We start from the raw sequence: 226275 nt of genomic DNA on the forward strand, positions 1-226275 counted from the left end.
CCCACTCGTAGTGCGCCAGCTCGGTGGCCCAGGCCGGCGCGTCTATCCCGTCCTGTTCGAGGAAGGCGACGAACTCGCCGGCCAGCTCGGTGAACAGCGGCGTCTGGCAGCGGTAATCGGCATAGAAGGCTTCCGTCAGCGCCTGCCAGTGGGCCTCGGCCAGGCTGGCGCGCAGCACCGGGAAGCTGCCGGCCAGCAGCGCCTGCACGTTGCCCAGGAACAGCTGGCGGTACACCGCCAGGCGCCGCGCCTCGATGCCCGGCGGCGGCGCGTTGCGCTGCGGGTCGCGGATGTGCCGGGCCAGTTGCAGCTGCTGCTCGCGCAGGGTGTCAGCCATGGCGCACCTCCCGCGGGGCGGCGGCCTGCTGCAGGGAGCGGATGCAGTCCACCTCCGCCAGCAGCTCGGCCAGCGGCGGGAAGTTGAAGTCACGCTCCAGCAGCGTCGGCACCAGGCCGCAGTGGGCATAGGCCTGCGCCAGCAGGCTCCACACCGGCTGTTGCACGCTGGCGCCGTGGGTGTCGACCTTCAGATCCGGCGCCTCGTCGTAGTGCCCCGCCACGTGGATGCAGGCCACCCGCTCGGCGGGTACCCGGGCGAGGAAAGCAGCGGCGTCGTAGCCGTGGTTGCAGGCGTTGACCACCAGGTTGTTGACGTCCAGCAGCAGGTCGCAGTCGGCTTCCGCCAGCACGGCCCGCAGGAAATCGATCTCGCTCAACGCCTGGTAGGGCGCGGCGTAGTAGGAAATGTTCTCCACCGCGATACGCCGCCCCAGCACGTCCTGGGCCTGGCGGATGCGCGCGGCGACGTGGCGCACCGCCTCGTCGGTGAAGGGCAGCGGCAGCAGGTCGTAGAGCTGGCCGTCGTCGGAGCAGTAGCTCAGGTGTTCGCTGAACAGGCCGACGCGGTGGCGGTCGAGAAACTGCCGGGTGCGCCGCAGCAACTCCAGGTCCAGCGGCCCGGGGCCGCCGAGGGACAGCGACAGGCCGTGGCAGGCCAACGGGAAGCGTTCGGCCAATTGCGCCAGGCCGTCGCCGTAAACACCGCCGACGCCGATCCAGTTGTCCGGCGCGCATTCGAGGAAGTCCACGGCTGCGTCGGGCATCGCCAGCAGCTCGGGCAGCAGCGCGCGACGCAGACCGAGGCCGGCCCCGCGCGGTAGGGAATGGGCATTCATGGCAAGGCTCCGCGGGGGAGAAATGCCCTCCCGGCAGAGAGGGCTGGGTGGCGCGTCCGGCTTAGTGGCGGTCGCCCTGGAACCTGGCGAACAGCCCGGCCGGCATCGGCTTGCCGTTGGCCTCGAAGACGCTCTTCAGGTGCTGGTAGGCCTCGGCCTCGGAGATGACGCCGTCGTGGTCGGCGTCGATCCTGTCGAAGTCGCCGGCGCGGTCCCTGGCCACGGCCAGGAACTCGTCGCGCGAGACCTTGCCGTCGTGGTCGCTGTCGGTGCGAGTGAAGGAGGCGTCGCCGCACTTGCCCTCCCCGCACTTGCCTTCGGCCTGGGTCGCCTTGGCCTTGCTGGCGCCGCACTTGCCTTCGCCACACTTGCCCTCCCCGGCCTTGTCGGCGGCGGCGAGCTGGTAGCCCTGGGGCAGCGCCTCGACGGCGAAGGCCGAGGTGGCCAGGTTGGCGCCGCCCACCAGGGCGATGGCGAGCAGGCCGATGCGGGTCTTGGTCTGGATCGGGTTACGGGACATGGGTGGTTCTCCGATGCTGGGCGCTTGGTGCGCGGCTCAAGGGGCTTGGTCGGACCGGGATGAGCGAGGGGCTGGCTTTCGAAGCCCGCCGGGTGTCGCGTCCGGGTGTGGCCATTTGGCCCGCGCCATGTATCGGTGGCGTATCGGAGGGGGGTTGGGTTTGTATGCATGCCTTGTGGAGGGGCGGGTTGGATACATTGGGATACAGCAGAGAAGTGTGGAGTTTGCTGGTGACGTAGGGGCTGGGTTCAAGAGCCCCTCACCCCAGCCCTCTCCCGGAGGGAGAGGTGGCCGTTCGGCGTGGGTGGATAACACGGCGTCAGCCGGGAGGTTCGTAGGGCGAATAACCGCTCGCGGTTATCCGCCGAATCGCGGACAGAGTCCGCTCCTACATCACCGGCAAATATGACACCCATCGCCTGGCCGCATGGGTTTCGCCAAGGCTCAACCCATCCTACGAAAAGCGCCTCGGTGCAGTCGGCAAGACAGTTGCTCCCACGGTTCCAGGGAAACACGGGCGTAGGAGCGGACTTTGTCCGCGATTGGATTCACCGGCCACGCCGGACATCCCGGTGGCACGGGCAGCCCCTCCCCCACAAAACCCCAACCTCAGAAGTTGTAACTCACCGAAGCCGTCACATTGCGCGACGGCCCATAGAAACCAGACCCACCGCTATACAAACTCATCAGATACTTGCGATTGGTCAGGTTGTTCAGGTTCAACGACGCACTCCAGTGCTTGTCGATGTCATAGCTCCCCATCAAATCCACCAGCGCATAAGCGTTCTGCCGCACACGGCTGTCATCATCGAGCTGAATCGCACTCTGCCAGCTCACCCGGGTGCCGACCTTGGCCTGGGGCAGGCCAGGCAACTGGTAGGTCAGGCTGCTGCGCAGGCTGTGGGTGGGCACGTACTGGCGCGCCTTGTGGCCGTCCGGGTCCTCGATATGCACGTAGGTGTAGCCGCCCTGCAGTTGCAGCCCGGGAGCCAGTTGGCCGCTGGCCTCCAGCTCCGCGCCGCGGCTCTTGAAGTCCTCGCCGTTGTAGATGGTCTCGCCGCCGGGCAGGCTCTGGTCGGTGGCTTCGGCGACGTTGCGCTGGTCGGTCTTGAACAGCGCGGCCGACACGCTCAACTGATCGTCGAGCAGGCTGCCCTTGATGCCGGCCTCGTAGCTCTTGCCCTCCAGCGGGTCGAGCACCTTGCCCTGGGCGTCCATCACGTACTGCGGGTTGAAGATCTTGGTGTAGCTGGCGTACAGCGAATACTGCTCGTCGAGGTCGTAGACCACGCCGGTGTAGGGCGTCACCTCGCCGTGGATGCGCACGTCGCGGGCGCTGCCGTAGTCGGTGCCGTCGCTGTCGACGCTGAGCATGCGCGCGCCGAGGATCCAGTGCAGCTGGTCGGTGAGGTTCAGGCGCGTGCCGGCGTAGACGCTCTTCTGCCGGTCGGTGAAGCGCGCCATCTCGATGGTGTCGTTGGTGTAGGTCAGGCTCGGCCTGGGCACCGCGCCGCTGAGGGTCTGGCCCAGGTCGGCGTCCATGAACTCGTCTTCGTTGTTGTAGTAGCCGCGGTCGCTGTGCTGCGAGCGGCCGTAGTCCACGCCCAGGGTCAGGTCGTGCTGGCGCCCGCCGAGGCTGAACGGGCCGCTCAGCTGGGCCTCGCCCAGCAGCTGCTTCTCGCCGGAATGGCTGTGGCTGGGGTCGGCCAGCCAGGGCGTGTCGGCGTCGTTGGCCATCAGGTAGTACATGTCGGCCTGCTGGCTCTGGTCCACGCCGGTGACGTTGAGCTTGCCCTTCCAGCCGCCGCCGAAGTCGTGGGCCAGCTCGACGAAGGCGCGCTGGGTGTGCACGTCCCAGTAGGTCCAGTCCTGGCCGATGTTGGCGCCGCGGCGGCTGTAGTGGATCAGGTTGCCGGCCTGGTCGGTCAGCGGCAGCGCGCCCCAGCTGCTGCCGTTGGAGTTGCTCTTGTTGTCGGAGAAGCCGACCGTCAGGGTGTCTGCCTCGGTGAGGTCGAAGGCCAGCATGCCGCTGAGCACGTTCTTCTCGTGAGAGTAGCGGTCCAGGTAGGAATTGCCGGTCTCGTTGGCGTAGATGAAGCGGCCGCGCACGTTGCCCGAGTCGGTCAGCGGGCCGGAGGCGTCGAGGTCGATGCGGCGGGTGCCCCAGGAGCCCACCGACAGCTTCACCTGCGCCTGCGGCGTGTAGGTCGGGCGCTTGCGGATGAAGTTGACGGTGGCCGAGGGGTTGCCGGTGCCGCTCATCAGGCCATTGGCGCCGTGCAGGATGTCCACCTGCTCGTACTCGGCCAGGTCCAGGTCGCCGCTGAGCAGGCCGGCGCTGAACGGCGAGCCGATGCCGTCGTACTCGAAGTTGTTGATGTCGAAGCCGCGCGAGGTGAAGTTGGTGCGGTCGGTCTCGTACTGCTCCACCGTCACCGAGGGCGCGCTGCGCAGCGCGTCCTTCACGCTGTTCATGTTGAAGTCGTCCAGCTGCTGGCGCGACAGCGTGGTGACGCCCTGGGGCGTTTCCCGCGGCGTCAGGCCCAGGCGCGTGGTACTGCTGTCGCTCAGTTGCTGGTAGCCGGTCGGGGTACCGGCGGCGCCAGCGTTCGCCTGGATCACGGTCGCGGACATGGCCAGGGTATCGCCGCCTTTGCCGACCACGGTTTCGGCCGGCATCTGCAGCGCGGCGCCGGCGTCCTGCAGGGCGTAGATGCCCGCGCCGCGCTGCATCAGTTGCAGGCCGCTGCCGCGCAGCAGTTGCTGGAAGCCCTGCTCGACCGTGTAGCGGCCCTTCAGGCCCGGGCTGTTGCGCCCGGCGAGCCTGGCCGGGTCGAACACCAGCTGCACGCCGGCACTGGCGGCGAAGCGGGCCAGCACGTCGCTCAGGGCGCCGGCGCCGATGGCGTAGTCGCGCGCGGCCTCGGCGGCCATGGTCACGGACGGGGCCAGGGCCAGCCCGGCGCAGCCCAGGGTCACGCCATGGATCGCCGCCGCCAGGGCCAGGTGGGTGAATCGACGAGTGTCGGAATGCCGTCGGTGCTTCGAAGCCATGCGCTTTGCCATCCTTCAAGCCGCGCCTCGCGCGGGCTGCCCACCCCTCCCCATGAGGCGTGTTCACCCTCTATCCCGGACGAGATGGAAAAAGTGCTCAGGGGGCGCGAAATTTTTTTCGCTAGCGGGCCGAAACCGTCACCCAGTAGCGGCTCAGGCGCGACACCCGCACCGGCAGCGTCAGTTCCAGGGCGTTCAGCGCCTGGTCCGTGTCCGCCACCGACAGCGCGCCGGAAACGCGCAGCCCGGCCACCTCGGGGTCGCAGCGCAGCAGGCCGTGGCGATAGCGCGCCAGCTCCGCCAGCACCTCCGCCAGCGGCTGGTCGCGGGCCACCAGCATGCCCTGCTCCCAGAGCGCGGCGCTGTCGTCCACCGGCGCGCTGCGCAGCACGCCGCGGGCATCGAACCAGGCCTGCTGGCCGGCGGAAAGGCGCATTGCCGCACCAGCGTGCGGGCGGATCTCCACCTGGTGCTCGAACACCGCCACCTGGCACTGCTCGCCCAGCTGGCGCACGCTGAAGCGCGTGCCCAGCGCCTCGACCACGCCCTGCTGCGCAGCGACCAGGAACGGCCGCCGCGGCGCCAGCGGGTCGGCATGGGTGGTCACCAGCACCTCGCCGGTGCGCAGGCGCAGGCGGCGCGCCGTAGAGTCGAAGTGGACATCCAGCGCCGACACGGTGTTGAGCACCACCCGGCTGCCATCGGCCAGCGTCAGCGCCTTGCGCTCTCCGGTGGCGGTGCTGGCATCGGCCATCCAGCTGTCCCAGGGGGCGCTGCGCGCCACCAGCCAGCCCGCCGACGCGGCCATCAGCAGCGCGCTCAGCAGGCGCAGCGCGCGGCGGCGGCTCAGGCCCTTGAGCCCTTCCAGGCCATGCAGCGCCTGGCGGCCCAGCTCCGTGGGCACCGCATCGAAGGTGCCGAATACCCGCTCGGCGCGCGCCCAGGCCTCGCGGTGCGCATCGCTCTGCCCGCGCCAGCGCTCGAAGGCCTGCCACTGCGCCTCGCCGGGGGCGTCGAAGCGCAGCGTCATGACCCACTCGGCGGCCTCCTCCAGCAGCCTGGCCGCCGGCGCGGCGCGGGCCTCCCCGCGGCTCATGGCTCGCAGGCCGTCATGCAGGCCACCAGCGCCTTGTGGATGTGCCGGCGCACGGTGATCATCGCCATGCCGGTGCGCTCGGCGATCTGCTGCAGGGTGAGTTCGTGGAACTGCGCCAGCAGGAACACCTCGCGCGTCTGGCGCGGCAGGCCGTCGAGCATCGCGTCGATGCGCAGCAGCGACTCGACGATCAGCCAGTGGGTTTCCGGCGCCGGCACCTGCGCCTCGGGCAGGTGCGCGATGGCCTCGCGGTAGGCCCGTTCCACGTCCTGGCGGCGCCACAGGTCGATGACCAGGCCCTTGGCCACCTGCACCAGGTAGCGCCGCGAATCGGCCAGCGGCGGCGTGCGCCCGGAGCTGAGGATGCGCAGGTAGGTGTCATGGGCGATGTCCGCCGCGTCCGGGGCATTGCCCAGGCGCTGGCGCAGCCAGCCGAACAGCCAGCCGTGGTGGTCGCCATACAGGCGCTCCAGCGCGACGGCCGGCGAAGCGTGGGACGAAGCGGAAAACATGCGCGGGCATCCTTGGCGGGAACGCCAAAAGAGTGAAAATGAGAAAGCGTCTCATTTTATTTCAATGCCGTGCATTTCCACAATGCGGACCTCGCCGGCCCCGCGCCCCGGCGAGCAGGGCTCAGCCCGGGCTGGCGATGGCCAGGGCCAGCTGCATGTCGCTCAGGCCGGAGCGCGGATGCGCCTCCCGGTAGAAGCGCAGCGCCTGTTCCAGCTGCGCGCCATGGATGCGCCCATCGGAGGCGATGTACGCCAGGGCATCGTCGCGAGCAGCCTGGTAGGTCCGCAGCGGCTGGCTGGTGGACTCGCTGAGCGCCGCGCTGCCCAGGCTGGTGGCGACGGTGAAGTGATCGGACGAGTTGCCTTTTCCGTCCATGGCCCCCGCCTGGCCGGCGGCGGCCAGTAGCGTGGCGATCAGCAATGGGCTTGCGCGTTTCAAGGCATGGCATCCTGCGGCAATGAACCCGCTCTTTTACCCTGCCCTGGCGCTGGTGGCCAGATCAGCCCCTTCATCTCCCATCCCCAGGCCCCTTGACCTTAAAGTTATATTCAAGCTTAGAGTTCCCCCACGCCGCTGATGCAGGCCGGCAAGGTCAACCACCGGGAAGGAAGGGCAAATGAGCAAGCGCATTCTCCACGTCGTCAGCAACGTCGCGCACTATGCCGACCCAGCCGACCCCACCGGCCTGTGGCTGTCGGAGCTAACCCACGCCTACGACCTGTTCGCCGCCAAGGGCTACGTGCAGCGGATCGTCAGCCCCAAGGGCGGCGTCACGCCGCTGGAGCCGCGCTCGCTCAAATGGCCGAACCGGGATGCCTCGGCCAAGGCCTGGCTGGCCGACGACGCCCACCGGGCGCTGCTCGCCAACACCGCCAAGCCCGAGGACATCGACCCGGCGGACTTCGATGCCATCTACTTCACCGGCGGGCACGCGGTGATGTGGGACTTCCCGGACGACGCCGGCCTGCAGCGCCTCACCCGCGACATCTACGAACGCGGGGGCATAGTCGCGTCGGTCTGCCACGGCTACTGCGGCCTGCTGAACACAACGCTGTCGGACGGCAGCCTGCTGGTGGCGGGGCGCAGGCTCACCGGCTTCTCCTGGCGCGAGGAAATCCTCGCCGGCGTGGCGAAGAAGATGCCCTACAACGCCGAAGAGCAAATGAAGCGGCGCGGCGCGCGCTACGAAAAGGCCCTGCTGCCGTTCGTGCCCAAGGTGGTGGTGGATGGCCGCCTGGTGACCGGCCAGAACCCGCAATCGGCGAAAGCCACGGCGCTGCGGGTGGCCGAGCTGCTGCGCTAGGCGCCCTGCTCGCCCGGCTGCAGCGCCAGCACGCTGCCCTGCACATGCTCGATCAGGTGCTCGGTGGTGCTGCCGATCAGCCTGTCCACGGCCCTGCGGTGGATGCGGCCCATCACGGTCACGTCGATGGCGTTCTGCTGGACGAAGTTCGCGATGCCGCGCACCGCCGTGCCCATCAGGAAGTGGCGGCGCTCTTCGGGCACGCCGTACTTGTCCGCCAGGGCGACGAAGGGCTTGTGCAGCGCGCCGCGCATCTCCTCGACCAGGTCGACCCAGGCCACGCCGCCCTCGCCGCCATTGGCCATGTAGGCCGGCATGCAGTCGTAGACGAACAGCAGGTGCAGCTCCGCGTCGCATTGCAGGGCCAGGCCGTTGGCGGCCGCGATGATCCTGTCGTTGATGCCGCTGAGCTGGGTCTGCGGGTCGGACGGGTCCACCGCCGCGACTATCTTGCGCGGCATCGGCTGGCGGATGTCGTTGACCAGCAGCAGGGGCGCCGGGCACTCCCGCAGCAGGTGCCAGTCCAGCGGGGTGACGAAGGAACGCTTGAGCGCCGGTTCGTGCCGCACGTCCTTGATCACCATGTCCGGCTGCAGTTCGCGGATGTCCTGGAGCATCTCCTCGCGCAGGTTGTCCGCCGCCACTACCGAGGCCGTGACCTCCAGCCCCCGCCCGCGCAGGGCCGCGCATTCGCCTTCCCAGGCCTTGCGCTGCGCCTGCACCAGGCTTTCGCGCGCCTGTTCCATGACCTTGCGGTCCAGCAGGAAGGTCGCGAAGGGCCCCACGTAGACGAGCACGTGCAAGGCCGCATTGCAGGCCGATGCCAGGGCGAGCGCGCGCTGCAGGCCGGGGGAATCGTGCTGCTCGGGGTGGGTCAGGAACAGGAGCTTGCGTGGCTGGCTCATAGCGCACCTCGTGGGTATCCGGCCACGCCGCCAGCGCGCCGGAAGGCAGGGGCCCGCATCGGGCTCGATGGGGTAACTACGGACGAGTTTCAGCCCCCTGGCCTGCGCCGGATTTGCGTTGGATCAAATTCGCCCCTCGCCCGACGCGCGATGGTGAAAGCCATGCCCGGCAACGGCCTGGAGGCCCACCATGGCGACCCCGAACGCTCCGCAACGCCTGACCCTGTACGACGCCCGGGAGTTGGATGCCGTGCTCCAGGCCATGGCGCAAAAGGCCGCCCCGCTGCTGCCCCCGGGCGAAAGCGCGCTGGTCGGCATAGTCCGGCGTGGCGAACCCCTGGCGCACCGGCTGCAGGAACACCTGGTGCAATGCGGCCACCCGCCCCTGCCCGTCCACGCCCTGAAGGTGAAGCGCTACGCCGACGACCTGAGCCTGCTGCACCCCGAGACGGAACTGACGGAGAACCCGCAACTGGCCGGCATGGACCTCAGCCGCACCACGCTGCTGGTGGTGGACGACGTGCTCTACGAAGGCCATTCGCTGCTGCGCGCCTGCGCCTACCTGGCCCAGCTCGGGGCGCGGCACGTGCTGGCCGGCGTGCTGGTGGACCGCTGCGTGAGCCGCCAACCGGTGCACGCCGACGTGGTGGGGTTGCGCCTGCAGGTGGCGCCGGACGACATCGTCGAATGCAACGTGCCGCCCTACGAGCCGGAGCTGCGCATCGACGTGCTGCGCCACGGCCGGCGCTGCACCTGAGGCTAGGCTTCGCCCGCCTCCCGCCGCCAGGCCCGTTGCAGCAGTTCCACCACCTCGGCGTCGGAAGTCTGGGAGAAGTCCAGGTACCAGCGGCCGATGGCGCTGAACGGCTCCGGGGTGAACGGGCAGACCACCTCGTCGACCTCGTTACGCAGCTCTTCCAGCACCTCCGCCGGCGCCACCGGCACGGCGACGACGATGGCCGCCGGCGCCTGCTGGCGTACCGCGCGCACGGCGGCCAGCATGGTGGCGCCGGTGGCCAGGCCGTCGTCGACCAGTAGCACCTGGCGGCCAGCCAGCGTCGGCACGGGCCGCTCCCCACGGTAGGCGCGCTCGCGCCGGTGCAGCTCGGCGCTTTCCCTGCGCTCCACCGTCTCCAGGGCGTGCGCGTCGACGCCATGCATCCGCAGCACGTCGTCATTCAGCACCCGCACGCCGCCGCTGGCGATGGCGCCCATGGCCAGCTCCGGGTACCAGGGCACGCCGAGCTTGCGCACGATCATCAGGTCCAGCTCCACGCCCAGTTCGCTGGCCACCTCATAGCCGACCGGCACGCCGCCGCGCGGCAGGGCCAGCACGATCGCCCCGGGGCGGCCCCGGTAGGCCGGCAGCAACCGCGCCAGGGCCTTGCCGGCAGCGGCGCGGTCGACGAAGGGAAGCGTCACGTCATGCATGGCAGCCACCTCGCCTAGTAGTCGGCTTCACGCTCGCCCTCTTCGCGCAGGTTCTGGAAGCCCACCAGCCGCGAGAGGTCGCGCAGGTTGTCGGCCAGCACGCCGAGCAGGTCGTCCGCCGAGACGATGCCCACCAGCAGCCCCTGCTCGTCGACCACCGGCATCCGCCGGATGCCGGCCTGGCGCATGCGGGTGATGACGTCGAACACATCGTCGCTTTCCTGGGCGGTGACCAGGTTGCGCAGCTGGATGTCGCCGGCCTGGATGCTGCCCGGCTCCGGCTCGTTGTTGGCGACCACCTCCAGCACGATGTCGCGGTCGGTGATGATGCCCACGGGCCGGTAGCGCTCGCGCTCCACCTGCTCGGCGAGCACCAGGTCGCCGACGTGGTATTCGCTCATCAACCGGGCGGCGGTCAGGATGGATACGGTAGGCGCCGCGATGACGACGTCGCGGTTGCAGTATTCGCCGATGGCCATGGCTCGTCTCCTGTGCGGGCAAGCGGACATTCGCTCGCCTTGCACGATGGGCGCGACGCCACGGCCCGACTTTGATCTCGATCAGATTGGCGCCGCGCCCGGCGCCCGCGCCGCGGCCAGCGGATGAACGGCCCGGGCCGCCGGCTACGGGCGGCCCGCCGCGCGCTCCGGCTGCGCTTCCAGGCCGCTCATCCGGCACAGGCCCTGGCGGTCGAGCAGGCGCACCTCGCGCCCGTGGCAGTCGATCAGGCCGGTCTGCACGAAACGGGTGAACAGCCGGCTGACCGTCTCCATGGTGAGGTCCAGGTAGTTGCCGATGTCGCCGCGACTCATCGGCAGGGTGAAGCGGTCCTGCGACAGGCCGCGCTGCTGGTAGCGGGCCGACAGGCCGAGGAGGAAGCCGGCCAGGCGCTGTTCGGCGCGCTCGCGGCTGCAACGGATGTGCGCGTACTCGCCCTGGATGCCCTGGCTGAGGATGTGCAGCAGTTGGTGGCGCAGGCCGGGGATGCGCCCGGACAGGTCCTCCAGCTGTTCCAGGCCGATGCTGCACACCATGGAAACCTCCAGCGCCACCGCATAGCCCGGGAAGCGCGGCGAGCCGATGGCGTCCAGCCCCAGCATCTCGCCCGGCAGCACGAAGCCGGTCACCTGTTCGCCGCCGTTGGCGTCGAGCAGGTAGCTCTTCAGCGCCCCGGAGCGCACGGCGAACACGTGCTGCATCGGCTCGTCGGCGCGGAACAGGTACTCACCCTTCTGCAGGGGGCGGCTGCGCCGGACGATGCGGTCCAGCTCTTCGACCTCGCCGTCGCTGAGGCTCGCCGGCAGGCACAGGCGGCTCAACGAACACGCCTGGCAGTTGACCTGCGGGCGCGGCGGGGAGCGGTAAGCGTCGGACATGGCGGCGCCTCCGGCAATAAGGGGATTTTCCCACTATAGCCGCTGCGCTTGGCCGCGCCGCCCCATTCGACGAAGGGGCACGCCTGCCGCCAGGCGCGCCCCCCGCATCAATCGCCGTTCTTCACCGGGATGACCTTCTCCGGGTGCACCGCCTCGGCGCGCTTGGGCAAATGCACCTGCAGCACGCCCTTGGAGAACTGCGCGTGGACCTTCTCCGCGTCCACTTCCTTGGGCAGCCGGAACACCCGCTCGAAGCTGCCGTAGTGGCGTTCCGACAGGTGGTACTCCTTGCGCTTCTCGTCCTTCTCTTCCTTCTTCTCGCCCTTGATGACCAGGTTGCCGTTGGCCAGCTTCACTTCGATGTCCTTCTCATCCATGCCGGGCAGCTCGGCGCTGATGCGGTACTCCTCGGCCTGCTCGCTGACGTCCACCGCGGGCAGGCCGCGGCTGAACGGCTCGCGCCGCCAGAACGGCTCCACGTCGAAGGCGCTGTGGCCGAAGGGCAGGCGCAGCGGCGTGCGGCCGAAGTCGTCGAACAGGCTGTCGATCTGCCGTCGCAGCGTATCGAAGGGGCTGGCGCCGGGGGTTGGCGCCTTGGCCGGTTGGCTGGGGGACGGCGTGACGGGGACTTGCTTCGCGGGGTCGGACATGGGGAATTCCTCCGCTGGATGAACCGCCTCGGAAATGGGGCGAATCGATTCTGCGACGGCCATGGCGGCTGTCCTTGATCCCGGTCAAAACGCCGGCTTCGGCCCCCGCGGCGCAGAACTTGATGGCGGTCAAGGCGGCCCGGCCCGCGGCGCCTAGCCTGACCCGAAACGACGCGTCTGGTCGACCTCGCCAAGGGGGCGCGCAATGGAACGGGTACGGCTACTGGAAGTGCTTTGCCTGCCGGGCACCGGGCAATGCCTGCGCCTGCTGCTGGAGGACGACGCGGGCAGCGCCGTCATACCCGGCCAGTATTGCCTGCTGGGCGTGCATGGCGGGGCCCTGCAGCCGTGCAGCTACATCAGCCTGCCGGAGCACCACGGGCCGTTCATCGTCAGCGCCAGCCACCCCGGCCGGTTCGCGGCCACGGACGGCTGGCTGGACTACCGCGGCCCCTTGGGCGTCGGCTGGCCCCTGCCGCTGCGCGCCGGCCGGCTGCTGGTGGTGGCCAGCGGCAACGGCCTGCTGTCGGTGGCGGCGGCGATCGACGAACTGGCCTGCTGGATGCCCACGCTGCGCCTGGACCTGATCGCCGATGCCGCCAGCCTGGCGGGCCTGCCCGAGGAATGCCGGCGCTGGCTGCACTCGCTGGGCCTGCTCGACGAAAGGGTCCACGGCGCCTGCCTGCTGGAACGCCTGCACCGGCAGCTGCTGGAGCGGTTGCCCGACGTGGTGTTCTGCGCCACCCCGGATTTTCTCGGCCGCAGCGCGGCCCAGGCGTGCCTGCGCAGCGGGGTGCCGGCGGCGAGCATCTGGCTGCGCAACGAGCGCCTGCAGTCGCCGCCCCCGGCCGAAGGACCGGTGGTCCGCTTCGACCGCCTGCCGCCCCCTCTCCACCAGCGTTCTTGATGCGCATCAAAGTGCCCGCACGCGCCCCGGCCCAGGCTCACAGCCACCCAGCCCGCGCCGCCCGTGGCGCGGGCGCCGCTGCGGAGACCGCCATGAACGCCTACTCGCGCCTGCTCCTGATCTGCGACACCCACCAGCACTATTCCGCCGCCATGGCCCGCGCCCAGGCCCTGGCCGGCTCCGCCGGCGCCAGCCTGCACATGCTGATGATCGACAGCCTGGCGCCAGCCCTGAACACCCTCGACTACGACCTGCAGCAACGCGCCCGCAACACCATCCAGGAGCGGCACCAGGCCTGGCTCGACGACCAGGTGGAGCTGCTGCGCGGGCGCGGCATCGAGGCCAGCGCCGAGGCGGTGTGGAGCGACGACCCGCTGCAGGAAGTCCTGCGCCGGGTGCGCGAACGCGGCTTCGACCTGCTGATCAAGGACGTCCACTACGAAACGGCCGTGAGCCGGGCGCTGATGACGCCGCTGGACTGGCAACTGCTGCGCCAGTGCGCGGTGCCGCTGCACCTGGTGAGCCACGCGGAGCATCCCCTGCCGCGCAAGGTGGTGGCGGCGCTGGACCTGTCCCAGGACGACACCCGCGTCGACGAACTGAACGAACGCATCGTCGAATCGGCCCAGCAGCTCGCGCTGCAATGCGACGCCGAGCTACACCTGCTGCAGGCCTACGACCTGAGCAGCAGCTTCCTCGCCTATGCCGTGGGGCCGGTGGCCTGGACCAGCGAAATCCAGGAGCAGATGAGCGGCCGCGCCACCGAGCGCATGCAGCGCCTGGGCGAGCGCTTCGGCATCGAGCAGAAGTGCCTGCACCTTATCAAGGGCGCGGCCAACCGCGTCATCGCCGAATTCGTCGACGACTACCGGATGGATGTGGTGGTCATGGGCACCCTCTACCACGCCGGGCTGGCGAAGATCGTCGGCAGCACCACCGAGCAGGCGCTGTACCGGGTGCACTCCAGCATCCTGGCGATACGCCCCTGAACGGCCGGTGAGCGGCCGCCCCTTGTGGGCGGCCAGGAGGGCCCACGGCGCGCCGGCCGTGACCGCGGCCCGTGGAAGGCTCAGCCCGCGCGGCGCTGGGCCTGGCGCTTCTCGGCGTCGCGGCGCTGCGCCTCGGCCAGCACGTGGGGCGCGGCGATGCGCTGCTGCAGGCGCTCAAGGTAGGCGTTGGCCTGCTCCGCGTTGCGGAAAGGCACGCGGAACTGGTCGAGCTGGACGTAGCAGCGCCCGTCGCCGGTGCACAGCAGTTGGATGTGCATGGCTGCCTCCCCCGCTTCAGGTCGCCGGTTGCAGCTGCAGGGTATGGATGGTCTGCGTGGGGTCTTCGGGGTCCTGGTGGCTGCTGAAGCCGAGGAAGCGCACCAGCTCGTGCATCGGCGCGTTGGCCGCCGAATCGATCGAATACATCTGCGTCATGCCGTTGCGCCGGGCGGTTTCGATCAGGTGGCGCATGAGGGCCACCCCCAGGCCGCGGTGCCGCCAGTCATCGGCCACCGTCACCGCGCACTCGCAATGGCCGGCGTCGGCGCCGCGGGCGTAGCGGCTGACGCCCACTTCCACCAGCTCGCCGTCCTGGTGCACCAGGGCGATGTAGGCGGCGCTGTCGTGGAAGTCCACCGTCATCAACTGGTCGAGCAGCGCCGGGCTGACCTCGCGCATGCTGCACAGGAAGCGGAAATGCCGCGCCTCCGGCGACAGCCGGGCGATGAAGTCCGCCTCGCGCTGGCGGTCTTCCGCGCGCAACGGCCGGATCAGAACATGGCTGCCGTCGGGCAGGGCCTCGACCCAATGCTCGTCGGGGGCTTCGGTGGTGGGCTGTGAAGGCTGGGTGGTGGGCATGGAAACCTCCTGGCGTGGCGCCGGCGTGGGAAGGAACCGCCGGGTCACTTGTACGCCGCGGGGCGAACGGAAGTTTGACCACGATCAAATCACGGGGAGGACGACGCTGCCGGCGGTCGAACGGTACGCCGCCAGCGCCGCCCCGTCATGGCCCCGGCGCGCCCGGGGCCGGGGCATTACCCTCGCTTGACCTGCGCCAGCTCGTACAGCTGCCGCGCTTCCGCCGCCAGCGGCGCAAGCGCGGCAGCCATGCGGGCCTGGAGGTGGGTCAGGGGCATTTCGTCGGCGCTGTCCTCCAGCATGTGCAGCAGGTCTTCCAGCGCGCTCAGGCGGCGGACGGCGGCTTCGTGGAGGTGGTCGGCGGGGGCGTTGGGGTTGACGTACAGCACGTCGTCGTGGGGCTCGGTGGCCGGGCTTAGGGGGATAAGGGGAACGAGGTCAGCCATGACGGACCTCCTGGAGGGTGCTGCGGGGGTGTTGCTTGGACTGAACGACAAGGCAGTGCATGTTCCATCTTGCTCCTCTATGGGATAAGGGAGCCGCCTCCTGGAAGGGAGAGGCGGACCGTGCCAGGGTAGGAATACCGTCACAAGACAACCGGCAGGCCGAAGCCTCCTCGCACGGTCCGCCATGGAACCGCAGGGCCTTGGATACACGTCTGCCCTGCGGCAATGGCGCTACCGCACGTCTTGCGATATTCCGGGGTTCCTACGCCCCACCACGGGCGAACCGTGGCAGACGGAATCTACGGATGCGCCTTGTAAGGGCTCAAGGCAGTTGCCGCGACGGAAACTTCCCCTGATTCCGCCCGAAGAATCGCCACAAGTCCCCGCCCTGCGCCCCCCGCGGCCTCAAGCGTGCGGAAAGTGGATAGAACGCCCCCGCCCGGCGGACGAAACTAGCCCCGCGGCCAGGCAGCGCCACGCTGCCGGCGCCCCCACCCAGAACCCATGAACCATCCGAGGCTTGTATGAGCACCCCCGCCGAGCAACTGGAGCAACGGCTGAAGCAACAGAAAATCACCGAAGTCGAATGCGTGGTCAGCGACCTGACCGGCATCGCCCGCGGCAAGATTTCCCCCACCAACAAGTTCCTCGGCGAAGGGGGCATGCGGCTCCCGGAAAGTGTGCTGCTGCAGACCGTCACCGGCGATTTCGTCGATGACGACGTCTATTACGAGCTGCTGGACGAAGCCGACATCGACATGGTCTGCAAGCCCGACCCGGACGCCATCTTCCTGGTGCCCTGGGCGCTGGAGCCGACCGCGATGGTCATCCACGACACCTTCGACAAGTACGGCAACCCCATCGAGCTGTCGCCGCGCAACGTGCTCAAGCGCGTGCTCAAGCTGTACGCCGACAAGGGCTGGAGCCCGGTGGTGGCGCCGGAGATGGAGTTCTACCTGACCAAGCGCAGCAGCGACCCGGACTTTCCCCTGGAAGCCCCGGTGGGCCGCTCGGGCCGCGCCGAGAGCGGCCGGCAGAGCTTCTCCATCGACGCCGCCAACGAGTTCGACCCGCTGTTCGAGGACGTCTACGACTGGTGCGAACTGCAGGGCCTGGACCTGGACACGCTGATCCACGAGGACGGCCCGGCGCAGATGGAGATCAACTTCCGCCACGGCGACGCGCTGAGCCTGGCCGACCAGATCACCGTGTTCAAGCGCACCATGCGCGAGGCCGCGCTCAAGCACGACGTGAGCGCCACCTTCATGGCCAAGCCGATCACCGACGAGCCCGGCAGCGCCATGCACATCCACCAGAGCGTGCTGGACATCGCCACCGGCAAAAACGTCTTCGCCAACGAGGACGGCTCCATGAGCGAGCTGTTCCTGCACTTCATCGGCGGCCTGCAGAAGTACATCCCCAAGGTGCTGCCGATGTTCGCGCCGAACGTGAACTCCTTCCGCCGCTTCCTGCCGGACACTTCCGCGCCGGTGAACGTCGAGTGGGGCGAAGAGAACCGCACCGTGGGCCTGCGCGTGCCGGCCGCCCCGCCCGCGGCCATGCGCGTGGAGAACCGCCTGCCCGGCGCCGACGCCAACCCCTACCTGGCGCTGGCCGCCAGCCTGCTGTGCGGCTACCTGGGCATGATCGAGCGGCTGAACCCCAGCGCGCCGGTGCAGGGCCGCGCCTACGAGCGCCGCAACCTGCGCCTGCCGATCACCATCGAGGACGCCCTGGCGCAGATGGAAGACTGCGAGGTGCTCGGCGAATACCTGGGCCGCAAGTTCGTGCAGGGCTACGTCGCGGTGAAGCGCACCGAGCACGAGAACTACAAGCGGGTGATCAGTTCCTGGGAGCGCGAGTTCCTGCTGCTGAGCGTCTGATCCGCCCTTTTTGCCTCAACCACAACAACAATTCAGGAGTCGTCATGAGACTGCTGCGCTACCTTGCGCCCTTCGCCCTGGCCACGCTGGCCGCGGGCGCCCACGCCGAACCGACCGTCAGCGTGTACAACTGGACCGACTACATCGCCCCGGACACCCTCGGCGGCTTCCAGAAGGCCACCGGCATCAAGCCGGTCTACGACGTCTTCGATTCCAACGAAACCCTGGAAGGCAAGCTGCTGGCCGGCCGCTCCGGCTACGACGTGGTGGTGCCCTCCAACCACTTCCTCACCCGCCAGGTGCAGGCCGGGGTGTTCCTGGAGCTGGACCGCAGCAAGCTGCCGAACTGGAAGCACCTGGACCCGCGGCTGCTCAAGCTGCTGGAGCAGAACGACCCGGGCAACAAGCACTCGGTGCCCTACCTGTGGGGCACCAACGGCATCGGCTACAACGTGGCGAAGGTCAAGCAGGTGCTGGGCGTCGACCGCATCGATTCCTGGGCGGTGCTGTTCGAGCCGGAGAACATCAAGAAGCTCAGCGCCTGCGGGGTGGCCTTCATGGACTCGCCCGACGAGATGATCCCCTCGGTGCTCAACTACCTGGGCCTGGACCCCAACAGCACCAACCCGGCGGACTACCCGAAGGCCGAGGCCAAGCTGGCGGCGGTGCGCCCCTACGTCACCTACTTCCATTCCTCGAAGTACATCTCGGACCTGGCCAACGGCAACATCTGCGTGGCCTTCGGCTACTCCGGCGATGTGTTCCAGGCCGCCGCGCGGGCCCGGGAGGCGAAGAACGGCATCGAGATCGCCTACGCCATTCCCAAGGAAGGCGCGAACCTGTGGTTCGACCTGATGGCCATTCCCTCGGACGCGACGCACCCCGAGCAGGCCCTGGCCTTCATCAACTACGTTCTCGATCCGCAGGTGATCGCCGGCATCAGCGAGTACGTCGGCTACCCCAGCGCCAACGCCGACGCCAAGGCGCTGCTGCCCGCCCAGATGCAGAACGACCCCGAGGTCTACCCGAGCCAGCAGGTACTGGACAAGCTGTACATCGCCAAGGCGCCGCCGCCCAAGATCATGCGCCTGATGACCCGCAGCTGGAGCAAGATCAAGTTCAACCAATGAAGCGAGAGCGAGCCATGAGCCACACCGACGAGCAGGTCGCGTCCTACTACGCCGCCAGCGCCCGGGACAAACAGCCCTACCCTGCGCTGGAGGGCGAGGTTCGCGCGGACGTCTGCGTCGTCGGCGGCGGGCTCACCGGCGTCAACACCGCGCTGGAGCTGGCCCAGCGCGGCCTCGGCGTGGTGCTGCTGGAGGCCCGCTGCATCGGCTGGGGCGCCAGCGGGCGCAACGGCGGCCAGCTGATCCGCGGCATCGGCCACGACGTCAGCGGCTTCGCCAAGTACGTCGGCGAGGAAGGCGTGCGCTACCTGGAGCGGGCCGGCAGCGAGTCGGTGGAGCTGGTGGCGCAGCGCATCCGCGACCTGGCCATCGAATGCGACCTGCGCTGGGGCTTCTGCGAGCTGGCCAACACCCCGGCGCAGTATGCCGGCCTGGTGGAGGAGCACGCCCAGCTGAGCACCCAGGGCTACCCGCACGAAACGCGTCTGGTGGCGCCGGAGCGCATCCGCGAGGTGGTGGCCAGCGACCAGTACGCCGGCGGCCTGGTGGACATGGGCTCCGGGCACCTGCACCCGCTCGACCTGGTGCGCGCCGAGGCCCGCGCGGCGGCCGCCCTGGGCGCCAGGGTGTTCGAGCGCAGCCCCGCCCTGCGCATCGAGCACGGCCGCCAGGTGGTGGTGCACTGCGCGCGGGGCCGGGTGCTGGCCGCCAACCTGGTGCTCGGCTGCAACGCGCACCTGGAAGAACTGGAACCGCGCCTGACCGGCAAGGTGCTGCCCGCCGGCAGCTACGTGGTGGCCAGCGAGCCGCTGCCCGAGGCGCTGGCGGCGCAGCTGATCCCGCAGAACATGGCGCTGTGCGACCAGAAGGTGGGGCTGGACTACTACCGCCTGACGGCCGACCGACGCCTGCTGTTCGGCGGCGCCTGCCACTATTCCGGGCGCGACCCGAAGGACATCGGCGCCTACATGCGGCCGAAGGTGCTCAAGGTGTTCCCGCAACTGGCGGACGTAAGGCTGGACTACCAGTGGGGCGGCATGATCGGCATCACCGCCAACCGCTTCCCCCAGGTGGGGCGGCTCAAGGCGTACCCGAACGTGTTCTTCGCCCAGGGCTACTCCGGCCACGGGCTGAACGTCACGCACTGGTCGGCGAAGCTGCTGGCGGAGGCCATCCACAGCGGCCACAGCCAGGGCCTGGACCTGTTCAGCGCGGTGCCGCACCTGACCTTCCCCGGCGGCAAGCTGCTGCGCTCGCCGCTGCTGGCGCTGGGCATGGCCTGGTACCGGATACGCGAGAAGCTGGGCTGAGGCCGCGCCGAAATGCTCTTCGTAGGAGCGAGCTTGCTCGCGAACAGACTCCGCTGCGGGGCTCATTCGCGAGCAAGCTCGCTCCTACGAGAAGCCGTACACCCTCCGGCAAACACAACACCCGTAGGATGGGTTGAGCGAAGCGATACCCATCATTTCTTTGCGTGGCGCGAAGAGCTTTTCGTAGGAGCGAGCTTGCTCGCGAACGGTGTTTCCCGGTGGCGTAGGTGCTGGGCACAAGAGCCCCTCTCCCCAACCCTCTCCCTGAAGGGAGAGGGGGCTGTCCTGAGTGCGCTGGTAGTCCGACGCCATCCTCGCACCCCGCCTTTCCCACACCGTAGGGCGCATAACCGTTCGCGGTTATCCGCCGCTGGCCGAAACGCCGATGCCCGGGGTGAACGGCACTAAGGCCGAGCACCCTGCCTGACAGTAGCCTTGGGATACTCACCAAACAGCGCGTGGTAAGACTGGGAGAAGCGTCCCAGGTGCCAGAACGACCACTTCATCGCCACCTCGGCGACGGTCATGCCCGACTCGGCGGCGCCCAGCAGGTCGCGGCGGGCGGCGTTCAGGCGGCGGTTGCGCAGCCAGGCGATGGGCGGCATGCCGGCGTAACGCAGGAAGGATTGCTGCAGGGTGCGCGGCGAGACGCCCGCCTTCGCGGCCAGCTCGGCCATGGCGAAGTTTTCCTCGGGGCAATCGTTCACCACGTCCTTGACCCGCTGCACCACGCGCTTGGCCTGGACGATGGAGCGCGAACGCTGCTCGTCGCCGGCCGGCGCCTCGCAGAGCAGGGAGAAGCAATTGGCGACGATGGCCTGCGCCACGCCGGGGGCCTCCACCGGGTACCGCCCGGCGCCTGCGCCGACGAGCAGGTCGCTCAGCGAAGCCGCCAGCGAGCGGCAGCCGTCGGAGCGCAGGGGCGTCAGCACCAGGTCGGTGAAGTCGTCCAGCGCCTGGCCCCACTGCCCCGCCTGCTTGATCACCACCGCCACCTCGCGGTAGTTCTCCGGCGTGACCCAGGCGTTGCGCGTCTCGCCATCGAGCAGATAGAGGGTGTTCTCCGACATGTCGAAGCTGAACACCAGCGCGCCGGGCGGCGCGTGGAACTCCTGCTCCACGCGCAGGTTCATCTGCTCCTCGTAGAGCTCGATGCCCTCGACCTCGGCATGCAGGATGCGCCCGGCGAAACGCCCGGCGGACATCTGCGTGTACTGCTGCTCCCAACCCGGAATGGCTATCCGCTGCTGATCGACTTCCTGCGCTTCGACAACCCTGATCACCATACCCGGGGCCTGTGTTCTTCTTAGGCCGCGAAGGCTATCAATGGCGGCGAAGGTGGTGCAAGCGGCAACCCGTGCCGGCGGGCCCGGAAGGCGGCGGTTCCGGCATTCAGGCCTGCCGGGCGGCCGGCAGCGCCGCGCCCAGGCGGTAGAACACCCCGCCGGCGACGACGAAGGCGCCCAGCATCACGAACATCCAGTGCGCCGGCAGGCTCGCCAGCACCCAGCCGCAGAGCACCGGCCCCAGGGCGCCGCCGAGGTTGGAGAGGTTCTGCGCGCCGTAGTACATGCCGCGCAGCTGCGGCGGGGCGATGCGGTCGATGAACATGTATTCGGCGGGGAACACGATGATCTCGCCCAGGGTGAACACCGCCATCGCCAACACCCAGTGCAGCACGCTGGTGGACAGCGCGAAGCCGACCACCCCGGCCAGGAACAGCGCCAGCCCGGCCAGCAGCCAGGTTTCCAGGCGGTTTTCGTCGATGCGCCGGCCCAGCGGGTACTGCAGGGCGATCACCACCAAGGCGTTGACCGCCACCACGGTGCTGATGACCTGGTAGGCCACCTCGGCGCTGCGGGTGGTGACCAGGTACTGCGAGAGGTAGGCGGTGAACTGGCCGAACACCACCGCGCTGAGCACCCCACCGAGGGTGAAGCAGACCAGGCGCCGGTCATCCAGCAGCACGCGGCCCAGGGCCAGGAAGGACACCGGCGCCTGCCCCGCTGGGGCCGGGCGCTGGCTGCGCTCGCCGTAGCCCAGGTACAGCAGCAGGAAGCCGGCGCCGAGCAGTGCGGAGACCACGAACGGCAGCTTCGGCGCCCAGTGGGCCAGCCCGGCGCCGAGGAAGGGGCCGACGGCATAGCCGATGTTGATGAAGGTGTAGCGGATGGAGAAGGCGCGGCCCTGCTCCTGCGCCGGCAGCAGGCGGCCGAAGCTCGCCTTCACCACCACGTCCACCGCCGAATAGGCGAAGTTGAAGGCCACCAGGAAGCCGAAGAACAGCCAGAGGTTGGCGGTGAGGCACATGCCGACGAAGCCGGCGATGAAGCACGCCGTGTATCCCAGGATCAGTCCGCGGCTGGACAGGCGGTCGGTCAGGTAGCCGCCGTATAGGCTCAGCACGGAGCCGGCGATCAGCGCGCCGCCGACGATGGCGCCGATGCGGGCGATCGGCAGGGCGAAGGCCGAGGACAGGTAGACGACCAGGAACGGCAGGCTGATGGCTCGCCCCAGGGTCAGGACGAAGGTGGCGCAGAACAGCAGGTTCACCGACCGCGGGTAACGCTTGAGTGCAGCGAGCATCCTTGTTCACTCGGCTGGAAGGACAACCGCCTCAGCCTAGCACAGGGCGCCGCCGCACCCGGGGTTCGGCCCGGCGCGTATGCCGGGCCGATGGGGTTTCCGGTCAGGCCTTGGCCGTCGCCAGGTAGGCGCCCACGCGCCGGCCCATTTCCTCGCCCAGGGCCTGCAGGCCGCTCATGGGGCGCACCATGACTTCGAACTCGACGATGCGGCCCTGCTCGTCGAAGCGGATCATGTCGATGCCCTTGAGGTCGCGGCCGTTGACCTTGGCGCTGAACTCCAGCACCACGCTCAGGCCGTCGGCGCTGGCCAGCTCGCGGTGGTAGGTGAAGTCGGCAAAGACCTGCAGCACGGTGTTGAGGATGGTCGCCGCCACCTTCGCGCCCGGGTAGGGCGTGTGCGCCATGGGCGAGCGGAACACCACGTCCTCGGCCAGCAGTTCGGGCAGGGCGCCGAAGTCGCGCTGCGCGATCATGCGGTGCCAGTGCTGGAGGGAGGCGGCAGCCCGGGGTTGCAGTTGCAATTCGCTCATCATCGGTTCCTCTGTCTCGTCGTTCTTGTAATGCAGGGCCATCCGGCAGCGCCGGACGCTGTGGTCAGAGGAACCATAAGACCGGCCCCGGCGCGGCTCAATGATCGCAAATGACAGACCTATGACCCGCGCGCACAGCGGCTCAGTGGATGGCCGGCGTCACCAGGTAGCTCAGCAGTTGCTCGTCGTCGCCCGGCTCGATGGCCCGCGCCGGCCGCGGCAGTTCGGCCAGCACCGCCTGCCAGAAGGCCCGGGCCGTTTCGTCCTGGCGGTAGAAGTGCACCAGCCAGGCGCCCTCCCCGCGCGTCAGCACCTGGGTCGCCACAGCGCGGCCGATGCCCTGGCGGCGGTACTTCTTCAGGATGAACAGGTCGGCCAGCTCCAGGGCATCGATGCCCGGCAGCTCGCTGCGTTCGATGAGCACGAAGCCGGCGATGAAGCCGTCGACCAGCACCAGCTCGGCGCTCCACTGCGGCGCCTGCCAGTAGCGCGCCAGGTGTTCCTCGTGGATGTAGAAGCGGCCGTCGGCCTCGACGTCTTCCTGCTCCCAGTCCGAGGACTCGTAGGCATAGAACTGGTAGAGGTTGCGGATCAGCTCGCTGTGCTCGGGGCCGGTCCGCAGCAGCTCGACGGTGGTGGTGCTCATGGGCGGTGCTCGCGGGTGGCGGTCATGGGGTGCTCGGTGTCTGGCGCGGGCGCGCATTCTTCACCAAAGCGCGCGCCGGTGCCAGCGCGGGGCACCGGACACAGGCCCCGCTTACCCTCTAGACTAGGCGCTTTCCCACGCCCAGGAGGCGCCATGTCGCAAGCCCGCTACCAGTTCACCCCCGGCGCCGATCCCCAGGCCCGGGCCGTCGTGGAGGAAGGCCTGCGCGCCTATAACATCGAGCGGATGGGCACGACCTATGGCTATGAGGACTTCGAGTTGTATGCCCGTGACGCCGAGGGGCAGGTGGTGGGCGGGCTGTTCGGACATTCGGGGATGGGCTGGTTGTACGTGGACTATCTGTGGCTGGACGCACGGCAACGCGGTGCCGGGCTGGGTGCGCAGTTGCTGGTGCTGGTTGAGGAGGAAGCGCGGCGTCGTGGGTGTGTGGGGGTGTTTCTTTATACCTACAGCTTCCAGGCGCCGGGGTTCTATCGGAAGCAGGGGTTCGAGCTGATGGGTGTGCTGGAGGATTGCCCGCCGGGGCATCAGCGGTTTTATCTGAAGAAGCGGTTGGTGGGGTAAGCGGAGCCAGACTACTCCAGGGAGGAAACGAGGCATGGAAGAGCTTTTCAACATGCTGTCTGAGGTCGTCTGTTACAAGGTCGGCTTCTTCGTCCTCAAGGGCCTCACCTTCGGTCGCTTCCAGGGCAAGAGCAGCTACTGGGACGGCCTGGTGGCGCTGGTCGGAGCATTGGTGCTGCTGTCGCCCTTAATCGCCTGGATCACTTGGCTGATCTGGTCGGATGCATAGGGTACGGAGGGGGCTTACCGGAGGTTCTGGTGCGGGGGTCGAGGCCGCTCCCTCTCCCTAACCCTCTCCCTGAAGGGAGAGGGGACCGTTGGGCAGATGCGGGCGTTTTGGAGTTAGCCGGCACCACCCGGCGGGTACCGGCTGAAACCAGGCCTTCTCTCGGCACGGACTGGCCCCCTCTCCCTTCAGGGCGGGGCGCGCAGCCGAGGGCTGGGGAGAGGGAACGGCATCAACCCCAAACACCTCACCCACCAGCAAACACCCTCCCCTCCACCCCCTCAAACACCGCCACCAGATCGAGCACCGTACTCTCCAGATAATCCCCCGCCCGATACGCCGGCTTCACCCCGTCCCACCCCGCCACCACCACCTGCGGCCGTTCGATGAAGCGCCCGACCACCTCGAACCCGGCATCCAGCACTACCACCAGCGGAATGGCCACGCGCTCCAACCCCAGGCGCTCCTGCAGTTCATCCTCGGCACGCCCCTTGGAGATCACCGCCAGGCCGATGCGCGGCTGCTGGCGGCACAGCCAGTCCAGGGCGGTGATGTTGAGCTGGCAGTCCGGGCACCACATCTCGCCGGCCACCAGCAGGTGGTAGCGGCCTTGCACCGCGGCCAGGCGTTCGCGGGTGGCGGCGCTGATCAGGCCCGGCTCTTCGAGCCTTTGCTGCACCGCGCGCACCGCGGCGATTTCCGCCGGCAGGCCGCGGGCGACGAAGGCGTCGAAGCCTTCGCCGATGGCGAAGAGTTCCTGGTAGCTGGCCATTGCGGGCTCCCTCGTTGTCGGTCGATCGGGGCATCCCAGCAGAAATGGCCGGCGGCGGCAATCTCACTGCTTCAGCGGCGTCAGCACCGGGGCCTTTTCGTCCAGCAGCATCCACACCAGCAGCTTGGCCGGCTGCGTCGCGCTGGCGTTGCGCGAGACCAGGTGCGGCGTGTTGGCCGCCTCGTACCAGGACTGGCCGGCCTTGTAGGTCACCGGCGCCTGGCCCTGCAACTGCGACACCACCGCGCCTTCCAGCACGTAGGCGAACACCGCACCGGCATGAACGTGGGGCGCCGACGCCTCGCCGGGCTTGTAGCTGACCTCGATCAGCAGGCCCTTCTTGCCGGGGGCGTCGGGCAGCGCGTGTTCCTGCAGGGTGGCGATCTTCTCGTGCTCGGCCCCGTGGGCCAGTGCGGGCAGCGCCAGCACCAGGCCGGCGAACAGCAGATTGCGAAGGGACATCGGACGGCTCCTCGGGCCAGGGGCCCAGCGGGTTGAAGGGCTGTTGCCCCAAGCTACGCCGGCCCCGGGGCGGGCCCAATAGCCAATCGCGGCGAAGTTCGCCAGTCCACTGCCCTGCCCTAGCCGATGAACAGCCGGTACGCCGGGTTCTCGCTCTCGTCCCAGTAGCGGTAGCCGATGGCGTCGAGCACCGCGCCCAGTTCGCCGCGCTCGTGCTCGGGCACCTGCAGGCCGGCCAGCACACGGCCGTCGGCGGCGCCGTGGTTGCGGTAGTGGAACAGGCTGATGTTCCAGCGCCCGCCGAGACGTTCGAGGAAGTTGAACAGCGCCCCCGGCCGCTCGGGGAATTCGAAGCGGAACAGCCGCTCCTGCTCCACCTGCGGCGCGCGGCCGCCGACCATGTGGCGGATGTGCAGCTTGGCGGCCTCGTTGTCGGTCAGGTCCAGCACCGGGAAGCCCCGCTCGCGCAGTTGCTCCACCAGCGCCGGGCGCGGGTCGTTCTGCGGGTGGGTCTGGATGCCGACGAAGATCTGCGCTTCCTCGCTGCGGTCGTAGCGGTAGTTGAACTCGGTGATCTGGCGCTTGCCTACTGCCTCGCAGAAGGCCTTGAAGCTGCCCGGGCGCTCGGGGATGGTCACCGCCAGGATGGCCTCGCGCTTCTCGCCCAGTTCGGCGCGCTCGGCGACGTGGCGCAGGCGGTCGAAGTTGATGTTGGCGCCCGAATCGATGGCCACCAGGGTCTGCCCCGCCGCGTCGTCGCGCTCGACGTACTTCTTGATCCCGGCCACGGCCAGGGCCCCGGCGGGCTCGGTGATGGAGCGGGTGTCGTCGTAGATGTCCTTGATCGCCGCGCAGATTTCGTCGCTGCTGACGGTGATCACCTCGTCCACGTAATGGCGGCACACCTCGAAATTGTGCGCGCCTATCTGCGCCACCGCCACGCCGTCGGCGAACAGGCCCACCTGTGGCAGCACCACGCGCTCGCCGGCGGCCAGGGCGGCCTGCAGGCAGTTGGAATCGTCCGGCTCGACGCCGATGACCTTCACTTCCGGGCGCAGGTATTTCACGTAGGCGGCGATGCCGGCGACCAGGCTGCCGCCGCCCACCGGCACGAAGATGGCGTCCAGGCGCCCGGGGTGCTGGCGGAGGATTTCCATGGCCACGGTGCCTTGCCCTGCGATCACGTCCGGGTCGTCGTAGGGCGGCACGAAGGTGTAGCCGTGGGCCTCGGCCAGTTGCAGGGCGTGGGCCAGGGCCTCGGGGAAGGCGTCGCCGTGCAGCAGCACCTTGCCGCCGCGGGAGAGCACGCCCTGCACCTTCAGCTCCGGCGTGGTGCGCGGCATGACGATGGTCGCGCTCACGCCCAGTTCCTTCGCCGCCAGCGCCAGGCCCTGGGCGTGGTTGCCGGCGGAGGCAGCGATCACCCCGCGCGAGCGCTCTGCCGTGCTCAACTGCGCCAGCTTGTTGTAGGCGCCGCGCAGCTTGAAGGAGAACACCGGCTGCAGGTCCTCGCGCTTGAGCAGCACCTGGCAGCCCAGGCGCTCGGAGAGCTGGCGGGCCGGTTGCAGCGGGGTTTCGATGGCCACGTCGTAGACCGGCGCGGCGAGGATCTTGCGCACGTATTCCTTGAGCAGAGCGTCCTGGCTCATACGCGCGCCTCCCGGGTTCGGCCGCCGGCCGGCAGCTTGTCGAGCAGGTCGGCGCCGCAGGCGTCGTCGGTGTGGAAATCCATGAGGGGCTCGAACTGCCGGGCGTTGATCAGCCGATCCGCCTGTTCGATGGCCTGGGTGACGCGGTGGGGGCTCATTGGGCCTGTCTCCTGCTGGGCTTTTTCACGGGGCCCGGGAGACAGTCAGAAAAAACCCGCCTCCAGGGCGGGTTCGGTGGACGTCGGCTAACCCGCCAATTGCGTAATGGCGGTAATAATGATTCGGCCGAAGTTCAGGGTTGTGCGGGTCATGCCGGCCAACTTAGGCGAAGCCGGGGGCGGCCGTCAAGCGTGGGCATTGCCTGACAGACATGGACCATTTCATTTCGGCCCGCTCGGGAACGGTGGCGATCTTCAGCGGTCTGTCAGCGACAGGCCAGGAAAGCGGCAGATTTCCCAGGCCCAACCATACTGTCGATACCGCTCGATGCAGGGATCGCCCAACCGCGAACAGGGAGACGTCCTTCGTGCAGAACTTCCTTCACCACTACCAGACCGCCTACCGCAAGCTGCGCAACCTGCATTGCAGCGGCCTCACCGCCATGCACCGGGCCTTCCGCTATGCGGCCTTCGGCAGCACCGGGCGCTTCGTCAACGGCTATACGCAGATGCGCATCCACCTCAGCCGCTGAGAGCGCCCGCCCCGCGTCAGCCGAGCAGCGCGCCCAGGTCGAGCAGGCCGTCGCGGCGCGGCGGGCACCAGTAGTAGCCGCCGGTCAGCGGGCGGCTGAAACGGTACAGGGCGTCGACGATGCCGTCGTCCAGGCCGCTCATGCGCCGCAGCTGCGCCTCGAAGGCGTCCAGGCTGCAGCCGAAGGCCAGGAACATCAGGCCGGCCTCGGCGCCCGCGGTCCAGGGCATCGAGCGGCGCACCACGAAGGCCTCGGGCTCGAAGCTCTCCTGGGCGGTGCGCTTGACGTGGGCGGACTCGGGCGCCTCGTCCAGTTCCTCGTTGTCGCGCTTGCGCCGGCCGATGATGTCGTCCTGCTCGGCCTGGGGCAGCGCGGCGAAGGCCCGCAGCTGGTGGCGCCACTGCTGGATGGCGGCGAAGCTGCCGCCGTCCAGGCCGGCGCCGACGCCGGCGACGACCGCCGCATCCACGGCGTCTTCATCCTGCGGGTTCTCGGTGCCGTCCTCGTAGCCGGTCAGGTCCAGGCCGGCGCCGTGGCGGAAGGCCTCGACCTGCTCCACCAGCATCAACGCCGGCGCCAGCTCGCGCTCCAGCGCATGGGTGCGCAGCAGCAGGTCGCCACGGTCCTCGCCGCGCAGCCACACCCACAGGGCGTGCTGGGTGGACGGGTTGTCGACGCCGGCGCCGGACAGCGCCGGGAACTCGCGCAGCCCCTCGACCTGGCGGCCCAGCACGCGCACCAGCGATTCGCCGAAGCCGACCACCGCGCTCTCGCCGTCGGCCAGCTGCAGCAGGCGGTCGAGGGCGGCCGGCAGGTGTTCCGCGGCCTGCAGGTCGAAGAACAGGTGGCGGGCCTGGGCGGGAACCGGGGTGGCGAGAATGCCGGGCTGGTAGAGGCTCATGGGGCGTCCTTGGGCGAAAAGGCGCGATTCTACTGGCTGGCGGCGGCTCCGCGTCAATGCGCGGCGCCCGTTCCAGCCCCCTGCCCTTGCCCGGCCGGCGCGGACGCAGCGGTCACGAAACGCCTTGCAGGTCATCCCGGAGCGGCACATGCGTTGTTCTTATCGAACACCTACTGTCAAATATTTCTGACTACTGGCGCAGTTCAACCGCACTAAATCAAACAGTTGGACGAATCAAGCCTGCTCGCCTGTCATTTTTTTCATTCAATCGCTCTGTAATTGTTTGACATATTTTACGTCTTTGGCAGACTGCTCGCCCGTTGCGTTCCGGCCGGTAGTCCCTCCTGCCGACCGGGCCCGGCATTCGCCGGGGCCGCCAAGTCCAAAAACAAAAACCGCCAGTCTGCGCCTCCCCTACCCGCCAAGCGCACCTGGCCAGCCAATGGAAAGAACGAACAAATGCTGATCTGGTTTGTCGGGATCTACCTGCTGATTACGGTCATCGTCGGCTTCTACGCCGCGACCCGCGTGCACAACTCCTCGGACTACGCAGCGGCCGGCCGCAGCATGTCCTTCCCCCTGGTCGTGACCATGGTGTTCGCCACCTGGTTCGGCTCCGAGGCCGTTCTGGGCATTCCCGCCACCTTCCTCCAGGAAGGCTTCGCCGGGATCATCGAAGACCCCTTCGGCTCCTTCGGCTGCCTGATGCTGGTGGGCCTGGTCTTCGCCCGCCCGCTGTACCGCCTGAACCTGATGACCATCGGTGACTTCTTCCGCAAGCGCTTCGGCCAGCACGTGGAAATCTTCACCAGCCTGGTGATCATCATCTCCTACATGGGCTGGGTAGCCGCCCAGCTGACCGCGCTCGGCGTGTGCTTCAGCGTGCTTTCCGACGGCGCCATCACCACCACCCAGGGCATGCTCATCGGCACCGTGATCGTGCTGCTGCACACCCTGTTCGGCGGCATGTGGTCCGTGGCCCTGACCGACTTCCTGCAGATGATCATCATCGTCTGCGGCCTGTGCTACCTGGTCTGGCTGATCGGCGACATGGCCGGCGGCCCGCAGGTGGTGATAAGCCACGCCGCGGCCGAAGGCAAGTTCCACTTCCTGCAGGGCACCTCGGCCAAGGACATAGTCGCCTTCCTCGGCGCGGCGGTGACCATGATGTTCGGCTCCATCCCGCAGCAGGACGTGTACGCCCGGGTGATGTCGGCCAAGACCGAGAAGATCGCCTCGCGCGCCACCATGACCGGCGCCGCCTGCTACCTGGTGTTCTGCATGCTGCCGATCTTCCTGACCTACGCCGCGTCGATGATCGACCCGCAGATGGTCAAGCACTGGCTGAACGAGGACGCCCAGCAGATCCTGCCGCACCTGATCATGGAGCGCACCCCGATGTTCGCCCAGATCATGTTCTTCGGCGCCCTGCTCTCGGCGATCATGTCCTCGGCCTCCGGCGCCCTGCTGGCCCCGTCGGTGACCCTCACCGAGAACATCCTCAAGCCCATGCTGCCGCACCTGAACGACCACCAGGCGCTGAAGCTGATGCGCGCCAGCGTGCTGGCCATGACCATCGCCACCTGCCTGTTCGCCTTCTACTCCAACGCCAGCATCTACGAGATGGTCGGCAACGCGTACAAGGTGACCCTGGTCGCCGCCGTGGTGCCGCTGTTCTTCGGCCTGTTCTGGAAGCGCGCTACCACCCAGGGCGCCCTGACCGCCATCGCCTGCGGGCTGATCGGCTGGATCTCGCTGGAGATGGGCCACCAGGAAGGCGACTTCTGGCCGCCGCAACTGGTGGGCCTGATCTGCAGCGCCTTCGGCATGATCATCGGCTCCCTGGCCCCGCAGTTCAGCAAGAACCACGGCGACCACACCGAGACGCTGACCGAGCAGGCCACCGCTGCCGCCGCCGGCAACTGAGCCTCGCGCTGCATGAAAAGCCCCGCCTTGGCGGGGCTTTTCTTTTGCGCGCTCTTCGTAGGAGCGAGCTTGCTCGCGAACAAACGCGGTGCCATGCGGTTCGCGAGCAAGCTCGCTCCTACGAAAAACCGTGCGATAGCCGCAATCACCGGCGCGATTCCCCTGTAGGAGCGCGCCCTGCGCGCGAAATCGCGGGCAGGGCCCGCTCCTGCAATTCGTGACTTCACGGCAAATATCCTTTGCCGCTACCTGCGTTTTTCTCAGCAGTGCATCCCCGGATACTAAGCTCCAGTGCAACCCATCCCCCACAGGAGATTCCCATGAGCATTCCCGCCCTCGGCCTCGGCACCTTCCGCCTCAAGGACCAGGTGGTCATCGACTCGGTATCCACCGCCCTGGAGCTGGGCTACCGCGCCATCGACACCGCGCAGATCTACGGCAACGAGGCCGAGGTCGGCCAGGCCGTGGCGGCCAGCGGCGTGCCGCGCGGCGAGCTGTACCTGACCACCAAGGTGTGGACCGAGAACCTCTCCCGCGACCGGCTGATCCCCAGCCTGGAAGAGAGCCTGGACAAGCTGAAGACCGACTACGTCGACCTCTGCCTGATCCACTGGCCCTCGCCGGGCGGCGCGGTGCCGGTCGCCGAATACATGGCGGCCCTGGCCGAGGCCAAGGCGCGTGGCCTGGCCCGCGAGATCGGCGTGTCCAACTTCACCCTGGCGCTGATGCAGCAGGCCATCGACGTGGTCGGCGCCGGCGAGATCGCCACCAACCAGGTGGAGCTGCACCCCTACCTGCAGAACCGCAAGGTCGCCGGGTTCGCCGAGCGCCACGGCATCCGCATCACCTCCTACATGACGCTGGGCTACGGCAAGGTGCTGGGCGACGCGGTGATCGGCGGGATCGCCCAGCGCCACGGTACAACCCCGGCGCAGGTGGTGCTGGCCTGGGCCATGCAGCTGGGCTACGCGGTGATCCCCTCCTCCACCAAGCGCGCCAACCTGGCGAGCAACCTCGCCGCCCGCGAGCTGCGCCTGAGCGAGGCGGACATGGCCGCCATCGCCGCCCTGGAGCGCAACGAGCGCATCACCAGCCCGGCCAGCCTGGCCCCGGCCTGGGACTGAAGCCGGCTTGCGCTGCGGCCACGGCATGGGTAAATGTCGTGGCCGCCACTTTCGCCATGAACAGGAGAACGCCATGGATCTTGGAATAGCCGGACGCTGGGCGCTGGTCTGCGCCGCCAGCAAGGGCCTGGGCAAGGGCTGCGCCAAGGCGCTGGCCGGCGAAGGCGTGAACCTGGTGATCAACGCCCGCGGCGCCGAGGCGCTGGAAGCCACCGCCGCGGAACTGCGCCAGCATGCGCCGGGCATCGAGGTGCGCTGCGTGCCCGGCGACGTGGGCCAGGCGGAGGTCCGCGCGGCCCTGCTGGCGGCCTGCCCGCAGGTGGACATCCTGATCAACAACGCCGGCGGCCCGCCACCCGGCGACTTCCGCAACTGGGGCCGCGAGCAATGGCTGAGCGCCCTGGAGCTGAACATGCTCACCCCCATCGAGCTGATCAAGGCCACGGTGGACGGCATGGCCGAGCGCGGCTTCGGCCGGGTGGTGAACATCACCTCCTCGGCGGTGAAGGCGCCGATCGACATCCTCGGCCTGTCCAACGGCGCGCGCAGCGGCCTCACCGGTTTCGTCGCCGGCCTGGCCCGCCAGAGCCGCCTGGCCTCGCGCAACGTCACGCTCAACGCGCTGCTGCCCGGCTCCTTCGACACCGACCGCCTGCGCAAGGGCCTGGGCGACGACCAGGGCAAGGTCGAGCAGTGGCTGCAGGCGATTCCTGCCGGGCGCTTCGGTACGCCGGAGGAGTTCGGGGCGTTCTGTGCCTTTGTTTGCAGTGCCCATGCGGGGTATCTCACCGGGCAGAATCTGTTGCTGGATGGTGGGGCTTATCCGGGGACGTTTTGAGTGGCGGCTTTACTTGTAGGAGCGAGCTTGCTCGCGAACAGAGTTCACCGGGAATGCAGGTGCTGGATTTGAGAGCGCCCTCTCCCTAACCCTCTCCCTGAAGGGAGAGGGGACCGTTGGGCAGAGCTGGATGTTCTGGCGTTAGCCGGCAACACCGAAGGTTCCCAACTGAAACCATCACTTCTCTCGGCACGGACAAGCCCCCTCTCCCTTCAGGGAGAGGGCTGGGGAGAGGGAGCGGAGTCAACCCAATGCACCACGCCCACCGGGAAGTACCATTCGCGAGCAAGCTCGCTCCTACGAAAAGCTGCCTCCAGGGCCCCCAATGAAAGTCCAATCCGACGAACTCCGCACCTTCACCACCGTCATCGACAGCGGCTCCATCACCGCCGCCGCCGAGCAGCTGGGCCTCACCGCCTCGGCCGTCAGCCGCACCCTGGCGCGCCTGGAGGACAAGCTCGGCACCACCCTGCTCAACCGCACCACGCGGCGCATGAAGCTCACCGAGGAAGGCCAGTTCTTCCTCGATAGCGCGCGACACATCCTGGCGCAGATGGACGAGCTGGAAGAACGCCTGGCGCTGCGCCAACAACGGCCGGCCGGGCGCCTGCGGATCAATGCCGCCTCGCCCTTCATGCTGCATGCCGTGGTGCCGCACATCGACGCCTTCCGCGCGCAGTACCCGGACATCGAGCTGCAACTGAACACCAACGACCTGAACATCGACCTGCTGGAACAGAGCACCGACGTCGCCATCCGCATCGGCACCCTCAGCGATTCGACGCTGCACGCCCGGCCCCTGGGCAGCAGCCGGCTGAACCTGCTGGCCAGCCCGGCCTACCTGGAAAAGCACGGCGCGCCGCAGAGCGTGGAAGACCTGGCCCGGCACAGCCTGCTCGGCTTCACCCAGCCGGAAAGCCTGAACGTCTGGCCACTGCCCCATGCCGGCGGGGAAAGCCTGGCGATCACCCCCGACCTTTCCGCCTCCAGCGGCGAGACGCTGCGCCAGCTGGCCCTGGCCGGCCAGGGCATCGTCTGCCTGGCGGGTTTCATGACCTGCCACGACATCGCCGCCGGGCGCCTGGTCAAGGTGCTGCCGGAACTGGTGCGCGAGACACGCCAGCCGATCAACGCGGTGTACTACCGCAACTCGCAGCTGGCCCTGCGCATCCAGTGCTTCCTGGACTTCATCCAGGAACGGCTGGCGACCACCCTCGGCGGCTGATCAGTCCGCCGCCACCACGCTCGCGGCGGGCTGCTTCGGCTGGCTGGTCAGGGTGGTGCCCACCGAGGCGAGCATGATCGCGGCGATGGCCAGCCACTGCAGCACGGTCAGCTGCTCGCCGAGGAACACCAGGCCGGACAGCGCGGCGAAAGCCGGCTCGATGCTCATCAGGGTGCCGAAGGTGCGCGCCGGCAGGCGTGTCAGGGCGATCATCTCCAGGGTGTAGGGCAAGGCGCTGGAGAGCACCGCCACGCCCAGCAGCGCCGGGATCAGCTGCAGGTCGAACAGCGCGGCGCCGGAATGCACCAGGCCCACGGGGAAGATGCATATCGCCGCGATGGTCACGCCCATGGCCGCCGTCTGGGTGCCGTGGTCGTTGCCGGCGCGCTGGCCGAACAGGATGTACATCGCCCAGCAGGCGCCCGCGCCCAGGGCCAGCGCGGCGCCCAGCAGGTCGACGCCATGGCCCAGCTCGCCGATGGGCAGCAGCAGCCAGAGGCCGCACACGGCGATGGCGATCCACAGGAAGTCGATGGGCTTGCGCGAGAAATACAGCGCCACCGCCAGCGGCCCGGTGAACTCCAGGGCCACGCCGACGCCCAGCGGAATCGTGCGCAGGGCCATGTAGAACATCAGGTTCATGCCGCCCAGGGTGATGCCGTAGGCCAGCAGCGGCCCCCAGGAACTGCGCGCGATGGGCTTGCGCCAGGGGCGCAGCACGGCGAGCAGGATGATCGCCGCGAACAGCAGGCGCATGGCCGTCACGCCCTGGGCGCCGAGCACCGGGAACAGGCTCTTGGCCAGGGCCGCCCCGCCCTGGATCGAGGCCATGGAGACGAGCAGCACGGCGACCGGGAAGAACAGCGTGGCGAAACGGGAACGCGGCATGGAGGCAGACCGAAAAGGTTGAAATGCAGCCAGGGACCTGGCGTATGCTTATGCGCAACATAATGCGCAAAATCGGTCGAATGAGCAATATATTGCCCACCCCCAACGAACGCCCCAGCGTGCTCGTCCACGTCGCCGACAACGTCAAGACCTTGCGCCGCGCCGCGGGCCTGAGCCAGGACGCCCTGGCCAAGGCCAGCGGCGTCAGCCGGCGCATGCTGGTCGGCATCGAAGGCGGCGACACCAACGTCAGCCTGGCTACCCTCGACCGCATCGCCGCGGCCCTCTCGGTGACCTTCGCCGACCTGGTGCGCGCCCCGCAGGCCGGCGACCTCTCGCGCGTCGACGTGGTGGCCTGGGCCGGCCGCCAGGCGGAAAGCCGCGGCACCCTGCTGGCCAGCACCCCGGCCCGGGGCCAGGCCGAGCTGTGGCACTGGGCCCTGGCGCCGGGGGACAGCTATGACGCAGAGCCCGATGCCGAGGGGTGGTATGACATGGTTTACGTCATCGAGGGTCAGCTGACGCTGGAGATCGGCGACCAGCGTTGGGAGGTGGCTTGCGGGGGGTTCCATGTGTTCAAGAGCAACCAGCGGTTTTCCTATCGGAACCTGGGGGATGGGTTGCTGCGTTTTGTGCGGAATGTGGTGAATTGAGGGGGCTTTTCGTAGGAGCGAGCTTGCTCGCGAACGGCGCTCACTGGCGGCTATGGCGTATTGGGTTGGCTCCGCAACCCTCTCCCCAACCCTCTCCCTGAAGGGAGAGGGGGCTAGTCCGTGCCGAGAGAGGATTTGATGTCAGCCGGCAACTCTGGAGTTGCCGGCTGACTCTGGAAAACCCAACCGCTCCGAACGGTCCCCTCTCCCTTCAGGGAGAGGGTTAGGGAGAGGGCGCTCTCAAACCCAGCACCTGCAATCCCCAGCAAGCTCTGTTCGCGAGCAAGCTCGCTCCTACGAAAAGCCCCCACCCAGCAACGAAAAAGACCCGCCGAAGCGGGCCTTTCTCTCGTACCGGAAAACCTCAGTAGCTCTGCGGCATCTCCCCCCGCGCCAGGCGGGCATTGATATCAGCCACCACCGCCGGCAGCTCCGCAATGGTGTCGATCAGGTAATGCGGGCGCGAACCTTCGAACATCTGCCCGATCCGCCGGCGCTCCTGTTCCAGCTTGTCCTGCGGCAGCGCCTTGTACTGCTCGTAGGTCAGACCCAGGGCGTTGCCCGAGCAGGTCAGCGCCACGGTCCACATGCCGGCGCGGCGGCCTTCGAGGATGCCCGGCCAGGTGTCGTCGACCTTCACGCAGGCGGCCACGTCGTCGATGCCCAGGGCGATCACGTTGGCCAGGGCCTGGGCCGGGTGCGGGCGGCCGTTGGGCACTTCGTCGGTGGCCACCACGTGGTCGGCGACGTAGCCGTTGCTGGCGGCCAGCTTGACCACTTTCTCCATCACCACCGCCGGGTAACCGGAGCAGGAGCCGATCTTCAGGCCGCCCTTGCGCAGCTCGGCGATGGCGTCGAGGGCGCCGGGGATCAGCGCCGAGTGCTCGGCGATCTTCTCGATCTGCAACGGCATGAAGCGCTCGTAGATGGCGGTGACGTCATCATCCGTCGGCGTGCGGCCGAACTTGGCCTTGTAGCGCTCGGCGATGGCCGGGATGTCGCAGAGGGTTCGGATGTGGTCCCACTTGCCCATGCCCATGGGGCCGCGGGCTTCTGCCAGGCTGACCTGCACGCCGAACTCGGCGAAGGCCTCGACGAAGATCTGCGTCGGCGCGAAGGAGCCGAAGTCGACCACGGTGCCGGCCCAGTCCAGTACCACGGCTTGCAGTTGCTTGGGTTGTTCGTAGTTCATCGCTTCCATCCTGTTGTCGGGCGCAGGCCGGGCCTGCGCCGGGAAAGGGGTTCAGATCTCGAAGACTTCCATCTCGCGCAGCGTCTGGGCGATGGCCGCCACCGCTTCGCGCATGCCCTGGGCATCGACCTGGCCGATGCAGCCGACGCGGAAGGTTTCCACCTGGGTCAGCTTGCCCGGGTAGAGGATGTAGCCCTTCTCGCGCACCCGGTTGTAGAACTCGGTGAAGCTGTAGCGGGCATCGCGCGGGGCGTGGAAAGTGACGATGATCGGCGCCTGGATCGCGGCTGGGAGGAAGCTGCGGAATCCGAGTTTGGCCATCTCGCCCAGCAGAGTCTGGCAGTTGTCTGCGTAACGATTGTGACGGGCCGCCAGGCCGCCCTCCTCCTCGTACTGGCTCAGCGCCTCGTGCAGTGCGGCGACCACGTGGGTGGGCGGGGTGAAGCGCCACTGGCCGGTCTTGGCCATGTAGGCCTGCTGGTCCTGCAGGTCCATGGCCAGGGAGTGGCAGTTGCCGGCGCTGGCCGCCAGCGACTCGTTGCGGGCGAAGACGAAGCCCATGCCGGGCACGCCTTCCAGGCACTTGCCGGAAGCGGCGATCAGCGCGTCGAAGGGCACCTTGCGGGCGTCGATGTCGAGGGCGCCAAAGGAGCTCATGGCGTCGATGATCAGGCGCTTGCCGTGGGCCTCGACGACCTTGGCGATGGCTTCCAGCGGGTTGAGGATGCCGGTGCTGGTCTCGCAGTGGATCAGCGCCACGTGGGTCACGGCCGGGTCGGCGGCGAGCAGGCGGTCGACGTCCTCGGCGGTGGTGGGCACGTCCTCTTCGGTCTCGAAGGTGCTGAACTGCCGGCCGATCACCTGGCAGATCTTCGCCAGGCGCTTGCCGTAGGCGCCGTTGATCAGCACCAGCACCTTGCCGTCGCGCGGCACCAGGGTGCCCACCGCGGCCTCGACGGAGAAGGTGCCGCTGCCCTGCAGCGGCACGCAGGTGTGGCTGCCTTCGCCATGGATGATGGCCAGCAGGCGGGAACAGACATCGGCGGTCAGGGCGTTGAAATCGTTGTCCCAGGAGCCCCAGTCGACCAGCATGGCGCGGCGGGTCCGCGGGGAGGTGGTCAGGGGGCCGGGGGTCAACAGGATGGGCGCGCGCTCGGCAGTGCTCATGCTCGGTTCCTCTATCAGGGGAAAACCTGTGCGGGGTGAGGTTCTTGTCGCGGCCCGTCGAGCGGGCCTGGACATACGTTGCCAAGCGACGAGTTATCGCTCAAATTGTTTGTCATGATCCCAGGCATAAGTCGGACCTATACCCCATGAACCTGTTCCAGCTCCGCGCCTTCGACGCCGTGGCCCGCGAAGGCAGCTTCACCCGCGCCGCCGAGCGCCTGTTCATCAGCCAGCCGGCGGTGACCGGGCACGTCAAGGCGCTGGAAGAGCACTACCAGGTCAACCTGTTCCGGCGCACCGCCCGCGCCGTGGAGCTGACCGAGGAAGGCCGCCGCCTGGCGGCCATCAGCCGCACGCTGTTCGCCCTGGAGGAAGAGGCCGAGACGCTGCTGGACGCCAACCGCAAGCTGCTCAGCGGGCGCATCGAGGTGGCGGCCGACGGCCCGCACCTGGTCATGCCCCTGCTCGCCCGCCTGCGCGCGCGCTACCCGGGCATCACCGTCAACCTGCGCCTGGGCAACGCCCAGGAGACGCTGAACGCGCTGCTCAGCGAGCACGTGGACGTGGCCGTGGTGACCGAGGTGGACGAGCGGCCGGGGCTGTACCTGCGCGATTTGGTGGAATCTCACCTGTGCGCGCTGCTGCCGGCGGAACACGCCTGGTGCGGGCGCAGCGAGGGCATCCCGTTGGCAGAGCTGGACCAGCAGATCATGGTGCTGCGCGAGCCGGACTCCATCACCCGCCGCACCTTCGACCGCGCCTGCGGCGCCCTGCCGATACAGCCACGGGTGCTGATGGAGCTGAGCAGCCGCGAGGCGGTCACGGAGGCGGTGGCGGCGGAACTGGGCATCGGCATCGTCTCCTCGCTGGAGGTCAGCCGCGACCCGCGGGTGCGCGCCGTGCCGCTGGTCGGCGAGGCGTTGGTGAACCGGCATTCCCTCGGCTGCCTGGAGCGGCGCCGCGGGTTGCGGGTGGTGAGTGCGTTCCTGGAGCTGGCGGAGGATGGCGGGGCCTGACCTGCCGTTGCCTACGACGGACAATCGCGGACGGAGTCCGCTCCTACACATCCCGCATAGGCACGGCACCGTAGGATGGGTTGAGCTTGCGAAACCCATGCGGTTGCGGTGATGGGTATCGCTCCGCTCAACCCATCCTACGGGGTGTTGCCGGAAGGTGTAGGAGCGGACTCCGTCCGCGATTGCCCCCAGGCGACGCCGGACTAGCCAGCCCCCTCCCCCAAATCCTCGCGCACCACATCGAGAAAGGTCGACACTATCCGCCGCGAACTCTGCTCGCGCAGGCACACCAACGTCTCGCTCATCCGCCTTTCACAATCGACTATCGGCAAAGCATGCACCCGGCTGTCGGCGCCGAACTCGGCAGCCGACACCACGCCCAGGCCGATGCCCGCCACCACCGCCTCGCGCGCGGCCTCGCGGCCTTCCACCTCGATGGCCGGGCGGATGCGCAGGCCGGCGCGGTGCATTTCCTCTTCCAGCGTCTGGCGCGTCACCGAGCCCTGCTCGCGCAACACCAGCGGCGCGTCGTCCAGGTCCGCCAGGCGGATCGATTCGCGCCCGGCCCAGGGGTGGCCGCTGGCGACGAAGGCGACTATGGGGTCGCTGCGCAGGGTCACCGACAGCAACCGCTCGTCCTCCACCGTGCGGCCCAGCAGCGCCAGGTCGGCCCGGTAGTTGAACAGCGACTGCAGCGATTCGTCGGTGTTGCCGCTCTCGATGCGCACGTGGATGCCCGGGTAGCGCTGGCAGAAGCGCGCCACCTGCGGCAGCAGGTGCACCGCGGCGTCCACCGCCAGGGTCAGGTTGCCGGTCTGCAGCGCGCTGGAGGCCGCCAGCAGCTCGTGGGCCTCGGCCTCGATGACGAACAGCCGCTGGGTCACCGCCAGCAGGCGCTCGCCCAGGTCGGTCAGGCGCACCGAGCGCTTGTTACGGTGGAACAGCAGCACGCCGTAGCGCTCCTCCAGCTTGCGCACTTGGTCGGAAACCGCCGGCTGGGTGAGGAACAGGCGCTCGGCGGCGCGGGTGAAGCTGCCGGTCAGCGCCACGGCGTGGAAGGCCTTCAGTTGCGCGTGGGAAACCTGCATGGGCCTGGCTCCGTAGGGATCGGGAAGGTCGCCACTGTAGTCACCCGGCGCCGTGACTTACAAGTCAGACTTATTTTTAAAATTTGATAAATCGATTTTATTTATTTATCCGAACTTGTTTCCATGCGTTTCACCAAGGGCCCCGGCCCACGGCAACCTCACCCGCATCCGCCCTGACCCGTCACCTCCGGAAAGGTACGGCCCGCTCATATAACAACAACAAGTTTTTCCCTGACTGCCGGCACTCCAACAACAACGAGGTCAGATCAGATGAGCAACCCCACCGGCACCGCAGCCCACGCGGGCAAAGGTTCCATGCAGCGCTGGCGCGTGCAGATCTTCGCGATCACCTGGCTCGCGTACGCCGCCTTCTACTTCACCCGCAAGGCCTTCTCCGTGGCCAAGCTCGGCATCGCCGAGGACACGAGTTTCGAACTGGACAAGGCCATGATGGCCGACATGGACGCCATCTACCTGGCCGCCTACGCCGTGGGCCAGTTCACCTGGGGTGTCTTCGCCGACCGCTTCGGCCCGCGCATCGTGGTGTTCGGCGGCCTGCTGATCTCCACCCTCGCCGCCCTGGTCATGGGTACCTTCGCCACCGTGCCGATCTTCGCCAGTTGCATGGTCATCCAGGGCCTGGCGCAGTCCACCGGCTGGTCCGGGCTGTGCAAGAACATGGGCAGCTTCTTCGCCGCCCACGAGCGCGGCCGCATCCTCGGCCTGTGGAGCACCTGCTACGCCTTCGGCGGCCTGGTCGCCTCGCCCTTCGCCGGCTGGTGGGCCTACAGCGTGTTCGGCACCTGGCACGCGGCCTTCTATTCCTGCGCCGCGGTGGTCGGCGGCGTCGCCCTGCTGTTCCTGCTGCTGCAGCGCAACCGCCCGCAGGACGTCGGCCTGCCGCCGATCGAGGCGGACGAGCCGCAGGCCGTGCACTACGCCGGCTTCCATGAGCGGGGCAAGAACCCCGGCTTCTGGGAAACCCTCGGCGCCGTGCTGCGCAACCGCACCGTGATGACCCTCGGCCTGGCCTACTTCCTGCTCAAGCCGGCGCGCTACGCCATCCTGCTGTGGGGCCCGGTGATCGTCTACGAACGCATGCCGGCCCTGGGCAAGGTGGGCGCCGCGGTGCTGCCGACCTCCTTCGAGATCGCCGGGCTGCTCGGCCCCATCCTCATCGGCCTGGCCTCGGACAAGCTGTTCGGCGCCCGGCGCATGCCCGCCTGCGTCATCAGCCTGATCGGCCTGACCGCGTGCCTGGCGCTGTTCGTCCCGGCCATGCAGACCGGCAGCGCGATGCTGGTGTTCGCCCTGCTGTTCATGATGGGCCTGACCCTCTACGGCCCGGACTCGATGATCAGTGGCGCCGCCGCCATCGACTTCGGCACCGGCAAGGCCGCGGGCACCGCCGCCGGCTTCGTCAACGGCTGCGGCTCGGTGGGCGCCATCCTTGGCGGCCTGCTGCCCGGCTACTTCGACACCTACAGCGTGTTCATCGGCTTCACCGTCACCGCGTTGATCGCCGCCGCCATCCTGGTGCCGCACTGGAACAGCCTGCCCGAAGGCGCGCGCAAGCGCGCACCGGCCACGCCGAACCGCCCCCTGAAGGTGCGCCCGGCGCGCTCCTGATTCCCGGGGCACAGGGACGTGCCCATCCCGCCCGATAAACCGCATACCGAACGCCCCTACCCCGCGCCCCGATCACGGAGAACCCCCATGCGCCCCTTCTGGCTCGCCCAGGCCCTGCAGCACGACAGCGACAGGGCCGCCCCGCTGCAACAGGACACCCGCGCCGACGTGTGCATCGTCGGCGGCGGCTACACCGGCCTGTGGACCGCCATCCAGCTCAAGGAACAGAAGCCCGGGCTGGACGTGGTGATAGTCGAAGCCGACATCTGCGGCGCCGGCGCCAGCGGGCGCAACGGCGGCTGCGCGCTGTCCTGGTCGGCGAAGTTCTTCACCCTGGAGCGGCTGTTCGGCCTGGCCGAGGCGATCCGCCTGGTGAAGGCCTCCGAGCGCAGCATCCACGCCATCGGCGAGTTCTGCGAGAAGTACGGGATGGATGCCGACTACCGCCTGGACGGCACCCTGTACACCGCGACCAATGCCGCCCAGGTCGGCGCCACCGACGGGGTGATCGCCGCACTGGAGAAGCACGGCATCAACTCCTTCGCCAAGCGCCCGCTGGAGGACGTGCGGCGCATGGCCGGCTCGGACAAGCACCTGGAAGGCTGGTTCTCCCCCGCCGCCGCCAGCGTGCAGCCGGGCAAGCTGGTGCGCGGCCTGCGCCGGGTGGCGCTGCAGCTGGGCGTGCGGCTGTACGAGGGCACGCCGATGACCGGCCTGGAGAAAGGCCACCCGGCCCGCGTGCACACGCCCAATGGCCAGGTGGCGGCGGACCGCGTGGTGCTGGCGATCAACGCCTGGATGGCGCGGGCCTTCCCGCAGTTCGAGCGCACGGTGGCGATCGTCTCTAGCGACATGATCATCACCGAGCCGCGCCCGGACCTGCTGCGGCAGATCGGCCTGACCTCGGGGGTGACCGTGCTCGACTCGCGCATCTTCGTGCACTACTACCACAACACCCCGGACGGCCGGCTCATGCTCGGCAAGGGCGGCAACACCTTCGCCTACGGCGGGCGCATGCTGCCGGTGTTCGACCAGCCCTCGCCCTACCTCGACCTGCTGCGGCGCAGCCTCGGCGAGTTCTTCCCGACCTTCGCCGAGGTGCCCATCGCCGCGAGCTGGAACGGCCCCTCCGACCGCTCGGTGACCGGCCTGCCGTTCTTCGGCCGGCTCGGCGCCGGCGGCAACATCTTCTACGGCTTCGGCTACTCCGGCAGCGGCGTCGGCCCCTGCCACATGGGCGGGCAGCTCCTCGCCTCGCTGGTGCAGGGCCTGGACGACGAGTGGACGCGCTCGCCGCTGGCCCAGGGGCCGCTCGGCCACTTCCCGCCGGAGCCGGTGCGCTACCTGGGCTCGCTGATGGTGCGCAACGCCATCCGCCGCAAGGAGCAGGCCGAGGACCACGGCCGCCGCCCGCGGCGCCTGGACGTGCGCCTGGCGAAGTTCGCCGCGGCCGCCGGCAAGGCCGACAAGGCCTGAGCCCCTCCCCCTTTTCCCTCACAAGCCGGCTGAGGGACGAGCGAGGCGCGCTTGCGGGCCTCGCTTTTTTTTCTCGGCGCCCCGGCTTGTGCCGACCACGCCCGACGAACGATAATGATTCTCATCAGAAAATGACTTGCATGGACGTCGCGTGAGCCTTTCCCACCTCGACACCGTGTTCCTCGCCCAACGCACCCCGCTGCTGCGCACCCTGGCGAGAATGGTGAAGAACCCCAGCATCGCCGAAGAACTGGTCCAGGAAACCTACCTGCGCGTGGCCCGCACCCTGCGCGAGCGCCCGGTGGAGCACCTGGAGCCGTTCCTCTTCCAGACCGGCCGCAACCTCGCCCTGGACCACCTGCGCCACCTGCGCATGCAATCGCGCACCCTGCTCGACGACGTGCCCCAGGAGGTGCTCCAGGCGGTGCCCTCCAGCCAGAGCTCGGCCGAGGACGGCCTGCACGCCGAGCAGTTGCTGGAGCGCCTGGGCTCGGCCCTGGAACGCCTCACCCCGCGCCAGCAGCGCATCTTCATCCTCAGCCGGCTGCACGGCTGCGGCTACGCGGAAATCGCCGAGCAGCTGGGGGTATCGCCCAGCACGGTGCAGAAGGAGCTGAAGCTCATCATGGCCATCTGCATCGGCGTGCTCGGGCGCCTGGAACCGCCGGCATGACGGGCTACCCATCGGCCCGCGGCTGGCCCACAATGTGCGCCCCCGATTCGAGGAACGCCGCGTGACCGCCCCGGACCCGCACCTGGCCCAAGCGCTGGACTGGCTGATCCAGCTGGAAGACGCCGACGCCGCCACCCGCGCGCGCTTCGACGCCTGGCTGGCCGCGCACCCGGCCAACGCCAGCGCCTTCCGGCACGCCAGCAGCCTGTGGGACTCGCCGCTGCTCGGCCTGGCCGCCACCGGCCTGGAGGCCCAGGCGCAGCACCGCGCCAGCCAGGGCAAGCGCCGGCGCTGGCGTTCCTTCGCCGCCGCCGCGGGGCTGCTGCTGGCCCTCGGCGTGGCGCTGCAGGGCGACCTGCTGACGCACATCCGCGCCGACCACTACACCGCCGTGGGTCAGCGCCAGAGCCTGCAGCTGGCCGACGGCTCGCGCATCCTGCTGAACACCGACACCGCCCTGTCCAGCCACCTCGACGAGCAGCGCCGCAGCGCCCGGCTGTTCCGCGGCGAAGCCTACTTCGACGTGGCCCACGACCGCAGCCGCCCCTTCGAGGTGGAGGCCGGCCCGGTGCAGGTGAGCGTGCGCGGCACCGCCTTCGCCGTGCGCTACCTGGGCAACGAGGCGGAAGTCAGCGTGCAGCACGGCGAGGTGGACCTGCGCAGCGCCGGCGACGACACCCGCGTCAGCCTCGGCGCCGGCGACAGCATCCGCGTCGGCCCCGGCGGCTTCGGCGAGCGCCGCCACAACGGCGAGAGCCAGCGCCTGCTGGCCTGGGTGCAAGGCCGCCTGGTGTTCGAGAACTGCCCGCTGAGCCAGGTGCTGGCCGAACTGCGGCGCTACTACCCGGGCTGGATCGTCAACGCCGACGAGCGCCTGGAAGACGTCAGCATCACCGCCAACTACCGCCTGGACGACCCGCTGGGCGCCATGCGCTCCCTCGCCCAGATCACCTCCTCGCACCTGCGCGAATACCCGCGCCTGCTGATCCTCAACTAAGGCGCGCCCGCCATCGCGGGCGGCGTGTGGCAGCCCTTGCAGGAACGCACCGGGCCGGCCTGCTGGAAGGATTGCAGGCGCTTGAGGTGGCAGCTTTCGCAGAACTGGTGGAAGTCGTGCTCGATGGTCACCGCCAGCTGCGGCGACTCCTTGTGGCAGAGCACGCAGGTGCGGCTGCCGCTGGGCGAGGCCGAGGTGGAGCGGTCGACGAAGTCGTGGTGGCAGGTGACACAGTTGATGCTGCCGTGGTTGGTGTGGTCGAAGTTCATCGGCAGCAGCGGGTGCTGGCGCACCAGCTGGTCGTGGCCGTGCCGCGCGCCGAGGACGAAGGCCGCCAGCAGCGGGATGGCCAACAGCAGGTACCAGCGCTTCATAGCAGCGGCAGGTCGACGCTGCCGAGCAGCGCATAGAGCCCGGCCAGGGCCAGGCCGGCGCAGAGCACGCCCAGGCTCAGGCGGCTGGCCAGGTAGGCGCTATGCCGCCGGCGCCCGCCCTCGGCATAGTGCGGCGTGGGCCGCGGCAGCCGCGGCCAGGCCAGCGCGGCGACGCTGAGCGCGCCCCAGAGCACGGCCTTCCAGGTGGCGCCGCTGTAGTAGCCGGCGCCGATCATGTGTACGGCGGCCAGGGCGACGATGGCGGCGCTCCAGCCATAATGCCAGCGGCGGAAGTCTGCATGTCTGGGCCAGATGCGCCGGCGCACGGCGGTCAGGCTCAGCGGCAGGATCAGCAGCAGGAGCAGCGTCGCGCCATCGGCGGCGAGCATGTGCCAGGGCGCGCCGGGCAGCAGTTCGTCGAGCACCAGCGGCTCATCCACCAGCAGCACCGCCACGTGGACGACCAGCAGCACGGCGGCGACGAACGACAGGTCGCGGTGCAGCACCATGAAGAACTTGCCGTCGTGCCGCGGCCGGGCCATGGGCTTGCCGGTGTAGGCGAACAGCAGCAGGAACAGCGCCCCGGCGACGAAGCCGGCGACGTTGGCGAAGTCCCAGGCCGGGTGCACGCCGGGCATGGCGTCGAGCAGGAAGATGGCGGCGAACGGCAGCAGGCAGGCCAGCGCCACGCGCAGGGTCAGGGCGAACATGCGATCAGCCTCCTCTGCCGCCATCCGGGAAAGCGGCGTAGCGTGCCGCCGCGCGGCACGCTACGCAAGGCGCCCTCAGTGGGCGATGCACACCGACTTGATCTCGGTGTAGGCCTCGACCACCGCGCGGCCGAACTCGCGGCCCATGCCGGACTGCTTGACGCCGCCGAAGGGCATGCTCGGGTCCAGCAGCACGTGGGCGTTGACCCATACGGTGCCGGATTCGATGCGCGGCACCAGGTTCATGGCGCGGGTCAGGTCGTTGGTCCACAGGCTGGCGCCCAGGCCGTACTCGCTGTCGTTGGCCATCTCGATGGCCTGGTCCTCTTCCTTGAAGGAAAGCACCGCCAGCACCGGGCCGAAGACTTCATTGTGGGCCACGGCCATGTCCTGGGTGACGTCGGCCAGCACGGTCGGGCGCACGAAGAAGCCGTCGCAGTCCATCGGCTCACCGCCGCAGACCACCCGGGCGCCTTCGCGGCGGGCGGTCTCGATGTGCTTGAGCACCGAGGCCTGCTGCTTGCGCGACACCAGCGGGGTGATCTGCGCAGTATCGTCCATGCCCTGGCCGATGCTCATGCCGGCGACCACCGCGCCGAGCTTGTCGACGAACTCAGCATAGCGCGACTCGTGCACGTAGAAGCGCGAGGCCGCGGCGCAGACCTGGCCGCTGTTGAGCAGGCCACCCAGCAGCGCGCCCTGCACGGCCTTGTCGATATCGGCGTCGGCCAGGATGATCATCGGGTTCTTGCCGCCCAGTTCCAGGGCGAAGCGCGTCATGTTCTGCATGGCGGCGATGCCGACGCTGCGGCCCACCGCGGTGGAGCCAGTGAAGGAGACCTTGCTGATCAGCTTGTGCGAAGCCAGGCCGCCGCCGATGCGCGCGCCGTCGCCGGTAACCAGGTTGAACACCCCGGCCGGCACGCCCGCCTCGAAGGCCAGCTCGGCCAGGCGCAGGGCGGTCAGCGGGGTTTCCGAGGCGGGCTTGATGACCACGGTGTTGCCGGTGGCCAGGGCCGGCATCAGCTTCCACACGGCGATCATCAGCGGGAAGTTCCAGGGCACGATGCCGGCGACCACGCCCACCGGCTCGCGGCGAGTGAAGGCGGTGAACTTGGTGCCCGGCGGCAGCGGGATGGACACGTCCAGGGACTGGCCCTCGATCTTGGTCGCCCAGCCGGCCATGTAGCGCATGAACTCGACGGTGGCGCCGACGTCGAGCATGCGCGTCAGGTTGATCGACTTGCCCTGGCTGAGGGTTTCCAACTGGGCCAGTTCCTCGGCGTGCTGCTCCACCAGGTCGGCGAAGCGCAGCAGGATGCGCTCGCGGTCGGCCGGGCGCAGGTCGGACCAGACGCGCGACTTGAAGGCGGCGTGGGCGGATTTCACGGCGCGGTCGAGCATCTCGGTATCGATGTCGGCGATCTGCGCGATGGTTTCTCCGCTGGCCGGGTTGAGCACGTCGCTGGTGGGGCCGTCGTAGGCCACCCAGGCGCCGTCGATGAAGCAGCCGTGGCGGCGCTGGAGGAACTCGGCGACCTGCGGCAGGGTTGCGGTGATGCTCATGGTGACTCCTGTTCTTGCGGCCCGCGGGCCAGGCAGGGAACCGCTCGCCGGGAGCGGCCGGGAAAGGTCAGTGCTGCTGGCTGAGCCACAGGCTCAGGGCCTTGCGCTCGTCGGCGTCGGCCAGGCCCTGGTAGGGCATGTAGGTGCCCGGCACGGCGGCCTGGGGCTGGGTAACGAAGGCTTCGAGGCTCTCGCGGCTCCAGGCCGCGCCCTTGTCCTTCATCGCCTGGGAATAGCTGAAACCGGCCAGGGAGCCGGCGTTGCGGCCGATCACCCCATGCAGGTTCGGCCCCATGATGTTGGCGCCGCCGGCATTGGCGGTGTGGCAAACGGAGCAGTCGCGCTCGAAAACGGCCTGGCCCTTGGCGGCCAGGTCATCGGCCAGGGCCAGCCCGGACTGGACAGCGGCCACGGCCAGCAGCAGGCCGCAGAGGCCGGTCTTGATTCGGGATTTCACGGTGAAAAGCATGCAGGGGGCACTCTCGATCGATTCTTGTCGGCCGGGCACAAGGCAGGTGCCGGTCGAGGACGATTGTCGCCAGGGACGCGAGGGTGGGTGTTTTTCTGTGTGCCAGTCGTGTTGGTGGGGGTGCCAGAAGAGCCGCTGGAGGCTGGAAGCTGGAAGCTGCAAGCAAGAGCGGTGGGGTCAACCCTCTCGCCGGCTGCGCCGAGGGGCTTTCGTGGCTTTTCGTTTGCGAAACCCATGCGGTGGGGGCGATGGGTATCGCTTCGCTCAACCCATCCTACGGGGCTGGGAGGCTATGGTGCCGGCCCCAAGAGCACCCTCTCCCTGAAGGGAGAGGGGACCGTTGGGCAGGGTTGGATGTTCTGGAGTTAGCCGGTTAGCACAGGGATTGCCGTCTGGAACCAGGCCCCCTCTCGGCACGAACAGCCCCCTCTCCCGCTTGCGGGAGAGGGCTGGGGAGAGGGGCTCTTCACGCTCTTACCTGCAGCCTACAGCCTGCAGCCGCTCTCAATGCACATACCGCTTCCGATACTCCCCCGGCGAAACCCCGAAGCGCGACTTGAACGCCGTGGAGAAGTAGCTGGAATCCGAGAACCCCCAGGCATACCCCAGCGCCGACAGTTTCTGCTCGCCCGCCGCGTTGCGCAGGGATTCGGCGCAGAAGTCCAGGCGGCGGTTCTTGATGTACTGCGCCACCACCAGGCCCTTCTTGGCGAACATGCGGTACAGGCCGCGCACCGATACCCCCACTTCGCGGGCGATCAGTTCCGGGCAGAGTTCCTCCGCGCCGATGTGCTCGTCGATGAAGGCCACCGCCTTGCGGAACAGCCTTTCATGGCTGTCGCCCTCGGCTTCCGCGCCGGCCAGCGCCGGGCGCAGCAGGCTGACCAGGGCGTCGAGGGTGGCCTCGCTTTCCTGCATGCCCAGGCCGTTCTGGCGGGTGGTTTCGAGGATCAGGGTGTTGGCCAGCACCGCCACCGGCGAGCTGGCCGGGATGCGCCGCGCGCAGTCGATGCCGGAAAAGCGCAGGCCGCGCTCCAGCACCTGGCGCGGGAGGATCAGCGACAGCTGCCGCGAGTCTTCCTCATAGGTCATGTCGCAGGGGCGGTTGGCGTCCACCAGGGTGATGTCGCCGCGCGCCAGTTGCACGCGGCTGCCGTCCTGCTCCAGGCGCGAGCGCCCGTCGAGCTGGAACACCGCGTAGAAGTGGCCGTTGCCGCTGGCGCTGACCTCCTTGCTGGTGCGGTACAGGTGCACCTGGGACATGTCGACCACGCTGAGCTTGATGGCACCGCCCTGGTACTCCCGCAGCTTCCCGTGGAAGGACGGCCCCAGGGTGCGCGCGTCGAAACGCCCGCACGCCTGGTTGACCTGGCCCAACCACGCTTCGAAAGCCTCATCCCTGGAAATCGATGAAGGGTTCATGACCTAAAGCCTCATGCACGCATTGTTTTTATCAGCGGACGCTCAGGCAGGCGCCCGTCATGGTCCGGCCGTCCGGCCGGTGGTCCCGCAGCGCCGCCTCGGTCCGGCGCTTGTGAAGCATGTTTCGAGCCAACCGGCTCAGTTCAGCCCCCCGAACCGCCGGAAGAAGCTCTCGCCGGCATCCGGCAAGGGGCCGTCGGCGGTCTCCAGGGCGCTGTTCAGCCACACCTCGGCCCTGGCGTACACCAGGCGGTAGAGGTTGCGGCACAGCTGCCGCGCCGCGCGCCCTTCCCAGTCGCCGGGGAGCAGTTCGTCCGGCAGTTGCGGGTCGCGCAGTAGCAATTTGCGATATTCGTGGATCAACAGGGTGCGCGCCAGGAAACAGTCCTGGGCATCCGGCTCGCCCTGCTCGCGCAGCGCCTGCCACAACGGGCGGAACAGGCGGATGAACTCGCTGTAGTGCTGGCCCAGTTCGTCGATCTTCCAGCTCTCGCGCACCTGCAGGCGCATGGCCTTGGAGGCGAGCACCTCCTGGGCGTGGGTCTCGAAGACGATGCTGTCGTCCAGCGCGTCCAGGTCCAGCAGGGTCGCGGTGAGGTCGGCGCGGTCGCAGCGCGGGCAGGCCAGCACGCTCGGGGCGATGGCGCCGAAGCCCTGCCACTCCAACTCCTCGCGCACCTGCTTGCGCTTGTCCGCCGCCAGTTGCGACAGCAGCACCAGCGTCCAGGCGCCGTCCCAGGCCGGCAGGCCGGGGCTGTACACGCGCTTGAAGGCCTTCTCGAAACGCCGCCGGCCGGTGCCGGTGAGGCTGTAGTAGCTGCGCCGGCCGACCTTCTCGGCGGTCAGCCAGCCTTCCTTGGTCAGACGGAAGATCGAAGTGCGGATCAGCCGCTCGTTGATCCCCATGGGCTCCAGCAGGCCGATCAGGCTGCCCAGCCAGACGGTGCCGCCATGGGGTTCGATGGCGTCGCCATAGAGGGTGATGATCAGCGAACTGGCGCGGATCGGCGTCTGTTCCTGGAAGCGGGCGATCAGTTGGTTCAGCGGGGCGAGACTGCTCATGGCTCGGTCGGGCGCGGATAAAGCGCCGACTATACCTGCCCGCCGGGCCGCCTGGCCATTGGAGCGAACCCCAATGAGGCTCATGCGCCCTGCCCCTTCGGGCGGAACCCGGAATCGCCCAGGCGCGGGCGGTCGGCCTCCACCGCGGCCAGCGGCCGGCATTCCACCAGGCTGGCCAGGCAACGCTTGCTCAATTGCTGGTATTCGGCGGTGCCGCGCTGCTTCCAGGCGATTTCCTGCTCGCTCAGCTCGCGCTTGACCGTGGCCGGCGAGCCCATTACCAGGCTCTGCGGCGGGCATTCGAAGCCGGCCTTGACGAAGGCGGTGGCGGCGACGATGCAGCGCTCGCCGATGTGCGCCTTGTCCATCACCACCGCGTTCATCCCCACCAGGGCGTCGGCGCCGATGCGGCAGCCGTGCAGCACCGCGCCATGGCCAATGTGGCCGTTGCGCTCGACCACCGTGTCGCTGTCCGGGAAGCCGTGCATGACGCAGGTGTCCTGCAGGTTGGCGCCCTCCTCCAGGATGATCCGCCCGAAGTCGCCGCGCAGCGCCGCCAGCGGCCCCACGTAGCAACCGGGGCCGACGATGACGTCGCCGATCAGCACCGCCGTGGGGTGCACGTAGGCGGTCGAATCGACCACCGGGGTCAGACCTTCGAGGCTGTAGCAGGGCATCTCAGGCCTCCTCTTCGGGCAGATCGAGGTGGCGCTGCACCCTGAACGGGCATCCAGCTTCGGCGAAGGGTTCCAGCGCGCAGGCGACGGACGGCATCAGGGTGGCTCCTTGTGCACGGCGGCGCCAGGGGCGCCGGCAAGGCGGGACGGGACGGGAAAGCGACCCGTCGCGATTCGTTGTTTGGAAAATCTTGTATCACAACAAATCCGATCGTCAATGCACCCGATGCTGTATCGCTTTCCCGAGCGACCACCGGCACGTCTGCCAAGCCGCAAGTCCCATAGCTATCAGCCCTTGTCCAACGGGCTTCGCAGCCCCTTGCGGAAGCCCGAACCTGGCAATCCTCTCGACATACGAGACACATAAATCAATTTTGTTATTGTTGTTTTGTATCACTTAAGGCATATACTGGATGCCAGCCAGGGACCGTCCGCACCCACAGAGGCGCGACGGGCCCGCATAACAATTCCAATGAGCCGGCCTCAAGCCGTGCGTGCAGCCTGAGGAGCTTTACATGCCTCGTACCCTCGCCGTGCAGGCGCCCGAGGACGGCGTCCGCCTGATCACCCTGCAGCGCCCCGAGGCGCTCAACGCCCTGAACACCGAACTGCTGGGCGAACTGGCCGCGGAACTGGACGCCGCCGAGCGCGACGCCGAGACCCGCGTGGTGGTCATCACCGGCAGCCGCAAGGCCTTCGCCGCCGGCGCCGACATCAAGGAGATGGCCGAGCGCGACCTGGTCGGCATCCTCAACGACCCGCGCGTGGCCCACTGGCAGCGCATCACCGCCTTCGCCAAGCCGCTGATCGCCGCGGTCAACGGCTTCGCCCTGGGCGGCGGCTGCGAACTGGCGATGCACGCCGACATCCTCATCGCCGGCGAGGACGCCCGCTTCGGCCAGCCGGAAATCAACCTCGGCATCATCCCCGGCGCCGGCGGCACCCAGCGCCTGCTGCGCGCGGTGGGCAAGTCCCTGGCCATGCAGATGGTCCTCACCGGCGAAGCCATAGACGCCCGCCACGCCCTGCGCGCCGGCCTGGTCAGCGAAGTCACCCAACCCGAGTTCACCGTCGAGCGCGCCCTGCAGGTCGCCCGCGTCATCGCGCGCAAGGCGCCGCTGGCCGTGCGCATGGCCAAGGAAGCGCTGCTCAAGGCCCAGGACACCGACCTGGCCAGTGGCCTGCGCTTCGAGCGCCACGCCTTCACCCTGCTGGCCGGCACCGCCGACCGCGAGGAAGGCATCCGCGCCTTCCAGGAAAAGCGCCCGGCGCGCTTCCTCGGCCGCTGAAGCCCCTTTCTTCCTTCTATACCGATTGATGGAGCGAGCCCGCCCATGACCTTCGAGCACATCCTGTTTTCCATCGAGGACGGCGTCGCCCTCCTCAGCCTGAACCGCCCGGAGCAGCTGAACAGCTTCAACGCCAGGATGCACGGCGAGGTGCGCGAAGCGCTCAAGCAGGTGCGCCAGAGCGAAGAGGCCCGCGTGCTGCTGCTGACCGGCGAAGGCCGCGGCTTCTGCGCAGGCCAGGACCTGTCCGACCGCAACGTCGCCCCGGGCGCCGAGATGCCCGATCTGGGCGAGTCCATCGAGAAGTTCTACAACCCGCTGATCCGCGCCCTGCGCGACCTGCCGCTGCCGGTCATCTGCGCGGTCAACGGCGTGGCCGCCGGCGCCGGGGCGAACATCCCGCTGGCCTGCGACCTGGTCCTGGCAGCGCGCTCGGCCAGCTTCATCCAGGCCTTCTGCAAGATCGGCCTGATCCCCGATTCCGGCGGCACCTGGACGCTGCCGCGGCTGGTCGGCCTGGCCCGCGCCAAGGCCCTGGCCCTGCTGGGCAACCGCCTGTCCGCCGAACAGGCCGAGCAATGGGGCCTGATCTACCAGGTGGTGGACGACGCCAACCTGCGCGAGGAAGCCCTGAAACTGGCCCGCCACCTGGCCACCCAGCCGACCTACGGCCTGGCGCTGATCAAGCGCAGCCTCAACGCCAGCCTGAACAACAGTTTCGACGAGCAGCTGGAGCTGGAGCGCGACCTGCAGCGCCTGGCCGGGCGCAGCGAGGACTACCGCGAAGGCGTCGGCGCCTTCATGGAAAAACGCACCCCCAGCTTCAAGGGCCGCTGACATGCACGCACTGGATATCAATGCCCAGGTCGCGGTGATCGGCGCCGGCGCCATGGGCGCCGGCATCGCCCAGGTGGCGGCCCAGGCCGGCCACCCGGTGAAGCTCTACGACAACCACCCCGGCGCCGCCGCCCAGGCCATCGACGGCATCGACCGCCAGCTCGGCCGCCTGGTCGAGAAAGGCAAGCTCGACGCCGAGCAGCGCAGCGCCATAGTCGCGCGCCTGCAACCGGTGGAAGCCATCGAGGCCCTGGCCGATGCGCGCCTGGTGATCGAGGCCATCGTCGAGAACCTGGAGGTCAAGCGTGGCCTGCTGAACCAGCTGGAAGCGCTGTGCGCGGCCGACTGCATCCTCGCCAGCAACACCTCCTCGCTGTCCATCACCAGCCTCGCCGCCGGCCTGCAGCACCCCGAGCGGGTGATCGGCATGCACTTCTTCAACCCGGCGCCGCTGATGGCCCTGGTGGAGATCGTCTCGGGCCTTGCGACCTGCCCGGAACTGGCCAAGGCCCTGCACGCCACCGCGAAGAACTGGGGCAAGCAGCCGGTGTACACCCGCTCTACCCCCGGCTTCATCGTCAACCGCGTGGCCCGCCCGTTCTACGCCGAAAGCCTGCGCCTGCTGCAGGAAGGCGCCGCCGACTGCGCCAGCCTCGACGCCCTGCTGCGCGACGCCGGCGGCTTCCGCATGGGCGCCTTCGAGCTGACCGACCTGATCGGCCACGACGTCAACTACGCGGTGACCTGCTCGGTGTTCGACGCCAACTACGGCGACTTCCGCTTCCAGCCCTCGCTGATCCAGAAGGAGCTGGTGGACGCCGGCCGCCTGGGCCGCAAGAGCGGCCGCGGCTTCTATGACTACGCCGAAGGCGCCGAGCGCCCGCAGGCCGCCGAGCTGAGCAGCGCCGCCGAAGTCGACACCTGCGTGGTCGAAGGCGACCTGGGCGTCGCCCAGCCGCTGGTGCAACGCCTGAAGGACGCCGGCGTGCAGGTGGTCGAACGCGCCGGCGGCGGCCTGCTGCGCGTCGGCGACGCGGTGCTGGCGCTGTCCGACGGCCGCCTGGCCAGCCAGCGCGGCAAGGACGACGGCCTGCGCAACCTGGTGCTGTTCGACCTGGCGCTGGACTACGCCAAGGCCTCGCGCATCGCCATCAGCTGGTCCGCCGACACCAGCGCCGAAGCCCGCGACCAGGCCGTGGCCCTGCTGCGCCGCGCCGGCCTGAAGGTCACCGCCCTGGCCGACCTGCCCGGCCTGGCCGTGCTGCGCACCGTGGCGATGCTCGCCAACGAAGCGGCAGACGCCGTGCTGCAAGGCGTAGGCTCGGCCGCCGACATCGACCTGGCCATGCGCGCCGGGGTGAACTACCCGCGCGGCCCGCTGGCCTGGGCCGAGGCCATCGGCGTCGGCTACGTGCTGAACACCCTAGACAACCTGCAACGCAGCTACGGCGAGGAGCGCTACCGCCCGTCCCTGCTGCTGCGCCGCAAGCACGCCGAAGGGAGCCGCCTGCATGACTGAGCGCACCCCCGAACAACTGGCCCGCGCCTGCGCCGACGCCATGTTCAGCCGCGACCTGGCCACCCAGCGCCTGGGCATCGCCCTGCTCGACGCCGGCCCCGGCAGCGCGCAGGTGAGCATGCCGGTGCGCGAGGACATGATCCAGGGCCACGGCACCTGCCACGGCGGCTTCCTCTTCGCCCTGGCCGACTCGGCCTTCGCCTTCGCCTGCAACAGCTATGACGAGGCCACCGTGGCCATCGGCTGCAGCATCGACTACGTGGCCCCGGCGCGTCTGGGCGACGAACTGACCGCCACGGCCAGCGAGCAGAGCCGCAGCGGCCGCACCGGCAACTACGACGTACGCATCGAAAACCAGCACGGACAGCTGATCGCCCTGTTCCACGGCAAATCCTACAAAGTGCGCGGCACCGTGCTGACGCAGGAGACCCCCGAATGACCAACGCCACCCTCAGCGACGCCCTGATCATCGACGCCGTGCGCACGCCGATCGGCCGCTACGCCGGCGCCCTCAGCGGCGTGCGCGCCGACGACCTCGCCGCCATCCCGCTCAAGGCCCTGGTGCAGCGCCACCCGCAGCTGGACTGGAACGCCATCGACGACGTCATCCTCGGCTGCGCCAACCAGGCCGGCGAGGACAACCGCAACGTCGCGCACATGGCCTCGCTGCTGGCCGGCCTGCCCCAGGAAGTGCCGGGCACCACCATCAACCGCCTGTGCGGCTCGGGCCTGGACGCCATCGGCAACGCCGCCCGCGCCCTGCGCTGCGGCGAGGCCGGGCTGATGCTCGCCGGCGGCGTCGAATCCATGTCCCGCGCGCCCTTCGTGATGGGCAAGTCCGAGCAGGCCTTCGGCCGCAGCGCGGAAATCTTCGACACCACCATCGGCTGGCGCTTCGTGAACAAGCTGATGAAGGCGCAGTTCGGCATCGACTCCATGCCGGAAACCGCGGAGAACGTCGCCGAACAGTTCGACATCTCCCGGGCCGACCAGGACGCCTTCGCCCTGCGCAGCCAGCACAAGGCCGCCGCCGCCCAGGCCCGCGGCCGTCTGGCGAAGGAAATCGTCCCGGTGGAAATTCCCCAGCGCAAAGGCCCGGCCAAGGTCGTCGAGCATGACGAGCACCCGCGCGGCGACACCACCCTGGAACAGCTGGCCAGGCTCGGCACGCCGTTCCGCGAGGGCGGCAGCGTCACCGCCGGCAACGCCTCGGGGGTCAACGACGGCGCCTGCGCGCTGCTGCTGGCCAGCCCGCAAGCGGCCCAGCGCCACGGCCTGAAGGCCCGCGGCCGGGTGGTCGGCATGGCGGTGGCCGGCGTCGAGCCGCGGATCATGGGCATCGGCCCGGTGCCGGCGACGCGCAAGGTGCTGGAGCTGACCGGCCTGAGCCTCAACGACATGGACGTGATCGAACTCAACGAAGCCTTCGCCGCCCAGGGCCTGGCCGTGCTGCGCGAGCTGGGCCTGGCCGACGACGACGAACGGGTCAACCCCAACGGCGGCGCCATCGCCCTGGGCCATCCGCTGGGCATGAGCGGCGCGCGCCTGGTCACCACCGCGCTGCACGAGCTGGAAGAGCGCGGCGGCCGCTACGCCCTGTGCACCATGTGCATCGGCGTCGGCCAGGGCATCGCCATGGTCATCGAGCGCCTGCCGCAGTAACTCTGGCAGGGACGCCAAAGACCCTGGCCAGAAGCGCAAAGACCGGATTCCGCGGAGGGCGTATCCTCCCCCCATGACACTCGCAGCCCGCACGCGGGCTGGCGTACAAGAACAAATCGAGTGAACCCATGAATATGTACCATGATGCCGAACGTGCCCTGCTCGACCCGCTGGAGACCGCCAGCCTCGATGAACTGCGCCAGCACCAGCTGGACCGTCTGCGCTGGAGCCTCAAGCACGCCTACGACAACGTCCCGCTGTACCGCCAGCGCTTCGCCGAAGCCGGCGTGCACCCGGACGACCTGAAATCCCTCGACGACCTGGCGAAGTTCCCCTTCACCGGCAAGAACGACCTGCGCGACAACTACCCCTACGGCATGTTCGCCGTGCCGCAGAGCGAGATCGTGCGCCTGCACGCCTCCAGCGGCACCACCGGCAAGCCCACGGTGGTCGGCTACACGCAGAACGACATCGACACCTGGGCCAACGTGGTGGCGCGCTCGATCCGCGCCGCCGGCGGGCGCAAGGGCGACAAGGTCCACGTGTCCTACGGCTACGGCCTGTTCACCGGCGGCCTGGGCGCCCACTACGGCGCCGAGCGCCTGGGCTGCACGGTGATCCCGATGTCCGGCGGCCAGACCGAGAAGCAGGTCCAGCTGATTCGCGACTTCCAGCCGGACATCATCATGGTCACCCCGTCCTACATGCTCAACCTGGCCGACGAGATCGAGCGCCAGGGCATCGACCCGCACAGCCTCAAGCTGCGCCTGGGCATCTTCGGCGCCGAGCCGTGGACCGCCGAACTGCGCCGCGCCGTGGAAGAGCGCCTGGGCATCACCGCCCTGGACATCTACGGGCTGTCCGAGATCATGGGCCCGGGCGTGGCCATGGAGTGCGCCGAGACCAAGGACGGCCCGACCGTCTGGGAAGACCACTTCTACCCGGAGATCATCGACCCGGCCACCGGCGCGGTGCTGCCCGACGGCGAATACGGCGAGCTGGTGTTCACCTCGCTGTCCAAGGAAGCGCTGCCGATGATCCGCTACCGCACCCGTGACCTGACCCGCCTGCTGCCGGGCACCGCGCGGCCGATGCGGCGCATCGACAAGATCACCGGGCGCAGCGACGACATGCTGATCATCCGCGGGGTGAACGTGTTCCCCACGCAGATCGAGGAGCAGGTGCTGAAAGTGAAACAGCTGGCCGAAGTCTACGAAATCCACCTGTATCGCAACGGCAACATGGACAGCATGGACGTGCACGTCGAACTCAAGCACGAACTGCAGCACCTGGATGCCGAGCAGCAGAAGCAGGTGGCCAACGAGCTGAGCAAGCAGGTCAAGACGCACATCGGCATCAGCGCGCGCATCCTGATCCAGCCGTTCCACAGCCTCAAGCGCTCCGAAGGCAAGGCCTGCCACGTGTTCGACAAGCGCAACCAGGGCTGATCGCCCCGCGCCACGAAAACCCCGCCAAAGCGGGGTTTTTCATTTCCCCCGCAGGCGATTGCGCCGAGTTGCTTTTCGTAGGATGGGTTGCGACGGGGAGTTTCTCGTTGGCACGCGACCCCACACCCTGTAGGAGCGAGCTTGCTCGCGAACGCTCTTGCGCTGGGCGGTTCGCGAGCAAGCTCGCTCCTACGAAAAGCCCTCTCCCGGCAACATCCCGACACGACTTTCGCCTGCATCCCCCTCCCCGGCCTGTGCCTCCTGGGTGACAATCAATTCCGATACTCAATTACAAACTAAAAATACATTTACGTATCAAACAAACCGCCTCGACAACCTCACAACAACAGAGAGCGCGCCATGACCCTGCCCCTGGAACGCCTCCGGGAACACCCGGACTTCCTCCTTCTCGTCCGCCGCAAGCAACGCCTCACCTGGTCCCTCACCGCCACCCTGCTGCTGGCCTACTACGGCTTCGTGCTGCTGGTGGCCTTCGCCCCCGGCCTGCTGGGCCGCCCGCTCGCCGGCGGGGTGACCAGCGTCGGCATGCTCGCCGGCGTCGGCCTGATCCTGCTCTCGGTGCTGCTCACCGGCCTCTACGTGCACCAGACCAACAAGGTGCTGGACCCGCTGAACGACCGGCTCAAGCAGGAGGCCCAGGCATGAAGGCCCTGTTCCTGCTCGCCGGCCTGGCGCTGTCCGAGCCGGCCCTGGCCGCCGGCGCCGAACGCCCGCTGAACTGGCACGCCATCGGCCTGTTCCTGGCCTTCGTCCTCTCCACCCTGGCCATCACCCGCTGGGCCGCGCTGCGCACCCGCTCGGCGGCGGACTTCTACACCGCCGGCGGCGGCCTCACCGGCATGCAGAACGGCCTGGCGATCGCCGGCGACATGATCTCCGCGGCGTCCTTCCTGGGCATCTCGGCGATGATGTTCGCCAGCGGCTACGACGGCCTGCTCTACGCCCTGGGCGTGCTCGCCGGCTGGCCGATCATCCTGTTCCTGATCGCCGAGCGTCTGCGCAACCTGGGCAAGTACACCTTCGCCGACGTGGTCTCCTACCGCCTGGAGCAGGCGCCGATCCGCATCACCGCGGCCCTCGGCACGCTGATCGTGGCGCTGCTGTACCTGGTGGCGCAGATGGTCGGCGCCGGCAAGCTGATCGAACTGCTGTTCGGCCTGAGCTACCTGCAGGCGGTGCTGGTGGTGGGCGCGCTGATGGTCTGCTACGTGACCTTCGGCGGCATGCTGGCCACCACCTGGGTGCAGATCATCAAGGCCGTGCTGCTGCTCTCGGGCACCAGCTTCATGGCCTTCATGGTGCTGCGCCACTTCGGCTTCAGCAGCGAGGCGATGTTCGCCGCGGCCACCAAAGTACACGCCAAGGGCGTGGCGATCATGGCGCCGGGCGGCCTGCTGGCGAACCCGGTGGACGCCATCTCCCTGGCCCTGGGCATGATGTTCGGCACCGCCGGCCTGCCGCACATCCTGATGCGCTTCTTCACCGTCAGCGACGCCCGCGAGGCGCGCAAGAGCGTGTTCTACGCCACCGGCTTCATCGGCTACTTCTACCTGCTGCTGATCGCCGTGGGCTTCGGCGCCATCGTCATGGTCGGCAACGACCCGGCCTTCCGCACCGCCGAAGGCGCGCTGATTGGCGGCGGCAACATGGTCGCCGTGCACCTGGCCCAGGCGGTGGGCGGCAACCTGTTCCTCGGCTTCATCTGCGCGGTGACCTTCGCCACCATCCTCGCGGTGGTGGCGGGCCTGGCGCTGTCGGCGGCCTCGGCGGTATCCCACGACCTCTACGCCTGCGTGCTGCGCAAGGGCCAGGCCAGCGAGGCCGAGGAAATGCGCGTGTCGCGCCTGGCCACCCTGGGCATCGGCGTACTGGCGGTGATCCTCGGCGTGCTCTTCGAGTCGCAGAACATCGCCTTCCTCTCCGGCCTGGTGCTGGCCATCGCCGCCTCGGTGAACTTCCCGGTGCTGTTCCTCTCGATGTTCTGGCGCGGCCTGACCACCCGCGGCGCGGTGGCCGGCAGCCTGGCCGGGCTGCTCACGGCCATCGCCCTGCTGGTGCTCGGCCCGCCGGTGTGGGTGGCGGTGCTGGGCAACGCCGAAGCGGTGTTCCCCTACAGCAACCCGGCGCTGTTCTCCATGAGCGCGGCCTTCCTGGCGGCCTGGGGGTTCTCGGTGAGCGACCGCTCGGCGCGGGCGGAGGCGGAGCGTGGGCGGTACCTGGGGCAGTTCATCCGGTCGATGACGGGGATTGGGGCGGCTGTGGCTAGTCGGCATTGAAAGGTAAGGCTTGGCTTCATCGTCAAGCGGACCTCCGCTCCCTCTCCCTAACCCTCTCCCTGAAGGGAGAGGGGACCGTTGGGCAGGGTTTGGTGTTATGGCGTTAGCCGGCTAGCGCAGTGGCTGCCGGCGGAAACCATCACCTTTCTCGGCACGGACAAGCCCCCTCTCCCTTCAGGGAGAGGGCTGGGGGAACCCAACTCACCCCCACACCAAAAACATCCAGCCCATTCCCCGACCGCCCATCACCTTCCGCCTCACCCCTGTCGATCCTCCCCCACCCTGAACGACTAGCAATCGACCCCACGGGAGACCCACTCCCCCCCCCAAAACAGCAAAGGGAGCCCCACCATGAACTACATCGACGGCTTCATCGTCCCCGTCCCCACCGCCAACCGCGAGGCCTACACCGAGCTGGCCCGCAAGGCGGCGGTAGTCTTCAAGGAGTACGGCGCGCTCAGCGTGGTCGAGTGCTGGGGCGACGACGTCCCCGAAGGCAAGGTGACCTCCTTCCCCATGGCCGTGAAACGCAAGGAGGACGAGACCGTGGTGTTCTCCTGGATCACCTGGCCGTCCCGCGAGGTACGCGACGCCGGGATGAAAAAGGTCATGGAGGACCCACGCCTGAAGGACAACTTCCAGTCCATGCCCTTCGACGGCCAGCGCATGATCTTCGGCGGCTTCCAGGTGATCGTCGACGCCTGAACCGATACCGGCGCCCGCCCCGGCGGGCGCCATCGGAGACACACCTTCCAACCTGAATTGAATTTTACGTATCGCTTTAACCCCTCCATTCGTCACTCCGGTATCGCGCCGGAGCCGCGATCATCCGCCCTGGTCCACACCCTCCTTTACATCACGTTCACCGCCAGATAGCCGCAAACTCCCGCAACCAGACGCCACAAGCCTTCCACTGGCGCCCAACGCCCCACCCGCGCCTACCCCCAAAGCGATACAAAAAATATATACGACACACTATTTAGTGTTAGACATTGCTTTCTGTATCATTTAAAAATAGCGCCATGGCCAAGGCCTCCCCACAACAGAACAAAGGCTGGAGACACAGCATGTATGCACAACTGGTCGAGACTGGCGTCAAGCGCGTCAAGTCGCTCGAGGACATGTCCCCCGAGGAGCGTGCCTTCCAGGAGAAGATCGACGCCGAGATCAAGATCGAGGCGAAGAACTGGATGCCCGACGCCTACCGCCAGACCCTGATCCGGCAGATTTCCCAGCATGCCCACTCGGAAATCGTCGGCATGCTGCCGGAGGGCAACTGGGTGACCCGCGCGCCGACGCTCAAGCGCAAGCTGCAGCTGATGGCGAAGATCCAGGACGAAGCCGGCCACGGCCTGTACCTGTACAGCGCCATGGAAACCCTCGGCGCCGACCGCGACGAGGAAGTCGCCAAGCTGCATTCCGGCCGCGCCAAGTACTCCAGCATCTTCAACTACCCGACGCTGAACTGGGCCGACATGGGCGCGGTGGGCTGGCTGGTGGACGGCGCCGCCATCGTCAACCAGGTGGTGCTGCAGCGCACCTCCTACGGCCCCTATTCGCGCGCGATGATCCGCATCTGCAAGGAAGAGAGCTTCCACCAGCGCCAGGGCTACGAAATCCTCCTGACCATGATGCGCCACGGCACCCAGGCGCAGAAGGACATGGTCCAGGACGCCATCAACCGCCTCTGGTGGCCGGCGCTGATGATGTTCGGCCCCAGCGACGAGCACTCGCCCAACAGCGCCCAGTCCATGGCCTGGAAGATCAAGCGGCAGAGCAACGACGAGCTGCGCCAGCGCTTCGTCGACCAGACCGTGCCGCAACTGGAACTGCTCGGCTGCACCGCCCCCGACCCGCACCTGAAGTGGAACGAGGAACGCGGCCACTACGACTTCGGCGACATCCAGTGGGAAGAATTCTACGAAGTGCTCAAGGGCAACGGCCCGTGCAACGCCGAGCGCGTCGCCACCCGCCGCAACGCCATCGAGAGCGGCGCCTGGGTCCGCGAAGCCGCGGTCGCCCATGCCCGTAAAAAACAACAACGCAAACGCGACGCCGCCTGAGCCGCGAGGAGATAACCGCCATGGCTGAATGGACCCTTTTCGAAGTCTTCGTGCGCAGCAAGCACGGCCTGAACCACAAGCATGTCGGCAGCGTGCATGCCGCCGATGCCGCGATGGCCATCGAGAACGCCCGCGAGCTCTACACCCGCCGCAACGAAGGAGTGAGCCTGTGGGTGGTGCCCTCGGCGCTGATCACCGCCTCCTCGCCCGACGAGAAGGACCCGCTGTTCGACCCGGCGCAGGACAAGGTCTACCGCCACGCCAGCTTCTACGAGCTGCCGCCCGAAGTCGGCCACATGTGAGATCGCGTGCATGAACCCGCATAACGACAAGATCGAATACCTGCTGCGCCTCGCCGACAGCGCCCTGATCCAGGGCCAGCGCCTGTGCGAATGGTGCGGCCGCGCCCCGGCCCTGGAAGAAGAGCTGGCGCTGATGAACGTCGGCCTCGACCTGGTCGGCCAGGCGCGCAACTGGTACGAGTACGCAGCGGAGCTGCTGGACGACGGCCGCGACGCCGACCACCTGGCGTTCCGCCGCGACGAGCGCGCCTTCCGCAACCTGCTGCTGGTCGAGCAGCCCAACGGCGACTTCGCCGTGACCATGGCCAAGCAGTTCCTCTACGACGCCTGGCACTTCCACGTGCTGCGCGCCCTCAGCGATTCCAGCGACGCGCGCATCGCCGCCATCGCCGCCAAGGGCCTGAAGGAAGTCACCTACCATCTGCGCCGCTCCGGCGAGTGGATCGAGCGCCTGGGCGACGGCACCGAGGAAAGCCACGCGCGCATGATGGCGGCCATCCCGCAGGTGTGGCGCTTCACCGTCGAACTGTGCAACGCCGATGACATCGAGCAGCGTCTGTTCGCCGAAGGCGTGGCGCCCAACCCGGAAGAGCTGGCCGCCGCCTGGCGCGCCAAGGTCGCCGACATCTTCGCCAGCGCCACCCTGCCGCTGCCCGAGCCCGCGGTGAACTTCTACCTCAGCGGCCGCCGCGGCCTGCACACCGAACACCTGGGCATCCTCCTGGCCGAGATGCAGTTCCTCCAGCGGGCCTACCCCGATGCGACCTGGTGAACTGATCGCCAGCGACCGCGGCGCGCGCGCAGGCTCCGCCGACGATCTCAGCCGCGCCTGGAACGTGCTGGGCCAGGTGATGGACCCGGAGGTGCCGGTGGTCAGCGTGGTCGACCTGGGCATCGTCCGCGGCCTGGACTGGCACGGCGGGCACCTGCATGTGGTGGTCACCCCCACCTACTCCGGCTGCCCGGCCACCGAGGTCATCGAGCAGGACATCCAGCACGCCCTGGAACACGCCGGCTTCGCCGCGCCGCAACTGGAACGCCGCCTAGACCCGGCCTGGACCACCGACTGGATCAGCGACGCCGGCCGCCAGGCGCTGCGCGAATACGGCATCGCCCCGCCGGCCGGCAGCACCAGCAAGCGCAGCCTGCTCGGCGAGACGCCGGAAGTGCGCTGCCCGCAGTGCGGCAGCCTGCACACCGAGCAGCTCAGCCAGTTCGGCTCCACGGCCTGCAAGGCGCTGTACCGCTGCGTCGATTGCCGCGAACCCTTCGACTATTTCAAGTGCATCTGAGCGGCGCCGCCGCCGGAGAAGAACAATGAGCAAATTCCACAGCCTGAAGATCCGCGAAGTGCGCCCGGAGACCCGCGACGCCGTGTCCATCGCCTTCGACGTCCCCCAGGACCTGCAGGACAGCTTCCGCTTCGAGCAGGGCCAGCACCTGGTGGTGCGCGCCCAGCTGGACGGCGAGGAAGTGCGCCGCTCCTACTCCATCTGCAGCGGCGTCAACGACGGCGAGCTGCGCGTGGCCATCAAGCGCGTGCCCGGCGGGCGCTTCTCGGCCTACGCCAACGAGGCGCTGAAGGCCGGCGCCAGCCTGGAAGTGATGCCGCCGGCCGGCCACTTCAACGTGCAGCTGGATGCCGCGCGCCACGGCAACTACCTGGCGGTGGCCGCCGGCAGCGGCATCACGCCTATCCTGTCGATCGTCAAGACCACCCTGGAAAGCGAGCCGCACAGCCGCGTCACCGTGCTCTACGGCAACCGCTCCAGCAACGCCGCGATGTTCCGCGAGCAGCTGGAAGACCTGAAGAACCGCTACCTGCAGCGCCTCAACCTGATCTTCGTGTTCAGCCGCGAACAGCAGGACGTGGACCTCTACAACGGCCGCATCGACGCCGACAAGTGCGGCCAGCTGTTCAGCCGCTGGCTGGACGTGAAGAACCTCGACGCCGCCTTCATCTGCGGCCCGCAGGCGATGACCGAGACCGTGCGCGACCAGCTCAAGGCCAACGGCATGCCGGCCGAGCGCATCCACTTCGAACTGTTCGCCGCCGCCGGCAGCGAGAGCAAGCGCGAAGCCCGACAGGCCGCCGCCGCGACCGACAGCGGCAAGAGCCAGGTCACGGTGATCAGCGACGGCCGCGAACTCTCCTTCGAGCTGGCGCGCAACAGCGTCAGCGTGCTCGACGCCGGCAACGCCCAGGGCGCCGAGCTGCCCTACTCCTGCAAGGCCGGCGTGTGCTCGACCTGCAAGTGCAAGGTGATCGAAGGCGAAGTGGAGATGGACAGCAACTTCGCCCTGGAAGACTACGAAGTGGCGGCCGGCTACGTGCTCAGCTGCCAGGCCTTCCCGCTGAGCGACAAGGTGGTCCTCGACTTCGACCAGCTCTGACCCGCTCTTCGTAGGATGGGTTGAGCTTGCGAAACCCATGCGGCCACGGTGATGGGTATCGCGTCGCTCCACCCATCCTACGCGGTCTCCATGTAGGAGCGCGCCCTGCGCGCGAATCGCGGGCAGGGCCCGCTCCTACAAAGAGCCAGGTTTCACCGCCCCGGGCCCAAAAGGCCCCTGGCGTCCCTGACCCGGCGGCCTTTCCCCGCCACCGTTCCAACGCGCCGCCGCAGCCCACCCGGCTACGGCGGTCACCGGCCGCGGCCGGAACCCTTGCGTACCTTTTGGAGGATAGAGTGATGGCCCAAGAGCCCACCCTGCAGAGTTTCATCGGCGGCCGCTGGATCGGCCAGCATGGCGCCCAGGCGCTGCGTAGCGCCCTCAACGGCCAACTCGTGGCGCGCACCCACGAAGAGGCCCCGGACTTCGCCGAAGCCGTGGCCCACGCCCGCCAGAGCGGCCTGGCCGAACTCATGGCCATGGACTTCCAGCAGCGCGCCCAGCGCCTCAAGGCCCTGGCCCTGTACCTGACCGAGCGCAAGGAACAGCTCTACGAGATTTCCCGCCACACCGGCGCCACCCGCGCCGACAGCTGGATCGACATCGAGGGTGGCGCCGGCACCCTGTTCGCCTACGCCGGCGTCGGCGGCCGCGAGCTGCCCTCGGGCAACGTGGTCCACGAAGGCCCGGCCATGCCCCTGGGCAAGACCGGCAAGTTCGCCGGCAGCCACATCCTGGTGCCGCGCGGCGGCATCGCCGTGCACATCAACGCCTTCAACTTCCCGATCTGGGGCATGCTGGAAAAGTTCGCGCCCAGCTTCCTGGCGGGCATGCCCTGCATCGTCAAGCCGGCCACCGCCACCAGCTACGTGACCGAAGCGGCCGTGCGCCTGATGCACGAATCCGGCCTGCTGCCGGCCGGCAGCCTGCAGCTGATCATCGGCGGCACCGGCGACCTGCTCGACCGCCTGCAGGGCCAGGACATCGTCACCTTCACCGGCTCCGCCGACACCGCGGCCAAGCTGCGGGTGAACCCCAACCTGATCCGCAACTCGGTGCCCTTCAACGCCGAGGCCGACTCGCTGAACTGCGCCATCCTGGCCCCGGACGTCACCCCGGACGACGAGGAATTCGACCTCTTCGTCAAGGAAGTGGCCCGCGAGATGACCGCCAAGGCCGGACAGAAATGCACCGCCATCCGCCGCGCCATCGTTCCCGCCAAACACATCGACGCCGTGGCCGAACGCCTGCGCGAGCGCCTGGCCAAAGTCGTGGTCGGCGACCCGTCGGTGGAAGGCGTGAAGATGGGCGCCCTCGCCTCCCACGCCCAGCAGGCCGACGTGGCCGAGCGCGTGGAAGCGCTGCTGAAATCCAGCGACCTGCTCTTCGGCGCGAAGGATGGCTTCGCCCCGCGCGGCGAAGGCGTGAGCGAAGGCGCCTTCTTCGCCCCGACTCTGCTGCGCAGCCGCGACCCGCACGCCGAAGGCGGCGCCCACGACATCGAGGCCTTCGGCCCGGTCAGCACCCTGATGGGCTACGACGACCTCGACGAAGCCATCGCCTTGGCTGCGCGCGGCAAGGGCAGCCTGGTGGCCAGCCTGATTACCCGTGATCCGCAGGTCGCGGCCAAGGTGGTCCCGGTGATGGGCGCGCTGCACGGCCGCCTGCACATCCTCGACCGCGAATCGGCGGCCGAATCCACCGGCCACGGCTCGCCGCTGCCGGTGCTCAAGCACGGCGGCCCGGGCCGCGCCGGCGGCGGCGAGGAGCTGGGCGGCGTGCGCGCGGTGAAGCACTACCTGCAGCGCACCGCGGTACAGGGCTCGCCGACCATGCTGATGGCGGTCACCGGCGAATACGTGCGCGGCGCCCAGGTCTACGAGACCGACGTGCACCCGTTCCGCCGCTACTTCGACGAGCTGAAGATCGGCGAATCCCTGCTGACCCACCGGCGCACCGTCACCGAGGCCGACCTGGTCAACTTCGGCTGCCTGTCGGGCGACCACTTCTACATGCACTTCGACGAGCTGGCGGCGAAGGATTCGCAGTTCGGCAAGCGCATCGCCCACGGCTACTTCGTGCTCTCGGCGGCCGCCGGCCTGTTCGTCTCCCCCGGCGTCGGCCCGGTGCTGGCCAACTACGGCCTGGACACCCTGCGTTTCATCAACCCGGTGGGCATCGGCGACACCATCCAGGCCCGCCTGACCTGCAAGCGCAAGATCGACCAAGGCAAGAAGAGCCCCAAGGGCGAGCCGCAAGGCGTGGTGGCCTGGGACGTGGAAGTCACCAACCAGAATGGCGAGCTGGTGGCCAGCTACGACATCCTGACGTTGGTGCTCAAGCGCGGTTGATCTCTCCTACTCCGGTGTCACCCTCGACCGGCCCTAGGGCCGGTCTTTTTTTGCGTTCGTGCAGAGCCCCCTCACCCCAGCCCTCTCCCGGAGGGAGAGGGAGCCGTTCGGAGTGAATGGGGAGTTCGGGGTCATCCTGATCGGATGTTTCATCGTAGGGCGGATAGAGTCCGCTCCTACGGTTCCAGGAAGCACGGCTTTTCGTAGGATGGCGTTGAGCGGAGCGATACCCATCACCCCGGCAGCATGGGTATCGCAAGCTCAACCCATCCTACGAAAAGCACCTCGGCGCAGCCGGTAGACAGTTGCGGGAAGCACGGGCGTAGGAGCGGACTCCGTCCGCGATTGGACTCACTGGCCACGCCGGATGCTCCGGTGGCACGAACAGCTCCCCATTCGCGAGCAAGCTCGCTCCTACGAAAAGCCAAAGCTAAAAACTACGGCCGCCGCGGCGCCTGCCGTTCCGCCACCGCCCGGAGGGTCCTCAGGGTATCCAACGGCGCATCGACAACAAAGCTATCCGCCAACCAGGACGGCACACTCCCGCCAGGCTCCGCACGCATCTGGTAAGTCACCCTTGTACGCCCATCCCCCAACGGCGCCAGACTCCAGATACCGCTCAACTCACGCACGCGAATCTGCCCCGGCACCACCGGCAGGTAGTCCGGCAACGCGCGGATATCCCGCAGCAGGCCACCATCGGCAGTGCGCCGGGTGGTCACCAGCAGCACCATGTCGCGCGGCTGCACCGGCCAGGGCAGTTGGGTGCTCATGTACAGCCACACGTCGTCGCCGCTGGCCTTCAGCAGGCGCAGTTCGGCGCAGGCGTACAGCCACTTGCAGGCCACCCGCAGGTTCTCCTGCAGGTCGGCCAGGGTGGCCACGTCGGCGCGCATGTCGGCCACGCCGCGGTAGCTCTGGTAGCGCGAGCCGGGCACCGCGGTCAGGTAGACGCGGATGCCATCCTCGTCACGGGCCAGGCGCCAGTGTTCCTGGGGCGCCGCCTGCAACGACGCGGCGGTGGCCAGCAGCAACCCCGCCAGCCAGGCCTTCACACCCCACCCCCGCCTCCCAGGCGCTGGCGCAGGCCGGCGGCCATGGACTGCAGGTCCTGCGGCGGGTTGTGGCCGATCAGCAGGTAGGCGTGGCCGGCGTCCTGCCAGTACACCAGGTTCATGCCCTCGCGGCGCTCCTGCTGCGGCGCGGCGGCGCGGCCGTCGCTGCGGGTGATGCACAGCGCCATGGGGCCGTAGCGCTCGTCCAGGTAGGTGAGCTGGGCGATGGGGATGCCGTCGTATTCGAGGATCTGCGCGCGGCGCAGCTGGGCGCCTTCCAGGGCCAGGTCCGGTGCCGGCAGGGCCAAGCCCAGGCGCTCGCCCACCGTGGCCAGCTGGGCCTGGTGGATGGCCACATCGCCCGGCAGGTGGTCGAGGGTCTGCACGGTGTACAGCGACATGTAGTCGGCCACCCGCTGGCGCCAGTTGAAGTCCTCTTCGTGGTGCAGCGGCAGGCCGCCAAGCAGCAGGCGGTCCAGGGCCATGCCCAGCACCAGGCAGGCCGCCGCGGCCAGCGCCAGGGCACGCCGGCGCGGGGCCCGCGGTTGCGCCAGGGGCAGGCTGGCCAGGCCGGCGCCCAGGCGCTGCAGCGGGGCTTGGTCGAGCAGCGCGTCGAAGGCCTCGCCCAGGCCCTGGCCGCCGCAGCAGAGGGTGTCGAAACGCTGGGCCAACTCGGCGTCGGCGGCGATCCGCGCCTCCACTTCGCGGGCCTGCGCGGCGTCCAGTTCGCCGTCGATGAAGGCGACCAGGGTCTCGTCGGAAACCCGCGGGCCTGTGCCATGTTCGTTCATCGCCGTCCTCCCCTGGCCGCTTCCGCGTCGTCCGGCGCCGCGGCTTCGGCCAGTTTCAAGCGGGCCGCCGCCAGGCGGCTCATCACCGTGCCCACCGGCACCCCGAGGATGTCCGCCACCTCGCGGTAGCTGAGGCCCTCGACATAGGCCAGGAACAGCGTCTCGCGCTGTGCCTCCGGCAGCGCCGCCACGCGCCGCAGCACCTGACTGGCGAGCACCTCGGCCTGGGCCTGGCGCTCGCCGTCGAACACCAGTTCGCTTTCCGCGTCCACCACCCCGTGGCCGCTGCGCACCCGCCGCGCGCGCACTTCGTTGAGCCAGATGGAGCGCAAAATGGCGAACAGCCAGCGGTCCAGGCGGCTGCCGGCGCTGAACTGGGCGGCGCGTTCCAGCGCCCTCACGCAGGTGGCCTGCACCAGGTCGTCGGCGACGTGGGGCTGGTGCGCCAGGACCATGGCATAGCGCCACAGGCGCGCCAGGTACTGGCCGATCTCGGCGCGAATATCCGCAGGTTGTGCGATGGTCGCCTCCGCTGGGCTGCGCGGCCGCCGCGACGGCGGGCCGGGTGGATGACGCTCGGGCACCACGGCCGGGGTCCGCGGGTGCTCCCATGCCGGCGGCCACAGCGTCTGGCTGCGCTCGTTCATAGGGTCGCGGACGCGGCTATCGCCTGCGCCAGGTCACGGTATTCCTCGCAGCCCGTGCCGCAGAGCCCCTGGATGCTGCGCAACTGCTCGCGGGCCAGGTCCAGGCGCCCCTGGGTCACGTAGGCTTCGCCCAGGTACTCGCGCACCTTGGCGTACTTCGGATCGAGGCGTACTGATTGCAGATAGTAGCCGATGCCTTCATCCACGCGACCCAGCTTGCGCGTGGCGTAGCCGCGGTAGTTGAGGGCCTCGGCGGTGTGCGGCTGGCGCAGGCTGTCCAGCAGCGCCAGGGCCTCCTGGTAGCGCCCGGCCTTGGCCAGGCGGTAGGCGTAGGCGGTGCGGTCGGCGTCGCCCAGGCTGGCGCTGCTCTGCTCGACGCAGCGCTGCTCGGCGCGCTCGCGAACCTGCCCGGCCGGGCAGTCGGGCGCGGCCTTGGAGCGCTCGTCATCGTCGCCACCACCGTCGGCCCGCAGCGGGCCGCCGGAAAGCACGGCGCCCAGGCAGGCCAGCAACAGCAGCGACGGGAGGTGGACGGCGGGGCGCGGGGTCATGGCGGAATCTCCTGGCGACGGCGGGGGTGGCCAGGAGTGAACACCCCAGGGTGGGGCGTTATTCGGTGCGCATGGTGGTTTTTCGGCCGTTCGTCGGGGGTGGCCGTGGTGTGGGTCGGCGTCGGGGAAGAGCGTTTGCGGTTATCTGTCGTTGGCGGGGGCACCGGGGCTCTACGTACCTGGGGTTAAGAGCACCCTCTCCCCAGCCCTCTCCCTGAAGGGAGAGGGGGCCGTTCGGAGTGGATGGGGAGTTTGGAGTCATCCTGAAATGCCTAATCCCACCCCCGTCATTCCCGCGAACGCGGGAACCCAGTGGCTGCGGGGTTCGCGAGCAAGCTCGCTCCTACGAAGAGCACGTCTGCCCTTGCTCTGGCTTTTGGACTTCCAGAGGAATATCCGAGCGCACCGAAACGCCCCTTCAGAAGGCCGAGCGAAACCCGCGCTCAGGAGGTCATGCGACATGGATGTCGCGAGAGCCCCGCGGGCTACAGGGACGTACCCTCGGGGCGGGCCTCCGTGGCGGGGGAATTCGCGAGGGTAGCCCGACTCTGTCGGGCCCGTATGCGGGGCAAGCCTTTTTGGTTCCTTTTGTGGCGTTTGACAAAAGGGACTCGCCCGAGGGGGCGAAACAAGAGACATCCGAGCACGCCGAAGCGGCGCAAACACACCCAAACAAGAAGTCACTGGGTTCCCGCGTTCGCGGGAATGACGGGGTTGGGAGGATGGCGCCTGACCGACAAGCCGCTCAGGACAGCCCCCTCTCCCTTCAGGGAGAGGGTTCTCTTAAGCCCAACACCACAGCCCCCGGCACACTCCATTCGCGAGCAAGCTCGCTCCTACAGGGGCCGGGCGATCAGACCAGCAGTTCGGGCTCGACCATGTCGCATTCGAAGCTGATCCGCCCACCTTTCTCATCCGCACTGCCGCCAGTAATCGGCCCGTAGTAGTTGAGGCCATTGTCCAGACTCACGCAAACGTGGGTCGGCTCCTCCGGCGCATCCAGCTGACCCTGGAACAGCAGCTCCATCACCCCCGGCTCCAGGGTACGCAGCTCGACGGCGATGGCCGGGTTGTCCACGGCCTCGGTTTCGCGCCCCCGGTACTCGGCGCTGACGGTGACGGTGGCAGTGAAATGCGGCATGAAGGACTCCAGGGCTCGGGGAATGAATGCGGGCGCCAATCTGCCCGGCGCGGCGGCGCCTGGCAAGGGTCAGCCGACGTGAAAGCGAAAGCGCAGGTGCGGCCAGGCCTCGGGATCGTCCACCGGCAGCGGCACGGTGCCGCGCGGCACCACCCGCAGCCAGAACGCCAGGGCGTCGCAGTTGCCGGTCAGCACGTTGAGCTGCCAGTCGCCGGGCTGCCCTTCGAACAACGCCCAGGCCGCGGCGCGACCCACGCCCTGGCGGCGGAACGCCTGGCCGACGTAGAACTCGGCCAGTTCGTGCAGCCCCGGCCGCTCCAGGGCGCGCACCAGGGCGAAGCCGGCCACCTGGCCGCCGACGCGGATCAGGTAGGGCCGGCGCCCGGGCTCCAGCCAGTACAGCGCCAGGTACGGGTACAGGTCCGACTCGACGCCGAGCTCGCGCAGGTAGCCCGGCAGCATGGCCGCCAGCAGCGGCTCCTCGTCCGGGCCGGCGACCTGCACTTCGACTTGCGGGTTCACGGTGGCCTCCCTTGGGCGGTGCTCCCTGCACCATAGCCCAAGGCAGGCCATCCGGCCCGTTCAGAGGTACTCGATGCGGTTGCGCCCGGCCTGCTTGGCGCGGTACAGCGCCAGGTCGCTGCGCGACAGCACCGCCTCGGCCGTGGCGTCGCCGGCGAGCATGTCGGCGACGCCGATGCTCAGCGTCAGCGGGATGCGCTCGCCGGCGTGCACCAGCGGGGTCTGCGCCAGGTGCTCCTGCAGGCGCTGGGCGAAGGCCACGGCGTTGTCGCGGCTGGCGTCGCTGAGCAGCACGGCGAACTCCTCGCCGCCCATGCGCCCGACGCAGTCGCTGCGCCGCACCAGGCCGGCGAGGACGTCGGCGAAGTGGCGCAGGGCCAGGTCGCCCACCGCGTGGCCCCAGCGGTCGTTGATCGCCTTGAAGTGGTCCAGGTCGCACATCAGTACCGCGGCGCTGCGCTCGCCGCCGCGCTGCACGCGGCCCAGTTCGGCCTGCAGCTGGTGCATGAAGCAGCGCCGGTTGGGCAACTGGGTGAGGAAGTCGGTGGTGGCCAGCACCTGCAGCTCGGCCTCGATGCGCTTGCGCTCGGTGATGTCGGTGATGAAGCCGTGCCAGAGCACGCTGCCGTCGGCCTGGCGGCGCGGGTGGGCGTGGCCCTGGCGCCAGCGCACGCCCTGCTCCGGCAGTTGCACGCGGTACTCCAGCTCCCAGGGCACCAGGGTCCGCGCCGAGGCCTCCAGCGCAGCCAGGTAACGCGGCATGTCCTCGTCGTGGATGACCGCGCGGATGCGTTCGGTGGGGCCGTCGGCCAGTTCCTCCGGGGCCATGCCGTAGATTTCCCGGCTGCCGGCGCTGACGTAGGGGAAGCGCGCCGAGCCGTCGGGCAGGCGGCGGTACTGGAAGACCATGCCGGGAATCTCGTTGGTCAGGTCGGTGAGCAGTTCGAGGTTCTGCCGCAGCTTCTCGGCCAGCACGCGCTGGGCGGTGATGTCGGTGGTGGTGCCGAGCATGCGCAGCGCCCGCCCCTGTTCGTCGCGCTCGACCACCTTGCCGCGGCTGCACACCCACATGTAGCTGCCGTCCTTGCGGCGGATGCGGTGCTCCACCTCGTAGGCCGCGGTCTGCCCGGCGAAGTGCGCCTCCATGGTCGCCCTGACGTAGGCCAGGTCGTCCGGGTGCACGCGGGCGTAGCTTTCCTCGATGCGCTCGCCGATCTCGTCCTCGGTGTAGCCCAACAGGGCCTTCCAGCCGGAGGAGTAATGGATGACGCCGCTGGGCACGTGGCGGTCCCAGATGCCCGTGCCGCTGCCCTCCACCGCCAGCGCCAGGCGCCGCTCGGTGATACGGGTGCGCTCGGCGCCGCGCTCCAGTTCCAGCAGCGCGGCGGCCATGCCGGCATATTCGGCGAGGACCTCGCCCTGGCGGGCGTCCAGTTCGCGCGGGCGTTCGCCCAGCAGCCAGAGCTGCCCCAGCAGTTGGCCGTCGGCCGAGCGCACCGGGCAGATGCGCTGGAACACCCAGCGCGCGGCCAGCGCCGCCACGCCGGCCTCGAAGGGCCCGCCCAGGCGCTCGAGCCAGGTTCTCTCGTCGGCACTCAGCCCCAGGCAGGCGCATAGCCGCCAGGCGCCGCCGTCATCGCAGGTCAGCGCCGCCGCGTCCAGGGCCAGGTGCCCCAGCGCCAGGCGCAACAGCCCGGCATGATGTCGCTCGCCCACACTCTCCATCGCGCACCCAGTACTCACGGACTGCATCTGCACACTGCTCGCTCAGGCATCCAGGGATGCCGCCAGGAAAGTCGGACATTGCCCCGAGTCTATCCATAATGGCGTTATGACGTCATGGCTGCCCATCGGCTGGCAGCCACAGCTCATCGTCGCCGGCCGCACGGCATTCCCGACAAAACATGTCAGTTTGACATCATGCAGGGGTAGACCCTCATGATCTAGGCTAGCCTCATGTCAGAATCCTCCTACAGAAGTTTTCCGCTGGAGCAAGGGAATGCCGGAAGATCCGCGTAACTTCGACTCGGTCATCCTGATCGTCGACGACCAGGTCAGCGACATACAGCTGCTGGGCGAGGCGGCCAGGGGGCTGGGCGTGACGCACTTCGCCTCGGACGGCCGCCAGGCCCTCGAGCTGGCCCGGCGCATCCGCCCGGACGTGGTCCTGCTGGACATCGAGATGCCCGGCATGGACGGTTTCGAGGTGTGCCAGGCGCTGATGGCCGACGCCAAGCTCAACGACGCCGCGGTGATCTTCGTCACCGCCTACGACCAGGTGGCCCACGAGCTGCGCGCCCTGCAGATGGGCGGCGTGGACTTCATCACCAAGCCGATGAACCTGCCGGTGGCCCGCGCGCGCATCCGCACCCACGCGCGCCTGCGACACATGGCGAAGATCCTCGCCAACCAGGACCCGCTGACCAACCTGCCCAACCGCACCCTGCTCGGCGACCGCATGGCCCAGGCCATCGAGGGCGCGCGGCGCAACCAGCAGCGCGTCGGCCTGTTGCTGCTGGACCTGGACAACTTCAAGGCGGTCAACGACGCCGAGGGCCACTCCCTGGGCGACGCCATCCTGCAGGAGACCGCCCTGCGCCTCAGCCGCCAGTGCCGGGCCATGGACACCGTGTGCCGGCCGGGCGGCGACGAGTTCGCCGTGCTGCTGCCGGAGGTGCACAGCCTGGAGGCCATCGGCGACTTCGCCGCGCGGGTGCAGGCGGCCCTGGGCGAGCCCTACGTCATCCGCGGCACCAGCTACCACCTCACCGCCAGCATCGGCATCAGCCTCTACCCCGACGACAGCGACGGCGCCGAGGACCTCTACCGCCACGCCGACGCCGCCATGTACCAGGCCAAGGCCGCCGGGCGCAACGGCTACAGCTTCTTCTCGGCGGACATCGAGGCGCGCATGCGCGAGCGCCACCTGCTCGAACGGCACATGCGCCTGGCCCTGGAGATGGGCGTGTTCGAGGTCTTCTACCAGGCCAAGGTGCATGCCGCCACGCGCGCCATCGTCGGCGTCGAGGCGCTGATCCGCTGGCGCGACGGCGAAGGCCGCCTGGTGCCGCCGGCGGAGTTCATCCCGCTGGCCGAGGAAACCGGGCTGATCGTGCCCATCGGCCAGCAGATCCTCCTGCGCGCCTGCCAGGACGCCCGCGCCTGGAACGACGCCGGCCACGCGCTGACGGTCAGCGTGAACATCTCGGCGGTGCAGTTCCGCAACGAGAGCTTCGTCGACCAGGTGGCCGAAATCCTCGCCCAGACGCGCATGCAGCCGGGCAACCTGGAACTGGAGATCACCGAGGGCGTGCTGGCCAGCGACCGCTACGCCTCGCGCCAGACCCTGGCGGCGCTGCGCGAGCTGGGAGTGCGCATCGCCATCGACGACTTCGGCACCGGCTACTCCAGCCTGGCCTACCTCAAGCGCTTCCCGGTGGACGTACTGAAGATCGACCAGAGCTTCGTCCGCGACATGCTCCAGGACCGCAGCGACGCGGCGATCATCGAGGCCATCATCAAGCTCGCCCAGGCCCTGGGCCTGGAACTGGTGGCCGAAGGGGTGGAATGCCCGAACCAGGAGAGCGCGCTGGCTGCGCTGGGTTGCCCGGTGATGCAGGGCTACCTCTACTGCCGCCCGGTGCCCCGCGACGACATGAGCCGCCTGCTGGCCGACGGCCTGCAAGCATGACCCTCCGTGCCACGGGCACCACCGCAACGGGAAGGATCGGGTGAAGACGACACCGGGCAACCTCAGGTTCAACCGCTGGTCCTGGGCCGTCCTGGCCCTGGGCGTGATCTGCTCGGCGCTGGGCGCCGCGCTGGTGCAGCGCGGCAACGAGCAGCAGGCGCGCGCTGCCGTGGCCCAGGAGGCCAACCGCCTGGCCGACACCGTGCTGGCGCGCATCGAGCTATACCAGTACGGCCTGCGCGGCGCCCGCGGGGCGGTGCTGACCGCCGGCGGGGAACGCATCAGCCGCGAGGTCTTCCACCGCTACGCCCAGACCCGCGACATCGCCACGGAATTCCCCGGCGCCCGCGGCTTCGGCTTCATCCGCCGGGTGCCGGCCGAGGCGCTCGAGGACTTCCTGCGCAGCGCCCGCGCCGAGAGCCGGCCGGACTTCGCCGTGCACGAAGTGACGCCCAACCCGGGCGAGCGCTACGTCATCCAGTACGTCGAGCCGGAGCAGCCCAACCTGGCCGCCATCGGCCTCGACGTGGTCTCCGAGCCGCGCCGCCAGCAGGCCACCCAGGCGGCGCTGCGCACCGGGCTGCCGCGGCTCTCCGCGCCCATCACCCTGGTGCAGGCCTCGGGCGCGACCCAGCAGTCCTTCCTCATGCTGCTGCCCATCTACCGCGGCGGCGTCACCCCGGGCAGCATCGAGCAGCGCCAGGCCCAGGCCATCGGCCTGAGCTACGCGCCGCTGCTGATGCGCGACGTGCTCGACGACCTGCACCTGGACGACGCCAGCGTGCACTTCCAGCTCGCCGACGTGACCGACGGGGTGCCCGGCGACACCTTCTACAGCAGCGCCGACGACGCCAAGGCGCCGCGGCTGTACCCGCAGAGCCTGCAGCGCGACGTGTTCGGCCGCCGCTGGCAGGTCGACTTCAGCGCCCACCCGGCGTTCGTCCAGCGCCTGCACCCGCTCTCCCCGCCCCTGGTGTTCGGCGCCGGCTGCCTGGGCAGCCTGCTGCTGGCCGCCCTGCTCGCGGCCACCGCGGTCAGCCGCCAGCGCCGCGCCCAGGTGCTGGAGCAGCAGGCGCGGCTGGCGGCGATCGTCGAATCCTCCGCCGACGCCATCGCCGGCAAGAACCTGCAGGGCGAGATCACCAGCTGGAACGCCGGCGCGCAGAAGCTGCTCGGCTACGCCGCCGAGGAAGTTCTCGGGCGCCAGGCCAACGGCCTGCTGGTGCCCGCCGAGCGGGTGGTCGAAGAGGAACCGCTGCTCCGCCGCGTGGCCCAGGGCGAGCGCCTGCCGCCCTTCGACACCCAGCGCCGGCACAAGGACGGCCGGCTGATCGACGTGTCGCTGAGCGCCTCGCCCATCCTCGGCCCCCATGGCGAAGTGGTGGGCACCTCGACCACGGTGCGCGACATCTCCGCGCAGAAGGCCGCCGAGGCGCGCATCCACGAACTCAACAGCGGCCTGGAGCGCCAGGTGGCCGAGCGCACCGCCGAACTCGCCACGGCCAACCGCCTGCTGACCGGCGTGCTGCATTCGGCCTCGGAAGTGTCGATCATCGCCACCGACGCCGGCGGCATCATCCGCATCTTCAACCGCGGCGCCGAGCGCCTGCTGGGCTACCGCGCCGAGGAACTGGTCGGCCAGGCCACCCCGCAGCGCCTGCACCCGGAGGACGAAGTGGCCGCCCGCGCTGTCCAGCTGAGCGAGGAATACGGCCGCCCGGTGCCGGGCTTCCGCGCCCTGGTGCAGAAGGCCGAGGACGAAGGCGCCGAGACCCGCGAATGGACCTACCTGCGCAAGGACGGCAGCCGCGTGCCGATGAGCCTGGTGGTCACCGCCATGCGCGACGAGGCCGGCCAGGTCAGCGGCTACCTCGGCATCGCCGTCGACATCACCGAGCGCAAGGCCGCCGAGGACCGCCTGCGCCTGGCCCACGACCAGCTCGCCCTGGCGGCCGAAGCGGCCGGCCTGGGCATCTGGTGGTGGCGCCCGGCCGACGACACCCTGCACTGGAACGAGCGCATGTTCGAGCTCTACCAGCAGCCGCCGGAACTCAACGGCAACGGCCTGAACATCGGCCACTGGCGCGAGCGCCTGCACCCGGAGGACGCCCCGGCCACCCTCGCCAGCCTGAACGCCGCGGTGCAGGGCCAGGGCAACTACGAGCCGACCTTCCGCATCGTCCGCCCCGACGGCCAGGTGCGCTACATCCAGGCCGCCGCCCGCGTCGAGCGCGACGCCGACGGCACGCCGCTGCGCGTCACCGGCATCAACCTGGACATCACCCGCGAACGCGAGATGCAGGCCTCGCTGCGCCAGGCCAAGGAGCAGGCCGACGCCGCCAACGCGGCCAAGTCCAGCTTCCTGGCCAACATGAGCCACGAGATCCGCACGCCGATGAACGCCGTGCTGGGCATGCTCTTCCTGGCCCGCCAGACCGAGCTGAACCCGCGCCAGCGCGACTACGTCGACAAGGCCCATTCCGCCGCCACCGCCCTGCTCGGCCTGCTCAACGACATCCTCGACTACTCCAAGATCGAGGCCGGCAAGCTGCTGCTGGAGGAGCACCCCTTCGAGCTGGAGACGCTGATGCGCGACCTGGCCGTGGTGCTCTCCGGCAACCTCGGCAGCAAGGACGTCGAGATGCTCTTCGACATCGACCCCAACCTGCCCGGCAGCCTGCTGGGCGATGCCCTGCGCCTGCAGCAGATCCTCATCAACCTGGCCGGCAACGCCATCAAGTTCACCGACCACGGCCAGGTGGTGGTCAGCGTCAAACAGCTGGGCCGCGAGGGCGACCGCCTGCGCCTGCGCATCGGCGTGCGCGACAGCGGCATCGGCATCGGCCCGGCGCAGCTGCAGAGCATCTTCGACAGCTTCACCCAGGCCGAGGCCTCCACCACCCGGCGCTTCGGCGGCACCGGCCTGGGCCTGTTCATCTGCAAGCGCCTGGTGGAGCTGATGGGCGGCCGCCTGCAGGTGGAAAGCCAACTGGGCTTCGGCAGCCGCTTCTGGTTCGACCTGGACCTGGCGGTGGTCGGCGAACGACCGCTGAAGGCCGGCTGCGCCGTCATCGACCGGCCGCTGCGGCTGCTGGTGGTGGACGACAACCCCAGCGCCGCCGAACTGCTGCTGCGCACCTGCGAGTCCCTGGGCTGGCAGGCCGACCAGGTCAGCGGCGGCATGCAGGCGGTGGCGCGCTACCGCGAGGCCACGGGCCAGGGCCTGAGCTACGACGTGGTGCTGATGGACTGGCGCATGCCCGACCTCGACGGCCTGCGCGCCGCGCGCCTGATCCAGCGCGAGGCCGGGGCGCACACGCCGCCGACCATCATCATGATCACCGCCTACGGCCGCGAGGTGCTGGCCGACGTGCGCGACGGCGACACCCCGCCCTTCATCGACTTCCTGACCAAACCGGTCACCCCGCGGCAACTGGCCGACAGCGTGCAGCAGGCCCTGGCCGGCGAACCCTCCGAGCCGGCCGCGACGCCCGCCGCCGGCCCCCGGCGCCTGGCCGGGCGGCGCCTGCTGGTGGTGGAGGACAACGCGCTGAACCGCCAGGTGGCCGCCGAACTGCTGGCCAGCGAGGGCGCCGAGGTGCTGCTGGCCGAGGGCGGCCTGGAGGGCGTCGAGCAGGTGTGCCACGGCGGCGTGCCCCTGGACGCCGTGCTGATGGACGTGCAAATGCCGGACATCGACGGCCTGGAGGCCACCCGGCGGATCCGCGCCGACGGCCGCTTCGCCGCCCTGCCGATCCTCGCCATGACCGCCAACGCCGCCCAGGCCGACCGCGAGGCCTGCCTGCTGGCGGGGATGAACGACCACATCGCCAAGCCGATCGACAAGGAACACATGGTCGACCGCCTGCTGGCCCACCTGGAGGCGCCGCAGCGCGCCCGCGAAGCGCCGCCGCAATTGCCGGAGGAGGACGCCATCGTCGAGAGCCGCGACAGCGTGCTGGGCCGCTTCGGCGGCGACGAGAAGCTGATCCACCGCGTGCTGCGCAGCTTCGAGCCGGAGATGGACAAGCTGCTGGGGCGCCTCGACAGCCTGCGCGGCAGCGGCGACGTGAGCGCCAGCGCCGGCCTGCTGCACACCCTCAAGGGCAGCGCCGGCACCATGGGCGCCCGTGCCCTGGCTGCACGCTGCGCGGCCCTGGAAGCCGAGCTGCTGCGCACCCCGGCCGAGGCGCAGGCCGATGCCCTCGCCACGCTGCCGGTGGACGAGCTGCGGCAATTGCTGGCGGTGACACTGGCCGAGCTGCAGGCGCTGTTCGCCGAACCGCCCAGCCTGGCCCCGGGCACGGCCACGCAGCTCAGCCGCCCGCAGGTGCGCGAGCGGGTGGGGGAAATCCTCGCCCTGCTGGAGTCGGGCAACCTCGACGCCCTCGACCGCCTGGACGCGCTGGCCCGCCACCAGCACGCCTGGCCGCGGCATTTCCTGCGCTTCAACGAGCTGGTCCAGGCCCTGGACTTCAAGGGCGCGCTGCAACTGGGCCGGGAGATGCTCGATGAGCTGTGAGCCACACGGCGGCCGGCGCCCACGCCCGTTCAAGCCGGCCTACATCCTGCCGACACAATCCAGCAGTAGCGTGTCGGGCGTGGACCGGCGCGCGACACCCCGATGGACCGGCCACAGGCAGGCGTCATGAGCTTACCCGAGCACCCCACGGCCAGCAGCGAGCGGCACATCCCCGCGCACCTGCAGCCGGCCCTGCGCGCCTACGTGCTGCAGCACTACCGCGGCTTCCTGCTGGCGATCAACTTCATCGCCATGGCGGCCTACGACGCCTACGTCTTCGCCGATGCCGTGCTGATCCCGGACATGGCGATGCAGTCGCTGGTGCTGCGCGGGCTGCTCAGCCTGGTCGGCCTGCTGAACATCTACCTGGTGTTCCGCCACAGCCGCAGCGTGCTGCTGATGGACCTGCTGATGCCGCTGCACGACATCGTCTCGGCCATCGCCTGGTTCGAACTGCTCAAGCGCAGCGCCTCGCCGGAGGTGCCCACCTTCCTCTACGCCTCGGTGGTGTTCATCGTCCTCGGCAACCTCGGCGTGCGCTATTCCTTCGCCGGCATCCTGGCCTGCTCCCTGGCGATCTCGGCGGTGATCCTCGGCAACGTGGCGCTGATCCATGCCGGCGAGCCCAAGGCGCTGCTGGTGTTCACCCTGGTCTACCTGCCGGTGCTGGTGTTCAGCCTGTTCATCAGCTGGACCAACATCAACGGCGTGCGCCGGGCCTTCCTCGCCGACCTGGAGGGCCAGCGCCAGCGCGCCGAGCTGGCCGCGCTGAACCAGCGCCTGCAGACCCTGGCCGCCACCGACGCGCTGACCGGCGTGGGCAACCGCCGCGCCTTCGACCTGCACCTGGAGCAGAACTGGCGGCAGATGCGCAGCCACGGCCGGCCCTTCGCCCTGCTGCTGGCCGACATCGACTACTTCAAGCCCTACAACGACCACTACGGCCACCCCGCCGGCGACCGCTGCCTGTGCGAGGTGGCGACCTGCATGGCCGATACCCTGCGCAGCGGCCAGGCCCAGGTGTTCCGCTACGGCGGCGAGGAGTTCGTCATCCTCCTCCAGGTGGCCAGCCCGACGGAGCTGCGCCAGGTCGCCGAGCGCCTGCGCGAGCGCGTGGCGGAACTGGACATCGAGCACCTGAAGCGCCCCGACCGCCTCTGCCACCTGACCATCAGCCTGGGCGGCGGGCTGTCCGACGGCGCCGCCGAAGCGGGCGAGCTGCTCGACCGCTGCGACCGCCTGCTCTACCAGGCCAAGCAACAGGGCCGCGACCGCGTGTGCCTGGCCGGCGACTAGCCGCCGCTGCCAGTTCCCGGGCCGGGAAAGTCCCGCCGGGATAGTTCGCTAAACGTTATTCCAGGCGAACTTTCCAGGGCCCGCTGCAATTGAAAGAACGCCGTCATCCGCGGAACTTCCGACCACGCCACCCCTGTCGGCCATCGTCCTGAAAAGCCCGTGGCAAAGCGCCCGGAGCCTGGTCGCAAGAGGCCGATAGAGCACACTTATCGGCTGGTAACCAAAAGCGATTTGACGCTCCCGGGGCGTCTCTCTAGCCTCGGCGCAAGGCTGTGAAGACAGTTCCTCCGAATACGCCGCAAGCCCTCGACCGGCCATGCCCGGGCGCGAAGGCGAACGCCACCGCCGCGCGGCCGGCGACGCTGCATGAACCCGGCGGCCGACCGCCCCCTGTCCACGGAAGCACCATGATCGTTCACCCCCAGCCCAACGTGTTCAGCGTGCTGTTCACGCTCAAGGGCTCCATCGCCAAACGCATCGCCTGGCGCAGCCTGCTGGTCACCCTGCTGGCCTCGCTGATCGTGCTGGTCGAAAGCCGCCATCCGGCACTCTTCGCGCGGGTCAGCGCCACGCCCTTCACCCTGCTGGGGCTGTCGCTGTCGATCTTCATGAGCTTCCGCAACAACGCCTGCTACGATCGCTGGTGGGAGGGCCGCAAGGCCTGGGGCCAGGTGGTCGTCGAGATGCGCTCGTTCATCCGCGAAAGCGTCGCCATCACCGACGCCGCCCTGCGCGAACGCCTGCTGCGGGCGCTCTGCGGCTATGCCCACGCGCTCAACGCGCGGCTGCGCAACGAGGACGAACTGCAGGCGGCGCGGCCCTGGCTGGCGGCCGATGCGCCGGTGGCGCTGCACAACGTCAGCGACGGCATCCTCCAGCAGATCGGCGCGGCCTGCTCGGCGCAGGCCCGGCGCAACGCCCTGGGCGAGTGGCGCTACGTCACCCTGGAGCAGCGCCTGGTCGGGCTCAGCGAGGCGCAGGCGGTGTGCGAGCGGATCAAGAGCACGCCGCTGCCCTTCCCCTACACCCTGCTGCTGCACCGCACCATCTACATCTTCTGCATCCTGCTGCCCTTCGCCATGGCCGAGCCGCTGGGCTGGATGGCGCCGCTGTTCACCACCATCGTCAGCTACACCTTCTTCGGCCTGGACGCCATCGGCAACGAGCTGGAAGACCCCTTCGGCCGCGACGAGAACGACCTGCCCCTGGACGCCGTGGTCCGCGTCATCGAGCGCGACATCCTCGGCGCCCTCGGCGAGCGCGCGCTGCCGCGGCCGCTGGAGCCGGTGGACTGCATCCTCAGCTGAAGACGGCGGCGCCCGGCGCAGAGTGCGCCGGGCGACGAGGGCTCACTGCCGCGATTCGCAGCGCTGGCCGGGCTTGAGGTGGGCGACGAAGTTGCAGGGGCGGTGGCGGGCGTCGAGCTGTTCGGCGAGGATGCCTTCCCAGGCGGTGCGGCAAGCATTGGTGGAGCCCGGCAGGCAGCACACCAGGGTGCCGTTGGCCAGGCCGGCCAGGGCGCGGGTCTGCACGGTGGAGGTGCCGATGTCGAGGATCGACAGGGCGCGGAACAGCTCGCCGAAGCCCTCGACCTGCTTGTCCAGCAGGCAGGCGACCGCCTCGGGGGTGCTGTCGCGGGCGGTGAAGCCGGTGCCGCCGGTCACCAGCACCACCTGGACGTCGTCGTCGGCGATCCAGGCGGCGACCTGGGCGCGGATCTTGTAGAGGTCGTCCTTGAGCAGCACGCGGGCCGCCAGGCGGTGGCCGATCTCCACGCTGCGGCCGGCCAGCAGTTCGCCGGACGTGTCGTTGTCGAAGGTCCGGGTATCGCTGACGGTCAGCACGGCAATATTCAGCGGAACGAATTCCGCATTGGGTTTGACGCTCACGCCCTTGTCTCCGCGAAATTGAACTCGCAGCCACGCTAGAGACAAACCCCTACCCCGTCCAATCGATATGGCAGACCGGGTGATCGACGCCCTCTATCGGCGCCGGCGACCTTTCGCGGCGCGATAAGGCCGGCCTATCGGGCGGTCGGCAGCAACGATTGGACGCCGCCCGCCGCGCCCGGTAACGTGCCGCTCATCCGCGTTCCCACGACAAGACCGACGGCGCCGCGCCGCACGTTCGGCTACATACTGATAAATGACGCCGGCCAGGCCTTGGCCCCCACTACCCGACAGGCAGCTCCCATGGACATCAAGCAGCTCAAGTTCCTCATCGCCCTGGACCAGACCCGCCACTTCGGGCAGGCTGCCGCGCTCTGCCACATCACCCAGCCCACGCTGTCCATGCGCCTGCGCAATCTCGAAGACGAGCTGGACCTGGTGCTGGTGACCCGCGGCCAGCGCTTCGAGGGCTTCACCGAGGCCGGCGAGCGCATCCTGGCCTGGGCCCGCACCCTGCTGGCCGCCTACGACGGCCTGCAGGCCGAGGCCGCCAGCTGCCGCGGGCAACTGGTGGGCAGCCTGCGCCTGGGCCTGGTGCCGCTGTCCAGCTTCAACCCGATGCAGGTGCTCAAGCCGCTGTCCCAGCGCTACCCGGAGCTGCAGTTCCAGCTATCGTCGATGAGCTCGGAGCAGATCATCGACGGCCTCAGCCGCAACCAGCTGGACCTGGGCATCTGCTACCTCGACCAGGTCAACACCACCTACTTCGAAGTGCTGGAACTGGCCACCACCACCATGGGCCTGCTGCACGACGTGCGGCACTTCCAGTTCGAGGACGGCGAGCTCAAGTGGGACAAGCTCAACGACCTGCCCCTGGGGCTGCTGAGCAAGGGCATGCACTACCGCCAGTCCGTCGACCTGAGCTTCCGCAGCCGCGGCATGGACCCGCTGCCGGTGCTGGAGAGCGACTCCACCTTCCAACTGATCCAGGCCATCGGCGAAGGCATGTGCTGCGCCATCATGCCGCTGAACTGCGGCCTGGAAACCCTCAGCGAGCACCTGCGCATCACCCCCATCGCCGGCGCCAGCATCCACAGCCCCATCGGCCTGCTGCAGCGGCGCACCGAGCCGCGCTCGGCCCTGGCGGAGAAATGCTTCGCCGAGGCGCGCACCATCCTCGCCGGCGAAAGCCCGGCCGAATGAGCCACTGAAACCCAGCCACGGAGCCCACATGAGCCCTATCCCGAACCCCGCGCCGCAGCAGCCGAGCCAGCCCCTGCGCAAGCAACTGCTGTGGCTGCTCACCCTGTGGCTGGGCGGCGTCGGCAGCGTGCTGCTGGCCGCCGAGGCGATCCGCCTGGCCATGGCCGCCGCCGGCCTCAAGACTCACTGACGCGCCGCTAGCCGCGGCGCCTCGCCAGGTTCGCCGCCACGGCCGCGCGGATCAGCGCGCGAAACGCCGCCTCGTCCAGCGCGTCGCCCTCATGGATATCGATGGCCCGCCGCGTCGTACCTTCGAGGCTGGCATTGAACAACCCCGCCGGGTCCTCCAGCGTCGCGCCCCTGGCGAAGGTCAACTTCACCACCTGCTTGTAGGTCTCGCCGGTGCAGAGGATGCCGCCCCGCGACCACACCGGCACGCCCCGCCACTTCCACTGCTCGACCACCTCCGGCTCGGCCTCGCGCACCAGCGCCCGCACCCGCGCCAGCATCTCGCCGCGCCAGTCGCCCAGCTCGGCGATCCGCGCGCTGATCAGGGCGCTGGCGTCGTCCGCCGCCACAGGCTTGTCTTCGCTCATCGCATTCGTCCTCTCGCGCGCCGGCGGCCGCCGGCATGACCGCTTGAGTATCGACCAGGTACGGGCCCGCGGCAGGCGAAATCGTCACGTCGGCGGCGGTGCTCCCACCTCGAAGATGGCCCCCTCGATGCCGAGCACCTCGCCAGTGTCGGCATAGATGCCCACGCCCTTCTCCCAGACGTTCTTGATCCGCCCGTCGGCGCAGCGGATGCGGTAGGTCAGCTCGTAGGGCTCGCGGCGCAGCAGGGCCTGCTGCACGCCGGCCCAAACGTATTCGGCGTATTCCTCGAGGATCAGCGTGCTGTAGCTGTGTTCGTAGGTGTCGGTGAGGTAGTGCGCCGGGTAGCCGGTGAGCTGCAGGCAGCCGGCGCTGACGAATTCCATGGTCCACTGGCGGTTGTTGCGCCCGCGGTAGATCAGCCCGGGCAGGCCGTCGAGCAGGCTGGCGGCGCCGCGCCGGCTGGCCTCCAGGCGGGCGTCCTGGCGGCGCTGGCTGGTGGCGTCGCTGAGCGACAGGTAGAGCGTCTCGGCGTCGCCGTCGAGCTGCACGTCGAACCAGCGCAGGCGCCCGTGGGCATCGATGAAGCGCAGGCACTGCCGCGCGCCGTCGCCCTGCCGGGCCTGGCGCAGCACCGCGCGCCAGCCGGGCAGGTCCTCCTGGTGCAGGCAGGCGGCCAGTTCCTCGCCCAGGCCGCTGTCGCCCATCAACAGGCGCCAGGCGCGGTTGGCCCGGCGGATGCGGCCGCGGCCGTCCAGGCGCAGCAGCGCCACCGGGTAGCGGTCGCCGTCGTCGCGGCCATCGGCGAAGGGGGTTGCCATGTGCCGTCCTCCTCAGTGCGGGCCGCCGCCGCGGTGGACCCAGGCGGCCAGTTCCAGGCGCGAGCCCAGGTGGAACTTGCGCAGCAGGTTCTTCACGTAGATTTTCACGGTGCCGTCGCTGATGCCCAGCTCGCGGGCGATGCGCTTGTTGCTCAGGCCCTGGGCGATCAGCGCCAGGGTCTGGCCCTCGCGGGCGGTGAGCTCGTCCGGCGGCGCGGCGGGACCGGGCTCGGCGAGCAGCGCCACCAGGCTGCCGTCCAGCTGCACCGAGCCACGGCCGCAACCGCGCACGTAGTCCAGCAGCGCCTCGGGCTCGGTGTCCTTGAGCAGGTAGCCCTCGGCGCCCAGGCGCAGGGCGGCGGCCAGCTCGGCGCGGTCGGCCGAGGCAGTGAGCACTATCACCTGGCTGTCCAGCTCCAGCTGGCGCAGCTCGTCGAGCACCTGCAGGCCCCCCAGGCCGGGCATGTGCAGGTCCAGCAGGATCAGCTCCGGGCTCAGCTGGCAGGCCAGGCTGATGCCCTCGCGGCCGCTGGAGGCCTGGCCGACCACGGTGAACTCGCCGCTTTCGCTGAGCAGCTCGGCCAGGCCGCGGCGGAACAGCGGGTGGTCATCGATCAGCAGCAAGGTGGCGCTGTGCATCGGCTTTCTCCTCCGGGTTGAGGGCCACGCCGGGCAGCCGCAACGCGACCCGCGTGCCCCGTGGCGGGATGGTCTTCACGCTCAGGCCGGCGCCGATGGCCAGGGCCCGCTCGCGCATGATCGACAGGCCGAAGTGGCCGGTCTCGCCGCAGGCCTGCAGGCCGACGCCGTCGTCCTCGACCGTCACCCGCAGCTCGCCCCGGGCCAGGCGCAGGTCGATGCGCGCGGTGCGCGCGTGGGAGTGGCGGACGATGTTGGCCAGCGCCTCGCGGACGATCTGCAACACCTGCAGGGCCTGCTCGTCGTCGAGCAGGCCGTCGGGCAGGCGGTTGTCCAGTTCGAAGACGATGGTGCTGCGCCGGCCGAATTCCTCCACCGAATCCAGCAGCGACTGGCGCAGGCTGCGCCCGTCCAGGCTCAGCCGGGCATTGCCGATCAGCTCGCGGACCTGGCGCTGCACCGCCTGCAGGCCGTGGCGCAGTTCCTCCAGCAGCGGCGCGGCCTGCTGCGGGCGCTGCAACTGGCCCTGCAGGCGGTTCGCCTGGAAGGCCAGGAAGCCCAGCTGCTGGGCCACCGAGTCGTGCAGTTCGCGGGCCAGCAGGGTGTCCTGGCCGTGGCGCTCCAGGCGCAGCCGCGCGCGCTGGCGGGCGATGCCGTGGGCGCTGGCGGCCAGCAGCGGCAGCCAGGCCAGCAGCGCCCGGTGCTGGCGGCCAGTGGCGTCCTGCAGCGCCAGCGCGGCATGGCCGCCCTGCTCCAGCGGCCACAGCTGGCGCGGCTCGCCACGCGCCCGGCAGGGCCGGCACGGGCCGGCGCGCAAGGCCGGCAGGTCGCGCAATGGGCAGTCGGGCTCGGCGCAGAAGGCCGCCGGGCGCCGCAGCGGCTCCGCCAGGCCGGGCTCGTCCAGCAGCAGGCAGGGCGCCGCGGCGGGATGGGCCGCCGCCAGGTCGGCGAGCAGGCGCGCCAGCGGCGCCCAGCTGCCCGGCTCCTCCAGCAACCCGCGCAGCAGTTCGGCCTCGGCGCGCCGTGGCGCGGCCGCGACGGCCCCTGCGAGCCATCGTTGCCGCCAGCGATCCAGCCACCCCGCACGCCGTGCGCCCATGCCCAGCCCTCGTTCGCAATTGCGCTAGCGGCAGCAACTTTCATGCCCTCGGCGGGGCCTCCCCGTGGCCCTTACCCCTTTGGAGATATCACCTCCTGCGGATTGAGCGGTTATTCGCAACAGGAAAATATTTTCCCCAACGCGAAACACGAAAGTTCGCCGCCGCCAGCGCCCGGATGCGCACCAACACAAGGCCCCGCGCCTCAGGATCGGGCACGGCGGCGACCCACCCAGCGAGGAAGCCATGACCGATACCGCTCTCTGCGCCAGCGCCCCGCCGCTGCCCAGCCTGCCCCGCTACGACGCCCCGCCGCGCCTGGCCGGCGGCCAGGCGCTGCTGGTGATGCAACAGGCCGACGCCGACCAGGCCCGCGCCCTGGCCGCCCGCCTCGGGCTGGCCGCCGGCGAACTGGAACTGCTGGCCACCGACGCGCAGAACGCCCAGCGCGCCCTGCAGGAACGCCTGGCCAACGCCAGCGTCGGCCTGCAGCTGCTGCTGTGGGGCGACGAGGCCTTCCTCTGGCCGCTGCATGCCCTGGCCCGCCAGGCCGGCCTGCGCCCCGACGAAATCCACCTGCTGCGCCAGGGCGGGGCCGCCCGCACGCTGTACTGCGTGCACTGCGGCACCTTGCAGAGCGCCGGCGCCGCCGACCACCACGACTGCCGCCAGTGCGGCGTGCGCCTGGAAGTGCGGCGGCATTTCTCCCAGCGCCTGGGCGCCTACCTGGGCGTGTGCGCCGACGCCGACCAACCCTATGCGGAGGCCCGCCCATGAGCGCCTTCTTCGACGTCCGGGTAAGCGCCGTGCGCGCCCTCACCCCGGTGATCCGCGAATTCACCTTCGAGGCCGTGGACGGCGCGCTGCCCGGCTTCTCCGCCGGCAGCCACGTGCAGCTGTGCCTGCCCAACGGCCTGCGCAACGCCTACTCGCTGCTCGGCGACCCGGCCGACGCCAGCCACTACCGCATCGCCGTGCGCCGCCAGGAAAAGTCCCGCGGCGGCTCGCGCTACCTGCACGAGCAACTGCAGGTCGGCGACCAGCTGCGCGTCGGCGCCCCGGCCAACCTGTTCTCCCTGCACGGCGAGGCGCGCCGGCACATCCTGGTGGCCGGCGGCATCGGCATCACGCCCTTCCTCGCCCACTGCCGCGAGCTGCTGCGCCGCGGCGCGGAGTTCGAACTGCATTACGCCTACCGCAGCGGGATCAGCGACGCCTACCTGGGCGAACTGCGCGACCTGCTCGGCGAGCGCCTGCACGAATACGACGGCGCCCAGCGCGCGCTGGACCTCAACCAGTTGCTGCGCCACCGCCCGCTGGGCAGCCACGTCTACGCCTGCGGCCCGCAGCGCCTGCTGCTGGCCCTGCGCGAGCAGGCCGCGGCGCTGGGCTGGAGCGACTCGCGGGTGCACTGGGAAGCCTTCGCCGCGCCCGAACCGGGCCAGCCGTTCCGCGTGGAGCTGGCGCGCAGCGGCCGCCAGCTGGAAGTGGGCGCCGAGCAGAGCCTGCTCGAAGCCCTGGAAGGCGCCGGCGTGGAAGTGCCCAGCCTGTGCCGCGGCGGGGTCTGCGGGCAGTGCCAGACACGCTACCTCAAGGGCGAGGTGGAGCACCGCGACCACGTCCTCGACGCCGGCGAACGCGCCGGCAGCCTGATGCCCTGCGTATCCCGCGGCTGCGGCCCGATCCTGCTCGACCTCTAGGAGAACTACGATGCCCACGACCCTCAAGCCGGTGGAGCGCTACCGCGAGGCCTTCAGCTTCGCCAACAGCGCGGAGGCCATCCGCCGCTTCCCGTTCCCCTTCCCGGAAGACCAGTACCAGTACTCGGTGAACATCGAGCCGGCCGTGCCGCGCGAGCCGGGTTCGGTGTTCGAGCACCTGTTCGACATCGACGAGCACTACCGCTCCGAGGTGGCCGAGCGCGCCCTGGTGCTGCAGCGCGACCCGACGCGCTGCCTGGTGATGCCGCACATGCAGCCGGCCGCCTGGGACGCCCTGGCGCTGCTGATGGAGCGCCTTTCCAGCGACTACCCGCAGTACTTCCAACTGCACCGCGAGGGCGCGCAGTGGGAGTGGCGCAACCTGGTGCTGGGCATCCACCAGCGCTTCACCTACGGCGACGCCAGCAGCCTGCCCTGCGAGCCGCTGGAATACATCACCCGCCAGGTGCAGGGCGACTTCGCCCTGCTCGACCAGCGCGACGGCGACCTGTTCATGGACGCCGGCATGGTCACCGGCCCGGCCGACTGGTCGCTGGCCTTCGACGCCGGCATGAGCTTCAAGCAATGGCACTCGCCGGTGCCCATGGCGCACCAGATGGGCGTGTTCGACCGCGCCCTGAAGTACCTGCTGAACCTGCAGGTGGGCCAGCCGATGCGCCGGCTGAACTGGACCATGACCATCAACCCGCGCCTGGACACCTCGCCGGAGACCTACCACGAGTGGGGCGCCGACCGCGGCACAGTCACCGCGCAGAACGCCGGTGAGCTGGTGCACCTGCGCGTGGAGCTGCAGGTGATGGCGCGCCTGCCGCGCAGCTACGCGCTGATGTTCAGCATCCGCACCTACCTGATCAGCATGAACGAGCTGGCCACCCAGCCGCACTGGGCCCGGCGCCTGTACCGCGTGCTGCGCGACCTGCCCGAGCCCATCGCCGACTACAAGGGCCTGAGCCGCTACCGCGGCGCCCTGCTCGACTGGCTGCGGCCGTTCGATCCGCAAGCCTGAAGAACCGCCACCCACTACAAGAGGATTACCCCATGGCCAATTCCTGGCGCATCAGCGCCCTGCGTGAACGCCACCTGGCGCTTGGCTCCAAACTCGAGGACTGGAACGGCATGGGCACCGCCTGGACCTACGCCAGCGACCTCGCCGACCACCACGAGGCGATCCGCACCCGCGCAGGGCTGATGGACGTGTCCGGGCTGAAGAAGGTGCACTACGTCGGCCCCCACGCCGAGAGCCTGCTGGACTGGGCCACCACCCGCGACATCTCCAAGCTCTACCCGGGCAAGTCGGTGTACGCCTGCATGCTCGACGAGGACGGCAAGTTCGCCGACGACTGCATCGTCTACCGCACCGGCCCCAACGCCTTCATGGTGGTGCACGGCGCCGGCGTCGGCCACGAGATGCTCATTCGCTCGGCCCAGGGCCGGCAGGTGGCGGTGCTGTTCGACGACGACCTGCACGACCTGTCGCTGCAGGGCCCGCTGGCGGTGGACTTCCTCGCCAGGCACGTGCCGGGCATCCGCGAGCTGCCCTACTTCCACCACCTGCAGGGCAAGCTGTTCGGGCATCCGGTGATGATCTCGCGCACCGGCTACACCGGCGAGCGCGGCTACGAGATCTTCTGCAAGGCCGCCGACGCCCCGGCCATCTGGGACGGCATCCTCGAACAGGGCGAGGACCTGGGCATCATCCCCTGCGCCTTCACCGCCCTGGACTGGCTGCGGGTGGAGAGCTACCTGCTGTTCTACCCCTACGACAACTCGCAGATGTACCCCTTCGCCGACGAGAAGGCCGGCGACAGCCTCTGGGAGCTGGGCCTGGACTTCACCGTGTCGCCCGGCAAGCAGGACTTCCGCGGCGCCGGCGAGCACTACCGGCTCAAGGGCCAGGAGCGCTTCCGCATCTTCGGCGTGCTGCTCGACGGCGAGCAGGCCGCCCAGGCCGGCGACACCCTGTGGCATGCCGGGCAGGAAGTGGGGCTGATCACCTGCGCCATGTACTCGCGGCTGACCGGCCGTTCCATGGCCATCGCCCGGCTGAGCACCGACTGCGCCGAACAGGGCGTGCCGCTGCAGGTGCGCGGCAGCCTGCAGACCAGCGCCATCGCCCACACCCTGCCCTTCGACGACCCCGAGAAGAAGAAGCGCACCGCCAAGGGCTGAGCCCTGCCCGCCCGGCGCGCCGGGCGGCCTTCCACCCCGCTGCGAGACCGAACATGGACACCCACTACATCCTCACCATCGACTGCCCGGCGCGCTCCGGGATAGTCGCCGCCGTCAGCACCTACCTGGCCGGGCGGCAGTGCTACATCAGCGAGCTGTCGCAGTTCGACGACGAGATCACCGGGCGCTTCTTCATGCGCGCCGTGTTCCGCTTCGACGCCGACGCCAAGGGCGACATCCAGGCCCTGCGCGACGGCTTCGAGGACGTCGCCGTGCCCTTCGACATGCACTGGCAGCTGTTCGACGGCCAGCAGCCGATGCGCGTGCTGCTGATGGTCAGCAAGTTCGACCATTGCCTGGCGGACCTGCTGTACCGCCACGCCAAGGGTGAGCTGGAGATGCAGATCACCGCCATCGTCTCCAACCACCTCGACCTGCGCCCCATGGCCGAGCGCGAAGGCATTCGCTTCATCTACCTGCCGGTCACGAAAGACACCAAGGCCCAGCAGGAAGCCGAGCTGCTGAAGATAGTCGCCGAGACCGGCACCGAACTGGTGGTGCTCGCCCGCTACATGCAGATCCTCTCCGACGACCTCTGCAAACAGCTCTCCGGCAAGGCCATCAACATCCACCACTCGTTCCTCCCCGGCTTCAAGGGCGCCAAGCCCTACCACCAGGCCTACGAGCGTGGCGTGAAGCTGATCGGCGCCACCGCGCACTACGTCACCAGCGACCTCGACGAGGGCCCGATCATCGAGCAGGAAGTGCAGCGCGTGGACCACGCCTACAGCCCCGAGGCGCTGGTCGCCATCGGCCGCGACACCGAGACCGTGGCCCTGTCGCGGGCGCTCAAGTACCACCTGCAACACCGCGTGTTCATCAACCGCGACAAGACCGTGATCTTCTCCTGACAACTACGAACGTGGAGCACCGGACATGAAGCAAAGAGTCGCCATCATCGGCGCCGGCCCCAGCGGCCTGGCCCAGCTGCGGGCCTTCCAGTCGGCTCGCGACAAGGGCGCCGACATCCCCGAACTGGTCTGCTTCGAGAAGCAGGCCGACTGGGGCGGCATGTGGAACTACACCTGGCGCACCGGCCTGGACGAGCACGGCGAGCCGGTGCACGGCAGCATGTACCGCTACCTCTGGTCCAACGGGCCGAAGGAATGCCTGGAGTTCGCCGACTACAGCTTCGACGAGCACTTCGGCCGGCCCATGGGCTCCTACCCGCCGCGCGAGGTGCTCTGGGACTACATCAAGGGCCGCGTGGTCAAGGCCGGCGTGCGCCCCTACATCCGCTTCAACACCACGGTGCGCAACGTCACCTGGGACGAGGCCGGCGGCACCTTCGAGGTCACCGCCCACAGCTACGACGACGACCGCACCTACAGCGAGACCTTCGACTACGTGGTGGTCGCCAGCGGCCACTTCTCCACGCCCAACGTGCCCTACTTCGACGGCTTCGAGAGCTTCGCCGGGCGCGTGCTGCACGCCCACGACTTCCGCGACGCCCTGGAATTCCAGGGCAAGGACGTGCTCATCGTCGGCGGCAGCTACTCGGCCGAGGACATCGGCTCGCAGTGCTTCAAGTACGGCGCGCGCAGCATCACCAGCTGCTACCGCAGCGCGCCCATGGGCTACAAGTGGCCGGAGAACTGGGAAGAGAAACCGCTGCTCACCCAGGTCAAGGGCAGCACCGCCTTCTTCGCCGACGGCAGCAGCAAGCGCGTCGACGCCATCATCCTGTGCACCGGCTACAAGCACCACTTCCCCTTCCTGCCCGAGGAACTGCGGCTGAAGACCGACAACCGCCTGTGGCCGCTGAACCTCTACAAGGGCGTGTTCTGGGAGCAGAACCCGCGGCTGGTCTACCTCGGCATGCAGGACCAGTGGTACAGCTTCAACATGTTCGACGCCCAGGCCTGGTACGCCCGCGACGTGATCCTCGGGCGCATCGCCCTGCCGAGCCCGGCGCTGATGCGCGCCGAGGACCTGGCCTGGCGCCAGGAGGAGGAAACCCTGGAGAACGCCCGGCAGATGTTCGAGTTCCAGGGCGAGTACATCCGCCAGCTGATCGAGGCCACCGACTACCCCAGCTTCGACATCGCCGAGGTGAACAACACCTTCCTGCAATGGAAGCAGGACAAGTACGAAAACATCATGGGCTACCGCGACAAGTGCCACCGCTCGCTAATCACCGGCACCCTCGCCACGCCGCACCACACGCCCTGGCTGCAGGCCCTGGACGATTCGCTGGAGGCCTACCTGGCCGACCAGCCGGTGGACCGGCTCAGGAAAGCCCTCTGAGCCTTCTCCCGGGGCGGCCCCGCCGCCCCGCCTTGCGTGGAGCACGAGAATGAACCTGCCCGTGACGAGCCGGCCCTTCGAGCCGGCCCTGTTCGCCCGCGCCCCGGCGCTGGAGCGCCACCGCGTCGCCCCCGGCGGCCTGACCGTGCTGGCCCTGGAAGCCGGCGACCGGCTGCAGGCCATCGACCTGGAAGGCGACCAGGGCGCCGAGCTGCTGGCCTTCGCCGCCGATGGCCGCCCGGCCCTGGCCGACCTCGGCCTGGCCCCCAGCCCCTGCGCCGACTTCATCCACCACCTGCTGCACGACGGCAGCCGCGAGGCCGCCCACGTCAGCGCCGGCCTGGCCCGGCGCGGCATCGACTGCCGCCACCTGCCGAGCGCCGCGCGGCTGTGGGAAGGCGGCACGCCGGCCGGCTTCAGCCGCACTCTCGACGCCGGCGCGGCGCTGCTGGTGATAGTCGCCGCGCCCGGCGGCCCCACGCCGGTAGACAGCCAGGCGCGGGCCAGCGAGCTGCGCCTGCTGGTGCACCGCGCCAACCCGCGCCAGCTGCTCGCCCCGCCGCTGCCGGCGCCGCTGGGCGAGGTGCTGGACGAATTCACTATCCGCCCCGGCACGGCCAACGCCTACACGGTCGCCGCCGGGCAGTACATCCAGGTGCTCGACGTCGCCGGCCGCCAGTGCTCGGACTTCGTCGCCTTCGACCGCCGCGGCCTGGAGGCAGGCTGCGAGATCGACCTCGACCCCACCGTCACCCGCACCCTCAACGGCAACGCCTACCCCGGCCCGGGCCTGTACAGCCGCTTCTACGACCGCGACCTGCAGCCGATGCTGGAAGTGGTGCGCGACACCGTAGGCCGCCACGACACCTTCGCCCTGGCCTGCACCGCGCGCTACTACGAGGCCCAGGGCTACTTCGGCCACGCCAACTGCAGCGACAACCTCAGCCGCGCCCTCGCCAGCCATGGCGTGCGCGGCCGCGCCGGCTGGCCGGCGATCAACTTCTTCTTCAACACCGGGGTCGACGCGCACCAGCAGCTGACCCTCGACGAACCCTGGTCGCGCCCCGGCGACTACGTGCTGCTGCGCGCCCTCACCGACCTGGTCTGCGCCAGCAGCTCCTGCCCCGACGACATCGACCCGGCCAACGGCTGGCAGCCCACCGACATCCACGTCCGCGTGTACAGCGAAAAGGAGCGTTTCAGTATCGCCATGGCCAACCGCAAGACGCCCGACGCCGACCCGCAACTGACCCGCGAAAGCGGCTTCCACCCCGGCACCGCCGCCCTCACCCGGCAGTTCGTCGACTACCGCGGCTTCTGGACGCCGACGCATTTCGACGGCTACGGCGCCATCGAGGAATACCACGGCTGCCGCGAGAAAGTGGCGGTGATGGACCTCTCCGCCCTGCGCAAGTTCGAGGTGCTGGGCCCGGACGCCGAGGCCCTGCTGGACTACTGCCTGACCCGCGACGTGCGCAAGCTGGCGGTCGGCCAGGTGGTGTACTCGGCCATGTGCTACGAACACGGCGGCATGCTCGACGACGGCACCCTGCTGCGCCTGGGGCCGGACGCCTTCCGCTGGATCGGCGGCGAGGACTACGCCGGCGACTGGCTGCGCGAACAGGCGCAGAAGCTGGGCATGAAGGTGTGGGTCAAGAGCGCCTCCGAGCAGATCCACAACATCGCCGTGCAGGGCCCGCTGGCCCGCGAACTGCTCAAGGGCATGGTCTGGACGCCGGGCACCCAGCCGCAGCTGGAGGACCTGGGCTGGTTCCGCTTCCTCACTGGCCGCCTCGACGACTACAACGGCGCGCCGCTGATGGTCTCGCGCACCGGCTACACCGGCGAGCTGGGCTACGAGCTGTGGTGCCACCCGAGCGACGCCATGGCCGTGTGGCAGCGCCTGTGGCAGCTGGGCGAACCCCTGGGCCTGGTGCCCCTGGGCCTGCACGCGCTGGACATGCTGCGCATCGAGGCCGGGCTGGTGTTCGCCGGCTACGAGTTCGACGACCAGACCGACCCCTTCGAGGCCGGCATCGGCTTCTGCGTGCCGCTGAAGAGCAAGCAGGCCGACTTCATCGGCAAGGATGCCCTGCTAAGGCGCAGCGCCAACCCGCAACGCCGCCTGGTGGGGCTGGAACTGGAAGGCAACGAGCCGGCCGCGCACGGCGACTGCGTGCACGTCGGCCGCGCCCAGGTCGGCGTCGTCACCAGCGCCACCCGCTCGCCGCTGCTGGGCAGGAACATCGCCCTGTGCCGCCTGGACGTGGGCTACTGCGAGCCGGGCACGGCGGTGGAGGTCGGCAAGCTCGACGGCCAGCAGAAGCGCATCCGCGCGCAGGTGGCCGCCGGCACCGTGGCCTACGACCCGCAGAAGAGCCGCGTGCGCGCCTGAGGCGCTTTCTGGAGTGGCTTTTGCAGTGTGTAGGCAACGCGTCGCTCGCAGACCAAGGAGGAACGGCCGATGTGGTTCAGCAAGGCATCCCGCAACCTGGCCGAGGAGCTCGGCCAGTGGCTCGACCAGCTTTCCAGCGAACCGGACACGGCGCCGCCGCGGCACTGCGAGCCGCGCCTGCGCGCCAGCCTGGAACGCCTGCAGCGTGGCTGGCAGGAGCTGCTGAGCTTCCGCCAGCACGCCGAACGGCAGCCGCCAGCGCCCTGCAGCGCCGGGGAATACGCCGAACTGACACGGCGCCTGGCCCAGGCCGAGCAGCAGAACCAGCAACTGCGCGACGAGCTGGAACAACAGCAGCGCCAGCTCGGCGAGCTGGAGACCGAACGCCGGCAATGGCAGGAGGAGCGCCAGGTCTGGGAACTGACCCAGCGCACCCTCACCGAGGGCTGCTGGGCGATGAACGTGGTCAACGGCGACCCGGACCACCCGCACAACCTGATCCGCTGGTCCGAGCAGTTCCGCGAGCTGGTCGGCTACCGGCGCGAGGAATTCCCCGACGGCTGGGACAGCTACTTCGGCGTGGTCAACCCGGACGACCTGAAGACGGTCATGCAGACCTTCAACGCCGCCATGGCCGACAGCAACGGCGACGGCTCCTACGCGGTGGAATACCGCATGCGCCACAAGAGCCGCGGCGAAGTCTGGTTCCGCGAACGCGGCCGCTGCCTGCGCGACAACCGCGGCCGCCTGCTGTACGTGACCGGCGCGGTGCGCGAGATCAGCGACGAAAAAGCCGCCGCCGCCCTGCACGAGCGCGAGCAGGCGAACATCCAGACCACCTACGGGCAGATCGCCCAGGTCGCCGGCGTGATTCGCGGCATAGCCGAGCAGACCAACCTGCTAGCCCTGAACGCCGCCATAGAAGCCGCCCGCGCCGGCGAACAGGGCCGCGGCTTCGCCGTGGTGGCCGACGAGGTACGCAACCTGGCACGGCGCACCCAGGAGTCGGTGCAGCAGATCCAGGCGATGCTGCAGCAGCACTGAACCAGCAGGACGCGCTTTTCGTAGGAGCGAGCTTGCTCGCGAACGGTACTCGCCGGTAGCAGCTGTGCTTGAGATGAACGCCGTCCCCTCTCCCCAGCCCTCTCCCTGAAGGGAGAGGGGGCCGTTCGGCGTGCGCTGCAAGTATGGCTTCAGCCGAAAATGACAGGAGTGCTCTGATGTTCCAGACGGCAGAGGGCAGTCCCCTCTCCCTTCAGGGAGAGGGTTAGGGAGAGGGCGCTCTCAACCCCAGCACCTCCATCCCCCCTGTAGATACCGTGTCACCTAGCCTCGAGCAAGGGCCAGTTCCACATTGTATGGCTGGCCCGACTTGAGGACGCCATAGGCGATCTGCAGCAGCTTGCGCATGGCGGCACAGATGATCTGTTTACCCGCTTTGCCTTTCTCCTCGAGCCGTAAACGCAGTGCCCGTATCGCCTGGTTATGGCTCATGGCACAGATGGCTGGCATGAACAGGCCTGCCCGCAAGAGGCGTGAGCCGATCTTTGAAATCCTCACCTGGCCCTTGTGTTGACCGGATTCCCTGAGCCTCGGATTGAGCCCTGCAAAAGCCACGACCGCCCGGGCACTCTCGAAGCGGCTGATTGATCCAAGTTCGGCCAGCAACAGGGCTGCAGTTTTGTCGCTGATACCCTCGATACTCGTCAGCAGATCGCGCTTGCCCCGCAAGTCAGGATCGTTGTCGATATGTTGGCGAATCGCTTCCAGCGTCTGTTCAATCTGCTGTTCCAGATGGGCCGAGACCGACAGGATCGACTCTTTCACCACGTCGCTCTTGGCGGTTTCCAGGCGGTTGATTTCCATCTGGAACAGCTCCTTGAGCTCTTCGTAGCGCCGTACCAGCGCACGGAGTTGCCGCACGCTCACCGGGTCCGGCTGCCAGAGCTGGAGATCCTCGGCATGCCGAGCGCCGTAGAGGGCGATCAACTTGGCGTCGACCTTGTCGGTCTTGACCCGTTGCAACTGGCTTTGCGCATAGCTGGCGATACGTGCCGGATTCATCACGCAGACACGATATCCCCGGGCCAACAGATAATCGCCCAGAGCTTCGTGATAGATGTTGGTGGCTTCCATCACCACCCACGCCCCTGGCTCGGCATGTTTTTGCAGCCACTGGTCAAAGACGCTGAAGCCCGACTGATCGTTGCTCAGATTGCCTTTGGTGCGGTATTTGCCATTGCTCTGCAGAACCGCAATGTCGAAAGTTTTCTTGGCGATATCCACGCCAACTACGATGGCCATAACTCCTGCTACCTCTTACAGCTTTACATCATCAGCACTCCACTCCATCCAACCTTGCCTATACGAGCTACCACCGGGGTGGGGCTCCAGATACCGTTCGGACTCACGAGTGGATTGGGAAGGCAGGAGACTATCTACAGTGCAGGCTCGTAGCCTAGGAGCGGACACGTCTTCCTGGTCTTCCTTCCGGTGATCAGCCGGAGACTACCCGCCGTTATGGCGGGTCGTCGACATACAAGGAGCGGACCTTGTCCGCGATAACCGGGGGTTCCAGCGCGATTCGCGGATAAGATCCGCTCCTACGGATCGCCCCCACACCTTGCTCTTGTAGGAGCGGGCCCTGCCCGCGATTTCGCGCGCAGGGCGCGCTCCTACATGGCAATGGCACGAACGGGATAACACCCACGATGCCCCCTACACCACCACCCCTCCCCCCACCAGCTTCAACCCGACGATCCCCCCCACGATCATCACCAGGCACAACGCCTTCAACGCCCCCAGCGGCTCCCCGAGAAACAGGCTGCCATAGGCCACCGTACCCAACGTGCCAATTCCCACCCACACCGCATACGCCAACCCCAGCGGCAGCTCCCGCACCGCCAGGCTCAGCAGGTAGATGCTCAGCGCCAGGAACACCCCGCAGTAGAGGCTCGGCCCCAGCCGGGTGAAGCCCTCGGTGCGGGGGATGATCGAGGCGTACAGCACTTCGCAGAGCCCCGCCAGGACCAGGTAGCCCCAGCCGTTCAACCAGGCCATCGGTCGTTTCTCCTTTGCCAAAAACAACGCCGACGCAAAAGCGTCGGCGCTGGGTGCTTGCAAGGGGCTCAGACGGCGTCTTCGCCCAGCTCGCCGGTGCGGATGCGCACGATGCTCTCCAGGTCCTGGACGAACACCTTGCCGTCGCCGATCTTGCCGGTGCGCGCCGCCTTGAGGATGGCGTCGACGGCGGCCTGGCACAGGGCGTCGCCGACCACCACCTCCAGCTTCACCTTGGGCAGCAGTTCCACGACGTACTCGGCGCCCCGGTACACCTCCGAATGGCCCTTCTGCCGGCCGTAGCCCTTGACCTCGGTGGCGGTCACGCCGTGCACGCCGGCCTCGGTCAGCGCCAGGCGCACGTCGTCCAGGCGGAAGGGTTTGATGATCGCGGTGATGAGTTTCATGACGGCCATCCTCAGTTGGAGTACTTGTAGCCGACTTCGCCGTGGGCGGAGAGGTCCAGCCCGTCCACCTCGGCTTCCTCGTCCACGCGCAGCCCGCCGCACAGCGCCGCGGCCACCTTGAAGGCGACCAGGCTGGTGACGCCGGAGAAGCAGATGCTGAAGAGAATGGCGCCGCCATTGACCAGCAACTGGTCGAACAGCCCGCGGCCTTCGGGGAAGCCCTGGCCGCCGATGGCAGTGAGGGCGAACACCGGGGTCAGCAGGCCGCCGAGGATGCCGGCCACGCCGTGCACGCCGAACACGTCGAAGGCGTCGTCCAGGCCGATCATCGGCTTGAGCTTGTCCACCGACCAGACGCACACCGGGCCGGCGATCAGGCCGAGCAGGATGGCGCCCATGGGGCCGACGTAGCCGCACGCCGGGGTGATCGCCACCAGCCCGGCGATGGCGCCGGACACCGCGCCGAACAGGCTCGGCCTACCCTTGTGCTGCCATTCGACGAGCATCCAGGCCAGGGCGCCGGCGCAGCTGGCGAGCATGGTGTTGACCATCACCAGCATGGCGAAACCGCTGGCGGCCAGCGCGCAGCCGCCGCAGAAGCCCAGCCAGCCCACCCACAGCAGCGAACCGCCGGTGAGGGTCATGGTCATGTTGTGCGGCGCCAGGGTGGCGGTGCCGAAGCCGCGGCGCCGGCCCAGCAGCCAGGCGCCCACCAGCGCGGCGATGCCGACGTTGAGGTGCACCACGTTGCCGCCGGCGAAGTCCTGCACGCCCAGGTCGAACACCCAGCCGCCGCCCCAGGCCATGTGCGCCATGGGGATGTAGTTGATGGTCAGCCACACCGCCATGAACACCATGACCGCGGCGAACTTCATGCGCTCGGCGAAGGCGCCGACGATGATCGCCGGGGTGATGGCGGCGAACAGCAGCATGAACAGGAAGTACAGGTACTCGGGGATGGTGCCGACCACCGAGTCCTTGGTGATGCCGACCATGAACAGCTTGTCCAGGCCGCCGACCACCGACTGCAGCGCGCCGCCGTCGGTGAAGGTCAGGCTGTAGCCGTACACGGCGAACAGCACCGACATCAGCGAGGCGGTGCAGAACACCTGCATGAGGATCGACAGCACGTTCTTGGTCCGCGCCATGCCGCCATAGAACAGCGCCAGGCCCGGCAGGGTCATCAGCAGCACCACCAGCGAGCAGAGCGCGACGAAGGCGGTGTCGCCGCTGTTGATCGCCGGCGGCGCCTCGTCCGCCAGGGCGGCGACGCTGCCGAACAGCAGGGAAAGGCCCAACATACTGCGGCTCACGTGTGAAAACCGGATCATTGCCTGTTGCCTCCAACCGACGGGGACGGGGCCGGCCCGCGGTCGGGGCACGGGCCGGCGTTTCGAGCGCCCTGGGCAGGTGGCCGGGCCGTAGCCAGTGCCTTCCTGTAGGGCAACTTTATTTCCCTAGAGGCATAGCAATTGGCCTGCCAAGGCTCGTCGGAGGCCGGTAATTTCTCCTAGGTGATTGAATGGAAAGGCTTTGTTCCGGAGGGATGGTGAGCGGGCCAGGGTTGCGGCCGGTGGGCTGCGCATTTTCTTGGTGCGAATTTGAATTTCCTGCCAAGCAATATGGCAGGCCCGCGAAGAGCTTCTCGTAGGATGGGTTTCGCAAGCTCAACCCATCCTACGAAAGCGCCTCCGCGCGGCTCTTCGTAGGAGCGAGCTTGCTCGCGAATGAACCCCGCTGCGGAGTCTGTTCGCGAGCAAGCTCGCTCCTACGAGAAGCCGTGCCGCCGGGGTGTCCGGCATGGCCGGTAAATCCAATCGCGGACGGAGTCCGCTCCTACGCCCGTGCTTCCCTGTAACCGGAGCGGACTCCGTCCGCGATGCCCTGCCGGAAAAACAAAAAGGCCGGCGATCGCTCGCCGGCCTTCGGGGACTACCCGCCGTGACTCAGTACTGCACCTGCCCCGGCACCCAGCTGGTGCCGGCCAGGGGCACGCGGGCCATGGCCGCGGCTTCCACGGTCAGGGCCACCAGGTCTTCCGGGTCGAGGTTGTGCAGGTGCGACTTGCCGCAGGCGCGGGCCATGGTCTGCGCCTCCAGCACCAGCACCCGCAGGTAGTTGGCCAGGCGGCGGCCGGCTTCCACCGGGTCCAGGCGCTTGGCCAGCTCCGGGTCCTGGGTAGTGATGCCGGCCGGGTCGCGGCCGTTCTGCCAGTCGTCGTAGTAGCCGGCGGCCGAGCCGATCTTCTTCAGTTCCTCGTCCAGGCGCGGGTGGTTGTCGCCCAGGGCCACCAGCGCGGCGGTGCCGATGGCCACCGCGTCGGCGCCCAGGGCCATGGCCTTGGCCACGTCGGCGCCGTTGCGGATGCCGCCGGAGACGATCAGTTGCACCTGGCGGTGCATGCCCATCTCCTGCAACGCCTGCACCGCCTGCGGGATGGCCGGCAGGATGGGGATGCCGACGTGCTCGATGAACACTTCCTGGGTGGCCGCGGTGCCGCCCTGCATGCCGTCGAGGACGATGACGTCGGCGCCGGCCTTCACCGCCAGCTTGACGTCGTAGTACGGGCGGCTGGCGCCGATCTTCACGTAGATGGGCTTCTCCCAGTCGGTGATCTCGCGCAGCTCGGCGATCTTGATCGCCAGGTCGTCCGGGCCGGTCCAGTCCGGGTGGCGGCAGGCGCTGCGCTGGTCGACGCCGATCGGCAGGGTGCGCATGCCGGCCACCCGCTCGGTGACCTTCATGCCCAGCAGCATGCCGCCGCCGCCGGGCTTGGCGCCCTGCCCCAGGACGATCTCGATGGCGTCGGCCTTGCGCAGGTCGTCGGGGTTCATGCCGTAGCGCGAAGGCAGGTACTGGTACACCAGGTGCCGGGACTGGCCGCGCTCCTCCGGGGTCATGCCGCCGTCGCCGGTGGTGGTGCTGGTGCCGGCGATGCTGGCGCCGCGGCCCAGGGCCTCCTTGGCGTTGGCCGAGAGCGCGCCGAAGCTCATGCCGGCGATGGTCACCGGAATCTTCAGGTGGATCGGCTTCTTGGCGAAGCGGGTGCCCAGCACTACGTCGGTGCCGCACTTCTCGCGGTAGCCTTCCAGCGGGTAGCGCGAGACACTGGCGCCGAGCAGCAGCAGGTCGTCGAAGTGCGGCAGCTTGCGCTTGGTGCCGCCGCCGCGGATGTCGTAGATGCCGGTCTCGGCGGCGCGCTGGATTTCCTGGATGGTCAGGCGGTCGAAGGTGGCGGACTCGCGCAGCACCGGGGTGTGTTTCTCGCTCATGGGGGTCTCCTCGCGGCGCGATCAGTAGGCCGAAGCGTTGTCGACTTTGAAGTTGTACAACTGGCGGGCCGAGCCGTAGCGCCTGAAGGCGGCCGGGTCCTCGTCGAAGCCGGCGCGGTTGAGCAGCTCCTTCAGCTCCGCCAGGTGCTCGGCGCGCATTTCCTTCTCGATGCAGTCCGAGCCCAGGGACTTGACCTCGCCCTTGACGTAGATGCGCACCTCGTAGAGCGAGTCGCCCAGGGCGTCGCCGGCGTCGCCGCAGACCACCAGGCGCCCGGCCTGGCCCATGAAGCAGCTCATGTGGCCGATGCTGCCGCCGACCACGATGTCCACGCCCTTCATGGAGATGCCGCAGCGCGCCCCGGCGTCGCCCTCGATCACCAGCAGCCCGCCGTGGGCGGTGGCGCCGGCGGCCTGGGAGGCGCTGCCCTTCACCCGCACGCTGCCGGACATCATGTTCTCCGCCACGCCCACGCCGACGTTGCCGTGCACGGTGACGCTGGCCTTCTGGTTCATGCCCGCGCAGTAGTAGCCGGCGTGGCCCTGGATATCCACGGACACCGCCTGGTCGATGCCCACGGCCAGGTTGTGCTTGCCGTCGGGGTGGGTCACCAGCCATTCGCGATCCTGCACCTCGCCGTGCAGGGCCTGGTTGAGTTCGCGCACCGAGGCGCTGGAAAGGTCGATGGTCTTCATGCAAGGGTCTCCAATGTTCTGCTCGGTGCGGGTCAGGCGCTTTCGCGCTCCCAGACGTAGAGGGTGGCCGGCTCCGGCTCCCAGACGCGCGCCTTGTCGATGCCCGGCAGGCTGGCCAGGGCCTGGTACTCCGAGGCCATGGCCACGTAGTCGTCGGTCTCGGCCAGCACCGCCGGCTTGCAGGCGATGGGGTCGCGGATCACGGCGAAGCCGTTGCGGGTGCCGATGGCGAAGGTGAAGAAGCCGTCCAGGTCGTTCAGCGCGCCGTCCAGGGCCTGGGCCAGGCTGTCGCCCTGGCGCAGGCGCCAGGTCAGGTAGCCGGCGGCTACTTCGCTGTCGTTGTCGGTCTCGAAGGCGATGCCCTGGCGCTTGAGTTCCTGGCGCAGGCGGAAGTGGTTGGACAGCGAGCCGTTGTGCACCAGGCACAGGTCGGCGCCGGTGGAGAACGGGTGGCTGCCCTCCATGGTCACCGCGCTCTCGGTGGCCATGCGGGTGTGGCCGATGATGTGGCTGCCCTTCATCCCGGCCAGGCCGAAGCGCTGCGAGATTTCCTGCGGCAGGCCCATGCCCTTGAGGATTTCGATGCTCTGCCCGGCGCTCATGATGCGCACCGCCGGGGCCAGCTCGGCCAGGGCCTGGCGCACCGCGGCTTCGTCGCAGTGGATTTTCAGCACCGCGGCGCTGGCGTTCTGGAACCAGTCCAGCGAGCAGCCCAGGCGGGCTTCCAGCGCGCCCATCAGCTCGGCCCAGGGGTAGCCGGCGTCGCTGGCCTGCAAGGTCAGCTTGACCCAGCCGTCGGCCACTTCGTCACCGTAGATGGCGAAGCCGGCGCTGTCCGGGCCGCGGTCGGTCATGGCTTGCAGCATGGGTTCGAAGAGCTTGCCGAGCTGGCTCTCCAGTTCGGGCTTCTTCAGGTAGAGGCCTACGATTCCGCACATGGTTCGTCTCCTTCGAGGCAGCAGGCGACCGCCGCTTGGTCGTCACGGTCGCCCAGAGGGGTAAATGGGGTGCGCCCGGCGGGCGCGGCGGTCAGAAGAATTCGGTGTAGCGCTGGATCTCCCAGTCGGAGACGTGGCGGCTGTATTCCACCCACTCCATGCGCTTGAGCTTGATGAACTCGTCGACGATCTCGGCGCCCAGCACCTCGCGGAACAGCGGGTCGGCCTCCAGGGCGTCGGTGGCTTCCTTCAGCGACTGCGGCAGGGTCTTGATGCCGCGCGCGGCGATCTCCTCCAGGCTGAGGTTGTAGAGGTTCTCGTTGCACATCTCGCCCGGCTCCAACTGGCGGTCGATGCCGTCCAGGCCGGCGGCGATGATGGCGGCGGTGACCAGGTAGGGGTTGCAGCCGGCGTCGGGCAGGCGGAACTCCAGGCGCCCGTAGGGGATGCGCACCATCGCCGAACGGTTGTTGGCGCCATAGGCGATGAACGCCGGGGCCCAGGTGGCGCCGGACAGCGAGCGGCCCACCACCAGGCGCTTGTAGGAGTTGACCGTGGGCGCGGCGAAGGCGCACAGCGCAGGTCCATGGGCCAGCAGGCCGGCGGCGAAGTGGTAGGCCAGCTTCGACAGGCCCACGCCGCTGGGGTCGGACGGGTCGTGGAAGAGGTTCTTGTTGCTGGCGCTGGCGATCGACAGATGGAAGTGCATGCCGTTGCCGGCGCGCTTGGGATCGGGCTTGGGCATGAACGAGCAGATCATGCCCAGGTCGTTGGCGATCTCGCCGGCGGCCATGCGGAAGAAGGTGAAGCGGTCGGCCGATTCCATGGCGTCGCTGTAGGTGTAGTTGATCTCGAACTGGCCGTTGGCGTCCTCGTGGTCGATCTGGTAGATGTCGAAGCCCACCGGCTGCAGGGCCTCGGTCAGGCGTTCGAGGAACTCGCGGGAGCGCGACAGGCCCTTGTAGTCGTAGCAGGGCTTGTCGAGGTTGTCCGAGGCGTCCACCAGTTGCAACTTGCCCTGGGCGTCGCGGCGGAACAGGCTGAATTCCGGCTCCAGCCCGGTGTTCAGCACCCAGCCCTTGTCGGCCAGGCGCTGCACCTGCTGCTGCAGCACGAAGCGGCTGTCGTAGGGGTGCGGCTTGCCGTCGACGTGGCCGATGCACACGACGCGGCCGTAGCCCGGCTGCCAGGGCACCGGGATCAGCGTGGAGAGGTCGCCGCGGGCCATGAAGTCCGGGCCGTGGGGCTCCATGCCCATGCCGCAGATGGCGAACCCGGCGAACCCGGCGCCCTCCTCGGCCACCGCCTTGAGGCCGGACACCGGCACCGACTTGGTCTTCGCCGCGCCGTGGATGTCGACGAACTGGGCCAGCACGTACTTGATGCCGTGCTGGTCGATGGTGCGCTGGGTTTCGCTTGGCAACATGGGGGAGCTCTCCGGTTGAATGGGCAAGGCGTTGTCGGTGCCTGGGGCGGTTTGCGCCGGGGCTTTCGCCCCTCGAATTCCGCTCAGGAAACTTACTTTCCCATTAGGAATGCAATGCCAGTGCCAAGTCCGGAGCGCCGTGATGGGAGGCAGCCACGGCGGCTTTTCTTCTGTATATATGGGAAACTTGCTTTCACTGTGGGAAAGTTGCCAAGCCGCAGCCGCCCCTCCGCACTTTCTCAGTGCGAAATAAATATTCTTGAACCTAAACCGTGCAGGAACCCTGAATGTCGACCGAGACCCAACCGCGCCTCCGCCTGGAGCAGTACCTGGGCATGCAGATCAAGCGCCAGCGCCAGGCGCAGGAGCTCAAGCTGGCGGACGTGGCGCGCATCGCGGGGATCAGCCAGGGCATGCTGAGCAAGATCGAGAACGCCCAGGTCTCCACCAGCCTCGACACCCTGAGCCGCCTGTGCGACGTGCTCGGCATGCCGATGTCGAAACTCTTCAGCCAATACGACCAGCCCGACGGCAACGCCCTGCTGGTGAAGGCCGGCGACGGCCTGGAAGTGGTGCGCCGCGGCACCGAGAAGGGTCACACCTACCAGTTGCTCAACCACACCCGCGGGCCGAAGAAGAACTTCGAGGCCTACATGGTCAGCATGGACGACGCCAGCGAGGAGTTCCCGACCTTCTCCCACCCCGGCACCGAGTTCCTCCACCTGCTGGAGGGCGAGCTGGTGTACCGCCACGGCAACCAGCTCTACCCCATGCAGGCCGGCGACAGCCTGACCTTCGACGGCGAAACGCCCCACGGCCCGGAGAAGCTGGTGCAGGTGCCGATACGGCTGTTGTCGATCATGAACTACGGCAACGATTGAGCGGCCGGGAGACCAGGCACAGTATTCCCCTGTAGGAGCGAGCTTGCTCGCGAACCGCATGGCACCGCGTTTGTTCGCGAGCAAGCTCGCTCCTACGAAAAGCCATGCCCACCTGCAACGTAGGAGCGGACCTTGTCCGCGATAGCCGGAATCACCGGCGCGGTTCGCGGATGAGATCCGCTCCTACGCTGCCCTACCGCTCCATTCCCATGTAGGAGCGCGCCCTGCGCGCGAAATCGCGGGCAGGGCCCGCTCCTACAGTCCGAGGTGAAGCGTGATTCCCGCGTAGGGCGCATAACCGTTCGCGGTTATCCGCCGATGTCAACGCCTGCACCGTCCCCCTGTAGGAGCGAGCTTGCTCGCGAACCGCATGGCATCGCGTTTGTTCGCGAGCAAGCTCGCTCCTACGAAAAGCCGTGCCCACCTGCAACGTAGGAGCGGACCTTGTCCGCGATAGCCGGAATCACCGGCGCGGTTCGCGGATGAGATCCGCTCCTACGCTGCCCCACCGCTCCATTCCCATGTAGGAGCGCGCCCTGCGCGCGAAATCGCGGGCAGGGCCCGCTCCTACGGTCCAAGGTGAGGCGTGATTCCCGCGTAGGGCGCATAACCGTTCGCGGTTATCCGCCGATGTCAATGCCTGCACCATCCCCTTGTAGGAGCGAGCTTGCTCGCGAACCGCATGGCACCGCGCTTGTTCGCGAGCAAGCTCGCTCCTACGAAAAGCCGTGCCCACCTGCAACGTAGGAGCGGACCTTGTCCGCGATAGCCGGAGATTCCGGCGCGATTCGCGGATGAGATCCGCTCCTACGCTGCCCCACCGCTCCATTCCCATGTAGGAGCGCGCCCTGCGCGCGATTCGCGGGCAGGGCCCGCTCCTACAGTCCGAGGTGAGGCGTAACTCCCACGTAGGGCGCATAACCGTTCGCGGTTATCCGCCGATGTCAATGCCTGCACCGTCCCCCTGTAGGAGCGAGCTTGCTCGCGAACCGCATGGCACCGCGTTTGTTCGCGAGCAAGCTCGCTCCTACGAAAAGCCGTGCCCACCTGCAACGTAGGAGCGGACCTTGTCCGCGATAGCCGGACGATCCGGCGCGATTCGCGGATGAGATCCGCTCCTACGCTGCCCCACCCTCGCCATTCCCATGTAGGAGCGCGCCCTGCGCGCGAATTCGCGGGCAAGGCCCTCTCCTACAGTCCAAGGTGAAGCGTGATTCCCACGTAGGGCGCATAACCGTTCGCGGTTATCCGCCGATGTCAATGCCTGCACCGTCCCCCTGTAGGAGCGAGCTTGCTCGCGAACCGCATAGCACCGCGCTTGTTCGCGAGCAAGCTCGCTCCTACAAAAAGCCCTTCCCGACCGCTCGGCCGAAAACTTTCCTGCCAGGATAAAAATTTTCCCCAGGGTATGGACCCACGGATTCGCTTCGCCTATAAAAGCGCGAAAGGAAATTTATATTCCCAACAGTAAAAATCCCTTCACCGGCAAAAGCCGTCCCCGCCGGTGAAACTTCCGCCCTTGCGCGCCGAGCTGCCTCCACACATCACGAGGACCCGACATGCACCACGCCCCCAGCCACTTCATCATCCGCATCAGTTGCCCGGCGGTGTCCGGGATAGTCGCGGCGGTGACCACCTACCTGGCCGAGCAGGGTTGCTACATCAGCGAGATGGCGCAGTTCGACGACGAAGGCAGCGGCCGCTTCTTCATGCGCGCCGTGTTCCGCTTCAACGAGGGCCTGGAGGGCGACATCGGCAACATCGAGTCCGGTTTCGCCGACGTGGCCAGCCGCTTCGACATGGACTGGAGCCTGCACAGCAGCGCCAAGCCGATGCGCGTGCTGCTGATGGTCAGCAAGTTCGACCATTGCCTGGCCGACCTGCTCTACCGCCATGCCAAGGGCGAGCTGGAGATGCAGATCACCGCCATCGTCTCCAACCACCTCGACCTGCGCCCCATGGCCGAGCGAGAAGGCATCCGCTTCATCTACCTGCCGGTCACGAAAGACACCAAGGCCCAGCAGGAAGCCGAGCTGCTGAAGATAGTCGCCGAGACCGGCACCGAACTGGTGGTCCTCGCCCGCTACATGCAGATCCTCTCCGACGACCTCTGCAAACAGCTCTCCGGCAAGGCCATCAATATCCACCACTCGTTCCTGCCCGGCTTCAAGGGTGCCAAGCCCTACCACCAGGCCTACGAACGTGGCGTGAAGCTGATCGGCGCCACCGCGCACTACGTCACCAGCGACCTCGACGAGGGCCCGATCATCGAGCAGGAAGTGCAGCGCGTGGACCACGCCTACGCCCCCGACGACCTGGTGGCCATCGGCCGCGACACCGAGACCATCGCGCTGTCCCGCGCGGTGAAGTACCACCTGGAACATCGCGTCTTCCTCAACCACGACCGCACGGTGATCTTCAAATGAATGCCATTCCCAGCGTCAAACTCATCGACGGCAAGGCCACCTCGGCGCGGGTGCTCGCCGAGGTCCGCGAGGAAGTCCTGGCCCTGCGCGAGCACGGCATCCAGCCGGGCCTCGCCGTGGTGCTGGTGGGCAGCGACCCGGCCAGCCAGGTCTACGTGCGCAACAAGGTGCTGCGCGCCGAGGAAGTCGGCATCCGCTCGCTGGAGCACAAGCTGCCGGCGGACACCGGCGAGGCCGCCCTGCTCCAGCTCATCGGCGAATTGAACGAAGACCCGGCGGTGAACGGCATCCTCGTGCAACTGCCGCTGCCCAAGCACATAGACGAGAACCGCGTGCTCCAGGCCATCGACCCGCTGAAGGACGTCGACGGCTTCCACAGCGAGAACGTCGGCGGCCTCAGCCAGGGCCGCGACGTGCTCACGCCCTGCACCCCGGCCGGCTGCATGCGCCTGCTGCACGACACCTGCGGCGACCTAGCCGGCAAGCACGCGGTGGTCATCGGCCGCTCCAATATCGTCGGCAAGCCGATGGCCGCGCTGCTGCTCAAGGCCCACTGCACGGTGACCGTGGTGCACTCGCGCAGCGCCAACCTGCGCGAGCTGTGCCGCCAGGCCGACATCGTGGTCGCCGCCGTCGGCAAGCCGCGCCTGGTCGACGCCAGCTGGCTGAAGCCCGGCGCGGTGGTGATAGACGTGGGCATCAACCGCATCGACGAGGACGGCCGCAGCAAGCTGGTCGGCGACGTCGACTTCGCCAGCGCCCTGTCCCAGGCCGCGGCCATCACCCCGGTGCCCGGCGGCGTCGGGCCGATGACCATCGCCTACCTGATGAAGAACACCCTGGCCGCCGCGCGCCTGCAACGCGCCGGCGCCACCGCGGAGTAAGCAGCATGCCTTTCGCCCTCCTGAAATACGGCCTGAGCGCCGACTACCCGGTGGAAGTCGACCTGCCGCCGCCCTGCGAGCTGAAGCCGCGCTACGACGTGGTGATCATCGGCGGCGGCGGCCACGGCCTGGCTACCGCCTACTACCTGGCCAAGTACCACGGCGTGACCAACGTCGCGGTGCTGGAGAAGGCCTACCTGGGCGGCGGCAACACCGCGCGCAACACCGCGGTGATCCGCTCCAACTACCTCACCAGCGAGGGCGTGAAGTTCTACGCCGAATCGGTGCGGATGTTCCAGGGCCTGTCCAACGAGTTCGACTTCAACATCATGTACTCCGAGCGCGGCCAGCTGACCCTGGCCCACACCGACGCCACGGTGCGTGCCTTCCGCCAGCGCGCCGAGGTGAACAAGCACTTCGGCGGGCGCACCGAGATGCTCGACCGCCAGCAGATCCGCGAGCTGGTGCCCACGCTCAACCTCGACCCCGGGCACCTGCCGGTGATCGCCGGGCTCTGGCACATCGACGGCGCCACCGCGCGCCACGACGCCGTGGCCTGGGGCTACGCCAAGCAGGCGGCCAAGCGCGGCGTGGAAATCCACCAACTCACAGAAGTGCAGGACCTGGTGGTGCGCAACGGCCGCATCGAGGCGGTGAAGACCAACCGCGGCACCGTGCAGTGCGGCTGCGTGGTCCAGGCCATCGCCGGGGCCAGCTCGCTGCTGATGGCCAAGGCCGGCATCCGCGCGCCCATCCACACTTACCCGCTGCAGGCCATGGTCACCCAGCCGTTCAAGCCGTTCCTCGACCCGCTGGTGAGCTCCTCGGCGCTGCACTGCTACGTGCAGCAGACCAGCCGCGGCGAGATCGTCTTCGGCGGCGGCTCCGACCCCTACCCGCTGTACAACACCCGCTCGACCCTGGACCTGAAGGAAAGCCTGCTGGCCCACGCCATCGAGATGTTCCCCTTCATGGCCAACGCCAAGCTGATGCGCCAGTGGGCCGGGATCACCGACATGACCCCCGACTACAGCCCGATCATGGGCCTGTCGCCGGTCGAGAACTACTACCTCGACGCCGGCTGGGGCACCTGGGGCTTCAAGGCCACGCCCATCTGCGGCAAGACCATGGCCGAGCTTGTGGCCAGCGGCGGCCAGGTGCCGGAGCTGATCGCGCCCTTCGCCCTGGAGCGCTTCAGCCGCTTCCAGCAGGTCAACGAAATGGGCGCCACCGCGGCCAGCCACTGAGGATGCGCAGATGAAGATCATGACCTGCCCGCTCAACGGGCCCCGCAACATCAGTGAGTTCACCTACGGCGGCGAATTCAAGCGCATGCCCGACCCGGCCGGCTGCTCCGACGCCGAGTGGGCCGACTACGTGTTCAACAGCGACAACGCCGCCGGCGTGGTGCTCGAGTGGTGGCTGCACAACGCCTCCAGCTACTGGTTCCTGGCCGAGCGCCACACCGTCACCGACCAGGTGATCCGCACCTTCGACCCGAAGGAAATCTTCGACCGCCGCATCGACTTCGCCCCGCAGGAGACCGCCCAATGAGCGCCCTCACCCGCCTGCCCGCCCCCATGGGCCTGCTGATCGACCGCACGCGGCCGCTGCGCTTCTCCTTCGACGGCCGCGACTACCAGGGCTACGAGGGCGACAGCATCGCCAGCGCCCTGCTCGGCAACGGCCGCTGGCTGCTCTCGCGCTCGTTCAAGTACCACCGCCCGCGCGGCCCGCTGACCCTCGCCGGGCAGGACGCCAACGCCCTGGTGCAGTTGCCCGACGAGCCCAACGTGCTGGCCGACATGCACCCCGCCCGCGAAGGCCTGGCGGTGGAAGGCCAGAACTTCTCCGGCAGCCTCGACAACGACCGCGACGCCTACCTGGGCAAGTTCTCGCGCTTCATGCCGGTGGGCTTCTACTACCGCTCGTTCTACAAGCCCAAGGGCATGTGGAAGGTGTGGGAACCGCTGATCCGCAAGAAAGCCGGCCTCGGCGTGCTCGACCTGAACTTCAAGCCGCAGTACTACGACAAGGCCTACCTGTTCGTCGACCTGGCGGTGATCGGCGCCGGCCCCGCCGGCCTGCGCGCCGCGCTGGACGCCGCCAACGCCGGGGCCAGGGTGCTGCTGGTGGAGCAGCAGCCGGTGCTCGGCGGCTCGCTGAACTACGCCCGCTTCGACATCGCCGGCCGCCGCGCCGCCGCGCTGCGCGCCGAGCTGGTGGGCGCCGTCGAGGGCCACCCGAACATCCAGGTGCTGACCCAGGCCACCTGCAACGCCTGGTTCACCGACAACTACCTGCCGGTCATCCAGCACAAGCGCATGTACAAGGTGCGCGCCACCCGCTGCCTGGTGGCCGCCGGCTCCTTCGACCAGCCGGTGGTGTTCCGCAACAACGACCTGCCCGGCGTGCTGCTGACCAGCGCCGCGCAGCGGCTGATGAAGCTCTACGCGGTGAAGCCGGGCAAGCGCGCCGTGGTCCTGACCGGCAACGACGACGGCTACCTGGCCGCCCTAGACCTGCAGGAACAGGGCGTGGAGGTGGCCGCGGTGGTGGACATGCGCACCGCGCCGGCCGACGCCGAGCTGGCCGCCGAGCTGCAGCGCCGGCACATCCCGCTGCACGTCGGCAGCACCGTCTACGAGGCCCTGCACGAGGCCGGCATGCGCCACGTCAGCGGCGTCGACATCCGCCGCATCGCCGGCCAGGGCGAGGTCGCCGCGCAAGGCACACAGTTGGCCTGCGACCTGCTGTGCATGTCCGCCGGCTACATGCCGGTCTACCAGCTGTTGTGCCAGGCCGGCGGCAAGCTGGCCTACGAGGTGGAGCGCGCCGAGTTCGCCATCAGCGGCCTGCCCGCCGGGCTGGACATCGCCGGCTCGGTGAACGGCCGCCACGCCCTGGGCAACGTGCTCGCCGACGGCGCCCGTGGCGCCGCCGCGGCCCTCGCCACGCTGGGCCTGGACGCGCCGGCGCCGGCCGCCTTCGCCGGCGAGGCGCAGGTGAACTTCCCCTGGCCGATCTTCCCCCACCCCAAGGGCAAGGACTTCGTCGACTTCGACGAGGACCTGCAGGTGCGCGACATCGTCAACGCCACCCGCAGCGGCTACCGCGACGTGCAGCTGGTCAAGCGCTTCTCCACGGTCGGCATGGGCCCGTCCCAGGGCCGCCACTCGGCTCTGCCCACCGCGCGCCTGGTGGCCCAGGCCACCGGCCGCGGCATCGGCGAAACCGGGGTGACCACCGCGCGCCCACCGTTCGAGGCGGAGAAGCTCGCCCACGTCGCCGGCCGCGCCTTCGACCCCTACCGGCAGACGCCCATGCACCGCCGCCATGTCGAGGCCGGGGCGAAGATGATGCCCGCCGGCATCTGGCAGCGCCCGGCGTTCTACGGCAAGGCCGAGGACCGCGAGCGCTGCATGCAGGAAGAAGCCCGCCACGTGCGCGAGCAGGTCGGCCTGATCGACGTCTCGACCCTCGGCGGCCTGGACGTGCGCGGCCCCGACGCCGCCGAGCTGCTGGAGCGCCTGTACACCTTCGGCTTCGCCAGGCTGGCGGTCGGCCGCACCCGCTACGCGCTGATGACCAACGAGCACGGCGTGGTGATCGACGACGGCGTGTGCGCGCGCCTGGGCGAGCGGCACTTCTACGTCACCGCCACCACCAGCGGCGTCGACCGCATCTACCAGCAGATGCTCAAGTGGAATGCGCAGTGGCGCCTCAACGTGGACATCGCCAACGTCACCGCCGCGCTGGCCGCGGTGAACCTGGCCGGCCCGCTGTCGCGCCAGGTGCTGGCCAAGCTCTGCGACGACGTCGACCTGTCCGCCGCGGCCTTCCCCTACCTGGGCGTGCGCAGCGGCAAGGTCGCCGGCATCCCGGCGCGCATCCTGCGGGTGGGCTTCGTCGGCGAGCTGGGCTACGAGGTGCACGTGCCGGCGCGCTTCGCCGAGCGCCTGTGGGACGCGCTGATGGAAGCCGGCGCCGAGCACGGCATCCGCCCCTTCGGCGTGGAGACCCAGCGCCTGCTGCGCCTGGAGAAGGGCCACGTGATCATCGGCCAGGACACCGACGGCATGACCCACCCGGCGGAGATCGACATGCAGTGGGCGATCGGCCGCAAGAAGCCGTTCTTCGTCGGCAAGCGCTCGATCGAAATCCTCGAGGCGCAGCCGCTCAAGCGCAAGCTGGTGGGCTTCGTCCTGCCCCAGGGCAGCGCCCAGCCGCTGGAGGGCCACCTGGTGCTCGACGGCGCCGACATCAGCGGCAACGTCACCTCCTGCGAGTACTCGCAGAGCCTCGGCCAGATCGTCGGCCTGGCCTACGCCGGCGCCCACCAGGCCACCCCGGGGATGCAGATCCCGATCCGCGTGGAGGGCGGCGCGATGGTGCGCGCCACCGTCGTCCAACTGCCCTTCTACGACCCGCAGAACCTGCGCCAGGAGCTCTGAGCCATGTCCAGCCTGAAAGCCGAAGACTTCATCGAACGCAGCCCGCTGTACCCGCTGCACCGCGGCGCGCGCCTGGCCGCCCTGGGCCGCGCCGCCATAGTCGCGCGCTACGGCGAGCAGGAAGAGCACGCGCAGTTGCGCAGCTGCGCGCTGATCGACCTGAGCAACCTGCCCCGCGCCGGTTTGCGCGGGGCCGACGCCGCCGCCTACCTGCAAGCCCGCGGCTACGCCCTGCCCGAGGCGCCCAACCGCGCCCTGCGCCAGGCCGACGGCGGCCTGGTGGCGCGCCTGTCGCAGACCGAGTACCTGCTGCTGGGCAGCCTCCACGACGGCGGCGCGCGCGTCGCCGCCGAAGAGGCCGCCTGGCAGCTGGACGACAGCGCCAACTACCTGCTGCCGCGCCAGGACAGCCACGCCTGGCTGCAACTGAGCGGCGAGCACTACGCGCAGGTGATGGCCAAGCTCTGCGGCGTCGACCTGCGCCCGGCGGCCTTCGGCCCCGGCGCGGTGGCGCAGACCTCGGCGGCGCGGCTCAACGTCATCGTCATCAACGCCAGCGACGACGACCTGCCCAACCTGCAGATCCTCTGCGACCGCGCCTCGGTACAGTACTTCTGGGAAGCGCTGCTCGACGCCATGGCCGAGTTCGACGGCCGCCCGGTGGGCATCGACGCCCTGCTCGACTGACCGGCCGGCGGCGCCCCGCGACGGGCGCCGCCGTGGAGGCCCCATGAGTGAAAGCGACTACCGCGTGCCGGCCCTGGAACGCGGCCTGAACCTGCTCGGGCTGTTCAACGCCCGCCAACGCAGCCTGGGCATGAACGAGATGGCCGAGCGCCTGGGGGTGAGCCCCTCGGCGCTCTACCGCATCGTCCAGACGCTGCAGGACATGGGCTACCTGAACCGCCTGGAGCGCAACCAGTACGAACTGGGCGCGCGGGTGATCTCCGACGGCTTCGCCTACCTGAGCAGCCGCGACATCGTGGAAATCGCCCTGCCGCACCTCAACGCCCTGCGCGACAGCACCTCGCTGTCGTGCCACCTGAGCATCCGCGAGCAGACCGACAGCCTGTACATCTACCGCGCCTTCGCCCCGCAGCGGCTGACGGTGAACATCCCGGTGGGCACCCGCCTGCCCTGCCACGTCACCGCCCTGGGCCGGGTGCTGCTCACCGCCCTGGACGAGGACGGCCTGGCCCAGCTCTACCAGCAGGTGCGCCTGGACGACTACCCGCCGCCGGCGCCGCGCACCCTGCTGGAACTGCAACACACCATCGCCGAGGACCGCGAACGCGGCTGGGTGCTGCACCGCTCGGACTACTCCACCGCCATCGCCACCGCCATCCGCGACCGCAGCGGCCAGGTGGTGGCCGCCATCAACCTGTCCGGCCCGGAGGCGGTGCTGGCCACGCCCAGCGCGGAAGGCCGCTACCTGGGCCTGTTGCGGGAGACCGCGGCGGACATTTCCGCCGAGCTGGTGCTCTAGGCCAGCCGGGGCGGCGGCCCAGCCGCCCCGTGCCGCTCACCTCGCCCCGATAGATTGGTTGAGTACGCTTTTTCTCACCTTCAGGTTTCAAAAACCTCACGCAAGCCCTCCCCCTTCAATCCCTTTCCCCAGCGCCCCAGCCCGTCTCCGGCGCGCGTCGGCGGCCGCTTGGCGGCCTGACGCGACCGACCATTGCGCCCTGTGCCCGGCCGACGCAGCCGACCGGTCGGTCATTCGCTGAAGAAAAAGCCCGCGACCTCTGTTGACAGGTTTTGCCCATCGCCCATACGCTGAATACATCGCTGCACACATCAAAGCGTACAACACACCACACAGCGATGAAAGTTGTTTGCCTTCTGCCTACAAAAACAAATTTACGGAGAGGTCAAAATGGCTCGTATGTTCCCCCGCTCCATCCGCAAGGCCCTCGCCTGCGCGGCCGCCGTCGGCGCGCTGCTCACCCAGACCCCGTCCCAGGCCGCCGATACGTCCATGTGGCAGGGCGTGCAGAAGGCCGGCGTATTGCGCTGCGGCGCGGCGGTCGCCGCGCCCTATGTGATGCGTGACGCCAGCAGCGGCCAGTACAGCGGCTACTTCGTCGACCTGTGCCGCGACTTCGGCGAGAAGGTGCTGAAGGTCAAGGTGGAGTTCGTCGACACCAACTGGGACAACCTCGTCGCCGGCCTGCAGAGCGGCAAGTGGGACCTGGCCATGGCCCTCAACCAGACGCCCGAGCGCGCCCTGGCGGTAGCCTTCTCGGCGCCGGCCACCGACTACCAGGTGTCGCTGGTGGTGAACAAGGAGAACCCCAAGTTCAGCGGCGCCGGCAACGCCATCGCCGACTACGACAAGCCCGGCGTGACCTTCGCGGTGATGTCCGGCACCGCCCAGGACAAGGCGATTTCCTCTGTGCTCAAGCAGGGCACCGTCATGCGCCTGCCGGGCATGGACGAAACGCGCCTGGCGCTGATGTCGCGGCGCGCCGACGTGCTGGTCGACGCCAGCGACACCAACCACCTGTTCGCCATGGCCAACGACTGGGCCAGGGAAGTCCTGCCCAAGCCGGCCCTGGCCAAGCAGGGCGTGGCCTTCGGCATGCGCCGCGACATCTCCGCGGCGGACCTGCAGGTGCTGAACATCTACGTGACCCAGCGCCGCGAGACCGGCGAGATCGACCGCCTGGTCGACAAGGCCTCCGCCGAAGTCAACGCCAAGACCGCCGCCAAGTAACTCCTGCCGACACCGGGGGCCGCGCAACGGCGGCCCCCGCGGAGAACACCGCTCATGAATACCCCGCGTTTGGTGGCTGCCCAGCCACAGGCTCCGTTCGCCCCGGATTCCACCGCCGGCGGCGACTTCATCCAGCTCCGAGGCGTGTGCAAGGCCTACGGCGAACAGCTGGTGGTGATGGACGACATGGACCTGGACATGCGCGCCGACGACCGCCTGGTCATCATCGGCCCGTCCGGCAGCGGCAAGAGCTCGCTGCTGCGGGTGCTGATGGGCCTGGAGGGCATCCAGGGCGGCAGCATCGCCTTCCAGGGCCAGCCCTACATCAGCGGCGGCCAGCGCCGCGGCAAGCCGCTGAACGAGGCGCTGCGCACGCAGATCGGCATGGTCTTCCAGCACTACACGCTGTTCCCGCACCTGTCGGTGCTGGGCAACCTGATTCTCGCCCCGTGCAAGGTCCATGGCCTGTCCCGGGCCGCGGCCACGGAGAAGGCCCGCGCCTACCTCGCCCGCCTGGGCCTGGAGAGCAAGCTGCACGCCTACCCCAGCCAGCTCTCCGGCGGCCAGAAGCAGCGCGTGGCCATCGCCCGCGCGCTGATGCTCGAACCCAAGCTGATGCTGTTCGACGAAGTCACCTCGGCGCTGGACCCGGAGATGGTCATCGAGGTGCAGAACGTGATGCTGCAACTGGCCGAGCAGAAGATGGCGATGATCATCGTCACCCACGACATGCACTTCGCCCGCCACATCGCCACCCGCGTGGTGTTCTGCGCCAACGGCAAGGTGGTCGAGCAGGGCCCGCCCGAGCAGATCTTCAGCCAACCCAGGGAAGCCCGCACCCGCGAGTTCCTGGAAAAGGTCGTGCACCTGGATTGAGGGCGGCGCCATGAATTACCAATTCGACTTCCATTTCTTGAGCGGCAGCCTGCCGGCGCTGCTCGGCGGCCTGAAGGTCACCCTGGAGCTGGCCCTGGTGTCGAACCTGATCGGCCTGGTCTGCGGCTTCGGCCTATGCCTGATGACCCTCAGCCGCTGGTTCTTCGTCCGCTGGCCGGCGCAGCTGTTCATCGAGTTCTTCCGCTGCACCCCGGCGCTGCTGCAGATCGTCTGGTTCTTCTACTGCGTGCCGATGCTCTTCAACGTGTTCATCGACCCCATCGCCATGGGCTTCCTGGCCCTGGGCCTGAACCTCACCGCGTTCAACGCCGAGGCCTACCGCGCCGGCGTGCAGGCGGTGCCGCGCGAGCACCTGGACGCCTGCGTCGCCCTGGGCCTGAAGCCCTGGCAGCGCACGCTCTACGTTGTGCTGCCACAGGCCCTGCGCAGCGCGGTGCCGGTGCTGATGACCAACGGCATCGGCAGCCTGCAGCAGAGCGCCCTGGTGGCGATAGTCGCGGTGTCCGACCTGATGTACGTCGGCAAGAGCCTGGCCACCGAGGCCTACCGCCCCCTGGAAACCTACACCCTGATCGCCCTCGTCTACTTCGCCCTGTCGCTGCCCATCGGCCAGCTGGTGCAGTACCTGGAGCGGCGCCAGGACCTGGCGACGCAGCGCTGAGGAAACCGCCATGAGCCTCGATTTTTCCGTCGTCTTCTCCTACTGGCAGGTGCTGCTCAAGGGCCTGGCCCTGACCCTCGCCTTCACCCTCGGCTGCGCCCTCATCGGCAGCCTGGCCGGCTTCGTCCTGGCCCTGCTGCGCAACGTGCGCAGCCGCCTGCTGAAGCTGCCGGTGACGCTGTTCGTCGAGTTCTTCCGCGGCACGCCGCTGCTGATCCAGCTGTTCTGGGTGTTCTTCTGCTTCCCGGTGGTGTTCGGCCTGGACATCCCGCCCTACGTCTCGGTGGTGATCTCGCTGACGCTGTACATGGCGGCCATCACCAGCGAGACCTTCCGCGGCGCGCTCAAGTCCATCGCCGGCGAGCAGCACGACGCCTGCACCGCGCTGGGCCTGACGCCGCGGGTGAAGGTGCTCTACGTGGTGTTCCCGCAGGCGCTGCTGCGCGCGGTGCCGCCGCTGCTGTCGAACGTCGTCAGCCTGTTCAAGGAGAGCGCGCTGATCTCCTCCGTCGGCGTCGCCGACCTGATGTTCGTCGGCCAGAACATCTCCAACAGCACCGCGCGGCCGGTCGAGTTCCTCTCCGCCGTCGCGGTCATCTACTTCCTCGTGGCTTTCCCGCTGACCCGCCTGGTCGGCGTGATCGAAGCCCGGATGCTCAGGCGCTACGCCTACTAACCCCCCACCACCGATGCGGAGATCCACCATGCAACTCACTGGCATCCTGCCCGCCCTCGTCACGCCCTTCGACAAGTCCGGCGCGGTCGACCACGACACCCTGGCCTCGATCCTCGAATACCAGCTCAAGGCCGGTGTCAGCGGCTTCGTCCCGCTGGGCTCGACCGGCGAGTACTACGCGCTCACCAACGAGGAGCGCCGCCAGGTCCTGGCCACGGTCAAGGAAGTGGTCGGCGAGCGCGGCACCCTGATCGCCGGCGCCAACGGCTCCTGCACCCGCGAGGTGCTGGAGCAGGTCAAGCAGACCGTGGAAGCCGGCTACACCAACCTGCTGATCGCCCCGCCCTACTACGCGCTGCCGTCCCAGGAAGAACTGCTGGCGCACTACCGGACCATCCTGGAGACCTTCCCGGAAATCAACCTGGTGCTCTACAACTACCCGGTGCGCACCAACGTCGAGGTCGGCATGGGCGTGGTCCAGGCGCTGGCCGAGCACCCGCGGGTCATCGCCATCAAGGAAAGCAGCGGCAACCTGCTGCGCGCCATCGAGATCGGCACCAGCTACAAGGACAAGGTGCAGCTGTCCTGCGGCTCCGACGACCAGGCCCTGGACTTCTTCCTCTGGGGCGCCAGCAGCTGGATCTGCGGCCCGGCCAACTGCTTCCCCGACCAGGTGACCGACTTCTACCGCAAGTTCGCCTCCGGCGACCTGGCCGGCGCCCAGGACGTGATGCGCAGCCTGTTCCCGGTGATGGCCAGCCTGGAAAGCGGCAAGTTCGTGCAGAAGGTGAAGTACGGCTGCGAGCTGGCCGGCTTCAGCGCCGGCAACGCGCGCGCCCCGCTGCTGCCGCTGACCGACGAAGAAAAGGCCGAATTCCGCAAGGTATTCGAGGCTTCCCAGCGCTGAGCGCATGGACGCCGCTGCCCGCCCCGGCAGCGGCGTCCCCTGGAGGACGCACCCCATGAGCCGACAGAGTTTCACCTGCATCGAAGGCCATACCGAAGGCATGCCCGTGCGCATGGTCATCGACGGCGCCCCCGAGCTGCACGGCGCCAGCATGAGCGAAAGGCGCCAGCACTTCCTGGCCGAGCACGACTGGATCCGCCGGGCGCTGATGCTCGAACCGCGCGGCCACGCGCACATGTCGGGCACCCTGCTCTACCCGCCCGTGAGCGAGGACGCCGACCTCGCGCTGCTGTTCATCGAGACCTCCGGCTGCCTGCCCATGTGCGGCCACGCCACCCTCGGCTCGATCACCTTCGCCCTTGAATCCGGCCTGGTCCGGCCGAAGACGCCGGGCACGGTGATCGTCGACGTCCCCGCCGGGCGCGTCAGCGCGCAATACCGCATGCAGGACGGCAAGGTCGGCGGCGTGCGCTTCACCAACGTGCCGAGCTTCCTCCTGCACCGCGACCTGAGCATCCGGCTGCCGGCCCTCGGCGAGCTGCGCCTGGACATCGCCTACGGCGGCAACTTCTACCCGATCATCGAGCCGCAGCCGAACTACCCCGGCTGCGAGCACTTCACCCCGCAGCAATTGCTGGCCTGGGGGCGCGAAGTGCAGGCGCTGGTGAACCGCGAGTTCGCCGTGGCGCACCCCGAGGACGCCAGCATCCGCGGCGTGAAGCACTGCATGTGGGCCGGCCGCCCCTTGGCAGCCGACGCCGATGGGCGCAGCGTAGTGATTGCCGGCGACAGCCTGATCGACCGCTCGCCCTGCGGCACCGGCACCTCGGCCCGGGTGGCCCAGCGCCATGCCCGCGGCCTGCTGGCGCGCGACGCCGTGTTCCGCCATGAAAGCCTGATCGGCAGCCGCTTCGACGGCCGCGTCGAGGAAGTCCTGGCCCTGGCCGACGGCACGCCGGCGGTGCGCCCGAGCATCGAGGGCCGGGCCTGCATCACCGGCCGCGCCGAACATTACGTCGACAGGGCCCAGCCCTACTGGCAGGGTTTCAGCCTGGAAGACTTCACCGACCACCGCAGCCCGGAAGAGACCGTGAAATGAACGATCCGCAAGCCGCTTCGCAAAACGCCATCGTCGTCGGTGGCGGCATCGTCGGTGTCTGCTGCGCCCTGTACCTGCAGCGCGAAGGCTACCGCGTGACCCTGGTGGACCCGGCCGCGCCGGGCGACAGCACGGCGAAATGGAGCTGCGGGCAGATGGCGGTGAGCGAGGTCATCCCGCTGTCCAAGCCGGGCATCCTGATGAAGGTGCCCGGCTGGCTGCTCGACCAGCGGGGCCCGCTGGCCCTGCGCCCCAGCGCGCTGCCGGGCATCCTGCCGTGGTTCCTGCGCTTCGTCGCCTGCGCGCGGCATTCGAAGATCGCCGAGATCGCCCGCGACATGGCGCGCCTCACCCACCACGTCTACGAGGACTACGCGCCGCTGCTCGACGCCTGCGCGGACAAGAGCCTGCTCGGCCAGCGGCCGATCATCGAGGTGTTCGACTCGCCCGCCGCCCTGGTCCACGAGCGCCCGCACCTGGAGCTGCGCAAGTCGCTGGGCTTCCAGTCCGAGGAACTCGACGGCGCCGCCATCGGCGACCTCGAACCGGCCCTGGCCGGCAAGTTCCAGCACGGCCTGCTGTTCCCCGACTGGCGCGCGGTGAACGACACCGAAGGCTTCATCGCCGCCCTCACCGAAAGCTTCGTCGCCCAGGGCGGCATCCGCGTGCGCGAGCGGGTGAAGCACATCGACGAAAGCGCCGAGCGCGCCGCCGGCGTCACCCTGGCCGACGGCAGCCGCTACCCCGCCCAACTGGTGGTGGTGGCCGCCGGCACCGGCTCGCGGCAGTTCTTCGAGCAGCTCGGGGTGAGCATCCCGCTGGCCGGCATCGCCGGCTACCAGGCGGTGCTGCCCACCCCGGGCGTGGACATCCGCCATTCGGTGATCTACGCCGACGGCGGCTTCTGCTTCGCCCCCATGACCCGCGGCCTGCAGATCGGCGGCACCATCGAGTTCGCCGGCCCCAACGCCGAACCCAACTTCCGGCGCGCCGAGATCATCCTGGAAAAGGCCCGCCGCGTGCTGCCGCAGCTCGACACCGCCAAGGTCGAGTTCGGCGTCGGCTACCGCCCCTTCCTGCCCGACACCAAGCCGGTGATCGACCGCTCGCCGCGCCTGGGCAACGTACTCATGGCCTTCGGCCACGGCCAGCTCGGCCTCACCCTGGGCGCCACCACCGGCCGCCTGGTCGCCGACCTCGCCGCCGGCCGCCGCCCGGCCCAGAACCTCAGCCCCTTCAGCGCTCGCCGCTTCGCCTTCATCGGAGGAACCGCATGAACTACCAGCAGCTCTACATCGACGGCCAATGGCTCGCCCCCGCCCAGGGCGGCAGCTTCGACACCTTCGACCCCAGCGACGAAACCCTCCTCGCCCGGGTGGCCGCCGCCACCGCCGAGGACGTGGACGCCGCGGTGCGCGCCGCCCGCCGGGCCTTCGACGAAGGCCCCTGGCCGCGCATGAGCGGGGCCGGGCGCGCCGCCGTGCTGCGGCGTATCGCCGAAGGCATCCGCGGCCGCCAGCAGGAACTGGCCGAACTGGAAGTGCGCGACAACGGCAAGCCGCTGCCCGAGGCGCTGTGGGACATCGGCGACACCGCCGGCTGCTTCGACTTCTACGCCGGGCTGGCGGAAAAGCTCGACGCCGGCCAGGAGCAGGAAATCGCCCTGGCCGACGAGCGCTTCAGCTCGGTGGCGCGCAAGGAGCCGGTGGGCGTGGCCGGCGCCATCATCCCCTGGAACTTCCCCATGCTGATGGCCGCCTGGAAGGTCGCCCCGGCCCTGGCCGCCGGCTGCGCCATGGTGCTCAAGCCCTCGGAATTGACGCCGCTGACCGCCCTGCACCTGGCCCAGATCGCCCATGAAGCCGGCCTGCCGGCGGGCGTGCTCAACGTGGTGACCGGCCTGGGCGCCGACGCCGGCGCGCCGCTGGCCGAGCACCCGGGCGTGGACAAGCTGGCCTTCACCGGCAGCGTGCCCACCGGCAGCCGGATCATGCAGGCCGCCGCCCGCGACATCAAAAACATCAGCCTGGAGCTGGGCGGCAAGTCGCCCTTCGTGATCTTCGCCGACAGCGACATCGAGGCCGCCGTGGAGTGGATCCTCTTCGGCATCTTCTGGAACCAGGGCGAAGTCTGCTCGGCCACCTCCCGCGTGCTGGTGCAGCGGGCGCTGTACGAACCGCTGCTGGCGCGCCTGGCCGAAGAGGCGCGGAAGATCACCATCGGCAACGGCCTGCGCGAAGGCGTGCTGCTCGGCCCGCTGGTCAACAAGGCGCAGTACGACAAGGTGCTGCAGGCCATCGCCCGCGGCCAGGAAGAAGGCGCGCGGCTGGTCTGCGGCGGCGAACGCCCGGCCGGCCTGGACAAGGGTTATTACGTGCAGCCGACGGTGTTCGCCGACGTGCCCGAAGACGCCTGGATCTGGAACGAGGAAATCTTCGGCCCGGTGGTCTGCGTGCGCCCGTTCGACAGCGAGGACGAAGCCGTGCGCTCGGCCAACGCTTCGCGCTTCGGCCTGGGCGCCGCGGTGATGTCCCGCGACCTGCCGCGCTGCGAGCGCGTCGCCCGGCGGTTCCGTGCCGGCATCGTGTGGATCAACTGCTCGCAACCGACCTTCAGCGAGGCGCCCTGGGGCGGCTACAAGCACAGCGGCATCGGCCGCGAGCTGGGCGAATGGGGCCTGAACAACTACCTGGAAACCAAGCAGATCACCCGCTACGACAGCGAGCAGCCCTGGGGCTGGTACATCAAGTGAGGTGCGACTGATGCGCTGGAAGAAGACGCTGCAACTGGCCGACGTGCACTGCGAAGGCGAGATCGGCAAGGTCATCACCGGCGGGGTGCTGGGCATCCCCGGCGAGACCCTGCTGGACAAGATGAACTACATCAACGAGGTCGACGACAGCCTGCGCCGCCTGGTGGTCATGGAGCCGCGCGGCTGCCTGCAGATGTCGGTGAACCTGCTGCTGCCGCCGACGCGCCCGGAAGCCGACGCCGCCTTCATCGTGCTGCAGGCGGACAAGGCCCACCCGATGTCGGGCAGCAACTGCATCTGCGTGGTCACCGCGCTGCTGGAGCTGGGCATGCTGCCGATGCAGGAGCCGGAAACCACCGTGGTGCTGGACACCCCCGCCGGCCTGGTCACCGCCCGCGCGCGCTGCGCCGACGGGCGCTGCCTGGGCGTGTCGCTGGACATGGTGCCGGCCTTCGTCGAGCAACTGGACGTGCCGATCGACGGCGGCGAGTTCGGCCCGCTGAAGGCCGACATCGCCTTCGGCGGCGTGTACTACGCGCTGATCGACGTCGAGCAGGTTGGCCTCGCCATCGCCCCGGAGAACGCCCGCGAGCTGGCCGATGCCGGCGTGAAGCTGCGCGGCCTGATCAACCAGCAGGTGCGCGTGCGGCACCCGCTGTACCCGCAGATCGACGAGGTGGCCTACGTGATGTTCCGCAACCGCCTGGACGCGCGCACCTACCAGACCTGCACCACCCTGCCGCCGGGGCGCGTCGACCGCTCGCCCTGCGGCACCGGCAGCTCGGCCAACCTCGCCACGCTGAGCGCGCGCGGCCTGGTGCGGCCCGGCGAGCGCCTGGTGTCGCGCTCCACCATCGGCGGCGAGTTCCAGGTGGAACTGCTCGGCACCACGGACGTGGCCGGCAAGCCGGCGGTGCTGCCGCGGGTGGAAGGCCGCGCCTGGCTGTACGGCATCCAGCAGATCGGCGTCGACCCGGACGACCCGCTGGCCGCGGGCTTCATGCTCAGCGACACCTGGGGCCCGGCGTTTCCGCGCTGAACGCGGCCACGCTAAGATGGCGGGCTGGTCTGTATGACACAGCCCGCGCACACCGAGACCTGATGATGGCCAAAGAAGAAGAAGTGGAAAGCCCCGGGCGCCGCCATGGCGGGCGCTATATCTACGAGGAGCTGCGCAAGCAGATCCTCACCCTCAAGCTCAAGCCCGGCGTGCAGCTGGACGAGGTCTCCCTGGCGGCGCAGTTCGGCCTGTCGCGCTCGCCGGTGCGCGATGCCCTGGCCCGGCTGACCAGCGAAGGCCTGGTCACCATCCTGCCCAACCGCACCACCCTGGTCACCCCCTTCGAGATCGAGGAGTTCCCCAACTACGTGGCCGCGCTGGACCTCATCCAGCGGGCGGTCACCCGCCTGGCCGCGCTCCAGCGCAGCGACGAGGACCTGCAGGCGATCCGCAAGGCCGACGCGGCCTACATGGCGGCGGTGGAATCCGGCGACTTCCAGGCGATGTCCGAGCTGAACAAGGCCTTCCACATGGCCATCGCCGAGGCCGGGCGCAACCCCTACTTCGTCAGCTACTACGAACGCCTGCTGGGCGAAGGCCAGCGCCTGCTGCACCTGCACTTCGACTACATCGTCAGCTCGGCCGGCACCGCCCGCCTGGGCCGCGACCACGAGGAAATCATCGAAGCCATCGCCGCCCGCGACGCGGAAGCCGCCGAAAAGGCCGCCCACGAGCACACCATGCTGTTCCAGCGCCGCTTCCTGGAATACATGCAGCAGAACCTGACGGCGAAAATGAGCCTGGCCTGAACTTCAACCGACACAGGAGCAAGGGATGTCTTCCGCGAAACCGCTGTGCGGGCAAAACATTCTGGTCACCGGCGGCTCCGGCCAGATCGGCGCGGCCATCGTCCGCCGCCTGGCGCAGGAAGGCGCCCGGCCGATCATCCATTTCGGCCGCGACCGGGCCGGCGCCGAGGCGCTGCTCGCCGCTGTCGGCGGCGAGGGCTGGCTGGTCCAGGCCGACCTGTCGGACGCGCAGGGGCCCTTCCAGCTGTGGCGCGAGGCCCAGGCCCTGGCCGGGCGGGTGCACGGCCTGGTCAACAACGCCGGCATCCGCACGGAAATCTCCATCGATGCCGACGAAGCGGCCTGGACGGCAGCCTGGCAACGGGAATTCCAGGTCAACTTCTTCTCCGCCGCCACGCTGTGCAAGGAAGCCCTGCGCCATTTCCGCGCCCTCGGCGGCGGGCGCATCGTCAACCTCGCCAGCCGCGCCGGGCAACGTGGCTATGCCGCCGACGCCATGCCCTACGGCGCGACCAAGGCGGCGCTGATCAACCTCACCAAATCCATCGCCCGCAGCTTCGGCCAGGACGGCGTGGCGGCGGTGGCCATCGCCCCCGGCTGGGTGCGCACCGACATGGCCGAAGACTTCATCGCCAGGCACGGCAAGGCCGCGGCGGTCGCCGAAATCCCCATCGGCGAAATGGCCGAGCCGGACGAAGTGGCCGAACTGGTGGCCTTCGCCCTGCGGCCCTCGCTGCCGTCCCTGAGCGGCGCGACGCTGGACCTGAACGGCGGCAGCTATATCCGCTAACGGCTGGCCCTGGTCGCCGACCAGGTTGCCGGAGGCCGCCCCGCCCGTTACAACGAGAGGCTGGACATCAGGCGGCTGACAGGGTTTTCTGAAGGGCTTTAGCGGCCACGACAGAACCGAGCGCGTGGCGACCGACAAACTCCGTCCAAGGCGAGGATCGACATGCCGAACGAAACCTACACCCCACCGCGCGTCTGGACCTGGGACAAGGACAATGGCGGCGCCTTCGCCGGCATCAACCGTCCGGTCGCCGGGGCCACCCACGACAAGCCCCTGCCGCGCGGCAAGCATCCGCTGCAGCTGTATTCGCTGGCCACGCCCAATGGCGTCAAGGTGACCATCCTGCTCGAAGAGCTGCTGGAACTGGGCCTGGAGGGCGCGCAATACGATGCCTGGCCCATCAGCATCAGCCAGGGCGAGCAGTTCGGCAGCGGCTTCGTCGAGGTCAACCCGAACTCCAAGATCCCCGCCCTGCTGGATACCGGTCTGGAGCCCGCGCTGCGCGTCTTCGAGTCCGGCTCGATCCTGCTCTACCTGGCCGAGAAGTTCGGGCGTTTCATCCCCGGCGACATCGCCGGGCGCACCGAAACCCTGAACTGGCTGTTCTGGCAGGTCGGCAGCGCCCCCTTCCTGGGTGGCGGCTTCGGCCACTTCTACGCCTACGCGCCGGAAAAGTTCGAGTACCCCATCAACCGTTACGCCATGGAGGTCAAGCGCCAGCTGGACGTGCTCGACCGGCAACTGGCGAGCAACCGCTACGTCGCCGGCAGCGAATACAGCATCGCCGACATGGCGATCTGGCCCTGGTACGGCGCGCTGATGAACAACCAGGTCTATGCCGCCGCCGAGTTCCTCGACGTCGAGACCTACACCCACGTGCGCCGCTGGACGGACGAAATCGGCAAGCGCCCCGCCGTGCAGCGTGGGGTCAAGGTCAACCGGACCTGGGGCGAGGCCCACGAGCAAGTGCCCGAACGCCACGGGCCCGACGACTTCCGGCGCTGAGACGGGCGGCCGGTCAGGCGGAACCGCCGCCGGGCGGCGGCTCCCGGCCACGGGCCGCCTCCATGGCCTGCACCAGGCCGCGGGCGCCGGAGCCCCATTTGGTGATGACCTTCACCGCCTCGGTGAAGGGCACGTCGACCGGGTGCACGCGATGCGCATCCAGCACGTACACGGCGCCGGCGAAGGGCGTCGGCACCGAGGGCACGAACACGGTGTAGCGGCCGTCCTCGAAGGCCTCGATGATGAAGCCGGGTACCAGGGCCTCTTCGATTTCCACCAGGGCCGGCTTCCAGATGCCGTCGTTCTTCTCGCCGGCCACCTGCAGGGTCAGGCTGCGCAGCAGTTCGTAGCCCGGAATCCTTTCGAACACCGAGCGCTCCAGCCGGCCACGGGCCAGCCTTCCCAGGCGGGTGCGCACGGCGAGGCCAATGGCGAAGCAGATCACCAGCACGAGCAGCGCGGACAATATCTGCTGGGCCGGCAGGCTCTCCGGCAGCAGCTGGGTGAAGGGCCGGACCAGTTGGCCGGCCGAGGCGATGCCCTTGAGCAGGAGCAGCAGGGCCAGGTAGATCGGCAGGATGACCAGCAGGCCTGCCAGCACGCACCTGCCGATGAAAGCGACGGCGTTTTTCACGGAAGCACCTCCTCGGGTTGCTGGCCGCGGCCCGTGGAAAACACCTGCGCAGGGTCGGCCACGCGTGCCGGCGGGAGGCCGGCAGGGCTTGGAGATAGCCTAGACGACGGTGGGTCGTTTCACTTTACTGGGCCTGGTCCAATGACTCAGGGTTCACCCTCTCTCCAAGCTCCGTCCTCTACGACGGTCTTAATCTCGTCATTCTCGCGAACGCGGAAAACCAGTTGCCTTGGCTTGGTGGAAGGCCACCCCCGCAAAAAGGAACCAAAAAGGCTTGCCCCGAATACGGGCCCGACAGAGTCGGGCTACCCTCGCGAATTCCCCCGCTACGGAGGCCCGAACTAGGCGTCCCCCACGAGCGTACGTCCCTGTAGCCCGCAGGACTGCGGATGTTTCTCTGGAAATCCGTACGGCGTTATCCGCCGAATCGCGGACGGAGTCCGCTCCTACGGTTACAGGGGAGCGTGGGCGTAGGAGCGGACTTTGTCCGCGATTGGATTCACCGGCCACGCCGGACACCCCGGTGGCACGGCCAACGGCGTATAACCGCGAACGGTTATACGCCCTACGCGCTCAGGATGGCTCCGAACTCGCCGCCCACGCCGAACGGCCCCCTCTCCCTCCGGGTGTATGGACCGGAGACATGGTAGACACCTGTTCGGAGACAAGGTGAACAGATTAGGGAAGCCGTTTGCCAGCGATGCATAGCTGCTCGCGCAGGTCGATCCTGGCAATACGGTGCGTGCTCCAGTACACGTTGTACTGTCCCTCTTCGGTAGTCGGCCGTATCGCGACCGACTCACCGATGAATGCCTTGCCTACCTGGTACGGCCGCCCCTGACAGTAAATTTCACCTTTGCCCTGGACCTTGCGCACCAGGTCCAGCTCATCGTACTGCGGAGCGGGTGGATGCTCCTGATATTCAAGCGGGCTCGGTTGATAACGCTGTTGCGGAACCTGCATGTCCAGTGCCTGGTGCGGACGCTGCTGATTGTAAAGCCCGCGCCAACGATCAAACGCCGCCTGGGCGTGGATCAAGTCATCAAAAACTCGTCCTTGCAGCAATTCGACCTTGAGCGTGCGGTGGAAGCGCTCGTCCTTGCCTTGGGTTTGCGGGTGGTAAGGGCTGGAGTGGCTGGTCCGGATACCCTGGCGCATCAACCAGACCTCCAGGGCCGTGTAATGGGCTTCGGTATCACCCCAGGGGCTGCCATTGTCCATGGTCATACGCCGCGGTAGCCCATAGCGCCTGAAGGTCGCGATGAGGTGGGCCTGCACGGTTTCCCGTCGCTCATCGCTACAACCCTGTAGGCATAGGGCATAGCGGGAGTGGTCATCAAGGATCGTCAGGGGATAGCAACGCCCTTTGGCGAGGGGAAAGTGCCCCTTGAAGTCCATCTGCCACAGATCGTTCGGGGCAACATGTTCGAAGCGTTGCCACGGCTGGCAGCGCTCGCCAGCCTCCGGTTGAATGCAGCCATGGCGGAGCAGGATCGCATGCACAGTGCTTACCGCTGGAGCATCCACCCCCTGATTGAGCAAGAGCTGCCGCAACTTGCGTGCGCCCCAGCTCGGATGCTCCTGGCGCAGAGCCACGACGTGCGCTTCGAGATCTTCCGGCGAACGGCCCGGAGAGCGCTTTGGACGTCGTGAGCGATCCTCCAGCCCCTCGCCCGCCTGACCTCGCTTCAGCCATTTGTAACCGGTATTCGGACTGATTCCGAAGCGCCGGCAAAGCTGGCGGAGGTTGGCACCCGGCGTGCTGGCCAAGGCAACGAATTCCTCGCGTACCTGCATTTTGGACACCTCCTGCCAGGGCATCTCACGCTCCTCATGCGTTTCGATGCCTCAGCATGATGTGTTCGCCATGTCTCCGAACACCTGTTCACCATGTCTCCGGTCCATACACCGGGAGAGGGCTGGGGTGAGGGTGCGGAGTCTGGACTGGGCGCCTTCGCTGAACCAAGGCACCACTAATCCCACCGCGACAAGCACCTCAGATCCACTGATCGTTGCGCTTGCGCCGGACCCGCAGCAGGGTGGGCAGGATCAGCCCGACCAGCAGCCCGGCGCCGGCGATGCTGCCGCCGTAGGCCATGTAGCGCATCAGCACCTGCTTGTTCTCGTCGCCCAGCTGCGCCTGCGCCGCGCGCAGTTCGGAGCGGGCCTTGGTGAGTTCGTCGTCGAGGCCGGCGCGGGCCGCCTGCAGTTCGTCGATGAGTTTCTTGCGCGAGTCCAGGGTTTCCTGCATGCCCTGCACGCGGCTCTTCCAGCTGTCGTTGATGCCCGCCAGTTCAGCGCTCAGCTCGCTCACCTTCTGTTCCAGCTGCGGCAGGCGCTCGGCCTGGCCGGGCTTGTCCTGCAGGTCGCGGTTGGGAATCCATACGCTGTTGCCGCTCTCGCCGCGCACCTGGCTGTAGTCGCCCTGGGTGTTCAGCAGCTCGACCTTCTGCCCCGAGGTCAGGGTGCCGACGATGCGGTAGCCGTCGGTGGGGCCGCTGCGCACGTAGGTCGTCAGGCTGTCGCTCACCCAGCGCGCATTGCCGGCGCCCTCCTCGGCCTGCGCCGCGGCGCCGGCCGCCAGCAGGCCACCCAGCAGGCAGGCCCCCAGGGCGCGGGTGGGAAGGGATACGGAGGCGGGGAAATGACGGGATAGGGACATGGGCAATCTTCACATGGCGATAAACGAACCCCGGCGAGCGGGCGCGGTAAAAAGCCGGCCAGGCAGATGCTCCGGGGCGGCTACGATCTTGCTATCGGCGCGGCGCAATCACCCGGCTGGCGCGGGCCCGGGCCCGCCGCCCGGGGGGCCGACAGCAGACAGACAGCGCAACGGCGCAATGAGTTCACCGGGCGCCGTGATGGGGGGATGGGTGGTAGATCGCGCCGCCTGCTCGCGCTCCGGTGCGCCGCAGGCGGGTCGGGGCTCAGAAACGTTCTCCTACCATTCGGAACGGATAGGCAGCGGCCTTGTACTTGCCGATCCGCCCGCGCTTGGGCAGCTCGACGACCTCCTTGCGGGTGATGTCCTTGTAGGGGATCTGCTCCAGCAGGTGGCTGATGATGTTCAGCCGCGCGCGCCGCTTGTCCTCGGAGCGCGCCATGAACCAGGGGGCCCAGGAGGAGTCCGAGGCGGCGAACATTTCGTCGCGGGCGCGGGTGTAGTCGTCCCAGCGGCTGTAGGACTTCAGGTCCATGGGCGACAGCTTCCACAGCTTGCGGCCGTCGTTGATGCGATCCTGCAGGCGGCGCGTCTGCTCCTCGGCGCTGACTTCCAGCCAGTACTTGAGCAGGATGATCCCGGACTCGACCATCATCTTCTCGAACAGCGGCGTCACGGCGAGGAACTTGCGCGCCTGGTCCTCGGTGCAGAAGCCCATGACCCGCTCGACGCCGGCGCGGTTGTACCAGCTGCGGTCGAAGATCACCACTTCGCCGGCCGAGGGCAGGTGCGTGAGGTAGCGCTGGGCGTAGATCTGCGTCTTCTCCCGCTCGGTGGGCGCCGGCAGCGCCACCACGCGGAACACCCGCGGGCTGACGCGCTCGGTGATGGCCTTGATGGTGCCGCCCTTGCCGGCGCCGTCGCGGCCCTCGAAGACCACGCAGACCTTCAGGCCCTTGGCCACCACCCATTCCTGGAGCTTCACCAGTTCGACGTGCAGCTTCCTCAGTTCGGCTTCGTAGGTCTTGCGGTCGAGCCGCTGCGTGGTGTCGTCCTTCGCCTGTTTCCTGTCTTTCCTGGATTTGGCCATGAGGCCCTCCCTGCGCTGCCCTGGCGCCGTGCGGACGGCGCCTTTCCCGTGCGTGGAACGTCCTGGCTGAGTATGGTCGATCCCTGGCGGTTTGCCGGCGGGCCCCGGCCGTTGCGCGGGGGCTTGCCAGGGCGTCTGGAGCGGGCCTTCTGGCGGAACGCCGGGCGCGCCCTTGCCTCTGTAGTTCGTCGCATCGCCCGCCTCCGCTCGTCGCCCGCCCTCGCGGCCACCGGGATTCCCGTGTTTGCTGAATGAACCACCCCGCGAAGGAGGAGCCGCCATGGGACGCACCATCATTGCCTTGCTCACCACCCTGCTCGCCCTGGCCGGCGCCGGTTGCAGCAGCCAGAGCTGCGATCCCGGGCAGCCGCGCAGCAGCATCGATCGCGACACCCGGCAACAGATTCCCCGCCAGCAGATCGATCCGCGGGTGCAGTCCCTGCCTCGTTACTGAGGTTGGGGTGGTGGCGGAAGAGCACCCTCACCCCAGCCCTCTCCCAGAGGGAGAGGGGGCTGTCCTGAGCGGCGTCGAAGTCGGGCACCATCCTCACACCCCATCACCAGCCCGTAGGATGGTGTTGAGCGAAGCGATACCCATCGCCAGGGTCCGATGGGTTTCGCAAGCTCAACCCATCCTGCGAAAAGCGCTTCGACGCAGCCGGAGTCATCCTGGTACGCCTGGACTCGGGAACTTCGCCCATCTCACAACCGCCGCCCGTTCAGCAGGAAGTGCGACAGCGCCGGGATCAGCAGCAGCGCGCCGAGCATGTTCCAGAGGAACATGAAGGTCAGCAGGATGCCCATGTCGGCCTGGAACTTGATCGGCGACCAGGCCCAGGTCACCACGCCGGCGGCCAGGGTCACGCCCACCAGCGCCACCACCTTGCCGGTGAAGATCACCGCCTGGCGGTAGGCCAGCGCCAGCGGGAAGCCGGCGCGCTGCAGTTGCAGCTGCACGCTGAGCAGGTACAGCGCGTAGTCCACGCCTATGCCCACGCCCAGGGCGATCACCGGCAGCGTCGCCACCTTCACGCCGATGCCGAGGAACACCATCAGCGCCTCGCAGAGCATGGAGGTCAGCACCAGCGGCAGCATGGCCACCAGGGTCGCGCGCCAGCTGCGGAAGGTGATCAGGCAGAACAGGCTGACCGCCGCGTAGATGTACAGCAGCATGCTGTGGTTGGCCTGGCGCACCACGCTGTTGGTCGCCGCCTCGATGCCGGCGCTGCCGGCGGCGAGGAGGAACTGGCGCTCCGGCGTGCCGTTGGCCTTGGCGAAGTCTTCGGCTATCGCCGTCACCTCTTCCAGGGTCTTCGCCTTGTGGTCCCTCAGGAAGGCGATCACCGGCATCACCGAGCACTCGGTGTTGAACAGCTCCGGGGTGTTCACCGAGGCCTGCTGGGCCGCGTAGTTGAGCACGTCCTGGTTGCGCTGCAGGCTGGCGAACTTGGGGTTGCCCTCGTAGGTGCCGGCGGTGATCTGCCGCACCGCGTCGGCCAGCGACACCGTCGCCTGCACCCCGGGGTGCTGCTGCAAGGCCCAGCCCAGGCGGTCGGCGAGGATCAGCGTGCGGTAGTTCAGGCAGCCTTCGGCGGGGGTCTTCACCATCACCGCGAACAGGTCGCTGGACAGCGCGTAGTGGCTGGTGATGTAGGCGTTGTCGCGGTTGTAGCGCGAGTCGGCGCGCAGTTCGGGCGCGCCGGCGTCGAGGTCGCCGATCTGCAGGTGCTGGCTGACCGCGAAACTGCCGGCGCCGATCAGCGCGGCGCAGGCCAGGGCGATGCTGGCCCAGCGGCGTTCGGTGAAATGGTCGAGCAGGCTCCACAGCCGGCCCAGGCCCTGTTCGCGGGCCTCCTGCCGTTCCTCGCGCAGGGCGCGGGCGGCGGCGCGCGGGCTGACGCCGATGAACGACAGCGCCACCGGCATCATCAGCAGCGAGGTGAAGACCAGCACCGCCACGCCGATGCTCGCGGTGATCGCCAGCGCCTTGATCACCGGGATGTCGATCAGCATGAGCACGCCGAAGCCCACGGCGTCGCACAGCAGCGCGCTGACGCCGGCGAGGAACAGGCGGCGGAAGGTGTTGCGCGCCGCCACCAGGCGGTGGGTGCCGCGGCCGATGTCCTGCATGATGCCGTTCATCTTCTGCGTGGCGTGGGACACGCCGATGGCGAAGATCAGGAACGGCACCAGGATCGAGTACGGGTCCAGGGCGTAGCCCAGCCAGGCGATCAGCCCCAGTTGCCAGACCACCGCCAGCAGCGAGCAGAAGATCACCAGCAGGCTGCTGCGCAGGCAGCGGGTGTAGAGCAGGATGATGGCGAAGGCCGAAGCCACCGCCAGGGCGAAGAACAGCATCACTCGCAGCAGCCCGTCGATCAGGTCGCCCACCAGCTTGGCGAAGCCGATCACGTGGATGCGCACGGCGCCCTTGCCCGGCTCGCCGGCGTCGAAGGCGCGCTGGTCACCCTGGTACTCGTACTTCAGGCGCAGCGCCTCCAGCTCGTGGGAGAACTGCCGGTAGTCGATGCCCTTGCCGGTGGCCGAGTCATGCTCCAGCAGCGGCACCACCAGCATGCTCGAACGGAAGTCGTTGGCCACCAGGCTGCCGACGATGCCGGCGCGGGCGATGTTCTGCCGCAGCCCGGCGATGCCCGCCGCGTCGCCGGCATAGCCGTCGGGCATGACCGGGCCGCCCTGGAAGCCCTCCTCGGTGACTTCGGTCCAGCGCACCGCCGGCGACCACAGTGACTTCATCCAGGCGCGGTCGACGCCGGGGCTGAGGAACAGCTGGTCGTTGATCTGCTTGAGCGTCTCCAGGTAGGCGGGCTCGAAGATGTCGCCGTGGGCGCTTTCCACCACCACCCGCACGGAATTGCCCAGCCCGCGCAGCGCGCCGCGGTTGTCCAGGTAGTTGCGGATGTACGGATGGCTCTGCGGGATCATCTTCTCGAAGCTGGGTTTGATCTCCAGGCGCGTCACCGCCATCCAGCCGAGCAGCAGCGTGACCAGGGCGATCAGGCTGACGAAGAGGAGCCGGTGGTTGAACACCAGGCGCTCCAGCAGGCTGCCGCTGTGCGCGTCGAAATCCCGCAGGTCGTGGATGACGGGCAGTTGCCCTTGCTTGAGGTCGACCATGATGAGGCTGTCTCTTTTATCTCGTTCTTATCGGGCGGCCGGCAGCTCGTTGCGCTGCAGGCCGCGGCTGCCCACCAGCAGCAGGCTGTCGCTGCCGGCCAGGGCGGCGCTGACCGGGGTGCGCTGGGCCAGCGCCAGGGGCGCGAAGCTGGCGCCGTCGTCGCCGCTGACCAGGCCCTGCCCGGACTGGCTGAACAGGTACAGGCGGCCGTCGGCGGCGAAGCTGGCGGCCGTCAGGCTCACCGGCAGGCCGGTGCTCACCAGGGCCCAGTGCGCGCCGCCGTCGACGCTGCGCACCGCATGGCCGCGCAGGCCGTAGGCGAACAGCAGGCCGGGCTTGCCGAGGATGCCGAAGAAGGTGCCCGGGTACGGCGAGTCCAGCGCGACGAAGCGCTGGCGCTGGCGGTCCAGCTTCAGCAGCAGGCCCTGCTCGCCGACGATGAACAGGTCCTCGCCCACCGCCGCGATGGCGGTCAGGTGCAGCGCCTGCGGGTTGTCGATGCGGTGGTTCCACGGCGTCCAGCTGAGGCCGCCGTCGGCGGTGTGCAGGATCAGGTCGAAGGCGCCGACCACGAAGCCCTCGCGGGCGTCCCTGAACCAGAGGTCGAGGAACGGCTTGTCGGCGCCCTCCTCCTGCATGCGCCGGGCCTGCTCCAGCAGCGGAGCGTTGTCCGGCTGTGGGTTGACCGCGTAGAAGTCCAGCATCAGTTGGCCGATGCGCCGGCCGTCGAGCTGGCGCACCCAGGTGACGCCGCCGTCGGCGCTGTGCAGCACCACGCCGTCGTGGCCCACCGCCCAGCCCTGTTCGGGCGTGGGGAAGCGCACCGCGGTGAGGTCGGAGCTGACCGGCACCTGCGCCTGCTGCCAGGCCAGGCCGTTGTCGTCGGAATACAGGATGTGCCCGCGCTGGCCCACCACCACCAGGCGCTGCCCGGCACGGGTGATGGCCGCCAGCGGGCCGCCCAGGGCCAGTTCGCTGCGCTGCGCCGGCAGGTCCAGCACGTCGACGAAGCCGTCGGCGCAAGCGCTGCCGGCCAGCAGCGCCAGGCCCAGTGCGGCGCAGGCCAGGCCGGGTTTGAAGGGGAATCGCATACGGCTACCTCACGAAAGGGAGGCGGCGGCCCGCGCGGGCCGCCGCTACCGGGCCCGTCGGCTCAGCGGATGCCGTTGCCGGCCAGGGCCTCGGGCGACCACTGGGTCTTGGCCAGCGGTTCGATGTAGTTGATGCCGCCGTAGGGCCCGACCACGCCGTTGATGTTGTAGCTGCCGGCGGTGAGGTCGTAGATCATGAACGGCGTGGCGTCCGGGATCTGCTTGTCGTAGCTCTGGCTGAGGAAGGCGAAGGAGCCGCGGTACAGCTGGCCGCGCGCGTCGTATTCGTCGGAGGCCAGGGCCACCCAGCTGTCCTCGTCGAGGTAGAAGCGGCGCTTGGCGTAGATGTGCCGCGCGTCCGACTTCAGCGTGCCTTCCACCACCCACACGCGATGCTTCTCCCAGCGCACGTAGTCCGGCGCCAGGTGGTTGGGGGTGACCACCGGCTTGATGTCGCTGGCGTAGGTCAGCCGGTAGGTGTTGTAGGGCACGATCATTTCCTGCTTGCCGAGCAGCTTCCAGTCGTAGCGGTCCAGGGCGCCGTTGAAGACGAACACGTCGTCGTAGGTGCCGGCGCCGGCCATGCCCGGGTTGGGCGTGTCGTAGGCCAGGTTCGGCGCCAGCTTCACCCGGCGCTGGCCGGGCAGGTACTGCCAGGCGCGGCGCGGCTGCTGCAGCGGGTTGGCGGCGTCCTTGAGCATCATCGCCTCGCCGGCGCGGCGCGCGGGGCCGGTGTAGTAGAGCTTCATCTGGTAGTAGACCTCGGTGCCCTTCACCGGCTGCGCCAGGTCTTCGTAGATCGGGTAGTTGATGAAGGCCTGGCCGGTGGTGGCGAGGTTGGCGCTGCCGGAGGAATCGACGTTCCAGGAGTCGTACTTGGCCTTGATGTTCACCCCCTGGTAGCGCAGCAGGAAGTTCCACATGGCCTCGGCGCCGCTCTTCGGGATCGGAAAGGGCACGCCCGGCAGCGCGTTGTCGATGGCCATGCCGCCTTCCAGGGCCTGGGTGGCCACGGCGTTCTTCTTGCTGTTGTCGAGCACCGCCTGGGGCAAGGCGGCGCTGCGGTGGGTCGGGTAGACGTCGACGCGGAAGCTCGGGTAGCGCTTGGCCAGCTCGTAGGTGGTGGCGCTGAGCTGGGCCTTGTACTGCTCGGCGTTCCTGCCGTCGATCACCAGCAGCGGCTTCTCGCCGGCGTAGGGGTCCGGGCGCATGCTGTCGCCGGCCTTGAAGCCGGCCGGGGCCTGGCTCAGGCCGCCGCTGTAGGCGGGAATCGCGCCGTCGGCGCTGGCGCCCTTCTCGGCGCCGACCAGGGTCAGGCTACCGCCCAGCTGGGCGGCCTCCTGGGGGGACACCGCGGCCAGCGCCGCGCCGCTCAGGGCCAGGCCGAGCGCGGCGGCCAACAGGGAAGGCTTGAAGTTCATGGGGTGGTTCTCCTGCTCCGCTCGCGGAGCCGTGCGTGAATTCAGAAGGTCGCCTTGAACGAGGCGGTGACCATGCCGCGATCCTTCAGCAGCGGCGCAAGGCCGGCCTGGGAAGTGATCTGCCCGGGAATGCACTGGTACAGGCCGTTGGCGCCGGGGGTGTTGTTGTCGCGGCCGCTCTGGCAGGTGTCGAAGGGGCCGAAGGCGTCGACGTACTTGAGGTCGAAGCGGTACTTCTGGTGGAAGTCCGCGGCCACGCCCACCGAGTAGCTGCCGGCGTCCTCGTTGCCGCCCAGCTGCACCGCCGAGTTGCCGTGCAGGCCGACGTTGTAGGCCATGGGCATGGACAGGTCGACGCCGGGGAAGGCCTGGTACCAGGTGGGGGTGAAGCTGGCGGACATGGCGTAGGCGTTGGGGGTGACCTTGTCCACGCCGCGGTAGCTGGAGTCGCCCTTGAAGGTCTGCTCGCCCTCGGTGACCTTCACCAGGTGCGTGAGGGTGCCTTCCAGCGCCAGGCTGGAGGCGTCCCACAGCGGGGTGGCGCCGAAGGTCACCAGGCCGTTGAGCACCACGTGGAAGGTCTTGCCGCGGGCCAGGCCGGTGTCGCCGTCGGAGGGCCGCTCGCCGATCAGGTTGGCGCCGTTGATCAGGCCGCGCTGTGCGGCGGCGTAGAGCGTCGGGTTGATGGTGGTGAAGTTGCTCGCCAGCGGCATGTTCTCGCGGTAGTTGACGTCCAGGCCGACGCTGACCGGGCCGACGTTCTTCGACAGGCTGATGCCGTAGATGTCGATGTCGTCGGCGTAGGCGGTGAAGTAGTTCATCCCCGGCAGGCCGGCCAGGCCGGGCCGCTGCAGGTTGGGCGCCTCCACCAGCACCGCCGGCAGGGTGTCGGAGGTCTTGCGGTAGTAGAAGCCCAGGGTGCCGTCGAGCCATTCCGGGCTCCACTTGGCCATCAGGCCGAAGTCGCCGGTGTTGCTCGGCGTGGCGTCGTGGCCGCGCGGCGCGCCGTAGTAGGCCGCCGAGGCCGGGATCGGCAGCCAGAAGACCTTGCCGCCGTCGTTGAGCATGTCGTAGGGGCCCATGTAGGTGCCGCCTTCGGGGAAGCGCGAGTTCTCGAACTCGAGGAAGTACTGCGCCGCCAGGGTCAGCTCCGGGTTGACCGTGAGCGACATGGACAGCTGGTTGCGCGGCATGAACAGCTCCTTGGCCTCGGTGCCGGGCACGTTGTACAGCTTGCCCAGGTCCAGGGCCGACTGGCCGTAGTTGATGCCGTTGGCGGCGCTGAACAGCGTCTCGCCCCAGTACAGGGTGTGGCGGCCGAGCTTGCCGCTGAGCTGCATGCCGTCGCCGACCTCGTGGCTGGCGAAAACGAAGGCGTCCAGCAGCTCGCCCGAGGGGCCGTTGTAGTAGCGGTCGGCGAAGCCGTCCAGGCCGCTGGTGGCTGGCTGCGCGCCGGCCGGGGCGAGCACCCTGCCGCCGCCGTTGACCAGGTGGCCGGCGTTGGCGCGCTGGCCGGGGAAGGGATTGCTGCCGCCGACGTGGTCGTAGGCGTGGTCGTACCAGCCGGCGCCGCTGAGGCGGAAGCCCATGCTGTCGCGGTAGACGAAGTCCAGTTCGCTGAGCAGGTCGATGCGCTGCGTCACCGCGCTGCCGACGCCGAAGTTGCGGTCGCCGTCGTTGACGTTGGCGGTGTTGGCGATCTTGCCGTTCTGCCCCTCGACGCGCTGCCCGTAGCTGAGCTTGACGGTGTTGTCGAAGCGTATCGACAGGTCGGGGTTGCCGGTGTCCAGCTCGAAGGCCTGGGCCTGCGGTCCGGCGATGGCTGCGAGGACCGCGGTGGCGAGCAGGCAGCGGCGCAGCGGCCGTGCGGGGTGGTTCGTGTCGTGCATGGGTTGGCTCCGTTTCTTCTTGTGGTCGGGACGCTCTGCGGGCCCGTCCCGAGGCCCTTGTCCGCGGCGAGCGCGGGCCGCCGCCGGCCTGTATGGCCAGCGCCGGGTAAAGGCAGGTTTCAGCGATCCAGCAGGCGGATCAGCGCATCGGCCCGTGGCCAGTCGCCGAAGCCGGAGGCCGGGTTGAGGTGGCCGACGCAGCCCAGCTCGACCAGCGTTCCACCCCAGTCGCGGGCCAGGCGCTGCACGGCGGCGAGGCTGGCCAGGTGGTCGTTCTCGCTGGCCGCCACCAGGCTGGGGAACGGCAGGCGCTGGCGCGGCAGCGGGGTCCAGCCGTTCTCGGCCAGGCTCTGCGCCGTCGGGTAGCCCTCGGGCCAGGTGGCGTCGAGGTCCGGCGGGGTGGCCAGCAGCGCGCCCTTGACCGGCCGGTCGTAGCGCGCGGCCCAGTGCGCCACCATCAGCACCCCGGCGCTGTGGGCGACCAGGATCAGCGGCCCGTCGATCTGCTCGACCTCGCGCTGGATGGCCTCCACGCGGGCGTCGAGGCTGAGCTTGTCCTCGGTCAGCGGCGGCACCGAGCGGGCCTTGGGCAGGCGCGCCTGGAGCAGCGTCTGCCAGTGCCCGGGCACGTGGTCGCGCAGGCCGGGGACGATGAGGACGGTGGTGTCGTTGTCAGGGCTCACCGGGTTACCTCGCGGCGGTTTCGAACTTGTTGGAGCAGACAGTAGAGGCGTGCCGCCGGCGCTGCTTTGCATAGGGCGTCAGGCACTTCGCAATTGATGACAGCGCCCTCCCCGGCCGCTGCGCCGCAAGCCGCGCCAATGCTGGGAAAGCCGCGGCCGAGAGCCGGGCGCCGGGGTCGTCGGCGCCAGCCTGGGCTAATCTTTGCTGCACGCCCGGGCCGGGCTGCCGATAGAATCTGTCGCCGCCGGGCAAGCCGGGCGCAGGGCCCGCGCCCCGTCCCCTTGCCATTGCGTGACACACCCACGGCAGAAGAAGAACAAGAAGGCGATCGATATGACCCCCATGGTTCGCATCGCGGCCCTGACCAACTACCTGGAAGTGGCCCGCCACCTGGGCCTGAACCCCCAGCAGCAGCTCAGCCAGGTCGGCCTGAGCCAGGCCATGCTCGAACACCCCGAACAGCGCATCCCCACCGCCGCGGCCATCCGCCTGCTGGAGGAGTCGGCGCGCGCCAGCGGCTGCGAGACCTTCGGCCTGCGCATGGCCGAGTCGCGGCAACTGGCGGATTTCGGCGTGATCAGCCTGCTGCTCACGCACCAGGCAACGCTGCGCGAGGCGCTGGACACCATCGTCCGCTACCGCCACCTGATCAACGAATCCCTGGCGCTGTACGTCGACGAGGAAGGCCGCACGGTGATCCTGCGCGAGGAGCTGATCACCGCCCCGCCGATGCCCATGCGCCAGGGCATGGAGCTGGCGGTGGGGGTGCTCTACCGCCTCTGCGGCGCCCTGCTCGGCCCGCACTGGCGGCCGCTGAGCGTGAACTTCACCCACGACGCCCCGGCCGACCTGCAGGCGCACCGCCGGCTGTTCTCCTGCAAGATCGAGTTCGGCAGCGAGTTCAACGGCATCGTCTGCCCGGCCAGCGCGCTGGACGCGCCCAACCCCCTGGCCGACCCGGCCATGGTCCGCCACGCCCGCAGCTTCGTCGACTCGCTGCCCGGCGCCACCGAGGCCAGCACCCTCAACGAGGTGCGCAAGGCCATCTACCTGCTGCTGCCGGTGGGCCGCGCCACCATCGAGCAGATCGCCCAGTCCCAGGGCCTGAACGTGCGCACCCTGCAGCGCCGCCTGGAAGACAACCAGGTGACCTTCTCCGAACTGATCAACGAAGTGCGCCGCGAACTGGTGCTGCGCTACCTGGAGAACCCGCGCTACAGCCTGGGGCGCATCGCCGACCTGCTCGGCTACTCCATGCCCAGCTCCTTCACCCGCTGGTTCACCCAGCAGTTCGGCATGGCCCCGGCGGCCTGGCGGCGGCAGCAGGGGCGGAGGGAGAGTTGAGGGGAGATCAAGAGCACCCTCACCCCAACCCTCTCCCGCAAGCGGGAGAGGGGGCTGTCCGTGCCGAGAGAAGAATTGGTTCCAGCCGGAAATCACCGAGGCAGCCGGCTAACACCACAACACCCGCCCCTGCCCAACGGTCCCCTCTCCCTTCAGGGCGGGGCGCGCAGCCGAGGGTTAGGGAGAGGGGCGGAGGTTGGCATGGCGACGGAGCCGCCGGTTACCCCGTTCGCGAGCAAGCTCGCTCCTACGAAGAGCAGCGCGGCGTCACAACCCCCAGTGCAGCATCGCGAGGACCAGCGCGGCGAGGAAGACGGTTTCGCCGACCATCAGCAGGATCGGCCGCAGCCCCACCGTGGCCAGTTCGCGCAGCTGGGTCTTCATGCCCAGCGCGGCGATGGCGATCACCAGGCACCATTGCGACAGCTTGCCGCCGGCCTGCTGCAGCGCCGCGGGCACCAGGCCGGTGCTGTTCAGCGCCGCCAGCGCCACGAAGCCCACGGCGAACCAGGGCAGCAGCGGCGGGCGCTTGCTGCCCGGCGCCACGCCGCGGGCGCGGGTGATCATGGCCGCGCAGAGGATCACCGGCAGCAGCATGGCCACGCGCATCAGCTTGACCACCGTGGCCACGTCGCCGGTCTCGTGGGACATGCTGTAGCCGGCGCCCACCACCTGGGCCACGTCGTGGATGGTGCCGCCGAGGAACATCCCGGCCTGCTGCGGGCCCAGGCCCAGGGCGTGGGCGATCATCGGGTAGAGGATCATCGCCAGGGTCGACAGCGCCGAGACGCCGAGCACGGTGAACAGAGTGGCCTTCTCCTTCTTCTCGTGGGCCGGCAGGGCCGCCGCCAGGGCGAGCGCCGCCGAGGCCCCGCAGATCGCCGTGGCGCCGCCGGAGAGCAGGCCGAACAGGCTGTTGAAGCCCATGGCGCGGGCCGCGGCTATGGACACCAGGATGGTCACCGCCACCAGCACCACCACCATCGCCACCGGCTGCCAGCCCAATGCGGCGATCTGCCCGAGGGTGATGCGGATGCCCAGCAGCGCCACGCCCAGGCGCAGCACCTCGCGGGCGGTGAATTCGATGCCGGCCTTGCAGGTGCCGTCGGCGGAGAGGAAGTTCAGCGCCAGCCCCAGCAGCAGGGCGAAGAGCATCACCGGCGCGCCGTAGTGCTCGGAAAGGAAGGTGGCCGCGGCGGCGACCATGGCGCTGACCAGCAGGCCGGGCAGCAGGGTTCGGCTGCGCGAACCCAGCGCAGCGATGGCGGTGGCGCTCATGCGGGAAGCTCCTCGGGCGCGGAATCGGAAATCACGACGATGCAGGTGTCGCCGTCCCATTCGATGGCATGGCAGCGCACGCCCAACCCGGCCGCCCCGGCGGCGCAGCCGCTGGCCAGGTCGAAGCGCAGGCCGTGGGCCGGGCATTGCAGCCAGCGGCCCTGCAGCTTGCCGGAGAACAGCGAGGCGCCGGCGTGGGGGCATCCGTCGTCGATGGCGAAGTACTGCCCCTCGACGTTGAACAGCAGCACGCTGTGCCCGGCGAGGAAGAACAGGCGCCGCCCGCCCTCCCCCGGCAGCTTCTCGCGGGGCACGACCAGCCGGCTCATGCCGCCGCCTCCGCCTGGCGCTTGCGCTCCACGGCGCGCGCCAGGGCCGCCAGCAGTTGCTCCGGCGACTGCGCGCCGAGGGCGAAGGGCCGGCCTTCGAGCAGGAACAGCGGTACGCTTGCATCGGCCAGCCCCACCCGGCGGCCGATGAAATAGCGTGCTCCCTCCGTCAGCGCCTGCTCGAAGTCGCCGGTCTGGTAGCCGCAGGCGCGCAGCACGCGCCGCAGCGAATCTATCTGGCCAATGTCGTCGCCCAGCACGAAGTGCGCGCGGAACAGTTGCTCCAGCAGGCACTCCAGCTGCGCCGGCGTGCCGACCTGGGCCGCGCGCTGGAACACCCGGTGCGCATAGGTGGTGTTGGGCATGGTGCGGATGCGTTCCAGCTCGATGTTCACCCCGGCCTTCTCCGCCGCCTTGCGCACCTCGGCCTGGCGTGCGCGCACCGCGCGCTTGCCGCCCAGGCGGCGCAGGTAGAACTCGGCGAAGGGCTCGCCCTGCAGCGGCACCTGCGGCAGCAGCTGCAGGCCCAGCCAGGCCACCTGCACGCGGACGTCCGGGCGCTGCTGGGCGAGCAGGCGCAGCGCCGTCTCCAGATTGCGCTTGCCGATCAGGCACCAGGGACAGATGAAGTCGAAGGTCATCTCCAGTTGCAGGCTCAGCATGCCGCGCCCTCCCCGCCGCGCAGGCGCTGGATGTCGGCCGGGTAGTGGCGGTGCGCGTAGCAGAACACCAGGGCCGCGGCGACGCTGATCAGCGGCACCAGCTGGAAGGCCCGGTCCAGCCCCAGGTGGTCGGCCAGCACGCCGGTGAGCAGCGGGCCCGGGGCCAGGCCCAGGAGGTTGTTGACCAGCGTCAGGGTGGCGAAGGCGGTGCCGTGCACGGCGGCGTGGGTCAGGTTGGCGACCATCGCCCCGGCCGGCCCGGAGGTGCCGGTGGCGACCAGCATGGCCAGGGCGATCAGGCTCAGCTGCGCGGCGCCCGGCGGCAAGCGGAAAGCGACCGACAGCAGCAGGCAGCTGATCACGCAGAAGGCGATGGCCAGGACGATCTTGCGCTGCGGCGCGGCGCGCCCCAGGCGGTCGCAGAGGATGCCGCAGAGCACCATGCCGGCGCCGCCGACCAGCACCACCACGCCCGAGACCATACCGGCGCGGTCGGTGCCCATGTGGTAGTAGCGGTTCAGATAGCTGGGCAGCCAGACCATCACCGCCGCGCCGACGAACAGCTGCAGGCCGCTGCCGACGTAGGCGCTGACCACCGAGCGGCTGGCGAACAGGCTCTTCAGCGAATGCCCGCCGCGGCTGGCGGAGGTGACGCGCACGTGGCCGATGCGCCGGTCGCTGACCAGCAGCGGGTAGGCCAGGGCCAGCAGCAGGCCGAACAGCGCCATGCCGGCGAACGCCCAGCGCCAGCCCAGGTGCGCGGCCAGCACGCCGCCCAGGCCCATGCCCAGCACCGAGCCGAACATGCCGCCGGCCATGAAGGCGCCGGTCAGGGTGGCGCGCAGGTGCGCCGGGAACACCGAGATCACCACGGCGATGCCGACGCTGCCGTAGGCCGCCTCGCCCACGCCCACCAGGAAGCGCGCGGCGAACATCTGCGGGAAGTTCCCGGCCAGGGCGCAGCCGAGGGTGGCCAGGCTCCACAGCATGGCCATCAGCACCAGGCTGCGCACCCGGCCCCAGCGGTCGGCCAGCAGCGACAGCGGGAAGGTCAGCACGCCGACCATCACCGCCACTATGCCGCTGAGCAGGCCCAGCTGGGCGTCGCTCAGCGCCCACTCGACCTTGAGCAGCGGGAACACCGCGTTGAGCACCTGGCGCGACATGTAGTCGGAGATCAGCAGGCCGAAGGTCAGGGCGAACACCACCCAGGCGTAGCGGCGCGGCACGCTGGGCTCGGCGGCGGGAATGTCGCCCAGGGCGACGGAGTGGATGGCCATGCGGGTACCTCTGCCGGCGTTATGGATTCTTCTTGTTCTGGGTGCGGCCGGCCGGGGCACGAACCCCAGCCGCCGCTGCTTGCTCTGCTCAGGCGCGTTGCGGCACGCCCTTCTGGCCCGGCACGCGGTTCGGCGCCATGCCGTTCATGCGCAGGGTCTGCTCGACGCTGTCGTACTGCACGCCGATGCGGTAGATGTCCCGCGCCTCGCGGCCGTCGGCGACCTCGCGGCCCAGCTCGTGGGCGACGCGCACGCACTGCTGGATCTGCGCCACCGAACCCATGCGCTTGCCATGCTGGTCGATGATGGTGTCCTCGATGCCGCAGCGCGGGTGCAGGCCCATGGCCATGGCGATCATGTTGAACGGCAGCACGTTCTTCAGCAGCGACTCGGCGGTGATGCAGGCGCCGTCCGGCGCGCGGTGCACGAAGTTCATGAAGTTGAACGGGTTGGGACCGTCGAAGCCGCCGCCGATGCCGATCCAGGTCAGGTTCAGCGGGCCGCGGTAGACGCCCTTGCGCACCAGGCGCTCGAGGGTCTCCAGGGCGTGCATGCCGGTGAGCTGGAAGTGCGGCTGGATGCCGGAGGCCTGCAGGCGCTTCAGGTGCTCCTCGACCCAGGCCGGGCCGGCGGGCACGGTCATCTCGCTGTAGGCCGCCTGGTACGCCGGGTTGGCCAGGGAGGTGCCCTCCAGGTATTCCGGGTAGAGCAGCTCCATGATGTTCATCTGGGTGGTGTTGATCGCCACCGTGACCTGGTCCGGCCTGGGCGTCAGCTCGGCGAGCATGTGCCGGGTGTCGTCGGACAGCCACTTGGCCGCCTCGCCTTCGTCCTCGGGGGCGAAGGAGATGGAGCCGCCGACCTGGATGATCATCTCCGGCACCGCCTCGCGCACGCCGGCGATCAGTTCGTTGAACTTGGACAGGCGCTTGGAGCCCTTGCCGTCCAGCTCGCGCACGTGCAGGTGGAGCACGGTGGCGCCGGCCTCGTAGCAGTCCACGGCCTTCTGTACCTGCTCGTCCATGCTCACCGGGATGTCTTCGGGGAAGTCCTCGGGCATCCATTCCGGGCCGTAGGGGGCCACGGTGATGACCACCTTCTCCTGGTTTTCCGGGTGCAGGGAATCGTCGAAAAATTGCATGTCGGTCTCCTCGGATTGTTCTTGTCGGATCGACGTCGGGCGCGCGGCCCGGCTCAGTACGGCTTGTCGCCGATGATCCCGGCGCGCTCCATGCGGCGCACGCAGGGCGGGTAGTCCATCACCGCGTAGTGCTGGGTGCTGCGGTTGTCCCAGATCGCCACGCTGTTCTTCTTCCAGCGCCAGCGCACCTGGTACTCGGGGATGTAGGCCTGGCTCACCAGGTAGCGCAGCAGGTCGCCGGCGCCGGGGTTGGCGTCCTGGCCGAAGCGCACGTTCTGCGCGGTGTGGTAGTTGCTGAAGTGAGTGGTGAAGGCATTGACGAACAGCACCCGCTCGCCGGTCTCGGGGTGGGTGCGCACCACCGGGTGCTCGGCGTCGGGGTACTGCGCCTTGAGCGCCAGGCGCTTGTCGATCGGCATGGCCGCGCCGAAGCTCGCCTCGATGCTGTGGCGCGCGCGCAGGTTGACGATCTTCTCCTTGATCCCCGCCGGCAGGTTGGCGTAGGCCAGGGCCATGTTCGCCCACATGGTGTCGCCGCCCACCGGCGGGCACTCCACGCAGCGCAGCACGCAGCCCATGGGCGGGACCTCGCGCCAGGTGGCGTCGGTGTGCCAGGCGTTCTCGTAGCGGTCGTTGGGCTGGTTGGGGTTCTTGTAAATGCGCACCAGGCCCGGGTGTTCCGGGTCGCTGCCGGCCACCGGGTGGTCCTCCAGCTCGCCGAAGCGGCGGGCGAAGGCCACGTGCTCGGCGCGGCTGATGTCCTGGTCGCGCAGGAACAGCACCTTGTGTTCGAGCAGCAGGCGGCGGATCTCGGCGAACAGCTCGGCGTCGCGCGCGGCGTCGCCGAGGTTCACCCCGGACAGCTCGGCGCCGATGCTGCAGGTCAGTCGTTCCACGTGCATGGCCAGGCCCTCAGATGACGAAGATGGATGAACCGGTGGTCTTGCGCGCTTCCAGGTCGCGGTGCGCCTGCACGGCGTCCTCCAGCGCGTAGTGCTGGTTGATCTCGATGCGGATGTCGCCGTTGCCGACGTGGCCGAACAGCTCGTCCAGCAGCGCCTGCTTCTCCGCCGGGTCGGCGATGTAGTCGGCCAGCGCCGGGCGGGTGAGGAACAGCGAGCCCTTCATCGCCAGCAGCACCGGGTCGAAGGCCGGGGTCGGCCCGGAGGCGGTGCCGACGCAGACCATCAGGCCGCGGCGCTTGAGCGAGTCCAGCGAGGCCATGAAGGTGTCCTTGCCGACGCTGTCGAAGACCACGTCGACGCCGCGGCCGTCGGTCAGCTCGCGCACGCGGCCGGCGACGTCTTCCTCGGCGTAGTTGATGACGTGGGCGCAACCGTGGGCGTAGGCGACCTCGGCCTTGGCCGCGCTGGACACGGTGCCGATCACGTTCAGCCCCAGCAGCCGGGCCCACTGCCCGACGATGAGGCCGACGCCGCCGGCCGCCGCGTGCAGCAGCACGCTGTCGCCCGGTTCGAAGTAGTGGATGCGGCGCAGCAGGTAGGCCGAGGTGAGGCCGCGCATGGTCATGGCCGCGGCGGTCTCGAAGGCGATGTTCTCCGGCAGGCGGATCAGCGGCGCGGCCGGCACCAGGCGCTCGGTGGCGTAGGCGCCGAGGGTGTTGACGAAGCCGGTGTAGGTGACGCGGTCGCCGGGCGCCACGTTGGCCACCCCCTCGCCCACCGCCACCACCACGCCGGCGGCCTCCACGCCCATGCCCGAGGGCAGCGGCACCGGGTAGGTGCCGTTGCGGAAGTAGGTGTCCGCGTAGTTCAGGCCCACCGCCACGTGGCGGATGCGCACCTGTCCGGGGCCGGGGTCGCCGACCTCCACGTCCTCGAAGCGAAGCACCTCGGGTCCCCCTGTCTCATAAAAGCGAACGGCCTTGGCCATGCCGGATTCTCCAGTCTGCGTTGTTCTGCCGGGCAGTTGCCCATGGAGCGGACTCTAGGCACGGGGCCCCGCGGCTGCTTCACCTGGGGCGACAGCGGTTTCGCATTTCATGACAGGGGGAGGAAGCAAGCCGAGGCACCGATGCCACCGGGTAACCCCATCGCGGACGAAGTCCGCTCCTACGCTCCCTGGGACGCACGGCGCAGGAGCAACTGTCTTGCCCACTGCGCCGGGGTGCTTTTCGTAGGATGGGTTGAGCTTGCGAAACCCATGCGGTCTCGGTGATGGGTATCGCTTCGCTCAACCCATCCTACGGGGTGTGGTGTTTGCCGTCGGCTATCGCGGACAAGGTCCGCTCCTACGGCCGTGCTTCCTGGAACCGTAGGAGCGGACCTTGTCCGCGATTGGACCCGCCGGCGGCGGCGCCCCCCCTACGGCGCCTCCTTCGCCCCCGTGGTATCACCGATCAACGTCGCCGCCTTCAGCTCCGGCCTGGGCTGGCTGCGCAAGGCCTTCACCTGCCCGGCATCCACCGGCTCGGCCTGGTTGCCCCAGCTGCTGCGGATGAAGTTGACCACCTCGGCCACCTGCTGGTCCGACAGGCGCCAGGCGAAGCCGGGCATGCTGAAGGTGGAAGGCGCCGTCGCCGTGGCCGGCAGGGTGCTGCCGTCGAGCACGATGTGGATCAGCGAGGTGGCGTCCGCGCTCTGCAGCACCGGGTTGCCGGCCAGCGCCGGGAACACCCGGGCGTAGCCCTTGCCGTCGGTGCGGTGGCAGGCGGCGCAGTTGTCGACGTAGAGCGCGGCGCCGGTCTTGCCGTCGTCGCCCTTCCACAGCGCCCCGGCGACCTGGCGGTCTTCCCGGAACGGCTTGTCGTCGGGGTTCACCGGCGGCAGGGACTTCAGGTAGCGGGCGATGGCGGTCAGGTCGGCCTCGGTCATGTACTGCATGCTGTGCTCGACCACGTCGCTCATGCCGCCGAATACCGCGCTGCGCTCGCTGCGCCCGGTCTTGAGGAAGGCGACGATCTCCGCCTCGCTCCAGTTGCCCAGGCCGTCCTTGTGGTCGCCGCGCAGGTTCTTGGCGATCCAGCCTTCCAGCGGCGCGCTGCCGGACAGGTAGGCCGGGCCGTCGGCGGCGGCCAGGGCCTTCTCCTGCATGGTCAGCGCCCGTGGCGTATGGCAGGCGCCGCAGTGCCCCAGGCCTTCCACCAGGTAGGCGCCGCGGGCCAGGGTCGGGTCCTGGCCGGCGGCGGCGAAGGGCTTCACCTCGGGGGCGAACAACCCGCGCCAGATCGCCAGCGGCCAGCGCATGCTCAGCGGCCAGGGGATGTCGCTGTCCTTGTTCTCCTGCACCACCGGCGCCACGCCGTGCATGAAGTAGGCGTAGAGCGCGCGCATGTCCTCGTCGCGGACGCGGGCATAGGACGGGTACGGCATGGCCGGGTACAGGGTGCTGCCGCCCTTGCCGATGCCCTGGCGCACGGCGCGCTCGAAGTCCTCGTAGCTGTAGTTGCCGATGCCGGTCTTGTCCGGGGTGATGTTGGTCGAGTAGATGGTGCCGATGGGCGTGGCCATCGGCAGGCCGCCGGCGAAGGGCTCGCCGCCCTTGGCAGTGTGGCAGGCCACGCAGTCGCCGGCGCGGGCCAGGTATTCGCCCTGCTTCACCTGCGCCGGGTCGGTCGCATCGGCGGCGTATAGCGCGGTGCTGGCGGCCATGGCCAGGGCGGCGCTGAGGAATGTCTTCATGTTCCGGCCTCCTATGCCTGCACCAGCGGGCCCGGGTGCTTCAGGTAAACCTCGCGGATGGCCCGCGCCGACCAGTAGGTCAGCGCCGCCACCAGCCCGGTGGGGTTGTAGCCCAGGCCCTGGGGGAAGGCCGAAGCGCCGGGGACGAACACGTTGTGCACGTCCCACACCTGCAGGTAGCGGTTCAAGGCGCTGGTCTTGGGGTCGGTGCCCATGATCGCCCCGCCGTTGAGGTGGGTGGTCTGGTACACGGTGGCGTCGAAGTGCTGGCCGAATTCCTTCATCGGCGCGGTGACCACCTTGGCGCCCATGGCATCGGCGATCTTGCGCATCTGCGCGACCATGAAGCGGTTCATCTTCACGTCGTTGTCCTTCCAGTCGAAGGTCATGCGCAGCAGCGGCTGGCCGTAGGCGTCCTTGTACACCGGGTCGAGGTCCAGGTAGTTGTCGCGGTAGGACTGGTGCGCGCCATGGGTGTCCATCGCCAGCATGTGCCGGTAGCTGTCGGCCAGCGCGGCCTTCCAGGCGCTGCCCCACTTGGGCGTGCCCGGCGGCACCTTGGCCCCGGCGATGGGCTTGGTGCCGGCCTGGTTGAGCCAGAACGGCGAGCCGCCGACGAAGCCGTGGGGGCCGTGGTCGAAGTTGTCGGCGTTGAAGTCGTCCACCGCCACGCCGTTGCCGCCGGCGCCGATGAAGGGGTTGGTGTGGTGGCTGGCCTTGTCGAAGAAGGCGCTCACCGTGGAGATGTTCTGGAAGGCGAAGTTACGCCCCACCACGCCCTCGTTCCTCACCGGGTCGTAGGGCTTGCCGATGCCCGAGAGCAGCATCAGGCGCACGTTGTTGAACTGGAAGGCGCCGAGGATCACCAGGTCCGCCGGCTGCTCCACTTCGCGGCCCTGGGCGTCGACGTAGGTGACGCCGGTGGCCAGGTCCTTCTCGGCGTTGAGGTTCACCCGCAGCACGTGGGCGTTGTTGCGCAGTTCGAAGTTTGGCACCTGGCGCAGCGCCGGCAGGATGTTCACGTTGGGCGAGGCCTTGGAGTACATGTAGCAGGCGTAGCCGCTGCAGAAGCCGCAGAAGTTGCACGGCCCCATCTGCGCGCCGTAGGGGTTGGTGTAGGGCCCGGAGGTGTTGGCCGAGGGCAGGTTGTAGGGGTGGTAGCCGACCTCGCGGGCGGCCTTCTCGAACAGTTGCGCGGACACGGTGTTCTTCTGCGCCGGCAGCGGGAAGTCGCTGGAACGGTCGGCGGCGAAGGGGTTGCCGCCCTTGTCGCGGCCCACCACCTGGCCCTTGATCGACCAGGCCGTGCCGGAGGTGCCGAAGACCTTCTCGGCGAAGTCGAAGTACGGCTCCAGCTCGTCGTAGCTGACGCCGAAGTCCTGGATGATCATGCCCTCGGGGATGAAAGCCTTGCCGTAGCGTTCCTCGTAGTGGCTGCGCAGGCGCAGTTCCACCGGGTCGACGCGGAAATGCACGCCCGACCAGTGCAGCCCCGCCCCGCCGGTGCCGGTGCCGGGCAGGAAGGCGCCGAACTGGCGGTAGGGCACGGCCAGGTCGTCGAGGCCGTGGCGCAGGGTCACGGTCTCGCGGGAGATGTCCATGAACAGCTTCTTGCGCGAGTTGTAGGTCAGCTCGTCCATGGTTTGCGGGTAGACGCCGTCGGGGTAGGTGTCGCGGGCCGGGCCGCGTTCCAGGGCCACCACCTGCAACCCCGCCTCGGTCAGTTCCTTGGCCATGATGGCGCCGGTCCAGCCGAACCCGACGATGACCGCATCGACTTTCTTCAATACCTGGGCCATTGCCTCAACCTCGCTCGCCACTGATGGAAACCGGCGGGAAGGGATAGCGCTCGTCGCGCTCCACCCAGTCCATGAAGTCGGCGCGGGCGCCGGGGAAGCCGATCAGCTTCCAGCCGGCCAGGCCCTGGTTGCCGCCGTGCAGCGGGTCGCTGAAGAAGCCCTCGCGGGTGTTCAGCCAGAGCATGGCGAAGAAGGTCGCCGCCGGCACCGCCTGGAATTCGGCCTTGCCGCCGTCCAGGGCTTCCAGCGCCTGCTGTTGCTGCGCCGCGTCCAGCTCGGCGAAGGGCTTGTTCCACTTGGCCTTGCACCAGGCATCGGTCTCCTGGATGCCCAGGCGGTAGATTTCCTGCGGGCTGAGCTTGAGCTGGTAGCCCAGCTCCGGCGCGGCATCCGGGTGGAAGGGCCCCTGCATGTACCAGAGCCCGCCGCTGCCGTAGCGGGTGTTCAGCTGGCGGTCGATGAATTCCGGCACGCCGGCGTCCGCGGCCCCCGGGCCCAGCGCGTCGGTGGGGATGAGCACGGCCACGGCGGCCTGGACGAAGGCCCATTCCTGGGCGGTGAAGAAAGTCGGCTGGTAGGCGCGCGCGCCGCCCTGCTGCGGCTCGGCGGCGGGCTGCGGGTCGGCCGCGGGCGTGCTAGGGCCACCAAGCACCACGCTGCCCACGCCGGTGCCGGCCAGGGTGGCCACCGGGATCAGCGCCAGGGACTTGCGCAGGAAGTCGCGCCGCGCCGGTTGCGCGGCGGACGGGTCGTCGTTGGACATGGCTGGGTCTCTCCTTTTTCCAACAGGTCAATCAGGTCGTGTAGGTCTTCTCGCCCCTTTTGCGGCCGGTGGTGCCGGGCGCGCGGGGCTGTTGTTCGTGTCGGTAAGCATAGGTGGCTATCGAAAGCGCGCTGGGGTCATCGGTCTGGTGGTCATGGATTCGTTTACGGGGTCTGGGCCTCTACTCCGATCTTCACCCCCGCTTCACCCCCGTCATTCCCGCGAACGCGGGAACCCAGAGACTTCTTGTTTGGGTGTGTTTGCGCCGCTCCGAGTCTGCGGAGATTTCTCGTTTCGCCCCCTCGGGCGAGTCCCTTTTGTCAAACGCCACAAAAGGAACCAAAAAGGCTTGCCCCGCATACGGGCCCGACAGAGTCGGGCTACCCTCACGAACTCCCCCGCCACGGAGGCCCGCCCCGAGGGTACGTCCCTGTAGCCCGCGGGGCTCTCGCGACATCCATGTCGCATGACCTCCTGAGCGCGGGTTTCGTTCGGCCTTCTGAAGGGGCGTTCCGGTGCGCGCGGATATTTCCCTGGAAGTCCAAGAGCAAGCGCGCTTTTGCTTTTGCTTTTCGCTGGGGTGAGGGTGCTCTTCATCACCCCAACCTCACCGCAGGAACTTCAGATCAGAAGGCGAATCGATGTCGAACCTCTGCACCGTCTCCCCCAACTTGCCGCTGTCCGGATCGCGGCGCATGACCACGACCTGGTTGCTCTTCTGGTTCGCCACCAACAGGAAACGGCCACTGGGATCCAGGCTGAACTCGCGCGGCTCGACGCCCTCCACCGAGCGCCGCTGCAATTCTTTCAACTGGCCACTGGCCGGATCCACCACATACACCAGCAGCTCGCTGGCCTTGCCACGGTTGCTGGCGTAGAGGAAGCGCCCGTCCGGCGACAGATGCACGGCAGCGGCAGCCTTGTGCGCAGTGTCCTGGCCGGCGGCCATGTCCACCAGTTGCGTGCGCTTCAGCTGGCCGTCGCGCACCTCGAACACGGCGATCTGCCCGGCCATCTCCAGGGTCAGATAGGCATAACGGCCATCGCGGCTGAACAGCAGGTGGCGCGGGCCGCTGCCCGGCGGCAGGTCCACCGCCGCCGGTTGCGCCAGGCTCAGCGGGTGTTCGCGGTTGGCCGCCTCGTAGCGGTAGATGAAGACCTTGTCCGCACCCAGGTCCTGCACGTAGACGTAGCGCCCGTCCACCCCGGAAACCACCGAATGCACGTGGCTGCTGGCCTGGCGCTCGGGGTTGACGCGGGAGGCGCCGTGGCGCTCCTGCTGCACCACGCCGGTCAGTTGGCCCTGCTCGTCGATGCCGAGCACCGCCAGGTTGCCGCCCGGGTCCGGGTGCACCGCGTAGTTGGCCACGAACAGGTGCCCTCCCCCGGCCGCCAGGCTGGAATGGGTGGGCTCGTCGCCGCGGCTTTGCACCTGGTTCAGCAGGCTCAGCTGGTGGCTGGCCGGGTCGATGGCGAAGGCGCTGACCTTGCCGAGCGGGTCGCTCGCGCCGGGGCCGTTCTCGTTGACGGCGTAGAGGCGCGTCTGGTCGGGATTGAGCGTCAGCCAGGAGGGGTTTTCGCTGGGCACCACCTGCAGCGCCTCGGCCTGGATGTGGCCGCTGGCGCTGTCGAAACGGTAACGGTAGATGCCCTGGCTGCCGGCGCCGGTGTAGGTGCCGACCAGCAGGTCGTATTGCTGGGCGGCGCTGGCCGGCCCGGCGAACAGGCCGGTGCCGGCGCACAGCAGCAGGGTCAGGGCGGCGGGTTTGATCATGATGGGCAGGTCCTTGCAGGCAGAGGGTCGGTCACGGGTCGGACCGGGTGAAAAGGCGGCGGTTCAACCGGATCGACGCGCCCAGGCGCCGGGGTTGACCAGGTTCGCCGGGCGCTCGCCGGCCAGTGCCGCCAGCAGGTTGTCCACCGCGCAGCGGGCCATGGCCTCGCGGGTTTCCTCGGTGGCCGAGCCGATGTGCGGCGTCGCCAGCAGGTTGTCCAGCTGCAGCAGCGGCGAATCCGCCGGCAGCGGCTCGCGCACGAAGACGTCCAGGCCGGCGCCGCGGATGCGCCGCTCGCGCAGGGCCCGCAGCAGCGCCTCTTCGTCCACTACGCGGCCGCGGGAGATGTTCACCAGGATGGCCGAAGGCTTCATCAGCGCCAGTTCGCGCTCGCCGATCAGCCCTTCCGTTTCGGCACTCAGCGGCACGCACAGGCAGACGAAGTCGGCCTCGCCAAGCAGCGCATCCAGCGGCAGATGGCGCGCGCCGTAGCGGGCCTCCACTTCCGGCCGCGGCCGCCGCGCGCTGTACAGCACCTGCATGCCGAAGCCGGCCTGGGCGCGGCGCGCCAGGGCCTCGCCGATGCGGCCCATGCCGACGATGCCGAGGCTCTTGCCGTGCACGTCGCAGCCGAACTGCGCCGGGCCGATGCCGGCCTGCCAGTGCCCGGCGCGGATCCAGCGGTCCAGCTCGGCCACCCGCCGGGCGCTGGCCAGCAGCAGGGCGAAGCCGGTGTCGGCGGTGGTCTCGGTGAGCACGTCGGGGGTGTTGGTGAGCAGCACGCCGCGGCGCTCCAGCTCGGCGATGTCGTAGTTGTCCACGCCCACCGAGACGCTGGAGACCACCTCCAGCTGCGGCGCCAGGTCCAGCAGCCCGGCGTCCAGGCGCAGGCTGGCGCCCAGCAGGCCCTGGGCGCCGGGCAGCGCCGCGCGCAGGCGGGCCAGGCCGTCGGCGGCCGGGTCCTCGATCAGGGTCACCTCGGCATGAGCCTGCAGGCGCTGCATCAGCGCGTCGGACAGGCGCTTGTAGAGGACGATGCGTTTCTTCATGGTCGAATCTTCCTAGTGGCCCAACGCCGGACGAAGGCGCTCGGCTTTCTGCGAGGGGTTGAGGATGGCGGTCAGGGCGACGGCCGCCAGCAGCGCGCCGCACATGAACAGGTAGGAGGCGCCGGGCCCGCCGGTGGCGCCGTTGAGGTAGCCCACCAGCCAGGAACCGGAGAACGAGCCCAGCGCGCCCATGCTGTTGATCAGCGCCATGGCGCCGCCGGCGACGTTGCTCGGCAGCACTTCCGGGACGATGGCGAAGAACGGCCCGTAGGGCGCGTACATGCAGGCGCCGGCGATCACCAGCAGCGCGTAGGAGGCCCAGAAGTGCTGGCTGCCCAGGGCGTAGGAGCCGTAGAAGGCCAGGGCCGCGACCAGCAGCGGCGGCCAGACGAAGCGCTTGCGCTTCTGCAGGCGGTCCGAGGCCCAGGACACCCCGAGCATCGCCAGCACCGCCACCAGGTACGGCAGCGCCGACAGCCAGCCGGCGCTGACGATGTCCAGGCCCGAGGCCTGCTTGAGGATCGACGGCAGCCAGAGCACGAAGCCGTACACGCCGATGCTCCAGCAGAAGTACTGCAGGCAGAGGATGATCACCTTGGGCGAGCGGAACGCCTCGCGGTAGTTCTTCACCGGCTTGATGCCCTGCTGCTCGGCGGCCAGGGCCCGCTGCAGCGCGGCCTTCTCGGCCTCGTCCAGCCACTTGGCCTGGGCCGGGCGGTCATCCACCAGGCGCCACCAGATGAAGGCCCAGAGCACCGCCGGCAGGCCCTCGATGATGAACATCCAGCGCCAGTCGAACTGGCTCACCAGGTAGCCGGAGAGCACCGACATCCAGAGGATGGTCACCGGGTTGCCGAGGATCAGGAAGGTGTTGGCCCGCGAGCGCTCGGCGCGGGTGAACCAGTGGCAGAGGTAGATCAGCATGGCCGGCATCACCGCCGCCTCCACCACGCCCAGCAGGAAGCGGATGCCCACCAGCAGGTAGACGTCGCGGACCATGCCGGTGAGCGTGGCCAGGCCGCCCCAGAGGATCAGGCTGGCGAAGATCAGCTTCTTCACGCTGCGCTTCTCGGCGTAGATGGCGCCGGGCACCTGGAAGAAGAAGTAGCCCAGGAAGAACAGCGCGCCCAGCAGCGAGGACAGCGCCGGGGTGATGTTCAGGTCCCCGGCCATGCCGGAGGCGGCGGCGAAGCCGTAGTTGGCGCGGTCCAGGTAGGCCAGGCTGTAGGTAATGAAGACGATGGGCATGATGTGCCACCAGCGGCGTGGGGCGAGTCGGTCGATCTGCATGGCATTTCTCCTGAGCTTGTTGTTCTTGTCGCAACAGGTGCCGGCCGGGCCGGCGATCTTAGGGTCCGGGTCAGGCGCGCAGGCGGGCGTCGTGGGCTTCGAGTTCGTGGCGCAGGGGCAGGCCTTCCATGTCGCCACGCGACTGCACCGCGCGGCTGCCGCACCAGTTGCCGCGGGCCACCGCGTGGCGCAGGTCGCAGCCTTCCAGCAGGGCGCTGATCACGCCCACGGCGAAGGCGTCGCCGGCGCCCACGGTGTCCACCACCCGCGCCACCGGCTGCGCCGGCACCACGCCTTCGCGGCCGTCGGCATCGCGGAAGTAGGCGCCCTCGGCGCCGAGCTTGATGGCCACGCACTCCACGCCCTGTTCAAGGTAGAAGCCGGCGATGGCCTCGGGCGACTGGCGGCCGGTCAGCAGGCGGCCCTCCTCCAGGCCCGGCAGCACCCAGTGGGCCTTGGACGCCAGGGCGTTGATCTCGCGCACCATGGTGGCGCGGTCCGGCCACAGCGAGGGGCGCAGGTTGGGGTCGAAGGAGACGCTGCGGCCGGCGGCGCGCATGGCGTCCAGCAGTTGATGGGACAGCTCGCGGCAGCTCGCCGAAAGCGCCGGCACTATGCCCGTGGCGTGCAGATGGCGGGCGCGCAGCAGGCCCGGACGCAGCAGCGTCGGCGACATGCGGCTGGCCGCCGAATTGCGGCGGAAGTATTCCACCCGCGGGTCGCTGCCGTCGTCGCAGCGGGCCTTGAGCTGGAAGCCGGTGGGGTGCTGCGCGTCCACTTCCACGCCGTCGCAGTCCAGGCCCTCGCGGCGCAGGCTGGCCAGCACGAAGCGGCCCAGGCAGTCGTCGCCCACCCGGCTCAGCCAGTTCACCCGCAGGCCCAGGCGCGCCAGGCCGATGGCCACGTTGCTGTCGGCGCCGGCGATGCGCTTGCCGAAGCCTTCCACCTCGGCCAGGTCGCCGCACTGCTCGGCGACGAACATGGCCATGGTCTCGCCGAAGCAGAGCACGTCGTGTTCAGCCATGGCGCACCTCCGCGGCGCGGCCCAGCTGCGCCAGTTGCGCGACCTGCTCGCGGGTCAGGCTGGCCAGATCGTCGCCGGCCAGCGGGTATTCGATGGCGCGCGGCACGCCGGGGGCGAAGCGCGCCAGCAGCGCCTCCCACTCGTCGAGGTCGGCGGGCTGCGGCGCTACGGCCACCAGGCGCCCGTCCTCGCGGCGGCGCACCGCCTTGCAATGCACGTAGCGCACCCAGGGCCCGAGCAGGCGCGCGGCCTGCTGCGGCGACTCGCCCTGCCAGTGCCAGTTGCCGATGTCGAAGGTCATGGCCAGCGGCAGGCCCAGCTCGGCGGCGCGGCGGAAGCAGCGCAGCAGCGGCTCGACGCGGCCGCCCTGGGCGGTCTGGTCGTTCTCCACCAGCAGCGCCGGCCCCTGCGCCAGCAAGGGGCGCAGGGCCTCCAGGTCGCATTCGTCGCGGTAGTGGCCGAGGGAAACCTTCAGCGCCACGGCGCCGGCCTCCCCTGCCAGGCGCAGGCGTTCGGCCACCGCCGGCTCCAGGCTGGCGTCGGCGCGCCACAGCTCCAGCGGCGCCGAGTACAGGCTTTCCAGGCCCTGGGCGGCGCTGGCCGCAGCCAGGGTGGCGGCATCGGGCAGCGCGTCGAAGAGTTCTTCGCGCCATTCGACGCGGCTCGCGCCGGCCTCGGCCAGCAGCGCCAGGTAGGCGGCCTGGCCCCGCTGGCGCACGGCATCGGCGCCGAAACTGGACAGGCTGATGGATACGGGGTTCGCGTGCATTGTTCTTGTCCTTCTCGTTCAGCCGGATGAAACCGGTTTCATTTCTAGCCGAAAACCAGAGCGGCGCCGGGCCGCCCCGGTTTCAGCCGCGTGCTGGGGTGGAGCCTCTGACGATGAGTTCGGCGCGCAGGTCCAGGCGCCGCGCCGGCAGCGTGGCGCCCTGCAGGCGTTCCAGCAGGCACTGGAAGGCCGCCTGGCCGATGCGTTCGGTGGGTTGGGCCAGGGCGGTGATGCCGCCGCCGACCAGGGGGTACCAGTCCAGTTCGTCGAGGGCCAGCAGGCCGACCTCGTCGAACAGGCGCACGCCCATCTCGTGCAGGGTGCGGGTGGCGCACAGGGTGGCCACGCCGTTGCAGGTGAACAGCGCCTGCGGGCCGTGCCCGGCGCCGGCGAGGAAGGCGGCCAGCTGCCCGCGCAGGTCGCCGCCGGTTTCCAGCACCTGGCCGCGCAGGCCGGGCCGGCGGGCGATGGAGGCCTGGAAGGCGGCCACCCGCTCCTGCCGCGAGCTGGTGCCGTCCAGCGGCTCGCTGACCGCCAGGATGTCGCGGTAGCCGCGGGCCTGCAGGTGGTCCAGGGCCTGCTCCACGGCATCGGCGTTGTCCAGCCCCACCAGGTCGGAGCGCAGCTCTTCCAGCTGGCGGTCCACCAGCACCATGGGCAGCTCGCGGGCCAGGCTGGCCAGCTCGCCGGCGTGGTGGCCGAGGGTGTTCACGATCAGGCCTTCGACGTTGTACGACTGCAGCGCCTCCAGGTGCAGGCGCTCCTGCTCGTCGTCGCGGTCGGTGTTGCACACCACCAGGCTGTAGCCGTGCTGGCGGCAGGCGGTCTCCACGCCGTGCATCACGGCGATGGAGTAAGGGTTGCGGATGTCCGCCAGGAGCATGCCCACCAGCCGCGTGCGGCCGCGCTTGAGGCCGCTGGCCATGCGGTTGGGGCGGTAGCCGAGCTGCTCGATCACCGCCTCGATGCGCTGGGCGGTGGCGTCGGCGAGCAGTTGCCGGTCGCCGCCGATGTAGCGCGAGACCGTGGCCTTGGAGACGCCGGCAGCACGGGCCACCTCGCTGATGGTGACCCGCCCGCGGGCAGGCGGCAGCATGTCGTTCACCCTTTCGATCCTTTTGTATGCGCTTCTGCTGGAAGGGTTATGAAACCGGTTTCAATAAATCAGGGATGAAGTCTGTCGTCAAGCACCGGCGGACGCAACGGGATTCTGCTAGGGTTGAAACCCAGGAGATGGCATTCCTCCTTTAACCGCCCCCGTGCTGATGATGCCTGCATGACCCCGGACGACATCCGCCCCCGGAGGAATGGATCATGTCATCAGCCATGCAGCCGCTTTCCGGCACCGCCGCGCTCGATCCGCGCGTCGCGGACACACAAGCCGGCGACTTCCACAGCATCCTCTTCCCCGGCGCCCGGCGCCCTCCCCTGGCCGGCGCGCCGCCGCCCTGCTTCAAGGACCTGAACCTCGACCAGGTGGTCGACGCCATCACCGCCGACCGCCACGAGTACGACCTGGAGCCGTTCTTCTACACCCACCTGGACGACCTCGACGCCATCGTCTACCGCCAGGAGGTGATGCACGACCTGCTCGACTCCGGCCTGCTCGCCGACATCCAGGCCTTCGCCGCCGGCATGCGCGCCGTGCGCCGCCACCTGGTGCCGGAAGAGAAGCTCTACTACCCGCGCCAGCAGCAGCGCAGCTTCGTCGAGGCGGTGCGCGTCTATTGCGCCACCCTCAGCCAGCTGGCCCAGGCCCTGGCCGCCCGCCCCTTCGAGTCGCGCGGCCTGCGCGGCTTGCTGGCGTACCTGGGGCGCTACCTGGCCTCGGAACGCTTCGCCGGCCTGGCCGGCGACACCCGCCACCTGCTCGACGGGCTCGGCGCCGTCACCTACTCGATGCTGATCAGCGGCAACCAGGTCCGCGTCCAGCGCTACGAGCCGACCGAGGACATCGGCACGGCCATCGACAGGACCTTCGCCAAGTTCCGCCAGGGCGACGTGCGCGACTACCACGCCAAGTTCAACGAATGGCCGGGCATGAACCACGTCGAGGCGGCGGTGCTGGACATGGTGGCGCAGCTCTACCCGGAGGTCTTCGCCGAGCAGGCGGAATTCTGCGACAGGCATGCCGGCTTCCTCGACGACACCGTGCAAACCTTCGACCGCGAGGTGCAGTTCTACCTGGCGTACCTGGCCTACATCCAGCCGCTGGTGGAGGCCGGCATGAGCTTCTGCTTCCCCGGCGTGCGCACCGACAGCAAGGCCGTGTTCGCCCGCAACGCCTTCGACCTTGCCCTGGCCAGCCGCCTGGTGCGCAACAGCAACAAGCTGGAGGTGGTGTGCAACGACTTCGAGCTTGCCGGACGGGAACGCATCCTGGTGGTCTCCGGCCCCAACCAGGGCGGCAAGACCACCTTCGCCCGCCTGTTCGGCCAGCTGCACTACCTGGCCTGCATCGGTTGCCGGGTGCCGGCCGGGTCCGCCGAGCTGTTCCTCTTCGACCGCCTGTTCACCCTGTTCGAAAAACAGGAGCGCCCCGGCGACCTGCGCGGCAAGCTGCAGGACGACCTGCTCCGCGCCCGCGGCATACTCGAAGGCGCCAGCGAGCGCAGCCTGGTGCTGATCAACGAAATCTTCTCCTCGACCACCGCCGCCGACGCCGCCTTCCTCGGTCAGAAGATCCTCGGGCGGATCATCGAACTGGACGCCCTCTGCGTGTGCGTCACCTTCATCCACGAGCTGACGCAGATGGGCGAGACCATCGTCAGCATGATGAGCTGCGTCGACCCGGACGACCCGTCCCGGCGCACCTTCAAGGTCCTGCGCAAGCCGCCGGACCGGCTGTCCTACGCCCTCTCCATCGCCCGCAAGCACCGCCTCACCTACGCCAGCGTGAAGGAGCGCATCCAGCCATGAAAGCCCATCTCATGCACCCGCAGGCCGACTTCGACCTGGACAGGCAACCGCCGCTGCACGCCGACGACCTGGTCCAGGACCTGGCCCTGGACAGCCTGTTCGACGCCATGGCCGGCGACGACAAGTTCCTCCGCCAGGTCGCCCGCTGCGCCCTGCTGACCGCCTTCGACAGCACCCAGGAGGTGGTCGGCCATCGCCAGGCGGTGCTGCGCGACTGCCTGGCCAACCAGGCGCTGGTGCGCGACCTGTACCAGCTCGCCCTGGATGTGCTGGGGCTGGAGAAAAACGTCTACCTGAGCTTCATGACCAAGTACCCCAGCAGCATCATGCACCGCTCGCTGAAGCTGCTGCACCTGCAGATCGACCTGCTCCGGCGCCTGCGGCGGATGGCCGACGAGCAGGCCGGGCGCTTCGCCTCGGACGGCTTCGGCAAGCTGTTCGGGCTGATCCGCGAGGAAATCAGCGACCAGTATTTCGCCGAACTCAATGCGCATTTCGAGCAGCTCAAGCTGCGCAAGGGCTTCCTCGTCAGCGCCCGCCTGGGCCCGCTGAACCGCGGCGTGGACTACTGCCTGCGGCGCTACCCCAAACCCCGGGGCAACTGGCTGCAGCGCCTGGTGCAGAAGAAACCGGAGAGCTACGTCTACGAGATCGCCGAGCGCGACGAAACCGGCGCCACGGCGCTGGCGGAGCTGCAGGACAGGGGCGCCAACGAAGTCGCCAACGCCCTCGCCCAGGCGGCCGAGCACATCACCAGCTTCTTCGAGATGCTGCGCACGGAGCTGGCGTTCTACATCGGCTGCCTGAACCTGCGCGAGCGCCTGAGCGAGCTGCGCTGCGAAATCGGCTTCCCCGAGGTCGCCCCCGCCGGGCAGTACCAGCAGGCCTTCGAAGGCCTCTACGACATCTGCCTGGCGCTGAACATGCGGCGCCAGGTGGTGGGCAACGACCTGGCCGGCGACGGCCGCCGGCTGTTCGTCATCACCGGCGCCAACCAGGGCGGCAAGTCCACCTTCCTGCGCAGCATCGGCCTGGCCCAGATGATGCTGCAGTGTGGCCTGTTCGTCCCGGCCCGGCGCCTGCGCGCCAACCTCTGCGACGGCCTGTACACCCACTACAAGCGCGAGGAAGACGCCAGCATGAGGCGCGGCAAGCTGGACGAGGAACTGGCGCGCATGAGCGACATCGTCGACCACCTCAGCCCGCGCTCCATCCTGCTGTGCAACGAATCCTTCGCCGCCACCAACGAGCGCGAGGGCTCGGAAATCGCCCGCCAGGTCGTGCGCGCCCTGGCCGAGGCCGGGGTGAAGACCTTCTTCGTCACCCACCTCCACGACTTCGCCGAAAGCCTCTACCGCGAGCCGCCCGAAGGCAGCCTGTTCCTGCGCGCCGAACGCCGGGACGACGGCGGGCGGACCTTCCGCATCGTCGAGGGCGAGCCGCTGGCCACCGCCTTCGGCACCGACCTGTATGCGCAGGTCTTCGGCGAGCCGGCCTGAGGCCGTAACGGCTAGCCGGCGCGGGCCGGCAGCCGGGCCAGCGCGGCGCTGCCCGCGGCCATCAGCACGGCGGCGCAGACGAATGCGAGCACCGGCGAGACGGCGCTCCAGAGCAGCCCGACGGTGGCGCTGGAAATGAACTTAGCGGTGCCGTTCACCGTGCCGAGCGCGCCATAGCTCAGGGCCAATGTCTGCGGCTCCACCATGTCGGCGGTCACGGTGGACTCCAGGGCCTCCTGCACCGAGACGTAGAGCCCGGCGACGGTGAACAGCAGCACCAGCAGCGGCAGGCTGTCCACCCGTAGCCAGAAGGCCAGGGCCGCCAGCAGCGCCGTGAGGACGCCAAGGGCATAGCCGGCCACCAGCACCGGCAGGGAGCCCAGGCGGTCGGCCAGCGCGCCGACGGGATAGGACGTCAGCACCTGCACCAGGTTGCGCCAGACGTACAGCAGGCCAGCCACCTGCGCCGCCTGGACCAGGCCCAGGCTGCCGGCCAGCAGCTGCGTGGCGGCGAGGATGAGCAGGCTGTGGCTGAAGTCGCCGACGCCGAACACCGCGACCGCCCCCAGGTAGCGCTTGAAGCGCAGGGGCAGGCCCTTCAGCGTCTGCAGCAGTTTCAATTGCGGGTTCGGCGAATGCTGCGGGTCGCGCACCAGGGTCAGGAACGCCAGCACGGCGAGCACTCCGGGAATCACGCTCAGCCACAGCACCAGGCGGAACGGCCCGCTGTCATCGTCCCAGTGCAGCTGCTGGGCCCAGCCGAGCAGCGCGACGCCCAGCAGGGGCCCGGCCACGGCGCCCAGGGTATCCATCGCGCGGTGGAAGCCGAAGGCCCGGCCGCGGGTCTCGGCGGTCACCGCCTGGACCACGATGGCATCGCGCAATGGCCCGCGCAGCCCCTTGCCGAACCAGGACACCAGCCGCCCGAGGAGGATCAGCGGCCAGCCCAGCGCCAGGGCCAGCAGCACCTGGCCGACCGGCGTAAGCCCGTAGCCGACCACCACCAGCAGCTTGCGATGCCCCAGCTTGTCGGCGATGTAGCCGGAGAACATCTTGGTGTAGGCGGCCAGGGCATCGGCGATGCCCTCGATGGTGCCCAGCGCGGCGGCGGGCACCCCGAGCACCGCCAGGAACCCCGGCAGGATCACGGTGGTGGTCTCGTAGCAGAAATCGCCCAGGGCGCTGGTCACCCCCGCCCCCACGACCGTGGCGTTGAGCCAGGCGGCGCGGCCTGTCTTGCCGGCCGTCTCCGGGGCCCGCTGCTGCGATGGCTCCATCATGTCTCCTCGTTGGCGGAGCGCGGGCCCTGCGCAGGCAAGCGGCTCCTGGGTCCAGCGGAATACCCGCCGGGCGTCACCCGTTGCAGCTTAGAAGAACCTGATCGGCCCATGCCTGCAAGGCGTGCCGGGGGGCTTTCCCCCGGCGCGGCAAAAGTGCTAGCTTTCGCCGCAGGAGATGGCATTCCTCCTTTAACCGCCCCCGTGCTGATGATGCCTACGTGAACCCTGGACAGGGTGCGTAGGTGTGCGTCCTGTCCTTTTGCAAAAGGACCGGACCGTGACCGCGACACCCCACCCACTCCCCTCCCCCGCATCGCCCGTACCCTCTTTCCATGGGGGCTCGCCGGCATGTTGAAATCCATCCTGGTGATCGTCCTCGGCGGCTCCATCGGCTGCCTGCTGCGCTGGTTCCTCGGCCTGCAGCTCAACGCCCTGTTCCCCACCATCCCGCCGGGCACCTGGGCCGCCAACATGATCGGCGGCTACGTCGTCGGCCTGGCCGTGGCCTTCTTCGCCGCCAACCCGAGCCTCAGCCCGGAATGGCGCCTGCTGCTGATCACCGGCTTCTGCGGCGGCCTGACCACCTTCTCGACCTTTTCCGCGGAAACCTTCTCGCTGCTGCAGACCGGCCGCGTGGCCTGGGCGCTGGGAGAAATCGCGGTGCACGTCGTAGGTTCGCTGCTGGCAACGGCCGCGGGCGTTCTAACCTACACATTGCTGGGCGCACGCTGACGGAGACGCAATCATGAAAGGCTACCTGGTGACATTCTTCACCCAACAGAGCCGCCGCCACGGCGGCAAGCTGATCACCGACTGGATGGTCGACCTGGCCCGGGGCATGAAGCTCAAGGGCGCCACCCTGGTCGTCGGCGCGGAAGGCTTCGGCCACGCCGGGCGGGTGCACTCCTACCACTTCTTCGAACTGGCCGACCAGCCGGTGGAAATCTGCCTGGCCGTCACCGAGGACGAGTGCGAGCGCCTGTTCGAACGCCTGGAGGCCGAGGACCTCGCCCTGTTCTACGTGAAGACCCCCGTGGAAATGGGCACCGTGGGCAAGCGCAAGGCCGACCGCGACACCCCTGCCACCTGACGTTTACGGAGACCCGCGACATGAGCTTCACCGACCTCCCCGCCGGCCTGGGCATCCCGGACGATCTCTACGCCGTGATCGAAATCCCGGCCAACCATGCGCCGATCAAGTACGAGCTGGACAAGGCCAGCGGCCAGCTGTTCGTCGACCGCTTCCTCAGCACGCCGATGTTCTACCCGGCCAACTACGGCTTCATTCCATCCACTCTGAGCGAGGACGGCGACCCGCTGGACATCCTGGTCGTCGCCCCCTGCCCGGTCGCGCCCGGTACGGTATTGCGCTGCCGCCCGCTCGGCGTGATGTACATGACCGACGAAGCCGGGCCGGACGCCAAGATCATCGCCGTGCCCCACGACAAGCTCAGCACCCTGTACGCCAACCTGCGCCAGTGCAGCGACCTGAGCGACCTGTTGCTCAAGCAGATCCAGCACTTCTTCGAGAACTACAAGACCCTCGAGCCCGGCAAATGGGTGCGCATGGAGCGCTGGGGCAGCCTGGACGACGCCCGCGAGGAAATCCGCAAGTCGGTGGCGGCCTACGAGTCGGCGCATCGAACAGGCACCCCGCCCGCCTGAACCCCACAAGACAAGAAAAAGCCCTGATCAGCCGATAGGAACACCCATGCCAGACTACCGCTCGAAAACCTCCACCCACGGCCGCAACATGGCCGGCGCCCGCGCCCTCTGGCGCGCCACCGGGATGAAGGACGAAGACTTCAAGAAGCCGATCATCGCCATCGCCAACTCCTTCACCCAGTTCGTGCCCGGCCACGTGCACCTGAAGGACCTGGGCCAGCTGGTCGCCCGCGAGATCGAGAAGCACGGCGGCGTGGCCAAGGAATTCAACACCATCGCCGTGGACGACGGCATCGCCATGGGCCACGACGGCATGCTCTATTCCCTACCGAGCCGCGAGATCATCGCCGACTCCGTGGAATACATGGTCAACGCCCATTGCGCCGACGCCATCGTCTGCATCTCCAACTGCGACAAGATCACCCCCGGCATGCTGATGGCCGCCCTGCGCCTGAACATCCCGGTGGTGTTCGTCTCCGGCGGCCCGATGGAAGCCGGCAAGACCAAGCTGGCCAGCCACGGCCTGGACCTGGTCGACGCCATGGTGGTCGCGGCGGACGATTCCTGCTCCGACGAGAAGGTCGCCGAATACGAACGCAGCGCCTGCCCCACCTGCGGCTCCTGCTCCGGCATGTTCACCGCCAACTCGATGAACTGCCTGGTGGAAGCCCTGGGCCTGGCCCTGCCGGGCAACGGCACCACCCTGGCCACCCATGCCGACCGCGAACAGTTGTTCCTGCGCGCCGGGCGCCTGGCCGTGGAGTTGTGCCAGCGCTATTACGGCGAAGGCGACGCCTCGGTCTTGCCGCGCAGCATCGCCAACGTACTCGCCTTCGAGAACGCCATGAGCCTGGACATCGCCATGGGCGGCTCGACCAACACCATCCTGCACCTGCTGGCCGCCGCCCAGGAGGGCGAGGTGCCGTTCGACCTGCGCGACATCGACCGCCTGTCGCGCAAGGTGCCGCAACTGTGCAAGGTGGCGCCGAACATCCAGAAGTACCACCTGGAAGACGTGCACCGCGCCGGCGGCATCTTCTCCATCCTCGGCGAGCTGGCCCGCGGCGGCCTGCTGCACACCGACGTGCCGACCGTGCACAGTCCGAGCATGGCCGACGCCATCGCCCAGTGGGACATCACCCAGACCCGCGACGAAGCCGTCCACACCTTCTTCAAGGCGGGCCCCGCCGGCATCCCCACACAGACCGCGTTCAGCCAGAACACCCGCTGGCCGAGCCTGGACGACGACCGCGCCGAAGGCTGCATCCGCAGCGTCGAGCACGCTTATTCGCAAGAAGGCGGCCTGGCCATGCTGTACGGCAACATCGCGCTGGATGGCTGCGTGGTGAAGACCGCCGGCGTCGACGAATCCCTCTACGTCTTCGAGGGCACGGCGAAAATCTTCGAAAGCCAGGACGCCGCGGTGAAAGGCATCCTCGCCGACCAAGTGAAGCCGGGCGACATCGTGATCATCCGCTACGAAGGCCCGAAAGGCGGCCCGGGCATGCAGGAAATGCTCTACCCCACCAGCTACCTGAAGTCCAAGGGCCTGGGCAAGCAATGCGCCCTGCTCACCGACGGCCGCTTCTCCGGCGGCACCTCGGGCCTGTCCATCGGCCACGCCTCGCCGGAAGCCGCCGCGGGCGGCGCCATCGGCCTGGTGCAGGACGGCGACAAGGTGCTGATCGACATCCCCAACCGCAGCATCAACCTGCTGGTCAGCGATGAAGAACTCACCGCCCGCCGCATCGAGCAGGACAAGAAGGGCTGGAAGCCGGCGCAGCCGCGTGCCCGTCGCGTCAGTACGGCGCTGAAGGCTTATGCGTTGCTGGCTACCAGTGCGGATAAGGGCGCCGTGCGCAACAAGGCGCTGCTGGAGGACTGACGCCCCGAAGGCCCCGGGTTTCTTGCAAGCCCGGGAGCCGGTGATAGAGTTTCCACAGGAGATGGCATTCTCCATTAACCGCTGACGCCGTCAGCTGATGATGCCTACCGAACTCGCGAAGGCGGGAGCGGTAGGCATTTTTCGTATCCGCCGCCCCACTTCGTTCAGGTCGTCCTTCCCGCCAGCCTCGCTTCGCCATAGGCACGAGCTGGCCTCAGCACCTGGAGGTAGCAAAGTGGGCACTCCCCTGCACGATGATGCGCCCTGGCCGTCGTCGCCAGCCGGCCCGGACCCGGAGCTGCAGCGGCTCGCCGCCGGCCTGCTGCACAAGGCCGGCATCCAGATCAACGGCCAGCGCCCCTGGGACATGCAGGTGCTGCGCCCGCGCGTATTCGAGCGCGCGCTGGGCCAGGGCAGCCTGGGCCTGGGCGAAAGCTACATGGACGGCGACTGGGACGCGCAGCACCTCGACGAATTCTTCCACCGCCTGCTGCGCGCCCGGCTCGACCGCGAAGTGCAGCCCTGGCGCCTGCTCGCCCACGCCCTGCGCTACCGCCTGCTCAACCTGCAGAACACCAGGCGCGCCTGGCAGGTGGGCCGGCGCCACTACGACCTGAGCAACGCGCTCTACCAGGCCATGCTCGACCCGCGCATGACCTACAGCTGCGGCTACTGGGAAACGGCCACCACCCTGGAGCAGGCCCAGGAAGCCAAGCTGGAAGTGATCTGCCGCAAGCTGCGGCTGGAGCCGGGCATGCGCCTGCTGGACATCGGCTGCGGCTGGGGCAGCCTGATGGCCTATGCCGCCCAGCACCATGGCGTGGAATGCGTGGGCGTGACCGTCTCCCAGGAGCAGGCGAACTGGGCCAGCGACCGCTACCGCGACCTGCCCGTGGAGTTCCGCCTGCAGGACTACCGCACCCTGACCGGCAAGTTCGACCGCATCGCCAGCGTCGGCATGTTCGAGCACGTCGGGCACAAGAACCACCGCGCATTCATGCAGGTGGCCCAGCGCTGCCTGGCCGACGACGGCCTGTTCCTGCTGCACAGCATCGGCAAGAACGAACGCCGCGCCCGGCCCGACCCATGGATCGACCGCTATATCTTCCCCAACGGCGACCTGCCCTCCATCGGCCAGGTCGGCGACGCCGCGGACGGCCTCTTCGTGGTCGAGGACCTGCACAACTTCGGCGCCTACTACGACCGCACGCTGATGGCCTGGCACGCCAACTTCGAAGCCGCCTGGCCGCGCTTCTCGGCGCTGGGCGAGCGCTTCCGGCGCATGTGGCGCTACTACCTGCTGTCCTGCGCCGGCGCCTTCCGCGCCCGCGACATCCAGCTCTGGCAATGGGTGCTGTCCAGGCGCGGCGTGGCCGGCGGCTACCTGCGCCCGCAGCTGTGAACACCCCGCGTAAGCATTCGAACGACTGAAGGAGAGCGGCATGGCCGTATTCATCAAGCAGATAGACGCCCGGGAAATCCTCGACTCAAGGGGCAACCCGACGGTGGAAGTGGACGTGACTCTGGAAGACGGTTCCCAGGGGCGCGCCTCGGTGCCTTCGGGCGCCTCCACCGGCAAGCACGAGGCGGTGGAACTGCGCGACTGCGACCCCGCGCGCTACGCGGGCAAGGGTGTGCTGCGCGCGGTGCACAACATCCGTAGCGAGATCGCCCCGTTGCTGCGCGGCCACGACGCCAGCGAGCAGACGGCGGTGGACCTGGCGATGCTGCAGTGCGACGGCACGCCGAACAAAGCGCGCCTGGGCAGCAACGCCATCCTCGGCGTCAGCCTGGCGGTGGCCCGCGCGGCGGCGGCCGCCAGCGGCATGCCGCTGTTCCGCTACCTCGGCGGCGAGCAGGCCACGCGCATGCCGGTGCCCATGTTCAACGTGCTCAACGGCGGCGTGCACGCCCACTGGCAAGGCACCGACTTCCAGGAATTCATGATCGTCCCCTCCGGCGCCGGCAGCTTCCGCGAGGCGCTGCGCTGGGGCGCGGAAATCTACCGGCACCTGCGCACCCTGCTGGAGGCCAGGGGTTTCTCCACCTCGGTGGGCGACGAAGGCGGCTTCGCCCCGCCGCTGAAATACAACGCCGAGGCTCTGGACCTGCTGATGAAAGCCATCGAGGCCGCCGGCTACCGCCCCGGCGAGCAGGTCCAGCTGGCCATCGACCCGGCGCCCAGCGCCCTCTACGAGAACGGCTTCTACCGCCTGCACAGCGAAGGCCGCCTGCTGGACGCCGACGAGATGATCGGGCTGTACGCCGACTGGGTGCAGCGCTACCCCATAGTGGTGCTGGAAGACGGCCTGGCGGAAGACGACTGGGAGGGCTGGAAGCGCCTGACCGCGGCGCTCGGCCAGCGCATCGAACTGGTCGGCGACGACCTCTTCGTGACCAGCGCCGAACGCATCCGCCGCGGCATCCTCGAACACACCGCCAACGCCGTGCTGATCAAGCCCAATCAGATCGGCACCCTCAGCGAAACCCGCACCACCGTGCTGCTGGCCCACAACAACGGCTGGGGCGCGATGGTCTCGCACCGCAGCGGCGAGACCGTCGACAGCTTCATCGCCGACCTCACCGTGGCCTTCGGCACCGGCCACCTGAAGGCCGGCGCGCCCTGCCGCGGCGAGCGGGTGGAGAAGTACAACCAGTTGCTGCGCATCGAGGAAATGCTCGGTGGCACCGCCCACTATGCCGGGCGCAAGGCCTTCGTCCACTGAACGGCCGGGGCGCCTCGCGCCCCCGCGCCACTCGCGCAGAGGTGAAGCATGAGCGCCGCCGACCGTCTGGCCGCCCCGGAATCGATCGCCGAACGCATCCTCCGGCATTTCCGGGTGGCCCTGGAGGAGCGCGGCTACCGCGCCGACCCTCAGCAGCAATACGCCATCGAGCACCTGGCCAACTGGCTGGAAGGCTTCCTCCAGGGCCGCCATGGCTGGTTCCGCAAGCCGACCGCCGGTGTCTACCTGTGGGGCGACGTGGGCCGCGGCAAGAGCTTCGTGATGGACGCCTTCTTCGCCGCGGCCCCTCTGCAAGCCAAGCGCCGCGTGCACTTCCACGCCTTCCTGGATGAAGTGCAGGCGCGCCTGCAGGCCTTCGCCGGCCAACCCGACCCGCTGGCGAAGACCGCCCGGCGCATCGCCGAGGAAACCCGCCTGCTGTGCTTCGACGAATTCCACGTGCACGACATCGGCGACGCCATGCTGCTGGGGCCGACGCTGCAACAGCTGGTGGACCAGGGCGTCGGCCTGGTGTGCACCTCCAACTACCCGCCGTCCGGGCTGTGCGCGGACCCGCTGTACGGCGAGCGCTTCCGCCCGGTGGTCGAGCTGATCGAACAGCGCTTCGAGGTCCTGGCGCTGGACAAGGGCGAGGACTACCGGCGCCGGCTGACGCCACTGGACGCCTGGGGCAGCTACCTGTGGCCCGCTACGGCCGACGCCCCCGCGCCGCTGCGCGAGCGCTTCGGGCTGGGCCCGCAGGCCTGCTTCGACGAAGTGCTGCAGGTCAACCACCACCCGCTGCGCGTGCGCGCCCATGACGACGACCACGCCTGGCTCGACTTCGACGAACTGTTCGAACGCCCGCACTCGGCGGCCGACTACCTATGGCTGATCGAACGCTTCCCGTACCTGGCGGTGAGCGGCCTGGAATCGCTGCAGAACTACCCCGACGACGTCGCCAGGCGCTTCCTGAACTTCATCGACATCGCCTACGACAGGCGCCTGAAACTGCAGCTCTACGCCACGGTGCCGCTGGAGGGCCTGGCCAGTGGTGATACCACCCTGGATTTCGAGCGCACTCTCAGTCGCTTGCGGCAGATGACGGAGGTGCGGCTGGTGGCGGTTTGAGCCTTCGTTGCGGGAAATGGTGCATTGGGTTGGCTCCGCCCCCTCACCCCAGCCCTCTCCCGGAGGGAGAGGGGGCCGTTTGGAGCGAGCGGAGACTTCGTGCTCCGCCGTTGGCTGTGCCACCGGGGTGTCCGGCGTGGCCGACGAATCCAATCGCGGACGGAGTCCGCTCCTACGCCCGAGGTTCCCTGGAGCCGCCGAGGTGCTCTTCGTAGGAGCGAGCTTGCTCGCGAACGGTGCTCACCGGTGGCTGCGGTGTTTTGGCTGGACGCCTTTCCCTCTCCCTAACCCTCTCCCTGAAGGGAGAGGGGACCGTTGGGCAGGGTCTGATGTTCTGGAGTCAGCCGGCTGGCACCGTGCTTTCTGGTTGAAACCATACCTTCTCTCGGCACGGTCTAGCCCCCTCTCCCTTCAGGGAGAGGGTTGGGGAGAGGGGCTCTTAAACCCGGCACCTACGCCACCGGCGAGCACCGTTCGCGAGCAAGCTCGCTCCTACGAAAAGCCATGTTTCCTGGAACCGTAGGAGCGGACTCCGTCCGCGATCATCCGTCGTTGAAAACAGCCTCACCCCTCAGCCGTCACCCCAGCCAGGTGATAGGTCTCATTGATCCGATACAACGTAAACACGTCATCCTCGACGGCGATCTCGTTAAGGCAGCAAGGCTCCTGCTTCAACCGCCAATACCGCGCCAACGGCAACCCCAGCGCCTGCAGCAGCAGAACCCGATTGATACTGTCATGCCCCACCAACACCAATGTCTGCCCACCGTGACGCCGCAACACCTCACGCAATACACGGGTACCCCGGGCCAGCACATCAGCCAGGCTCTCGCCATCGGGGATGGCCGCCAGGTCCGGCGCCTCCAGCCAGGTGCGGTGTTCTTCCGGCCAGCGTGCGCGGACTTCGTCGTGAGTCAAGCCCTGCCACTGGCCATAGTCGGTGTCCGCCAGGCCTTCCAGCGCCTGGGCCGGGGCGCCGGTGGCCTGGGCGATGGCGGCACCGGTGTCGATGCAGCGCGACAGCGGGCTGGTGTAGATCGCCACCGGCTGCCAGCTTTCGGCTATGCGCCGGGCCACCGCCTCGGCCTGGCGCCGGCCCAGGGCCGACAGCGGCAGTTCGGCGCGGCCGCGGAAGCGTTCCGGGGCGATCCAGTCCACGTGGCCGTGGCGGGTCAGAATGATCCTGGTCATCTTCCTGCTCCTTCGAAGGTTCAGCAGCGCAGGCTGGCGATGATGCGCTGCGGGTGGGTCAGCATATCCAGGGCCGAGAGGATGTCCAGCGCCACCAGGTCCGCCGAGCCGATGGCCACCGAGGACGCGCCCTCCGGGCCGATCACCGCGATGCCCAGGGCCGACTGCTGCAGCATGTAGCGGTCGTTGCTGCCGTTGCCGATGGCCACCACGCCGTGCAGGCCCAGGGTGCGCAGGTAGTCCTCCTTGGAAATGGCCTGGTCCTTCTCCGACAGCACCAGCAGGTTGACGTCCAGCGCCGCCAGCTCCGCCTCGGCGCTGCCGAAGGTGTCGCCGGTGACCACGTGCAGCGCCAGCTTGCGGCCCAGCGCCTGCAGGCGCTCGGCCACCCCGTCGATCAGCCGGCCATCCACCGCCAGGGTGCCGTTGTAGTCACAGATCATGTGTTTCAACTGCAAGCTCCCCAGCCCGGGAATGTCGATCTGCAGCATGTCGCTTCCTCCCCTGGCCGCTCAGCCGCGGATGACCGTGACCGCGCAGGGCGCATGGTCGATCACCTGGCGCGCCACCGAGCCCAGCAGCCAGCGCTCGAAGCCCGAGTGGCCGCGGTGGCCGATGACGATGTGGTCGATGTGGTGCTCCTCGGCGTAGCGCACGATCTGCTCGGCCGGGCGGCCCACCGAGACGTGGGTGGTCGGCCGTTCCTCGACCGGCAGGCGGCTGTAGCCCAGCAGCTTGAAGGCATGGTGGAAATGCGCGCGGGAGCGCTCGATCACCGCCTCGGTCTCCACCTCGTCGCCGAACTCCGGCGGCTGCGCCACCGAGAGGATGTGCAGGCCGGCGCCGAAGCGCTCGGCCAGCTCGTTGGCGAAGTTCAGGGCCAGCTCCGCCGCGGTGGAGGCGTCGTAGGCCACCAGGATGCGCTTGATCATGCTTCACCTCCTCTGCGCCGCGTCTGCGGGCGCAAGTCGTCGTGGCGCGCGGGCTCCGCCGGCGGGGCGGCGCCCTCCTCCTGCGGGTCGCCCTTGGGCAGCAGGTGCCGGGGCAGGAAGAAGGCGTTGGCGATCAGCGTCGGCACCACGGCGCTGCCGATCACCGCGGCCACCAGCGCCGAATACTGGCCCTGGTCGATCAGCCCGTGGGCCAGGCCGAACAGCGCCGAGATGGTGCCGAAGGTCAGCCCGGTGGACATCAGCAGCGTGGTGTAGGCCCCCTCCCGGCGCGGCGAGCCGTAGACCAGGCAGGTGGGGTACACGCCCACCAGCTTGGTGAGCATCTTCACCAGCAACAGCAGCACGAAGGCCGCGGGCGCGGCGGCCAGGGCCGGCAGCGACACCAGCGAACCGGCGCGGATGAAGTAGAACGGCGTCAGCAGGCCGAAGGTCAGGGTGCGCAGGCGGCGGATCAGCGCGTGGTCCTTGCCCACGGTGCCGGCCAGCACCATGCCGATCAGGTAGGCCGGCAGCACCGCCTCGCTGCCGGCCCAGGTCGCCGCCGCGCCCAGGCCGAACAGGCAGAGCATGAGGAACTTGGCCTCCAGCTCCGAAGGGCGGCCGCCGAAGCGGCGGAAGAAGCGCGGGGTGAGCCACGGCAGCAGCAGCGCGGCCAGGACCAGGGCCCCGGCGAAACCGGCGGTCTTCAGGGTGAAGGGGGCGAAGATCAGCCCCAGGGCGATCACCGTGGCCAGGTCGTTGACGAAGCAGGCGGCCAGCACGATCTTGCCGTACTCGCTGGTGTTCAGCCCCAGCTCCAGCATCACCGCGTAGACCACCGCCACCGAGGTGGTGGACATGGCGATGCCGGCCAGCCAGCTGGCCTGCGCGCTCCAGCCCAGGCCCCAGTACGCCAGCGCCGCGCAGCCGAGGAAGGGCACCACGAAGCCCACCAGGCCGATGACCGTGGCCTGCTTCCAGTGCGCGCGGAACACCTTCGGGTCCAGCTCGGCGCCGGCCAGGAAGGTCAGCAGGATGGCCCCGGCGCCGGAGAGGAACTTGATCCAGCTGGCGTCGCCCTGCAGCACCGCCATGCCCAGCAGCGCGCCGATGATCAGCTGGGCGATGGTCCCCACGACGATTTCCGACAATGCCGTGGCGATGCGCAGGAAGATCGACACCAGCGTCGCCAGCAGCGCCAGCCCCAGCCACAGGGCGGCCTGGGCCCAGATCTCAGTCATGGCGGCGGCTCCGCTGAAGCCGGGGGACGGCGCGGTGCGAAAGAGGAAAAGCGGCGGAACGGGATGGGTTGGGCATGTTCGCTATCCACGGGCAGACCATGGACAGCAGAACAATGCCTACGCCGCCCATGAAGGGTTATGCGTAGGCATCATCAGCCGGGGGGCGGTTAGAGGAGGAATGCCATCTCCTGCCTAACGACATTAGCAAAGCCTTGGGAAAATGCACGCCCCTAGTGGCTGCCGCCGAGCAGGTCGAAGGAGTCGAGCAGGCGCCAGGCGATTTCCGGGGTGCGTTCCAGGCCCCGGCGGATGGCCGCGGGGATGGCCTGGCGAGTCTTGCGGCACAGGCCGGGCTGCGCGGCGATGCGGATGTCCAGGCCGCGCATGCTGCGCACCTCGTTGAAGCCGGGAGCAATGCTCAGGCGCAGGCCGAGCTGTTCGTACATGCGCTGCTGCATGTGCTGCAGGTCGGCCAGGTCCTTGAGCTGTTCCAGGCGCTGCACCAGGCGCTGTTCTTCCTGGCGGGTGAGCAGGAGGATGCGGATGTCGCCATGGGGCTCGGCCAGCAGCGCCTCGCGCCCGCAATCGCAGGCGCCCGGTGGGCAGGGTTGGCGGAGGGGGAGCTGGCCGTTCATGGCGTCGAGCATAGCGATTCGGCCGGTTCCGCGCCGCTACCCTTCGTGAAAATTCCCACGCTGAAATCGCCTTGAGGTCCTACGAGGGCGCTGGATAGATTCCGCCCTGCCGCAACCTTGTTGTGGTCGGGGGTAGGATCCCGTTGGTACGAGGAGTGGTGCGTTATGTCGCGAGTACAAGTGATCCATCGCCGTCTGTATTCGCGTTCCGTGGCGGACCGTGCGGGGAGGCTTCGGCCTGCCGTTTTCCTCATACCCGGTGATCCTACCCCCGTACGGTCCGCCTCCCTTTTTGGGGAGGCGGCTCTTGGTCCCACTCAGGAGCAATGGAACATGCACTCTCCGCACTTCGCCCTCCACACCTCGGAGGCGCGCCATGTCTGACCTGCAACCCGTCACCACCCTCTCGCAACCCCACGACGACGTGCTGTTCGTCGACGCCAGCGCCCCCGCCGAGCATCTGTACGAGGCCGCCGAGCGTCGCCTGATAGCCCTGGAAGACCTGCTCTGCCTGCTGGCGGACTGCCCCGACGAAATGCCGCTGGTACAAGGCCAGGCCCGCCTGGTCTCGGCCCTGCTGCCGATGGCGGCGGAAGCGCGGCAACTCTACCGACTGGCCCAGAGCCGGAGCTGAGCGCCCCTGGGCGCTTGCGTGCGGGGCGGCGCAACAGTGCCGCCCCGCGCTTCACGAGCTGGCCGGCCCCTCGGACAGCAGGCGGCAGCCCTGGCGGCGGATTTCGATGTTCGGATAGATCGGCGGCCGCGCCTCGCCGCTGGCCCGCAAGGCCTCCACACGCTCCAACGCCTCTTCGATGCGCTGCAACGGCAACGCGGCGATCTGCGCCGGCGCCAGGTCCCACCAGCGGCTGGCCTGCAGGCGCTCGCAGATGTCCGGCGGGAAGCGGTAGCGCACCACCTTAGCCGGCGAGCCAGCGACTATGGCGTAGGGCGGCACGTCGCGCGTCACCACCGACATGGCGGCCACCACGGCGCCGTCGTGGATCTTCACCCCGCTCATCACCACTGCGCCCTCGCCGATGAAGGCGTCGTTGCCGATCCAGGTGTCGGCGTCGGTGTCCTCGTAGCGCTGGCGCGGCGTGTCGTAGCGGTCGAACACGCCCGGCTCGTACTGCACCGAGCTGGTGCTCAGCCAGTCCATCGGGTGCGCCCGGGCGGCCAGGCCGATGCGGCAGTGCTGGCCGGTGGAGCTGAAGCGGCCGATGTGCGAAATGCGGTGGAAACTGGTGGTGCGGATGGTGGAAAAAGCGCCGATGTGCATCTCGTCCCGGTAGATCTTGAACTCCGCCTCGCCGATGCTGCCCGGCGCCTCGACCAACAGGCGCTTGCCGCGCCCCAGGCGGCTGACGCCGCTGCGGAATTCGATGTCGTAGCCTTCCAGCCAGTGCTTCCAGTGACTGTTGCGCCAACGCTTCAACATGGGGTCCGTGATCCTTTGTATGTTTTCCGATACGGACCTCTGACAGGTGGGATGCGTGCAAGGTTCGGTTGAAGTGAATTGCGGGGGTGTGAGTTGCTTTTCGTAGGAGCGAGCTTGCTCGCGAACAGAGTTCACCGGGAATGCAAGTGCTGGATTTGAGAGCGCCCTCTCCCTAACCCTCTCCCTGAAGGGAGAGGGGACCGTTGGGCATGGGCTGTAATCTCGATGCTCGCCGGCAGCTCCAGCGTGGCCGGCGTGCACCTTGAGTTTCAGCAGGCACGGACTGCCCCCTCTCCCTTCAGGGAGAGGGCTGGGGAGAGGGGACCGTGGTCAAGCCCACGCAGAGAAGTGGCCGGTTCACGCCGTTCGCGAGCAAGCTCGCTCCTACGAAAAGCGGTACATCGACCCCGCCAAAGCTCTCACCCCAGATGCGCAGCAAAGCCAGTCAACTGCGGCGCAATATCCTCGCGCAAGGTCAGCGAAGGTATCTCGTAGTCCCCAGCATTCTGCCGGCGAAACGGAATGGGCGCGGCGCTGAACAGGCTATCCAGGCGCTCGCCATAAGCCTGCTCGATCGCGGCGTAGCGAGCCTCATCCATCCGCCCAGTGCGATACACCAGGAACGCCGGCAGCACCTCGAAGCCCGGGTAGTAGAGAACGCCATGATGGATGGGGAACAGCAGGTCATCGATCGGCCCGTTGATGCCGCGGGCGCTGTAGTGCGATTCCCAGCCGCCGGTGGTGACCACCAGCATGGCGCGCTTGCCGGCCAGGCTGCCCTCGCCGTAGCGGTCGCCCCAGCGCGCGTCGGAGTGCTCGCCCACGCCGTAGGCGAAACCATAGGCGTACACGCGCTCGACCCAGCCCTTGAGGATGGCCGGCATGGAGAACCACCACAGCGGGAACTGCAGGATCAGCGCATCGGCCCAACGCAGCTTGTCCTGCTCGGCGGCGATGTCGGCGCTCTGCCGGCCGCTGGCGTAGGCGCGGCGGGAGTCCTCGGAGGGGTCGAAGCGCTCGGCTGCGGCGCCGTCGAGGCTGTCGGCTGCATCCAGCGGGGCCTTCCAGCCCATGGCGTACAGGTCCGAGACCTGCACCTGGTGGCCGGCAGCCTGCAGGCGGGCCACGGCGAAGTCCTTGAGCGAACCGTTGAGCGAGCGGGGTTCGGGGTGGGCGTAGACGATGAGGATGTTCATGACGGCCTCCAGTGGGTGGATGGCCGCAGCATGGCGTTGCGCAAGGTATAGTGGAAATGAATATCCATTACACCAGGTATAGTCATGACCAATCTGCGCACCCTGGACCTGAACCTGCTGGTGACCCTCGACGTGCTGCTGGCCGAGCACAACGTAACCCGCGCCGCCGAGCGCCTGCACTTTTCCCAACCCTCGGTGAGCGTGCAGCTGGCCAAGCTGCGCGAGCTGTTCGACGACCCGCTGCTGCTGCCCGGCCCCCGCGGCATGCGCCCCACCACCCGCGCCGAGGCGCTGCGCGAGCCCCTGCGCCAGGCCCTGGCGGCGCTGCAGCGGGCGGTGGCGCCGAGCGAACCGTTCGACCCGCGCAGCGCACGCAACACCTGGCGCCTGGTGGCTTCCGACTACAGCGAGGCCACCGTGGTGCTGCCGGCCCTGCCCGGCCTGCGCGAGGCGGCGCCGGGCACGCGCCTGGCGCTGTTGCCGCTGCAGCCGGCGCTGATCGTCCGGCAGCTGGAACAGGGCGACGCCGACCTGGTGTTCCACATCACCGAGGACGCCCCCGAAGGGCTGCGCCGGCGCCCGCTGTTCCAGGAACGCTACGTGCTGGTCGGCCGCGCCGGCCACCCGCGGCTCAAGCGCCGGCCGAGCCTGGCGCAGTTTTGCCAGCTGGAGCAGGTGATCGTTTCGCCGGACGGCGGCGGCTTCCACGGCCCCACCGACAAGGCCCTGGCCGGGCTGGGCCGCGAGCGCCGGGTGGTGCTGTCGGTGCCGCACTTCCAGTTCGTCGCCCCGGTGCTGGCCAGCACCGATCTGGTGGCCATGCTGCCGCAGCGCCTGGTGCGCCCGGACAGCGGCCTGCGCATGGTGGAGGCGCCGCTGGAGGTGCCGGGCTACGAGATGTCGATGCTCTGGCACGAGCGCACGCACCGCGACCCGGCGCACCAGTGGCTGCGGGAGTTCATCGCCGCGGCGATGTGACGGCCTACCGCTCGGCCGGCCGCCGCCGCCGACGCCGCCAGCGGCGTAGGCTGGTGCGAGAACACGAGGAGGACACGAGCATGCGGCACCACAGCCACCCGGATTTCCACCTGCACGAGGCGCGCCGCGCCATGCTGTTGCGCTGGGCGCAGATGGCGCAATGGTTCGGCCTGGTGATGATCCTGCTGACCATCGGCTTGGCGGCCCTGGGCGACAGCCTGGAAGACCCCACCGGCACCAGCATCATCACCCTGTGCGGCGCCTTGGGCCTGGCGGCGCTGATCCCGGCGCGGATGATCCTGGCGCATTACCAGAAGCAGGACGAGCGCGACGGGCAGCCCTAGCCGAAGCGCACGCAGTAGATCGGCGGCAGGTGCGCGGACAGGCATTCCCAGCGCTCGCCGCCGTCCTCCGACAACCACAGGCCGCCGGTGGTCGAGCCCATGGCCAGGCGCTCGCCGTCGTCGTCCACGGCCAGGCCGTGGCGGTACACCAGGTCGTAGCACGGGCCCTGGGGCAGGCCGTGGTCCAGGGCCTGGAAGCTCTGGCCGCCATCCTCCGTGCGGTTGACCAAGAATCGCCCGGCCACCGGGATGCGGCAGATGTCCTTCGTCGCCGGGACGAACCAGGCGGTGTCCGGCCGCGTGGGGTGCACGGCCACGGCGAAGCCGAAGCTGGACGGTTGCGCCGGCACGTCGCGCCAGTTGGCGCCGCCATCGCTGGAAACGAAGATGCCGTTGTGGTGCTGCACCCACAGCCGGTCCGGCCGCGCCGGGCAGTGCACCAGGCGATGCGGGTCCTGGATGGCGCCCTCCTCGCGCAGGTCCGGCGGCATGTAGTCGGCGTACATGCCGGCGGTGGTGTTGCGCCAGCTGGCGCCTTCGTCGTGGCTCTGCCAGACGCCGCCGCAGGACACCCCGACGGTGAGGTGGCGGCTGTCGCGCGGGTCGACGCTGACGGAATGGATGCCCGGCCAGTCGTAGCCGCCGCCGAACCAGCGGGCGCGTTCGGGGCGGTCCCACAGCGGGCGGTTGAGCGTCCAGCTGTCGCCATGGTCGTCGCTGCGGAACAGGCCGCCGGGGATGGTCCCGGCCCAGAGGGTGCCGGCCTGGTCGGTGCCGCCGGTCTCCAGGCACCAGATCAGCTGCAGGCTCCAGGGCGCCTGCGGGGCCTCGCCTTCGGCCGGCGTGGGCAGCGGGTCCGGCTGCGGCGGGTAGACCGGCACCGCGCATTCCTGCCAGTCGCCGCCGCAGGGCTTGCGCCACAGCTTGCAGCCGAAGTGGCCGAGGTCCAGGGCGGCGTAGAGGGTGTCGTCGCGGGGGTCGGCCAGCAGCATGTTCACCGGCTCGCCGAGGAAGTCCTGGCCCGCCTCGTGCCAGGTGCCGCGATCCTGCAGGAAGCTGAACAGGCCCTTGCGCGTGGCCACCAGCAATCGGTCTTCCATCTGCCCTCCTCCGGGTTTCAGCCGCCGGACAGCGCCTGCACCACGTACACCTCGCTGTCGTCCGCCACCACGTCGCCCAGGCCCTGGCGGTCGCGCAGGCGCAGGCCGTCGATGAACACGGTGACGTGCCGGCGCAGGCCGCCCTGGTCGTCCAGCAGGTAGCCGCGCAGGCGCGGATGCCGGGCGAACACGCCCTCCAGCAGGCCGCCGAGGGTGGCGCCGGGCAGGTCCTGCTCGGGCACTTCGACGTGGCGCTGGATGGACGGGGCGAAGACGATATGGGCCATGGGCTGCGCGGCGTGACGGGTTTCGCTCAGTTTAGGCGGCAGGGCCGGCGCCGGTGGCGCGGATCGACCGGGCGGCAATCAGTTTCGATTTCGCTCAACTGAGTTCCACTAGATTCACATTTAAAGCACCCATCGCCTGTGCGAGTCTCCGGGCATCGTCCCCCACGCAGCCACCCATGCACCTTCTGCAACAGCACTTCGCCGCCACCAGCGCCTCCGCCTCCCAGGCAGAGCCCCTGCGCCTGCCGCGCGAACGCTGCCGCTGGCTGCGCCTGCAACCCCTCTCGCTGCCGCTGGAGCTGGCCTTCTGGGCGCTCTGGCACTGCCGCCACGCGCGTCCACCGGATAGCGCCGCACGCTGACGGGCGCCCCGCCCACCCCTTTGCTGGAACTACGCTGAACGCAGGCGCCCGACGCTGCGCGAGCTGGCGTAGCCATTGCATCGCCTGCCCCGCCGCAGCCCGGCCGCGCAGGCCATCAGCGCGCCCATTGGCGCTATGCGAGAACAACGATGAAATTCGCCCCCGTGCAAGAGGCCCAGGCCTTCCTGGCCGCCAATCCCGACATCGAGATGGTCGAGCTGTTCATCCTCGACGCCAACGGCGTGCCCCGCGGCAAGCTGCTGCACCGCGAGGAACTGCTGGCGGTCTACGAGTCCGGCCGGCCCTTGCCGAGCACCATTCTCGGCCTGACCCTGCACGGCGACGACGTGGAGGATTCCGGGCTGGTGTGGGAGGTCGGCGACATCGACTGCCGCGCCTACCCACTGGCCGGCAGCCTGGTGCGCCTGCCCTGGCGGCAGATTCCCAGCGCCGCCGTGCAGGTCAGCATGCACCCGGTCGAAGGCAAGCCGGCTGACATCGCCGACCCACGCCACGTGCTGGTCAAGGTGATCGACGAGTTGAAGGCCGCCGGCTACCACCCGGTGATGGCCTGCGAGCTGGAGTTCTACCTGCTGGACGCCAAGCGCGACGCCAACGGCCGCCCGCAACCGGCGCTGGACGCCGACGGCGGCCGGCCGCGCTCCACCCAGGTCTACGGCCTGCGCGAGCTGGAGCAGATCGAGCCCTTCCTCGCCGACCTCTATGCCGCCTGCAAGGCCCAGGGCATCCCGGCGCGCACCGCCATCTCCGAATACGCCCCGGGCCAGGTGGAGATCACCCTGGAGCACGGCGACGCCCTCACCGCCATGGACCAGGCCGTGCGCTACAAGCGCCTGGTCAAGGGCGTGGCGCACAAGCACGGGATGCAGGCCTGCTTCATGGCCAAGCCGTTCGACGACCTGGCCGGCACCGGCATGCACATGCACGTGTCGCTGGCCGATGCCGCCGGGGCGAACCTGTTCGCCAGCGCAGAACCGGCCGGCACGCCCCTGCTGCGCCAGGCGGTGGGCGGCATGCTCGCCAGCCTGCTCGACTCGCTGCTGCTGTTCTGCCCCAACGCCAACTCCTATCGGCGCTTCCAGGCCAACAGCTACGCGCCGCTGGCGCCGACCTGGGGCTGCGACAACCGCACCGTCAGCCTGCGCGTGCCGGGCGGGCCGGCGCACACCCGGCACATCGAGCACCGCATCTGCGGGGCCGATGCCAATCCTTACCTGGCGGCGGCTGCGATCCTCGCCGGCATCCATCGCGGCATCCGCAAAGACATCGACCCGGGCGCGCCCGTCGAGGGCAACGGCTACGCCCAGGCCAGGGAACTGCTGCCCACCGACTGGCTCACCTCGCTGCGCGCGCTGGAGCGGTCGAGCTGGGCGCGGGATGCGCTGGGGCGGGAGTTCCTGGGCGTGTACCTGAAGGTGAAGCAGGCGGAGTACCGGCAGTTCATGGGTGAGGTGGGGGAGCAGGATTGGCGGTGGTATCTGCATCAGGCTTGAGGCTTAAGAGCCCCTCTCCCGCAAGCGGGAGAGGGGGCAGTCCGGCGTAGCGCTGAACAACGGCGCAACTGGCTGACAACGAATTCAAACCCTCGCTCCGAACAGTCCCCTCGCCCTTCAGGGAGAGGGCTAGGGAGAGGGAAACCAGACAACAGGAAAAACACAAAAAATGAACGCCGCACTGAAACCCGCCAAAGCCGCCCCCGAGCGCGCCCCTTCCTATTATTCCGCCAGCCTCAACACGGAAACCGACTACCCCACCCTGCAAGGCGAAGTGAACGTCGACATCGCCATCATCGGCGGCGGCTTCACCGGCGTGACCACCGCCGTGGAGCTGGCCGAGCGCGGCTACAAGGTGGCCATCGTCGAGACCAACAAGGTCGGCTGGGGCGCCAGCGGGCGCAACGGCGGCCAGGTCACCGGCAGCCTGTCCGGCGATTCGGCCATGCGCAAGCAGATGCAGCAGTGGCTGGGCAACGACGTCGACGACTTCATCTGGCACCTGCGCTGGCGCGGCCACGAGATCATCAAGAGCCGCGTGGCGAAATACGGCATCGCCTGCGACCTCAAGTTCGGCCACCTGCACGCGGCCATGAAGCCGTCGCACATGGCCGAGCTGGAAGCCTCCTACGAAGAAGCCGTGCGCCGCGGCATGGGCGCCGAGGTCAGCCTGCTCGACGCCGCCGGCGTGCGCCAGCACCTGGAAAGCGACCTGTACTGCGGCGCCATCAAGAATATGCGCAACATGCACCTGCACCCGCTCAACCTGTGCATCGGCGAGGCGAAAGCGCTGGAGAGCCTGGGCGGGCTGATCTTCGAGCACTCCGAGGTGCTGGACATCGTCCACGGCCCGCGCCCGGCGGTGGTCACCACGCGGGGGCGGATCAACGCCGCCCAGGTGCTGCTGGCCGGCGACGTCTACCACAAGCTGGAACGCAAGCAGCTCAAGAGCATGATCTTCCCGGCCATGGGCGGCATCGTCACCACCAAGCCGCTGGGCGAGCTGGCCAAGCGCATCAACCCGCAGGACCTGGCCGTCTACGACTGCCGCTTCGTGCTCGACTACTACCGCCTGACCGCCGACGGCCGCCTGCTGTTCGGCGGCGGCGCCAACTACTCCGGGCGCGACTCGCGGGACATCGCCGGCGAACTGCGCCCGTGCATCGAACGCACCTTCCCGGCGCTCAAGGGCGTGGAGATCGAATTCCAGTGGAGCTGCGCCATGGGCATCGTGATGAATCGCATCCCGCAGCTGGGCAAGCTCTCGGACAACGTCTGGTACTGCCAGGGCTACTCCGGCCACGGCGTGGCCACCACCCACATCATGGGCGAGATCATGGCCACGGCCATGAGCGGCGACCTGGAGCAATTCGACACCTTCGCCCAGTGCAAGCACGTGAAAGTGCCCCTGGGCGACGTGTTCGGCAACCCGATGCTGGCGGCGGGGATGTGGTACTACCAGCTGCTGGAGAAATTCCGCTGAGCTTCGTGGCTCATGGAGCGGACCTTGTCCGCGATGGCCGGGCATATCGGCGCGCTTCGCGGATGGGATCCGCTCCTACGCTGCCCCACCCACGCCATTTCCATGTAGGAGCGCGCCCTGCGCGCGATATCGCGGGCAGGGCCCGCTCCTACAGGTTGCCGGGGAACACGGCTCGCTCCTACGAAGAGCCCTGCTTCAGGCGGCCAGTTGCGCTGATGGGTATCGCTTCGCTCAACACCATCCTGCGAAGAGCCGTGCTTCCTGGAAACGTAAGCGGACCTTGTCCGCGATGGCCGGACATATCGGCGCGATTCGCGGATGGGATCCGCTCCTACGCCGCCCCACCCACGCCATTCCCATGTAGGAGCGCGCCCTGCGCGCGATATCGCGGGCAGGGCCCGCTCCTACAGGTTGCCGGGGAACACGGCTTTTCGTAGGAGCGAGCCCTGCTTCAGGCGGCCAGTTGCGCTGATGGGTATCGCTTCGCTCAACACCATCCTGCGAAGAGCCGTGCTTCCTGGAAACGTAAGCGGACCTTGTCCGCGATAGCCCAAGGTCCCGGCGCGATTCGCGGGTGGGATCCGCTCCTACGCTGCCCCACCCATGCCATTCCCCTGTAGGAGCGCGCCCTGCGCGCGATATCGCGGGCAGGGCCCGCTCCTACAGGTTGCCGGGGAACACGGCTTCTCGCGTCAGGCGGCCAGGCACTGTTCCAGGCTGGCCTCCAGACGCTCGCGCAGCCCGGCATCGGCGCTGGCGATGAATACCAGGCAGTTGTCGCCCTCCTGCGCCTGCGCCGCCAGGAACTGGCTGCGGCCGCCGACGTATTGCAGCCACAGCGGCTGTTCGCGGCCGCTGACCTGCACCCGGCCCTTGAGGCGGAACAGGCCTTCCGGCAACTGGTCGAGCCAGGCGCGCAGGCGCCGGGGGTCGAACTGGCCGGCGTGGCGCCAGGTCCAGCTGTCGAACAGCCGGCTGTGATCGACACCCAGCGGCGCCAGGCGCAGCGCGCGCTCCGGGCGTTCGCCGTAGAGCAGCTCATCGGGTATTTCCGCCTGCACCGTCTGCAGCATCCGCCGCGGCTCGCCGAAGCGCTGGCGCAGGGCCTGCAGTTGCTCCGGCGTCGCTATGTCGGCCTTGTTCAGCAGCAGCAGGTCGGCCGCGGCCGCCTGGCGCCTTTCCAGTTGCGCGTACTCGCCTTCCAGCGGCTGGCTGCGGGCGGCGTCCACCAGGGTGATGAGCGCGTCCAGGTGCATGTGCCTGCGCAGCTGCGGGTAGCCCAGGGCCTGGATGATCGGCTGCGGGTCGGCCACGCCGCTGCATTCGATGACGATGCGCTCCACCGCCGGCTGCATCGCGGCCAGGCGGCCGAGCTGGGCCAGCAGGTCGTCCTGCATGGTGCAGCACAGGCAGCCGTTCTGCAGGGCGTACACCGCGTCGCTCTGCTCGGCGATCATCTCGGCGTCCACGTTCAGCTCGCCGAAGTCGTTGACGATCAGCGCCAGGCGCTGCCCGGCGCACTGCTGCACCAGGCGGCGCAGCAGGGTGGTCTTGCCGGCGCCGAGGAAGCCGGCGACCACGGTCACCGGGATGCTCATCGGTCGGCCCTCATGATCTGCGGTACTTCGCCCTGCCACACCGCCTGCAGCGGGCCGCTGAACACGCCCTGGCGGTCGTAGACCGGGCGGCCCTCGACGAAGGTCTGCTCGACCTGGGTACGGTGGATGTAGCCGCGCGGCGGCTGGGCGAAGAGGTCGCGGTCCAGCACGATGAAGTCCGCCGACTTGCCGGCCTCGATGCTGCCGGTCAGGTGCTCCAGGCCCATGGCGTGGGCGCCGTTCAGGGTCACCACCTGCAGCGCCTGCTCCAGGCCGATGGGCTCGCCGAAGCAGGCCGGGTCGTCGTTCCAGGGGTTCTGCCGGGTGATCATGGTTTCCAGGGCCAGCCAGGGGTCGATGGAGGCCACCGGCCAGTCGGTGCCCATCACCGCGATGCCGCCGGCGGCGAGCACGCCCTTGTAGTCGTAGATGCGCTTCAGGCGCTCGGCGCCGTAGCCGGAGCGCGCGCCGCTGGCGAAGGGCGTGGGGTACCAGGCCGCCGGGGAGAATTCGGCTATCACCTCCAGCTCGCGGAAGCGCCTGAGGTTGCCCGGGTGCAGGATGGTGCTGTGCGCGCACTGGTGGCGGATGCCGCTGAAACCGTTGCGCCGGCGCGCCTCGGCCACCGCGTCGAGGAACACGTCGGAGGCGCCGTCGCCGGTGCAGTGGGCGATCACGCGGATGCCGCGGCGGTCCATGTCCACCACCATGTCGGTGATGTGCTCGGGGGTCAGGTTGAGCTTGCCGCGCCAGCTGTCCTCGCCCGGCCAGGGGCTGATGAGGAACGACGAGCGCGGCTCCACGGTGCCGTCGAAGTGGAACTTCACGGCGTTGGCCGACAGCCGCGCGCTGCGGTAGTAGTGGCGCTCGCCGCTGAGCAGTTCCCAGCGCCGGCGCACCGGGAAGATGTCGTCCTGCCAGCTGATGGCCGCTTCCACGCGCAGGGTCAGCTGGCCGGCGTCGTCCAGTTCCTTGAGCGCCTGCAGGCGGCGTTCGCAGACGTGCACGTACTTGCTGGCGGTGACGCCGCGGGCGCTCTGGAAGTGCACGCCGTCGCGGTAGGCGCGGCGCAGCACCTCGATGGGGGTGGGCGGCATGGCGGCGTGGATCAGCGCGTAGGCGCCGTCGATCAGCAGGCCGTTGGGCTCGCCGGTCAGTTCGTCGCGCTCCAGGTAGCCGTTGCGCGGGTCGGGCGTGGCGGCGTCGATGCCGGCCAGTTCGAGGGCGCGGGAGTTGACCATCATGGTCCCCCACATGCGGTCGAGCAGCGCTACCGGGCGGTCCGGCATGACGCTGTCGAGCCACTCGCGGCCCGGCTTCAGCCCGGCCTCGCGGAAGGTGTAGCGCACCCAGTACTGGCCGTAGACCCAGCTCTCGCCCGGGTGGCTGTCGGCGTAGGCGCGGATGGCCGCGGCCAGTTGCTCGGGGCTCGGGTCCTCGATGCCCACGTCCAGGTCGTCGGCGTAGCGCGGGGCCAGGGCCAGGTCCGGGTGGGTGTGCATGTCGTGCAGGCCGGGCATGCAGAAGGCGCCGCCGAGGTCGTGCTGGCGGGTCTGCGGGCCGACCAGATGCGCCAGATCCTCGGCGCGGCCGACGGCGAGGAAGCGGCCATCGCGGATGGCCACGGCCTCGGCCCAGGGCTGCGCCGGGTCGAGGGTGTAGAAGCGGCCGTTGCGCAGCAGCAGGTCGGCGTGGCGGTTGGCAGGCGAATGGGACGAACGGAATGTATCGGGCGCCGTCATGTCGGTGCTCCCCTTGTTGTTTTGCGCCGAGTATAGGGAGCTGCCAGAAGCCTTTGACTAGCATAAGATGACAACTCGCTAGCCACAGATAACAAGCACGAACATGCCCGACCAACAGTCCGACATCGACTACGCCGCGCGCCAGCTGTACCAGCGCTTCCTCGAGGAATGGCAGGCCCGGCCCCGGCTGCCGCCGCTCGCGCCGCTGCTCGCCGGGCTCGGCGTGCCCGCCGCCGAGGCCGCCGCCAACATGACCTTCGCCCGCTACTACCGCCTGCTGCGCCAGGCCGCCGGGCTGCTCGGCGCCAGCGACTTCTTCCTGCGCCTGGGCCAGCGCTACAACCTGTTCGACCTGGGGGTGATCGGCTACGCGCTGATCAGCGCGGCCAACCTGCGGCGCTCCTGGGACATCTCCCTGGGCCAGCCCTCCAGCCTGCTGCCGCACCCCATCCACGTCACCCGCGAGGAACACGGCGAGCACCTGGTGCTGGCCCTGCAGGCGCCGCCCTATAGCCCCATGGAAACCCAGGCGCTGCTGGAAGAATGGTTCAGCAGCACCTGGCGCTGGCTGTGCCAGCGCCTGCCGGAGTTGGCCGAATGCGCCGGCATGCAGGTGCGCCTGCCGTTCGCCGCGCCGCCCCATGCCGCGCTCTACGCCGAGCTGTTCCCCGGCCGCAGCGAGTTCGCCGCCAGCCGCGCCGAGCTGCGCATCCCGCGGGAATTCCACGACCGCCCCTTCTCCACCTCCAACCCCTCGGTGCTGCGCCTGTGCCAGGCCCAGGGCGCGGCCACCCTGGCCAGCTTCGAGAGCGGCGAGGCGCTGCCCGACGACCTGCGCTTCTACCTGCTGCAGAACGCCCGGGTGCCGCTGCCGGACCTGGAGCAGGCCGCCGCGCACTTCCGCCTGCCGCCGCACACCCTGCAGCGGCGCCTGCGCGCCCACGGGCTGACCTTCAAGGGCGTGGTCTACGAGGTGCGCATGGCCCTGGCCGAGCGCTACCTGCTGGCCAGCCGCATGAGCCTGCAGGAGATCGCCTTCCTGCTCGGCTACGAACACGTCACCAGCTTCCACCGCGCCTTCCTGCGCCACGCCGGGACCACCCCGGAAGGCTTCCGCCAGCGGCGCGCCCGCCCCCACCAGGAGTGAGCCCATGCGCTTCCCTTCGATGACCGCCCTGCGCGTGCTCGACGCCGTCGCCCGCCTGGGCAGCCTGTCCGCCGCCGCCAGCGAGCTGAGCCTTACCCGCAGCGCCGTGAGCCACCAGTTGCGTAGCCTGGAGGAATGCCTGGGCACCGCGCTGATCGAGAAATCCGGGCGCGGCATCGTGCTGACCTACCGCGGCGAGTACTTCGCCCGCGAAACCCAGCGCGCCCTGGGCATCCTCAACGAGGCGCGGCGCTTCACCGACGCCCAGGAGATCGCCGGGCGCCTGTGCGTGAGCTGCACCCCGGGCTTCGCCACCTACTGGCTGTGCCACCAGATCGGCAAGTTCCAGCGCGCCCACCCGCAGGTCGAACTGAACCTGGTGGCGCCGCGGATTCCCGACGACGTCAGCAACCGCGACGTCGACCTGTTCATCGCCTACGGCGTGGGCGACTGGCCGGACCTGCACGTGGAACTGATCGCCACCCTGGACACCTTCCCGGTGTGCAGCCCCTCGCTGCTCAACGCCGCCGGCGGGCTGGACTCGCCGGAGGACCTGGCCAACCTGCCGCTGCTGCACATGGTCGACCACTCCGACTGGCTGCTGTGGGCGGCCGCCGCCGGGGTACGCGACCTCAACGTGCGCAACGGCATCGTCTTCTCCGACGCGCACCTGGTGCAGTCCGCGGCCATCGCCGGGCAAGGCGTGGCCATGGGCGACGCCCTGGTCAGCGGCGACGCCATGGCCAAGGGGCAGTTGGTGCGGCTGTTCAACGTCTCCATCGAGCCGCCCAACCGCTACTACTTCGTCACCGACGCGGCCAAGAGCGAACGCCCCGACGTGCAGGCCTTCAAGGCCTGGATGAAGGCCGAGCTGCGGCTGTCCGAGCAGTTCCGCAAGGGCAGCCGCGGCGGGGTGATTGGTGAAGGAATTTGAACAATGACGGCGAAAAAACGCGATTGAAGCGCAGGAGGATTTGACAATACTGCGCAAAAGGACGGCTGACCGCTGGGTCGCCGCGCCACAGAACAAGAATAAGACGAGGTGAATGCAGTGGAGCGACAGCCCCAACTTCGTGCCATCGACATCGGCAAGCGCTACGGCGATTTCCGCGCCCTGAGCGATGTGTCCATCGATATCCAGCAGGGCGAGTTCCTCACCCTCCTCGGCCCCTCAGGCTCCGGCAAGACCACCTTCCTGATGATCCTTGCCGGCTTCCAGGACCCGTCCAGCGGGCGCCTCGAAGCCCTCGGCCAGGACATCACCCGGCGCCCGGCGGAGAAGCGCAACTTCGGCATGGTGTTCCAGGGCTACGCGCTGTTCCCGCACATGAGCATCGACGACAACGTCGCCTTCCCGCTGAAGATCCGCGGCGTGAAAGCCGAGGAACGCAACCGCCGGGTGCGCCACATGCTCGAAGTGGTAGGCCTGGGCGAGCACCGCGGCAAGCGCCCCGGCGAGCTGTCCGGCGGCCAGCAGCAGCGCGTGGCCATCGCCCGCGCGCTGGTCTTCGAGCCGGACCTGCTGCTGCTCGACGAACCCCTCTCGGCGCTGGACAAGAACCTGCGCGAGCAACTGCAGCAGGAACTGCAGCGCATCCACCGCCAGGTCGGCACCACCTTCGTGTTCGTCACCCACGACCAGAACGAGGCGCTGGCGCTGTCCACCCGCATCGCCATCTTCAACCGCGGCCAGGTGGCGCAGATCGACACCCCGCAGGCCATCTACAACCAGCCCGCCAACCGCTTCGTCGCCGAGTTCCTCGGCAAGATGAACCTGTTCCCGCTGAGCCAGGTGGGCCGCGCCGGCGCCCTCGCCTGCGGGCGTTTCGGCGACGCCCAGCTGCACGCCGAACCCTCCGCCGCCCTGGAGGCCGCCGCGCCGCTGCTGGCGGTGCGCCCCGAGCACATGCAGTTGCACAGCGCGCCGCCGCAGGTGGAAGGCCACAACGTGGTGCAGGCGGTGCTGACCGCCAAGACCTACCAGGGCGCCAGCACCGAGCTGGGCCTGGCCACCGCCGCCGAGGGCGCGCTGCCCATGAGCCTGGCGGTGCACGCCGAGCACCAGGCCGCGCGCCTGGACCAGGGCGCCCGCGTGTGGCTGAGCTGGCCGATCGAGAAGAGCCTGCTGCTCGCCTGATTCCCGGGGCGCCCGCGCGCCCTCCCCCTTTTCGCCATCCCCGCCTGGGAGCTGCATTCATGTTCAACCCGCATCAGCAAGACTGCATCGAAGTCCTCATGGAAAAGGCCCGCCGCGGGCAGATCGACCGCCGCACCTTCCTCAAGGGCATGGGCCTGCTGGCCGCCCTGCCCCTGGCCCTGCGCAGCGGCGTCAGCTTCGCCGCCGGCGACAAGCCGCTGGTGGTGGTGAACTGGGGCGGCGACGCCATCAAGGCATTCGGCAAGGCCTGGACCGAGGGCTTTTCCAAGAGCACCGGCATCCCGGTGAAGATCGACGGCAGCGGCCCCACCGAGGGCGCCATCCGCACCCAGATGAGCAGCGGCCGGGTGAGCTGGGACGTGGTCGACGCGGAAAGCTCCATCCTGCAGAACCTGGGCAAGGAAAACCTGGTGGAGCCGATCGACTACGGCATCGTCTCCAAGGACAAGGTGCTGCCGGGCTTCGCCTACGAATACGGCATCGCCGACTACATGCTCAGCTACGTGATCGCCTACGACAGCGAGCGCTTCGGCGACAAGGCGCCGGAGACCTGGAAGGACTTCTGGGACGTGCAGGCCTTCCCCGGCAAGCGCACCCTGTACAAGTGGATGAACGGCATGCTGGAGGCCGCGCTGCTGGCCGATGGCGTGCCGGCGGACCAGCTCTACCCGCTGGACGTGCCGCGCGCGCTGAAGAAGATCGACGAGCTCAAGCCGCACATCCTGGCCTTCTGGGGCTCGGGCGCCGAGACCCAGCAACTGCTGATCGAGGGCGAGGTGAGCATGGGCGCCATCTGGAACACCCGCGCCCAGGTCATCACCGAGGACAGCGAGGGCCGCATCAAGTGGACCTTCGACAACGCCCTGCTGGGCTGCAGCAACTGGGGCGTGCTCAAGGGCAACCCGGCGGGCAAGGACGCGGCCATGCGCTTCATCGCCTACGCCCAGGACCCGCAGTCCCAGGTGGAACTGTTCAAGATGTTCGGCAACGGCCCGGCCAACCCGGCCGCCGCCGCGCTCATCCCGGCCGACCGCAAGCACCTGAACTGCACCGACCCGGACAACCTGCCCAGGCAGATCATGCTCAGCCACGAGTGGTACACCGACCACTACGCGGTGGCCCTGGAGCAATACCTGACCCACGTTTCCAAGTGAGGTGAGCCCATGGCGGAGAATCCCTCGCGGCTGAAGCTGGCCCTGCTGCTGGCGCCGCTGCCGCTGGTGCTGCTGCTGTTCTACGTGCTGCCCTTCGCCGGGGTGGTGGGCTGGAGCTTCAGCCTGCCCACCCCGGGCATCGAGCAATACCAGCGCATCGCCAGCGACCCGGCGATCCACGACGTGCTCTGGCGCACCTTCCGCCTGTGCACCACGGTGAGCGTGGTGTCGCTGCTGATCGCCTACCTGATGGCCTACTGCTGGGTGTACAGCCCGCCGTTCTGGCAGCGCATGGTGGAAATCTGCGTATTCATCCCCTTCTGGCTGTCGGTGCTGGTGCGCGCCTTCGGCTGGCTGATCGCCCTGCGCAGCAACGGCCTGCTCAACGGCTGGCTGCAGGCGCTGGGCATCACCAGCGAGCCGCTGCAGCTGACGCGCAACGAGCTGGGGGTGGTGATCGGCATGGTCCACTTCATGGTGCCCTTCGCGCTGTTCCCGCTGGTCTCCACCATGCGCCGCCTCGACCCGCGCGTGCTGCTGGCCGCCCGCGGCCTGGGCGCCGGGCAGCTGCGCACCTTCTGGAGCATCTTCGTGCCACAGACGGTGCCCGGCATCCTCGGCGCCTTCATCATCGTCTTCGTGTTCTGCCTGGGCTTCTTCATCACCCCGGCGATCCTCGGCGGCGGGCAGACGGTGATGGTGGCCGAGTACGTCTACCTGCAGATGTTCCAGACCAGCAACTGGGGCCTGGGCGCGGCGCTCTCGGTGGTGCTGCTGGCGCTGGTGGCGGGGCTGATCTGGGCGCTGCTGCGCATGACCCGCGTCGACAAGCTGGTGGGATGAGGAAAGCCGAATGAACGCACACGAAAGCCGCGCGCCGAGCCGCCTGCTCGCCGCCATGGCGATGATCTTCATGCTGTTCCCGCTGCTGGCGGTGATCCCGGTGTCCTTCACCGGCAAGCGTTTCCTCTCCATGCCCGACGGCAACTGGTCGCTGCGCCACTACAAGGCCCTGCTGGACAGCCCCGAGTGGCTCTCGGCGGTGGGCCAGAGCCTGGTGGTGGCCAGCGCCGCCTGCGTGGTCGCCACCGCCCTGGCGGTGAGCTTCGCCCTGGGCATCTGGTACCTGCGCTCGCGCTGGGCGGCGCTGCTGATCGGCCTGGTGCTGCTGCCCATGGCCATCCCGCCGATGATCTCGGCGATGGTGCTGTACTTCATGGAAACCACGGTGAGCAAGTTCGCCCCCGGCCTGGGCTACGACACCCTGTTCGGCCTGACCATCGCCCACATCGTGATGGTGGTGCCCTACGGCGTGGTGACCATGCTGGTGGCCCTGAGCCAACTGGACCGGCGCATCGAACTGGCCGCGCGCAACCTCGGCGCCAGCCTGGCGCAGACCACCTTCCTGGTGGTGCTGCCGAACCTCAAGCTGGGCGTGGCCAGCACCGCACTGCTGTGCTTCGCACTCTCCTGGGAAGAGATCGCGGTGACGCTGTTCGTCACCAGCACCGAGGTCAACACCCTGCCGCGGCAGATCTGGTCCGGCCTGCGCGACAACATCGACCCGGCGGTGGCGGCCATCTCGGTGCTGCTGATCGCCATCACCCTCCTCGCCCTGCTCGGCCGCATGCTCGCCGGGCGCGCCGCCGCCAAGCCGGCCGGGCACTGAGCAGCCAAGCCGGCGGCGTTGTCCGGGGGATTGTCGGCGCCCCGGACAGCGCCGCCGGCCTGGTTCACCTCCAGGCACCAGGGTGCCGCCCGTATGGTAGGAGCGGACCTTGTCCGCGATAGCCGGGAATTCCGGCGCAGCTCGCGGATGAGATCCGCTCCTACGCTGCGCCACTCACGCCATTCCCATGTAGGGGCGCGCCCTGCGCGCGAATCGCAGGCAGGGCCTGCTCCTACAGGTTTCCGTGAGGCACCCGCCCTGCATCCCGCCACCTGCGCCGAGATGCTTTTCGCAGGATGGGTTGAGCTTGCGAAACCCATGCGGCCATCGGCGATGGGTATCGCTTCGCTCAACCCATCCTACGGGTGTTTCCCTTGCACCCGAAGCGGGCTCCGTCCGCGATCCCGCAGACATCTGGCAAGCACATCCAAGCACTTGGCAGACAGGCACAAGGCCAGCAGCGCCCATGGCCTTAGCATCCCAGGGAGTTTCGTCCCCTGCCAACAATAACGATACGGATGCACGCCATGACCCGATCCACCGTCCTGCGCCCGACGCTGCTCGCCCTGCTGATCGCGGGCAGCGGCCAAGCCAGCGCCTACTCGCTGTATTCCACCGACGATACCCACCTCAACGCCGACCTCACCGCAGTCTACGCGCTGCTGCACAGCCAGGAGAATTACGCGCAGAGCGGCACCAAGGACAAGGGCTCGTCCTATTGGCAGGAAGGCTTCATCAAGTACGGCCTGAGCGGCGACCAGCGCCTGGGCGGCGCCGGCAGTGTGTATGGCGCCTTCGCCCTGCTCAGCTCGGCGACCTGGGGCGACGGCGACGCCGCCGGCTTCACCGACGGCTCCGAGCGCACCACCAAGATCGAGGACGCCTACCTGGGCTGGCGCTCGGGCACGCTGTTCCCGGTGCTGGGCGAGGACGGCATCGACTTCTCCTTCGGCCGCCAGAACATCGTGGTCGGCGACGGCTTCCTGATCAACGGCGACGCCCTCAACTTCGGCAATGGCCTGGCCGACGGCATGTTCGACCGCGGCGGCGCCTACTACCTGGCCGGCCGCCGCAGCTTCGACGAGACCGCGGTGCTGCGCATCGGCGGCAAGCAGGGTTGGCGCGGCGACATCATGCGCCTGAAGTCCGACAACCCGGCCCAGGCCAAGCCCGAGCTGTACGTCGGCACCCTGGAGCACGTCAGTGACGCCGGCACCCTGGGCCTGACCTACATCGACGTCACCGACATCGACGAGCAGTACGCCTCCCCCGCCCAGCTCGACCGCAAGGACATGAAGACCTACAGCCTGCGCGGCCAGGGCAACGCCGGCGTGGAGAACCTGTTCCTCTCCGGCGAGTACGCCTGGCAGGACAAGCGCCACGCCGACGACGAGAACGCCTGGTACCTGGAGGCCGGCTGGACCTTCGCCGACGCCGCCTGGAAGCCCTACGTCAGCTACCGCTTCAGCCGCTTCTCCGAAGGCTTCGACCCGCTGTTCTACGGCTTCAGCCGCGGCTTCGGCACCTGGTTCCAGGGCGAGGTGGCGGGCAACTACTCCGGCCCCTTCAACAGCAACACCCGCGTCCACAACGTCGGCGCCAGGATCCAGCCGACGGAGACCTTCGACGTCGGCCTGCAGTGGTTCCGCTTCGACACCATCGACAAGGACCTGGGCAACCTCGGCGGCCACGAGATCGACCTGTACGCCGACTGGACCGTCAGCCCGCACCTGACCATCACCCCGCTGGTCGGCGTGTACAAGCCGAAGAAGAGCGCCGAGCAAGGCGGCACCCAGATCGGCGGCAACGACGACAACCTCTACACCCAGCTGATCTTCACCAGCACCTTCTAAGCCACAAGCCACGAACCCGCCTCCGCGCCACCGCCGGCCCCCATCCCGGCGGTGGCGCGCCGGCGGGTTTCGCGGTTTCCAGGGAGGCCTCCCATGCGCAGCATCCACTCCACCCTCCAGGGCCGCATCACCTGGCTCGCCGGCCTGTGCCTGCTGGGCATCGCCGCCACCCTGATCGGCCTGTCGCTGTACCAGGCGCGCCAGGACAGCCAGGTGATCGCCGAGGACAGCGGCAAGCTGTTCGCCGGGGCCGCCCACGCCAGCCTGCAGACCCAGGGCCAGGTGCAGGCCCTGCAACTGCAACGCCAGCTGCAGGACAAGCTGCTGCTCGGCGAGGGCCTGTCGCGCACCCTGCAGGCGCTGCGCGAGCAGCAGCGCCTGGGCAACCTCGACGCCGAGGCGCTGCGGCGCAAGGTGGTCGCCGAGATGGGCGGCACCCTGGCCGCGCACCCGGAGCTGCTGGGGCTGTTCGTGGTCTTCGGCGTCGACGCCCTGGACGGCGCCGACGCCCGCGTCAAGGGCCGCGACGAGCTGGGCAGCAACGAGAACGGCCGCTTCACCCTGTACCTGCTGCGCAGCGGCGGCCAGCAGCAGAACGTGGTCGGCACCGAGCAGGTGCTGGCCGACACCACCCCCGGCCCCAGCGGCCAGCCGTACAACGCCTTCTTCACCTGCTCGCGGGACAGCCTGAAGCCCTGCGTGCTCGACCCCTACTTCGACGACGCCTCCGGGCAGCGCCGGCTGGTCACCAGCATCACCCTGCCGCTGCTGGAAGACGGCAAGTTCGTCGCCGCCGTGGGCTTCGACATCGACCTCGCGGCGCTGCAGCAGAGCAGCGTCGAGGGCAGCCGCCAGCTGTTCGACGGCCAGGGGCGCATCCGCATCCTCAGCCCCAACGGCCTGCTGGCCAGCGACAGCGCCAACGCCGCCGGCCTCGGCCAGCCGTTCAAGGACGCGGCGCTGCCCCAGGTGCTGGGCGACATGGCCCAGGGCCGCTCGCTGACCTACGACCAGGGCGACGACGTCAGCGTGCTCGCCAGCCTGGCGCCGCTGGCCGGCGCCAAGCCCTGGGGCATCCTGCTCAGCGTGCCCCGGCAGGTGCTGCTGGCCCCGGCGCAGTCGCTGAAGCACACCCTGGAGGGCCTGCGCGCGCGCAGCACCTGGCTGGAAATCGGCCTGGGCGCGCTGGTGGCGCTACTGGGCCTGGGCATCATCACCCTCACCGCCCGCGGCATCAGCCGGCCGATCCTCGGCCTTGCGCGCATGCTGGAGGACATCGCCGACGGCGAAGGCGACCTCACCCGCCGCCTGGACTACCCGCGCCACGACGAACTGGGCCGCCTGGCCCTGGCCTTCAACCGCTTCCTCGACAAGCTGCAGCCGAGCATCGCCGCGGTGCAGACCGCCAGTGGCGAAGCCCGCGCCGGCGCCGACCAGACCGCCGCCATCGCCCGCCAGACCAGCGACGGCATCCAGCAGCAGTTCCGCGAGATCGACATGGTCGCCACCGCGCTGCAGGAGATGTCCGCCACCGCCAACGCCTCGGCGCAGAGCGCGGCCAGCGCCGCCCAGGCCGCCAGCGAGGCCGAGCGCGCCAGCCAGCAGGGCTACGCCACCATCGAGGCCACCAGCGCCGGCATCGACGCCCTGGCCGGCGACATGAACCAGGCCATGGGCGAGCTGCAGAACCTGGCCAGCAGCAACGAGCAGATCGGCGCGATCCTGGAAGTGATCCAGAGCATCGCCGCACAGACCAACCTGCTGGCGCTCAACGCCGCCATCGAGGCGGCGCGGGCCGGCGAATCCGGGCGCGGCTTCGCCGTGGTCGCCGACGAGGTGCGCGGCCTGGCCAGGCGCACCCAGGATTCGGTGGAGGAGATTCGCGGGGTGATCGAGAACCTGCAGGCACGCAGCCTGTCGGTGGCCGACGCCATGCACAGCAGCTACCGCCAGGCCCAGGACAACGTGCAGCAGGCGCGCCAGGCGATAGACGCGCTGCAACGCATCACCGGCGCGGTGAACCTGATCAGCGACATGAACCTGCAGATCGCCAGCGCCGCCGAGGAGCAGAGCAGCGTGGCCGAGGAGATCGGCCGCAACATCGGCGCCATCCGCGACGTGACCCAGGCCCTGTCGGACCAGGCCGAGCGCTCGGCGCACCTGAGCCAGCAGCTGAACCACAGCGCCGAGCAGCAGCACCGCCTGGTGCAGCAGTTCAAGGCCTGATCAGCGCGGGCGATAGCCCTGGCTCAGCAGCCAGCCCTGGAAGATGCGCCGCTGCTGCTCCGGCAGCGCGGCCAGCACCTGCGCCTGCGGCTCGCTGCGCAGGCGCCGCAACCAGGGCGCCAGCTCCAGGCCCTGCAGGTGCCAGATGCCCAGGGGCTGGTCGGGGCTGACCACCACCTCGGCCTCGTCCACCAGGCCGTCGCGCAGCACCGGGGCGCGTTCGATACGCAAGGCGTCGAAGTCCGCCGGGGCGTGGCTGGGCACCTCGTCCGGCCAGGCGCGGCGGGCCTGCCAAAAGGGTTGGTCAGCCCATTGTTTTTCTTCGGCATAGAAGTCGCGACCGACGCGGGCGAAGCGCAGGAACAGCTGCTCCACCCGGCGCTGGTGGAAGCGCTTGGCCAACTCGGCGCGCTGCGGGGCGCGCAACAGCGTGTTGATGACGGCAGGCGCCTGCAACGCCGAGGACAGCGACTGGAAGATGCCGTTGCCGGACAGCGGGTCCACCGCCATGGCCGCATCGCCCACGCGAATCCAGTTCTCGCCGCAGGCCTCCAGGCAGAGGATCGGCGTGCTGCTGCGGGCGTGCAGTTCCAGGTCCTGTTCGGGGTGGCCGCCGAAGAATGCCTGGCTGAGTGCGGAGCGCTGGCGCCGTTCGCGGCAGTAGTCGAGTAGTTGCTCCTTGGGCGGCAGCGCGCTGCTGGCCACGTCCAGGGTCAACTGCCAGTAGCAGCGCCCGTCGGCCAGCCGCGCCATCCACGCCCAGCCATCGACCAGGCTCTGCACCGCGCTGGCCACCGGCCCCCGCGCACCCTGCCAGCGGCTGAGCAGGCTGAGGGTTTCCGGGCCGCGACGGGCCTTGCCGGCCTTCTGGTTCAGCGGCGCCTGGCGACCGCGGGCTTCGACGAGGAAGGGAGTGTGCAGGTGCTGGCCGCTTTCCAGGCGCACGTGGTGGCCCGTGGCGTCGGATTCCACGCCGAGCACGCGGTCTTCCAGCACCTGGATACCGGCGTCGTGCAGGTCCTGGCGCAGGCCCTGGTCGAACAGCGGGCGGTCGAGGATGAATTCGACGTTCTGCACGCTTTCGCTGCCGTTCCAGTTCACCCGGCGTTGCGAAGGCGGCGCGGTGCAGGCCAGGGCATGATCGAGGCCGGCGTGACGCAGGCCGTCGAGGACGCGTTGGGAGACGCCTTCGACGGCGGCGAAGCGGCGCCATTCGCTGATGACGGTGACGGGATGGCCGAGGCGGTGGAGGCCGATGGCCGTGGCTGCTCCGGCGGGGCCGGCGCCGAGGATCAGGATTGGGGGCATGGAGATTTGAACCCTATCGCGGGCCTGGGCCTGTGGTGCCGATGATAGGCCCGCCCCCTCACCCCAGCCCTCTCCCAGAGGGAGAGGGAGCCGTCCTCAGTGGTGGCAAGGCATGGCGTTCTTCCTGTGATGCCGGGAAGAAACCGCACTCTCCGGCAACGCCGAACAGCCCTCTCCCGGGGGGAGAGGGGGCCGTCCTCAGCGGTAGCAAGGCATGGCGTTCTTCCTGTGACGCCTGGAAGAAACCGCACTACCCGGCAACGCCGAACAGCCCTCTCCCGGGGGGAGAGGGAGCTGTCCTCAGCAGTGGCAAGGCATGGCGCTCTTCCTGTGACGCCAGGAAGAAACCGTACTATCCGGCAACGCCGAACGGTCCCCTCTCCCTCTGGGAGAGGGCTAGGGTGAGGGAAAACATGGTGCCGATGATGCGTCCGCCCCCTCTCCCTAACCCTCTGGACTGTACGGAGCGGTGGCGAAGTTAGGTATGCAGCCGGCAGTCGCGGAATATCAGGAAGACTCGGAACTTCCAGCCACACCGAACGGCCCCCTCTCCCTTCAGGGAGAGGGCTGGGGAGAGGGAAAGGAACCCCAACCCCACTCATAAACTCACCTTCCGCTCGATCCCCTTGTAAGCAGCCCCCTCCCGCATCAACGCCAACAACTCCGAATTCGACACCCCCGGCCGCTCCCCCAGCAAAGCAACCAGATGCCCACAAAAAGCCGCACACCCCAAACTCGCCCCCGCCTGCCCCGCAACCCGCACAGCCGCCCCGAAATCCGCCTGCGCACTCCCCAGCCACGACCACTCCCCCTCGCCACAACGCGCATCCCCGGTCACCCGCACCACCCCCGGATAGGCCGCCGGAAACACCGGCTCACCCCGCGCCGGGCTCGACGCGCAGACCAGAACGCCCGCCTCCACCAGTTCGGCGACGGCCTCGCGGAGGATCGGCCGATCCTGGCGCACACCCAGACTCAGGTTGACCACGCGCGCACCCTGCCCGCCCAGCCATTGCAACGCGGCCGCGATCTGCAACGGGCTGGTCACACCGCGACCGTCGAACACCTGGGCCACGCTGAAACACGCTTGCGGCGCCCGGGAAAGCACCGCCTGGATCACCGCCGAGCCATGACCCAAAACATCGGCCGCCAGTGGCAATCGGTCCACTCCATCATCAGCCAGACAGAAACGCTGCCCGGCCACCACGCAACCCGCCTGCTCCACGGCATGGCCGCTGTCGACTACTCCCACCCGCACCTCAGCCACTCTGTCCTCCCACGGCCACCAACGGCACCTCGCGCACGCTCAACCGGCCGTCCTGCAGCTCCAGGTGCAGGTCGGCCTCGGCCAATGTCGAGGGGCGGTGGCTGACGAGGATGCGCGTGCGCCCGGCGAACAGCCGGTCGATGGCGGCTATCACCTCGCGCTCGGTGCTTTCGTCCACCTGCGAGGTGGCTTCGTCGAGGATCAGCACCAGCGGGTCCTGCAGCAGCGCGCGGGCGATGGCGATGCGCTGCTTCTGCCCGCCGGACAATTGCTGGCCACGCTCGCCCAGGGGGCTGTCGAGGCCTTCGGGCAGGCTGGCGATCAGGCCGTCCAGCTGCGCCAGCGTCGCCACCCTTTCGATTTCTTCACGGCTGACGTGGGGCGCGCTGTACGACAGGTTGTCCGCCAGGCTTCCGCGGAACAGCACCAGCTCCTGGCTGACCACGGCGATGCGCCGGCGCAGCTCGAACAGGTCCAGCTCGCGCAGGTCCACGCCGTCCAGCAGGATGCGGCCCTGGTCGGGGTCGTAGAAGCGTTGCAGCAGGTCGGTAAGGGTGCTCTTGCCGACGCCCGAGGGCCCGCTCAGGGCCACCTTGCGCCCGGCCGGGATGCAGGCGTCCACCTGGTCCAGCAAGGGTTGGCTGCGGCCGGTGTGGTTGAAGCTCACGCCTTCCAGGCGCAGTTCGCCGATGCTCGGCATCGGCCTGGGCTGCGCCGGCGACGCCACGCCCGGCTCCTCGCCGCGCAGCTCCATCACCCGGCCCAGGCTGACGGTCATGCGTTGCAGCGCCACGTACAGGCCCAGCAGGCTCTGCACCGGGCCGATGGCCATGCCCAGGTAGGTGGAGAAGGCGATCAGCGAGCCCAGCTGCCAGGTGCCCTGCACCACCCAGTAGCCGCCGACCAGAAAGGCGCAGGCGCGCGACAGCGACATCAGCGTCCCCGGCAGCGCCTGGGTGAAGAATTCGGTCAGCTGCAAGCGCAGCAGCTGGCCCAGGTAGCCCTGGCCCAGGCCCTCCAGGCGTTGCGCCTCGCGGCCCTGCTGGCCGGCGGACTGGATGAACTTCATCGCCGGCAGGGTCTCGACGAAGAACGACGACAGGTCGGCCGAACGTTCGCGCAGCTGGCGCGCCTCGCGTTCGACCTTCTTGCGCATCCAGCGCAGCCAGAGCACGTCCAGCGGGATCAGCACGGCGACCAGCAGCGACAGTTGCCAACTGAGCGTCAGCAGCAATGCCAGCGAGCCGACCAGGCCGATCACGGCGGACACCGCGGAGAACAGCGAGTCCACGGCGAAGCGCTGGATTTCGGCCACGTCGCCGTCCAGCCGCGACATCAGGTCGCCGATGCGGCGGCGAGCGAAGAAGGTCGGCGACAGGCTTTGCAGGTGGCGGTACAGCGCATCGCGCAGGGCGAACAGGATGCGCCCGGAGAGCCGCGTGTGCAGGTAGCGGTTGAGCCCCGACAGCACGGTGCCGACCAGCCCGACCACGATCATCACCCCGGCCAGCAGCGCCAGCAGGGGGAAGTCGCGGGCCAGCAGGCCGTCGTCGATCAGCAGCTTGGTCAGCCAGGGTTGCGCCAGGGCCAGCAGCGAGGCGCACAGGGCCAGGCCGAGCAGGCCGAGGATGGCCAGGCGCTGCGGGCGGACGAAGCCGTACAGCCAGTGCAGCGCTTCCTTGAGGGCCTTGGGGTCGTCGCTGTCGATCAGGCGGGTGAAGAACATCAGCCGCCCTTCAGTTGCTTGAGCTTGCGGTACAGGGTGGCGCGGCTGATGCCCAGGGCGTCGGCGGCCGCCGAGACGTTGCCCTGGTGGCGGTCCAGGGCCTGGCGGATCAGCTCCATCTCGGTCTCGCGGATGCGCCCGCAGGGCTGCCGCTCGCCGGCGGCGAGTTCTTCCAGGGTGCTGTCCGGCAGGTGCTCCAGGCCCAGGGTGTTTTCGCCCTGCTCGCGCATGGCCAGGGCGGTGCGCAGCACCATTTCCAGCTGGCGGATGTTGCCCGGCCAGTGGTAGTCGGCCAGCAGCGCGAAGAGTTCGTCGTCCAACCGCACCTCGGGCGCGCCCAGCTTGGCCAGCAGGCCCTGGGCCAGTTGGCCGAGGTCGTCGCGCTCGCGCAGGGCCGGCAGGCGCACGCTGATGCCGTTGACGCGGTAGTAGAGGTCTTCGCGGAACTGCTTCTCCTCCACCTGGCGCTTGAGGTCGCGGTGGGTGGCGCAGATCAGCGCTACGTCGATGTCCTGCTCCTCACCCGCGCCCAGCGGCGCCACCTTGCGCTCCTGCAGCACGCGCAGCAGGCGGGCCTGCAGGGCCAGGGGCATGTCGCCGATCTCGTCGAGGAACAGGGTGCCGCCGTGGGCCTGCTGCAGGCGGCCGACCATGCCGCCGCGGCGCGAGCCGGTGAAGGCGCCCTCGCGGTAGCCGAACAGTTCGGATTCGATCAGCCCTTCGGGGATGGCCGCGCAGTTCACCGCGATGAACGGCTTGCCGGAGCGCGCACTGCTCTGGTGCAGGGCGCGCGCCACCACTTCCTTGCCGCTGCCGGTCTCGCCCAGCAGCAGCACCGGCAGTTCGTTCAGCAGGCCCTGGCGGGCCATGCGCAAAGCGCGGGCGTAGCGCGGGTTGCCACCGGCCAGGGCTTCCAGGTCCGGCGCGACCGGGGCCGGGCGCTGCAGCTGGCGCGCCGGCACCGACACCGCGCTGGCGCGCAGCGGCGCCTGCAGCACCTTGTAGAAGAACTCGCCCTTGGCCGTCTGCAGGCTGCCCAGGGCGCCGGATTGCAGGCGCGCGAGCAGTTGCTCGCCCCTGGCGCCCAGCAGGTCTTCGCAGCGGCGCCCGACCAGCGTTTCGCGCGGCGCGCCGAGCAACTGGCAGGCCGGCGTGCTGAGGGCCAGGATGCGGCCCTCCAGGCTCAGCGCCAGCAGGCCCTGCCAGGGCGAATCCAGGTACTGGCGGCGGCTGTGGAAGGACAGCACTACCTGCCCCGGGAAACTGGCGGCGAACAGCCGTTCCTCGATCTGCACCGCCGCGCGGTTGAGCAGGCTGAGGCTTTCCACCGGGCCGGCCAGGGGGCCTTCGCGGGTCAGGTCGAGCACCCCGAGCAGATTGCCCCGGGGGCAGTTGATGGGCACGGAGGTGCAGGAGAAGCGGCTGAGCCGCTCCAGGTAGTGCTCGCCGCAGTCGATCTGGGTGGCGCGGCCTTCCACCAGGGCGGTGCCCAGGGCGTTGGTGCCGCGCGCGGCCTCGCTCCAGCAGGCGCCCGGGGTGATGTCTTCCAGGCCGATGCGGCGCAGGCGCTCGTGGGCGCCGGCCACCGAGACGATGGTGGCGTCGGCGTTGGCCAGGATCACCAGGGCGTCGTGGCCCTGGCGCTGGCGCAGGAAGTCCAGTTCGGGAGTGGCGGCGTCGAGCAGCAGGCGGTTGTTCTCCAGCAGCAGCTCGATGCCGGCGCGGTTGTCCAGCTCCTGGTCGTTGCCGCTGCCGCAGTCCAGGCCGTGGCCCAGGCTGCGCCGCCAGGAGGCGTCGATTTCCTCGCGCAGCACGCCGGCGGGTAGCTCGCCCTCGCGCTGCAGGCGTTCGCGGGCCCGGTGGGCCTCGCGCAGCAGGTCGCTGCTTATTGTTCTTGTCATGTCGATCTCGGCTCCGCTTGCCCGCGCGGTGCGTTGCCGCGCGGGACGTCAGGCTGGTCAGGGACTGTCTACACCCGTCCTCCCCTTCAGTAAAGAGGACTCCCGGTTGCCCGGCAACGCACGCAATTAGCGGGCCAGCCGGTCGGCGGCGAAGTGATTGACAGCCCCTCGACGCAGGTTTACGTTAACGTAAAGGTAAACGAACGAGCAAGCCCGATGCCGACCACCTACAGCATTTCCGACCTGGCCCGCGAACTGGACGTCACCACCCGCGCCATCCGCTTCTACGAGGAGCAAGGCATGCTCAGCCCCGAGCGCCGCGGCCAGGAACGCATCTACAGCCCCAAGGACCTGGTGGCGCTGAAGCTGATCCTGCGCGGCAAGCGCATCGGCTTCTCGCTGGCCGAGTGCAAGGAGCTGATCGACCTCTACGACCCCAGCAGCGGCAACCGCAAGCAGCTCGATACCTTCATGGGCAAGATCGCCGCGCGCCGCGCGCAGCTGGAGCAGCAGCTGCTCGACATCGAGCAGATGAAGCTGGAACTGGACACGGCCGAGGAGCGCTGCCTGGCGGCCCTGGCCGAGACCGAGAAGAAACAGCGCGCCTGAGCGCGCCCTACCCTTATCCAAGTACAAGAAAGCAGGTGCAACCATGAGCTACCCGTCCCTCAACTTCGGCCTCGGCGAAACCATCGACATGCTCCGCGAGCAGGTGCAGGGCTTCGTCGCCAGCGAACTGGCTCCGCGCGCCGCGCAGATCGACGCCGACAACCTGTTCCCCATGGACATGTGGAAGAAGTTCGGCGACATGGGCCTGCTCGGCATCACCGTCGCGGAGGAATACGGCGGCGCCAACATGGGCTACCTGGCCCACGTCATCGCCATCGAGGAAATCAGCCGCGGCTCGGCCTCGGTCGGCCTGTCCTACGGCGCGCACTCCAACCTGTGCGTCAACCAGATCAAGCGCAACGGCAATGCCGAGCAGAAGGCCAAGTACCTGCCCAAGCTGATCAGCGGCGAGCACGTCGGCGCCCTGGCCATGAGCGAGCCCAACGCCGGTTCCGACGTGGTCTCCATGAAGCTGCGCGCCGACAAGCGCGGCGACCGCTTCGTGCTCAACGGCAGCAAGACCTGGATCACCAACGGCCCGGACGCCAACACCTACGTGATCTACGCCAAGACCGAGCCGGAGAAGGGCGCGCACGGCATCACCGCATTCATCGTCGAGCGCGACTGGAAGGGCTTCAGCCGCGGCAGCAAGTTCGACAAGCTGGGCATGCGCGGCTCGAACACCTGCGAGCTGTTCTTCGATGACGTGGAAGTGCCGGAAGAGAACGTGCTGGGCGCGGTCAACGGCGGCGTCAAGGTGCTGATGAGCGGCCTGGACTACGAGCGCGTGGTGCTGGCTGGTGGCCCGATCGGCATCATGCAGGCCTGCATGGACGTGATCGTCCCCTACATCCACGACCGCAAGCAGTTCGGCCAGAGCATCGGCGAATTCCAGCTGATCCAGGGCAAGGTCGCCGACATGTACACCCAGCTCAACGCCAGCCGCGCCTACCTGTACGCGGTGGCCCAGGCCTGCGACCGTGGCGAGACCACCCGCAAGGACGCCGCCGGGGTGATCCTCTACACCGCCGAGCGCGCGACGCAGATGGCCCTGGACGCCATCCAGATCCTCGGCGGCAACGGCTACATCAACGAGTTCCCCACCGGCCGCCTGCTGCGCGACGCCAAGCTCTACGAGATCGGCGCCGGCACCAGCGAGATCCGCCGCATGCTGATCGGCCGCGAGCTGTTCAACGAGACCCGCTGAACGCTGACGCCATTGCCTTTGTAGGAGCGAGCTTGCTCGCGAACAAGCCCCGCAGCGGAGGTCGTTCGCGAGCAAGCTCGCTCCTACAGGTCCATCCCAGCTCGTGGAGACGCCATGACCATCCTCGGCACCCAACTCAACACCCGCTCTCCGGAATACGCCGCCAACGCCGCGACCATGCTGGAGAGCGTCCAGGACCTGCGCGCCCTGCTCGGCCGCGTCCACGAAGGCGGCGGCGCCGCCGCCCAGGCCAAGCACAGCGCGCGCGGCAAGCTGCTGGTGCGCGAGCGCATCAACCGCCTGCTCGACGCCGGCTCGCCGTTCCTCGAAGTCTCCGCCCTGGCCGCCCATGAGGTGTACGGCGAGGACGTGGCCGCCGCCGGCGTGGTCGCCGGCATCGGCCGCGTGGAAGGCGTGGAATGCATGATCGTCGGCAACGACGCCACGGTGAAAGGCGGCAGCTACTACCCGCTGACCGTGAAGAAGCACCTGCGCGCCCAGGCCATCGCCCAGCAGAACCGCCTGCCGTGCATCTACCTGGTGGACTCCGGCGGCGCCAACCTGCCGCGCCAGGACGAGGTGTTCCCCGACCGCGAGCACTTCGGGCGGATCTTCTTCAACCAGGCCAACATGAGCGCCCAGGGCATCCCGCAGATCGCCGTGGTGATGGGCTCGTGCACCGCCGGCGGCGCCTACGTGCCGGCGATGAGCGATGAGACCATCATGGTCCGCGAGCAGGCCACCATCTTCCTCGCCGGCCCGCCGCTGGTGAAGGCCGCCACCGGCGAGGTGGTCAGCGCCGAGGACCTGGGCGGCGCCGACGTGCACTGCAAGACTTCCGGCGTGGCCGACCACTATGCCGAGGACGACGAGCACGCCCTGGCCATCGCCCGCCGCTGCATCGCCAACCTCAACTGGACCAAGCGCGGCAAGCTCAACACGCTGGCCCCGCGCGCGCCGCTGTACCCGGCCGAGGAGCTGTACGGCGTCATTCCGGTGGACAGCAAGCAGCCGTTCGACGTGCGCGAGATCATCGCCCGCCTGGTCGACGGCAGCGAATTCGACGAGTTCAAGGCGCTGTTCGGTACCACCCTGGTGTGCGGCTTCGCCCACCTGCACGGCTACCCCATCGCCATCCTGGCGAACAACGGCATCCTCTTCGCCGAGGCCGCGCAGAAAGGCGCGCACTTCATCGAACTGGCTTGCCAGCGCGGCATCCCGCTGCTGTTCCTGCAGAACATCACCGGCTTCATGGTCGGCCAGAAGTACGAGGCCGGCGGCATCGCCAAGCACGGCGCCAAGCTGGTCACCGCGGTGGCCTGCGCTCAGGTGCCGAAGTTCACCGTGATCATCGGCGGCAGCTTCGGCGCCGGCAACTACGGCATGTGCGGCCGCGCCTACGACCCGCGCTTCCTGTGGATGTGGCCCAACGCGCGGATCGGCGTGATGGGCGGCGAGCAGGCCGCGGGCGTGCTGGCCCAGGTCAAGCGCGAGCAGGCCGAGCGCGCCGGCAATACGCTGAGCGCCGAGGATGAGGCGAAGATCAAGGCGCCGATCCTCGCCCAGTACGAGCGCCAGGGGCACCCCTACTACTCCAGCGCGCGGCTGTGGGACGACGGCGTGATCGACCCGGCGCAGACCCGCGAGGTGCTTGCCCTGGCCTTGTCCGCCTCGCTCAACGCGCCTATCGAAGCGACTCGCTTCGGCGTATTCAGGATGTAAGAAAGCTGGAAGCTTGAAGCCGGAAGCTGGAAGTCGCGCGGCTTTCGCTTCCAACTTCCAGCTTTCGGCTTCCAGCCAGGAAACGACCATGCCTACTTACGAAAACATCCAACTCGAGAAAGACAACCGCGGCGTAGCCACCCTATGGCTCAACCGCCCGGACAAGAACAACGCCTTCAACGCCCAGACCATCGCCGAGCTGATCCGGGCGCTGGACCAGGTGGCCGACGACGCCGAAGTGCGCCTGCTGGTGCTGCGCGGTCGCGGCAGGCATTTCTGCGGCGGCGCCGACCTGGCCTGGATGCAGGAGGCGGTGCAGCTCAACTACCAGGGCAACCTCGCCGACGCCCAGCAACTGGCCGAGCTGCTGAACAACCTGCACCTGCTGAAGAAGCCGACCCTGGCCGTGGTCCAGGGCGCGGCCTTCGGCGGCGGCGTGGGCCTGGTGGCCTGCTGCGACATGGCCCTGGGCAGCGAGCAGGCGCAGTTCTGCCTGTCGGAAGTACGCATCGGGCTGATCCCGGCGACCATCGGGCCCTTCGTGACCAAGGCCATCGGCCAGCGCGCGGCCACCCGCTACGCCCTCACCGCCGAGCGCTTCGACGGTGCCCGCGCCCGCGAGCTGGGCCTGCTGGACGAGTGCTACGGCGCCGAGGAACTGGAGGAGAAGGTCGAGGCCTGGGTCGCCAACCTGCTGTGCAATTCCCCTTGCGCCCTAATGGCTTGCAAGGCGCTGTTCCAGGAGATCGGCAGCGGAGAATTGAGCCCCAACCTGCGCCGCTACACCGAGGCCGCCATCGCCCGCATCCGCATCAGCCCCGAAGGGCAAGAGGGCCTGCACGCCTTCCTCGAGAAGCGCAAGCCGGCCTGGCAGGGAGGCAACTGATGAATCATCGCACCCGTAGGATGGCGTTGAGCGCAGCGAAACCCATCGTCACCCCATCCGCCCATTCGCACCAGGAGCCCCGCCCATGACCATCACGACCCTACTGGTGGCCAACCGCGGCGAGATCGCCTGCCGGGTGATGCGCACCGCCAAGGCCCTGGGCCTGACCACCGTCGCCGTGCACAGCGCCACCGACCGCCACGCCCGCCACGTCGAAGAGGCGGACATCGCCATCGACCTGGGCGGCGCCAAGCCGGCCGAATCCTACCTGCGCGCCGACGCCGTGCTGGCCGCGGCCAAGGCCGCCGGCGCCCAGGCCATCCACCCCGGCTACGGCTTCCTCTCGGAGAACGCCGGCTTCGCCCGCGCCTGCGAAGAGGCCGGGCTGGTGTTCCTCGGCCCGCCGGCCAGCGCCATCGACGCCATGGGCAGCAAGTCCGCGGCCAAGGCGCTGATGGAAGATGCCGGCGTGCCCCTGGTACCCGGCTACCACGGCGAGGCCCAGGACTACCCGACCTTCCAGCGCGAAGCCGCGCGCATCGGCTACCCGGTGCTGCTCAAGGCCGCCGCCGGCGGTGGCGGCAAGGGCATGAAGGTGGTGGAACGCGAAAGCGAGCTGGCCGAGGCCCTGGAATCCGCCCAGCGCGAGGCCCAGTCCGGCTTCGGCGACTCGCGCATGCTGGTGGAGAAATACCTGACCAAGCCGCGCCACGTGGAAATCCAGGTGTTCGCCGACAAGCACGGCAACTGCCTGTACCTCAACGAGCGCGACTGCTCGATCCAGCGCCGCCACCAGAAGGTGGTCGAGGAAGCTCCCGCCCCCGGCCTCTCGGTGGAACTGCGCCGCGGCATGGGCGAGGCCGCCGTGCGCGCCGCCCAGGCCATCGGCTACGTCGGCGCCGGCACCGTGGAGTTCCTCTACGACGAAGCCAGCGGCCAGTTCTTCTTCATGGAAATGAACACCCGCCTGCAGGTGGAACACCCGGTCACCGAGGCCATCACCGGCCTCGACCTGGTGGCCTGGCAGATCCGCGTGGCCCGTGGCGAACCGCTGCCGATCAGCCAGGAGCAGGTGCCGCTGAACGGTCACGCCATCGAAGTGCGCCTCTACGCCGAGGACCCGGAAGGCGGCTTCCTGCCCGCCAGCGGCCACCTGGCGCTGTACCGCGAACCGCCGGCCGGCCCCGGCCGCCGGGTGGACAGCGGCATCCGCGAGGGCGACGACATCTCGCCGTTCTACGACCCCATGCTGGCCAAGCTGATCGCCTGGGGCGAGAACCGCGAGGAAGCCCGCCAGCGCCTGCTGTCGATGCTGAGCGAAACCGCCGTGGGCGGCTTCAAGACCAACCTGGCGTTCCTGCGCCGCGTGCTGGCCCACCCGGCCTTCGCCGCCGCCGAACTGGACACCGGCTTCATCGCCCGCCACCAGGAACAGCTGCTGCCGGCGCCCGGCGAACTGCCGGCGCAGTTCTGGCAACTGGCCGGCGAGGCCTGGGCGCAAAGCGAAGCCGAGCGCGTGCGCAACGACGACGCCCACTCCCCATGGAGCGCCCGCGACGGCTGGCGCAGCGGCCTGCCGGGGGAAACCGACCTGCACCTGCTGGCCAAGGGCGAATCCCAGGTGGTGCGCCTGCGCCATGCCAATGGCGTGCGCGGCGCGACGCTCAAGGGCGAATGGCTGGAAGTGGACCTCGACGGCCTGCGCCGCCGCCACCTGGCCCTGCGCCAGGGCGACAGCCTGTATCTGGAGTGGCAGGGCGAGTTGGTGCAGGTGCGCCGCTACGACGCCATCGCCGAAGCCGAGGCCGCCCACGCCCACCACGGCGGCCTGGGCGCGCCGATGAACGGCAGCATCGTGCGCATCCTGGTCCAGCCCGGCCAGGCGGTGGAAGCCGGCGCCGCCCTGGTGGTGCTGGAAGCCATGAAGATGGAACACAGCATTCGCGCGCCGCACGCCGGCGTGGTGAAATCGCTGTATTGCAGCGAAGGCGAACTGGTGGCCGAGGGTACGGCGCTGGTGGAGTTGGAAGAAGCCCCGGCATAAAGCCCCCGCCCGGCTCTTCGTAGGAGCGAGCTTGCTCGCGAACGCATTGCACCATGAACGTCCGGTGCGAAGCGGGTTCGCGAGCAAGCTCGCTCCTACAAGAGCAACTGCCCTTCGCCTGAACCTCAAGAGGACAACCCCATGCCCCTGCCCCAACACGTCCGCCTGGTCGAAGTCGGCCCGCGCGACGGCCTGCAGAACGAGAAACAGCCCATCAGCGTCGCCGACAAGGTGCGCCTGGTGGACGACCTGAGCGCCGCCGGCCTTTCCTACGTCGAGGTCGGCAGCTTCGTCTCGCCCAAGTGGGTGCCGCAGATGGCCGGCTCCGCCGAAGTCTTCGCCGGCATCCAGCAGAAACCCGGCGTCACCTACGCCGCCCTGGCGCCCAACCTCAAGGGCTTCGAAGCTGCGCTGGAGGCCGGGGTGAAGGAAGTCGCGGTGTTCGCCGCCGCCTCCGAGGCCTTCTCGCAGAAGAACATCAACTGCTCGATCAAGGAGAGCCTGGAACGCTTCGGGCCAGTGATGGACGCCGCCCGCGAGCACGGCATCCGCGTGCGCGGCTACGTGTCCTGCGTGCTCGGCTGCCCCTACCAGGGCGAGGTGGACGTGCAGCAGGTCGCCGCCGTGGCCGCCGAGCTGGACGCCATGGGCTGCTATGAAGTCTCCCTGGGCGACACCATCGGCGTCGGCACCGCCGGCGCCACCCGCGCCATGTTCGAAACGGTCGGCGCCCGCGTGCCGCGCGAACGCCTGGCCGGGCACTTCCACGACACCTACGGCCAGGCCCTGGCGAACATCTACGCCAGCCTGCTGGAAGGCATCGCGGTGTTCGACAGCTCGGTCGCCGGCCTCGGCGGCTGCCCCTACGCCAAGGGCGCCACCGGCAACGTGGCCACCGAGGACGTGCTCTACCTGCTAAACGGCCTGGGCATCCACACCGGCATCGACCTCGACGCCCTGATCGCCGCCGGCCAGCGCATCTGCCAGGTGCTCGGCAAGGAAAACGGCTCCCGCGTAGCCAAGGCGCGCCTGGCCAAGGCCTGATCCCGCGCCGCTATTGCTCGGTCATGGCGATGGGTATCGCTTCGCTCAACCCATCCTACGACGGTGTTTCTCCTGCACCGCAGGGCGCATGACGCCCCAGGCATATCAGGATGACTCCGGCTTCGCCGCCCGTGCCGAACGGCCCCCTCTCCCTCTGGGAGAGGGCTGGGGTGAGGGTTGCGGACTTCGCCGACACTCCCCTGCCAACCCTGCACTCCGCTCCCCCTCCCTAACCCTCCCCCGCAAGCGGGAGAGGGGACCGTTCGGCGTGAAGCGAAACCTGGAAGCTCCCTGAATCCATGTACGCAAACGGCCCGCCACAAGACCCACCACCGCCCGGTAGCAGAAAATCCCCCATCGATTGATACGGATAATGCAACAGGGTTTATCACTGGCCGTGATAATAAGAATGCTCCCGTTCGATTAGCGACTTAGACGCCTGGAACGCAGACTCCGCCCATTACAGAAAAAATGCCGGAGTCTTCCCCATGGAGCGTTCACTCAAACCCTTGCGTATCCCCCTGGCACTGGCCGCCGTCCTGGTGCTCAGCGCCTGCGGCAAGCCCCAGGAAGCCGCGCAGAACATGCCCGCGCCCAAGGTCAGCGTCGCCGAGGTCATCGAGCAGCCGGTCAACGAGTGGGACGAGTTCACCGGCCGCCTGGAGGCGCCCGAATCCGTCGAGCTGCGCCCGCGCGTCTCCGGCTACATCGACAAGGTGACCTTCCGCGAAGGCGCCCTGGTGAAGAAGGGCGACCTGCTGTTCCAGATCGACCCGCGCCCGTTCCAGGCCGAGGTCCACCGCCTTGAGGCCCAGCTGGCGCAGGCCCGCGCCAACCAGACGCGCACCGCCAACGAAGCCGCCCGCGGCGACCGCCTGCGCGCCACCAACGCCATCTCCGCCGAGCTGGCCGACGCCCGCAGCGCCGCCGCCACCGAGGCCCGCGCCCAGGTCGCGGCGACCCAGGCCGAACTGGACAACGCGCGCCTGAACCTGTCGTTCACCCAGATCACCGCGCCCATCGACGGCCGCGTCTCGCGCGCCGAAGTCACCGCCGGCAACCTGGTTAACACCGGGCAGAGCCTGCTCACCACCCTGGTCTCCACCGACAAGGTCTACGCCTACTTCGACGCCGACGAGCGCGTCTACCTGAAGTACGTGGCCATGGCCCGCGCCGGCGGCCCGGACGCCCGCGGCAGTACCCCGGTGTACCTCGGCCTGACCGGCGAGGACGGCTTCCCGCACCTGGGCCGCCTGGACTTCCTCGACAACCAGGTCAACCCCAAGACCGGCACCATCCGCGGCCGCGCGGTGTTCGACAACAAGGACGGCCTGTACACCCCCGGCCTCTACGCGCGCATCAAGCTGGTCGGCTCCGGCACCTACGACGCCGCGCTGATCAAGGACGAAGCGGTCGGCACGGACCTTGGCAAGAAGTTCGTGCTGGTGGTCGGCGCCGACAGGAAGGTGGCCTACCGCGCCATCGAACTGGGGCCGAAGCTGGAAGGCCTGCGCATCGTCCGCAGCGGCCTGGCCAAGGGCGACCGCATCGTGGTCAACGGCCTGCAGCGCGTGCGCCCCGGCGCCGAGGTGGATGCCCAGGGCGTGCCCATGGCCAGCCCGGACACCCTCGCCGCCCTCGCCCGCTCGCGCCAGGCGGTGGAAGACAGCGAGCCGCCGAAGGTCGCCGAGCAGTCGCCGGGCAAGCCCAGCCGCATCTGACGACGACCCGCCCCTGAGCGGGGCACATCGACAACGCAGTACCCGGCCCTGGCCCCACCCAGGGCCGCGGGTGACCTTTTGCCCAGGGTTTAGCGCCCCGCGCGCCAGGAACGAACCATGAACTTCTCGCAATTCTTCGTGCAGCGGCCGATCTTCGCCGCCGTGCTCTCGCTGATCATCCTGATCGGCGGGGCCATCTCGCTGTTCCAGTTGCCGATCAGCGAATACCCCGAAGTGGTGCCGCCCACCGTGGTGGTGCGCGCCACCTTCCCCGGCGCCAACCCCAAGGTGATCGGCGAGACCGTCGCAGCTCCCCTGGAGCAGGCCATCACCGGCGTCGAGAACATGCTCTACATGTCCTCGCAGTCCACCGCCGACGGCAAGATGACGCTGACCATCACCTTCGCCCTGGGCACCGACCTGGACAACGCCCAGGTGCAGGTGCAGAACCGCGTGACGCGCACCGAGCCGAAGCTGCCCGAGGAGGTCACCCACATCGGCATCACCGTCGACAAGGCCTCGCCCGACCTGACCATGGTCGTGCACCTGACCTCGCCGGACAACCGCTACGACATGCTCTACCTGTCCAACTACGCCATCCTCAACATCAAGGACGAGCTGGCGCGCCTGGACGGCGTGGGCGACGTGCAGTTGTTCGGCATGGGCGACTACTCGCTGCGCGTGTGGCTCGACCCGAACAAGGTGGCCTCGCGCAACCTCACCGCCACCGACGTGGTCAACGCCATCCGCGAGCAGAACCGCCAGGTCGCCGCCGGCGCCCTCGGCGCGCCGCCCGCGCCCAGCGCCACCAGCTTCCAGCTGTCGATCAACACCCAGGGCCGCCTGGTCAGCGAGGAGGAGTTCGAGAACATCATCATCCGCAGCGGCCCGGACGGCGAGATCACCCGCCTGAAGGACATCGCCCGCATCGAGCTGGGCTCCAGCCAGTACGCCCTGCGCTCGCTGCTGGACAACCAGCCGGCGGTGGCCATCCCGATCTTCCAGCGCCCCGGCTCCAACGCCATCGCCATCTCCAACGAGGTGCGCGCGAAGATGGCCGAGCTGAAGAAGGAGTTCCCCCAGGGCGTGGACTACTCCATCGTCTATGACCCGACCATCTTCGTCCGTGGCTCCATCGAAGCGGTGGTGCACACCCTGTTCGAAGCGCTGATCCTGGTGGTGCTGGTGGTGGTGCTGTTCCTGCAGACCTGGCGTGCCTCGATCATCCCGCTGGCCGCCGTGCCGGTGTCGCTGATCGGCACCTTCGCGGTGATGCACGCCTTCGGCTTCTCGCTCAACGCGCTGTCGCTGTTCGGCCTGGTGCTGGCCATCGGCATCGTGGTGGACGACGCCATCGTGGTGGTGGAGAACGTCGAGCGGAACATCGGCCTCGGGTTGACGCCCATCGAGGCCACCAAGCGCGCCATGAAGGAAGTGACCGGGCCGATCATCGCCACCGCCCTGGTGCTGTGCGCCGTGTTCGTGCCGACCGCGTTCATCTCCGGCCTCACCGGGCAGTTCTACCGGCAGTTCGCGCTGACCATCGCGATCTCCACGGTGATCTCGGCGTTCAACTCGCTGACCCTGTCGCCGGCCCTGGCCGCCGTGCTGCTCAAGGGCCACCACGAGCCGAAGGACCGCTTCTCGCTGATCCTCGACAAGCTGCTGGGCAGCTGGCTGTTCCGCCCGTTCAACCGCTTCTTCGACCGCGCCAGCCATGGCTACGTCGGCACCGTCACCCGCGTGCTGCGCGGCAGTTCCATCGCCCTGTTCATCTATGCCGGATTGATCGCCCTCACCTATCTGGGCTTCTCCAGCACCCCGACCGGCTTCGTGCCGCAGCAGGACAAGCAGTACCTGGTGGCCTTCGCCCAGTTGCCCGACGCGGCCACCCTCGACCGCACCGAGGCGGTGATCAAGCGCATGTCGGAAATCGCCGGCAAGCACCCGGGCATCGAGCACACCGTGTCCTTCCCGGGCCTGTCGATCAACGGCTTCACCAACAGCCCCAACAGCGGCATCGTCTTCACCCCGCTGAAGGACTTCGACCAGCGCAAGGGCCCGGGCATGTCCGCCGGCGAGATCGCCGCCGAGCTGAACAAGCAGTTCGCCGACATCCAGGACGCCTACATCGCCATCTTCCCGCCGCCGCCGGTACAGGGGCTGGGGACCATCGGCGGCTTCCGCGTGCAGGTCGAGGACCGCGGCAGCCTGGGCTACGAGGAGCTCTACACGCAGACCCAGAACATCCTCGCCAAGGCCCGCGCGCTGCCCGAACTGAACCCCATGTCGGTGTTCACCAGCTACCAGGTGAACGTGCCGCAGGTGGACGCCGCCATCGACCGCGAGAAAGCCAAGACCCACGGCGTGGCCATCAGCGACATCTTCGACACCCTGCAGGTGTACCTGGGCTCGCTGTACGCCAACGACTTCAACCGCTTCGGCCGCACCTACCAGGTCAACGTCCAGGCCGACCAGAACTTCCGCCTGGACCCGGAACAGATCGGCCAGCTGAAGGTGCGCAACAACCTGGGTGAAATGGTCCCCCTGGCCACCTTCATCAAGATCAGCGACACCTCTGGCCCCGACCGGGTGATGCACTACAACGGCTTCATCACCGCCGAGATCAACGGCGCCGCGGCGCCCGGCTACAGCTCCGGCCAGGCCGAGGCGGCGATGGAGAAACTGCTCAAGCAGGAACTGCCCAACGGCATGACCTACGAGTGGACCGACCTGACCTACCAGCAGATCCTCGCCGGCAACACCGCGGCCTTCGTCTTCCCGCTCTGCGTGCTCCTGGCCTTCCTGGTGCTGGCCGCGCTGTACGAGAGCTGGGGCCTGCCGCTGGCGGTGATCCTGATCGTGCCGATGACCCTGCTGTCGGCCATCGGCGGGGTGATAGTCGCTGGCGGCGACAACAACATCTTCACCCAGATCGGCCTGATCGTGCTGGTGGGCCTGGCGTGCAAGAACGCCATCCTCATCGTCGAGTTCGCCAAGGACAAGCAGGAAGAAGGCATGGACCGCGTCGCCGCCGTGCTGGAGGCCTGCCGCCTGCGCCTGCGGCCGATCCTGATGACCTCCATCGCCTTCATCATGGGCGTGGTGCCGCTGGTGCTGTCCACCGGCGCCGGCGCCGAGATGCGCCATGCCATGGGCGTCGCGGTGTTCTCCGGGATGCTCGGGGTGACCTTCTTCGGCCTGCTGCTGACACCGGTGTTCTACGTCCTCATCCGCCGCTTCATGGAAGCCCGCGAAGCGAAGAAACAAGCCCGCCTGACCCACGAGGCCAGCCACGCATGAACCTGAAACACTTCGCCCCGGCGCTGCTGGCCCTGAGCCTCAGCGCCTGCATGGTCGGCCCCGACTACAAGCAGCCGGACACCGCGCCGGCCAAGCTCGAAACCGGCGCAGCGGTCTTCGACCGCAGCCGTTTCGAGGACGCCTGGTGGAAACAGTTCGACGACCCGCTGCTGAGCCAGCTGGTCGACCAGGCCCTGCAGGAAAACCGCGAGCTGCGCGTGGCCTACGACCGCGTGCTGGCCTCGCGGGCGATCCGCGACGACGTCTCCAACGACCGCTTCCCCACCGTGACCAGCCGCGTCTCTTCGGAAATCGGCAAGGGCCAGGTGCCTGGGCAGACCGAGGACCGCGTCAACCAGGAGCGCTACGACCTGGGCCTGGACATGATCTGGGAAGTCGACCTGTTCGGCCGCGTGCGCCGCGAACTGGAATCGGCCGACGCCCAGAGCCAGGCCGCCCAGGCCGACCTGCAGCAATTGCAGGTCAGCCTGGTCGCCGAGCTGGCCGACGCCTACGGGCAACTGCGCGGCGCGCAGTTGAGGGAAGGTATCGCCCGCGACAACCTGAAGAACCAGCGCGAATCCCGCGGCCTGACCATCCAGCTACGCGACAACGGCGTGGGCAACGAACTGGACGTGCAGCGCGCCGAAGCGCGCCTGGCCGCCACCGAAGCCACCCTGCCGCAACTGCAGGCCGAGGAAGTGCGCCAGCGCAACCGCATCGCCACCCTCCTCGGCCAGCGCCCGGACCAGATGACGGTGGACCTCTCGCCCAAGCAACTGCCGGCCATCGCCAAGGCCCTGCCGATCGGCGACCCGGGCGACCTGCTGCGCCGCCGCGCCGACGTCGCCGCCGCCGAACGCCGGCTGGCCGCAGCCACGGCGGATGTCGGCGTGGCCACCGCCGACCTGTTCCCGCGGGTGAGCCTCGGCGGCTTCCTCGGCTACACCGCCGGGCGCGGCTCGCAGATAGGCTCAGGCGCCGCCCGCGCCTGGGGCGTATCGCCGACCATCAGCTGGGCCGCCTTCGACCTGGGCAGCGTGCGCGCCCGCCTGCGCGCCTCCAGGGCCGACGCCGACGCCGCGCTCGCCAGCTACGAGCAGCAGGTGCTGCTGGCCCTGGAAGAGTCCTCCAACGCCTTCAGCGACTATGGCAAGCGCCAGCAGCGCATGCTGGTGCTGGTGCGCCAGTCCGAGGCCAGCCGCAAGGCCGCCGAACTGGCCGGCGTGCAATACCGCGAAGGCACCCTGGACTTCCTCGACCTGCTGGACGCCGAGCGCGAACAACTGGCCGCCGAAGACGCCCAGGCCCTGGCCGAGGTCGACGTGTACCGCGGCATAGTCGCCATCTACAAGGCCCTCGGCGGCGGCTGGCAACCCCGGGCCTGACAGGTTCCTCCCTGGCCACTCTCCGGCCACTTGGCCCCGCGACGCACGCTGCTGATCGCGGGGCTTTTTTATGCCCGCTGCGCCGAAGCGCTTTTCGTAGGATGGGTTGAGCTTGCGAAACCCATCGGACCATGGTGATGGGTATCGCTTCGCTCAACCCATCCTACGACAGCATGTCTCCTGCACCTGTAGGAGCGAGCTTGCTCGCGAACGGAGTTTCCCGGTTGTGCCGGAGCATCGGGCTGACTCCGCCCCTTGAGCCCCTCCCACACCCACCGGCAAGATAGTCCCCCGCCCGCCGCCCCCGGAGCTCTCCCATGACCGACACCCGCCAGCTGTTCAGCCAGCAGGCCGACGCCTACCGCGCCGGTCGCCCGACCTACGATCCGGCGTTCTTCGCCTGGCTGGCGCAGGTGGCGCCCTCCACCGACCGGGCCTGGGATTGCGGCTGCGGCTCCGGCCAGGCCAGCCTCGACCTGGCCCGGCACTTCCAGCAGGTGGTGGCCACCGACATCAACGCCAAGCAGCTGGAACAGGCCCCCCGCGAGGCCAACGTCGACTACCGCTGCGAACCGGCGGAAAGCACCTCGCTGCAGCCGGCCAGCGTCGACCTCACCCTGGTGGCCCAGGCCCTGCACTGGTTCGACGTCGAGCGCTTCTATGCCGAGGTGCGCCGCGTGTCGCGCCCCGGCGCGCTGCTGGCGGTGGTCTCCTACAACCTGCTGAACATCGACGAGCGCCTGGACGCGCTGATCCGCCACCTCTACCACGACCTGGTCGGCCCCTACTGGGCGCCGGAGCGCAAGCATGTGGAGACCGGCTACGAAACCATCCCCTTCCCCTTCGAGCGCGTGGAGACGCCACCCTTCGCCCTGGAGGCGCAGTGGAGTTTCCAGCGCCTGGTCGACTACCTGTACAGCTGGTCGGCGGTGGCCAGCTACCGCCAGGCCACCGGCCAGGACCCGGTCGAGGTGCTGCGCGGGCAGTTGCAGGCGGCCTGGGGCGGGGTGGAAACGCGCCAGGTGAGCTGGCCGCTGACCATCAGGCTGGGCAGGGTATAAGGCGCAGGCTTCCCGTAGGAGCGAGCTTGCTCGCGAACGGATTATCCGGCTGCACCGGGGTTGGGGCGGTTCGCGAGCAAGTCGCGGCGATGGGTATCGCTTCGCTCAATCCATCCTACGGGGAGCCAGCCGGGCCATGGTTTCCGCCGTGCGAAGAGCAGGCGGGTTCGCGTTTCGCCCGCGGCATCTCGATGCCGTGCTGCTTCACCCGCCGGTACAGCGTTGCCCGCGAGATGCCCAGGGCCTGGGCCGCGGGCCCCGGCTGCCAGCGGTGTCGCACCAGGGCGTCGAGCAGGGCCTGGCGTTCCGGGCTGGCCGGGGACTCGTGCAACGGTTGGGCGGCCGCGCCGCGCAGTTCCTCGGGCAGGTCTTCCAGGCGGATGCTTTCGCCGGGGCAGATGGCGCAGGCGTAGCGCAGCACGTGGCGCAGCTGGCGCACATTGCCCGGCCAGCGGTAGCCCAGCAGGCGTTCCAGCGCCGCGTCGCCCAGGCCCAGGCGTAGCCCGCAGCGCGTGGCTTCCTCGTCGAGGAGGCGGTTGATCAGCGCCAGCTTGTCGCTGCGCTCGCGCAGCGGCGGCAGTTCGAAGCGCGCGCCGCTGAGGCGGAAGTACAGGTCCTCGCGGAATTCGCCGGCGGCCACCAGGGCCGCCAGGTCGCGGTGGCTGGCGCAGATCACCTGGATGTCCACCGCCTGCCGCCGCGCCGCGCCCAGCGGCGCCACCTCGCCCTCGGCCAGCACCCGCAGCAGGCGCGTCTGCAGGGCCAGGGGCATGTCGCCGATCTCGTCGAGGAACAGGGTGCCGCCATCGGCCTGCTGCAGCAGGCCGCGCATGCCCTTGCGCTCGGCGCCGGTGAAAGCGCCGGCGACGTAGCCGAACAGTTCGCTCTCGATCAGGCTTTCGGGAATGGCCGCGCAGTTCAACGCGACGAAGGGCTTGTCGCGCCGCGCGCTGGCCTCGTGCAGCTGGCGGGCGAAGACTTCCTTGCCGGCGCCGGTCTCGCCGTGGACCAGCACCGGCAGGTTGCGGTCCTTCACCCGCACCGCCAGGCGCAGGCTTTCCGCCACCCGCGGGTCGAGCCCGGCGGGGTCGCTGGCCGGCATGGCCACGCTGACCGCGCGCTTCGGCGCGCTCAGGCGCACGTGCAGGCCGTGCTCGGCCACGTGGCGCGGGCTTTCGTCGGCGGCGGCGCGCAGCAGGTCGAGGTCGAAGACTTCGCCGATGTGCTGCGGCAGTTGCCCGTAGCGCGTCTGCAGGTAGCGCCGCGCCGCCGGGTTCAGCGCCTGCAGGTGGCCGTCGGCGTCCCAGGCGAACAGGTAGTCCGGCTGGCTGTCGACGTAGCCCGGCGCCGCGTGCGCGCGCAGCACCCACTGGCCGCGGGTGCTGTGCATGAAGAAGGCGTTTTCGATCTGCCGCGCGCTCTGCACCGTCATCTGCCGGATCAGGTGCTGGCTGCGGCGGTCGTCCGGGGATTCCACGGCGGAGACGTCGAGCACCCCGAGCAGTTCGCCCCAGGGGTCGAACACCGGCGCCGCCGAGCAGGTCAGGCCGATGAAGGCGGCGCGGAAGTGGTCGCGCTTGTGCACCGTCACCGGCACGCCGTTGGTCAGCACCGCGGCCACCCCGCAGGTGCCCTCCTCGCCTTCCGACCAGCAGGTGCCCAGGTACAGCCCGGCGCGCCGGCAGTCGCCGCGGATGGCCGACTCCACCCGGTAGTCGATGGTGCGGCCCTGGGCGTCGGTGAGCAGCACGCAGTAGTCGGCGTCGCGCACCTGGCCGTGCAGGCGCGAGACTTCCTCGCCGGCGATGCGCAGGAAGCTCTCGGCGCGCTCGCGGCACTCCCTGAGCACGCTCTGGCTGAGGATGCGCGGGCCCTGCAGCGAACCCGGGTCGAGGTGGTGCTGCTCCATCGAGCGCCGCCAGGAGTCGAGGATCAGGTTCGGCACCGGCGGCTCGGGCAGGCGCCCGGCGTGGCGCAGCACGCGGCTGACGCAGTCCACGTGGGCTTTCGAGTAGGCAGGCAGCATGGGGCCTCCGCGGCTCGTATCGTTGTTCTTGTGCCGGTCATTTAAGCCCCGCCCCGGCTGCGGGACAAGCGCCGCGGACGGCCGGCGCCGGGGTGAGACGCTGCGTCTCAGCGTCTCGCCGCGACGTCGTGCAGGCTGACATGGCGCGTCTCAGCCGGAGCCCGCCGGGGTGTTCCGGCAACGCTGAACGACGCGCTCTACGACGGCCATTCCCGCCCTCCAGGCCACCTCCTGGCACCGCCCTTGCTCCAGTCCTGGCGACACCGGGACGCCGTCCCGCACCCCACAACAACAACCAGAGGTGCGTCATGTCCATTACTGCCCCTTCGCAATTCTCCCTGGCCGGCAAGGTCGCCCTGGTCACCGGCGGCGGCCGCGGCATCGGCCTGGGCATCGCCCGCAGCCTGGCGCTGGCCGGCGCCGAGCTGGTGATCGCCGACCTCGATGCGGCCCAGGCCGAGGAAGGCGCCGCCCAGGTCCGCGCCCTCGGCGGCCAGGCCCTGGCGCTGACGGTGGACGTCGGCGAGCCGCACAGCGTGCGCGCCCTGCTCGGCGAGATCGAACGCCAGCGCGGGCGCCTCGACGTGGCGGTGAACAACGCCGGGATCATCAGCATCCACAAGGTCGCCGAGCTGAGCGTCGAGGACTGGGACCGGGTGATGAACGTCAACGCCCGCGGCGTGTTCCTCTGCTGCCAGGCGGAACTGGCGCTGATGCGCGCGCAGCGCTGCGGGCGGATCATCAACGTGGCCTCCATCGCCGGCAAGGTCGGCTTCCCGGACCTGGCCCACTACAGCGCCTCGAAGTTCGCCGTGGTCGGCTTCAGCAACGCCCTGGCCAAGGAAGTGGCGCGCGACGGCATCACCGTCAACGCGCTGTGCCCGGGCATCGTCGGCACCGGCATGTGGCGCGGCGAGCAGGGCCTGTCCGGGCGCTGGGCGCAGCCGGGCGAGAGCGAGGCGCAGTCCTGGGAACGCCACCAGGCCAGCCTGCTGCCCCAGGGCGAGGCGCAGACCGTGGAAGACATGGGCCAGCTCGCCGTGTACCTGGCCTGCGCGCCCCACGTCACCGGCCAGGCCATCGCCGTCGACGGCGGCTTCTCGCTGTGAGCGCGGCCCTGCCCCTGCGCGTGGGCATCATCGCCAACCCGGCCTCGGGCCGCGACCTGCGCCGCCTGACCGCCAACGCCGGGCTCTATTCCAGCACCGACAAGGCCTCGGTGGTGCAGCGCCTGCTGGGGGCCTTCGGCGCCACCGGCATCGACGAAGTGCTGATGCCGCCGGACATGACCGGCATCGCCGCCACCGTGCTCAAGGCCAGCGCCGGCCGCCACGCCCGCGACAGCCGCTGGCCGCGCCTGGAGTTCCTCGACCTGCCGCTGCGCCAGAGCGTGGAGGACACCCGCCGGGCCGCGCGGATGCTGGCCGAGCGCGGCGTCGCCCTGGTCGCGGTGCTCGGCGGCGACGGCACGCACAAGGCGGTGGCCGCGGAGGTTGGCGACATCCCCCTGCTATGCCTGTCCACCGGCACCAACAACGCCTTCCCGGAACTGCGCGAGGCCACCGGCGCCGGGCTGGCCGGCGGGCTCTACGCCAGCGGGCGCATCCCGGCGGAGGTCGCCCTGCGCCGCAACAAGCGCCTGCGGGTGCGGTTGCCTGCGCGGCGCATCGACGAGATCGCCCTGGTGGAAGTCGCCGTTTCGCCGTTGACCTTCACCGGCGCCCGCGCCATCAGCCGCGCCGAGGACCTGGCGGAAATCTACGCCGCCTTCGCCGAGCCCCACGCCATCGGCCTGTCGTCGCTGTGCGGGCTGTGGAACCCGGTGTCGCGGCGCTGCCCGCGCGGCAGCTGGCTGCGCCTGGGCCCGCAGGCCGGCGAAGCGCTGCTGGCGCCGCTGGCCCCCGGCTTGCTGCAGGCCTGCGGCATCGTCGCCAGCGGCAGCCTGGAGCCCGGCGTGCCGCGCCTGCCGCTGCTGGTCGCCGGCACCCTGGCCCTGGACGGCGAACGCGAGATCGAATTCGCCGCCGCCGAGCGCCCCAGCATCACCCTCGAACTCGACGGCCCGCTGAGCATCGACGTCGAGGCCGCCTTGGCCTTCGCCGCCTGCCATCGCCTGCTGGCCGTTCCTGGCAAGCCCGTGAACCACCCTGGAGAACAACAAGATGTCCACGCTATCGACTGAGCAACTGCTGCATGCCTACCGCGTGATGCGCACCATCCGCGCCTTCGAGGAACGCCTGCACCTGGAGTTCGCCACCGGCGAGATTCCCGGCTTCGTGCACCTGTACGCCGGCGAGGAGGCCTCCGCCGCCGGGGTCATGGCGCACCTGGACGACGAGGACTGCATCGCCTCCACCCACCGCGGCCACGGCCACTGCATCGCCAAGGGCGTGGACGTGTACGGGATGATGGCCGAGATCTACGGCAAGAAGACCGGCGTCTGCCAGGGCAAGGGCGGCTCGATGCACATCGCCGACCTGTCCAAGGGCATGCTCGGCGCCAACGGCATCGTCGGCGCCGGCGCGCCCCTGGCGGCGGGCGCGGCGCTGGCCGCCAAGCTCAAGGGCAACCGCGCGGTGGCGGTGGCCTTCTTCGGCGATGGCGGCTCCAACGAAGGCACGGTGTTCGAGGCCATGAACCTGGCCTCGGTGTGGAACCTGCCGTGCATCTTCGTCGCCGAGAACAACGGCTACGCCGAGGCCACCGCCTCGAACTGGTCGGTGGCCTGCGACCACATCGCCGACCGCGCCGCCGGCTTCGGCATGCCCGGGGTGACGGTGGACGGCTTCGACTTCTTCGCCGTGCACGAGGCCGCCGGCGCCGCCGTGGAACGCGCCCGCGCCGGCGAGGGCCCGTCGCTGATCGAGGTGAAGCTGACGCGCTACTACGGCCACTTCGAAGGCGACGCCCAGACCTACCGCGCGCCCGACGAGGTCAAGCACTACCGCGAGACACGCGACTGCCTGATGCAGTTCCGCGAGCGCACCACCCGCGCCGGCCTGCTGCAGGCCAGCGCCCTGGACGCCATAGACGCGGAAGTCGAGGCCGGCATCGAGGAAGCCGTGGTGCGCGCCAAGGCCGATCCCAAGCCCTCGCCCGCCGACCTGCTGAGCGACGTGTACGTCGCCTATCCCTGAGCCGCCCACAGAACAACAAGAGGAGAGCCATCATGGCCAGAAAGATCAGCTACCAGCAGGCCATCAACGAAGCCCTGGCCCAGGAAATGCGCCGCGACCAGAGCGTGTTCATCATGGGCGAGGACAATGCCGGCGGCGCCGGCGCACCGGGCGAGGACGACGCCTGGGGCGGCGTGCTCGGCGTCACCAAGGGCCTGTACCACCAGTTCCCCGGCCGCGTGCTGGACACCCCGCTGTCGGAGATCGGCTACGTCGGCGCCGCGGTGGGCGCCGCAACCCGCGGCCTGCGCCCGGTGTGCGAGCTGATGTTCGTCGACTTTGCCGGCTGCTGCCTGGACCAGATCCTCAACCAGGCCGCCAAGTTCCGCTACATGTTCGGCGGCAAGGCGGTGACCCCGCTGGTGATCCGCACCATGGTCGGCGCCGGCCTGCGCGCCGCCGCCCAGCACTCGCAGATGCTCACCGCGCTGTGGACGCACATCCCCGGGCTGAAGGTGGCCTGCCCGTCCTCGCCGTACGACGCCAAGGGCCTGCTGATCCAGGCCATCCGCGACAACGACCCGGTGATCTTCTGCGAGCACAAGCTGCTCTACTCGATGCAGGGCGAGGTGCCGGAGGAGCTGTACACCGTGCCCTTCGGCGAGGCCAACTTCCTGCGCGACGGCGACGACGTGACCCTGGTGACCTACGGGCGCATGGTCCACCTGGCCATGGATGCCGCCGCCAGCCTGGCGCGCCAGGGCGTGTCCTGCGAGGTGCTGGACCTGCGCACCACCAGCCCGCTGGATAGCGACAGCATCCTCGAAAGCGTAGAGAAGACCGGGCGCCTGGTGGTGATCGACGAAGCCAACCCGCGTTGCTCGCTGGCCACCGACATTGCCGCATTGGTCGCCGAGCAGGCCTTCGACGCGCTCAAGGGGCCGATCCGCCAGGTCACCGCTCCGCATACGCCGGTGCCCTTCTCCGACGCCCTGGAAGACCTGTACATCCCCAGTGCGGCGAAAATCGAGGCCACGGTGCTGGAGCTGGTGCAAGGGAGGAAGGTGGCATGAGCCGTATCCATACCCTGACCATGCCCAAGTGGGGCCTGTCGATGACCGAGGGCCGCATCGACGCCTGGCTCAAGCAGGACGGCGACGCCATCGAGAAAGGCGACGCGGTGCTGGACGTGGAGACCGACAAGATCAGCAGCAGTGTCGAGGCGCCCTTCTCCGGCGTGCTGCGGCGCCAGGTGGCGCGCGAGGACGAGACGCTGCCGGTGGGCGCGCTGCTCGGCGTGGTGGTCGAGGGCGAGGCCAGCGAGGCGGAGATCGACGAAGTGGTCGAGCGCTTCCAGGCCGAGTTCGTCCCCGGCGGCGACGGCGAGGCCGACAGCGGCCCGGCGCCGCAGAAGGTCGAGCTGGACGGCCGCGTGCTGCGCTACTTCGAGCGCGGCGAAGGCGACGTGCCGCTGCTGCTGATCCACGGCTTCGGCGGCGACCTGAACAACTGGCTGTTCAACCACGAGGCGCTCGCCGCCGGGCGCCGGGTGATCGCCCTCGACCTGCCGGGCCACGGCGAGTCGGGCAAGGCCCTGCAGCGCGGCGACCTGGACGAGCTGAGCGGCGCGGTGCTGGCCCTGCTCGACCACCTGGACATTGATCTGGCGCACCTGGCCGGGCATTCCATGGGCGGCGCCGTGGCGCTCAACACCGCGCGCCTGGCGCCGCGGCGGGTGCGTTCGCTGAGCCTGCTGGCCAGTGCGGGGCTGGGCGCGGAGATCAACGGGGCCTACCTGCAGGGCTTCGTCGAGGCCGGCAACCGCAACGCCCTCAAGCCGCAGTTGGTGCAGTTGTTCTCCGACGCCGCGCTGGTGAACCGGCAGATGCTGGAGGACATGCTCAAGTACAAGCGCCTGGAAGGCGTGGACGCGGCGTTGCGCCAGCTGGCCGGCAAGCTGTTCGCCGACGGCCGCCAGCAGGTGGACCTGCGCGGCGTGCTGGAAGCCGGCGAGCACCCGGCGCTGGTGATCTGGGGCGAGGCCGACGCCATCATCCCGGCCAGCCACGCCCAGGGCCTGAGCGCCGAAGTCCACGTGCTGC

At 69.0% G+C, this 226275-nt stretch carries 204 protein-coding genes, 3 pseudogenes and 4 riboswitches (2 of these 211 running past the window's edge); of the genes and pseudogenes, 110 read left to right on the forward strand and 97 right to left on the reverse strand.

Annotated features, from left to right (window positions below; genetic code table 11):
* The 7 genes and pseudogenes from ACTWJ5_RS17965 to ACTWJ5_RS17995 all read right to left on the reverse strand — a co-directional run.
* Positions 1–337, reverse strand: the start of a protein-coding gene (locus ACTWJ5_RS17965; RefSeq protein WP_444436235.1) for an HvfC family RiPP maturation protein. It extends 452 nt beyond the left edge of the window; only the first 337 of its 789 coding nucleotides appear in the window; it begins with the start codon at positions 335–337; its stop codon lies off the left edge, out of view.
* Positions 330–1175, reverse strand: a complete 846-nt coding sequence (locus tag ACTWJ5_RS17970) for an HvfB family MNIO-type RiPP peptide maturase (RefSeq protein WP_444436236.1) — start codon at positions 1173–1175, stop codon at positions 330–332. Before ACTWJ5_RS17970 ends, ACTWJ5_RS17965 begins: the two co-directional genes overlap by 8 nt.
* A gap of 172 nt (positions 1176–1347) precedes the next feature.
* Positions 1348–1695 (reverse strand): annotated as a pseudogene (locus ACTWJ5_RS17975) (HvfA family oxazolone/thioamide-modified RiPP metallophore); the annotation flags it as partial.
* Positions 1696–2304: 609 nt separating this feature from the next.
* A complete protein-coding gene (locus tag ACTWJ5_RS17980) occupies positions 2305–4749 on the reverse strand; it encodes a TonB-dependent siderophore receptor (RefSeq protein WP_444436237.1) in 2445 nt (814 codons plus the stop codon).
* A 121-nt stretch (positions 4750–4870) separates the two neighbouring features.
* Positions 4871–5845, reverse strand: coding sequence for a FecR domain-containing protein (locus ACTWJ5_RS17985; RefSeq protein ID WP_261748598.1), 975 nt, complete (start codon positions 5843–5845; stop codon positions 4871–4873).
* Complete coding sequence (locus ACTWJ5_RS17990; RefSeq protein ID WP_261748597.1) at positions 5842–6357, reverse strand: sigma-70 family RNA polymerase sigma factor; 516 nt, start codon at positions 6355–6357, stop codon at positions 5842–5844. Before ACTWJ5_RS17990 ends, ACTWJ5_RS17985 begins: the two co-directional genes overlap by 4 nt.
* 121 nt (positions 6358–6478) lie before the next feature.
* Positions 6479–6796, reverse strand: a complete 318-nt coding sequence (locus ACTWJ5_RS17995) for a DUF2388 domain-containing protein (RefSeq protein WP_444436238.1) — start codon at positions 6794–6796, stop codon at positions 6479–6481.
* A gap of 178 nt (positions 6797–6974) precedes the next feature.
* On the opposite strand from ACTWJ5_RS17995, the gene ACTWJ5_RS18000 reads away from it, so the two are divergent.
* Positions 6975–7661, forward strand: coding sequence for a type 1 glutamine amidotransferase domain-containing protein (locus ACTWJ5_RS18000; RefSeq protein ID WP_444436239.1), 687 nt, complete (start codon positions 6975–6977; stop codon positions 7659–7661).
* On the opposite strand, the gene ACTWJ5_RS18005 is transcribed toward ACTWJ5_RS18000, so the two are convergent.
* Complete coding sequence (locus ACTWJ5_RS18005; protein ID WP_444436240.1) at positions 7658–8566, reverse strand: universal stress protein; 909 nt, start codon at positions 8564–8566, stop codon at positions 7658–7660. The genes ACTWJ5_RS18000 and ACTWJ5_RS18005 overlap by 4 nt on opposite strands.
* 190 nt (positions 8567–8756) lie before the next feature.
* On the opposite strand from ACTWJ5_RS18005, the gene ACTWJ5_RS18010 reads away from it, so the two are divergent.
* The gene (locus ACTWJ5_RS18010; RefSeq protein WP_009622377.1) at positions 8757–9323 is read left to right on the forward strand and encodes a phosphoribosyltransferase family protein; all 567 of its coding nucleotides are present in this window, start codon (positions 8757–8759) and stop codon (positions 9321–9323) included.
* 2 nt (positions 9324–9325) lie between these two features.
* Here the strand turns inward: ACTWJ5_RS18010 and ACTWJ5_RS18015 are convergent, their stop codons facing one another.
* The 4 genes from ACTWJ5_RS18015 to ACTWJ5_RS18030 form a co-directional block, all read right to left on the reverse strand.
* Positions 9326–9997 carry a phosphoribosyltransferase gene (locus ACTWJ5_RS18015; protein ID WP_253390365.1) on the reverse strand — a complete coding sequence of 224 codons (672 nt, stop codon included), beginning with the start codon at positions 9995–9997 and terminating at the stop codon, positions 9326–9328.
* Positions 9998–10011: 14 nt separating this feature from the next.
* Positions 10012–10476: a CBS domain-containing protein gene (locus ACTWJ5_RS18020; protein ID WP_058071656.1), complete on the reverse strand. Its 465-nt coding sequence runs from the start codon at positions 10474–10476 to the stop codon at positions 10012–10014.
* A gap of 144 nt (positions 10477–10620) precedes the next feature.
* Complete coding sequence (gene fnr / locus ACTWJ5_RS18025; protein WP_061561876.1) at positions 10621–11373, reverse strand: fumarate/nitrate reduction transcriptional regulator Fnr; 753 nt, start codon at positions 11371–11373, stop codon at positions 10621–10623.
* Positions 11374–11480: 107 nt separating this feature from the next.
* A complete protein-coding gene (locus tag ACTWJ5_RS18030) occupies positions 11481–12023 on the reverse strand; it encodes an Hsp20/alpha crystallin family protein (RefSeq protein WP_043271710.1) in 543 nt (180 codons plus the stop codon).
* A gap of 205 nt (positions 12024–12228) precedes the next feature.
* On the opposite strand from ACTWJ5_RS18030, the gene ACTWJ5_RS18035 reads away from it, so the two are divergent.
* Together ACTWJ5_RS18035 and ACTWJ5_RS18040 are read left to right on the forward strand one after the other, a co-directional pair.
* Positions 12229–12930, forward strand: coding sequence for a hypothetical protein (locus tag ACTWJ5_RS18035; RefSeq protein ID WP_444436241.1), 702 nt, complete (start codon positions 12229–12231; stop codon positions 12928–12930).
* 92 nt (positions 12931–13022) lie between these two features.
* Entirely contained in the window at positions 13023–13919 is an 897-nt protein-coding gene (locus ACTWJ5_RS18040; protein WP_253390366.1) for a universal stress protein, read from the forward strand.
* An 80-nt stretch (positions 13920–13999) separates the two neighbouring features.
* Here the strand turns inward: ACTWJ5_RS18040 and ACTWJ5_RS18045 are convergent, their stop codons facing one another.
* From ACTWJ5_RS18045 to ACTWJ5_RS18055, 3 genes are all read right to left on the reverse strand, one after another.
* Positions 14000–14197 (reverse strand): hypothetical protein, encoded by a 198-nt coding sequence (locus ACTWJ5_RS18045; protein ID WP_074978648.1) that lies wholly within the window; start codon positions 14195–14197, stop codon positions 14000–14002.
* Positions 14198–14213: 16 nt separating this feature from the next.
* Positions 14214–14777, reverse strand: a complete 564-nt coding sequence (locus tag ACTWJ5_RS18050) for a GNAT family N-acetyltransferase (protein ID WP_009622394.1) — start codon at positions 14775–14777, stop codon at positions 14214–14216.
* A 176-nt stretch (positions 14778–14953) separates the two neighbouring features.
* Complete coding sequence (locus ACTWJ5_RS18055; protein ID WP_051879039.1) at positions 14954–15223, reverse strand: hypothetical protein; 270 nt, start codon at positions 15221–15223, stop codon at positions 14954–14956.
* Positions 15224–15747: 524 nt separating this feature from the next.
* Between ACTWJ5_RS18055 and ACTWJ5_RS18060 the strand changes: the two genes are divergently transcribed.
* Genes ACTWJ5_RS18060 through ACTWJ5_RS18070 form a run of 3 tightly spaced genes read left to right on the forward strand, consistent with a single transcriptional unit; the run spans position 15748 to position 19546 of the window.
* Positions 15748–17106, forward strand: a complete 1359-nt coding sequence (locus tag ACTWJ5_RS18060; RefSeq protein ID WP_444436242.1) for a glutamine synthetase family protein — start codon at positions 15748–15750, stop codon at positions 17104–17106.
* Positions 17107–17150: 44 nt separating this feature from the next.
* Positions 17151–18236, forward strand: coding sequence for a polyamine ABC transporter substrate-binding protein (locus ACTWJ5_RS18065; RefSeq protein ID WP_058071649.1), 1086 nt, complete (start codon positions 17151–17153; stop codon positions 18234–18236).
* A 14-nt stretch (positions 18237–18250) separates the two neighbouring features.
* Positions 18251–19546 carry an NAD(P)/FAD-dependent oxidoreductase gene (locus tag ACTWJ5_RS18070; RefSeq protein WP_444436243.1) on the forward strand — a complete coding sequence of 432 codons (1296 nt, stop codon included), beginning with the start codon at positions 18251–18253 and terminating at the stop codon, positions 19544–19546.
* Positions 19547–19950: 404 nt separating this feature from the next.
* Here ACTWJ5_RS18070 and ACTWJ5_RS18075 read toward each other — a convergent pair whose 3' ends face one another.
* The 4 genes from ACTWJ5_RS18075 to ACTWJ5_RS18090 form a co-directional block, all read right to left on the reverse strand.
* Positions 19951–20832: a helix-turn-helix domain-containing protein gene (locus tag ACTWJ5_RS18075; RefSeq protein ID WP_444436244.1), complete on the reverse strand. Its 882-nt coding sequence runs from the start codon at positions 20830–20832 to the stop codon at positions 19951–19953.
* Between the two features lie 106 nt (positions 20833–20938).
* Complete coding sequence (locus tag ACTWJ5_RS18080) at positions 20939–22132, reverse strand: MFS transporter (RefSeq protein WP_444436245.1); 1194 nt, start codon at positions 22130–22132, stop codon at positions 20939–20941.
* Positions 22133–22235: 103 nt separating this feature from the next.
* Positions 22236–22664, reverse strand: coding sequence for a nuclear transport factor 2 family protein (locus ACTWJ5_RS18085; RefSeq protein WP_253390372.1), 429 nt, complete (start codon positions 22662–22664; stop codon positions 22236–22238).
* Positions 22665–22806: 142 nt separating this feature from the next.
* Positions 22807–23367 (reverse strand): GNAT family N-acetyltransferase, encoded by a 561-nt coding sequence (locus tag ACTWJ5_RS18090; protein WP_444436246.1) that lies wholly within the window; start codon positions 23365–23367, stop codon positions 22807–22809.
* A gap of 96 nt (positions 23368–23463) precedes the next feature.
* Between ACTWJ5_RS18090 and ACTWJ5_RS18095 the strand changes: the two genes are divergently transcribed.
* Complete coding sequence (locus ACTWJ5_RS18095) at positions 23464–23895, forward strand: GNAT family N-acetyltransferase (protein WP_444436247.1); 432 nt, start codon at positions 23464–23466, stop codon at positions 23893–23895.
* A gap of 52 nt (positions 23896–23947) precedes the next feature.
* On the forward strand, positions 23948–24124 hold the full coding sequence (locus ACTWJ5_RS18100; protein WP_253410530.1) for a hypothetical protein: 177 nt from the start codon (positions 23948–23950) through the stop codon (positions 24122–24124).
* Positions 24125–24368: 244 nt separating this feature from the next.
* On the opposite strand, the gene ACTWJ5_RS18105 is transcribed toward ACTWJ5_RS18100, so the two are convergent.
* The 4 genes from ACTWJ5_RS18105 to ACTWJ5_RS18120 all read right to left on the reverse strand — a co-directional run bounded on the left by ACTWJ5_RS18105 (position 24369) and on the right by ACTWJ5_RS18120 (position 27162).
* Positions 24369–24893 carry a thioredoxin family protein gene (locus ACTWJ5_RS18105; protein ID WP_444436248.1) on the reverse strand — a complete coding sequence of 175 codons (525 nt, stop codon included), beginning with the start codon at positions 24891–24893 and terminating at the stop codon, positions 24369–24371.
* 63 nt (positions 24894–24956) lie between these two features.
* Positions 24957–25355, reverse strand: a complete 399-nt coding sequence (locus tag ACTWJ5_RS18110; RefSeq protein ID WP_074978625.1) for a cupin domain-containing protein — start codon at positions 25353–25355, stop codon at positions 24957–24959.
* A gap of 119 nt (positions 25356–25474) precedes the next feature.
* A complete protein-coding gene (gene ilvA, locus ACTWJ5_RS18115) occupies positions 25475–26989 on the reverse strand; it encodes a threonine ammonia-lyase, biosynthetic (protein WP_301502917.1) in 1515 nt (504 codons plus the stop codon).
* 11 nt (positions 26990–27000) lie between these two features.
* Entirely contained in the window at positions 27001–27162 is a 162-nt protein-coding gene (locus ACTWJ5_RS18120; protein WP_159458822.1) for a hypothetical protein, read from the reverse strand.
* Between the two features lie 368 nt (positions 27163–27530).
* On the opposite strand from ACTWJ5_RS18120, the gene ACTWJ5_RS18125 reads away from it, so the two are divergent.
* Positions 27531–27695, forward strand: coding sequence for a hypothetical protein (locus ACTWJ5_RS18125; RefSeq protein WP_167543644.1), 165 nt, complete (start codon positions 27531–27533; stop codon positions 27693–27695).
* Between the two features lie 16 nt (positions 27696–27711).
* On the opposite strand, the gene ACTWJ5_RS18130 is transcribed toward ACTWJ5_RS18125, so the two are convergent.
* Entirely contained in the window at positions 27712–28596 is an 885-nt protein-coding gene (locus tag ACTWJ5_RS18130) for a Dyp-type peroxidase (RefSeq protein WP_444436249.1), read from the reverse strand.
* 459 nt (positions 28597–29055) lie between these two features.
* On the opposite strand from ACTWJ5_RS18130, the gene ACTWJ5_RS18135 reads away from it, so the two are divergent.
* The 4 genes from ACTWJ5_RS18135 to ACTWJ5_RS18150 all read left to right on the forward strand — a co-directional run bounded on the left by ACTWJ5_RS18135 (position 29056) and on the right by ACTWJ5_RS18150 (position 33709).
* Positions 29056–30522, forward strand: coding sequence for a sodium:solute symporter family protein (locus tag ACTWJ5_RS18135; RefSeq protein ID WP_074978618.1), 1467 nt, complete (start codon positions 29056–29058; stop codon positions 30520–30522).
* A gap of 320 nt (positions 30523–30842) precedes the next feature.
* Positions 30843–31646, forward strand: coding sequence for a 2,5-didehydrogluconate reductase DkgB (gene dkgB, locus ACTWJ5_RS18140; RefSeq protein ID WP_444436250.1), 804 nt, complete (start codon positions 30843–30845; stop codon positions 31644–31646).
* Positions 31647–31719: 73 nt separating this feature from the next.
* Positions 31720–32484 (forward strand): SDR family oxidoreductase, encoded by a 765-nt coding sequence (locus tag ACTWJ5_RS18145; protein WP_074978612.1) that lies wholly within the window; start codon positions 31720–31722, stop codon positions 32482–32484.
* Between the two features lie 325 nt (positions 32485–32809).
* On the forward strand, positions 32810–33709 hold the full coding sequence (locus tag ACTWJ5_RS18150) for a LysR family transcriptional regulator (protein ID WP_043314362.1): 900 nt from the start codon (positions 32810–32812) through the stop codon (positions 33707–33709).
* Here ACTWJ5_RS18150 and rhtA read toward each other — a convergent pair whose 3' ends face one another.
* Positions 33710–34597: a threonine/homoserine exporter RhtA gene (gene rhtA / locus ACTWJ5_RS18155; RefSeq protein WP_444436251.1), complete on the reverse strand. Its 888-nt coding sequence runs from the start codon at positions 34595–34597 to the stop codon at positions 33710–33712.
* A gap of 50 nt (positions 34598–34647) precedes the next feature.
* Between rhtA and ACTWJ5_RS18160 the strand changes: the two genes are divergently transcribed.
* Positions 34648–35250 carry a helix-turn-helix domain-containing protein gene (locus tag ACTWJ5_RS18160; protein ID WP_444436252.1) on the forward strand — a complete coding sequence of 201 codons (603 nt, stop codon included), beginning with the start codon at positions 34648–34650 and terminating at the stop codon, positions 35248–35250.
* A 364-nt stretch (positions 35251–35614) separates the two neighbouring features.
* On the opposite strand, the gene phnX is transcribed toward ACTWJ5_RS18160, so the two are convergent.
* A complete protein-coding gene (gene phnX, locus ACTWJ5_RS18165) occupies positions 35615–36442 on the reverse strand; it encodes a phosphonoacetaldehyde hydrolase (protein WP_444436253.1) in 828 nt (275 codons plus the stop codon).
* 51 nt (positions 36443–36493) lie between these two features.
* A complete protein-coding gene (locus tag ACTWJ5_RS18170; protein ID WP_009622433.1) occupies positions 36494–37609 on the reverse strand; it encodes a 2-aminoethylphosphonate--pyruvate transaminase in 1116 nt (371 codons plus the stop codon).
* Positions 37610–37755: 146 nt separating this feature from the next.
* Here ACTWJ5_RS18170 and ACTWJ5_RS18175 point away from each other — a divergent pair, with 146 nt between their 5' ends.
* The gene (locus tag ACTWJ5_RS18175) at positions 37756–38625 is read left to right on the forward strand and encodes a LysR substrate-binding domain-containing protein (protein WP_253410549.1); all 870 of its coding nucleotides are present in this window, start codon (positions 37756–37758) and stop codon (positions 38623–38625) included.
* Positions 38626–38828: 203 nt separating this feature from the next.
* Here ACTWJ5_RS18175 and ACTWJ5_RS18180 read toward each other — a convergent pair whose 3' ends face one another.
* Entirely contained in the window at positions 38829–39713 is an 885-nt protein-coding gene (locus ACTWJ5_RS18180; protein WP_116423327.1) for a LysR substrate-binding domain-containing protein, read from the reverse strand.
* A gap of 270 nt (positions 39714–39983) precedes the next feature.
* Here ACTWJ5_RS18180 and ACTWJ5_RS18185 point away from each other — a divergent pair, with 270 nt between their 5' ends.
* The 4 genes from ACTWJ5_RS18185 (at position 39984) to ACTWJ5_RS18200 (ending at position 44488) form a co-directional block, all read left to right on the forward strand.
* Positions 39984–41342, forward strand: a complete 1359-nt coding sequence (locus ACTWJ5_RS18185; protein ID WP_444436254.1) for an MFS transporter — start codon at positions 39984–39986, stop codon at positions 41340–41342.
* Positions 41343–41429: 87 nt separating this feature from the next.
* A complete protein-coding gene (locus ACTWJ5_RS18190) occupies positions 41430–42818 on the forward strand; it encodes an FAD-dependent oxidoreductase (RefSeq protein ID WP_444436255.1) in 1389 nt (462 codons plus the stop codon).
* Positions 42819–42969: 151 nt separating this feature from the next.
* On the forward strand, positions 42970–43491 hold the full coding sequence (locus ACTWJ5_RS18195) for an RNA polymerase sigma factor (protein WP_043271738.1): 522 nt from the start codon (positions 42970–42972) through the stop codon (positions 43489–43491).
* A 61-nt stretch (positions 43492–43552) separates the two neighbouring features.
* Positions 43553–44488 (forward strand): FecR family protein, encoded by a 936-nt coding sequence (locus ACTWJ5_RS18200; RefSeq protein WP_444436256.1) that lies wholly within the window; start codon positions 43553–43555, stop codon positions 44486–44488.
* On the opposite strand, the gene ACTWJ5_RS18205 is transcribed toward ACTWJ5_RS18200, so the two are convergent.
* The 7 genes from ACTWJ5_RS18205 to paaY all read right to left on the reverse strand — a co-directional run bounded on the left by ACTWJ5_RS18205 (position 44485) and on the right by paaY (position 50768).
* Positions 44485–44862 (reverse strand): cytochrome c3 family protein, encoded by a 378-nt coding sequence (locus ACTWJ5_RS18205; protein ID WP_009622446.1) that lies wholly within the window; start codon positions 44860–44862, stop codon positions 44485–44487. The two genes, ACTWJ5_RS18200 and ACTWJ5_RS18205, sit on opposite strands and share 4 nt — an antisense overlap.
* On the reverse strand, positions 44859–45572 hold the full coding sequence (locus ACTWJ5_RS18210; protein WP_253390388.1) for a ferric reductase like transmembrane component: 714 nt from the start codon (positions 45570–45572) through the stop codon (positions 44859–44861). The genes ACTWJ5_RS18205 and ACTWJ5_RS18210 overlap by 4 nt, the downstream gene beginning before the upstream one ends.
* Positions 45573–45647: 75 nt before the next feature.
* Positions 45648–47138, reverse strand: coding sequence for an aldehyde dehydrogenase family protein (locus tag ACTWJ5_RS18215; protein WP_301501650.1), 1491 nt, complete (start codon positions 47136–47138; stop codon positions 45648–45650).
* A 67-nt stretch (positions 47139–47205) separates the two neighbouring features.
* Positions 47206–47607: a c-type cytochrome gene (locus ACTWJ5_RS18220; RefSeq protein ID WP_269963018.1), complete on the reverse strand. Its 402-nt coding sequence runs from the start codon at positions 47605–47607 to the stop codon at positions 47206–47208.
* Positions 47608–48111: 504 nt separating this feature from the next.
* Complete coding sequence (feaR, locus tag ACTWJ5_RS18225) at positions 48112–49029, reverse strand: transcriptional regulator FeaR (protein WP_116423321.1); 918 nt, start codon at positions 49027–49029, stop codon at positions 48112–48114.
* A 138-nt stretch (positions 49030–49167) separates the two neighbouring features.
* On the reverse strand, positions 49168–50091 hold the full coding sequence (paaX, locus tag ACTWJ5_RS18230; protein ID WP_256511545.1) for a phenylacetic acid degradation operon negative regulatory protein PaaX: 924 nt from the start codon (positions 50089–50091) through the stop codon (positions 49168–49170).
* An 80-nt stretch (positions 50092–50171) separates the two neighbouring features.
* Positions 50172–50768 carry a phenylacetic acid degradation protein PaaY gene (gene paaY / locus ACTWJ5_RS18235; RefSeq protein WP_444436257.1) on the reverse strand — a complete coding sequence of 199 codons (597 nt, stop codon included), beginning with the start codon at positions 50766–50768 and terminating at the stop codon, positions 50172–50174.
* 515 nt (positions 50769–51283) lie between these two features.
* Between paaY and paaF the strand changes: the two genes are divergently transcribed.
* The 15 genes from paaF to paaZ all read left to right on the forward strand — a co-directional run bounded on the left by paaF (position 51284) and on the right by paaZ (position 66930).
* On the forward strand, positions 51284–52057 hold the full coding sequence (gene paaF / locus ACTWJ5_RS18240) for a 2,3-dehydroadipyl-CoA hydratase PaaF (RefSeq protein WP_043271744.1): 774 nt from the start codon (positions 51284–51286) through the stop codon (positions 52055–52057).
* A 45-nt stretch (positions 52058–52102) separates the two neighbouring features.
* Positions 52103–52894 carry a 2-(1,2-epoxy-1,2-dihydrophenyl)acetyl-CoA isomerase PaaG gene (paaG, locus tag ACTWJ5_RS18245; protein ID WP_043314348.1) on the forward strand — a complete coding sequence of 264 codons (792 nt, stop codon included), beginning with the start codon at positions 52103–52105 and terminating at the stop codon, positions 52892–52894.
* A gap of 1 nt (position 52895) precedes the next feature.
* Positions 52896–54413, forward strand: a complete 1518-nt coding sequence (gene paaH / locus ACTWJ5_RS18250; protein WP_444436258.1) for a 3-hydroxyacyl-CoA dehydrogenase PaaH — start codon at positions 52896–52898, stop codon at positions 54411–54413.
* Positions 54406–54852 carry a hydroxyphenylacetyl-CoA thioesterase PaaI gene (gene paaI, locus ACTWJ5_RS18255; protein WP_009622469.1) on the forward strand — a complete coding sequence of 149 codons (447 nt, stop codon included), beginning with the start codon at positions 54406–54408 and terminating at the stop codon, positions 54850–54852. The genes paaH and paaI overlap by 8 nt, the downstream gene beginning before the upstream one ends.
* Entirely contained in the window at positions 54849–56075 is a 1227-nt protein-coding gene (gene pcaF, locus ACTWJ5_RS18260) for a 3-oxoadipyl-CoA thiolase (protein ID WP_444436259.1), read from the forward strand. The genes paaI and pcaF overlap by 4 nt, the downstream gene beginning before the upstream one ends.
* Positions 56076–56203: 128 nt before the next feature.
* The gene (gene paaK / locus ACTWJ5_RS18265) at positions 56204–57523 is read left to right on the forward strand and encodes a phenylacetate--CoA ligase PaaK (protein ID WP_253390392.1); all 1320 of its coding nucleotides are present in this window, start codon (positions 56204–56206) and stop codon (positions 57521–57523) included.
* A gap of 360 nt (positions 57524–57883) precedes the next feature.
* Positions 57884–58189 carry a DUF485 domain-containing protein gene (locus tag ACTWJ5_RS18270; protein WP_043271749.1) on the forward strand — a complete coding sequence of 102 codons (306 nt, stop codon included), beginning with the start codon at positions 57884–57886 and terminating at the stop codon, positions 58187–58189.
* Positions 58186–59820, forward strand: a complete 1635-nt coding sequence (locus tag ACTWJ5_RS18275) for a cation acetate symporter (RefSeq protein WP_253410571.1) — start codon at positions 58186–58188, stop codon at positions 59818–59820. The genes ACTWJ5_RS18270 and ACTWJ5_RS18275 overlap by 4 nt, the downstream gene beginning before the upstream one ends.
* Before the next feature lie 351 nt (positions 59821–60171).
* A complete protein-coding gene (locus tag ACTWJ5_RS18280; protein WP_444436260.1) occupies positions 60172–60525 on the forward strand; it encodes a DUF1428 domain-containing protein in 354 nt (117 codons plus the stop codon).
* 362 nt (positions 60526–60887) lie between these two features.
* Entirely contained in the window at positions 60888–61883 is a 996-nt protein-coding gene (gene paaA, locus ACTWJ5_RS18285) for a 1,2-phenylacetyl-CoA epoxidase subunit PaaA (protein WP_444436261.1), read from the forward strand.
* A gap of 20 nt (positions 61884–61903) precedes the next feature.
* Positions 61904–62185: a 1,2-phenylacetyl-CoA epoxidase subunit PaaB gene (gene paaB, locus ACTWJ5_RS18290; protein ID WP_009622486.1), complete on the forward strand. Its 282-nt coding sequence runs from the start codon at positions 61904–61906 to the stop codon at positions 62183–62185.
* 10 nt (positions 62186–62195) lie between these two features.
* Positions 62196–62957 carry a 1,2-phenylacetyl-CoA epoxidase subunit PaaC gene (paaC, locus tag ACTWJ5_RS18295; protein ID WP_253410575.1) on the forward strand — a complete coding sequence of 254 codons (762 nt, stop codon included), beginning with the start codon at positions 62196–62198 and terminating at the stop codon, positions 62955–62957.
* Positions 62944–63477: a 1,2-phenylacetyl-CoA epoxidase subunit PaaD gene (paaD, locus tag ACTWJ5_RS18300; protein ID WP_116423314.1), complete on the forward strand. Its 534-nt coding sequence runs from the start codon at positions 62944–62946 to the stop codon at positions 63475–63477. The genes paaC and paaD overlap by 14 nt, the downstream gene beginning before the upstream one ends.
* A 25-nt stretch (positions 63478–63502) precedes the next feature.
* Positions 63503–64579: a 1,2-phenylacetyl-CoA epoxidase subunit PaaE gene (gene paaE, locus ACTWJ5_RS18305; RefSeq protein ID WP_253393101.1), complete on the forward strand. Its 1077-nt coding sequence runs from the start codon at positions 63503–63505 to the stop codon at positions 64577–64579.
* 299 nt (positions 64580–64878) lie between these two features.
* Positions 64879–66930 carry a phenylacetic acid degradation bifunctional protein PaaZ gene (paaZ, locus tag ACTWJ5_RS18310; RefSeq protein WP_444436262.1) on the forward strand — a complete coding sequence of 684 codons (2052 nt, stop codon included), beginning with the start codon at positions 64879–64881 and terminating at the stop codon, positions 66928–66930.
* Between the two features lie 437 nt (positions 66931–67367).
* Here paaZ and ACTWJ5_RS18315 read toward each other — a convergent pair whose 3' ends face one another.
* From ACTWJ5_RS18315 to ACTWJ5_RS18345, 7 genes are all read right to left on the reverse strand, one after another.
* Positions 67368–67985 carry an START domain-containing protein gene (locus ACTWJ5_RS18315; protein WP_436278297.1) on the reverse strand — a complete coding sequence of 206 codons (618 nt, stop codon included), beginning with the start codon at positions 67983–67985 and terminating at the stop codon, positions 67368–67370.
* Positions 67982–68776, reverse strand: coding sequence for an anti-sigma factor family protein (locus ACTWJ5_RS18320; protein ID WP_249916854.1), 795 nt, complete (start codon positions 68774–68776; stop codon positions 67982–67984). The genes ACTWJ5_RS18315 and ACTWJ5_RS18320 overlap by 4 nt, the downstream gene beginning before the upstream one ends.
* Entirely contained in the window at positions 68773–69231 is a 459-nt protein-coding gene (locus tag ACTWJ5_RS18325; RefSeq protein WP_253410642.1) for a sigma-70 family RNA polymerase sigma factor, read from the reverse strand. Before ACTWJ5_RS18325 ends, ACTWJ5_RS18320 begins: the two co-directional genes overlap by 4 nt.
* A 188-nt stretch (positions 69232–69419) precedes the next feature.
* Entirely contained in the window at positions 69420–69974 is a 555-nt protein-coding gene (locus ACTWJ5_RS18330) for a tetratricopeptide repeat protein (protein WP_253392733.1), read from the reverse strand.
* A gap of 853 nt (positions 69975–70827) precedes the next feature.
* A complete protein-coding gene (locus tag ACTWJ5_RS18335) occupies positions 70828–71115 on the reverse strand; it encodes a hypothetical protein (RefSeq protein ID WP_253392734.1) in 288 nt (95 codons plus the stop codon).
* A 69-nt stretch (positions 71116–71184) separates the two neighbouring features.
* Positions 71185–71637, reverse strand: a complete 453-nt coding sequence (locus ACTWJ5_RS18340) for a GNAT family N-acetyltransferase (protein WP_253392736.1) — start codon at positions 71635–71637, stop codon at positions 71185–71187.
* Positions 71638–71697: 60 nt separating this feature from the next.
* A complete protein-coding gene (locus tag ACTWJ5_RS18345) occupies positions 71698–73389 on the reverse strand; it encodes a sensor domain-containing diguanylate cyclase (protein WP_444436263.1) in 1692 nt (563 codons plus the stop codon).
* A gap of 247 nt (positions 73390–73636) precedes the next feature.
* Between ACTWJ5_RS18345 and ACTWJ5_RS18350 the strand changes: the two genes are divergently transcribed.
* The 4 genes from ACTWJ5_RS18350 to ACTWJ5_RS18365 all read left to right on the forward strand — a co-directional run bounded on the left by ACTWJ5_RS18350 (position 73637) and on the right by ACTWJ5_RS18365 (position 82453).
* A complete protein-coding gene (locus tag ACTWJ5_RS18350; RefSeq protein WP_444436264.1) occupies positions 73637–75328 on the forward strand; it encodes a putative bifunctional diguanylate cyclase/phosphodiesterase in 1692 nt (563 codons plus the stop codon).
* 40 nt (positions 75329–75368) lie between these two features.
* On the forward strand, positions 75369–79850 hold the full coding sequence (locus ACTWJ5_RS18355; protein WP_444436265.1) for a PAS domain S-box protein: 4482 nt from the start codon (positions 75369–75371) through the stop codon (positions 79848–79850).
* A gap of 126 nt (positions 79851–79976) precedes the next feature.
* Positions 79977–81146, forward strand: a complete 1170-nt coding sequence (locus ACTWJ5_RS18360) for a diguanylate cyclase domain-containing protein (RefSeq protein ID WP_444436266.1) — start codon at positions 79977–79979, stop codon at positions 81144–81146.
* Positions 81147–81553: 407 nt separating this feature from the next.
* A complete protein-coding gene (locus ACTWJ5_RS18365) occupies positions 81554–82453 on the forward strand; it encodes a bestrophin family protein (protein ID WP_043271761.1) in 900 nt (299 codons plus the stop codon).
* 42 nt (positions 82454–82495) lie between these two features.
* Here the strand turns inward: ACTWJ5_RS18365 and moaB are convergent, their stop codons facing one another.
* Complete coding sequence (moaB, locus tag ACTWJ5_RS18370) at positions 82496–83035, reverse strand: molybdenum cofactor biosynthesis protein B (RefSeq protein ID WP_444436267.1); 540 nt, start codon at positions 83033–83035, stop codon at positions 82496–82498.
* A 303-nt stretch (positions 83036–83338) separates the two neighbouring features.
* On the opposite strand from moaB, the gene ACTWJ5_RS18375 reads away from it, so the two are divergent.
* A complete protein-coding gene (locus tag ACTWJ5_RS18375; RefSeq protein WP_009622512.1) occupies positions 83339–84238 on the forward strand; it encodes a LysR family transcriptional regulator in 900 nt (299 codons plus the stop codon).
* Positions 84239–84266: 28 nt separating this feature from the next.
* Entirely contained in the window at positions 84267–84428 is a 162-nt protein-coding gene (locus tag ACTWJ5_RS18380; RefSeq protein ID WP_009622514.1) for a DUF2474 family protein, read from the forward strand.
* Positions 84429–84435: 7 nt separating this feature from the next.
* Here ACTWJ5_RS18380 and ACTWJ5_RS18385 read toward each other — a convergent pair whose 3' ends face one another.
* The 4 genes from ACTWJ5_RS18385 to ACTWJ5_RS18400 form a co-directional block, all read right to left on the reverse strand.
* Positions 84436–84834, reverse strand: coding sequence for a DUF1801 domain-containing protein (locus ACTWJ5_RS18385; RefSeq protein WP_444436268.1), 399 nt, complete (start codon positions 84832–84834; stop codon positions 84436–84438).
* Between the two features lie 84 nt (positions 84835–84918).
* On the reverse strand, positions 84919–85653 hold the full coding sequence (locus ACTWJ5_RS18390) for a PAS domain-containing protein (protein WP_009622530.1): 735 nt from the start codon (positions 85651–85653) through the stop codon (positions 84919–84921).
* Between the two features lie 12 nt (positions 85654–85665).
* Positions 85666–86292 (reverse strand): response regulator, encoded by a 627-nt coding sequence (locus ACTWJ5_RS18395; protein WP_009622532.1) that lies wholly within the window; start codon positions 86290–86292, stop codon positions 85666–85668.
* Positions 86261–87391, reverse strand: coding sequence for a sensor histidine kinase (locus tag ACTWJ5_RS18400; RefSeq protein WP_444436269.1), 1131 nt, complete (start codon positions 87389–87391; stop codon positions 86261–86263). Before ACTWJ5_RS18400 ends, ACTWJ5_RS18395 begins: the two co-directional genes overlap by 32 nt.
* Positions 87392–87635: 244 nt before the next feature.
* Between ACTWJ5_RS18400 and ACTWJ5_RS18405 the strand changes: the two genes are divergently transcribed.
* From ACTWJ5_RS18405 to ACTWJ5_RS18440, 8 genes and pseudogenes are all read left to right on the forward strand, one after another.
* Positions 87636–88166, forward strand: a complete 531-nt coding sequence (locus ACTWJ5_RS18405) for a dimethylamine monooxygenase subunit DmmA family protein (RefSeq protein WP_253392748.1) — start codon at positions 87636–87638, stop codon at positions 88164–88166.
* Positions 88163–89089 carry a PDR/VanB family oxidoreductase gene (locus ACTWJ5_RS18410; RefSeq protein WP_444436270.1) on the forward strand — a complete coding sequence of 309 codons (927 nt, stop codon included), beginning with the start codon at positions 88163–88165 and terminating at the stop codon, positions 89087–89089. Before ACTWJ5_RS18405 ends, ACTWJ5_RS18410 begins: the two co-directional genes overlap by 4 nt.
* 10 nt (positions 89090–89099) lie before the next feature.
* Positions 89100–90116 carry a heme-dependent oxidative N-demethylase family protein gene (locus tag ACTWJ5_RS18415; protein WP_444436271.1) on the forward strand — a complete coding sequence of 339 codons (1017 nt, stop codon included), beginning with the start codon at positions 89100–89102 and terminating at the stop codon, positions 90114–90116.
* Positions 90117–90148: 32 nt separating this feature from the next.
* Positions 90149–91279 carry an aminomethyltransferase family protein gene (locus tag ACTWJ5_RS18420; protein ID WP_074978510.1) on the forward strand — a complete coding sequence of 377 codons (1131 nt, stop codon included), beginning with the start codon at positions 90149–90151 and terminating at the stop codon, positions 91277–91279.
* A 53-nt stretch (positions 91280–91332) separates the two neighbouring features.
* Positions 91333–92190 (forward strand): formyltetrahydrofolate deformylase, encoded by an 858-nt coding sequence (gene purU, locus ACTWJ5_RS18425; protein WP_444436272.1) that lies wholly within the window; start codon positions 91333–91335, stop codon positions 92188–92190.
* A 25-nt stretch (positions 92191–92215) separates the two neighbouring features.
* Positions 92216–93586 (forward strand): flavin-containing monooxygenase, encoded by a 1371-nt coding sequence (locus ACTWJ5_RS18430; RefSeq protein WP_261748562.1) that lies wholly within the window; start codon positions 92216–92218, stop codon positions 93584–93586.
* A 49-nt stretch (positions 93587–93635) separates the two neighbouring features.
* Positions 93636–95981 (forward strand): DUF1989 domain-containing protein, encoded by a 2346-nt coding sequence (locus ACTWJ5_RS18435; RefSeq protein ID WP_444436273.1) that lies wholly within the window; start codon positions 93636–93638, stop codon positions 95979–95981.
* A 456-nt stretch (positions 95982–96437) separates the two neighbouring features.
* Positions 96438–97019: pseudogene (locus ACTWJ5_RS18440) on the forward strand (methyl-accepting chemotaxis protein); the annotation flags it as partial.
* Positions 97020–97307: 288 nt separating this feature from the next.
* On the opposite strand, the gene ACTWJ5_RS18445 reads toward ACTWJ5_RS18440, so the two are convergent.
* The 8 genes from ACTWJ5_RS18445 to glnT form a co-directional block, all read right to left on the reverse strand.
* Positions 97308–98285 (reverse strand): IS110 family transposase, encoded by a 978-nt coding sequence (locus tag ACTWJ5_RS18445; RefSeq protein ID WP_444436200.1) that lies wholly within the window; start codon positions 98283–98285, stop codon positions 97308–97310.
* A 414-nt stretch (positions 98286–98699) separates the two neighbouring features.
* Positions 98700–99041: a DMT family transporter gene (locus tag ACTWJ5_RS18450; protein ID WP_074978502.1), complete on the reverse strand. Its 342-nt coding sequence runs from the start codon at positions 99039–99041 to the stop codon at positions 98700–98702.
* Between the two features lie 68 nt (positions 99042–99109).
* The gene (locus tag ACTWJ5_RS18455) at positions 99110–99448 is read right to left on the reverse strand and encodes a P-II family nitrogen regulator (protein WP_009622545.1); all 339 of its coding nucleotides are present in this window, start codon (positions 99446–99448) and stop codon (positions 99110–99112) included.
* Positions 99449–99459: 11 nt separating this feature from the next.
* Entirely contained in the window at positions 99460–100779 is a 1320-nt protein-coding gene (locus ACTWJ5_RS18460; RefSeq protein WP_043313395.1) for an ammonium transporter, read from the reverse strand.
* Positions 100780–101394: 615 nt separating this feature from the next.
* Positions 101395–102720, reverse strand: a complete 1326-nt coding sequence (locus tag ACTWJ5_RS18465) for an FMN-binding glutamate synthase family protein (protein WP_074978500.1) — start codon at positions 102718–102720, stop codon at positions 101395–101397.
* A 21-nt stretch (positions 102721–102741) separates the two neighbouring features.
* Positions 102742–103416 (reverse strand): protein glxC, encoded by a 675-nt coding sequence (locus ACTWJ5_RS18470; RefSeq protein ID WP_074978498.1) that lies wholly within the window; start codon positions 103414–103416, stop codon positions 102742–102744.
* A 32-nt stretch (positions 103417–103448) separates the two neighbouring features.
* Positions 103449–104354, reverse strand: coding sequence for a class II glutamine amidotransferase (locus ACTWJ5_RS18475; RefSeq protein ID WP_009622549.1), 906 nt, complete (start codon positions 104352–104354; stop codon positions 103449–103451).
* A gap of 91 nt (positions 104355–104445) precedes the next feature.
* A complete protein-coding gene (glnT, locus tag ACTWJ5_RS18480) occupies positions 104446–105780 on the reverse strand; it encodes a type III glutamate--ammonia ligase (protein WP_009622550.1) in 1335 nt (444 codons plus the stop codon).
* Positions 105781–106067: 287 nt separating this feature from the next.
* Between glnT and ACTWJ5_RS18485 the strand changes: the two genes are divergently transcribed.
* The 20 genes from ACTWJ5_RS18485 (at position 106068) to yghU (ending at position 127737) form a co-directional block, all read left to right on the forward strand.
* Positions 106068–106661, forward strand: a complete 594-nt coding sequence (locus ACTWJ5_RS18485; protein WP_009622552.1) for a helix-turn-helix domain-containing protein — start codon at positions 106068–106070, stop codon at positions 106659–106661.
* Between the two features lie 1559 nt (positions 106662–108220).
* Positions 108221–109087 (forward strand): formyltetrahydrofolate deformylase, encoded by an 867-nt coding sequence (purU, locus tag ACTWJ5_RS18490; protein WP_043271772.1) that lies wholly within the window; start codon positions 108221–108223, stop codon positions 109085–109087.
* The gene (gene folD, locus ACTWJ5_RS18495) at positions 109084–109971 is read left to right on the forward strand and encodes a bifunctional methylenetetrahydrofolate dehydrogenase/methenyltetrahydrofolate cyclohydrolase FolD (RefSeq protein ID WP_261748556.1); all 888 of its coding nucleotides are present in this window, start codon (positions 109084–109086) and stop codon (positions 109969–109971) included. Before purU (ACTWJ5_RS18490) ends, folD begins: the two co-directional genes overlap by 4 nt.
* 5 nt (positions 109972–109976) lie before the next feature.
* Positions 109977–111218: an FAD-dependent oxidoreductase gene (locus tag ACTWJ5_RS18500; RefSeq protein WP_444436274.1), complete on the forward strand. Its 1242-nt coding sequence runs from the start codon at positions 109977–109979 to the stop codon at positions 111216–111218.
* Positions 111219–111228: 10 nt separating this feature from the next.
* Positions 111229–111525 carry a sarcosine oxidase subunit delta gene (locus ACTWJ5_RS18505; protein WP_444436275.1) on the forward strand — a complete coding sequence of 99 codons (297 nt, stop codon included), beginning with the start codon at positions 111229–111231 and terminating at the stop codon, positions 111523–111525.
* A complete protein-coding gene (locus ACTWJ5_RS18510) occupies positions 111522–114425 on the forward strand; it encodes a 2Fe-2S iron-sulfur cluster-binding protein (RefSeq protein WP_444436276.1) in 2904 nt (967 codons plus the stop codon). Before ACTWJ5_RS18505 ends, ACTWJ5_RS18510 begins: the two co-directional genes overlap by 4 nt.
* 3 nt (positions 114426–114428) lie before the next feature.
* Complete coding sequence (locus tag ACTWJ5_RS18515) at positions 114429–115112, forward strand: sarcosine oxidase subunit gamma (RefSeq protein ID WP_245322983.1); 684 nt, start codon at positions 114429–114431, stop codon at positions 115110–115112.
* Positions 115113–115155: 43 nt separating this feature from the next.
* A complete protein-coding gene (locus ACTWJ5_RS18520; protein ID WP_009622572.1) occupies positions 115156–115911 on the forward strand; it encodes an IclR family transcriptional regulator in 756 nt (251 codons plus the stop codon).
* A 390-nt stretch (positions 115912–116301) separates the two neighbouring features.
* On the forward strand, positions 116302–117141 hold the full coding sequence (locus tag ACTWJ5_RS18525) for a substrate-binding periplasmic protein (RefSeq protein WP_043271776.1): 840 nt from the start codon (positions 116302–116304) through the stop codon (positions 117139–117141).
* A 54-nt stretch (positions 117142–117195) separates the two neighbouring features.
* Positions 117196–118017: an amino acid ABC transporter ATP-binding protein gene (locus ACTWJ5_RS18530; RefSeq protein ID WP_253392668.1), complete on the forward strand. Its 822-nt coding sequence runs from the start codon at positions 117196–117198 to the stop codon at positions 118015–118017.
* 10 nt (positions 118018–118027) lie between these two features.
* Complete coding sequence (locus ACTWJ5_RS18535) at positions 118028–118699, forward strand: amino acid ABC transporter permease (RefSeq protein ID WP_009622578.1); 672 nt, start codon at positions 118028–118030, stop codon at positions 118697–118699.
* 10 nt (positions 118700–118709) lie between these two features.
* Positions 118710–119375, forward strand: a complete 666-nt coding sequence (locus tag ACTWJ5_RS18540) for an amino acid ABC transporter permease (RefSeq protein ID WP_043271778.1) — start codon at positions 118710–118712, stop codon at positions 119373–119375.
* Positions 119376–119403: 28 nt separating this feature from the next.
* Positions 119404–120282: a 4-hydroxy-tetrahydrodipicolinate synthase gene (gene dapA / locus ACTWJ5_RS18545; protein ID WP_061561925.1), complete on the forward strand. Its 879-nt coding sequence runs from the start codon at positions 119404–119406 to the stop codon at positions 120280–120282.
* Between the two features lie 55 nt (positions 120283–120337).
* Positions 120338–121381, forward strand: a complete 1044-nt coding sequence (locus ACTWJ5_RS18550) for a 4-hydroxyproline epimerase (protein WP_116423285.1) — start codon at positions 120338–120340, stop codon at positions 121379–121381.
* Positions 121378–122658 carry an NAD(P)/FAD-dependent oxidoreductase gene (locus ACTWJ5_RS18555; RefSeq protein ID WP_444436277.1) on the forward strand — a complete coding sequence of 427 codons (1281 nt, stop codon included), beginning with the start codon at positions 121378–121380 and terminating at the stop codon, positions 122656–122658. Before ACTWJ5_RS18550 ends, ACTWJ5_RS18555 begins: the two co-directional genes overlap by 4 nt.
* Complete coding sequence (locus tag ACTWJ5_RS18560; RefSeq protein WP_249916876.1) at positions 122655–124133, forward strand: aldehyde dehydrogenase family protein; 1479 nt, start codon at positions 122655–122657, stop codon at positions 124131–124133. The genes ACTWJ5_RS18555 and ACTWJ5_RS18560 overlap by 4 nt, the downstream gene beginning before the upstream one ends.
* 10 nt (positions 124134–124143) lie before the next feature.
* On the forward strand, positions 124144–125172 hold the full coding sequence (locus ACTWJ5_RS18565) for a proline racemase family protein (protein WP_444436278.1): 1029 nt from the start codon (positions 124144–124146) through the stop codon (positions 125170–125172).
* Positions 125173–125234: 62 nt separating this feature from the next.
* Positions 125235–125942: a GntR family transcriptional regulator gene (locus ACTWJ5_RS18570; protein ID WP_009622591.1), complete on the forward strand. Its 708-nt coding sequence runs from the start codon at positions 125235–125237 to the stop codon at positions 125940–125942.
* 25 nt (positions 125943–125967) lie between these two features.
* Positions 125968–126732 (forward strand): SDR family NAD(P)-dependent oxidoreductase, encoded by a 765-nt coding sequence (locus ACTWJ5_RS18575; protein ID WP_256511561.1) that lies wholly within the window; start codon positions 125968–125970, stop codon positions 126730–126732.
* Positions 126733–126894: 162 nt separating this feature from the next.
* Entirely contained in the window at positions 126895–127737 is an 843-nt protein-coding gene (gene yghU / locus ACTWJ5_RS18580) for a glutathione-dependent disulfide-bond oxidoreductase (protein WP_009622595.1), read from the forward strand.
* 13 nt (positions 127738–127750) lie between these two features.
* Here the strand turns inward: yghU and ACTWJ5_RS18585 are convergent, their stop codons facing one another.
* The 4 genes from ACTWJ5_RS18585 to ppk2 all read right to left on the reverse strand — a co-directional run bounded on the left by ACTWJ5_RS18585 (position 127751) and on the right by ppk2 (position 132123).
* Positions 127751–128371 (reverse strand): DUF502 domain-containing protein, encoded by a 621-nt coding sequence (locus ACTWJ5_RS18585; RefSeq protein ID WP_074978459.1) that lies wholly within the window; start codon positions 128369–128371, stop codon positions 127751–127753.
* A gap of 678 nt (positions 128372–129049) precedes the next feature.
* Positions 129050–130192, reverse strand: coding sequence for an IS481 family transposase (locus tag ACTWJ5_RS18590; protein ID WP_444436198.1), 1143 nt, complete (start codon positions 130190–130192; stop codon positions 129050–129052).
* Positions 130193–130367: 175 nt separating this feature from the next.
* Complete coding sequence (locus ACTWJ5_RS18595; RefSeq protein ID WP_444436279.1) at positions 130368–131033, reverse strand: TIGR04211 family SH3 domain-containing protein; 666 nt, start codon at positions 131031–131033, stop codon at positions 130368–130370.
* 265 nt (positions 131034–131298) lie between these two features.
* Positions 131299–132123 (reverse strand): polyphosphate kinase 2, encoded by an 825-nt coding sequence (ppk2, locus tag ACTWJ5_RS18600; RefSeq protein WP_074978453.1) that lies wholly within the window; start codon positions 132121–132123, stop codon positions 131299–131301.
* 280 nt (positions 132124–132403) lie between these two features.
* On the opposite strand from ppk2, the gene ACTWJ5_RS18605 reads away from it, so the two are divergent.
* Positions 132404–132577 (forward strand): hypothetical protein, encoded by a 174-nt coding sequence (locus ACTWJ5_RS18605; protein WP_159458824.1) that lies wholly within the window; start codon positions 132404–132406, stop codon positions 132575–132577.
* 248 nt (positions 132578–132825) lie between these two features.
* On the opposite strand, the gene ACTWJ5_RS18610 is transcribed toward ACTWJ5_RS18605, so the two are convergent.
* The 5 genes from ACTWJ5_RS18610 to ACTWJ5_RS18630 all read right to left on the reverse strand — a co-directional run bounded on the left by ACTWJ5_RS18610 (position 132826) and on the right by ACTWJ5_RS18630 (position 140346).
* Complete coding sequence (locus ACTWJ5_RS18610; protein ID WP_444436280.1) at positions 132826–135261, reverse strand: efflux RND transporter permease subunit; 2436 nt, start codon at positions 135259–135261, stop codon at positions 132826–132828.
* 27 nt (positions 135262–135288) lie between these two features.
* Entirely contained in the window at positions 135289–136353 is a 1065-nt protein-coding gene (locus tag ACTWJ5_RS18615) for a WD40/YVTN/BNR-like repeat-containing protein (RefSeq protein WP_444436281.1), read from the reverse strand.
* A gap of 62 nt (positions 136354–136415) precedes the next feature.
* Positions 136416–137774 (reverse strand): DUF1329 domain-containing protein, encoded by a 1359-nt coding sequence (locus ACTWJ5_RS18620; RefSeq protein ID WP_074978445.1) that lies wholly within the window; start codon positions 137772–137774, stop codon positions 136416–136418.
* A gap of 41 nt (positions 137775–137815) precedes the next feature.
* Positions 137816–139663, reverse strand: a complete 1848-nt coding sequence (locus tag ACTWJ5_RS18625; protein WP_444436282.1) for a DUF1302 domain-containing protein — start codon at positions 139661–139663, stop codon at positions 137816–137818.
* A gap of 119 nt (positions 139664–139782) precedes the next feature.
* Positions 139783–140346 (reverse strand): RBBP9/YdeN family alpha/beta hydrolase, encoded by a 564-nt coding sequence (locus ACTWJ5_RS18630; protein WP_074978439.1) that lies wholly within the window; start codon positions 140344–140346, stop codon positions 139783–139785.
* Positions 140347–140689: 343 nt separating this feature from the next.
* Here ACTWJ5_RS18630 and ACTWJ5_RS18635 point away from each other — a divergent pair, with 343 nt between their 5' ends.
* Positions 140690–141691, forward strand: coding sequence for an AraC family transcriptional regulator (locus ACTWJ5_RS18635; protein WP_074978737.1), 1002 nt, complete (start codon positions 140690–140692; stop codon positions 141689–141691).
* Between the two features lie 267 nt (positions 141692–141958).
* On the opposite strand, the gene ACTWJ5_RS18640 is transcribed toward ACTWJ5_RS18635, so the two are convergent.
* The 16 genes from ACTWJ5_RS18640 to ACTWJ5_RS18715 form a co-directional block, all read right to left on the reverse strand.
* Positions 141959–142969, reverse strand: coding sequence for a YeiH family protein (locus tag ACTWJ5_RS18640; RefSeq protein WP_444436283.1), 1011 nt, complete (start codon positions 142967–142969; stop codon positions 141959–141961).
* Positions 142966–143298, reverse strand: a complete 333-nt coding sequence (locus ACTWJ5_RS18645; protein ID WP_074978433.1) for a Rieske (2Fe-2S) protein — start codon at positions 143296–143298, stop codon at positions 142966–142968. The genes ACTWJ5_RS18640 and ACTWJ5_RS18645 overlap by 4 nt, the downstream gene beginning before the upstream one ends.
* Complete coding sequence (locus ACTWJ5_RS18650; protein ID WP_444436284.1) at positions 143295–143960, reverse strand: DsbA family protein; 666 nt, start codon at positions 143958–143960, stop codon at positions 143295–143297. Before ACTWJ5_RS18650 ends, ACTWJ5_RS18645 begins: the two co-directional genes overlap by 4 nt.
* Entirely contained in the window at positions 143954–145240 is a 1287-nt protein-coding gene (locus ACTWJ5_RS18655; RefSeq protein ID WP_444436285.1) for an MFS transporter, read from the reverse strand. The genes ACTWJ5_RS18650 and ACTWJ5_RS18655 overlap by 7 nt, the downstream gene beginning before the upstream one ends.
* An 88-nt stretch (positions 145241–145328) precedes the next feature.
* Positions 145329–146381, reverse strand: coding sequence for a 3-keto-5-aminohexanoate cleavage protein (locus ACTWJ5_RS18660; RefSeq protein ID WP_444436286.1), 1053 nt, complete (start codon positions 146379–146381; stop codon positions 145329–145331).
* 53 nt (positions 146382–146434) lie between these two features.
* Positions 146435–147283 (reverse strand): TauD/TfdA dioxygenase family protein, encoded by an 849-nt coding sequence (locus ACTWJ5_RS18665; protein ID WP_444436287.1) that lies wholly within the window; start codon positions 147281–147283, stop codon positions 146435–146437.
* 10 nt (positions 147284–147293) lie between these two features.
* The gene (locus ACTWJ5_RS18670) at positions 147294–148274 is read right to left on the reverse strand and encodes a quinone oxidoreductase family protein (protein ID WP_116423270.1); all 981 of its coding nucleotides are present in this window, start codon (positions 148272–148274) and stop codon (positions 147294–147296) included.
* Positions 148275–148705: 431 nt separating this feature from the next.
* Positions 148706–150022, reverse strand: a complete 1317-nt coding sequence (locus tag ACTWJ5_RS18675; protein ID WP_444436288.1) for a c-type cytochrome — start codon at positions 150020–150022, stop codon at positions 148706–148708.
* 11 nt (positions 150023–150033) lie between these two features.
* Positions 150034–151821, reverse strand: coding sequence for a GMC family oxidoreductase (locus ACTWJ5_RS18680; protein ID WP_444436289.1), 1788 nt, complete (start codon positions 151819–151821; stop codon positions 150034–150036).
* Between the two features lie 4 nt (positions 151822–151825).
* Entirely contained in the window at positions 151826–152584 is a 759-nt protein-coding gene (locus tag ACTWJ5_RS18685) for a gluconate 2-dehydrogenase subunit 3 family protein (RefSeq protein ID WP_069864609.1), read from the reverse strand.
* A gap of 607 nt (positions 152585–153191) precedes the next feature.
* On the reverse strand, positions 153192–154358 hold the full coding sequence (locus ACTWJ5_RS18690) for a lactonase family protein (RefSeq protein WP_444436290.1): 1167 nt from the start codon (positions 154356–154358) through the stop codon (positions 153192–153194).
* A 63-nt stretch (positions 154359–154421) separates the two neighbouring features.
* Positions 154422–155408, reverse strand: coding sequence for a 2-hydroxyacid dehydrogenase (locus tag ACTWJ5_RS18695; RefSeq protein WP_444436291.1), 987 nt, complete (start codon positions 155406–155408; stop codon positions 154422–154424).
* 12 nt (positions 155409–155420) lie between these two features.
* Positions 155421–156698: an MFS transporter gene (locus ACTWJ5_RS18700; RefSeq protein ID WP_074978404.1), complete on the reverse strand. Its 1278-nt coding sequence runs from the start codon at positions 156696–156698 to the stop codon at positions 155421–155423.
* A 70-nt stretch (positions 156699–156768) separates the two neighbouring features.
* Entirely contained in the window at positions 156769–157722 is a 954-nt protein-coding gene (locus ACTWJ5_RS18705; RefSeq protein ID WP_074978401.1) for a sugar kinase, read from the reverse strand.
* Complete coding sequence (locus ACTWJ5_RS18710) at positions 157715–158491, reverse strand: xylose isomerase (protein WP_009622618.1); 777 nt, start codon at positions 158489–158491, stop codon at positions 157715–157717. The genes ACTWJ5_RS18705 and ACTWJ5_RS18710 overlap by 8 nt, the downstream gene beginning before the upstream one ends.
* 82 nt (positions 158492–158573) lie before the next feature.
* Positions 158574–159587 (reverse strand): LacI family DNA-binding transcriptional regulator, encoded by a 1014-nt coding sequence (locus tag ACTWJ5_RS18715; protein ID WP_009622620.1) that lies wholly within the window; start codon positions 159585–159587, stop codon positions 158574–158576.
* A 124-nt stretch (positions 159588–159711) separates the two neighbouring features.
* A riboswitch (Fluoride riboswitch) is annotated at positions 159712–159773 on the forward strand.
* A 32-nt stretch (positions 159774–159805) separates the two neighbouring features.
* Between ACTWJ5_RS18715 and ACTWJ5_RS18720 the strand changes: the two genes are divergently transcribed.
* Together ACTWJ5_RS18720 and ACTWJ5_RS18725 are read left to right on the forward strand one after the other, a co-directional pair.
* Positions 159806–161410 (forward strand): MutS-related protein, encoded by a 1605-nt coding sequence (locus ACTWJ5_RS18720; RefSeq protein WP_444436292.1) that lies wholly within the window; start codon positions 159806–159808, stop codon positions 161408–161410.
* Complete coding sequence (locus ACTWJ5_RS18725) at positions 161407–162909, forward strand: MutS-related protein (protein WP_444436293.1); 1503 nt, start codon at positions 161407–161409, stop codon at positions 162907–162909. Before ACTWJ5_RS18720 ends, ACTWJ5_RS18725 begins: the two co-directional genes overlap by 4 nt.
* Positions 162910–162920: 11 nt before the next feature.
* On the opposite strand, the gene ACTWJ5_RS18730 is transcribed toward ACTWJ5_RS18725, so the two are convergent.
* Complete coding sequence (locus ACTWJ5_RS18730; RefSeq protein WP_444436294.1) at positions 162921–164189, reverse strand: MFS transporter; 1269 nt, start codon at positions 164187–164189, stop codon at positions 162921–162923.
* 162 nt (positions 164190–164351) lie between these two features.
* Positions 164352–164413: riboswitch (Fluoride riboswitch) on the forward strand.
* A gap of 124 nt (positions 164414–164537) precedes the next feature.
* Between ACTWJ5_RS18730 and crcB the strand changes: the two genes are divergently transcribed.
* The 7 genes from crcB (at position 164538) to zapE (ending at position 171596) form a co-directional block, all read left to right on the forward strand.
* A complete protein-coding gene (gene crcB, locus ACTWJ5_RS18735) occupies positions 164538–164921 on the forward strand; it encodes a fluoride efflux transporter CrcB (RefSeq protein ID WP_009622628.1) in 384 nt (127 codons plus the stop codon).
* A gap of 13 nt (positions 164922–164934) precedes the next feature.
* Positions 164935–165279, forward strand: a complete 345-nt coding sequence (locus tag ACTWJ5_RS18740) for a DUF190 domain-containing protein (RefSeq protein ID WP_074978396.1) — start codon at positions 164935–164937, stop codon at positions 165277–165279.
* Positions 165280–165299: 20 nt separating this feature from the next.
* Positions 165300–165854 carry an inorganic diphosphatase gene (ppa, locus tag ACTWJ5_RS18745; RefSeq protein WP_253392845.1) on the forward strand — a complete coding sequence of 185 codons (555 nt, stop codon included), beginning with the start codon at positions 165300–165302 and terminating at the stop codon, positions 165852–165854.
* Positions 165855–165900: 46 nt separating this feature from the next.
* Positions 165901–167739: a dihydroxy-acid dehydratase gene (gene ilvD / locus ACTWJ5_RS18750; RefSeq protein WP_444436295.1), complete on the forward strand. Its 1839-nt coding sequence runs from the start codon at positions 165901–165903 to the stop codon at positions 167737–167739.
* 48 nt (positions 167740–167787) lie between these two features.
* Positions 167788–167853, forward strand: a riboswitch (Fluoride riboswitch).
* Between the two features lie 205 nt (positions 167854–168058).
* Complete coding sequence (gene cfa / locus ACTWJ5_RS18755; protein WP_444439616.1) at positions 168059–169141, forward strand: cyclopropane fatty acyl phospholipid synthase; 1083 nt, start codon at positions 168059–168061, stop codon at positions 169139–169141.
* A gap of 40 nt (positions 169142–169181) precedes the next feature.
* On the forward strand, positions 169182–170465 hold the full coding sequence (eno, locus tag ACTWJ5_RS18760) for a phosphopyruvate hydratase (RefSeq protein WP_444436296.1): 1284 nt from the start codon (positions 169182–169184) through the stop codon (positions 170463–170465).
* A 48-nt stretch (positions 170466–170513) separates the two neighbouring features.
* Positions 170514–171596 (forward strand): cell division protein ZapE, encoded by a 1083-nt coding sequence (gene zapE / locus ACTWJ5_RS18765; protein ID WP_444436297.1) that lies wholly within the window; start codon positions 170514–170516, stop codon positions 171594–171596.
* 564 nt (positions 171597–172160) lie between these two features.
* On the opposite strand, the gene ACTWJ5_RS18770 is transcribed toward zapE, so the two are convergent.
* The 5 genes from ACTWJ5_RS18770 to ACTWJ5_RS18790 all read right to left on the reverse strand — a co-directional run bounded on the left by ACTWJ5_RS18770 (position 172161) and on the right by ACTWJ5_RS18790 (position 175607).
* Positions 172161–172787, reverse strand: a complete 627-nt coding sequence (locus ACTWJ5_RS18770; RefSeq protein ID WP_074978385.1) for a histidine phosphatase family protein — start codon at positions 172785–172787, stop codon at positions 172161–172163.
* Between the two features lie 20 nt (positions 172788–172807).
* Complete coding sequence (locus ACTWJ5_RS18775) at positions 172808–173278, reverse strand: HAD family hydrolase (RefSeq protein ID WP_074978382.1); 471 nt, start codon at positions 173276–173278, stop codon at positions 172808–172810.
* Positions 173279–173299: 21 nt separating this feature from the next.
* Positions 173300–173719, reverse strand: a complete 420-nt coding sequence (locus ACTWJ5_RS18780; protein ID WP_009622637.1) for a universal stress protein — start codon at positions 173717–173719, stop codon at positions 173300–173302.
* Positions 173716–174960, reverse strand: coding sequence for a cation:proton antiporter (locus ACTWJ5_RS18785; protein WP_074978379.1), 1245 nt, complete (start codon positions 174958–174960; stop codon positions 173716–173718). Before ACTWJ5_RS18785 ends, ACTWJ5_RS18780 begins: the two co-directional genes overlap by 4 nt.
* 136 nt (positions 174961–175096) lie before the next feature.
* Positions 175097–175158: riboswitch (Fluoride riboswitch) on the reverse strand.
* Positions 175159–175190: 32 nt separating this feature from the next.
* Positions 175191–175607: a hypothetical protein gene (locus ACTWJ5_RS18790; RefSeq protein ID WP_009622640.1), complete on the reverse strand. Its 417-nt coding sequence runs from the start codon at positions 175605–175607 to the stop codon at positions 175191–175193.
* 364 nt (positions 175608–175971) lie between these two features.
* Here ACTWJ5_RS18790 and ACTWJ5_RS18795 point away from each other — a divergent pair, with 364 nt between their 5' ends.
* Positions 175972–176229, forward strand: coding sequence for a hypothetical protein (locus ACTWJ5_RS18795; protein WP_009622642.1), 258 nt, complete (start codon positions 175972–175974; stop codon positions 176227–176229).
* 51 nt (positions 176230–176280) lie between these two features.
* Here ACTWJ5_RS18795 and ACTWJ5_RS18800 read toward each other — a convergent pair whose 3' ends face one another.
* Together ACTWJ5_RS18800 and ACTWJ5_RS18805 are read right to left on the reverse strand one after the other, a co-directional pair.
* A complete protein-coding gene (locus tag ACTWJ5_RS18800; protein WP_116423256.1) occupies positions 176281–177033 on the reverse strand; it encodes a CatB-related O-acetyltransferase in 753 nt (250 codons plus the stop codon).
* A gap of 419 nt (positions 177034–177452) precedes the next feature.
* Positions 177453–178229: an NAD(P)H-dependent oxidoreductase gene (locus tag ACTWJ5_RS18805; RefSeq protein WP_249916893.1), complete on the reverse strand. Its 777-nt coding sequence runs from the start codon at positions 178227–178229 to the stop codon at positions 177453–177455.
* Positions 178230–178313: 84 nt separating this feature from the next.
* On the opposite strand from ACTWJ5_RS18805, the gene ACTWJ5_RS18810 reads away from it, so the two are divergent.
* Both ACTWJ5_RS18810 and ACTWJ5_RS18815 read left to right on the forward strand, forming a co-directional pair.
* Positions 178314–179207, forward strand: coding sequence for a LysR family transcriptional regulator (locus ACTWJ5_RS18810; protein WP_444436298.1), 894 nt, complete (start codon positions 178314–178316; stop codon positions 179205–179207).
* An 80-nt stretch (positions 179208–179287) separates the two neighbouring features.
* Positions 179288–179551 carry a hypothetical protein gene (locus ACTWJ5_RS18815; protein WP_043271798.1) on the forward strand — a complete coding sequence of 88 codons (264 nt, stop codon included), beginning with the start codon at positions 179288–179290 and terminating at the stop codon, positions 179549–179551.
* Here the strand turns inward: ACTWJ5_RS18815 and ACTWJ5_RS18820 are convergent.
* Positions 179548–180651, reverse strand: a complete 1104-nt coding sequence (locus tag ACTWJ5_RS18820) for a WD40/YVTN/BNR-like repeat-containing protein (RefSeq protein WP_074978367.1) — start codon at positions 180649–180651, stop codon at positions 179548–179550. The genes ACTWJ5_RS18815 and ACTWJ5_RS18820 overlap by 4 nt on opposite strands.
* Positions 180652–180668: 17 nt before the next feature.
* Complete coding sequence (locus tag ACTWJ5_RS18825) at positions 180669–180938, reverse strand: MoaD/ThiS family protein (protein WP_043271800.1); 270 nt, start codon at positions 180936–180938, stop codon at positions 180669–180671.
* Positions 180939–181114: 176 nt separating this feature from the next.
* On the opposite strand from ACTWJ5_RS18825, the gene ACTWJ5_RS18830 reads away from it, so the two are divergent.
* The 3 genes from ACTWJ5_RS18830 to ACTWJ5_RS18840 all read left to right on the forward strand — a co-directional run bounded on the left by ACTWJ5_RS18830 (position 181115) and on the right by ACTWJ5_RS18840 (position 184297).
* Positions 181115–181300 carry a hypothetical protein gene (locus tag ACTWJ5_RS18830; protein ID WP_444436299.1) on the forward strand — a complete coding sequence of 62 codons (186 nt, stop codon included), beginning with the start codon at positions 181115–181117 and terminating at the stop codon, positions 181298–181300.
* A gap of 149 nt (positions 181301–181449) precedes the next feature.
* Positions 181450–182814, forward strand: coding sequence for a glutamine synthetase family protein (locus ACTWJ5_RS18835; RefSeq protein ID WP_301503194.1), 1365 nt, complete (start codon positions 181450–181452; stop codon positions 182812–182814).
* A 169-nt stretch (positions 182815–182983) separates the two neighbouring features.
* Positions 182984–184297 (forward strand): NAD(P)/FAD-dependent oxidoreductase, encoded by a 1314-nt coding sequence (locus ACTWJ5_RS18840; protein ID WP_444436300.1) that lies wholly within the window; start codon positions 182984–182986, stop codon positions 184295–184297.
* Positions 184298–184989: 692 nt separating this feature from the next.
* Here ACTWJ5_RS18840 and ACTWJ5_RS18845 read toward each other — a convergent pair.
* Together ACTWJ5_RS18845 and ACTWJ5_RS18850 are read right to left on the reverse strand one after the other, a co-directional pair.
* Positions 184990–185895: a CobW family GTP-binding protein gene (locus ACTWJ5_RS18845; RefSeq protein ID WP_444436301.1), complete on the reverse strand. Its 906-nt coding sequence runs from the start codon at positions 185893–185895 to the stop codon at positions 184990–184992.
* Positions 185892–187637 carry an amidohydrolase gene (locus tag ACTWJ5_RS18850; protein WP_444436302.1) on the reverse strand — a complete coding sequence of 582 codons (1746 nt, stop codon included), beginning with the start codon at positions 187635–187637 and terminating at the stop codon, positions 185892–185894. The genes ACTWJ5_RS18845 and ACTWJ5_RS18850 overlap by 4 nt, the downstream gene beginning before the upstream one ends.
* A 103-nt stretch (positions 187638–187740) precedes the next feature.
* Here ACTWJ5_RS18850 and ACTWJ5_RS18855 point away from each other — a divergent pair, with 103 nt between their 5' ends.
* The 9 genes and pseudogenes from ACTWJ5_RS18855 to ACTWJ5_RS18895 all read left to right on the forward strand — a co-directional run bounded on the left by ACTWJ5_RS18855 (position 187741) and on the right by ACTWJ5_RS18895 (position 197844).
* Positions 187741–188784, forward strand: coding sequence for a helix-turn-helix transcriptional regulator (locus tag ACTWJ5_RS18855; protein WP_253390549.1), 1044 nt, complete (start codon positions 187741–187743; stop codon positions 188782–188784).
* Positions 188785–188788: 4 nt separating this feature from the next.
* Positions 188789–189718, forward strand: coding sequence for a LysR substrate-binding domain-containing protein (locus ACTWJ5_RS18860; protein WP_074978350.1), 930 nt, complete (start codon positions 188789–188791; stop codon positions 189716–189718).
* A gap of 117 nt (positions 189719–189835) precedes the next feature.
* Positions 189836–190921, forward strand: a complete 1086-nt coding sequence (locus tag ACTWJ5_RS18865) for an ABC transporter ATP-binding protein (protein WP_253390550.1) — start codon at positions 189836–189838, stop codon at positions 190919–190921.
* Between the two features lie 59 nt (positions 190922–190980).
* The gene (locus ACTWJ5_RS18870; protein ID WP_444436303.1) at positions 190981–192096 is read left to right on the forward strand and encodes an ABC transporter substrate-binding protein; all 1116 of its coding nucleotides are present in this window, start codon (positions 190981–190983) and stop codon (positions 192094–192096) included.
* 9 nt (positions 192097–192105) lie between these two features.
* A complete protein-coding gene (locus tag ACTWJ5_RS18875; protein WP_116423246.1) occupies positions 192106–192939 on the forward strand; it encodes an ABC transporter permease in 834 nt (277 codons plus the stop codon).
* Positions 192940–192949: 10 nt separating this feature from the next.
* A complete protein-coding gene (locus tag ACTWJ5_RS18880; protein WP_009622674.1) occupies positions 192950–193765 on the forward strand; it encodes an ABC transporter permease in 816 nt (271 codons plus the stop codon).
* A 527-nt stretch (positions 193766–194292) separates the two neighbouring features.
* On the forward strand, positions 194293–195618 hold the full coding sequence (locus tag ACTWJ5_RS18885) for a hypothetical protein (protein ID WP_058491008.1): 1326 nt from the start codon (positions 194293–194295) through the stop codon (positions 195616–195618).
* Between the two features lie 1263 nt (positions 195619–196881).
* Positions 196882–196938 (forward strand): annotated as a pseudogene (locus ACTWJ5_RS18890) (hypothetical protein); the annotation flags it as partial.
* A gap of 201 nt (positions 196939–197139) precedes the next feature.
* On the forward strand, positions 197140–197844 hold the full coding sequence (locus ACTWJ5_RS18895) for a methyl-accepting chemotaxis protein (protein WP_370311611.1): 705 nt from the start codon (positions 197140–197142) through the stop codon (positions 197842–197844).
* Here the strand turns inward: ACTWJ5_RS18895 and qhpG are convergent, their stop codons facing one another.
* The 4 genes from qhpG to ACTWJ5_RS18915 form a co-directional block, all read right to left on the reverse strand.
* Positions 197845–199152, reverse strand: a complete 1308-nt coding sequence (qhpG, locus tag ACTWJ5_RS18900; RefSeq protein WP_444436304.1) for a flavin-dependent monooxygenase QhpG — start codon at positions 199150–199152, stop codon at positions 197845–197847.
* A 598-nt stretch (positions 199153–199750) separates the two neighbouring features.
* Positions 199751–200419, reverse strand: a complete 669-nt coding sequence (qhpE, locus tag ACTWJ5_RS18905; protein ID WP_444436305.1) for a subtilisin-like serine protease QhpE — start codon at positions 200417–200419, stop codon at positions 199751–199753.
* Positions 200412–202145 (reverse strand): ABC transporter ATP-binding protein, encoded by a 1734-nt coding sequence (locus tag ACTWJ5_RS18910; RefSeq protein ID WP_444436306.1) that lies wholly within the window; start codon positions 202143–202145, stop codon positions 200412–200414. The genes qhpE and ACTWJ5_RS18910 overlap by 8 nt, the downstream gene beginning before the upstream one ends.
* On the reverse strand, positions 202145–204052 hold the full coding sequence (locus ACTWJ5_RS18915) for a sigma-54-dependent Fis family transcriptional regulator (RefSeq protein ID WP_444439619.1): 1908 nt from the start codon (positions 204050–204052) through the stop codon (positions 202145–202147). Before ACTWJ5_RS18915 ends, ACTWJ5_RS18910 begins: the two co-directional genes overlap by 1 nt.
* 210 nt (positions 204053–204262) lie before the next feature.
* Between ACTWJ5_RS18915 and ACTWJ5_RS18920 the strand changes: the two genes are divergently transcribed.
* From ACTWJ5_RS18920 to ACTWJ5_RS18965, 10 genes are all read left to right on the forward strand, one after another.
* Entirely contained in the window at positions 204263–204655 is a 393-nt protein-coding gene (locus tag ACTWJ5_RS18920; RefSeq protein WP_043271816.1) for a MerR family transcriptional regulator, read from the forward strand.
* 43 nt (positions 204656–204698) lie between these two features.
* Entirely contained in the window at positions 204699–205862 is a 1164-nt protein-coding gene (locus ACTWJ5_RS18925) for an isovaleryl-CoA dehydrogenase (protein ID WP_444436307.1), read from the forward strand.
* A 114-nt stretch (positions 205863–205976) separates the two neighbouring features.
* The gene (locus ACTWJ5_RS18930; protein WP_444436308.1) at positions 205977–207584 is read left to right on the forward strand and encodes a carboxyl transferase domain-containing protein; all 1608 of its coding nucleotides are present in this window, start codon (positions 205977–205979) and stop codon (positions 207582–207584) included.
* A gap of 88 nt (positions 207585–207672) precedes the next feature.
* Complete coding sequence (locus ACTWJ5_RS18935) at positions 207673–208470, forward strand: gamma-carboxygeranoyl-CoA hydratase (protein WP_444436309.1); 798 nt, start codon at positions 207673–207675, stop codon at positions 208468–208470.
* 85 nt (positions 208471–208555) lie between these two features.
* On the forward strand, positions 208556–210514 hold the full coding sequence (locus ACTWJ5_RS18940; protein WP_444436310.1) for an acetyl/propionyl/methylcrotonyl-CoA carboxylase subunit alpha: 1959 nt from the start codon (positions 208556–208558) through the stop codon (positions 210512–210514).
* A 141-nt stretch (positions 210515–210655) separates the two neighbouring features.
* Entirely contained in the window at positions 210656–211558 is a 903-nt protein-coding gene (locus ACTWJ5_RS18945) for a hydroxymethylglutaryl-CoA lyase (protein WP_444436311.1), read from the forward strand.
* Positions 211559–212046: 488 nt separating this feature from the next.
* On the forward strand, positions 212047–213279 hold the full coding sequence (mexE, locus tag ACTWJ5_RS18950) for a multidrug efflux RND transporter periplasmic adaptor subunit MexE (protein ID WP_444436312.1): 1233 nt from the start codon (positions 212047–212049) through the stop codon (positions 213277–213279).
* A gap of 117 nt (positions 213280–213396) precedes the next feature.
* Positions 213397–216582, forward strand: coding sequence for an efflux RND transporter permease subunit (locus ACTWJ5_RS18955; protein WP_301502306.1), 3186 nt, complete (start codon positions 213397–213399; stop codon positions 216580–216582).
* Positions 216579–217970 carry an efflux transporter outer membrane subunit gene (locus ACTWJ5_RS18960; protein ID WP_444436313.1) on the forward strand — a complete coding sequence of 464 codons (1392 nt, stop codon included), beginning with the start codon at positions 216579–216581 and terminating at the stop codon, positions 217968–217970. The genes ACTWJ5_RS18955 and ACTWJ5_RS18960 overlap by 4 nt, the downstream gene beginning before the upstream one ends.
* A 317-nt stretch (positions 217971–218287) precedes the next feature.
* The gene (locus ACTWJ5_RS18965; RefSeq protein ID WP_301502304.1) at positions 218288–219031 is read left to right on the forward strand and encodes a class I SAM-dependent methyltransferase; all 744 of its coding nucleotides are present in this window, start codon (positions 218288–218290) and stop codon (positions 219029–219031) included.
* Between the two features lie 115 nt (positions 219032–219146).
* On the opposite strand, the gene ACTWJ5_RS18970 is transcribed toward ACTWJ5_RS18965, so the two are convergent.
* The gene (locus ACTWJ5_RS18970) at positions 219147–221057 is read right to left on the reverse strand and encodes a sigma-54-dependent Fis family transcriptional regulator (protein WP_261748506.1); all 1911 of its coding nucleotides are present in this window, start codon (positions 221055–221057) and stop codon (positions 219147–219149) included.
* A 308-nt stretch (positions 221058–221365) separates the two neighbouring features.
* On the opposite strand from ACTWJ5_RS18970, the gene ACTWJ5_RS18975 reads away from it, so the two are divergent.
* The 5 genes in view from ACTWJ5_RS18975 to ACTWJ5_RS18995 are tightly spaced (at most 32 nt apart) and all read left to right on the forward strand, a layout consistent with a single transcriptional unit that may run on beyond the window.
* Positions 221366–222166, forward strand: a complete 801-nt coding sequence (locus ACTWJ5_RS18975; protein WP_444436314.1) for an SDR family NAD(P)-dependent oxidoreductase — start codon at positions 221366–221368, stop codon at positions 222164–222166.
* On the forward strand, positions 222163–223239 hold the full coding sequence (locus tag ACTWJ5_RS18980; RefSeq protein ID WP_444436315.1) for an ATP-NAD kinase family protein: 1077 nt from the start codon (positions 222163–222165) through the stop codon (positions 223237–223239). The genes ACTWJ5_RS18975 and ACTWJ5_RS18980 overlap by 4 nt, the downstream gene beginning before the upstream one ends.
* Positions 223220–224194: a thiamine pyrophosphate-dependent dehydrogenase E1 component subunit alpha gene (locus tag ACTWJ5_RS18985; RefSeq protein ID WP_444436316.1), complete on the forward strand. Its 975-nt coding sequence runs from the start codon at positions 223220–223222 to the stop codon at positions 224192–224194. Before ACTWJ5_RS18980 ends, ACTWJ5_RS18985 begins: the two co-directional genes overlap by 20 nt.
* A gap of 32 nt (positions 224195–224226) precedes the next feature.
* Positions 224227–225246, forward strand: coding sequence for an alpha-ketoacid dehydrogenase subunit beta (locus ACTWJ5_RS18990; protein ID WP_444436317.1), 1020 nt, complete (start codon positions 224227–224229; stop codon positions 225244–225246).
* On the forward strand, positions 225243–226275 hold the 5' portion of the coding sequence (locus tag ACTWJ5_RS18995; protein ID WP_444436318.1) for an acetoin dehydrogenase dihydrolipoyllysine-residue acetyltransferase subunit. It continues 80 nt past the right edge of the window; 1033 of the gene's 1113 nt are visible here — the first part of the coding sequence; the start codon lies at positions 225243–225245; its stop codon lies beyond the right edge, outside the window. The genes ACTWJ5_RS18990 and ACTWJ5_RS18995 overlap by 4 nt, the downstream gene beginning before the upstream one ends.

Source organism: Pseudomonas sp. A6, assembly GCF_052367875.1.
Classification (GTDB): domain Bacteria; phylum Pseudomonadota; class Gammaproteobacteria; order Pseudomonadales; family Pseudomonadaceae; genus Pseudomonas; species Pseudomonas citronellolis.

Coding starts and splice junctions, on each gene's coding strand:
- ACTWJ5_RS18550 (WP_116423285.1), top strand. CDS start 120,338: ATGAGCCGACAGAGTTTCACCTGCATCGAAGGCCATACCGAAGGCATG.
- paaC (WP_253410575.1), top strand. CDS start 62,196: ATGAACCCGCATAACGACAAGATCGAATACCTGCTGCGCCTCGCCGAC.
- ACTWJ5_RS18660 (WP_444436286.1), bottom strand. CDS start 146,381: ATGCAATTTTTCGACGATTCCCTGCACCCGGAAAACCAGGAGAAGGTG.
- ACTWJ5_RS18360 (WP_444436266.1), top strand. CDS start 79,977: ATGAGCTTACCCGAGCACCCCACGGCCAGCAGCGAGCGGCACATCCCC.
- ACTWJ5_RS18955 (WP_301502306.1), top strand. CDS start 213,397: ATGAACTTCTCGCAATTCTTCGTGCAGCGGCCGATCTTCGCCGCCGTG.
- ACTWJ5_RS18850 (WP_444436302.1), bottom strand. CDS start 187,637: ATGACGGCGCCCGATACATTCCGTTCGTCCCATTCGCCTGCCAACCGC.
- ACTWJ5_RS18120 (WP_159458822.1), bottom strand. CDS start 27,162: ATGAGCCCCCACCGCGTCACCCAGGCCATCGAACAGGCGGATCGGCTG.
- ACTWJ5_RS18420 (WP_074978510.1), top strand. CDS start 90,149: ATGGCCAATTCCTGGCGCATCAGCGCCCTGCGTGAACGCCACCTGGCG.
- ACTWJ5_RS18685 (WP_069864609.1), bottom strand. CDS start 152,584: ATGTCCAACGACGACCCGTCCGCCGCGCAACCGGCGCGGCGCGACTTC.
- paaA (WP_444436261.1), top strand. CDS start 60,888: ATGTATGCACAACTGGTCGAGACTGGCGTCAAGCGCGTCAAGTCGCTC.
- fnr (WP_061561876.1), bottom strand. CDS start 11,373: ATGTCCGACGCTTACCGCTCCCCGCCGCGCCCGCAGGTCAACTGCCAG.
- ACTWJ5_RS18815 (WP_043271798.1), top strand. CDS start 179,288: ATGCGGCACCACAGCCACCCGGATTTCCACCTGCACGAGGCGCGCCGC.
- ACTWJ5_RS18825 (WP_043271800.1), bottom strand. CDS start 180,938: ATGGCCCATATCGTCTTCGCCCCGTCCATCCAGCGCCACGTCGAAGTG.
- paaI (WP_009622469.1), top strand. CDS start 54,406: ATGACTGAGCGCACCCCCGAACAACTGGCCCGCGCCTGCGCCGACGCC.
- ACTWJ5_RS18050 (WP_009622394.1), bottom strand. CDS start 14,777: ATGCCCACCACCCAGCCTTCACAGCCCACCACCGAAGCCCCCGACGAG.
- ACTWJ5_RS18415 (WP_444436271.1), top strand. CDS start 89,100: ATGCCCACGACCCTCAAGCCGGTGGAGCGCTACCGCGAGGCCTTCAGC.
- mexE (WP_444436312.1), top strand. CDS start 212,047: ATGGAGCGTTCACTCAAACCCTTGCGTATCCCCCTGGCACTGGCCGCC.
- ACTWJ5_RS18175 (WP_253410549.1), top strand. CDS start 37,756: ATGAACCTGTTCCAGCTCCGCGCCTTCGACGCCGTGGCCCGCGAAGGC.
- ACTWJ5_RS18880 (WP_009622674.1), top strand. CDS start 192,950: ATGAACGCACACGAAAGCCGCGCGCCGAGCCGCCTGCTCGCCGCCATG.
- ACTWJ5_RS18985 (WP_444436316.1), top strand. CDS start 223,220: ATGTCCACGCTATCGACTGAGCAACTGCTGCATGCCTACCGCGTGATG.
- ACTWJ5_RS18665 (WP_444436287.1), bottom strand. CDS start 147,283: ATGCACGTGGAACGACTGACCTGCAGCATCGGCGCCGAGCTGTCCGGG.
- ACTWJ5_RS18020 (WP_058071656.1), bottom strand. CDS start 10,476: ATGGCCATCGGCGAATACTGCAACCGCGACGTCGTCATCGCGGCGCCT.
- ACTWJ5_RS18380 (WP_009622514.1), top strand. CDS start 84,267: ATGAGCCCTATCCCGAACCCCGCGCCGCAGCAGCCGAGCCAGCCCCTG.
- ACTWJ5_RS18010 (WP_009622377.1), top strand. CDS start 8,757: ATGGCGACCCCGAACGCTCCGCAACGCCTGACCCTGTACGACGCCCGG.
- folD (WP_261748556.1), top strand. CDS start 109,084: ATGAATGCCATTCCCAGCGTCAAACTCATCGACGGCAAGGCCACCTCG.
- ACTWJ5_RS18110 (WP_074978625.1), bottom strand. CDS start 25,355: ATGTCCCTTCGCAATCTGCTGTTCGCCGGCCTGGTGCTGGCGCTGCCC.
- paaB (WP_009622486.1), top strand. CDS start 61,904: ATGGCTGAATGGACCCTTTTCGAAGTCTTCGTGCGCAGCAAGCACGGC.
- ACTWJ5_RS18590 (WP_444436198.1), bottom strand. CDS start 130,192: ATGCCCTGGCAGGAGGTGTCCAAAATGCAGGTACGCGAGGAATTCGTT.
- ACTWJ5_RS18070 (WP_444436243.1), top strand. CDS start 18,251: ATGAGCCACACCGACGAGCAGGTCGCGTCCTACTACGCCGCCAGCGCC.
- ACTWJ5_RS18005 (WP_444436240.1), bottom strand. CDS start 8,566: ATGAGCCAGCCACGCAAGCTCCTGTTCCTGACCCACCCCGAGCAGCAC.
- ACTWJ5_RS18100 (WP_253410530.1), top strand. CDS start 23,948: ATGCTGTCTGAGGTCGTCTGTTACAAGGTCGGCTTCTTCGTCCTCAAG.
- ACTWJ5_RS18470 (WP_074978498.1), bottom strand. CDS start 103,416: ATGAAGACCATCGACCTTTCCAGCGCCTCGGTGCGCGAACTCAACCAG.
- ACTWJ5_RS18960 (WP_444436313.1), top strand. CDS start 216,579: ATGAACCTGAAACACTTCGCCCCGGCGCTGCTGGCCCTGAGCCTCAGC.
- ACTWJ5_RS18910 (WP_444436306.1), bottom strand. CDS start 202,145: ATGTTCTTCACCCGCCTGATCGACAGCGACGACCCCAAGGCCCTCAAG.
- ACTWJ5_RS18395 (WP_009622532.1), bottom strand. CDS start 86,292: ATGCACAGCGCCACCTTGCTGCTGATCGATGACCACCCGCTGTTCCGC.
- ACTWJ5_RS18635 (WP_074978737.1), top strand. CDS start 140,690: ATGGTTCGCATCGCGGCCCTGACCAACTACCTGGAAGTGGCCCGCCAC.
- ACTWJ5_RS18485 (WP_009622552.1), top strand. CDS start 106,068: ATGTCGACCGAGACCCAACCGCGCCTCCGCCTGGAGCAGTACCTGGGC.
- ACTWJ5_RS18090 (WP_444436246.1), bottom strand. CDS start 23,367: ATGCGCGCCCGCGCCAGACACCGAGCACCCCATGACCGCCACCCGCGA.
- ACTWJ5_RS18030 (WP_043271710.1), bottom strand. CDS start 12,023: ATGTCCGACCCCGCGAAGCAAGTCCCCGTCACGCCGTCCCCCAGCCAA.
- ACTWJ5_RS18215 (WP_301501650.1), bottom strand. CDS start 47,138: ATGAGCATCACCGCAACCCTGCCGCAGGTCGCCGAGTTCCTCCAGCGC.
- ACTWJ5_RS18405 (WP_253392748.1), top strand. CDS start 87,636: ATGACCGATACCGCTCTCTGCGCCAGCGCCCCGCCGCTGCCCAGCCTG.
- ACTWJ5_RS18375 (WP_009622512.1), top strand. CDS start 83,339: ATGGACATCAAGCAGCTCAAGTTCCTCATCGCCCTGGACCAGACCCGC.
- ACTWJ5_RS18320 (WP_249916854.1), bottom strand. CDS start 68,776: ATGAACGAACATGGCACAGGCCCGCGGGTTTCCGACGAGACCCTGGTC.
- ACTWJ5_RS18190 (WP_444436255.1), top strand. CDS start 41,430: ATGCGCCCCTTCTGGCTCGCCCAGGCCCTGCAGCACGACAGCGACAGG.
- ACTWJ5_RS17990 (WP_261748597.1), bottom strand. CDS start 6,357: ATGTTTTCCGCTTCGTCCCACGCTTCGCCGGCCGTCGCGCTGGAGCGC.
- ACTWJ5_RS18570 (WP_009622591.1), top strand. CDS start 125,235: ATGATGGCCAAAGAAGAAGAAGTGGAAAGCCCCGGGCGCCGCCATGGC.
- ACTWJ5_RS18675 (WP_444436288.1), bottom strand. CDS start 150,022: ATGAAGACATTCCTCAGCGCCGCCCTGGCCATGGCCGCCAGCACCGCG.
- ACTWJ5_RS18645 (WP_074978433.1), bottom strand. CDS start 143,298: ATGAGCCGGCTGGTCGTGCCCCGCGAGAAGCTGCCGGGGGAGGGCGGG.
- ACTWJ5_RS18205 (WP_009622446.1), bottom strand. CDS start 44,862: ATGAAGCGCTGGTACCTGCTGTTGGCCATCCCGCTGCTGGCGGCCTTC.
- ACTWJ5_RS18780 (WP_009622637.1), bottom strand. CDS start 173,719: ATGATCAAGCGCATCCTGGTGGCCTACGACGCCTCCACCGCGGCGGAG.
- ACTWJ5_RS18540 (WP_043271778.1), top strand. CDS start 118,710: ATGAGCCTCGATTTTTCCGTCGTCTTCTCCTACTGGCAGGTGCTGCTC.
- ACTWJ5_RS18840 (WP_444436300.1), top strand. CDS start 182,984: ATGAACGCCGCACTGAAACCCGCCAAAGCCGCCCCCGAGCGCGCCCCT.
- eno (WP_444436296.1), top strand. CDS start 169,182: ATGGCCGTATTCATCAAGCAGATAGACGCCCGGGAAATCCTCGACTCA.
- ACTWJ5_RS18740 (WP_074978396.1), top strand. CDS start 164,935: ATGAAAGGCTACCTGGTGACATTCTTCACCCAACAGAGCCGCCGCCAC.
- ACTWJ5_RS18875 (WP_116423246.1), top strand. CDS start 192,106: ATGGCGGAGAATCCCTCGCGGCTGAAGCTGGCCCTGCTGCTGGCGCCG.
- ACTWJ5_RS18830 (WP_444436299.1), top strand. CDS start 181,115: ATGCACCTTCTGCAACAGCACTTCGCCGCCACCAGCGCCTCCGCCTCC.
- ACTWJ5_RS18430 (WP_261748562.1), top strand. CDS start 92,216: ATGAAGCAAAGAGTCGCCATCATCGGCGCCGGCCCCAGCGGCCTGGCC.
- ACTWJ5_RS17980 (WP_444436237.1), bottom strand. CDS start 4,749: ATGGCTTCGAAGCACCGACGGCATTCCGACACTCGTCGATTCACCCAC.
- ACTWJ5_RS18435 (WP_444436273.1), top strand. CDS start 93,636: ATGAACCTGCCCGTGACGAGCCGGCCCTTCGAGCCGGCCCTGTTCGCC.
- ACTWJ5_RS18170 (WP_009622433.1), bottom strand. CDS start 37,609: ATGAGCACTGCCGAGCGCGCGCCCATCCTGTTGACCCCCGGCCCCCTG.
- ACTWJ5_RS18655 (WP_444436285.1), bottom strand. CDS start 145,240: ATGGCCATCCACTCCGTCGCCCTGGGCGACATTCCCGCCGCCGAGCCC.
- ACTWJ5_RS18670 (WP_116423270.1), bottom strand. CDS start 148,274: ATGGCCAAGGCCGTTCGCTTTTATGAGACAGGGGGACCCGAGGTGCTT.
- ACTWJ5_RS18700 (WP_074978404.1), bottom strand. CDS start 156,698: ATGCAGATCGACCGACTCGCCCCACGCCGCTGGTGGCACATCATGCCC.
- ACTWJ5_RS18790 (WP_009622640.1), bottom strand. CDS start 175,607: ATGCTCGACGCCATGAACGGCCAGCTCCCCCTCCGCCAACCCTGCCCA.
- qhpG (WP_444436304.1), bottom strand. CDS start 199,152: ATGCCCCCAATCCTGATCCTCGGCGCCGGCCCCGCCGGAGCAGCCACG.
- ACTWJ5_RS18970 (WP_261748506.1), bottom strand. CDS start 221,057: ATGCTGCCTGCCTACTCGAAAGCCCACGTGGACTGCGTCAGCCGCGTG.
- ACTWJ5_RS18820 (WP_074978367.1), bottom strand. CDS start 180,651: ATGGAAGACCGATTGCTGGTGGCCACGCGCAAGGGCCTGTTCAGCTTC.
- ACTWJ5_RS18210 (WP_253390388.1), bottom strand. CDS start 45,572: ATGTTCGCCCTGACCCTGCGCGTGGCGCTGGCCTGCCTGCTGCCGTTC.
- ACTWJ5_RS18520 (WP_009622572.1), top strand. CDS start 115,156: ATGAGTGAAAGCGACTACCGCGTGCCGGCCCTGGAACGCGGCCTGAAC.
- ACTWJ5_RS18775 (WP_074978382.1), bottom strand. CDS start 173,278: ATGCTGCAGATCGACATTCCCGGGCTGGGGAGCTTGCAGTTGAAACAC.
- ACTWJ5_RS18000 (WP_444436239.1), top strand. CDS start 6,975: ATGAGCAAGCGCATTCTCCACGTCGTCAGCAACGTCGCGCACTATGCC.
- rhtA (WP_444436251.1), bottom strand. CDS start 34,597: ATGCCGCGTTCCCGTTTCGCCACGCTGTTCTTCCCGGTCGCCGTGCTG.
- ACTWJ5_RS18445 (WP_444436200.1), bottom strand. CDS start 98,285: ATGGCCATCGTAGTTGGCGTGGATATCGCCAAGAAAACTTTCGACATT.
- ACTWJ5_RS18625 (WP_444436282.1), bottom strand. CDS start 139,663: ATGCACGACACGAACCACCCCGCACGGCCGCTGCGCCGCTGCCTGCTC.
- ACTWJ5_RS18935 (WP_444436309.1), top strand. CDS start 207,673: ATGCCTACTTACGAAAACATCCAACTCGAGAAAGACAACCGCGGCGTA.
- ACTWJ5_RS18650 (WP_444436284.1), bottom strand. CDS start 143,960: ATGCTGAGCCTGCAACTGGAGATGACCTTCGACTTCATCTGTCCCTGG.
- ACTWJ5_RS18035 (WP_444436241.1), top strand. CDS start 12,229: ATGGAACGGGTACGGCTACTGGAAGTGCTTTGCCTGCCGGGCACCGGG.
- ACTWJ5_RS18940 (WP_444436310.1), top strand. CDS start 208,556: ATGACCATCACGACCCTACTGGTGGCCAACCGCGGCGAGATCGCCTGC.
- ACTWJ5_RS18610 (WP_444436280.1), bottom strand. CDS start 135,261: ATGGTCGACCTCAAGCAAGGGCAACTGCCCGTCATCCACGACCTGCGG.
- ACTWJ5_RS18705 (WP_074978401.1), bottom strand. CDS start 157,722: ATGGCTGAACACGACGTGCTCTGCTTCGGCGAGACCATGGCCATGTTC.
- ilvD (WP_444436295.1), top strand. CDS start 165,901: ATGCCAGACTACCGCTCGAAAACCTCCACCCACGGCCGCAACATGGCC.
- ACTWJ5_RS18040 (WP_253390366.1), top strand. CDS start 13,023: ATGAACGCCTACTCGCGCCTGCTCCTGATCTGCGACACCCACCAGCAC.
- paaK (WP_253390392.1), top strand. CDS start 56,204: ATGAATATGTACCATGATGCCGAACGTGCCCTGCTCGACCCGCTGGAG.
- ACTWJ5_RS18335 (WP_253392734.1), bottom strand. CDS start 71,115: ATGCCGCATTTCACTGCCACCGTCACCGTCAGCGCCGAGTACCGGGGG.
- ACTWJ5_RS18620 (WP_074978445.1), bottom strand. CDS start 137,774: ATGAACTTCAAGCCTTCCCTGTTGGCCGCCGCGCTCGGCCTGGCCCTG.
- ACTWJ5_RS18930 (WP_444436308.1), top strand. CDS start 205,977: ATGACCATCCTCGGCACCCAACTCAACACCCGCTCTCCGGAATACGCC.
- ACTWJ5_RS18390 (WP_009622530.1), bottom strand. CDS start 85,653: ATGGCAACCCCCTTCGCCGATGGCCGCGACGACGGCGACCGCTACCCG.
- ACTWJ5_RS18805 (WP_249916893.1), bottom strand. CDS start 178,229: ATGAACATCCTCATCGTCTACGCCCACCCCGAACCCCGCTCGCTCAAC.
- ACTWJ5_RS18990 (WP_444436317.1), top strand. CDS start 224,227: ATGGCCAGAAAGATCAGCTACCAGCAGGCCATCAACGAAGCCCTGGCC.
- ACTWJ5_RS18595 (WP_444436279.1), bottom strand. CDS start 131,033: ATGTCCCTATCCCGTCATTTCCCCGCCTCCGTATCCCTTCCCACCCGC.
- ACTWJ5_RS18575 (WP_256511561.1), top strand. CDS start 125,968: ATGTCTTCCGCGAAACCGCTGTGCGGGCAAAACATTCTGGTCACCGGC.
- ACTWJ5_RS18505 (WP_444436275.1), top strand. CDS start 111,229: ATGAAGATCATGACCTGCCCGCTCAACGGGCCCCGCAACATCAGTGAG.
- ACTWJ5_RS18075 (WP_444436244.1), bottom strand. CDS start 20,832: ATGGTGATCAGGGTTGTCGAAGCGCAGGAAGTCGATCAGCAGCGGATA.
- ACTWJ5_RS18965 (WP_301502304.1), top strand. CDS start 218,288: ATGACCGACACCCGCCAGCTGTTCAGCCAGCAGGCCGACGCCTACCGC.
- ACTWJ5_RS18145 (WP_074978612.1), top strand. CDS start 31,720: ATGGATCTTGGAATAGCCGGACGCTGGGCGCTGGTCTGCGCCGCCAGC.
- ACTWJ5_RS18565 (WP_444436278.1), top strand. CDS start 124,144: ATGCGCTGGAAGAAGACGCTGCAACTGGCCGACGTGCACTGCGAAGGC.
- paaZ (WP_444436262.1), top strand. CDS start 64,879: ATGGCCCAAGAGCCCACCCTGCAGAGTTTCATCGGCGGCCGCTGGATC.
- ACTWJ5_RS18785 (WP_074978379.1), bottom strand. CDS start 174,960: ATGACTGAGATCTGGGCCCAGGCCGCCCTGTGGCTGGGGCTGGCGCTG.
- ACTWJ5_RS18535 (WP_009622578.1), top strand. CDS start 118,028: ATGAATTACCAATTCGACTTCCATTTCTTGAGCGGCAGCCTGCCGGCG.
- ACTWJ5_RS18160 (WP_444436252.1), top strand. CDS start 34,648: ATGCGCAACATAATGCGCAAAATCGGTCGAATGAGCAATATATTGCCC.
- purU (WP_444436272.1), top strand. CDS start 91,333: ATGGACACCCACTACATCCTCACCATCGACTGCCCGGCGCGCTCCGGG.
- ACTWJ5_RS18275 (WP_253410571.1), top strand. CDS start 58,186: ATGAAGGCCCTGTTCCTGCTCGCCGGCCTGGCGCTGTCCGAGCCGGCC.
- ACTWJ5_RS18015 (WP_253390365.1), bottom strand. CDS start 9,997: ATGCATGACGTGACGCTTCCCTTCGTCGACCGCGCCGCTGCCGGCAAG.
- ACTWJ5_RS18055 (WP_051879039.1), bottom strand. CDS start 15,223: ATGGCTGACCTCGTTCCCCTTATCCCCCTAAGCCCGGCCACCGAGCCC.
- paaD (WP_116423314.1), top strand. CDS start 62,944: ATGCGACCTGGTGAACTGATCGCCAGCGACCGCGGCGCGCGCGCAGGC.
- ACTWJ5_RS18270 (WP_043271749.1), top strand. CDS start 57,884: ATGACCCTGCCCCTGGAACGCCTCCGGGAACACCCGGACTTCCTCCTT.
- ACTWJ5_RS18615 (WP_444436281.1), bottom strand. CDS start 136,353: ATGCGATTCCCCTTCAAACCCGGCCTGGCCTGCGCCGCACTGGGCCTG.
- ACTWJ5_RS18095 (WP_444436247.1), top strand. CDS start 23,464: ATGTCGCAAGCCCGCTACCAGTTCACCCCCGGCGCCGATCCCCAGGCC.
- paaE (WP_253393101.1), top strand. CDS start 63,503: ATGAGCAAATTCCACAGCCTGAAGATCCGCGAAGTGCGCCCGGAGACC.
- ACTWJ5_RS18105 (WP_444436248.1), bottom strand. CDS start 24,893: ATGGCCAGCTACCAGGAACTCTTCGCCATCGGCGAAGGCTTCGACGCC.
- ACTWJ5_RS18725 (WP_444436293.1), top strand. CDS start 161,407: ATGAAAGCCCATCTCATGCACCCGCAGGCCGACTTCGACCTGGACAGG.
- ACTWJ5_RS18525 (WP_043271776.1), top strand. CDS start 116,302: ATGGCTCGTATGTTCCCCCGCTCCATCCGCAAGGCCCTCGCCTGCGCG.
- paaG (WP_043314348.1), top strand. CDS start 52,103: ATGACCTTCGAGCACATCCTGTTTTCCATCGAGGACGGCGTCGCCCTC.
- ACTWJ5_RS18065 (WP_058071649.1), top strand. CDS start 17,151: ATGAGACTGCTGCGCTACCTTGCGCCCTTCGCCCTGGCCACGCTGGCC.
- ACTWJ5_RS18560 (WP_249916876.1), top strand. CDS start 122,655: ATGAACTACCAGCAGCTCTACATCGACGGCCAATGGCTCGCCCCCGCC.
- ACTWJ5_RS18475 (WP_009622549.1), bottom strand. CDS start 104,354: ATGTGCGGAATCGTAGGCCTCTACCTGAAGAAGCCCGAACTGGAGAGC.
- ACTWJ5_RS18350 (WP_444436264.1), top strand. CDS start 73,637: ATGCCGGAAGATCCGCGTAACTTCGACTCGGTCATCCTGATCGTCGAC.
- ACTWJ5_RS18180 (WP_116423327.1), bottom strand. CDS start 39,713: ATGCAGGTTTCCCACGCGCAACTGAAGGCCTTCCACGCCGTGGCGCTG.
- ACTWJ5_RS18385 (WP_444436268.1), bottom strand. CDS start 84,834: ATGAGCGAAGACAAGCCTGTGGCGGCGGACGACGCCAGCGCCCTGATC.
- ACTWJ5_RS18975 (WP_444436314.1), top strand. CDS start 221,366: ATGTCCATTACTGCCCCTTCGCAATTCTCCCTGGCCGGCAAGGTCGCC.
- ACTWJ5_RS18365 (WP_043271761.1), top strand. CDS start 81,554: ATGATCGTTCACCCCCAGCCCAACGTGTTCAGCGTGCTGTTCACGCTC.
- ACTWJ5_RS18345 (WP_444436263.1), bottom strand. CDS start 73,389: ATGCAGTCCGTGAGTACTGGGTGCGCGATGGAGAGTGTGGGCGAGCGA.
- ACTWJ5_RS18800 (WP_116423256.1), bottom strand. CDS start 177,033: ATGTTGAAGCGTTGGCGCAACAGTCACTGGAAGCACTGGCTGGAAGGC.
- ACTWJ5_RS18510 (WP_444436276.1), top strand. CDS start 111,522: ATGAGCGCCCTCACCCGCCTGCCCGCCCCCATGGGCCTGCTGATCGAC.
- ACTWJ5_RS18465 (WP_074978500.1), bottom strand. CDS start 102,720: ATGAGCGAGAAACACACCCCGGTGCTGCGCGAGTCCGCCACCTTCGAC.
- feaR (WP_116423321.1), bottom strand. CDS start 49,029: ATGAACCCTTCATCGATTTCCAGGGATGAGGCTTTCGAAGCGTGGTTG.
- ACTWJ5_RS18185 (WP_444436254.1), top strand. CDS start 39,984: ATGAGCAACCCCACCGGCACCGCAGCCCACGCGGGCAAAGGTTCCATG.
- ACTWJ5_RS18330 (WP_253392733.1), bottom strand. CDS start 69,974: ATGACCCCGCGCCCCGCCGTCCACCTCCCGTCGCTGCTGTTGCTGGCC.
- ACTWJ5_RS18870 (WP_444436303.1), top strand. CDS start 190,981: ATGTTCAACCCGCATCAGCAAGACTGCATCGAAGTCCTCATGGAAAAG.
- ACTWJ5_RS18500 (WP_444436274.1), top strand. CDS start 109,977: ATGCCTTTCGCCCTCCTGAAATACGGCCTGAGCGCCGACTACCCGGTG.
- ACTWJ5_RS17970 (WP_444436236.1), bottom strand. CDS start 1,175: ATGAATGCCCATTCCCTACCGCGCGGGGCCGGCCTCGGTCTGCGTCGC.
- ACTWJ5_RS18835 (WP_301503194.1), top strand. CDS start 181,450: ATGAAATTCGCCCCCGTGCAAGAGGCCCAGGCCTTCCTGGCCGCCAAT.
- ACTWJ5_RS18045 (WP_074978648.1), bottom strand. CDS start 14,197: ATGCACATCCAACTGCTGTGCACCGGCGACGGGCGCTGCTACGTCCAG.
- ACTWJ5_RS18690 (WP_444436290.1), bottom strand. CDS start 154,358: ATGATCAAACCCGCCGCCCTGACCCTGCTGCTGTGCGCCGGCACCGGC.
- ACTWJ5_RS18530 (WP_253392668.1), top strand. CDS start 117,196: ATGAATACCCCGCGTTTGGTGGCTGCCCAGCCACAGGCTCCGTTCGCC.
- ACTWJ5_RS18720 (WP_444436292.1), top strand. CDS start 159,806: ATGTCATCAGCCATGCAGCCGCTTTCCGGCACCGCCGCGCTCGATCCG.
- dkgB (WP_444436250.1), top strand. CDS start 30,843: ATGAGCATTCCCGCCCTCGGCCTCGGCACCTTCCGCCTCAAGGACCAG.
- ACTWJ5_RS18715 (WP_009622620.1), bottom strand. CDS start 159,587: ATGCTGCCGCCTGCCCGCGGGCGGGTCACCATCAGCGAGGTGGCCCGT.
- yghU (WP_009622595.1), top strand. CDS start 126,895: ATGCCGAACGAAACCTACACCCCACCGCGCGTCTGGACCTGGGACAAG.
- ACTWJ5_RS18555 (WP_444436277.1), top strand. CDS start 121,378: ATGAACGATCCGCAAGCCGCTTCGCAAAACGCCATCGTCGTCGGTGGC.
- zapE (WP_444436297.1), top strand. CDS start 170,514: ATGAGCGCCGCCGACCGTCTGGCCGCCCCGGAATCGATCGCCGAACGC.
- ACTWJ5_RS18130 (WP_444436249.1), bottom strand. CDS start 28,596: ATGAGCCTCTACCAGCCCGGCATTCTCGCCACCCCGGTTCCCGCCCAG.
- ACTWJ5_RS18860 (WP_074978350.1), top strand. CDS start 188,789: ATGCGCTTCCCTTCGATGACCGCCCTGCGCGTGCTCGACGCCGTCGCC.
- ACTWJ5_RS18730 (WP_444436294.1), bottom strand. CDS start 164,189: ATGATGGAGCCATCGCAGCAGCGGGCCCCGGAGACGGCCGGCAAGACA.
- ACTWJ5_RS18810 (WP_444436298.1), top strand. CDS start 178,314: ATGACCAATCTGCGCACCCTGGACCTGAACCTGCTGGTGACCCTCGAC.
- dapA (WP_061561925.1), top strand. CDS start 119,404: ATGCAACTCACTGGCATCCTGCCCGCCCTCGTCACGCCCTTCGACAAG.
- ACTWJ5_RS18060 (WP_444436242.1), top strand. CDS start 15,748: ATGAGCACCCCCGCCGAGCAACTGGAGCAACGGCTGAAGCAACAGAAA.
- ppa (WP_253392845.1), top strand. CDS start 165,300: ATGAGCTTCACCGACCTCCCCGCCGGCCTGGGCATCCCGGACGATCTC.
- purU (WP_043271772.1), top strand. CDS start 108,221: ATGCACCACGCCCCCAGCCACTTCATCATCCGCATCAGTTGCCCGGCG.
- ACTWJ5_RS18855 (WP_253390549.1), top strand. CDS start 187,741: ATGCCCGACCAACAGTCCGACATCGACTACGCCGCGCGCCAGCTGTAC.
- ACTWJ5_RS18515 (WP_245322983.1), top strand. CDS start 114,429: ATGTCCAGCCTGAAAGCCGAAGACTTCATCGAACGCAGCCCGCTGTAC.
- ACTWJ5_RS18325 (WP_253410642.1), bottom strand. CDS start 69,231: ATGGTCCTGGCGCACCAGCCCCACGTCGCCGACGACCTGGTGCAGGCC.
- ACTWJ5_RS18925 (WP_444436307.1), top strand. CDS start 204,699: ATGAGCTACCCGTCCCTCAACTTCGGCCTCGGCGAAACCATCGACATG.
- ACTWJ5_RS18135 (WP_074978618.1), top strand. CDS start 29,056: ATGCTGATCTGGTTTGTCGGGATCTACCTGCTGATTACGGTCATCGTC.
- ACTWJ5_RS18400 (WP_444436269.1), bottom strand. CDS start 87,391: ATGGGCGCACGGCGTGCGGGGTGGCTGGATCGCTGGCGGCAACGATGG.
- glnT (WP_009622550.1), bottom strand. CDS start 105,780: ATGTTGCCAAGCGAAACCCAGCGCACCATCGACCAGCACGGCATCAAG.
- pcaF (WP_444436259.1), top strand. CDS start 54,849: ATGACCAACGCCACCCTCAGCGACGCCCTGATCATCGACGCCGTGCGC.
- ACTWJ5_RS18410 (WP_444436270.1), top strand. CDS start 88,163: ATGAGCGCCTTCTTCGACGTCCGGGTAAGCGCCGTGCGCGCCCTCACC.
- ACTWJ5_RS18795 (WP_009622642.1), top strand. CDS start 175,972: ATGTCTGACCTGCAACCCGTCACCACCCTCTCGCAACCCCACGACGAC.
- ACTWJ5_RS18845 (WP_444436301.1), bottom strand. CDS start 185,895: ATGAGCATCCCGGTGACCGTGGTCGCCGGCTTCCTCGGCGCCGGCAAG.
- ACTWJ5_RS18455 (WP_009622545.1), bottom strand. CDS start 99,448: ATGAAACTCATCACCGCGATCATCAAACCCTTCCGCCTGGACGACGTG.
- ACTWJ5_RS18460 (WP_043313395.1), bottom strand. CDS start 100,779: ATGATCCGGTTTTCACACGTGAGCCGCAGTATGTTGGGCCTTTCCCTG.
- ACTWJ5_RS18640 (WP_444436283.1), bottom strand. CDS start 142,969: ATGAGCGCCACCGCCATCGCTGCGCTGGGTTCGCGCAGCCGAACCCTG.
- ACTWJ5_RS18770 (WP_074978385.1), bottom strand. CDS start 172,787: ATGACCAGGATCATTCTGACCCGCCACGGCCACGTGGACTGGATCGCC.
- ACTWJ5_RS18710 (WP_009622618.1), bottom strand. CDS start 158,491: ATGCACGCGAACCCCGTATCCATCAGCCTGTCCAGTTTCGGCGCCGAT.
- ACTWJ5_RS18085 (WP_253390372.1), bottom strand. CDS start 22,664: ATGAGCGAATTGCAACTGCAACCCCGGGCTGCCGCCTCCCTCCAGCAC.
- crcB (WP_009622628.1), top strand. CDS start 164,538: ATGTTGAAATCCATCCTGGTGATCGTCCTCGGCGGCTCCATCGGCTGC.
- ACTWJ5_RS18680 (WP_444436289.1), bottom strand. CDS start 151,821: ATGGCCCAGGTATTGAAGAAAGTCGATGCGGTCATCGTCGGGTTCGGC.
- ACTWJ5_RS18280 (WP_444436260.1), top strand. CDS start 60,172: ATGAACTACATCGACGGCTTCATCGTCCCCGTCCCCACCGCCAACCGC.
- ACTWJ5_RS18450 (WP_074978502.1), bottom strand. CDS start 99,041: ATGGCCTGGTTGAACGGCTGGGGCTACCTGGTCCTGGCGGGGCTCTGC.
- ACTWJ5_RS18945 (WP_444436311.1), top strand. CDS start 210,656: ATGCCCCTGCCCCAACACGTCCGCCTGGTCGAAGTCGGCCCGCGCGAC.
- paaH (WP_444436258.1), top strand. CDS start 52,896: ATGCACGCACTGGATATCAATGCCCAGGTCGCGGTGATCGGCGCCGGC.
- ACTWJ5_RS17985 (WP_261748598.1), bottom strand. CDS start 5,845: ATGAGCCGCGGGGAGGCCCGCGCCGCGCCGGCGGCCAGGCTGCTGGAG.
- ACTWJ5_RS18920 (WP_043271816.1), top strand. CDS start 204,263: ATGCCGACCACCTACAGCATTTCCGACCTGGCCCGCGAACTGGACGTC.
- paaY (WP_444436257.1), bottom strand. CDS start 50,768: ATGCCCTGCTACAGCCTCGAAGGTCTGACCCCGGTGGTCGATTCGACC.
- ACTWJ5_RS18220 (WP_269963018.1), bottom strand. CDS start 47,607: ATGCTTTTCACCGTGAAATCCCGAATCAAGACCGGCCTCTGCGGCCTG.
- paaF (WP_043271744.1), top strand. CDS start 51,284: ATGCCTCGTACCCTCGCCGTGCAGGCGCCCGAGGACGGCGTCCGCCTG.
- ACTWJ5_RS18605 (WP_159458824.1), top strand. CDS start 132,404: ATGGGACGCACCATCATTGCCTTGCTCACCACCCTGCTCGCCCTGGCC.
- ACTWJ5_RS18080 (WP_444436245.1), bottom strand. CDS start 22,132: ATGCTCGCTGCACTCAAGCGTTACCCGCGGTCGGTGAACCTGCTGTTC.
- ppk2 (WP_074978453.1), bottom strand. CDS start 132,123: ATGGCCAAATCCAGGAAAGACAGGAAACAGGCGAAGGACGACACCACG.
- ACTWJ5_RS18150 (WP_043314362.1), top strand. CDS start 32,810: ATGAAAGTCCAATCCGACGAACTCCGCACCTTCACCACCGTCATCGAC.
- phnX (WP_444436253.1), bottom strand. CDS start 36,442: ATGAACTACGAACAACCCAAGCAACTGCAAGCCGTGGTACTGGACTGG.
- ACTWJ5_RS18885 (WP_058491008.1), top strand. CDS start 194,293: ATGACCCGATCCACCGTCCTGCGCCCGACGCTGCTCGCCCTGCTGATC.
- ACTWJ5_RS18695 (WP_444436291.1), bottom strand. CDS start 155,408: ATGAAGAAACGCATCGTCCTCTACAAGCGCCTGTCCGACGCGCTGATG.
- paaX (WP_256511545.1), bottom strand. CDS start 50,091: ATGAGCAGTCTCGCCCCGCTGAACCAACTGATCGCCCGCTTCCAGGAA.
- ACTWJ5_RS18895 (WP_370311611.1), top strand. CDS start 197,140: ATGTCCGCCACCGCCAACGCCTCGGCGCAGAGCGCGGCCAGCGCCGCC.